Here is a 230,686-nt window from a genome sequence, read left to right as displayed (position 1 = left end):
AAGAAGGCGAAACGGGTTCGATTCTTATCAACCTTTCTGGTCGCGGTGACAAAGATATCGATTTTGTTGTCGAAAATTACGGTGCGAAATACGGGATTGAATCACTGATCTAAGCATTAGATTGCTAATTTAAAGCCACCTACAAAATAGGTGGCTTTGCTGTATTTGGGAACCTGTTTTTGCTCTATTCAGGCTTACATTCGCTTGAGCGGCTTTACGACACTGTCTAAGCCTTCGATTTTCAAAGCTAAACACAACTTGAGTAGATCTCCCAACTCACCGCTAGGCCATCCTTTTTTATCAAACCACAGCAAATACTCCTCAGGTAAGTCAATCAGAACTCTCCCTGCGTATTTGCCAAAAGGCATTTGCATTCTTGCCAGTTTTATCAGGTTTTCTTTTTCTAACATAAGTTGGATTGCGGTTAAGGTATTTCGCCTAAGAGTATCATCGGCGTGATCTCCCGACCAGTTTCACTTTGCTTTATGCTAAAGTAAGCGCCATTCAAAATGAGAACGAGAAAGTAATGAAATCACCTTGTCGCGCTGCCTGCAAAAACAATGGCGGCATCTGTTCCGGTTGCCACAGAACAATAGAAGAAATCATCCAATGGAAAGATAAGACGGAGGAGCAGAGGGATAGCCTGATCGATCAAATATCGGGTGGTGATTCTACTCATTCGTGCCCCGAATGCGGCACTCAGGCACACTGTGATATCGCAGCGGGAAAAGAAACCTGTTGGTGTTTCGACGTAGAGAGCAGAGATTTACCAAAACCTAAACAAGGTCAGTTATGCCTGTGCCGTAAGTGTCTGGAGAAAAAGCCAGTCGCTTAAACGGCTGGCTCTATGTATATAATTATTTTGCTACAAGAGCTGATGACTCAAACTTCACACCATCCCATCCGCTCACCATAAAGTTACGAATGTTCTGATGATCATCTTTTTCTGGGTGTTGGAGAACATCTTGACGGTAAAAACGGCCAAAACAAGCAAGTGTTGCTTCCTTATCCAGATTATTCAACAAGCCAAATGCAAAGATCTTGCATGAGCCATTGTTCTGTCCAGCTGCGTTTTCTGTCTCGCCATTTGTAAACGCAGTCGGTGTGAATTCGTAATTCGCTTCAATCACCGCGATCGTCGATTCAAATTCAATTTGTTCTGGTGTCGACGCTACTGCATCCAAAAATTGTTGTAGTTCCATTTTCAATCCAAATTGTTATGCCATCATGCCAATGACATATTTGTTTTAATAAAAAGCCAATATAAAAGTCATTAATCATACATATATTCATAACCTTACCAAAACACACGTTGATCAATGCTCCAAAATAATTCAACTACAAAAGTGAATATTTATTACATAGCTATGCATTGAACGACATTGTACCGGATTGATAAGGATAAATCATGATCACCCCATTCAAGGCTGTAGGTGTATTAGCACTTTCATCACTCGCGATTGCATGTTCTTCAACACCTGACGACACGTTAGCTTCCTTTGGAGTACAGTGTAAAAGTACCATTGAACCCGTTACAGGCGAAACCTCTGTTCACGGTTTGACGTTTATGGGGACGTCTATTGCAGATGCTCCATTCGGTACTTCAGCAGCAGAAATTGTCAGCTACGACGCTTGTAGCGACCGACTTTATGTCGTTAACGCACAGGCGAAACGCATCGATGTCTTATCCATGGATGAAAAGGGAATCCCTACACAAACCGCATTCATTGACTTGAACAGTGCCGGAAACGCAGCATCAATTGATATTGGAGCGGCAAACAGCGTTGCTGTGTCCAAGGGCTTAGTTGCGGTGGCAATTGAGAATAGCAACAAGACGGACAACGGCATCATCGCGCTTTACCGTTCAGATGACCTCTCTCTGATTACAACCTTCCCGACTGGTGCGCTACCAGATATGGCCGGCTTTTCTAAAGATGGCCGTTACATTGCGACTGCCAACGAAGGTGAGCCAAATGGTGATTACAGCGTAGACCCGGAAGGTAGCGTGACGTTAGTGGATTTGAGCCAAAGCGTGACCAACGCCGAAGTCACACAAATCGGTTTTGGTGATTTTGATAATGCGCGTGCTAATGAGCTACCTGCAAACGTGCGCATTTCCGGACCAAACGCTAGCGTCGCTCAAGATCTGGAACCCGAATACTTGACCTTTGCTGACAACGGCAAGATTTATGTGGCATTACAAGAAAATAACGCCATGGCTATCATCAACCCAGAAAATAAATCCGTAGAAAAAATCGTCGGGTTAGGTGAGAAATCATGGTCAGAAGCTAAGCTGGATGCGTCCGACAAAGACAAGATCGTCGGTAATTTCAAAAGCTACCCGCAACTGGTTGGATTGTACATGCCAGATACGCTCGACAGTTACTCCGTGAATGGTAACACCTACATTGTTTCAGCCAATGAGGGCGATGGACGAGAGTATGGTTTCAAAACCACTCAGGACCGTTGTGATCGGGCGAATTTCAAGTGGGATGAAGATGACTACCAAGGCACAGATGCCTACACCAGCAAAGAAGGCACGTGCTTGAGTCACTTGGATGAAGTTCGTGGCAAAAAACTAAAAGTAGCAGACGATCACCCGCTTGCTCCTGCACTGAAAGATGAGCAGCTGTTGGGCCGTTTAAAAATCATCAAACCGGCGACGACCCTATCTGTAAGCGACAATGTTCAGGCTTTTGGTGCCCGATCTTTTTCTATCTGGGATGAGAACGGTGAACTTGTTTTCGACAGCGGTGATGACTTTGAAACCATCGCTTTGATTAATGAAGGAAAAAACTTCAACAGCACTAACGACAGTAATGACAGCGGTGACAATCGAAGTGACGATAAAGGCATTGAGCCCGAAGCTATAGAAGTTGCACAAATCAACGGTCGCCACTATGCATTCATAGGACTTGAACGCCAAGGTGGCATCATGGTTTACGATATTACTCAGCCGAAGCAAGCGGTTTTCCTTCACTACGTTAACCACCGCAACTACGACCAGCCAGTGTGCACACAAGTTGAAGACAGTGAATGCGCTAACGATACCTACAATCCGTTAGCTGGTGATCTAGCTCCTGAGTCAATTAACTATTTCACCCGCAACGGTAGCCACTTTATTGCCGTAGGTAATGAAGTATCGGGCACTACCTCTGTGTATCGTATTGAGCTTTAACCTTCTATGTTGCTCTAACAACAACGCCCGAACTTTTGCTCGGGCGTTTTCGTATCAAACGATTAGTATCATCACTCAGAGATAGCCAACGCGTCACATTTGGAGGCGCAGATAAAATCGTTCTTGTGTAACCCTTTAATTGAGTGACTCCACCACGTCACCGTCACTTTGCCCCACTCGAGCAGAATGGACGGATGATGGAACTCGTCTTCTGCCAACTCAGCAATTTTATTACTGAACGCCCAAGCCTGCTTGAAGTTCTTAAATTTATACACTTTCTCTAACTGAGGAATCACCTCTCTCTCGATGATCTGCCAATCAGATAACTGCAAAAGTAGTGACTGTTGCTCTTCCTTACTAAGTGCAATGGCATCGAAACTACAAGCTTCGCATTTTTGTTCATTCAACATGTGCAGGTTCCTTTGGTTCAAATAACGGTGGAAGCAATCCAGCCTCAATAGCCATATCGGCTTGCTCCAATAAATTTAACTGGCTGATTTGGTAAAGCTGTGAAAAGTCATCAATGACGTAATATTTGGGTTGCATAATGTCGATGCGGTAAGGCGTTCGCAGGACGGTTTGTAAATCGAATGCTTCGCGAATCGCGATATCATTTTCCAACGCATAGATGGTTTCACCCGGAGACGAAAGAATGCCGCCTCCGTAAATCTTGGTTGTGTTGCCTTCTTTTACTAATCCAAACTCGACAGTAAACCAGTACAAACGAGCGAGATAGGCGCGTTGTTTAGGCGTCGCAGCTTGCCCTAACTGCCCATAATGCTCCGTAAACGCAGCAAAATCAGAGTTAGTTAGCATCGCACAGTGCCCAAATATTTCGTGGAAAAAGTCTGGTTCTTGTAAGTAATCAAACTCTTCTCGGCTACGAAGAAAAGTGGCAACAGGAAAACGTTTACTACCTAACAGATCAAAAAATCGGTCGAAATCGATCAATGCGGGGACTGGCTCTACCTGCCAACCCGTCCTTTCCTTCAGGACTCGGTTAATCTCAGGCAGTTGCGGAACACGATCGTGCGGCAAATCCAGCAACGACAATCCATGTAAGTACGCCTGACACGCACGATCTTGGATAACACTCATTTGTCTCGTCACTAAATCTCGCCAAATAGCATCTTCTTCGATGCTCCATTCCACCCTTCCATCCTGATCAACGGGTTTAGAATGATACTGAGTCATGGCCATTCTCCATTAACAAATCCTTTACATTAAGCCTATCCATACTCGTTCGTGGTTCCAATCCCCCAGCGATTTTCGCTCACTTAATTTGGTGTAACAAATTGTTTACAATAATACGTAACAGATTGATATTGCTAATATCAAACACTTAAACTCAAGTTTGACATTATTACGGAAACCTTTCAGACTTAACTTGTTATCACTTTGTTATAGAAGGAACCTATGAGCGAGCAAAACAAAGTATGGCAACCGAGCGAGAATCGTATCAAGGAAGCCAACATTACCCAGTTTATCGAACACATAAACAGGCAAGGAAATGACATCGAAAATTTTGCCAATCTGCATCAGTGGTCTTTGGAAAATACCGAGCAATTTTGGCAAGAAGTCTGGTTATTTTGTGACGTGATTGGGAACCCCGGAGAAACGGTTAAACATCAGTCTGAAAGCAAATGGCAACAACCCGTTCCTAATCGTGACACGCTTTGGTTCCCTGACGCCCACGTCAATTATGCGGAAAACTTGCTCAGCTTCGCCTATCACAACCCTGATGATCTTGCGATTTGGTTCGAAAATGAAAGAGAAGAGCGACAGACCTACACATGGCGACAGTTATGTGACGAAGTTTCCAGTGTTCAACAGTGGCTAAGAGAATGTGGCATCAAGCAAGGTGATGTGGTCGCAGGTTACCTCCCTTATCTGCCTCAAACCGTCGTTGCTATGCTGGCGACAACCAGTCTGGGAGCAACATGGACGTCGACTTCTCCAGATTTTGGTGTAGAGAGCGTTTTGGAACGATTTGGCCAGGTAAAACCCAAAATCCTCTTTACCTGCGACGGGTACACATTTAACGGCAAAGTATTCGATATGGCGGACAAGAACCAGCACATAGCGGATCATCTCGATGGATTAAAACAAGTTTGTCAAATCAGTTATCTGAAACCACACGTCTTTGAATGTGACGTTTGCACCCAAGACTGGCAAAACGTGCTAAATCAGTATGCTCCGGAACCACTCACTTATATACGCGTCAACTTCAATGACCCTCTATTCGTCCTCTACTCGTCCGGAACCACCGGAAAACCTAAATGCATAGTGCATTCTGTTGGTGGAACAATACTCAACCACGTCAAAGAGCATCAGTTGCATTGCGATATTCAGCCAAATGACCGAGTATTTTATTACACTACGTGCGGCTGGATGATGTGGAACTGGCACGTGTCCACATTAGCAAGTGGTGCTTGCCTGGTCATCTTTGACGGCAGTCCAATGTATCCGTCACATAAGGTGCTTTGGAACCTAGCGAACAACGCAGACGTATCACTATTCGGTACATCCGCAAAATACCTCGAAGCGATAGAGAAAGCCGGGTACTCACCGAAAGAAAACGATCCATTACCATCGCTAAAAACCATCTGCTCAACGGGTTCTGTCCTCTACCCTGAACAATTTGATTATGTCTATCAGCATCTGAAAGAAGATGTTCATCTGGCTTCCATTTCTGGCGGTACAGATATCTGTGGCTGTTTTGTGTTAGGCAATCCGATATCTCCCGTTTACCGTGGAGAATGTCAGTGCGCCGGACTAGGCGTTGATGCGAGAGTCTTTAATCCACAAGGCCATGAAGTCTTGGGCGAACGAGGCGAGTTAGTCTGCACCAATTCAATTCCTAACTTCCCTGCCAAATTCTGGAATGATACAGGAGAACGTTACCACAGTGCCTATTGGGATAAGTTCGATAATGTGTGGCACCACGGTGACGATGTAGAATTAAACCCATCGACTGGCGGCTACCTCTTTTATGGGAGAAGTGACACCACCTTGAATCCGGGAGGCGTAAGGATAGGCACCGCTGAGATTTACCAGCAAGTAAACGCTATTGAAGGCATTGTGGACTCAATAGCCGTAGGGAAAGAAGTCGATCGTAACGAACAGATTTGGCTGTTTGTTCAACTTGCAAGTAGCGATAAGTTGAATGATGACATGGTGGCGAAAATCAAAGCTCAGCTCAAATCCGCCTGTTCAGCACGACACGTTCCAAGTGAAATCTTTGCTATCAGTGATATTCCGAAAACAAGATCAGGCAAGTTAGTTGAGCTCGCGGTCAAGCAAGTAATCAATGGCAGAGAGATAGATAATATCGGTGCCATTGCCAACGCGCAGGTTTTAGATGAAATTAAAACGCTTATTTCTGCCTAAGCAGGTTAAGCACCAGGGTAATAACCAATAAAAAGCGAGCCTTTGAGCTCGCTTGTTTTCTTGTGTTTTAAATTGGTCTTAACGGCGACCAGAGCCCATCAATACCGACAGATTTTGTCCATCTGATGTGATATCAAAAACAGACTTCACTTCAACATCGGTAAAACCGGCTGTGATTAGCGCGTCTGCAGATTTCGCTAACGTAACGCCTTCTTGTGCTGCGTCAGATACAAAATCAAAATGTACAAAGTAACCGCCGTGGTTGAGCACTGAGTGCGAAATATTCAATGCTGTATCAATATCATCAACAAAAGCTAAAACTGAAGATGCAACCACTAAATCAAACTGTCCACGAAATGCTGGATGTTGTGCAACAAGTCCACGAGACAATGTATCAACGACAGGTTCAACGTTAGTCAGTTCTTTTTTGTCTAACTCTTCTATCATCTCTTCAGAAGAGTCTAGTGCCACGATATCTTTTACGATTGGTGACAATAACTGACTTAATTGCCCTGTTCCGCATCCAAAATCTAATACTTTAATGCCATCAAGCTGAGTTAACTGTTGTAGCTGTTCAAACACTGACTGAGCAAATTGCTTTGTTGCGGGATTTGATTCCCAATTCTTTGCTAAGCCGTCCCAATCTTGTGCCATCGTGGCCTCCATGTTCACTTCTTATCTCTCACATCTCACCATGTGACGCCAAAACTGTTCTAGTTAAGGTGAAGAGGATTTAGTTTAGTTATCTAACTGCAATCCCGTTCAAACTGTATAAAACACTTTGGGCGTGACACCCCAAGAAGCTTCCTTCAGATAACATCAATTGCGCGCAGATGCCGCAATAATAGGCTTATTATGATAACCAAGTCACACTACAACCTGAACTCTTAATAACCGATTACGACACAGTGCAAAAATAAATTCGACTGGTCAACATTTTCTCGGTATAGGGTACCCCAAAACCACAAAAAGACCATAGACTTATCTGGCGAAATCACATTTTTTTCGTTAGTCTTTCACCGCATCAGGAATAGCTATGTACCTTATTTTCGCTAATTTAAAATTACTTTTCGGTCGTTTCAAATCATGAACTTAACGCAAGTAGAAGCCTTCTGTACTATCGCTGATTGTGGATCCGTATCTGAAGCCGCGCGGCAGTTGGACTGTAACCGAACCAAACTCAGCATGTCGATTAAAGCCTTGGAAAAAGAGCTCGATGTCGAGTTATTTATTCGAACAGGCAATCAACTTACGCCGTCAGAAGCGGGTAAGGCTATTTATAAAGATTGTGAAAACCTGTTAGTTATCGCGCAACGTATCCGAAAGACCTGCGGTCAAATTTCGGTTGGCTTCAACGCAGAGGTTTGGATTGCACGTGATGACTCACTACCTGACGATCTCTGGCAAGAACTTTCGCACACATTAAACAACCGATTCCCGTCGACCACCTTTAACTTGATCCTCGCCTCCAGTGGTGACCTGGCAAGCTTGGTTAGCACTCATCAGGTAGACTTCGCTTTTGGTGTCGATTATGAGCGCGTGAACGATCCGCATATCGTCTATAACCCTCTGGGAAAAATACGAATGATGTCGGTGTGCAACACAGAACATCGACTAAGCAAAATGCGTCGTGTTTCTGACGAAGATTTACGCAGTCAGATGCAAGCGCTGATGGTTTATTTAAATGAGAAAGATAACCCTGAATTGCAACCGTTCTCGACCAGGTACATTGGGTTTTCTAGCTTCGACTACATGCTGAGCACTATTTTGGAAGAAGACGCATGGGGAGTGTTACCAGAGCCTCTGATCCGCCACTACCTCCGCCAACAAAAGCTAGCGGTCATCAAACACACCTATGGATTAACACAAGAAGACTACTGTATGTTTTCTCCAAACGGTCAAATTGAGCACCCGGCAATCACCTGGCTAGAAGACAAACTAAGTGAATACTTGTTTGACTTCTAAACACCTCACAGTGAGCGTCAATTTTAATGACACCAAAATTACAGGTTAACTAATTGATTTAATTAAAATAAAAATAAAACCCCTAAAAAACAAATTGTAATTATTCAAATTGCAGTTGCCTAAATAACCTTGTAGACAAAGAATATAGAGGTATAAAAACTACAAGGTATCAATCATGTGTGTCAGGACAAGCAGAAGCGAAAACCAAATTCTAGCCATATCAGCCCTTTTAGCATCTGGGTTTGCTGCTGGTGGGATCGTGCTTGGGCTGCTCGTTGGATCAATTGTTATCGTTTTTGATGGTGTTTACTCATCAGTCAGCCTACTGCTAACATTATTGTCACTGGCTGCTTCGTACTACATTAATAAACCATCAAATTCTGTATTTCCGTTTGGTAAAGCAGTATTAGAGCCTATCGTTATTGCGATCAAGGCAACAGTTATTCTCATCGTGGTGCTATTTTCTCTTTACTCTGCGATTTCTTCATTAATGTCAGGTGGTCGTGAAGTCGATGCATCTGTTGCCACAATCTTTGGTGCAGTAAACATTTTAGGCTGTGCTTACGCATGGTGGTTTATGGCTAAAATAAGCCGTCGCTCAACATCTGGACTTATCGAAGCAGAGACGAAGCAATGGCAAATGGATACAATGTTGAGTGTGGCCGTGACTGTAGGGTTTGTAGCGGCTTGGTTGGTCTCTTTATCACCGTTTGCGGAATACGCTAGCTACGCTGACCCAATAATGATGATTTTAATGGGCTTCTACTTTTTAAAAGTGCCGTTTGATATGCTATGTGGTGCACTACGCGAACTACTCATGATGGCACCAAGCAAAGAGCTATGCCAGGTGGTCGGAAACGACGTACTGGAGATAGGAAAAGTGTCAGACCACCAGCTAAAAGTTGCAGGTATTACTAAGGTTGGACAAGAGTTGCGAGTCAACATCGATCTTCATGTGGATGATGATACGCTTGAGTTAGAAACGCTAGAGCAGACACGTAAGCAGCTAACAACACGCTTGTCGAAACATAGATTCAAACTTCAGCTTCAGCTAAACGTTGCGCATTTCTAGATTATCGAACATCAGTAAAAAGCTCCCAAACCAGGGAGCTTTTTTTGTTTAGCGTAGTAACTGAAAAGGAACCTTCACTACCCTGCGGCTTCTCGTTTCTCTTTTGTTACGAGCCAACACAAGAGAGAGCCTATTGTCACCATCACAACTCCACTCCAAAAACTCTGGCTAAGCGTAACGCCAAGAATGATTGAAGAAAATAACGCAGAGAATATAGGTGTGAAATAAGAAAGCGTTGCGAGAAATACCATATTTCCGCCGACAATAGCGATATTCCATAAGCCATAGCCACCCGCCATCAAAGCAGAAGAAGCAAACAAATAGACGATTGCTGACCAAGAGAATGTGATATCTGGCTCATCAGTTAAAGCAAACTTAACCCATAAAGAGGCTGCGGTAGCGATAAAAAATAGCGTTATAGCATTGTGTTTAGATTGCTGCTTCTGGGTGAGATTGCAGTACACAGCCCAAATAACGGCTCCGGTAAAGGCCATAAAGTACACTACCGGATTACCATTTACATTCGTAATGATTTGTTGCAACGATAATCCGTTATCGCCACTCACTGTCCAGGCAACACCAACAAAGGCAATAGTTATCGCAGGATAAAGCAGCCAACTTGGTTTCTTATTGCTGCCTCGCACGGCAAATAACACTGTCAGCGCTGGCCACAGATAATTCACGATAGAAACTTCAATCGCCTGCGCACGTGAGTTAGAGTAACCGAGTGCCAAAGCAACAAATATCTCATAACAGATGAACATCGAACCACCTAAGATTAAATACTTAGGGGAAAAGCAAGATAGTTTCGGAATACCAACCACAATCAGGAGAAAGACAGAACTCAGGGTATACAACATTGCGGCACCACCGACGGGACCAAGACTCTCAGTGACCAATCTTGCGATACCTAATAAGCAACTCCAGGAAAGAATGGCAATACAACCATAAAGTGTGAACCGAAACTGCACGGATTCCATGTGACCTACTACTCACGAATGCCAAATTAGCGTCAGCTTAACTCAAAAATAACTGGCTTCAACAGACTATTTAGTAAAAATACGTTTAAATATTATTCCGTTACGAGTTGAGAACAAATGCGAAACAATTTTGCCGCATTATGCTGACACCTTGTTTCGTGCACGACTATGATGAAGAAGTAGATGACGAAAATATAAACGTCGAAAATCATATTCAGTCTCTAAAAGAATCGATAAATAGATGGAAATCTCAGACTAAAGGAACTCTCAGATGAAAAAAGTCGCAGTAATCTTCAGTGGCGCTGGTGTTTACGATGGTACAGAGTTACATGAAGCAGTATTAGCGCTCCATGCAATTGAAAAAGCAGGTGCTACGTGGCATTGCTTTGCGCCCAATATTAACCAGTTACACGTTATCAACCATCGAACTGGTGAAGAAATGGGTGAAACCAGAAACGTCTTAGTTGAGTCAGCGCGTATTGCACGAGGAAAGATTGAAGATGTCGCCAAGCTGCATGTTGACGATTTTGATGCATTACTTTTGCCAGGCGGTTTTGGTGCGGCGAAAAACTTAACTGACTTCGCAGTGTCTGGCGCTGAGTGCTCTATCAACACGCACGTCGCCCAAGCCTGCCGTTCATTTGCTCATGCAAACAAACCTGCAGGTTACTTATGTATCGCTCCTGTCATCATCCCGATGATTTATGAACATGGAGTGCAAGGAACCATTGGTAATGATGAAGCAACTTCGGCTGCGTTTAATCAAATGGGCGGTGAACATATCTCATGTACAGTCGATGAGTATGTGTATGACGAGAAACACAATGTCCTTTCAACGCCTGCCTATATGTTAGCGGAAAATATCTCTCAAGCCGCATCAGGTATTGAAAAGTTAGTATCAAAACTGGTCGAAATAGCTTAATTATTGATAGATAACTTAAAAGCACTAACCAAATCCCCATTGATAAAGTTAACAATTGATGGGGATTTCTTATACTTTAGTCTAATTTAGATACAAATCGCCATTAAACTTCAATTTTCACCAATATTTTAAGCAACAAGTTGCACTTTTGCGCTACGTTATATTGGTGTTGCACCTTCACACTGTGCAACAGCAAATCCCAATTAATAAAACCAATAACGAACGACGGAGCAATCCAATATGACAAGTGCATTTTTTATCCCTACGGTAAACCTAATGGGCGCTGGCTGCCTCAAAGACGCAGCGAACAGTATTCAATCACAAGGCTTTAAAAAAGGTTTGATCGTTACCGATAAAATCCTTAACCAAATCGGCGTAGTTGAACAGGTTCAAGGCCTTCTTAATGAAAGAAACGTCCCAACCGTTGTGTTCGATGGCACTCAACCAAACCCTACTATCACCAACGTTAATGATGGCTTAGCGCTTTTAAAAGAGAACGATTGTGACTTCGTAATCTCACTTGGCGGTGGCTCACCACACGATTGTGCGAAAGGTATCGCACTAGTCGCAGCAAATGGTGGCCACATTTCAGATTACGAAGGCGTTGATCAGTCTGCAAAACCAATGCTGCCATTAATTGCTATCAACACGACCGCTGGCACAGCTTCCGAAATGACTCGCTTTTGTATCATCACCGATGAAGAGCGTCACATTAAGATGGCTATCGTAGATAAACATACTACACCGCTTATTTCTGTAAATGACGCGGAACTGATGCTTGCTAAGCCTGCTTCACTAACCGCAGCTACTGGCATGGACGCACTGACTCATGCGATAGAAGCATACGTATCCATTGCAGCGACTCCAATCACTGATGCAGTAGCAATCAAAGCGATTGAGCTGATTCAAGCGCATCTGCGCACGGCTGTGAAAAACGGTGAAAACTTAGAAGCTCGTGAGCAAATGGCGTACGCACAGTTTATGGCTGGTATGGCATTTAACAATGCTTCGCTAGGTTACGTCCATGCAATGGCACACCAGTTAGGCGGTTTTTACGATCTACCACATGGTGTATGTAATGCTATCTTGCTTCCTCACGTACAACGCTACAACGCGCAAGTCTGCCCTGAACGCCTGACTGACGTGGCGAAAGCGATGGGAGTGAATGTGGAAGGTCTTTCACCAGAGCAAGGCGCAGCGGCTGCCATTGACGCGATTGTCCAGTTAGCTAAAGATGTCGGCATACCAGCAGGCATCAAAGAGCTTGGCGCTAAGTTGGAAGACATCCCTACACTCGCGGACAACGCTCTGAAAGATGCTTGTGGTTTCACCAACCCTAAACAAGCTACGCACGAAGAAATCTCAGCCATTTTCGAAGCAGCAATGTAAGCGCTCAGTTATTCATACTCGATAACGTAATTCAATCCCCGATTTCATATCGGGGGTTTTTCCATCTATTTTTACATCTGTATACAGATCAATTCCTGACAAACCCATCGATCTGGTGTTAATTTTTTAATAGCACACACGCTCTATATTGGAAGGAACCATGAGAACATTGATCATCGGCTTACTCGCTTGTTTATCGCTTCCCACCTACTCCGCCACTTATCAGGCAAAAGAAATCGCAAGCGGATTCCAGGTTCCGTGGGGAATTGAGTTTCTCGACTCACAACGTGCTGTGGTTAACGAGAAGAACGGTACTATTTCTCTGCTTAACGTCGAGTCGGGTAAACGTGAAACGCTTTTCACGGTTTCAGGCGTCAGTAACATCGGACAAGCTGGCTTACTCGATGTGGCTGTTGCACCGAATACTGATAAACAAAATCCACAACTTTTCTTTACGTACAGTAAGCGAACCGAAAAAGGGAATACCGTCGCTTTAGCCAATGCTACGCTTGCGCAGAATGCTTTAGTCGGTTGGAAAGATCTCTTCGTAGCAGATGCAATTACTGATACGGGAAGACATTTCGGAAGCCGCATCGCGTTTGTTGATGATAAGGTTTATTTTTCTATTGGCGATCGGGGGGAGCGCGATAACGGGCAAAACCGGCAAACCCATGCAGGGTCAATTTTACGCCTTAATCTGGACGGAACTGTTCCTGCCGATAACCCATTTAAAAGCCCTGAAGGACGACCTGAAATCTGGAGTTATGGCCACCGTAACCCGCAAGGTTTGTACTACGATGAGTCCACTAAACAACTGTGGTCCATTGAACATGGTCCGAGAGGTGGCGATGAAATCAACCTGATTAAGAAAGGCGCTAACTATGGCTGGGCCAGAGTCTCTCAGGGTCAGGAATACTGGGGCCCGCTTGACGTCGGTGAGGCCAAATCTTTACCGGGCATGGAAGATCCAAAACTGGTGTACATTCCCTCTATCGCACCAAGTAACTTAGTGGTCTATCGCGGTGATAAATACCCGGATCTGAATGGAAAGATCATTGCCGGCGCGCTTAAGCTTACGCACATCAATATCGTTTCTATTGAAAACGGCAACCTGAGCGAGTATCAGCGGCTGTTGGAAAACATGAGGGAGAGAATCAGAGACATCACCATCAGCCCTGATGGATACCTCTACTTTTCAACCGATACCGGGAAAATTTTTCGTCTTGAGCAGAACTCAAAATAACGACTAAACTAATAATTAAGCTTATGTTTTAAAAATAGTTTTAATTCCCCCATGAGGTCACAATGGTCCCATTTCCATTAATATTCGATAGAATCAAAGCCGTTATATTCGATCTAGACAACACGCTTGTGAGCTCTGATATGGACTTCAAGCATCTACGTCATCAACTTGGCTGCCCACAGTCTGAAGACTTATTGGATTTTGTGGAGAAGTTAGAACACCCCCACCATAAAGAGCACGCCCATAACGTTATATTTGATCACGAGATATCTGATGCGAATCAGTCATCGCCAATGATTGGCTGCCATGAAATTCTGGCCTACTTGAATCAAAAAGCCATTAAGACGGCCATCGTCACACGAAATTGCCAAATTGCAACACAGCGAAAACTCGAACATAACCAGATAGTGGTTGAGCGGGTCATTACTCGGGAGTGCTATCCACCTAAGCCCGACCCATTGTCTCTGCAAGTATTAGCAAAGGACTGGCGATTAATACCCGACGAAGTGCTGTATGTGGGGGACTTCCTTTATGATTTGCAGGCGGCCTACAATGCAAAAATGCCTTCTTGTCTGATTCATCATGGGAACCATACGGAATTTCATTCTTCCGCCTCCCTCGCGGTGAAAGAACTTACTGATTTGTTGATGTATTTCGAATCATCACGCGTGCGCCAACCCCAAAACAGCTAGTCAGTTTCATCAAATAAAAAAGAGCACATTCGTACTCTTTTGATCTTATTTCCCGATTTTTAGTTGATTAGCTTTGCAGGTAAGCGTTAAGCATCCACATCAATTTTTCTTGTTCGCGAATGTAGTCACCCATCAATGCTGCTGTACCTTCATCGTTCGCTTCACCGGCGTTATGCAGAATTTCACGTTGCTTAAGAAGCAGAACACTAAAGCCATCGACCAGACCTTTCACACACTCTTCACCTGAAGTCGCGTTTTGATGCTCGTTAATATCGCTTGATTCGAGATAGTGACTAAAGGCGTGAGCCGGGGTGTAACCCAGGGTCAGAATACGTTCAGCCAATTCATCAATTTTCACTTGTATGTCTGTGTAGATTTCTTCAAATTTTACATGTAGCTCAAAGAATTGATGTCCTTTGATGTTCCAGTGATAACCACGGGTGTTCATATACAACACTTGATAGTTGGCAAGTAGTTGATTCAACTGTTGTGCTAGTTGCTCAGAGTCTTGGCGATCCAGACCTATTAGGCTTACTTGTGTGCTCATATCTTGCTCCTGGTAAATTAAAAATTCTGTTGCAGTGTTTGCTGCCGATGGAGTCATATTAGATCTGAGCACTAAGTTAGGAAATTCGGTTTTAACTATAACTTTGATAACCAAATTCTATAGTTAGCCCTGTCTAGATAAAGTGTTCGCTTAGAGACAATAAACTTGCTGTCGCTAAAAGCTGTATCGAATATTCGCAAACAATAAAATGGCAGGTGTTTCGCCAAAAAGGCTGTCATTTGAGCCGTTAAAGCTTTGTATTACAGTAAGAAGTTGCCAATCGCTAGCGAGTGAGTAATTGCTCGACAGACCAGAAAAAAACGAACCATCATCGTAATAACTTACTGATGCTGTGACGCGATTAAGTGATGTGAGGTCAAAGCTCAAATCCGCATAAACCGTATGTTGCGTGAAGCTTAACGTTTTTGCGTTCAGAGGCAGATTTAGGTATGCCAAAGCACTTGATGCATCTTGAGGATCCGATATAAATAACCAAGCCGCACGCCCTAGCCAGCTGCGTGTTCCTCCAAAGCTATAGTCCGTCTCAAGGCTTCCTACCATGGTGCGTTCGGTACGTTCTCCTTGATAATCCGAGTCAACAGGATCGAACCATGTTAGCTCTCCGCGCAAACCGGCTTCGTAAATATCCGTCGCAAAACCTGCTCCAAGGACAAAATCCCGGTTCGCTCGACCTGCAATCAACTGATAATCCAGTCCTGAACTATTCGCCAAATAGCGCATTGATACGCTGTTTTTATCCGGCGCTTTGGCAGGTGAGAAAATTAAATCTATGCCATCGGCGAAACCCAGCTTTTTACTCACCATAACCGCATCGGTCCCCGCTCTCTCTTCATAATCAAAATCATAAATCGAGTAAGCGTTATAGATATCGTTTGGATTCCAGACAGTATTCATCGACCAGTTGACTCTGAATCTGCCGAACTGAGCGCTCCAGTCTTCTTGTTGCCAGGAAACATAGAGGCGGTCTAACTGGGTATTGAGGATGACGCCATCTTCACGCCAGTTTTTGCTCAAATCGAGGTAGCCGTTATCCAGTGAAACCAGCTCTGGATATTGAGCAATATCCAGCGTATCGCCCCATATCGCACGATTTCTCATTCCCACATTTACGCGCCAATTGGGTGAAAATCGATACTCAAAATTAAAACGGTTATGAATAAGATGATCGAGCGTGTTGCTCTGCTTTTCAGGAATGTTATACGTTGCCATGTACTTTACATAGCCATCTAAATCCCAGGATTTTTCCGGTTCTAACCCCGGAATAGTAGCGAAAGCCGGATAAATAGTGAGTGTTAGCGCGGGGATAGTTAATGCCTGTTGCAAGCTGTAGCTATACAAAACCCTAGGCATGCGTTCTCTCCGCTGTATTGCCGATATTCATGAAATCTCGGGCTAAACGCCCATCTTCAAAGACAATAATACGGTGCGCGCGTTTAATTACCCTCGGATCGTGTGTAGAGAAGATGAATGTCGTTCCCTCTTGCTCACTGAGTTGCTCCATAATGTCGAGCAGTTCCGCAGTACTTCGCGCATCCAGATTAGCAGTCGGCTCATCAGCCATCACAAAACGTGGCTTAGGTGCAAGAGCACGCGCTACCGCCACACGTTGCTGCTGACCACCGGACATTTTACTCGGGCGTTTATGCATTTGCGAAGACAGCCCCACCTGTTCCAGCAAAGACATGGCACGTTCACGGCACTCTATTTCCGATTTGCCTTGCAACTGCATGACAAATTCCACATTTTCCAGCGCGGTTAATACGGGTAATAAACTGTAGTCCTGAAATATAAAACCGATATTGTCTCTTCGATAGGCGATCAGCTCTTTCTCCGACATTTCTGAGATAAGACAACCGTCTATCTCAACTCGCCCTGAAGTGGGTGAATCAATCCCACCAAGCATATTTAATAAGGTCGTTTTTCCTGACCCAGAAGGCCCCATTATGGCGACAAACTCTCCTTGCTTGATTTCTAAATCCACACACTTCACTGCATGAACCGGGAAATCACTCTCTGGGTTATATGTTTTGGTCAATCGTTCGAGTTTAATCGTCATTAGGTTTTCTCCGCCATGGCATCCACGGGGCGACGCTTAAGTATTTGTCGCGCCGGATACAACGCTGCAAACAGACTGGCAACAAAAATCGCCACAATGATCATTCGGTATTCATAAAAAGAAACTCTTGGGAAAAGCAAAGTATCAACGCCGTATGCCCCAAGTCCGTCAGCAAGACCACTTAGAGACAGCCCAGTAATACTTAATATTTTCAGCATGATGGCACTACCAAGTAGCCCTAACGTACATCCTGAGAGCCCGAGAAACATCGTCTCTAAGATGATCAATGCGCGGATTTTGTGTTGCTGCATGCCGACAGCCATCAACACCCCAAACTCTCTGGTTCGCTCGAAAACTGACATCAGCATGATATTGATGACACCCAGAGTCATAGCCAATACAAAAACCACCAGCATGACTTGATTCGAAATGTCCATTGAACTCATCATCGTTGAAAGCAAAGGCTGTATCTCAATCCACTTCCTCACTACCAGAGGTTCATTTGTCACCTGAGACAATAATGACTCAGTAAACGTCTTGGTTTTCTCTAACACCTTGTCGTCGTTCGACTTGAGTAAGATGGATATCTCATGTGCGCCTCTAAGACCTGCGACTTTTTCAAGATCCAATTTACGAACGTATACATTGCCATCGTCAAATGCCGTCGATGGTGTTTTGAATATCCCCCGCACACGAAAAGCTGCCCCAGAAACATCCCCTTTAACATCAGAAAGCGTCAAAATCACTTTTGAACCTATCCGCAACTTTAATCTTTGCGCGGTTTTCTGGGAGACTATAATCGGATTTCTCCCCTCATCATCCAGCCATTGCCCTTGCTGAATGTGATCTACAAGCGGCGTAATTCGCTGTTCTTGTTCAATATTGACACCATTAATACGGATACCTCGTGAACTGCGGGCAGAAGCTATCATCCCATCAGCCAGAAAACGCTCTGATACGGCTTTCACGTCTGGTTGATTTGCTAAAGTAGCAGTAATTGTCTGTGAGTCAGGAATAACGTCTTTGAGTTCGGGGTTAATCAGATATTCGCTTTGATGAATCTGTAAGTGGCTGGTTTGCCAGGCAATCGAATTTCTTATCATGCTATCGACGAGGCCATTCATAAAACCAATCATGGCAATGACCCCCATCAAGCCAAACACCATGGCACCTATCATGATGGATGTCCTGATCTTATTTCTCCATAAGTTGCGCCACGCTAATTTAATCAACATACGCGCCTCCTTTTAGTCCGCTTGCAATTGGCAGACGTAATAGACGAACCATCGGATACAGGAGACACAAAAAGAGAATAAAAAGAACAACCAGGATTTGATTCAACGCTAAGTGCGGATCGACGGAGACAGGAACGATAGGTTCAAACCCAGTTTCTAACATGACCTCGGCAGCCGCACCGGTAATTTCAAGCGGATTAAAATAGAAGTAGCCGAGTACTGGCGCACTGATAAGCAAACCAAGCAGAATACCAAAAATGGAGATAAAGAAAGATTCAATTACCAACAATAAAATCAACTTCCTCCTCAGCATTCCGGTTGCCAACATAACAGCAAACTCTCGCTGCCGCTCCAATGTTGTCATAAGAATGGTGGCGAACAAACCAAAGCCGACGATGCCGTAAAGGATATAAATTAAAAAGATCCCACCGGCTTTATCTAACGCAATCTGCTGTGCAAGTTCTGGCGATAAAGTTTCCCAGTCTTTCACCGAAACATCTTTGCCATAGTCTCTACTCAGTTGATTAACGATTGCAGGTAAGCCTGATAAATCTTCCGTATTAAGGACCCAGGCGGTAACTTGTTGATCAAGGGAATACAGAGATTGCGCCGTATCAAGCGGCATGTACACCAGTTGGGAATCTAATTGCTGCAGTGGGAAATGCAAAATTCCCGCAACACGATACAATCCGGCCGCCGTTTGTCCATGATGGCCCATACCATATAACACCAGTTCATCACCAACGTCTAAACGAAGATACTGAGCCAGACCACCACCGACAAGAACCGAATTTTGACCAGCTGCTATATAAGTACCTTGTACTATTTTGCTACTGATGCTGGAATATTTATCTTCGGCTTCCGGGTCAACACCCAAAACCAGCGCCCCTTTGGAGCGTTCACCTTTGGCAGCAAGTGCAAAAGATTCGAGTCTTGGCAGTATGACATCAATATTCGGGTTCTCTCTGGCAAAGGAGATAAACGCCTTGTTCTGCGGCAGAACATCGTCAATGCTGGAAGAATCGCTGAACTCCGGATTTTGTAACTGGATCAACCCCGTGTAAAACTTGGCGGCATTTTTTATGTTGGACGTATAACTGCCTTCCTGAAAGGCCCTTGTTATCAATGAAAGAAACAGCACTAAAGCCAACGCAGTCGCGGTTAACAAAGTCCGCCGCTTTTGCCGCCACAAATTTCGCCACGCAAGTTTCATCAGCATATGCTCGCCTCTTCATCCATGACTAAACGCCTTAATCTCGCAGTGACTTCATTTGTTGTTGAGAGAAAAAGTCATCGTCAATTTTAAAGTCGAACTGTGCCTGATGTGTAGTGAGTACCGTTTTGTTGCCCGGCTTTTCGAGAGGTTGCATTTCCATGCGGGTTGCAACATTTCTGCCCCCTAAAGTTTTGATGTCGAACGTGGTCATCACATTAACCAGGTCATCAAACTCATCATAAAACTCTATTCTTCGCTGCAAGAAAGTGCTTTGAGAGATCCACAGTGAAATTTTATTCCAAACGACAGGCGCATCAGGCTTGGCGACAGCGTCTATTTTCCATACTTTGTCACCTTCGAACGTATCTTCTCCCATCAACGTATGTTGATAATCGACAACGATAGAAGACTGATTAATCAGATCATCATTGGTGAAATCCGAACCCATCCATGACTGACTCAGCATCGATGGTGCAATCTTGATGATTCGCTCGATACTCGGCACCCAGTTCCACATTTCTCTGTAGCGTTTTAGTGATACACTTCCCTTATCTTTCGCTGGAGCCGTGACCAAAACCAAAGAAAGCTCGGTACCTTTCGTCCAGCTTTTCATCGTCATTGAACGCTTCCATTCTGGTCGGATAATGTCCATCGTCGCTTCACTGTAGCTGGACTTTCCGCGCATCATTTGATCAGATTTTTGAACGATCTCAAAGGCTGTTTTAGCCAGGGAAAGCGGTGAGGTCACGAGACATAGCAAGATTATGAAGGTTTTAAACATAACTCTCCTCACACCAAACTCAATCGGAAGGTTCATAGAAATCACAATAAAAACATGGAATTCAATTGAGTATAGCAAGGAACTGATATCGGCTAGGCGATCAAAGCAGAAAAAATAGATGTGGAAGGAGGTCTCAGACTCGTGGCAGATTTCCCATCTGAGCACCTTTAAAAACGTGTAAAAAAGCCCTATTCAAAATCCACATTGGGAGAACTTTGAATAGGGCTCTTTGCCTCTATGCTTCATTTTCCGACTGAAGCTGCCTTTACCTTTTTTCGCGTTAACAATTCGTGTTTTAAATAATTGACTGGTGACAACGGCTTTTAATGCATTGTCTTTTATTTCACCTCTGCCGAACTCGGTATCTTGATTGAATTCTTTCGGCTGAGGATTCGATTTCAACTTCGCCATAAATCCTCCTTAATGGTCGGATCAGATTGGACAATAATAAGAAAAATAAGTCAATCTAATTAATTAAAATGAGAATTATGCTCAAAAACTTCACAACGGCGTCATTTAATTGAAAATTACTCTAAAACATATTGATTAAATAGTGACAAAATACAAATATTTTCCCTTAAACCACTAATATCTGTTGACTCTTACTGTATTTAACCTAGACTCAACCTCGGCTAGAAAGAAAGTTCTTTGTTTTCACATTTCGTTGGATTACTTGTAACTCCGTCGTCCTGTGGTACGCAATAGCAATTTATTTTTCCACGCTATAAGCGCCGTTGAGGCGAAAGATTACACAAATTTAGATATTTAGGAAAATAGACATGTCTAACACAGCTACTGGCACAGTTAAGTGGTTCAACGAAACTAAAGGCTTCGGTTTCATCCAACAAGAAAACGGTCCTGACGTATTTGCTCACTTCTCTGCAATCACTGGTGACGGCTTCCGTACTCTAGTTGAAGGCCAGAAAGTAGAATTTGTTATCTCTCAAGGTCAAAAAGGCCCTCAAGCAGAGCAAATCAAAGTACTTTAATTCTTAAAGAATTTGATATGATAGCCAGCTTTTAGCTGGCTATTTTTTTGCCTGTCACTTATTTTCCGCAGCAAAAACGAATTAAAAACATGGCGCTAAAACCAACAATTTATAAGTTTCGTATCGACATCTCAGATATGAACAACGATTACTATAATTCTAAAAAATTCACTATCGCCCTGCATCCCTCTGAGAAAACACAACGCATGTTAGCGCGCGTATTAGCATATTGCCTGAATGCGGACAGTGATTTGGAATTCACCAAAGGGCTATCGACAACCGACGAACCTGATTTGTGGCACATTGCTGATGACCAAAGCATCATTCACTGGATTGAAATTGGCGAACCAGATCCAGACCGAATCAAGAAAGCCGCACGTCAGGCCAAAAACGTAAAAGTCTATAGCTACAATACAAAAGCTTCTGTTTGGTGGGAGAAAGTATCAGGCAAGTTTTCAATGCTTCCTGTGAGTGTCGCGAGCTTTGATTACGATGCCATTGACATGATTTGTCAGCACCTTGACCGAGGTGCGAACCTTTCTGTTATGATCACTGGTACGTCTATATTTGTTGATATCAATGATCAACATATCGAAGTCACGGTGAAGGAACTGCAGAGTCATGACGCCACTTAATGAACTGATTAAGGAAATGGGATTCAGAACGATTCCTTTTGTAACTGAACATAAGACGGCAAAGAAGCGTTGGTTGGATGAACAAAATTCACTGTTTACCCGTGTATGTGAAAATAAACCAACAACGGCCCCGGCGCTTCATCTACTGGGTTTGCTGACGAAATCTCATATTGAGGCCAGTGCAATTTATGAGCAACATGCCCACGCGACTCAGAAGATGCACATAGCACTCAGCGAATCCGTCGGCGAGGAACACGCGAGTAAGTTCACCAATCAATCAGCAGAAGACCTTATCCTGATCACTCATCTTTGGCTTTATACCCAGGGGTACCTGAATATGGACTTCAGCTTGGCTCACGATCATGCAGAGCAAACTCAAACGACCCTACAGCACGAGCTAGTGATTCAGCGAATCGACATGGACGCTTTCAGGTCAGAACTGATGCGCAGTTTTTACTTAGGCCGAGAAGCAAACCCGAGAAAGTCCGTTGGCCTTTTAGGCTGGCTCAAACGATTATTCCCCTGATAAAAAGCCCTGACAAAAAGCATGGTTTAATCCAACCTGAACAACTGATAGACTCCGTTCCAATGCAACACCAATCATGCTTGCATACGCAAAGGGCATTCTTCCATTGAACATCAAGGATTCGTTATGAAGTTTATTCGTTGGTTTTTAGGCAAAGTCATATTATTGCTTAACGCTGTTTTTTCTCCTCGTGGAATTAAGCGTGATGCTAATGAACAGATGAGCGTTGATAACAAGGCAAAACAATTTGCGCTTTACCAGTTTGAAGCTTGTCCTTTCTGCGTAAAAGTTCGTCGTGCAATGAAACGACAATCAGTAAAAATTGAATTGCGTGACGCGAAAAACGACCCACAGCATCGACAAGATCTGGAACAAGGCGGTGGCCGCATCAAAGTGCCTTGTCTTCGAATTGAAAAAGAGGGCAAGACAGAGTGGCTTTATGAGTCATCAGACATTGTCGCGTACATTGAAAAAGAATTTGCCTAAGTTCCCCCTAAGAACATCGGCGAAAGTAGAAGAGGCATCAAGTGGTGCCTCTTTTCTATTTCTAATGCACTTATTGTCCGCCGCTAGTCACTAACAATCAGCATCAGTTCTACGCGTCGGTTGCACGCTTTACCACTGGGTGTCGCATTACTGCATTGTGGTACATTCTCACCAAACCCGCGTGAGAAAACTCGCTGACGAGGAATACTGGTTGATAGTAATTGCTTTTCCACCTCACGTGCCCGCTTCTCTGACAAGGTGTCATTGAAACTGCTGGCGCCTGTACTGTCCGCATGACCATCAATCACGACGTCGACATCGGTTCTGCCTGACAGATAATCCCCCAGGCTTCTTAACCAATCTTGCGATTGCAACGATAACTGAGCCGAACCTGTCTGAAAGTGTACCTGCTCTTTCAAACGTACCATTAAGTGCCCGCCACTTATCGTCTCATGCGCAATATTGTGTCGGTCTAAGAACATCTCCAGTGAGGTAATGTTTTGCGTCATCTTCGCATCCGCACTCGTAGCTTGTCGTCCCCAAGAAGCAGAAGCGGCACCCGTTGAACTCGCATAGCCCCATTCTGGGTGCCTCAGTTCAGAGTTCGTTTTTGGTGCCGTATCTAACATGTTTTCTTCCAGAACCATATATTGATCAATGCTGCTACACCCGGCGAGGATGCCACACAAAATTAGAAACCACTGTTTCATACCGTTACCAATGTGGGGAAAAGTTATATTCACTATGTCGACTGAGAATCGGCTGTCTTTAGCAGTTTTGTTCGTTCAAAATCATCGTAACACCAAATCAGGCTAACAGATTGGTTCGTAAGGCACCTTCATATCCATGAGAAAGTTCTGGAGCGAGGCTATTTGGCTATAATCATCTCACTTTAGTGTAACAATCAGTGTTAAAGGTTTTAGTCGCCATCGTTAACCGATAAACTAGCGCAAATTTTTCATTTAGAGCGTTAATATCAGGTGATTTCGGACGGCCATGAAAGTATTGCGGCCATGGCAGAAACCATTAACGAAAGACTAAAACAACCTAAATAGACAAGGAGCCAACGTGTCTAAATTTCTGTTTCCTCTTATCATTTTTATTTTGGCGGCGTTTTTCATTTACCGCACCTGGACAAATCATAAAGTTGCGGATGAAAACTTTGCCAAGGGACAAGCATTCCTGCTAGAGAACGCCAAGAAAGACGGGGTCATCACAACTGAAAGTGGCCTGCAATATATGGTGCTAGAGAAAGGTACGGGTGACGTTCACCCAACAGCAACGAGCAAAGTAAAAGTGCATTATCATGGCACACTCATCGATGGTACGGTATTCGACAGTTCAGTCAATCGCGGTGAGCCAATCTCATTTGGCCTGAACCAAGTGATTAAAGGCTGGCAAGAAGGCGTTCAGTACATGGTAGTCGGTGAAAAAATTCGCCTGTTCGTGCCAAGCACACTCGGCTACGGTAAAGGTGGTACAGGTCCAATTCCACCAGCAAGTGTGTTGATCTTTGATATTGAGTTGCTAGAAATTCAATAGTAAAAATTAAAAACGCCGGATGGCTACAATCCGGCGTTTTTCTATTCAGAAAGTCACAAAGGTTCACACCATTGATAAATTGAGGTTGTGGTCAGCAAGTAAAGCGATAAACAACACAAAAAGATGGTAAATGGAAAACTTAAACGTTTCTATTGCACTCTTTTCCTCCGGAGCAAACTTCAATTTCCAGGCATAGTAGACAAACCCGGCATTAAGAAGCAGTGACGCAAACAGGTAGATAAAGCCCACCATCCCTACCAAAACCGGCATCACGCAAACCAACGTAAGAAGCACTGAATACAACAGAATTGAGGTTTTGGTGTATTCGATGCCATGGGTAACAGGGAGCATGGGGATATCCACCTTGCGGTAATCTTCTACTCTGTGAATCGCGAGTGCCCAAAAGTGTGGCGGTGTCCAGATGAAGATGATCATCACCAAAAGCCACGCATTGCCATGCAACTCACCAGTTACCGAAGTCCAGCCTAACAGCGGCGGCATCGCCCCTGCTATACCGGCAATCACAATGTTTTGTGGCGTAGCCCGTTTTAAATACATAGTGTAAACAACCGCATAACCTAGCAAGCTCAATAACGTCATCCAAGCGGTCAGTGGATTTACCCAGGCGAACAACAAAACAAACCCAACCAGACCTAAGCCGGTAGCAAACAGCATAACTGACCACGGATTTATATCACCGGATGGCAAAGGACGTTTATGAGTACGCGCCATTCGCGCATCTATGTGACGGTCGATAAGATGATTAAATGCAGCCGCAGAGCCTGCCATCAAACCTATTCCGGCTAGACCAATAGCGGCTTGTAGCCAAGGGAATACTTCCACCGGCGCTAAATTCATTCCAACAACAGCGGTAACCAGCATCAGTGCGACCACTTTTGGCTTGGTAAGTTTGAGGTAAGTAGACCCTGTTCTCTTTCTGCTCTCTAGTGACAATGCAAGTTCTTTACTCATAGCGGACTCCTTTCGCTTGATGACTCCATTGGGTTTTGCCTTGCCACAAGTAAAACTGACTCACACAAATCAGGCACAGCATAATCGCGGCTCCAAGTGTATGTGCCACCGCAACGTAGATAGGTAACTGAAACACAACATTACTCACGCCGAGCATGATTTGACAGATGAGCGCTAGCCCAATCCACATGCCCAAGGAGCGAGAGTAGTGAGAGTCTTGTTGAATCAACAACAAACAATACGTTGATACCACTAACGCAGTGATGATGGCACCAATACGGTGACTCACGTGTATTGTCATTCTTGCCGGATATTCTAATACGCCAAATTCGTAGTTCTCGAATCCGGCTTGCCAGAGCGAAAACGCTTCTTTCCAGGATAAATAACTCACCCAATCGCCTTCGCAAATAGGCAAGGTAGTACACATCAATGCGGCATAGTTTGAGGAGGTCCAGCCACCCAGCAGTATCTGTAATAACACCGTTGCAAAGGCCACCATGGAAAAAAAACGCACCGTGTTTGTTGATGGAGGAAAGTAGACATCCCGCCGCGCTTTGAGCTGACAATAAAACACCGCCTGCAACGCTAACAAGGTAAACCCGCCGAGCAGGTGCAACATCACGATAACGGGCATCAGCTTCAGGGTAACCGTCCACATGCCTAACATTGCCTGCCCTATCACTAACAGGCAGAGCATAATAGGTATAGATGCATTCACCCGCTCCGAGCGCGAAGCGATAACTGTCATAATAAGAATCACAATTCCGAGCGTTCCGGCAAAATAACGATGAATCATCTCCAACCATGCTTTTTCATGCTCAACTGCACGCTCAGGAAAGTTGAGGTTAGCTCTTGCGACGTCGTCTTCATGATGCGGTACCGATAGATGACCATAGCAACCCGGCCAGTCAGGGCAGCCTAAGCCAGCGTCGGATAAGCGCGTATACGCACCGAGAATGATCACTACTAATGTGAGAAGTAAGCTTACTCTCACCAGTCGAATTAATGTCATGTTTCCCCCTATCCCACGCGGGATAACTTAAGCAGTTTGCGTAAATCAGCCAGCATATCCTTGCTGAGTTTGACCAAATCTTCGTTTGGCTTTGGCGTGTAGGACATGACTAACTGCCCTAAAGGGTCAACGATGACTACCTGTCCCTGCTCAACGATTTCCGCTACCGATGCGTTCATTGCCATCGTCTCCATTGGCACTTCTACCGAGTCTGACGATTCCGATGTCCATAACACGGGCACAACGCGATCTTGGTACTTACCCAAGGCAATATGACTTTGTTTGAGAAGAAACAGTTGTTGCAGACATTGCTCCTCACACTGATTGGGAACCACATACGCCAACTGCCATCCGTGAAGCGCTTGTGGTGACGCCTGTCCTAGTTGCTCTAGTGTTGTATAAGGATCTATCAGTTTGCCTCGATTCGTCACACCACTGTGATACCAGCCCTGACTCAAAATCAACTTAGCGGCGATAGCCGGAAGGGCGAACAAGCAAACCAATGAAATCAGGACCAAACGTCCTCTTGTGACATTCGACGTCATGCTTCACCTCCATGTGATGCCATGGCTCTTAACCAACGAATAAAAACCACGATAGTAAGTAATAGAAACACACCAGCCATCGCAAACCACTGTACTGAGTAACCAAAATGCTTAGCACTCGTGAGTGGCAATGGATTCCATGGAAATGCGTATGGCCAGTTATCTAAGTTGTCAGGCTGTAAAACAGCTGGCATTAACTCGACATTCAGCAGATTGTTCAACTGAGAGATATTGAGATTTTGGACACGGATTGTTGCTCCTAACTCAGGCATCAACTCGAAACTGAGTGGGTTCATCGACTTGCGGTATAAACGCCCGGTCACCAGAGCCGGCACCTCTAACTCTTTGACGACAGGAAATTCAGCTCGGGAACGTTCTCCTGCCACAAAACCAAGCTCCATAAGCGCGAGTATGTTCTGTTCCTGACTTACCGACACAACCTGATAAGCGAGATATCCCACGTTACCGTCATAGGTTTGGTTATCCAGCAGAATCACAGGTAAAGGTTCAGGCGTTATTTGCGCTTTAACCTTCACCCCTATGACACTTTCTTCACGCCAATCGTTGTTATCGAGTACCGTATTCATCTCCTGATACGGAAGGTCAGCACGTGCCAGGATTGATTGCTCAAGCGCTTGTTTATCCATACCCCTATCTAGTTGCCAGAAGCCCAGTTTGACCAACAGAGAAAACACAGCCACAGTTAAACAAACAACAATCCAAAATCGCTTCGATAAAGATAGCGATACCACCGGAGGTTCCATGTCCACCGTATTTCTGTTCAAATTGACGCTGATCCTTCTGCTGCTTTTCATCATCTTCAACCTCGCAAAAGCGCTTATCGAAATGGTTCGTGAAGACCCGGATAACCCCAATAGCGGCAACAAATCAATGAGCCACTATTTAGGTCGTAGAGTCATGTTTTCTGCTTTGGTGGTCATCCTTCTTCTCATCGCTCTCAGTTCCGGGTGGCTAGAGCCAAACCATCGGCCCTATTAGGCGTTGAACGTCGTTAGAGCACATAAACAAAGACAAACAGGCATAACCAGACCACATCAACAAAATGCCAGTACCAACTCCCTGCCTGAAAAGCAAAATGGTTGTGAGGAGAAAAATGGTCCTTCGCGATTCTGAATAGCAATACAATTAAGAAAATCGTCCCCAGACAAACATGCATGCCGTGGAAACCCGTCAGCATAAAGAAGGTGTTACCGTAGACCCCAGATTGCAGAGTCAGCCCCATTTCCTGATACGCGTGGATATACTCTTTTGCCTGATAAAACAGAAAGAACCCAGCCAGTACAATCGTTATTTCCAACCAAACAATCAGCGCGGTACGTTTGTTTTGTTCCAAACTGATGTGTGCCATATGTAACGTAATGGAAGAAAGTAAAAGAATGATGGTGTTGGTTAGTGGAATTCCCTGCCATGGCATCGCTTGGGTGGTTTCACCGCTTGGTGTAGTGGTCAGCGGCCATATTGCCTCGAAGCCAGGCCAAAGGACTTCGTTGGTCATGACGTTGTTATCCGCCCCTCCCAACCAGGGCACGGCAACCATTCTGGCGTAAAACAGCGCTCCAAAGAAGGCACCAAAGAACATCACCTCGGAGAAAATGAACCAACTCATCCCCTGACGAAATGAACGAGTAATTTGCGAACTATACTGACCAGTCAAAGACTCGGTAATCACGTTACTGAACCAGCCAGCTAACATATACAGAAGAAACAAAAAGCCCACGGCCAAAACAATATGACCTATGGTTCCAACCGCACCTTCACTTTGCGTTCCCAGTACCGTCATGCCAGCTCCGACCGCCACCAAGAACAGAGCAAAAGCTCCAATAATCGGCCAGCTGCTTTGGGCAGGAACATAATAAGTCGCGGGTTTATTACTCATAAGTTCTCTCCTTACAGACACTGTTTAGTCTGTCTCTCTCCATGAGAGGCTAACTGCCTTCCATCGGAGGCAGTTTGTAGAGTGTGTACGACAGCGTTAACGTATTTATTGAGTCAGGCACATCCGGCTCAATGTAAAAAATCAGCGGCATTTGGGCGTGTTGATTGCCATCCAGAGGTTGCTGGTGGAAGCAAAAGCACTCAATCTTATTAAAGTAAGCCGCGCCAATACCCGGAGAAACCGAAGGCACAGCCTGTCCAACCAATTTGTGACCGCTTTCGTTGTACGCAAGGTACTCAGTTTGCACCACCTGCCCGGGATGAACATCCATCGAGATAACTTTTGGTTTGAATTCCCAGGGCATATCCGGACTAACGTGTGCCATAAATTCCACACGGATGGTCCGGCTCATATCTGGCACCATACCTGCTGGCTGAACTGCCGCCATTTCGTTGGTTTTGCCGTTAATCCCCAACTTATCGCACATGATGTCGTACAAAGGGACCAGTGCGAACCCAAAGCCGAACATCAGTGCCGTCGCCACAAGCAACTTGATGACCAGGTTTCTGTTGGATGGGTTTGAATTAGTCACAATCGCCACCTATCCGTCAATCGATTTTAGGTGGTGTAGTGAAGGTATGATGAGGCGCCGGGCTTGGTACTGTCCATTCCAGTCCCTCTGCTCGCTCCCAAGGTTTCGCGTTGGCTTTCTCACCACCACGAATACACTTAATCACCACCCACAAGAAAATCAGCTGTGAAAGTCCAAAAGCAAAACCACCTATGGATACGATTTGATTCACATCCGCAAACTGAATCGCGTAGTCCGGAATTCTTCGCGGCATACCAGCCAGTCCTAGAAAGTGCATCGGGAAAAACAACACATTGACGGAAATAAGTGAGCACCAGAAGTGCAACAGACTCAACTTGTGGTCATACATATTGCCTGTCCATTTCGGAAGCCAGTAATACGATGCCGCCATAATGGAAAACACAGCACCGGTAACCAGCACGTAATGGAAGTGTGCCACCACAAAGTAGGTATCGTGATACTGGAAGTCAGCAGGAACGATAGCGAGCATTAGCCCCGAGAAACCACCAATTGTGAACAGTACGATGAATGCAATCGCGAACAACATCGGAGTTTCAAAAGTCAGGGCTCCACGCCACATGGTCGCGACCCAGTTAAACACTTTCACCCCGGTTGGTACGGCGATCAGCATGGTGCAATACATAAAGAAGATTTCAGCAAACACTGGCATACCGGTGGTAAACATATGGTGTGCCCACACAAGGAAAGAAAGCAGCGCAATACTACATGTCGCGTAAACCATTGAATGGTAACCAAACAGCTTTTTACCACTGAAGGCAGGAATAATTGCCGAGATGATACCGAAAGACGGAAGTATCATGATGTACACTTCAGGGTGACCGAAGAACCAGAAAATGTGTTGGAACATGACCGGGTCACCGCCACCAGCGGCATCAAAGAAGCTGGTTCCGAAGTACTTGTCTGTAAGTACCATTGTCACTGCACCAGCCAGAACAGGCATTACTGCAATAAGTAAAAACGCGGTGATTAACCAAGTCCAGACAAACATCGGCATTTTAAACCAGGTCATGCCCGGCGCACGCATATTAACGATGGTCACGATGACGTTAATCGCCCCCATGATCGAGCTAATACCCATGATATGGACAGAGAATACAAACAGAGCAGTACTGTCCGGACCATAAGTGGTGGAAAGCGGTGCGTAGAATGTCCAACCGAAATTCGGTGCACCACCAGGTAAAAATAATGAACTCAATAGAATGAGAAACGCAAAAGGTAGTATCCAAAAACTCAGATTATTCAGACGGGGCAAAGCCATATCTGGTGCGCCAATCATCATTGGAATCATCCAGTTAGCCAGCCCAGTAAATGCTGGCATTACGGCACCAAACACCATCACTAACCCATGTACAGTGGTCATCTGGTTGAAGAATTCGGGCTCTACCAATTGTAACCCCGGCTGGAATAACTCTGCGCGAATGACCATCGCCATTGCACCGCCAGTAAGAAACATCGTAAAACTAAACCAGAGGTAAAGCGTACCAATGTCTTTGTGATTGGTTGAATATATCCAACGAGCAATCCCCTTAGGAGCATGGTGAGCATCGTGGTCATCATCGAGAGCGATAGTTGAATTTGCCGAGGTTTGCGCTTCAACTGGAGCGGACTTTATTGCCTTTTCTGCTGGCTTACTCATATTTCCTCCTTAGCACTCTTTTGTGCCTTAAAGGCATTGACGTCGGATGCTTGAACGGTATCGCCAGTGTCATTACCCCACGCATTTCGCTGATAGGTAATCACTGCGGCGATTTCTTTATCACTTAATTGGTTAGCAAAAGATTGCATGGCAGTTCCCGCACGGCCATTCACAACTACGCCAATATGTTCAGTCACATTGCCGGTTGCCACAGGGCTGCCTTTAATAGCAGGGAATGCACCGGGTATACCTTCCCCACTAGCTTGGTGACAAACAGCACAGCGAGCGGTGTATATCGCTTCACCTTGTGCCATTAACTCATCCATGGATAAGTCTTGGGTTAATGCTTCTTGAGCGGCCGCTTTCTGAAGCGATATTTCTTCTTTCTTATCGGAAAGCCATTGGTCAAACTCGTCTTCTGCCATCGCATGCACGACAATTGGCATAAATCCGTGTGCGCGACCACAAAGCTCAGCACATTGACCTCGGTAAACACCTGGCTCATCTATTCTTGTCCATGCTTCATTGATGAATCCCGGTATAGAGTCTTTCTTCACGGCAAAATCAGGCACCCACCACGAATGGATGACATCGTCAGACGTGAGAAGAAAACGGACTTTACGGTTGATAGGAAGTACAAGTGGGTTATCCACTTCGAGTAGGTAATGAGCTCCCTTGGTTTCGATTCCGTCGATTTGTTTCTGACTAGTAGCGAGAAGGCTGTAAAACTCGACGTCTTGACCAAAGTAGTTGTAATGCCACTTCCACTGGGAGCCAGTGATTTTGATGGTGATATCCGATTGGCTAGTATCTTCCATTGCAACTAACGTTTTCGTGGCGGGAATCGCCATCGCAACAAGAATGATGATAGGGATAACAGTCCAAATAATTTCCACTTTTGTGCTTTCATGGAAATGAGCGGCAACTGCTCCTTTTGATTTGCGATGACGGATGATGGAATAGAACATAACACCAAAGACAACGAGGGCAATCGCACAGCAAATATAGAAGATCAGCATATGCAATTCATAGACTTGCTCACTGATCGCTGTGACCCCTTTAGTCATATTGTAGTCATTGTCTTTTGACCATCCGTAAGAGGAGAATGTGATTAAAATCACATTCAGTGTTAAGGCAAGAGTAGTCGCTAATCTTTTCAAAAGATCTCTCCTCTGCTCAGCCGCTACGCTTACGCGAGCTTCCTTGCGTCCCGATGCAAATATCGAACAAATTTACGAAAAATCGCAAAAACTGCGATTTCGACTTGATTTGTTATATTTATGTTAAAAGGCTAGTTATAGTTCTAAAGTTCTTCAAGGAATAAAATGCGAATAAATTTTGTTCTAACATGAAAAATAAAATCGGTTTATCGATTGCCCTCTTTGAATTGGAACTGAGAACAATTTAGATTAACTGCAAGCTACGACGTAAAAGTCGAAACTGGTAGGCTCCCCACCTAAGGAAAGAGAGACATGACCACAATAATTGCTCAATGGCTAGCACGAGACCCCGACCCGAAAACTCGTGAAGAGCTGCAACATCTCGTCGATACACATGATCAGCAAGAAATCACTGACCGCTTTGGCTCTCGACTCGCGTTTGGTACAGCAGGACTACGTGGCAAAGTTGGCGCAGGGCCAAATCGTATGAACCGCCTGGTCATTCAGGAAACCGCAACCGGACTTGGCCATTACTTAATTGAACAAGTCAAGGATGCAGCGTCGCGTGGCGTTGTTATTGGCTATGACGGTCGCCCGGACTCCCAACAGTTCGCACACGATACCGCTTCGGTATTAACTGCGCTTGGCATTAAGGTTTACCTGACTCACAAAGTGGCAGCGACTCCGATTGTTGCGTTTGGTGTTCGTACATTGAACGCCGCCGCTGCCGTTGTCGTGACAGCGAGCCACAACCCCCCGGAGTACAATGGCTTCAAAGTCTACTGGGAAAATGGTGCGCAAATAATTCCACCACACGACGCCGGTATTGCAGCGAAAATCGATCAAGCGACCACTAAAACGTTGCAACTGATGTCATTAGACGATGCAAAACAGCAAGGGTTACTGGTTTGGCTAGAAGATGACTACTACCAAAATTACCGCAAAACCATGAACGAAAATGCATTGCTAAAACCAGATAGCAATACGGATATATCTATCGCTTACACTGCAATGCATGGCGTGGGTGCCGATATGGCAGAGACCCTTTTGGCTGACGCAGGTTTTACGAAAGTGGCGAGTGTAGCGCAACAACGTGAGCCAGATGGCACCTTCCCAACTGTGAATTTCCCAAATCCGGAAGAAGCTGGCGCGATGGACATGGTAATGGCGCTTGGTAAATCGGCCGACGCCGATATTGCCTGTGCAAATGACCCTGATGCTGATCGCTTTGCTGTTGCGGTAAAACGCCCTGATGGGGAATACCAAATGCTGACGGGGGATCAAGTTGGTTCATTATTTGGTAACTACTTACTGGAACAGCAACCAAACGCTTTAGTGGGGAATACGATTGTATCTTCTCGTTTGCTAAGTAGCATCGCAAAAGCACATGGCGCGGAATACTACCAAACCCTGACTGGTTTTAAATGGCTGACCAACGTAGCAATGAGTAAAGAAACTGAGCAACACCCATTCTTGTTCGCCTATGAAGAAGCATTGGGTTACACCGTTGGCAATAAAGTCTGGGATAAAGATGGTCTCTCTGCGATAGTTGCCTTCTCTCAGTTGACCGGAAAACTGAAAGCACAAGGTAAAACAGTATGGGATAAGCTGGAAGCACTTTACCGCCAGCATGGCTTCTATTTCAATGCGCAACGCAGTATAGCGTTAGACCCAAAATCGCCACCAATAGGCGACAAGCTACGCACAAATCCGCCTAAAGATATTGCCGGAAAAAAAGTAGTGATCGCGGAAGACCTGAAAACATTAGTGAGAAGCTATGACGACGGTTCAGAAGAAGCTATTGACTTACCATCAAGTGATGTTCTGATTTACCACTTGGAAGATCAATCTCGAGTCATCGTTCGCCCGTCAGGTACAGAACCTAAATTAAAATGTTACTACGAAGTCATCACTGACTTTCCAGACAACATGACCTACGAGCAAGCACAGCAAGCTGCAGAAGCGAAGATGAACGAGCTTATCGACGCTCACCAGAAGAGTTTGTAAGCAAGAGTTTTGCATTCCTGAAACAGAAACAGCCAGCAATTTTTGCTGGCTGTTTAGTTGAAAGGGATAGCAATTTTGTTCAAGGCACATTAACGTACTCGCGCCACCTTTCGATAAACCTGTTCCCTGGATAAATAAGAACATACTATGGACAATACTTTGCCTTTAGAAGAAGAATCAAAAGCCTCACTGTTTTGGCAAGGCACAATAGCCATGATGCCACTGAGCATAGCAGTACTCCCTTGGGGGTTACTCGCTGGCTCATTTGCTATCGATATTGGCCTTCATCCCCTAGAGGGACAAGCGCTTTCAGCCATCTTATTCGCAGGCTCCGCGCAACTGGTCGCGATGGGAATGATTAAAGCAGGCGCTGGATTGGCGACTATGCTGTTGACCACCCTTTTTATAACCTCGAGACACTTTCTGTACAGTGTATCTATGCGCAGCAAGATCTCACCGCTTCCCCTGAAATGGCGATTATCCCTAGGATTTCTGCTAACCGATGAGTTATTTGCCGTAGTAGGTCATCATTCAGAAAAACAATTCAACCGATGGTATGCATTAGGTGCGGGGTTAAGCTTCTACCTCTTTTGGAATTGCGCCACCCTAACGGGAATTATTGCAGGTAGTTTGATCCCTGAACTCAATGAGATGGGACTTGAATTCGCGGTCGCAGCAACATTTATTGCCATTGTAGTACCAACCATTAAAAATACTGCGGTTCTGGCGAGTGTCGTCAGTGCTCTGGTGAGCTCGGTTGCTCTTACTTATTACAAGGTTGAGGGAAGTTTGATGATATCGAGCATTCTGGCCATGTTAATCGGGTACTTTGTTGAACAAGTTAAGGAAAAACGCTAATGGTTATATTGTCCATCCTGCTTATGACGGCATTAGTATTCACCAGCCGGTATTTGTTTCTAGAGCCTAAGCTGCCTCTTCGACTAGGCGCACGTACCCAAAAGATCTTGAAATACGCGAGCCCTGCCGTACTAACCGCGATATGGGCGCCCATTGTCTTTATTCCCGAAGGCGAACTGGAATTGAGCTTACAAAATCCGTTTTTGCTTGCCGCCATTATCGCGTCTGTCATCGCTTATCTGACCAAAAACGTGTTGTTGACCACAGTTGTCAGTATGGTCGCGTTTCTTCTTCTGAGAGTACTGCTTTAGTCTGCAACCCACTCTGTTTCAAATAAGGTGACGTCGCCACATTTTAAGCGCCCGAGAAAGACGTCACCTTGATGTACTTCCCCAACACCTTTTGGGGTTCCAGTCATGACCACATCGCCATTTTGCAACGTGGTGTAGCTGCTTAGCTCTTCCAGAATCGTGAGAGGTGGGTAAAGCATCTGCTTCACATGACCCTTTTGCACGTGCACACAATTGATCAAAAGTTCGAGGTTCAGATCTTTGATATCAATGCCTTCGAGCGAAATAAAGCGGCTTAAAACTGCAGACCCATCAAACGCTTTCGCTCGCTCCCAGGGCAAACCCTGATTTTTCAATGTCGATTGCAAACCTCGCTTAGTCAGATCCAGTCCCAGACCAACAGCGGCGTATTGGCCATCTTGAATCAAAAAGCAGATTTCAGCTTCATAATGCAGAGGCTCTTGGTGAAATGAGTGTAAAGTCGACGATATCGATGTTGCGGGCTTATTGAACACCACCATTTGATCTGGTATCGCGTTATCTAACTCATGGATGTGCTCTACGTAGTTACGCCCCACACACACTACCTTACCCACTGCAACTTGTTTATCTTCAACTTGAACTACATTCATTATTCTTCCCTGCGAAACAAAAATATCAACATAATCTAACCCTTAGGTTTAGAACATTAAATCGCATACCCAAATAGCAAAAGCAAGAGATTCAGCTCATTTTGAGTTTTATGTCACCAATCTGAAGCAAACACTTCCTCACGTAATAGTGTTCAGTTTGCACAGCAATAGCCTCCTAGTGAGTAAAGTGCCTATAAGCCCGCTACTTACTAGAAATAAAACTGAAATAAAATCATAACACTACAGAAATCTATCTTTCATTTTCACGGTTTACCTTAGCGTCATCAACACATCAGGCAAGAAAGCCCATTTATAACAAATAAGGTTCTAAGATAATGAAAAAGGCAGCACTAACTACCGCGATTCTTACAGCATTGGTAACAGCACCATCTTTTGCAGCAACTGTTTATTCAAATGACGGCACTGAACTACAAGTTGGCGGTCGTGTTGAATTCCGTGGCGACTTCATCGGCTCTGGCGGTGCGGAAGTTGAAGGTTCAATGAAAGATAAAAGCCGTGCTCGTGTAAACCTTAAAGGTAAAACTGACATCGGTAACGGCCTATCTGCATTTGGTGTTTACGAAGCAGAACAAGACACTGGTAAGAGCGAATTTAAAAACCGTTACATGTACGCTGGTGTAGATTCAGATGCAGGCGCATTCTCTGTAGGTAAGCAGGATATGGCTGCGGTAATCATCTCTGACATGTCGGATATCACTGAGTTCTCTGGTGTTCAACAAGCTATTGATTCATCGTCTGAAAGACAAGACAGTGTGTTTGCTTACCGTGGTGAGTTTGATGCTCTACAAGTGCAAGCAACTTACCAAGCAAACTCTGACGACGACCAAGACAAATACGGCATCTCTGGATTTTACTCACTACCAATGGGTCTTGACCTAGGTCTTGCATACTCAGCTGGTGATGTTGACGCAGACAACTCTGAAGACCAAATCCTTGGTGGTATCGCGTACTCTCTTGATAACCTTTACCTAGCTGGTACTTACTCTCAAGGTCAGCTAGATGACTCTGAAGACTTCACGGCTTACGAATTGGTTGCAAGCTACAAAGTGGCTAGCCAAGTGACTATTGCTGGTCTCTACACTTACCAAGAAAACGATCTAGACGGTGCTGGCAAATACGATGCAGTAGATGGTTTCGAGCTAGTTGGTTACTACAAGTTAAACAGCAACTTCCGTACTTACCTTTCTTACTACTTCAACCAACTTGATGAAGAGAAAAACGACGAAGGTTTGGTTACTGAAGGTGAAGACACACTACGTCTTGGCGTACGTTACGATTTCTAATTCTCTCTTGTCCTAGAGTGAGTCCTTGGCCGGCATTGTTGCCGGCCATTTTTTTTTGCGAAAATACGTTCCCCGATATATCTTTGGCTACTTTCATTAACTTGCGTGATTCTTCCCCTAACCTTTCCCTTATTTGTGCCCTGTTTTAATGCAATTTTTCACTGACTTAGTGCATACCTCCTAAGTAGTACAGAGTGCAAAAATAAATATCGTTATATATCAATATGATAAAAGTTGGCATGCGAACTGCATTATAGATATTGCAAATGCATGGCAGCGTTTGTGCTTCTCGTTCTTTGTACCTGTTTTAACAGGCACGTCCTTTGAATTGGTAATGTGGCCTCCTTTGGGAGGCTTTTTTTTATTGGCGCAATGACCGATAGAACGTATGATCCACACATTCCCAATAATCTGAAATACTCAATAAAATCAGCTTACTATTTAAGATACTGCTTGGACTCTCCAGGCAAGTTTGGCTTTCTTCTCTGTTTCTTCTCAGATAGGCAGCGTAAAAGAAACCTTCACTTGAAAGAAAAATCGAGTTCTTGAGTTCTATATTTTCAGAGAAGGAAATGAGGAACATCGTATGACACAACCAATCAAAATCACACTCTATCGCTGGGCCGGTAGCTGGGGACCATTCAAAGTAAACATCCCTTGCGGTGAATGTACGCTCACGCACGATATTTTAACCGATACCTTTAAAAATGAGTTGTCGGATGTGCCAATAGAGTTGGAAGTAAAAGATTGGTTATCCCATTGGTGGGAGCCATTAAAATCAGGCGCCTGGCACGCCCCTATTGTGATTGTCGAAGGAAAAGTGATCAGCCAGGGCGAAGCACTAAACCGGGGAGCCTTAGTGCAAGCTGTTATTTCAGAGTGGGTCAAACGTGATCAGCTGAAAGGGAACATTGTTTACGGCAAAGCCTCTTGCCCGTATTGTAATAAGGCCAAACAACTACTTGATGACGCAGGTCTGGACTACCGCTACTACGATGTTGTTAAAGACAGCGCCGCGCTTTACCGTATGATCCCAGAAGTCAAAGCAATGATTGGTGAAAAAACACCAGTGACCGTTCCACAGATTTGGCTCGATAGCCAATATGTCGGGGGGGCTAATGACTTGGAGGCGTGGTTGGCGGCAAAGGGACTAAACAAGTTCCCAGATAATGTCGTTGAAATTCCTAGTCAATCTGCTTAAATTTTTCAAACAGAATGGCTAGAAACAAAAAGCCCTGATTAAAAATCAGGGCTTTTTTGGATTAATTCGTTAGCTTTTTCACTAAACGAGAAAGAGCAGATGCTTTTTTCTTCTTCGCTTTACCGTGAAGTGCTTTATGCATTGCATCTTTAGCAATCATTTGGCCAATGTAAGCGCCACCAATTTCGTTATTCATGACCTTCTCCTGAATGTATCCCTTGAAGTTATGTAGTAATATTACATCACAAAAGGATAAAAACAAGATCTAAATCACATTAATAGGTAATTTAATTTCAATCAATAACATGAAAAAGGTTGCACTATCGCTTCGGCTGTTGATACGTTTTCCCAGCAGCAACGTAGGTGTCTTTCTGCTTGATTTCAAAGAAAGTTTCAAAAAACCAAGCCGCAAATTTGATCAGATGATCCCCTTCGTTCATTACGTGTTCAACATATTCTTGCTCTTCACCAGAGTCATCGACTTGAGTCGTAACATGATAAATGCGTTTTTCACCATCCACTTCTGCGAGACCAAACTGACCTGTTAGAGATTGTGCAGCTTGTGCAACTTCTTCTTCCTCACATGTTTTAAGCAGTTCAAGCGCTTTAGGCATGTTTTCTTGTTGGGTAATCTCTTTTACCAGCGTTTCAAATTCGTTTTGTTGCATTCTTTCACCTAACGATATAAAGAAAAATTGTCAGTACGCAAATAATGATAGTTGAGTGGTTGATACAAATCGCTCTGTATTGATGACACATATCAAATGCTTCACTCTAAAATAGCTTGCTACTATGACTCGATTCGCTGCGCATTTTAGGAAGGCCGTCTCGCCCTTGCAAGAAGAATCCACCGCATGCTTCCACTGGAACTTAATCTCTGGACTACCAACAGACTCGCACGGAGTTGTTTCTCGATTACTTGAAATCTCGCTTATTAGAAGAAGAGAATTTCGTTTTACTAGCCCGATAACGCGGACCAAAAATAAGCCTTCTGACATTACACAGACAGAACGTTAAAGGCAGGAAAGAAAAGTCGTGTTATTAATGACATTTCAGAACAAACCAAGGAATACTTAGGTCAATGACAAAGTTTGAAAAATTCACCTAAGTAAACGATAGTTTGTCAGATACGTATCAAATATTCAGTGCTCGTGAATTACAACAAACAACACTCGATATTAAACATTCAACGCTAGGTGACGTGTCCAATGGATCATGTACAAATCAGTTTGCAAAAGCTTGCTGAAATATTGAAACTGAGCGGTAATGCTCTGCTTAACAGAGTGATATTAGATATCCATCAACAGATTCAGAGTCACTGTACCTGTATCGTAGAGGTGGCCCATCTTCAGCATTCCGCTCACACAATATCTATCGCCAGCGGAGGTAAAATTGAAGATGACCTTTACTCGTTTTCTGGAACGTCTTGCGATGAAGTGGTGAAAGATATCGGTGAACAGATATTCTACTCAGACCATGTCCACAGATTCGTCTCTGAAGATGAGACATTTTTAAATAACAACGTAAAAGCTTATCTGGGATTACCACTAAAAACACAAAACGGCGATGTTCTCGGTATCCTGATATCGACATTCGCTCACAAAGTCTCAGAGAATGAAGTTCAAGCCATACTGGAGCTTCATCGCTTTTATGCCAATGTCATCATTCATAGCTTGCGAGAAAAATGGGTCAGTGAGCGCTCTGACAAGCTTCTAAATCAACTCAGTTACGAAGTCTCTCACGATAATCTCACCGGGCTCCTCAATCGCAGTTGCTTAGCCGATACGCTAGAAACTTTAACACAGCAAGCAACACAGCCTTTTAACCTTGCTTATATTGATATCGATAACTTCAAGTCGATTAATGACATCAATGGCAACTACATTGGCGACCAGATTATAAAGTTCACGGCCAATGCGATACAGCTTAGCTTGTCATCCCCCGATCACGCATTTCGGGTGGCCGGAGACGAGTTTGCATTTATTACCTTTGATGAAGACCCTGTTGCTGTCTGTCAGCAGATTTTGGATAAAATCGAAGCTGGATACAGCGATAAGTCAAATCACATATCCTTCTCTGTTAGCATTGGTATTGCACGCTCTACGATTAAAATGCTGAGCAGTGATGAACTCATTTTGAATGCCAGCCTGGCGCTAAAAGATTGCAAAAAGCACAGAGACACGAGAATTCAGCATTATGACAACCAGCTAAGTGCGCTTTATCACCGCCAAACACAACTCATAGAGGTCATCCGTACCCAGTTAAGATCAAGTATTAGTGATGACCCAGAGCTGTATGTTGTCGTACAGCCAATCGTAGACGTCACAAGCAATCGATGGGATTACTTTGAAATTCTGGCTCGTTGGAATAGCCCGGTATTAGGCTCTATTTCTCCGACCGAGTTCATAGAAGCTGCTGAGCAATCGGGGTTAATCGTTGAACTCGGAGAACGTATCATTGAACTCGCTTGCGTTGCCAAACAAGAATTAGAAAGGAAACTCGGATACAAAGTAAAGTTATCGATAAACTGTTCTGCTTATGAGTTGGTGGATTCAAAACGCTATATCAATCATTTAACAAGCATGGTTTCAAAGTACCACCATTCAACTAATGACTTTGTCATCGAACTGACTGAAACCGTTCTGCTGTCTCTGAGTGGACGTGAGCAAATGGTCCTCAATTCGTTGCGCTATCTGGGATTTAAAGTCGCTTTAGATGATTTTGGAACCGGCTACTCGAGCTTGAATTACATTCACAACTATCCTATTGATAGCATAAAAATAGATGCAACGTTTGTGAGAAACATGCTTTCCAACAGAACTTCTGAGCAAGTGGTCTTGTTGATCGTACAACTTGCCCAATTGCTCAATGTCAGCTTAGTGGCCGAAGGCGTAGAAGACGAGAAGGCATCGAAAAAGTTGATAGAAATGGGATGTCATTTTATTCAAGGTTATTTTTACGCTAAGCCAAACCGCGTCACTGAAATGGTAGCTTTGATTAACAAACGACAAGCTAAAAGTGCATAGAATAAAGCATAGTAAACAAGAAGAATAAGAAACAAAAATAGTAAAAAGGCCAAGCATTTGCTTGGCCTTCGCGTATCACCATGATGGTATCAAAAGGTACTCAAGAGCAGCAGAATTAAAGAACCGCTTTCTCTTTACTCTTTAAAAGCTGATCCATCTCATCACGATTAGCAATGAACGTGGCCATCTCTTTATTTGGTACAGAGCTCGCCATTGGAATATTGGCTCGCATTGCATTAACCGGGCGACCGTATTCGATCAACTCATAATGAAGGTGTGGGCCCGTTACCCGACCTGTTTTACCAGAAAGACCGATTCGTTGTCCGCGAGTGACTTTATCGCCTTTCTTAACTAAGATCTTGCTCAAGTGTAGATATCGGGTTTTGTACTTACTGCCGTGCTCAATCACCACGTAGTTCCCCGCATAAGGGTGTTTACGCGTCATGATGACCGTACCGTCACCGGTTGATACGACTGGAGTACCTGTTGGAGCAGCAAAATCGGTACCGTTATGAGGCGCAACACGACCAGTAACCGGGTGATGGCGATTTGGGTTAAACCCAGAGCTAATACGCCAGCTGCGACTCACAGGATAGCGCTGGAACGCACGTTGAAGGCTTTCACCTTTAGCGTTGTAGAATTGACCGTCTGTATGCAGATAAGCGGTAATTTCACGGCCACGGTTATAAATTTTAATCGCTTCAATTTCGTTCTTGCCCGTCTGGACACCATTGATACTCTGAGCACGTCGAACCACTTCAAAGCGGTCTCCAGCACGAAGATCTCGACCAAAATTCAGTTGCTCTTTGAGTAGCGTCACTACCTGACTAATCTCAGCCGAAGTGAGACCCAGGCGACTCGCTGACGAAGAAAAACTTCCCTGAATGATACCGACTAAAGGTTCCTGGTTCCAAACACCCGGAATAGAAATGTCGGTAAAGTCATAGCCACCATCACTGTTTAACTCATAAACCACTTTGTCTGCGATAGAGAACTGCAGTTCCATTTTGAGCAGTTCACCTTCGATATCATCACGCCAAAAACGTAAAGTATTACCAGGCTTTAGAGTATCCAGTGCAAGGTAGTTCAAATCCGTTTCCATGACTTTCATAAGAGAGCTGTAACCGAAACCGAGTTGACTAAAAATTGTACTCAGATTATCACCGGCCTGGATTTGATATTCAAAGTTGGGTGGAGTAACAACGTCGGCTGAGGCAGTCGTCGCATCAAGAATTCTTTCAACTACCTTAGATTCAGGCAGATTTAACGCAATGGTCTTCGTTAATGATGTCTCTTTGAAAGATTGAGAAACACCAATAGCGACTAAAACAGGCAAGGAGTACAACAGCAGCGCTCTACGACCTGTCAGATTCGGCAACCGTCTTGTAATTTCATTTGTAGACACGGGAATTACTATCTCCTTTTAAACATGGGACATAGCTTATGCATTCCCGCATAAGAAATCACTATGAAATTTCGAGATCTAGCTCAGAAAACACTTATTTTTTACAGAATCAAAATTAATTCATCATTGTTGCATATGTAGGAAATTCCCTACGCGACTGAGTGATATAGAATTTAATTGTTTTGGTGTTTCTGTCATGGCTTGATTAACATCGTGTGAAAGATAAGAAATTTCGATATTAGTGTCATCACGCCAAAGTAATTGATTAAATTTAATACGATCACCAATAAAGACACTATCAAGTAATATCACTCTGCTTGGTACTGCATCAAATTTGAACAGACCAATATAATAAAATGAACCTGTACCTTGTGTAGTCACGACCATGGGTGCGGCGATCCAAAGCTCCTGATTAATCTGTCTCTTGGCAATAAAGTCGGTCGGTAACAGCACCGTACCTTGCGTTGCTCCAGCATCATAATCACCCATCAAATAACCGCGTTCTTTATCCCACTCTTGCAGAAAAGTCACCGCATTTTGATCTGGAACTTGAATTGTCCACGGGTTTGAAGATTGAATATTCAAAACTTCTAAAACAATAGAATTAGATTGGACTTCATTAGATGGAAATCTGGCCAATATTTCATCATCAGAGAGGCTAAATCGGTAAACACCTGCAACAATGACGACGATTAATAATACAATTGGGATGAGAAGAATAAGTGGAATAGGTAATATTCGCTTACGAGCCATGAAGACTTCCTTGTTTTTATGTTCGGTGATTTCCGCTCGGAGTATATACCAATTAATGCTACGTAACCCGAAAACGAATTTCCCTTTAAGACTTGAAATGTTTCAAAATAAAAATGCGTGAAACAGAACGTATTTTGTACAGACAGGAATCCAGGATAACTCGATCATACCCTAGACGTGTTACCTGAGTAGCGAGCAAAGACGCCATATAAGGCAAGGATTTGAAGTCATTTGGGTATAATTGTCCTACACTGATTTCTGGGAAATTGAAAAGTAATGACGATGCCGAAGACAAACATAATCCACTCGTGTGAATGTGCTTGCGGTTTGGTTCAACTTCGCTGCAAAGGTGAGCCAATACGCACATCCATTTGCCACTGCTTTGAGTGTCAAAAACGAACAGGCAGTGTGTTTGGGGTACAAGCGCGCTTCCTGAAAGAGCACGTCATCTTAGATGGTGACGTGATTAGCTATACCAGAATCAACGACGATGGAAATGAGGTTCGATACGAATTCTGTCCCTCGTGTGGAACAACCATGCGTTTGATATTGTCTGCTGTACCAGAAATCATTGTTGTGCCAGTCGGACTATTTGGCAACAAAGAGTTTCATCGCCCTACCGTGTCCATTTATGAAGAACGAATGCATGGCTGGGTGAGCTTCGAATGCACCGTAGAGCACATCGAATAACCTGCCCAACGCCCCTGTGTACACGAAATGCTCTAATGGCCTCGCAATAAACTTTCTATTCGAGTTTTTTTTGAGACTGATCAACCCAGTTGTACTGTAAGGGGTTTCGTATCTCCACACGAGCGCTATAATCGTCTCCTAACATTTGGTGAGGTTTAATTGTGATTTCCAGACTTCCTCGTTGGGTGGAATATGGCGCGTTTCTACTTGCCCTTCTCGCGGGCTGCGTCAATGCCGTCGGTCTTCTCGGCTTTCAACATCAAGCGATAACACACATTTCCGGAACCGTAACTCAGCTAGGGAACAGCTTACTAACAGGTGTAGACAACTCCATTCACCTGCTCTTTATCATATTCAGCTTTTTAATAGGCGCTGCATTCAGTGGATTTTTTATCGAGAGTAGTGCATTAAAACTTGGGCGGCGATACGGTGTTGCGCTTTGCATAGAGGGAAGCTTGCTTCTATTGAGTTGGGGCTTTTTAGTACAGGGGAATGTTTACGGGCAATACTTAGCTTCCGCTGCTTGCGGTTTGCAAAACGCTATGATTACTACGTTCAGTGGCGCTGTCATCAGAACAACACATATGACCGGAATCATTACTGACCTTGGGATTATGATCGGAGAAAGCTTGCGCGGACGTCAATTTGACCGACGCAAAGCACTGCTGCTTCTATTTATCTTTATCGGATTTTTATCAGGAGGCGTTGCAGGTGCCGCTCTCTTTACTGTGTACGGTCTACACACCTTGATATTTCCGGCACTGCTGGCATTTGGCATCGCCCTTATTTATGGGGTGTACCTTTTATACGACCAAGAACACACACCCAGATAGCACTTCAATGCAGCCAAAATGCGTATAACAGTTGAACAATAGAACCCTGCGGAGGTTTTACTTAGAGCCTCAAGACCTCAAGTGAATAGCTCCGCACATCTCATATATTACCCCTAATGCGATCTCGCAACGCTCTTCAGGCTTACACGTCGCTCACTTTGTCCGTCACGACTTGTCGTATTTAGATGGTATACCCACATTTACAATTGGTGTAATGATGAAAAACTCCCGAAAAACGATGCGACATAGATCACATTTAATTGACTTTTTACAATTCCAATCACACTGCTTCCCTTATTTACCTTCAAGAAAGTTATTTAGTGATACAATTTTCTAACACGAGCAACATATTCGCATACAGAATAGCTTAATTCACTGAATTTTCCGACAAATCCACTGAATAAGTAAATGTATTTAATGAATAGTATTGCAATGGATGTAGTTTGCGGGTACCCTCCGCAACCTGCGATTAAATACGGATGTTTAGTGAATATTTATGTCATGGATTATGGCAAGTATTGACTAGTAGTAACACGAGACAACTATGAACAATCACACTAATGCTACTGAAGCTCCTAAAAGCAACTTCTGGATGTTCTTGATCCCATCCTTAATCGGCCTTCTTCTTTTCATGGCACCTATCTCTTATGATGGTGACCTTACTATTCCGGTTGCGGTTATGGCTAAAGTCATTCCCGCGCTATTGGGTGATACACTGATTGCCATTATTACCGGAATCATCGCTTTCATGGCTGTCGCTTCTGTTCTTTGCAAAATTTTCCAGCCAGCTGCGGTACTTCGTAATGGCTTTCTTAACGGCCTGTTCAATCCATCCGCACTGTGGTTAGTCGTTCGCCTGATTGGCGCAGCAGCGGTTGTAATGACGTTTTTCCAGATTGGTCCAAAAGCAGTATGGGAAGAGAACACGGGTGGCCTGGTTCTGACCGGATTATTGCCAACCCTATTCGCAGTATTTATCTTTGCCGGCCTATTGCTTCCATTGTTGCTGAACTTTGGTCTTCTAGAGCTGTTTGGCGCGCTTTTAAGTAAAGTCATGCGTCCGGTATTTAACCTGCCTGGCCGCAGTGCTATCGACTGTATGGCATCTTGGTTAGGTGATGGCAGTGTCGGTATCCTTCTGACCAGCAAACAGTACGAGAACAAGTTTTACACTCAGCGTGAAGCGGCTGTCGTGGGTACAACCTTCTCAGCAGTATCTATCACTTTTAGCTTGGTAGTCATCGCACAGGTACAGCTAGAGCACTTATTCCTGCCATTTTACGGCACTATCTGTCTTGCGGGTGTTGTTGCAGCGGTAATCATCCCTCGCTTACCACCATTGAGCCTGAAGAAAGACCGTTACATTGATGGCAGCAAGCCTGATAAAGATGCTGATGCAGTACCAGAAGGTCATACAACGTTCTCTTGGGGCATGGATTTAGCTTTAAAACGCGCATCTGAAGTCACTTCTTTCCAGTCTGTCTTCAAAGAAGGGGTTCATAACGCAATTGATATGGTTTTCGGTGTACTACCTGTCGTTATGGGACTTGGTACCGTCGCGCTAGTCATTGCAGAATACACTTCTGTGTTTGAGATTCTGGGTCAGCCGTTCATTCCATACCTTGAACTGCTGCAAGTGCCTGAAGCCGTGGCCGCATCGCAAACTATTGTTGTTGGTTTTGCTGACATGTTTATTCCTGCAATTCTTGCGGCGTCAATTGACAACGAGATGACTCGCTTTGTGATTGCTGCAATGTCCGTAACTCAGCTTATCTACATGTCTGAAGTCGGTGCCCTACTATTAGGTAGTAAAATCCCGGTAAACATCGTAGAACTGTTTGTTATCTTCATTCTGCGCACCCTAATCACCCTACCGGTGATCGCTGGTGTCGCTCATCTGATCTTCTAATATCAGATTGCTGACATAGAGAGGCTCTGCAACCGCGGAGCCTTTTTTATTTCTCTCCATTCATCTCTCCTTTTGTATAGCTTCATTACGCAACCTAACACGTCGGCCCCTTGACAATAGATTACTCCTCGGACCTGTATCACTTAGACATCATGCTTTTATAACTCATTCATATAAAAGCAATAAATATCCTCACGACTTTTCAAGCATAACTACAGATAAAAATTGAATTATTTTTCATCAAAAATGAGCGTGTTTGACTTCAAGTTTTCAACATGGTTGTCGATATAAAAATAACCAAACACAAACGGTTTCTCTTTCTGCAAAATTTACCCAAATGATAAGAGGTAGAAGCACAGAGAAGCCAATCGGGAGACTCAAAGGAGAGCTCATGAAATTCAGACATAAGGTTGTCACCGCTTCTTCAATCTTGCTGCTTATTACCGTGTCACTATTGTCTATTGAACAGGTGTTGACCATCCGTTCTCAAACTCAGGAACATATCGATACGAGCGTAAAAGAAATTTTGAACAGTGTAAGTAATACCGTTCAATCAGAGATTAGTGCCAAAAAGAATCTCGCTCGCTCTATTACCGAGGCCATTGAACTTGCTCCTAACGAGCACGACTATGTTCAGGACATTATCGAGAGACCAACACTAAAATCCAATTTCTTAGCGATTGGTTTAGGCTACGACAGCAACGGTTCTGTGGTTGAAAATGACGATGGCTGGGAGCCAGACGCTACTTACGATCCCCGTAAACGTCCTTGGTTTACGGCAGCGAAAAGTAACGGCGACCTTATCGTTACCGCTCCGTACGTTGATATCTCAACGAAAAAAGTGATCATCTCTGTTGGTACACCAGTCAAAGAAAATGGTCAGTTTATGGCTGCAATGTTTTATGACCTGGAACTGACCACCCTTTCAGAGCTAGTAAACAAGGTAAACCTATTTGACGCCGGATACCTGTTCCTTGTGTCATCTGATGGTACAACCATTGCGCATCCTGAAAGCAAATACCATGGCGAAAAGCTAAGCAGTTACCTGCCACAAGTTAGCCTTACAAGTTCCACTCAACAAATAGAGTTAGATAATAAACCTTACCTGATTAGCCTGACCCATATTAGTGGTGAAGACTGGTATTTGGGTGCAGTGATCGATGAAACCATCGCCTATGCGGATGTAGAACATTTGCGTAACAATGCAATCATATATTCGATTCTTGCAATCATTGCCTCAATTATTGCTCTGACTTTGCTGATCCGTGCATTAATGCGTCCACTCGATGCCCTTAACAACGCGATTAAAGATGTCGCTTCAGGTAAAGGCGATCTCACACAACGTCTGGAAACCAATTCCGATCCCGAATTTTCTGAACTGGCGAAAAACTTTAATACCTTTATAGAAAACTTACAGCATCAGATGATTGAGTCGAAAAGCATTTCTGACCAGATCTTAAGCGGTACACAAATCACTGCTCAAGGTGCAGAAGATTCTGCAAGTGCGATTCAAACTCAACTTCAGGAACTTGAGCAATTGGCGACGGCTATGCACGAAATGTCGGTAACGGCTAACGAAGTGGCAAACAATGCGCAAGGTGCGGCAAGTGCAGCAAAAGAAGCGGATCAAGCGACAGTTGAAGGTTCATCGATTGTTAGCGAGTCGACACAAACCATTAACCTACTCTCTGACAGTATTGATCTTGCAGTTGAGGAAGTTCATGTCCTTGAATCGGCGACCGCGAACATCGAAACCATCCTTAAAGTCATTAATGACATTGCAGACCAAACGAACCTACTTGCACTAAATGCAGCGATAGAAGCGGCTCGTGCGGGTGAGTCAGGCCGTGGTTTCGCCGTTGTTGCTGATGAAGTGCGGACTCTGGCTCAACGTACCCAAGAGTCTACGACAGAAATTCGTAGTATGATTGAACGACTTCAGTCTGGTGCCTCATCCGTTGCCAGTGCAATGAATCAAAGTAAAGGCAGCGCAGTGGAAGCGGTAGAGAAAGCAGAGCTTGCCAATAATGCTCTCCAGCGAATCCGAGATGCAATTCAGCGTATTTCTGACATGAACTTGCAGATTGCATCTGCGGCAGAAGAACAAAGTCTGGTTGCAGAGGAAATCAACAATAATACCGTCAATATCAAAGACCTCTCGACTCAGGTTGCTGATTCAGCGAATCGAACCAACGAAGCAATGCAGAGACAGCAAGAGGACGTTCGTAAACAAGATGAAATCCTCAACCGGTTCACGGTATAAACTGGTCAAAAACCAAAAACAGCGAGCATAATTGCTCGCTGTTTTTTTATAATTTTAAGTCAACGTGGACATAGCGGTCATTAGAACGACGGTAATAGTGGTCGTCCACCTTCAAGTAGGTCAAGTTACCGATCTGAATAAAGACGCTATTACTTGGAACTCGATCTCGGTGGTAGTATCGGTACCTAGGTGGTCTTGATTCAACAACAATCACTTCCTTATGCTTGTGCTTGTATTTACGCTTATGGTGATGACGGTCACGGTCACGATCATAATCGTGATAATGGTGATGATCATCTCTATGACCATGATTGTGTTTCGGATCAGCCATCGCGTCGGCACTAAACATACCTAATGAAAGCATAACGCCAGCCATGGCAAAAGATAATTGTTTTGACACAACAGTTCTCCTTAATCGAATTAACCATTCATATAGTAGGAAGATGCTGTCGAATTCGTGTCAGTCTTACGCTAAGGTTTTTCACCAAATCGTCAAACTTTTCGCCATATATCAGATTTACGTCAGAGCCGTAACGAGCCTCCTCTCTGACATTCTGATCCGCAAACCAATAAAAAAGCCGCGTAGTTAACGCGGCTTTTTTATTATCTATTTGATATTTAAACTTTTTAAAAGCTATACGGCTTGTGCAACCAGCAAAAAGCAGCCAAACAGGAACATCATACTCATGCCCATTGCACCACCACCAGCTTCGTAGACATTATTGCCTTCTACGGGTACTCGACGAACTTTCATTGTCATCGATAACGGAACAAATACTGCTAAGAACACCAGAATAATACCGGCGTAGCTAAGAATTGCTAAGAAGTGTTCTGGCGCGAAGATTGCGCCCAGCAACGGCAAGATAAATGTGGTCACAAATACCACAGGCTTACTCGCTTGAAGCAAATCTGCGTTTTGGTCGTACAGAGCCATCGCCACACCTAAAAACGAGGTCAACAACGCAAGGCCGGTAAACATCGACAGAATAAACTCCAGACCAGAGTAATGCTGCCCCAGAACCGCGATCAACTCAGTGACATTCGAGTACTGTACAAGTTCATGTGGCGGTAAGTTGCCTACCACTGCAAGTAACCATAATAGGTAGCAAACGAGAGGGATCGTCGAGCCAAAAATGATCATATTGCGCAGCTGAGTTTTACTCGCTTCTTTGTTGTAGCTGACTAGTGACGGAATCACGACCATAAAACCAAAGCTCGTAAACAGAACAGAGCTAGTTTTAATCAGCGCAACTTTGTCGTTACTCACGACTTCATCCAAGCCTTCGAACGTTACGCTTGGCATAAGAGTAAGCAGAGTGAGAACGAGCGCTACAATCATACCAATGAACAAGGCTCGGTTTAGCTTATCAATAACACCAGTACCAGCAGAAACGATGATGCCTACCACAAGCGTAAACGCAACCTGGCTTGAAATAGTAGAAACGGGCAATCCGACAGACGCCGTGACTTTTTGTAAAAGATCACCAGCACCAATAATGTAAGCCATAAGAAGACAAACAAGCAGAGCGTAAAGCAGGCCATTGGTCACCAACTGACCACCTTTGCCAAGAGTGTCTCTGGCAATCGCGTTCATACTAACGCCACCACCGACTTTACAACTCGCTTCAAGAAGAAGCAGTGCCGCATAAGTCGTTCCAGCCCAGATGAACAGCATAAGAAGAGTGCCCCACAGGAGGCCAAATTGAGCAAGCACCATAGGTATAGCAAGCATACCAGCGCCAAGAGCAGTACCTGCAACGATCAGGGAGCTGCCGACAAGTTTTAGATTCACGGTTAATACCTCAAAATTCAATCCGTTTTTTGTTTCGCCTGTCGTACTACGTAAATAGAACAAACAACAAAACGTCCCCGGCTCGCCAAAATGTAGGCGCAAAAACACACCAAATGGCAATAATACGTACTGACCAGAAGAGAGTGCACTCTCGTGGTCATGACTATGCTGGAGATCATTTTCAGGCGATATTCTGATTGATGAGCTGGCAATTTTTGGGTTCGAAGCAAAAATCGTCCATCTTATTCATCAATCGCCCATTCTTAACTGAATGGGATTGGTTCGGCGGGATTGTAAGGCATAATTAGGATGATTGAAAAGTAAAAGGTCATATTTCTAGCCAGATCTTTTAACAGCGCCACTTAAATACCATAGATGTGTCGATGAGTTATTCAACAGACATAACTAAACGCTAGACGCCTACTTTGTGGACGATTTGATTGTAGGTGTACAGTTTATTTTACAACTTAAGAGAACGCCTTAAATTCCAAGGGCGTAGCCTAGATCAGACAATATCGCTATTATTCGCTGCGTTCCGACAAGATTCGGTTCATATACCTCTAAACACTGATTTACGGTTCGAAAATTTGGTAAATCTGTGTCGAAATGCTGGGTGTGGTTCCCCAGCATTTATATCCTTCTTAGATCAGATAGTACTTTTTAGATGAGATAGTGCTTTTTAGATCAGATCGTAATTGAAATCTATCCCGCTGCCATTGCTCGGTTACTGTCTTCCACAGATCCCCTTTGTAATGCGTCTTCAATCTCCCATACTTGAATGACATAAGAACACATCCTAAGCCCAATGCTCTGTTATACTTAGGCATGAGTACGTCTGCTCTCCAAATAGGTAACGGAGGCGTTTTATGAAAAGCGGTTCAATCATCAGATGGGTTGTTATAACCTTGGTATTTTCTCTCATAGGCATGGTTTCTGTGTCGGCGAAACCGAACAACGACCACTATGTGCGCCCTGTTACTCAACCAGGTAACAAACATCAGACTCGACCGATCAAACACCCGACCAAGCCAGTAAAACCTCCGTATCAGCATAAGCCGCCGAGTTACCATCGACCTCCGAATGTAAGCAGGCCACCGAGCTATCATCGTCCTCCGAATGTAATCAGACCACCGAGCTATGACCGTCCGCCAGTTGTGATTAGACCGCCACATCATCACACAACCTATATTAATGTTCGAAGAGGCTATCGTTATCCACCCTATGGTGATCATTATTACTACTATCACAGAGACTTAGTAGACATCGCCACGTTCGCCATATTTGCTGGGATCACCTACGCAATTATTCAAAACGCCTACTATAAAAAAGATGGCGACCGCTATGTGTATGTGCAAAGCCCACCAGAGGGTAACTACACCGTGATAGATAGCAGTGATGTGGCTCTTTCGTCGAATTCGAATGCTGTCTCAAACAGCCCTTACAAGAAAGGAGAAGTTGTCGACACTCTCCCAAGCACTAAAAAAACCGTCGTAGTGAATGGGCAAACGTATTTCCAGTATCAGAACACCTGGTTTCTGCCTTTACGAAATGAGAGAAAATATGTCGTTGTTGAATCTCCGTTATAGCGCCTTGCATAAACCAAAGGTGCAACGTAAAATCAATCGCAATTCGACGATTAACTATGAAGACCAAGCGATGAATAATCACTGCACAAGTATTTGCCCGGTTTCTTTCGAGATAACTGAGCAACAACTTAACGATGAACAAACCCTGGCTGCACAGGCAAAAGCTTTGTCACATCCTGCGCGTTTACGCATTCTGCATATGCTTCATACACTAGACACGATGGGTGGATGCTTGAATAGTGATTTAGTGTCTGAGCTTGGCCTTGCTCAATCCACGGTATCTGAGCATCTACGTATTCTTAAGCAAGCTGGATTCATTACTGCTGAACCAAATCCCCCGAAGGTTTGTTACCGAATTCAACGCGAGACTCTTGATAACTTCAAGACCAGTTTTTCCACACTTTTTAGTTAGCCTATTACCCTTGCACTTGTTAAGGCGCATGCGGGTGAACGTTATATTTAAACATCGTCTTTCGACGATAAACGAGTAATAGATACGATGACGACTGAAATATTAAATAGTGCCAGTAACAGAATGAGCTTCCTGGACCGTTACTTAACGGTTTGGATTTTTGTTGCCATGGCAGTGGGCGTGGGCATTGGAGCGGCATTCCCACAAGTTGCAGAATGGAATCAGGCGATGTCTGTTGGCAGTACTAACGTACCGCTGGCTATAGGTTTGATCCTGATGATGTACCCGCCACTGGCCAAGGTGAACTATGGTCTGCTAGGAACGGTAACAAGAGATATAAAAGCGATCACACTTTCTCTGGTGATGAACTGGATCGTTGGCCCGATACTGATGTTCATCCTTGCGCTGACCTTCCTGGGCGATCATCCGGGATACATGGTTGGTATCATTCTCATTGGCCTCGCTCGTTGCATTGCGATGGTTCTGGTATGGAATGACATCGGTGGTGGTAACAAAGAATATGGCGCCGCTTTGGTCGCATTAAATAGTGCTTTCCAAATTCTGACCTACAGTGTGATGGCTTGGTTATTTATCACTGTGCTACCGCCATTCTTTGGCTACGAAGGATTCACCGTCGACATTTCGATGGGAGATATCGCAAAAAGCGTGTTGATTTACCTGGGCATTCCTTTCCTAGCTGGTTTTCTTAGCCGTAAGTGGCTGGTCGCAACTAAAGGAGAGCAATGGTATAACGACGTATTCGTTCCACGTATTTCTCCAATCACCTTAATCGCTCTGCTCGCGACTATCGTGCTGATGTTCAGCCTAAAAGGTGAAATGATTCTAGAACTACCAATGGATGTCTTCCGGGTGGCCGTTCCACTGGCTATCTACTTTGTATTGATGTTTTTTGCCAGCTTCTTTATTGGTAAAAAGATGGGACTCCCTTACGACAAAAACGCCTCAATCGCTTTTACAGCAACCGGTAATAACTTCGAACTTGCTATCGCGGTTTCCATCGCCGTATTTGGCTTGAGTTCTGATCAGGCTTTCGCTGGCGTGATTGGTCCTTTGATTGAGGTGCCAGTTTTAATTGCTTTGGTTAACTTGGCACTGCGAATGAAAGCAAAATACAGAAACTAAACACGAAAGTTAACCCATAAAGCTCAAAACGCCTTCCCCAATAGGAAGGCGTTTGCGTATAGTGTTTATGCAAATCCGATTGAGCTCAGAAAAGGAAAAAGAGATGGAATTAGATATTTACGTGGTTGACGCATTCACAAACTCACAGTTCAAAGGTAACTCCGCCGCAGTCGTTCCCCTGACTGAGTGGCTTGATGCTGAGCTGATGCAAAACATCGCCGCAGAGAATAATCTTTCTGAGACCGCATTTATTAAACAAATCGGCAAAAATCAATATGAAATCCGCTGGTTCTCACCACTCACTGAAATCGACTTCTGTGGTCACGCAACACTCGCTTCATCATTGGTATTATTTGACCAGCTAAATGTTGATAGCAGTATCGAATTCCACACTCTGGAAGTAGGAAAACTAACCGTAGTGAAAAATTCGCTCGGTAAGATCGAAATGACCTTCCCTACCAGAGCTCCCCTCCCTGTGAAAGAGATTCCAGCAGCGCTGATTGAAGGCCTCAGCAGTAACGTCGAGCGTGTATTACTAAGCCCTCAAGCTTACTTTGTCGTGTTAGAGAACCAGCAAGACGTGCTAGACATTGAATACCAATCTGCCCAGCTTAAAAAACTCGCTCCGTACGATGTTGTCGTCACCGCAAAAAGTTCCAACTATGATTTTGTCTCACGTTACTTTTGGCCCGCTAATGGTGGAGACGAAGATCCTGTAACAGGGTCTATTCACGCCGGGCTTGCGCCGTTTTGGGCAAAAGAGCTTGGTAAAAGCTCACTTGTCGCCTACCAGGCTTCTGCACGTGGTGGCGTTTTACACTGTGATGTGGGTGAAGACCACGTTAAAGTTTCCGGTGACGGTGTGCTGTATATGAAAGGGAAAATTTTCGTTTAATAAACTACTCAGTAGAAGATCCAACACCAAGCCCAACCACAAGTTGGGCTTTCTGAACTGAAACCTTCGACTTAGACAGACCGTAAATATCGGCCATCTCACTGATCCCGTTTTATTGTGGCAGCATCCTAGACTCACTCCATTCAGAAGTACAAAATTTCGATCATGCTCTCGATTCTTTCACTTGACTAAGCCGCCGCAGCGTTAAGTATCTCTATTTACAAAGAATAGTTTGAAAATTACGTGCTAAGCTGTAGTAAAGTTTTGTCATTCAGGGAATCATGCGATTACATGTGATGAACTTATACATTGATCTCCCTAATTGACCGTCAGCATACCCAGGTTTTCTGGCCAACCATCTTTCGAGGACGCACCGCATTATGAAGCGAATTATATTTGGCACGTTAATTATCGCCCTTCTGACGGCATGCTCAAAAGACAACACCCATCAAGCTCTCGGCACCCTGGAGCGTGACCGAGTCACCTTCACAGCAACATCAAACGAGATTATTCGTGCCCTACCCGTAAAAGAAGGCAGCCAAGTCAACGAAGGTGAAATTCTCGTACAGCTCGATACCAAAAACCAACAAGCGATACTTGCTCATGCTGTCGCGGAACAAGCCAAAGCCGAAGCGTATTTATTGAAGTTGACTAACGGGGAAAGACCAGAAGACATCGCCGCAGCCTCAGCGGTTGTAGCAAGAGCCGAAGCTCAACTGACAGAGGCTCAGAAAAACTACCAGCGAAAAGCCGAGTTAGTACGTAAGAAGCTGATTAGCCAATCGGAGAAAGACTCAGCGCTCGCATCGAGAGACTCCGCCAGAGCTGAGTTAGATTCCGCAAAAGAAGAGTTCAGCAAACTTACTGCGGGCTCTCGACCAGAAGATATCGAGCAAGCTAAAGCCGAACTGATGGCAGCAAAAGCAGATGTCGCACTGCAAGAGCAAAAGCTGGCAGAGCTAACCATTACGGCCACTCGTGAAGGCACCTTGGATAACTTGCCCTACAATCTGGGAGAGCGCGTACCTGTTAACGGCGTGGTTGCGGTGATACAGGCAAGCCGCGTCCCATATGCACGTGTTTACGTCCCGGCAGATTACCGTATCAATTTTGTGCCGGGAAAATCAGTCACCGTTAACGTAGATGGTTTAAATGATCCTTTGCAGGGAACCGTCCGTTGGGTGGCAACAGAGCCATCTTTTACTCCTTATTTTGCTCTTACTGAAGAAGAGCGTTCTCGCCTGATGTATCTGGCCGAAGTCGATTTACCGGACTCAGCAAAATCACTGCCCTCTGGCGTCCCTGCCCAAGTAGATTTGGTGGAGTAACTGATGACAGAGTACGCGATTCAGGCGCAAAATGTGGTCAAGAAATTTGGGGACTTTACTGCGATCAACAACATCACATTAAATGTCCCTAAAGGCTCAATTTATGGCTTTTTAGGACCCAACGGCTGCGGTAAATCCACGACAATCCGAGTGCTAACTGGCTTACTTAGCCCCACAGAAGGCAGTGTCGACGTACTTGGATTAGAGATTCCCAGACAATCAGAAATGCTTCGGCTTAAGATTGGTTACATGACACAAAAGTTTTCCTTGTACGACGATCTCTCGGTGCAAGAAAACCTCGAATTCATCGGGCAGATATTTGGCTTGGATAGCAAACGCCTCCATGCACGAATTGAAGAACAGTTAAAAACCTACGGTTTGGATCAACTGCGTAAGCAGCGTGTCAGCGGCATGAGCGGAGGTCAAAAACAACGCCTCTCTCTTGCTGCCGCAACAATGCATGCTCCGGAGCTTCTGTTTCTTGATGAGCCAACGTCTGCCGTTGACCCTGAAAACCGCCGTGACTTTTGGGAACAGCTGTTTGATCTGTGTGATAAAGGAACGACTATCTTAGTCACCACGCATTACATGGATGAAGCAGAACGCTGTCATCGTCTGGCGATCATGGAGTCAGGTGAAATTCGCGCCGATGGCGAGCCTGAACAGCTAATGGATAACATGGGTGTGAACATTATCGAAGTCAAAGCAGACAAGCTGAGAGAGTTGAAAGAAAAACTCATTCAGCGCGAAGAAGTTCGCTCTGCAGCACAGTTAGGTATACGTTTAAGAATCCTCATCCACCAGCATATTGAGCATCCAATAGATTGGCTGAAGACGACGTTTCCAGAGCTACAAAATGCTGAAATGAATCATGCTCGCCCGAGTCTGGAAGATGTGTTTGTCAGTGTGACAGGAAAAGGCCGCCAATGATGAAACCAATCGCCCGAATGAAAGCCGTAATGATTAAGGAAATTCGACAGCTTTCCCGTGACCGAATTACATTTGGGATGGTGGTGATGATTCCGCTCATTCAGCTATTGCTCTTCGGGTTTGCGATCAATACTGACATTCGCAATATTCCTGTCGGTGTCGTTGATCAAAGTGGCAGTACCGCTGGACGTATCATTACGCAATCAGTCAAAGTTACTCAAGTCGTTGATATAAAAGAAACGTATGCAACCGCTGAGGAAGCAGAACAAGCGATTCAGGATGGGATTATACGTGCGGTTCTGATTTTGCCAAGTGATCTCACTCAACGGATGATGCAAGGGCGTCAATTGGGCCAGTGGATTGTAGACGGCTCTGACACCATGATCAGTTCAGCCATCTTATCTTTGCAAACCATGCCGTTGACCGATTTTGACTTCGAAATAAGACCCGCCGTGACCAAAACGTTCGAAGTCGCGCTTTACTACAACCCAAGTCGGCGCTCAGCGGTGAATATTGTTCCGGGACTGTTGGGTGTCATTCTCACCATGACGATGATCTTATTTACCAGTGCAGCCATTGTTCGTGAGCGGGAGCGCGGCAATTTGGAGCTTCTTATAACAACGCCAATCCACTCGATTGAATTGATGATTGCAAAAATCGTCCCATATATTTTTGTCGGGTTGATTCAAGTGTTTATCATCTTGGGCTTAGGACACTGGATTTTTGGTGTGCCGATTAACGGAGCCATTAGCCAAATGCTGTTTGGTACGCTGCTATTTATTGCGGCCAGTTTAACGTTAGGACTTGTGATTTCTACCATCGCGACAACGCAACTTCAGGCAATGCAGATGACTGTCTTTATTCTGCTGCCATCGATTCTATTGTCAGGCTTTATGTTTCCTTACGAGGGAATGCCTGTAGCTGCACAATGGATCTCAGAAGCCCTACCCGCAACGCACTTTATGCGAATGATTCGTGGCATTGTGTTGCGCGGCGCTGACTTAGTCGACTTGTGGCGAGATACGTTATGGTTAATCGGATTTACCATATTTGGACTGCTGGTTGCTTCACTGAGATTTAAGAAGTCTCTTGATTAACAGGCTAGCTCTAGAGCTAAATAATCTCAAAATGCTTGTTTTGGCGCGAGAAACATAACCTAATAATACTCCCCCATAGAGCAGTCTCTTATGTCGGAAATAACGTAGTTATTAAACGAGTTAATCTTGAAATCAAACACCACTTCTTTGCAAATCATTCCTTGCTTATCGCTATATGTGATAAAACCCTCACTATAAGCTCTTTCCCCATTTGAAGATTTTATCCGCGCTGCAAGTTCTAGGTAGCCACGGTGAGCATCAACTCTGTTCATGACTTCGAATGTGTTTATCCACTCTTCACGGTCTGCCATTTTCATCAACATTGACTCGGCTTGCGATTCCAATTTCTTTGGGTAGACATAATAACGGTTGTATCCAAAATAGGCGCACATCAATAAAAATACGACTGCTAATGAGGTTGTTCTTGTCATGCAAGTGCCTCTTGTTGTTATAAAAACTCAGTGCTGTAACTTGAGTATAGGTACTCAGCAAAGTTTAGGTTAAAGAACTTACCTGAATAACAGAGAATCGTCAGAAACCGTCAACTCTCTGACAATCTCAGTGTAAATGAGTGAGTAAACTATCAATGATGCAAGTTTGATCGGAACTGAATCTTGTGCAATAAAACAATGTGTGAAGAACAAAGGGCAGGAATCTAAAACAGATTCTCCGCCCTTTTAAAGTAACAATATCGAATACCAATCCAGATGACTTGGGTTTAAACAGTACGAATGGGCTCGGTTGCTTTTTGGGGTTCACTAATGGGTTCAAGTACTTCAATTTTCACCGCTGCGACCTTGAATTCAGGAATTTTAGCGTGCGGATCCGTTGCTGTTGTAGTTAACCGGTTTACTGGCGACTCAACAAAATGGAATGGAATAAACACCACCCCTTTTTGCATCCGTTTGGTGACAAAGGCATCGATCTCTATGCAACCACGGCGTGTCGATATTTTCAGGCGTTGGCCATTACTTATCCCTAATGCATCCGCATCTTCCACGCTGATCATCGCTCTTGGCCCCGCAAGATTATCAAGCCCTTTGGTTTTTCTTGTCATCGTTCCCGTGTGGAACTGCTCCAACACTCGACCAGTCGTGAGCACCAAAGGGTATTCTGCATCTGGCAGTTCAGCTGCGTAGCGGAACGGGATGCCCACCATTTGCCCTTTACCGCGAGTAAATTGGGTCTGGTGCATAATACGCGTTCCGTTCGGGTTATTTTTATTGCTCGGCCACTGGACACCATTCGGCGTGATGGTATCCCAGCGCAATCCTGCATACTGCGGGGTTACGCGCGCTATCTCATTAGTGATGTCAGATACACAGCGATAGTTCCAGTCACTGCCCATGGCATTAGCGAGTTGCTGAATGATCCACCAATCTTCCTTTGCCTCCCCTGGTGCTGCGACAACTGAATTTACACGTTGTACCCGACGTTCAGTGTTGGTGAAATGACCGGATTTCTCTGCAAACGAGCAAGAAGGAAGAACTACATCGGCGTATTGAGCTGTCTCCGTGAGGAAGATATCCTGCACCACCAAAAAGTCCAACGCTTCCAAGCCTTCAATTACATGCGTCTGATTCGGATCACTCAATACGGGGTTCTCACCCATGATATACATGCCACGAACTTCACGTTTGCAGGCCGCGTCAATAATTTCAGTTAGGGTTAGCCCCGGCTCAGCAGGTAAGTCTGGTGCATTCCACTCAATCGCGAATTTCTGACGAACCATCGGGTTATACACTTTTTGGTAGCCCGGATAACAGTTCGGCAACGCGCCCATGTCGCACGCCCCTTGCACGTTTGACTGGCCGCGCAATGGGTTGATACCGCCGCCTTCTATGCCTATGTTGCCGCACAATAGCTGCAGGTTTGCGACCGAACGGACGTTATCATGCCCGGTCGTATGCTGTGTGATACCCATGGAGTAATACACGGCGGTTCGTTTCGCCGTCCCGATCATTCGAGCCATCGCGAAAATATCATCGGCTTTTACACCCGTAACCAGTTCTACTTTATCCAGGTTGTACGCAGGCGACATTACCTCTTGCAGCAAGGTGTCAAAGCCATCAACACGTTCTTCAATATATTCCTGATCATACCAGCCGTTCTTGATTATCTGCTGCATCACGCCGTTAAGCAGCATCACATCTGTGCCTGGTCTATGTGCCAGATAAAGCTCGGCATGATCGACCATATCGACACGTTTCGGATCAGCCACGACCAAGCGCGCACCGTGATGGCGAATTGCCTGTTTAATGTGAGAAGCGATAATCGGGTGTGCGGACGTGGTGTCAGAACCGATAATAAAAATTACATCTGAGTGTTTGATGCTCGGGATATCATTGGTCATCGCCCCGCTGCCTAATGACGCTTCTAAACCGGTAACACTGGACGCGTGGCACAATCGTGCACAGTGGTCGACATTATTGGTGCCTAGTTCGCGGCGGATAAATTTCTGAAATGCGTAATTATCCTCATTCGTGGTTTTGGCCGAAGAAAAACCAGCCAGCGCATTGCTACCAAAATCTTGTTTGATAGACGAAAGCTTCGCTGCAACCAGTTGAATGGCTTCATCCCAGCTTGCTGGTTGTAGCCATCCATCCTTACGAATAAGAGGAGTAGTTAACCGCTCTTCACTGCTAATGAAGTCAAAACCAAAGCGCCCTTTTACACACAGCATACCTTGGTTTACGGGAGAATCTGCCCCTTTGACATAACGAATTTTGTTCTCGGTTTCATCAACAAACATGGTCTGCTTACAACCGACACCACAATAGGTGCATATTGTATCAACGGCTTTTAAATGTTCGATTCTACCTTGAGAACGGTCTCGACTATCCACCATCGCACCGGTTGGGCACACTTGAACGCACGCGCCACATTGCACGCACTTTGAGTCTCCCATCAGCGTTAATCCACTATTTTTGTCCCCTTTATCATCAGAACGAAAACGTGGACGATCATCAGGTCTTATGGCTGGTCGGCCATTTTTATCCAATACAAAGCTCAACACGCCATGAACCGCTTGCTCACGACAAGCCTGAATACACTGACCACAGCTAATGCAGCGATTAGCATCGAATTCAATAAACTCCGAACTGCGATCGACTTGGTACTTATGACGACGATCTTTTGCTCGTAAATCGAGCCAGCTTTGATGGTCCACTACATTGGTGGCAGCGGCTTGCAAAGAATCTTCGAATTTCTGTTCAGCTTGATATTGCGTAGAATAATCGCGCAATGCACAGTCGGTATTAGCCTGACAACCACACTCGAGGCAACGTGCGGCTTCTTTCATCGCCTCTTCATTATCAAACCCGAGTTCCACTTCAGCAAAACTCTGTTCTCGCTGTTCAGGGGTAAGCTCGGGCATGATCGTACGAGCAATTTTCTGGATATTTTCAAAGTGGATAGGATCAACTTGCGCTAACTTCTTCTCTTTTCGCGAGTTAAAAGCAGGCTCCGGCATATTCGCCATACCGCCATTCAGGAATAGGTCGATCGCTTTTGCTGCTACGCGCCCATCGCCCACGGCTTCAACCGCTGTGGCAGGGCCACGACGAAAATCACCAATGCTGAAGATATTGCCCGTGCCTGTATGCATGGTTTTATCGTCGGATTCAGAGGTATTCCAACGAGTCAAAGGAATCGACAATTGATCGTTTTCTAAAAAGCTCAAATCGGGCTTCTGTGAGACCGCGGCAATCACGGTATCGAACGCTTCAGTGAAAAACTCACCCGTAGGTTTAGGGCTACGGCGACCTGAAGTATCAGGAGCACCGAGCGCCATTCGTTCTAAACGAATCGCACTAACACGCCCGTGTTCATCAGCAATATTTTCAGCAGGGTTTGTCAAGAAGTGGAACTTAACGCCTTCATGTTCAGCTTCAACGATTTCATAGTCTTCTGCTGGCATCTCGTCTCGGGTTCGACGATAAATTAACGTGGTGTCCGCACCCGCACGCCGAGCAGTACGCGCGCAGTCAATCGCCGTGTTACCACCACCAATCACAGCGACTTTTTGGCCTGTTACATAGTGCTGGTCGGTAACGTAATCCTTCAGGTAGTCAACACCCAGATAACATCCGTCTAAGTCGCTTCCCGGATAGGCCATTTCAACCGCTTTAGATGCTCCCACAGCCAGACAAACCGCGTCATATTCTTCACTCAACTGAGAAAGGGTGAAATCAACGCCAAGTTTCGTATTGGTTTCCACTTGCATTCCGTTACGGCACATCAGTTCGATTTCTTTATCCAGAATATCCTTCGGTAAACGATATTCCGGAATACCGTAACGAAGCCACCCACCCGCTTTCGGCATAGACTCAAAAACGGTAACATCATAACCTTCATTAGACAGGTAGTACCCCGCGGTTAGACCACCAGGCCCACTGCCTACAATGGCAATTCTCAAATTTTTAGCCGGTTTTTTATCAGGAACGTAAGCTTCGTAAGAGGCCAAATCTGCATCGGCTGCATGGCGTTTTAACTGACGAATAGCGATTGGTTCGTCTACTAAAGAACGACGACATTCAGTTTCACAAAAGGCTGGGCAGACACGGCCAATCGACAGAGGCATTGGCAGTGTACGCTTGATCACCTCGATGGCTTTTTGATGATCATTTTGCGAAATATGATAAAGGTAAGATTGGATATCAACGCCGGCAGGGCACGCCGTTTTGCAGGGGGCTTCACAGTCTGCGTAGTGATCCGTCATAATTCGGTTCAACGCTTTTCTACGGTGCTCACTTAAGTGTTCTGATTGTGTGACCACATTTAAACCGCGATACACTTTCAGTTCACAAGCTCGCTTTGTCCCACCGCTTTCTATCTCGACGATACACAAGTCACATGGCACTTTTTCATTACTTTTGTTCATTCCGCAAAGTGAAGGGATTTCGACCCCACACACTTTTGCGGCCTCAAGAAGAGTAAGTCCTTCCTCTACAATTCGATATTTTCCATCGATGACAATTTCAATCATAAGCTACCCGATATATACCCAAATGACTTCAAGATGCCGGATTCAGAGCGTTGTCACTGATGCTAGTTCAAGGAAAAGAACGCAGCGGAATAGCAAGCTCTTTCCAAGTTATTTGACGCAGAAATTGTGTCAGTGACACTCTCCCGAAGGGCGAGTTGTCTTGACTCTCAGTCTTTGTTAACGATTTTTGATTTAGAACCACTAGATCTTCAAATCGTTGCCGCGTCTGAGAGCCAAGTCATTCTCGCTGAACCAAGCATCTCGAGGTTATTTGGGTATAAGCACAATAAACCTCACGTTTGTTAAGGATAAGTCTTACGACAATAAGTTCTTGTGACTGGTTACTCAGTAAATACATATTTATTGGTAAATATTAACTATTGACTTTCCCCCAGGGGTAACCTTTATTATTTAAAGGTTATTTGAATTCATATCATTATTTTTTCTGGGAAGAGTATGCGTCTGAAACCATTGCATACAATGTGGCTAACTTTACTGACAACGCTGATACTGCTGGTATCTAGCGTAGTAAACAGTGCGCCATTGATGAACCTGAAAATGATGCAAAGTAACTCAATGTTGTCTGCTGACACTATCGCAAATTCAAGTGGCCATTGTGGTTCGCACAATATGGACATGAGTAAGATGGGCAGTATGGCGATGTCTCATAGTTCTGCCTCTTCCGACCTGTCTGTGGACTGTGCGGACACTTCAGGTATGGTTAATAACTGCTGCACCACTGCTTGTTCATTTGTTTTTGTTTCACTGCCAGTTCCTGAAAATAAAGCTTACCCACTGACTTTTCGTACCACCATCAATCTTGAGACAACGGAAACTGTTGTCGCAATCAGTCGCGATCTCTACCGCCCTCCCATCGTTTAATTCTTTCAAAGCATTCGACCCTACTGAACTAAAGTAGGTTGTTTAATTGCGCCCGACGGTTGGTCTATTCACCGACGCCCACTTACGATCGCTGTTCACTTCAATCGTAAGAAACTGACGTAATAGAATCGCCCGTAAGGCTGACACATACCAGCTCCCGCGTCGATACGTACTGCTTCACACGTGTTCTCGCGAGCTTGGTAATAATTTGGATGAAAACGATGGAACTCAACCCAAATCGCTTAGTCACAGCAATATGTTCACTCACGCTGGTTACTTTTCCTGCATTTAGTGCCTCAGCACAAGTGCCATCAAAGGCAAGCGAAGTATATCTGGCACAATCGACACAAGAACTGGCACAACTCATCAGTGTTGCATTAAATAATGATGGAAACCGGAAACAGTTCTTTGCTCAATCTGAAGCCATGCGCGAAAGCGGCGTGGCAAGTGCAACACTGATGGACCCGAAATTAAAAGTCGGTTTTGGCGGTTTACCTGTCGACAGTTTTAAGTTCGACGAAGACCCGATGACCAATATTTCTGTTGGTCTAATGCAGCAATTTGAACGCGGCTCAACGCTCGATCTTCAGCAAAAGAAAGCCAATCAACAAGCAGATGGTTTATCTCTGCAAGTACATACCAGAGAGCTGGATGTCGCAAACAACATGACAAAGCTCTGGCTCGAACTGGGATATCAGCAACAAGCTGAACAGATCATGTTGGAAAACCGCCGTTTGATGAAGGAGATGGAACGCTTCATTCAAACCAATTACTCGATTGGCAAAAGCGAAGCTCAAGATCTGCTCAATGCACAGCTACAAGTCAGTAAGCTGGATGAGAAATTGCAGGCTAATGCGCAAATGCAGCGACGTTTACTCTCCCAGCTATCTGAATGGCTCGGTTCAGACTGGCTTATTAACTATTCGCAACAAGGTAACCTATCGCTGCAAGCTAGCAACCAATTGCAATGGGACTTATTGAATCAAAAGATTCCCTCCGACGCGGATAGAACTGAACACTACCAACTACTGAGCCAACATCCGATGGTTAAAATGGCAGACGTGAGTATTTCCACCAATCAAACTCAGGTAGAAATTGCCGAGCAAGCTTATACACCGCAGTTTGGGGTAGAAGTTGCTTATGCTTATCGTCAGTCAAACGACATGAGAGGCGACCCAGCTTCCGACCTCGTTAGTGCGTATTTAACAATGGATATTCCGCTATTCACTGGCAATCGCCAGGATAGAAATCTCGCAGCCGCTCAGTATCAGGTTGGAGCAGCACGTTCACAAAAAGATACGTTACTCACTCAAATGAATGCCAAAGTGAATACGCTCTTAGTCGACCGAGCCAATATCACCCAGCGCTTAGAGCGTTATCAATCCACCCTACTTCCTCAGGTAAATGCCCGTATTCATGCAGTAGAACGGGGCTATCAGAACAATACTGCACAGTTTAACGATGTGATCATGGCAAGTACTGATGAACTCGCTTTGCGGCTAGAACAGCAGCGCTTAATCACTGATTTAAACATCGTCAACAGCAACTTAGCCGCATTATTGGGTGGTTTTGAATATCAAGTATCAACACCGGCATTAAGGAAGTAGTAATGAATTCGAACTCTATAAAAATCGCAACTATCGCTTTACTGGTAGGCAGCGTCTTAGGTTTTGGCATCAGTCAGTTAAATCCGGGGGCCAACCATGAGCTCATGACGGCCGAGAACAGCGCTTCAAATGGCTCAAACGAACCGCTTTACTGGGTCGCACCAATGGATCCTAATTACAAGCGAGACAAACCGGGAAAATCGCCGATGGGGATGGATTTGATTCCAGTCTATGCTGAAGATCTCGCGGGCGAGCAGGACAAGCCAGGTACGGTAAAGATTGACCCTTCAGTAGAAAACAACCTCGGGGTTAAAACCGCCCAAGTATCTTTAGAGAAGTTATCACCGCGTATTGAAACCGTCGGTTACATTGCCTTCGATGAGAGTAAGTTATGGCAAACGAACGTTCGTGTTTCTGGTTGGGTAGAAAAACTCTACATCAACGCCGTTGGTGAAAAAGTAGAAAAAGGAAATGTACTCTTCACACTCTACTCGCCAGAGTTGGTGAAAGCACAAGAGGAGTTGCTGAATGCATACCGAACAGGCCGCAGTGGCTTAGTAAAAGGCGCAACTGAGCGTCTGGTTACACTCGGTGTGGATCGCTCTCAAATCAATGCGATTACTCAACGTGGTAAAGCCTCCCAAACTATTGCGATTAAGGCCCCAGAAGACGGTATCATTGCGAGCTTAAATGTGCGAGAAGGCGGCTATTTGTCGCCAGCCCAAGCAGTGATAAGTGCTGGTCCTCTGGAGAATGTGTGGGTAGATGCGGAAGTGTTTGAGCGTCAGGCTCACTGGATGAAAGCAGGCAGCAATGCCACCATGACTTTAGACGCGATCCCCGGAAAAGCGTGGCAAGGCGCGGTGGACTACGTATATCCGATTCTTGATCCAAAAACCAGAACCTTACGTGTGCGTCTCAAGTTCCCGAATCCAAATGGCGAACTTAAACCGAATATGTTTGCCAACATTGCGTTACAACCTGTGAGTGACGATGCAGTACTAACTATTCCTAAATCTTCCGTTATCCGCTCCGGCGGTATGACCCGGGTCGTCCTTGCTGAGGGTGAAGGAAAGTACCGTTCAACTCGGATAAAAGTAGGTCGCGAAGCCGATGACAGAACCGAGGTGTTAGAAGGTCTGACTCAAGGCGATCGTATCGTGACTTCTGCGCACTTCATGCTGGACTCAGAATCAAGCCAGACGGCCGATCTTTCTCGTATCTCCGCACCACAAAAATCAACCGCCGCAACGGCTTGGGCAAAAGGTGAAATCACTGATGTGATGAAAGACCATCGTATGCTGACCATTAACCATCAGCCCGTACCAGAATGGAACTGGCCAGGCATGGTGATGAACTTCACCTTCGCGAACGGTGTTGAAATGGGTGATCTGCAAAAAGGCCAAATAATCGAATTCGAAATTCAAAAAACGGATACTGGCCAGTATGAAATTGTTGATTACAAATCGGATGGCAGTGTCGCTGTTACAGATGTGTGGTTAACCGGAGACATCAGCATGCTCATGGCCGATTTTGGCATGATCACGTTAAATCACATGCCTGTCGCGGAGTGGAACTGGGATGCGGGTGAAATGAACTTCACTGTAGGTGATGAGGTTAACCTGTCTGGCTTCAAAGAGGGTCAAAGAGTCCGGTTTCTAATCGAAAAACAAGGCTCTGACTACGTATTAAAACAACTAGAAGCGGTTGAGGGATAACTATGATTGGAGCAATTATCCGCTGGTCAATCAATAACCGCTTTATGGTATTGATCGCTACCTTAGTCATCGTCTTAGCTGGGTTATATAGTGTCAAAAACACCCCTGTTGATGCGATTCCTGACCTTTCTGACGTGCAAGTCATCATTAAAACCAGTTATCCGGGGCAGGCACCTCAAGTGGTTGAGGATCAGGTCACTTACCCCCTAACCACCGCAATGCTTGCCGTTCCGGGGGCAGAAACGGTGCGTGGCTATTCTTTCTTCGGTGATTCGTACGTTTATATCATTTTCAATGATGATACCGACATGTACTGGGCACGATCGCGAGTATTGGAATACTTAAGCCAAGTCGCTCCTAAGTTGCCGCCAAGTGCAAAACCGACATTGGGCCCAGATGCAACAGGTGTGGGCTGGGTATACAGCTACGTGTTGCAAGATAAAACCGGCCAACACGACCTTGCAGAACTTCGCAGCTATCAGGACTGGTTCTTAAAATACGAGCTTCAAACTGTCGATGGCGTTTCTGAGGTAGCTACGGTTGGCGGGATGGTCAAACAGTACCAGGTCCAGATCGACCCAGCGAAACTGCGCGCCTACAACCTAACGTTGCAGCAAGTGAACATGGCGATCCAAAACGGCAACCAGGAAACGGGCGCGTCCGTTGTAGAAGTAGCGGAAGCGGAACATATGGTACGCACTACCGGTTACTTAACCAGCATCGAAGACATTGATTCACTGCCACTTAAAGTGACCGATAAAGGTACGCCATTACTACTGGGAGACATCGCAGACATCAACATCGGTCCACAAATGCGTCGCGGCATCTCTGAGCTTAACGGTGAAGGAGAAGCGGTCGGCGGTGTCATTGTGATGCGCTATGGTGAGAACGCTAGCAAGGTGATCAGCAAAGTTAAAGACAAACTGAATGCCCTGCAACAAAGCTTGCCTGACGGAGTGGAAATTGTCCCGACATATGATCGTTCTACTTTGATCAATGCCGCAGTAGATAACCTTTGGAAGAAACTGGCAGAAGAGTTCATCGTGGTGGCTATTGTTTGTGCCTTGTTCTTGTTCCACATTCGTTCGTCGTTAGTCATCGCATTGAGCTTACCGGTAGGCATTTTAGCCGCTTTCATTGTTATGCACTCGCAGGGCATTAATGCCAACATCATGTCGCTTGGCGGGATAGCCATCGCCATCGGGGCTATGGTGGACGGCGCGATCGTGATGATAGAAAACGTCCATAAGCACATCGAACGAACACCACTGACGGACAAAAACCGTTGGCAGGTGATTGGCAAAGCGGCAGAAGAAGTAGGCGCCCCTCTGTTCTTCTCACTGCTTATCATCACGTTGAGCTTCGTTCCCGTGTTCGCACTGGAAGGGCAAGAAGGCAAAATGTTTTCGCCTCTTGCCTTTACCAAAACGTACGCGATGGCATCTGCGGCGGCTCTGGCAATCACGCTTGTGCCTGTATTAATGGGTTACTTCATTCGAGGTAAGGTACTTCCTGAACATAAAAACCCGGTGAACCGTGGCCTTGTGGCGCTATATCGTCCGCTGCTAAACCTGAGCTTGAAGTATCCGAAAGTAATGATAGTACTAGCATTAGGTTTGTTAGCGTCAGCGTATTACCCGACCAGTAAGCTCGGCAGCGAATTTATTCCACCACTGGATGAAGGTGACTTGATGTACATGCCAACAACTTATCCAGGTATTTCTATCGGTAAAGCGCGTGAGCTGGTTCAGCAAACCAACAAACTGATTAAAACCGTACCGGAAGTCAAAACCGTGTGGGGCAAAATCGGTCGTGCAGATACCGCAACCGACCCAGCACCACTTACGATGATTGAAACAGTGATTCAATTCAAACCACGTGATGAATGGCGTGAAGGCGTTACAACCGAATCTTTGCGTAAAGAATTTGACGATCTGATTCAGTTCCCTGGGTTGACGAATGCCTGGGTTATGCCAATTAAAACTCGTATCGACATGCTGGCAACTGGTATCAAAACCCCTATCGGGATAAAAATTGCTGGCCCTGATCTGAAGGAAATCGAAAAAATTGGTGCGCAACTGGAGCCAATTCTGAACAACGTTTCTGGCACCGCTTCAGTGTATGCGGAGCGTGTCGCTGGTGGACGCTACGTGACGATTGATATTAAACGCCGTGCGGCCGCACGTTATGGACTTAATATCAAAGATGTTCAGCAGGTTATTTCCACAGCGGTAGGCGGGATGAATGTCGGGGAGACTATTGAAGGTCTGGAGCGTTACCCAATTAACGTTCGTTATCCGCAAGACTACCGTGATTCAGTGGTGAAGCTGCAGAACTTACCGCTAGTGACACCTAATGGTGCGCGTATTGCACTCGCTGACGTAGCAGATATCCGTTACGAAGATGGTCCACCTATGATCAAAACCGAAAATGCGCGTCCGAATGGCTGGGTATTTGTGGATATTGATGATCGAGATCTCGGCTCTTATGTTGCGGAAGCAAAACAAGCCGTGACAAATCAGCTTGTCTTGCCTGCCGGTTACTCGCTGGCTTGGTCTGGTCAATATGAGTATATGGAACGTGCGAAAGACCGACTCAGCGCGGTGGTGCCGATTACTTTGGTGATCATCATGATGTTGCTCTACTTCAGTTTCCGCCGCGTCGGAGAGGTATTGATCATCATGCTGACTCTGCCATTAGCGATGGTGGGGGGGGTGTGGTTGATGTACAGCCTCCATTACAACTTCTCCATCGCCGTGGGGGTTGGATTTATCGCTCTCGCGGGCGTGGCGGTAGAGATAGGCGTCATTATGCTGGTTTACCTTAACCAAGCATGGCACCACAAAAAACTAGACGCTGAAGAAAAACATCAATCACTGCAACTTAACGATCTGACAAATGCCATTCGCGAAGGGGCTGGGTTGCGCGTACGTCCGGTGATGATGACCGTACTCACTGTCATTATTGGTCTGATTCCAATCATGTACGGAGAAGGTACTGGTTCCCAAGTCATGCAACGTATCGCGGCACCAATGATTGGTGGTATGGCCTCGGCCCTATTACTGACGCTACTGGTGCTACCAGCCATCTTCAAGCTGTGGAAGCAGCGTGAAATCAAACCAAACCATGTCCCAGAGAAATAAACACAAAGCGCTAATGTGGAATTCGTATTAGCGCACTACCCCATTTACAGGAAAGGAAATAAATATGAAAAAGACACTAATCACTCTTGCTCTAACCGTCGCTACTGGCAGCGTATTTGCTCAGATGGACAATTCAACGATGAATCATGACAACATGGATCATGGTTCAATGCCTATGGAACATACACAAAGTGACAGCATGCCAATGGACCATTCAAATATGGATCACTCCAATATGGGTGTCATGGTAGCAACATCAGCAGTAGGTATGCCAGCAAATGGCTCAAAACCAGACAAAGTCGTGCACGTAATTTTGAGTGATGACATGAAAATCACCTTTAAAAAAGAGGTGAAGATCGAGCCAAATGATGTCGTCCAATTTGTGGTGATGAATACAGGGAAAATAAACCATGAGTTCACAATCGGCTCTGCCGAAGAACAGCTAGCACACCGTGAAATGATGAAGAATATGTCTGGTAATCATATGCACGACTCAGATAACTCAGTTACGGTTGAACCAGGTAAAGCGAAGCAAATTATGTGGCACTTCCACGGCGACAATGATGTTGAGTTTGCGTGCAACATCCCCGGCCACACGGAAGCTGGCATGGTAAAAAAAGTGAAGTTACAACCTTCAGAAAAATAGGTTTTTTATTAATCGAAAGGAGCGAATTTCCGCTCCTTTTACTCACAATATTGGGGTGTTTACCTCATCACAAACAGCTCTTCATGATAGTGATGCTCTGTATCGAACCGAAATGTATCTAACTGCTGTTTCAGTGTTTCAGAAAATGCTTCAGGCCCACAGAAATACAACTCATAGTGAGATAAATCACCACACTTGTTCGCTATGTGTTCTGCATTCAGTCTTGGGGATACCTGGGTATCAATAACACTCAGTTCAACCTGTGCTTGATGGGCGATATGCCAAAGCTCGTCGACTAAGTGACTGTCTAAACCGCGTGAGCAATAGAATAAATGCACTGGCTGATGCGATTTTCGCTCTCTCAATGAAGCAAGTATCGCAAAGAAAACCGCAATACCTACGCCACCTGCAATCCATATCTGAGGCTTATTGACGTCAAATGCCATACGTCCATATGGACCTTCTAACGCCACTTCATCACCGATTTTTACTCGTTCACATAAACCAGTCGTAAAATCCCCCAGCTCTTTGATCAAAAAGCGTAATTCTGGCTCACCATTTGCCGACGCGATAGTAAACGGGTGTGGGTCTTCATTGCCAAAACGAACATAAGCAAATTGCCCAGCAGTATGTCCTTTCCATGTGTCACTCGGTGTCAATACAAGCTCAGTAACTCGAGCTTGTGGGAAAAAACGAGTCGATTTAACTTTCATACTGTGTCGGTTCGCACTCCCGACCCGACCTAATAAACTGTAAATAGCCGCTGCAGAACCAAGCAGTGCAAACACGATAGATACATAATAAATCGGGTCTCCCCAGTAAGCTCGCTTGATAAGTAATACAGAGTGAACCGCAATCATCAGATAAATCGCCGACATGAATCGATGGGACAATTTGAAAGGTTTATATTTCACAACCGACCAAAGCGAGATAACAAATAACACCAGCAATAGATAGAAGCCCCATTCACCCAAGCTAAGACCAACGTCACGTAGATCCACTATCCAGGCATCCCAACCAGTTAAGTTAGCTCCAGCAGGTCCTGCTCCGGTATGTTTTACCGGCTTATCCAGGACACCTGATTGAACTAACCATTTAGGTACTTGATACAGAAGCCAATGCACCACGCCTAAACTCACACCAGAAATGCCTAACCACTTGTGCACTCGATAAGCTTTGTCCATTCCGTTTACCCATTGCTCGATAACCGGTAAACGCAATGCCAATACGATCGCGATAGACATTAAAGCGAGTGATACAACACCTGAATATTGAATCAGTGCTGATCGCCAGTAAAAAAATTGGGTTGATGACAGCAATTCTGGCTCACTCATGAACCACAAAAGAGATAGAGCCGCAACAATACCACAAATAGTATTCCGTACTGTTTTCATTTTTATTACTCCGCCACTGACAACATTTTTATTCTAGTTGAAGCCCTGTAAAGCAACGTCAACAACGGTAAAGTTGCGTAAATCCATTATTTGCAAGGAATCCAACACCTCTATTCAGGAGTTGGTCTAACTTTTTGGTTTCTACCCCGAGATGAAGTGATCCCGCGCTCAGTTTTCAATCATAAAGTCGTAAAACCGGCTACAAATTAGTCACACTTTGTTCAATTGACGTATTTTCCCTTGAAAATATATTTGCGTTACTTATTGTTTACACGAAGCGAATGCCCGAGGAGTTGGCTATTGATATTTGAACGAACGTTTTCCCCAAGTGACCTATCTACACAGAATATGGATAACCCTATCTGTTTGCCCCTGGGCTTTGTTCATTTTTTGGCGCAGTCAGAAACCTTACAACAGGTGTTAGACACTGTAGCTGAGTGGATTAATCGGATCTTCGAATCAGATCGAGCCAGCATTACTTTGTATGAAAATAGCGACTATCTAAAGGTCTACTCATTTGCTGGCAACAAAGCGATTCCTACTGATTTTCTTGTGCCAATAAATCAATCTGTCGTGGGACGCGTATTCAGTAACAAGCAGTTAATTATTTGTGATGACGTCAGCCAATCTGACGATTTAGATTGTGTCATGCTGTCTTCGAGCGGCATGGGGACTTGCATGGATTCTCCTCTGATGCATGGCAAGTCCTGTTTAGGAACACTGAATGTTGCTCATAAAAAGACACACTTTTACACCAAAGAGCAAGCGTCTCAATTACAGTGCATTGCAAACTGGATTGCATTAAACATCGCATTACATGTTCAGATAATGCAGATGGAACATCTTGCCAAAACCGATGACCTTACTGGTATACCAAACCGAAGAGAGTTTATGCGTGAGATCGAGTGTCGTCTTTCTGAATATCGAACCCAAGGGATACAGTTCCACGTTGCAATTTTAGATTTGGATCACTTTAAGAAATTAAATGACAAATTCGGTCATGATGCAGGGGATAAATCACTGATTCATGCCGTCAACACCATAAATGACCATATACGCGATGACGACTTACTTGCACGGGTTGGTGGAGAAGAATTTGCGATTGTACTTAGAAGAAATTCATCTCAAGAAGCGCTAGACACACTAGAGACGATTCGTGATGCGTTGGAAAATGCAGTGCTTACCCACTCAGGCCTTGATATCACCATTACCGCCAGTATTGGTGTAACCCAAGTATGTGGTATGGATAACACATTTGAACCGCTAATTAAACGTGCGGACTTAGCGCTATATAAAGCGAAAGAAACAGGAAGAAATAGGGTCGAAGTAAACCAAAGCGAACATCAAAATATAGAGCAGAATAACCAAACCGGAACAACGAATAAAAAAAGGTAGCGACCTAAAACGCTACCTTTACCCCTACATTTACTAGCACCTTAAACCCTAGTAAAGCAGCAGATTATTTATACCAATCACAGTAAGCAAGTGATCAGAAATAGCGTAGGAAAAATGCTTGAGAACAAGGCAGAATTTTTCGGTAATGTAGTTATTCTACAAACAAACTTCTTTTACAACGAAAAGTTAACGCAGTTATCGAGTATTCTAACACGCTAGAATGACCAGTTATTTACTACGATTGGTATTATGCTTTCTTAAGATCTTTTGAAGGGTACGTCAGTGTTTTTCCACCAGCGTTTACGTGGGTGTAAAAACCACCACCGCTCGTACCTGTCACCACCATTGTGCCCAGGTCGATACCCTTACTTGCTACTACTTCATCACCAATTGAAAACATATTAAATACCTTATTATGTATTTTGAACGCCATGTCGTGTGAAGTATTTAAAATGAATTCTGTAAACTTTTCTAATCAGCTTTTTTGTCGTTAGGATTAAGTTTTATATTAAATTTTACAACGTGTTAACGCGTATTGTTCTTGTTTTGACAAGCTCTACCTAGCACCAATATCTAAAAAAATAAGCGTGTAATTTTTCTGAGATAAGTTAAGATTTTGTCACTTAAGTAGCGTTGTAGTATGGGCTACTGTCAATGGAGAAATATCATGAAGAAAGGCCTTAAAATGCGCGCGTTGGAGCGCTCCGATTTGCGTTTTATTCACGAGCTGAACAACAACCGTAATATCATGGCCTATTGGTTTGAAGAGCCTTACGAGTCTTATGATGAACTCGAAGAGCTTTACCGAAAACACATTCACGATGATGCGGAACGACGCTTTGTCGTCGAAGATGATGATGGAATTGTGATAGGGTTAGTCGAACTCATCGAAATCAACTACATTCACCGTAGTGCGGAATTTCAGATCATCATCGCACCAGACCATCAAGGTCTTGGTTACGCAACAGATATGATTCACCGTGCGTTAGACTACTCATTCTCTATTCTAAATCTGCGTAAAATTTACTTGCTGGTGGCAGTAGAAAACCAAGTAGCCATTCACTTATACAAAAAAAGTGGATTTATCGAAGAAGGCCATTTAGTCGAAGAGTATTTCATTAATGGTGGTTATCGAGACGTTAAGCGCATGTATATCCTGAAACACGAATACCAAAAATCGATGGAAGCGAAGGGGGCAGTCCATTAATTATCTCTAGCCTGTCAGACAAGCCTAAAAACGCAACGACGCAACGACGTCGCTGCGATTACTATCACTCAAATTGGTATTGGTAGGACAGCATGACGCGTTTATCCGCTTCATCCAAATAGGTATTGTTGTTCATCAAAAATGTCATCGCATTAAAAGAATGACGCTTGTTGACTAAATACCCCAAGCCAATACCACCAAATGCACCTTTGTAGTTTTCCCCTTCACTGTTTTTAGAACCATATGAACCTGCTGCAAAACTGATCAACGTCAACTCTTTGGTGAAGGATTTCAGCGCAAAAGCCCCAACATAGCCGCTGCTACCCGATGACGTCATCATATTAAAGCCGTTTTCTGCACTTGGCGTACCGACAAAATCCGGGTCAGAGCACTTGCTGCCGACTTCACCGTCACAAACTGGCGCATCACCTTCGTTATAGGTGTATCCCGCCATAGGGAAAATCTGAAAACCTAAAGGTTCAATACCAAAGTAGCTCAGAGGCATGAATGTACCGACGCTGTAGTTGGTTTGATTCGCGCCATTGGTGTATTCATTCTTACCAAAGTTAAAATTAACAATACCAACAGGAAACAGCCACGAGCCACCAATACGCCATTCACTTGCATCATCATTAATACGTGCATTCAGCTTACGAGCTTGGTCGAAGGCGATTGAACCAGAAAACGATATATTCTGATCATCAAAATCGTAGTTATTGGCGTATGAAACACCAATCTTTGAGATCACTTTAGTCGGATCGTCGGCTAACTTATTTTTATTTTCTTTTACACGGCTGGTGTCGGCAGCCTGAGCCACACTCGTCATTAATATTGCCGTACACACCACTGCAATTTTATATTTCATCTCAGTATCCTGTTAAGGGCTAACTATGCTCCAGTTCAGCAACTTCTATTGATTTTTCCAGCTGTAGCCAAAGCTCAGGAAGTACAATGCAGGATCTTTATATCCGGCCAGCTTAGTCCCGTCGGCTAGCGTCGATTCCGATGAGTCAATGATTACGGTTTCAAATGCTACGCTTAGTGTGTTTTTCTCATCCCACTTGTAATCAACGCCAGTGCCTAGTCGGAATGAGTCACCGGTTGGAACCGTAATGTCCCCTTTCGACTGATCTTCATACATGCTGCTATCGTAGGCCACACCAGCATTCCACATCACTTTGTTATTCACCTGATACTGTGTACCAAAAGCAACCTGATAAGTGTCTTGCGTGCCGACATTCAGTGTGGTTTGGTATTCGCTCCAGTCTTGCCAGTTCACGTTACTCATCCACGCAAAGTTATCATTGACTTGCTGATAGATACTGAAGATCACTTGTTGAGGTGCAACAGAGTCTGATTTTTCGAATTCAAACTTGGTTTCACTGGAGTAAGACAAGCCAAAACGAGTGCCCGGCGTTAACTCGTATAAAACCCCAAATCGTCCATTCACCTGAACGTCTGTATCATCATCTTCGAATGAGAAATCACTATTTCCCGCGCTGGCATTTGCTTCAACCTTATATTTTCCGTATTGAACACCAAGTCCCGCCCCAACAGACCATTGGTCATTAATTCGATAAGAAGCCGTAGGCTGAATGGTCACTGCTTGAGTAATCGCAGTAGGAATATCTAACTGTGCGACGGTATTATCCACCAACCCTTCATAGCCCAGTCCAAGACCATAGTTACCGAACAAACCAATACCTAAAGTCCACTTATCGTTCAACTGCTGGCTATAAAATACTGAGCCCATTGGCACAAAGCCAATCACGTTACCTGCATCGCCCGATATCGTATCCAATTCTGCATCACCATATAGGCTTATCAAATGCCCAGAGAAGGATTTACCTGATACGTTCGCCAGACCCGCCGGGTTTGCTGCCATAACAGACGCATCATGTGCTCTTGCTGCCATCCCCGCAGATGCCAGGCCAATATCCGTTGTATTCGTTTCGTATAAGTACAAACCAGCTGCTTGAGTCGTAGCACATGTAAGTAACGAGCTAGTCACGACGATTTTTGAAAGATTTTTCATAATAAAACCTATTATTTTTTAATTAGAAGCTATGCCACAGTGAGACGTTGTAGATCATCGTAAAACAGTAATGATGCAATAAAGCATAGGTCTCAATGACGTAGAGAGCGAAGAAAATCTAGTCATAATTTAGCGAATTTTCTTTCGCTCTCCTGAGACTTACTCATAGTGATAAAAAGACACTCGCCGCAGCAGAATGCCTTAAAGGAAGTTTGTGGAGCTCAGACTTCATTGTCGAGAAAAACAACTCTATTTTTACCGTTGAAAATCAGTCAACTCGCCTTAGAATTGATAGTTAAATTCGATGCGGTGATCACCATCACCAAAATTAACGTTTTCATTCCAGTTAGCGAAATAACGAACGTTCGTTCTAGGATTGATTTGATAAGACAGCGCAAATTCATGCATTAAGATATTATTTTCTCCAGCATAGTAGTCTGACTTGTAATCACTAGAGCCTGATAAGGTATGCATGTACATTGGGTTATAGTTAATCCAGATTTTATCTGTTAGTTCTACTTTTGCGTACATACCAAGGACAGTAAATGTACCTGGAATTTCATATCCTTGGTCATCACCACTGTAGTCGTTTGCTATCGTGACACCTGCTCCCGCTAAAGGAAAAACTTGCAACGGACCCAATTTTGGTAGTGCTTTAATAAAACTATAAGAGACATCCAATTTGTCGTTATCAACGTCGTAGTTCATATCCAGTTGACGGCCGAGGCCTTTGGCAACCTCTACTTGAAAGTTTCGTAAGCGGAAAGAATCGATACTATCGTCCACATTGCGATACAAAGGATCATCATTATCACGGATACCCAATAAATCTCCACCGACACCTTTCATTTCAATGATATTCATTGCCATCGTGCCTGGCTGACTAGATTGGTAAGTTTGACCGATTTTAACATTCAGACCTTTATCAGTGATCCCAACGCCGGCTTGAGTATATACCGCAAGTGGATCAGACATATCTTGAAGCGCTTCACCACTGTTTTGATCTGTCTGTGCATAAACTGAAGACGTCAATTGAAGCGCTGCTGCGAGAATTACTACCGTCGGTTTAACTAAATTCATACTATGGTACCCATTTAAAGACAATTAATTTATTCACGCCTTTAGATGTCATCAAGGAAAAATGAATTAATACTCTTAAAGATAAAATGCAATAAAAACGTTAAAGAAAATAGACAACAGACGCGCTAAGTAAAATAAAATAGCTCTTTATATTGATTCAATCACAACAGCTTATACGTTACATCAATTGAATTTTGGCAAGAGACTTAGAAAACAATATATTAATTAATTGTTAAGGTCAATGCTTGCTCTAAGACACATATAAACAACTTAGCTACAACACCTATAGACTCGATTCTCTCCACCTAAATAATAACAAGACTATAAATTTAAGTAATTGAAAAATTACATATATCCATTAACATCACCACAGAGTAATGACACGTATAGAACGCAATATACTTTGTCCTTAACTTATTAAAGTAAGCAATGAGAATCCTTCGAAAACAAATGATTCTCATGCTAGAACACGCTCACATGTTGTTAATTTGTAAATGAAAGAAAGTATTAGAAATTAACTTTATGTCTCAATAACGACACATTTATAAACACCAGTATTTCGCGGCGATTCGTTTAAACTGGGAAAATCGATTAGATACTTTCTGAAATTGCCTACGATCAATAATGCGAAACCTAAAATTAGTGATAAATAACTCAACAATGCTCTCACGCTGCAACCTATTACTTTTATTGATATTTATTTGAATCATTGAGTCATTTCGAGATCTTATCGACACAATTTTTTGTCAAGCCATACTATGCTTATGTTGAATATAATCCACTTAAGGGCGTGGTTATGAAATACAAACATATCCTTGTCGCACTAGAACTTTCTGATGAGAGCACTGTGCTGATCGACAGAGCAGTAGAAATGGCAAACTACCTGGACTCCGACATTTCATTCATCCATGTAGATGGTACACATGGTGAAATCTATCGTGAGCTCATAGATATAAAAGAAAACCCAGACCAAAGACCACTGAATGAACACTCGATGGAATGTCTGAAAACGTTCAGTGACTATATGGACTATCCGCTAAAACATTTCTTTGTAGGTACTGGTGACCTAGCTGACAAGCTAGAAACAACCATAAAAGAACAAGAAGTCGACTTGTTGATCTGTGGTCACCATCAGGACTTGTGGAGCAAGCTAATCTCCTACTCAAGACATTTGATCAATAAGTCTCCGGTAGACATTCTGGTCGTGCCGATTCACGATTAGACTTCTATTAAGAAGACGCTGTACATCTTGTATAAAGCAAAAGCCGATAGTAAATAAGTTGCTATCGGCTTTACATTTCTGGCCAATTGAGTGCGTCTCACATCACAGAGACGCTCCCCCACACATAACCAGTTCCTGGCCTGTAATTGCGCTAGCGTGAGGTGAAAGAATAAATTTCACATACTCTGCCACTTCGTAAGGGGAAATAAAGCGCCCCATCGGAGGAAGTTTCGGTGGAGAAGACTTCCTGTCAGGGTTCAGTAACATCGGCGTTTCCGTCGCTCCGGGAGCAATAATGTTAGCCGTCACACCTCGAGGGGCTAACTCAGCAGCCCAACTACGTACCATGCCAAACAGCGCTGATTTAGTAGCGACATATTGTGAACGGCCCGCAACCCCTTTCGAAGTGCGACTGCCAATAATCACAATCCGGCCACCATTTCCCAATTTAGGAGCGAAGTGATTCGCTAGTATCTCAGCGACATGTACGTGAAGATGCCAAACAGACTGGCTTTCTTCAATGTTTAGCTGACCCAAAGGCGCAGCAACCATTTTCCCTGCAGCATGGATCACAGCATCAACTGGAGGTAATGTTTCCAGACAGCTAATTAAGCTATCAGTGTCGAACAAGTCGACAGTCTGACTGACAAAATTAGGGTTCTCATGTTCAACTTTGGTACGGCTTAAGCCCGTAACCTTCCATCCTGAAGAGAGCAACGTTTCCATAATCGCTTGTCCGATCCCGGAACTTGCACCTGTAACGACGGCGTGACGACTCATGATCATTCTCCCAAAATAGACAAAGGGATTTTGAATACGGCTTTACGGATTTCCTTCGGTTCAGAAACCATGCACAAAGCCTGATGAGGCTCGCCTGGCATAAAAATAGCAAAATCACCAGGTTTAAGATGCACCGATTGAGACAACTTTGGATTAGCTAAGATAAGTAAATCTGGTTTCTTTTCTACCGCTTCCTCACCAGAACAATCGACAACACCATAATTAATGATTTCTTCGCCTTCCAATACCACCTGTATATCGGCATAAAGGTGATGAAACTCTGTGTGTCTTACTTCTTGCTCTTGTGTTTGTGCCGGGCCAATATTAACGAACCACTCTGCATCAGCTAATTGCATTTTCCCGTCATCAGCTTGAATAAGTGACTCAAATAAACATTCTGGCTGAGATAAGATGTCGTTAAACTTCTTCGGTAAACCTGCAGTTTTTAGTGATAATAAGTTTCCACATATCATAATAGTATCTCTTAATAGCAGGTAGCCCGATATAAAGGGCTACCATTTCAATTACACATTATTTAGAAGTGATTGATACGTACATATTTAATTGCTTGACGGAAATATGTATAGGCAATGTGAATAGCGCCATCGCTAGATTGAGTAATTGTCGGATATGAAAATTCTCGGTTCAGTTTTTCTTGTGAATTGTTAGTCATACAGAAGCCATCCCCTTCATCAAGGTTAGCGACGATTGACCAGCTTGCACCGTCGTCTTTAGAGATAGCCAGAGACATCGGTGCACGAGGCGCTCCCCAGAAAGCACTTTTGCCTTCAATAATTTCAGGCTCTTTAGCATCGCTACCGTCGTCAATTTCATCATACAAAGAGCTGCGACGATCCGTTGCGCCTTCTGAACTCATGTTATTAAAGACCATTGCCAAATCACCGTTATTCAACGCGGTAACCTGAATCGAAGAGTTGTTGTTTGGCAGCTCAGTCGGTACTGGTGCACTCCAAGTCTCACCATTATCATGGGAGTAGCTTTGGTAAATAAAGTCAGCCCAACGACTGCGATATACTGCGATTAGAGAACCATTTTTCAGCGGTGCCACAGACATATGAACGCAACCCAGACTTTCTGGCACGTCAACTTCTCGCCACGTTTGCCCTTTATCTTCTGAGATCTTCACACTGCTGGTGTCGTAGTTACCCACCCATTTCTCGCCCGGTTTAATGGTGCAGTTAAATATAGGCAGTAACCAATTGCCATTAGGTAATACAACAATAGGCTGTCGGATGAATGTTCCTGGTTTGTCGATCAGTACATCGATATCTTGCCATGTTTCGCCCAGGTCAAAAGACTTACGGTAACGCACGATCGCAGTATCCTGGTTACCGGCAAGTTGAGCTGTCCATAACAACCAAAGGGTGTTGTCAGGGTCTAGGAATAATACTGGGTTTTGTTCTGAACGCTCTGGGTCATTAGACAGTTTGACTGCCGGTTCCCACTCATTCGAATCTTTACGTAAGCGTGAGCACAAAATAGAAATATCAGACACCCCTTCCTGAGTTCCTGCAAACCAGGTACAAAGCAAGTCACCATTTGGTAAAACAAGCAAATTCGATGCGTGGTTTTGAGGATAGTCTGAAGGTAGCATCGCGTTATAGTATTGCTCACGATGCTCAACTGGCACTACTTTACCGTCACGTTCTACAGTAATAGCTTCTTGATTCATTGAATTTGCCCTATAAATTAAAATTTAAAACTTGAGTAAATATAGCTCTCTGATTTAGAGAGCTATATAAATAACGGAGAGTTATGCAAGTGTTACTGAAGTTACTTTCTTGATTGATGACTTCCAGCACCACAGAATTAACATCGTAGCCATACCGATAAATAAGAACCATAACGGTGATGCAGAGTTATCTAATACAATACCTAAGCTCGCGACTAAGAAAAGTAATCTTTCTACAATATTCAGGTTTTTCTTTAACCAGCCTTGCAAGAATACAGCCCAGCAGAAAGTCGCCATAAGCATTCCCATGAAAGCAATCAGGATTAAATACCAACTACCTTTCCAAAGAACAACAGGGTCAGTAATAAAACTAAACGGTACTAAGAAAATAACCAGTGCATAAGAGAACGCTATAAAGCCAGTTTTAGATGAATCACTATGACCGATTGCTGATGCCGCGTAAGCGCATAAAGCAACTGGCGGAGTAACCATTGACAATACGCAGTAGTACATGATGAACATGTTTGCAGCCAATACGTCAACACCCATAGAGATAATCGCTGGAGCAAAGATAATTGAGCCAATGATGTATGCAGCAACTGTCGGTAATCCCATACCCATGATGATACAACCAACAATCACCATAACCAGTGATAGATATAGATTGTTTTCACCAACCGCACTCAATATTTCAACAAATTTGAACGCTAGGTTTGACTGTGTTGCCAGAACCATGATGATACCAACAGATGCCAGAGGAACAGATACCCAAGACATTTGCTTAACGATATCCATGACCATCGGGTAGATAATCTTATAGCTGTAGCGAGTATGCTTTCTAAATAATGGTGCAATCAGAGCAAACACCGTACCGATGAAAGCCGCGTAAGGCGCAGAGTATCCAGAGATCAGAGCAATAACTAAGAACGCTGGAGAGATCAATAGATGCAAGCGAGGAAGAATCGGCTCAAACTGTAGGTCTTCTTTAGAGATATTACCTGTGCCTGTTTTTCTAGCTCGTAAATCAATAATGATAAACAGCGCAAAGTAGAATGCAGCAGCCGGAATAATACCTGCAGCAGCGATTTCAGCGTAAGGAATACCTAGCATATCAGCCATGACGAACGCTGCGATACCCATGATAGGCGGCATTAACTGACCACCAGTCGAAGCAATCGCTTCTGTCGCCGCAGCTTGTTCTTTACTGTAGCCAGAGCGCTTCATGATGGGAATAGTAAGTACACCTGTCGACGTTGTATTTGCAACTGCAGAACCGCTCACCATACCAAACAAAGCAGAGCCAAGTAGTGACATTTTTGCTGCACCACCAGTCAACGATGCAGTGGCTTTCATTGCTAAGTCAATAAATACGCTGCCGCCTCCTGTCATGGTGAACACACTACCAAACATAACGAAGAAGAATACAAAGTTAACAGCGGTACTTGCAGTGATACCAAACAGGCCATCAGCTTGCATACTGATTAATTCTGTCATTGTATCTAAAGAGAAACCTTCGAACGCAGTCCAACCCGGGAAGTAAGGGCCTAAGAAACCGTAAGCGACAAAGATAATAACAACAGAGAGAAGCGAAAAACCAACCGAACGTCGAACCGCTTCAAATAACATTAAGCAGCCAACGATAAATGCATATTTATCAGAGAATAATACGTCATCGATCATTTCCAGACGGGTTTCTAACCTTGGGATTGACGTATAATAGTGGTATACCACTGACAAGGTTAATCCAATAAAAATGAGGTTAACTATTCTTCCAACATGTAAAAGCGCGCGATTTTTAAACTCAAGAGGTTGAAAACATAAAACTAGAGCTGTCGCTGTAAATACATGAATACTTGCAGCCGTTAATGGAGATAGCGGATAAAAAAACTGTCTAAGTAAGAACACCATATAGGCGATACCAATTACCGCAGCTATAGTGTTCATAAAGTTTTTGTAGTTCATAACAATACCCTACTTACTAAACTCATTAAGCAAAGCTTAATTAAAACTTTAGTTAAGCAGATGCATATATTCTTTTATATATGCATCCGCCTTACATCAAACTGGAATTATTTAATCCAGCCTTGTTCCTTGTAATATTTAGCTGCGCCTGGGTGAAGCTCAACCAGTTGCTCGGCTTTGCCAATTTCTTCTGGATGCCAGAATTGCAGAGGAGAATGCGACTTCTTAATTTCAGCCTGATTTTCGACCAATGCCTTAGTCACGTTATAAACGACGTCATCACTCACTTTTGAGTTAGTTAAAAACACAGTTGCACTTACTGGGTTAACGTAATCTGTCGCTTGTCCGTCGTACGTACCTGCTGGCATAGTTCCCGTTGGTAGACCAACTTTCGCTAAATCTTGTAGAGTCTTGTCAGAGTAAGGGATATAAGTTACATCACTTGTTAGAGTCATTTCAGTTAAGTTAGGGTGCATAGCTGGAACGTTATCAATGTAAACATCGATAGCGTTATCACGCATCATCTGACTTGCCTGACCACTGCCCATTTGGACAATTTTGCCTTCCTTCTTCAACGTTTCGAAGTCAGTACCTAGAGATTCAAAAATGTAGTCCGCAATAATAGGAACCTGAGAACCTGTTGGTTTCATCGCGATAATAACTTTATCGGCATTGATGATTTTTTCCCAAGTATCGTTACCAGTTTGATCAACCCAAGCTTTACGAGCCACAGTAATGGTGTAAGCTTGTTGAACATTATCCAGTACCATACGCAGTTCTTTGTTTGTGCGACCTTTATAGATATCAGTCAGACCATCTCGAGCCCAAACTGCAGCGTTGGAAGTTGCAAAGCCAAAATCTGCTTTTTCTTCGTTTACAACTACAGGGTTTGTCATACCGCCGCCACGAGGAATAAGTTTAATTTTATACTCATCGTTTGTAGCGCGAGGAACAAGCTGCGAAAATGTTGTGCCATAGGTGTACCAGCCATTTCCCGGCGGCTGTGAAATGATACTCGCCGTAGAGGCAGCTTGTACGCCAGCAGCGACAAGAGTTGAACACAATACAGCGGCTTTTAGTGCAGATTTAAAGTGATTGTTAAACATTATTGGGTATCCTTATTATAAGTATATGTCTGGCTATGGGCGTACAATAGACAGAATTTTGTCGGTATCTTCCTGAGTGAAGTAGACCGGATAACGGCTCTCTCCGACTTCTTGACCAAGCAAGTTCATCGTCTTCTTAACAACAGCTGGAGCAAATGCAATTGGGTACAGGGTTGCACGTAGATGATTAATCTTCTCTTGTGCTTGATTTGCTAATTCTTGGTCGTCTTGTACGAAGCCTTGATAAACCTGATTAACAAGTTCAGGAACAATGTTTGCGATGCCAGAGATACAACCAACAGCGCCTAGGTTATAACCAGTCAGAATGAGTGAATCCGGACCAGTCAGTACATCAAAGTTTTCAGCATCTTCACTTACGGCGAGGAAACCCTTTAAGCTTTCTAAGGAACCAGCGCTGTCTTTAATGCCATAGATGTTTGGATGCTTCGCTAACTCAGCCGCAACCTCTGGTGTAATCGTGTTTCCGGTACGAGCTGGGATGTTATATAGGTAAACCGGTACTGGCACTGCATCCGCAACTTGTTGGAAATAGCGAACTAACTCTTGAGGACGTAGTGCAGAGAACCATGGAGTAATTACGGAAACCGCCTTGATACCCATTGCAGCCACGTCTTTGCCGTGTTGAATTGTCTGGGCTAGATTAGTTTCGCCAATATGAGTAACAACTAAGCTGCTGTCTTGTGCTTCGTCCAAACAGATTTCTGTTACTCGACGCTTCTCGTAATCACTCAAGACAAAAAATTCGCCATTCGTACCATTACAGAAGATTTTGTTACCGTTTGATAGCTGTCTGCGCACTTGTGCGCGTAGAGCGGCTTCATCCAAATTGCCTTGTTTGTCGAATGGAGTGACAACGGCAACGTGTGGACCTGTTATTGGGCTCGTCATATTTTGTCCTTACTTCGTGATGCTCTGATAAAGCTTCAAAACATCTTGTTCAGAAACTTTAACTGGTGAATGGTTTAGTAATCGAGTAACTTGCATTGCGCTTGCCGCCAACTCTGGTAACTGTTCACGTTCAATACCGATCTCATTGAGATAAGTAGGTAGACCCAGTTTTTGGACCAGGTTTTCTAAGTAATCAACCAATGCGGATGCCATTTCTGCTTCAGACAATTCGAGGTTTGCAGACGGCAATAGTCGGTAGACATTAGCCAGCTTTTCTTCGCAGTGGCTGTAGATATGCTTCATAACCGGCACTAGCAACAGTGAGTTCGCCAGGCCATGTGGAATTTTATATTTGCCACCAAGTGGGTAAGACAATGCATGCACAAGGTGCGTACCAGAATGAGAAATGGATGCACCGCCATAGTACGATGCCCACAACAGATTAAGTCGAACCATAAGGTCTTCTGGTGTTTCAATGACTTGCTCTATATTCGCGAAAAATTTCTGCATTCCGATCAGCGCGTAATTATCGCCAACTGGGTTTGCTACGCTCGCGGTATAACATTCGATTAAATGACATAGCGCATCAATACCAGTAGAGGCAGTAATATGTGCGGGCATAGAAGTGGTCAACTCAGGAACTAAGGCAACATAGTCAGGCAACATTACAGGAGAGATAATACCCACTTTTGTCGCACGCTCAGGAATAGCAATGATTGAGTTTGGTGTTGCTTCTGCACCAGTACCTGCGGTTGTTGGTGCAAGTACCAAAGGAATTCGAGACGCAGGTGCTTCACCTTCTAATAAACGGTTAAAACATTCCAGGTGATCTGAAGATGATGCGTAAATCACCGAAATCAGTTTAGAGATATCAAGGACACTACCGCCACCAATACCTACAACAGCATCGACATTCTCAGGCAAAACTTCTAGCAGGTGCTCAACATCATGATTGGTTGGCTCTGCAGGCAGATCGCTCACTAACGTATAGTTGTATCCTTGTTTATCAAGAGAAGATACAAACGACTGAACCTTGTCCAGCTTAATAACGTTGCTGTCTGTCATTATTAACAGATTCTGTTCACTTGATAACACCTGAAACATCTGTTCGATGCCACCACTTATCACAGTTGTAAAAATATTCATTCATTTCCCTTACTTTCAGCCGGACTGATTATTTTCAATCATCCCCGTTATTAAACTTGACATATTTATACATAAAACTTTCGAACCTTGACGAGATTCAGCTCACAAATAATCATTTTGATTAAATTTAATCAAAAAGTACTTTCTTTGAGTGATTTTTTGATTACAATAATTGTAGTTGCAAATCTTGGAGTAAGAATTTCGTCATGAAGGAAGGAATAGAGAGACCTGTTTACATTGTTGCTGACGATTTCACTGGAGCAAATGATGTAGGTGTTGCATTAGCTTCATCAGGGGTAGAAACGCAAGTTCTGCTTACGCCTGACGTGCTTAATGATCAATGCACTGCAGTTCAAATCATTTGTACGGACTCTCGAGATCTAGAGAAACAAGACGCTAAAGATAAATTAGCCCAGATATCAGGTGATTTTCACTTAGCCAACAATCAGCCACTGTTAATCAAGAAAGTTGACTCAACTTTACGTGGCAATGTCGGAAGCGAAATCGAAGCATTAATTGATACCGGTTATGCTTTAGCTATTGTTGCAATCGCAGCGCCAAACGCTAAAAGAAAAACGGTTGGTGGCCTTTGCTATGTCAACGACACTCCATTGTCAGATACAGAGTTTGCTTCCGATCCAAAATCGCCTATTACGTCCTCAAGAATTGTCGATATCTTAAGCTCACAAACTACCTGTGAAATGGGTGAATATCTTCAGACAGATCACAATAATGATCCTCACGAACAGCATTTCAATAAATTTTATGAAATCGGTACCAAAATTGTTGTCTGCGACGCAAATTCAAACAAAGATTTGCTTGAGCTTTATCAGGCAGCGGCGAAGTTATCGATACCAACGGTCTTTGTCACCACTGGGGAACTGACCCAATCAATCGTCGACAATACAAGCACTCCAACGCCAGCAATGAATCACACTCAAGGACCTGTATTGGCGATAATTGGGTCGATGAGCCAAACCACTTTCAAACAAACACAGTTCCTAATTGAAAATGAAATCGCGCAAGTTGTTGAACTGGAGTTAGAAGCTTTACTGTCCTCTGATTATGAGTCGTACTTACAAGCTAAATCATCAGAAGCCATCCAATGGCTGAACAGCAATCACAACTGCGTAATAAGAAGTTGCAAAGACCCTGAGATTCGACATGAACTCAGCGCGATAGCAGCGCAACACCATTTATCTCAAAAAGCACTGGCTGAGCATGTTCGTAACTGCTTGGCGGAGTTAGCGACACAAATTATTGCAACAACCGAGTCCACTCAAAAGCTCGGAGGCATGATTCTTTGCGGGGGTGACATTGCCATAGCCACCGCGCAGAAATTGAACGCCCCTACCTACAACATCGGCGGCATTGTCGCTGATTGCGTGCCATGGGGAACACTTGATAGCGAATTAACCCAATTTCCTATCTTCACAAAAGCAGGCGGGTTTGGCGACGCTAGCACTTTCTCTAAAGTTATTCAGCATTTATATAAAGAGGTCAAATAATGAAAGGTGTAATTGGTATTACAATGGGCGACCCTGCAGGTATCGGCCCGGAAATCATTCTTAAAGCACTAGCCGAAGATTCGTTATCAGGAACAAACTGCGTGGTAATCGGTAGTGTTGAAATTCTTGAGGAAGTGCTTAAGCAAGATCTCGCCCCATCTCAAGAAATCAATGTAATTAACAAGGTTAGTGAAGCTAATTTTAGTACTGGCGTTGTGAATGTTATCGATATTCCACTGGAAGACATCAGTTCATTTAAGATCGGCACAGTGCAAGCCCAAGCTGGTGACCTCGCCTACCGTTGTATTGAGGTAGCAACTTCATTGGCTCTAAATGGCGAAATCAGCGCGATCGCAACCGCTCCTTTGAATAAAGAAGCATTGCATTTAGCTGGTCATCATTACCCTGGCCACACAGAGTTGTTGGCGAAACTTACTGATACGAAAGATTACGCGATGGTGCTTTACACTGATACATTACGTGTAATCCATGTAACTACGCATATTGCGTTACTAAAATTCTTGCAGACTCTGAATCAAACTCGTGTAAACACTGTTATTAAGATTGCTGACGAGTTTATGAAAAAAGCAGGTTTCGCTGCTCCTAGAATTGCAGTGGCAGGTGTTAATCCGCATGCTGGCGAAAATGGTTTATTCGGTACAGAAGAGATCGATACCCTAATCCCTTGTATCGAAACGATGAAACAAGAAGGCGTTGACGTATATGGCCCATGCCCACCGGATACGGTATTCCTGCAAGCTTCACAAGGCCAATATGATATTGTTGTAGCCATGTATCATGATCAGGGACACATCCCTCTGAAATTGATGGGCTTTTATGACGGTGTTAATATTACCGCTGGTTTGCCATTTTTCCGTACTTCTGCAGACCACGGTACCGCATTTGATATCGCATGGTCAGGTAAAGCAAATCCTGAAAGTATGATTAAGTCCGTCGAATTGGCGGTTAAATTGAGCAATGTATGAAAAAACAACGCGTTGAGCAAATAACTGAGTATCTCAAACACCATAACTTGGTGACCGTGGACGATTTGGTCAAAGTCGTGGCAGCATCGCCTGCCACGATAAGACGCGACCTGATCAAACTCGATGATCAAGGTATCATCACCCGAACGCATGGTGGCGTATCATTAAACCGATTCGTCGCCAATCAGCCTACAACGAATGAAAAAATGCTACGCAGTTTGCGAGAAAAGCAACACATCGCAGACAGAGCAGCGGAATTAGTTCAGGCTGGGGATTCCATCGTATTGGATGCGGGAACAACGTCAATGGCGTTGGTGAAAAACCTCACTCATCTGCCACTTCGAGTTATTACCGTTGATTTGCATATCGCGTTGTTTCTGTCTGAATTTAAGCAGATAGAAGTCATTGTTACCGGAGGCGCTGTTGACCATAGTAGTCAGTCCACCATTGGCGAACATGGTAAACAGCTACTCCGTTCTATCCACCCAGATATCGCATTTTTAACTTGTAACAGCTGGAGTCTTGAGAAAGGCGTAACGACGCCAACCGAAGAAAAGGCTTCATTGAAAAGGGATATCATTCTAAACGCCAACCGAAAGGTCTTAATTGCAGACAGCTCGAAATATGGCGCTTATTCGCTCTACAAAGCCTGTGACTTAGTTGATACCACTCACATCATTACCGATAGCAGTCTCGATACCGATATCCAATCTCAGATTCGAGCAAAAGGTATCGCATTAATTACTGTCTAAATCACCTTACAACGAAGACAGTAAAGTGATTTGAATACACTGTTGTCCGTATTTTCTTCATCCTCCGTATTTCCACCTACGGACGACATTGTTAATCAAGAAAAAACCAGTAGGTCATCACTACTGGTTTTTTCGTTTGGTGCCAGCAATCCTTTCAGACAAACCTCAACGCGACCTTCACTTTCTGTTCGGGCTTTAATCTCACTTGGTTAAACTAGCTAGGTTTCACTTTATGAGTTAGATTTTGTACCTGTAATCCAGGTTCCTGTTTCCTATACTAAACAGGTTCTTATCCCTGTTTCGGATAAGCAGCTAGCAAGGACTCCCATGATAAATAAAAAAGTATTGATTCTCTTTGCTCATCCTTCTCAACATAGGTCAGAAGTGAATGTGCCGTTATTTCAAGAAGCTCAAAAAATAAAAGGCGTAACCTGCGTTGATCTTTACGGCGAATACCCTCGCTTCGATATCAATATCGATCGAGAACAACAACGTTTGCGTGAACACGATGTGGTGATCTTTCAATTTCCACTTTACTGGTACTCAACACCCTCCATGCTGAAAGAGTGGCAAGATCTGGTTCTGGAATATGGATTTGCTTACGGCACTGATGGCACTGCATTACAAGGTAAAACCATGCTTTGTGTACTTTCTGCTGGCGGTAAAGAAGAAGCCTATAAAGCCGAAGGTTATAACCACTTTACTATTCGTGAACTGCTCGCACCCATTGAGCAAATGTCCGCGCTGACAGGCATGAACTACATCGCGCCGCTTGCCATGTTCGGAGCACGTACCGCCGCAGAACAAGGGCGAATACCACGACATGTAGATCGTTACAGAAAACTGTTAACTGCACTGGTCGAGGATAGATTAGATATCGATGCTGCCGCTTCACTGATTAAATTAAACAGCTCTCTGCCAGACATCATTAAGGAAGCATCATGACCGGAATATTTTTGCAGGCCTTTGTTTATCTTATTGCGGCCGTGATTGCAGTACCATTAGCAAAGCGGTTTGGTCTTGGCTCGGTGCTGGGCTATCTCATCGCCGGCGTTGTCATCGGCCCAATTATCGGTTTGGTCGGAGAGGAAACTACGACCATCCAGCACTTTGCTGAATTTGGCGTAGTCATGATGCTGTTTCTGGTTGGTCTGGAGCTGGAGCCTAAAATGCTTTGGGCAATGCGTAACCGCTTAATGGGATTAGGTGGTCTTCAGGTCGTCGGTACTACTGCTGCGATAATGGGCATTGCCTTGTATTTAGATCAGCCTTGGACAATAGCATTAGCGATAGGTTTAATTTTCGCTCTTTCATCAACTGCGATCGTACTTCAAACTTTCAGCGAGAAAGGATTAACACGTAGTGAGGGCGGCAAAAATGCCTTTTCGGTGCTTCTTTTTCAAGATATTGCCGTTATACCGATGCTGGCTTTCATCCCACTTCTCGCACTACCGGAATTGGTGGAACAAGCGCAACTAGCGGCTCAAACTGCCGCACAGCATCACGAAGATCTGAGTCTTGTTGCCAATTTACCAGGATGGGCTTATGGACTGGTGATCACTGCCTCCATCGCGCTTGTGGTTGTAGGCGGACATTACTTGAGCCATCCGCTATTGAGCTATGTTGCCAGTTCAGGCCTGCGCGAAATTTTTACCGCTACCGCCCTAATGTTAGTTATCGGTATCGCAGCATTGATGAGCTTAGTGGGACTTTCCCCTGCCCTTGGAACCTTTCTGGCTGGGGTGGTGTTAGCCAACAGTGAATTCCGTCACGAGTTAGAATCGAATATTGAGCCCTTTAAAGGGTTGTTGCTAGGTTTATTCTTTATCACTGTTGGAGCAGGAATTAACTTCTCGGTTTTATTTAGTGAATTCTGGCTAATTCTTGTCCTCACCCTTGGTGTGATGGTGTTAAAAGCGTTGGTATTACTTATCCTCGCACTGGTCTTTCGCGTTCAGGGCAGTAACCGCTGGTTGTTTGCACTAAGCCTGGCGCAAGCAGGGGAATTTGGTTTTGTACTACTCAGTTTCTCGGTTCAAAATCACGTTATTCCGTTTGAATTGTCCCAAACGCTTTCTCTTGTCGTCGCTATATCTATGTTCCTTACACCAGGGTTATTTATTCTGTTTGATAAGGTTATTTTGCCTCGGTTTGAGAACCAATCAAATGAACGTGAAAGCGACACCATTGAAGAAAAAGGCAGCGTCATCATCGCGGGGATCGGACGTTTTGGACAGATAGTGAACCGTCTCTTGGTGTCCAATGGTGTAAGTACCGTTGTGTTGGATTACCAAGCTGATCAAGTTGACAACTTACGTCAGATCGGTACTCGGGCTTACTTTGGTGACGCAACTCGACCAGATATGTTACACACCGCTGGTATTGAAGAAGCTGCCGCATTTGTTGTCGCTATCGATAATCAAGAAGCGAGTGTCGAGTTAGTCAAATATGTCAAACATACTTATCCTAAAGTCAAAATTCTCGCCCGAGCCTTCGACCGGGGTCATGGTTACCTGTTACGACAAGCTGGCGCAGACGTCATCGAGTCTGAAACCTACCACTCTGCCCTCGAGATGGGTGGACACACAATGAAAGTGCTTGGCATTCATCCATTTTTTGTTGAGCAACAAAAAGAGACCTACAAACGAGTTGAGGAACGTAAGTCAGAGATCCTGTACAAAGCATGGGAAGACGACTCAGAAGGCAAGCGTTTTGATAACAATTACCGTCTTCTTTTTATTCAGTTAGAAGAAAAAATGGCGGAAGAGATGCGTAAAGATCGCCACGATAAACTGTCCCGCTCAGAGCGAGGCTGGACACCTCCTCCTAAAGATTATGCCGAGACCTTTGATGGCGAAAACGTCCACGAGCTCCATTTACCAAAAGAAGAAACCCATTAGACATACATGATAATTATAAAAAACCTCCCTGATGCACAGGGAGGTTTTAAATATTAACATGCACCACTAAACTCATAATCAGTTAAGCAAAGTCACATAAGATCATTCATCAAAATCTCATATTCTTCACTCGCTTCCTCAACTAAATGCGAAAGCTCAACCGCATCGGTCGCCGCTAGTTTGAGCTGCCACTTATCTGCTCTGTCTTTACCGCAAACGCGAGTCTCTTTCCCACGACATTCAAAAGACAAATCGTCAAACGCTGTTGAGTGACACTCATGAAGCTCGACGATCTCGACTTTTAATTTACCGACAGGGTTTACTTCGATATGAGCGTGTAAATCCGGGTGTCTGGATAAACAATAGTCTCGATGAACTGCAATCATAGCCGCCTCCTTGGTCTGCCGATTCAATGATAATTGTAGATGCACAGCTGTGAAGGGGGGATGAAATTATGGTTAACATTGATCTACCTCATCGTATCCTGTGAATTTAATTGTAAGCACAAATATAGGCATAAAACTCGCCCGAATTAACCGACAAAGAACCTAGATCGTTGGCATCTTTGCTTCAACATTGACACGATCTCAGACATGCCTGACCAAAATAAAGAGGTTATTCATCCCCCCCCCCCTTTTTTTTCCGAACCTATCTCGAATACAACACTCTATAATTCGCCTGAGAAAAACTTGTGGGAGGCAACGAACCACACATAAACATGCGCTCAAACATCAAGCAATTACATTGGTTGATGGATAAATATCACATTTCGAAATCATTCTCCAAAATGCACAATATATCTCCGAAATGCAAAGTGTCGCGCCGTTTAAATCGTTAAAGTCATCTGTCAGAACAATCGTACAAACGAGTTCTCACTAGGTTCATTAGGTAAGAAACCTCGAATAACAACAAGGAAACCCTATGTCTGACTTTAAATCTCTGCCAAAACTCGTCACCATTGCTGTTGCTATGGCTTTAGCTGGCACAGCAACTGCTGCTAATGACAATCTACAAATCCAGGACAGTGGCGTTAAGTACACGAAGAAAGCAGAATCTATGCTGAAAAAACTTAGCCTCAGCGAAAAACTGGATATCTTGTCTGGCCCGGGTATGGACTTAACCACATATCAAGGTCAGGACGCGATCAATCTGGATCCTGAAAAGGATGTGACAGGTGTTGCGGGCTACATCAACGGCGTTAAAAACAAAAAATTGGATATCCCTGCTGTGAAACTGGCTGATGGCCCTGCTGGTCTAAGGATCCAACCGGAACGTGATGGCGACAGTAACACCTATTACGCAACAGCGTGGCCAATTGGCTCTCTATTGGCATCAACGTGGGATACCGATTTAGTACAGGAAGTAGGTAAAGCGGAGGGTAATGAAGTAAAAGAGTACGGCGTAGACTTCCTCTTGGCACCGGGTATGAACATTCAGCGTAACCCGCTTCTTGGTCGTAACTTCGAATATTACTCAGAAGACCCTGTTTTATCCGGTAAAATTGCGGCGGCGATGGTAAATGGCCTTCAATCCAATCAAGTCGGTGCAACAATCAAACACTTCGTGGCAAATAACGCGGAGACAAACCGTTTCTTCAATAACACCGTTGCCGATCCGAGAACCCTACGTGAAATTTATCTGAGAGGTTTCCAGATTGCCGTGGAAGAAGCGCAGCCATGGGCAATCATGAGCTCATACAACCTGGTTAATGGTACATATGCTAACCAACGTAAAGATCTGATGACTGATATCCTGAGAGGTGAATGGGGCTTCAAAGGATTGGCAATGTCAGACTGGTTCGCAGGTAATGTATCTGGATTGAGAAGTGACTTCACCGGCCAAGTTGAGGGCGGACGAGATGTAGAATCGGCAGCGAAACAAGTTAAAGCAGGCAACGATCTAATTGAACCAGGAGGTGTAAAAACGGATCTTCTCAACTCTTATAACAACGGAACGCTCTCATTAGAAGAGATCGATAAAAGTGTTGTGGCAATCTTGACTCAAGTTCAGAAGACCCCTTCTTACAATAACTACAACTACTCCGATGCACCGGATCTTGACGCACACGCAGCGTTGGTAAGACAAGCCGCTGCAGAGGGTATGATTCTGCTTAAAAACAATGATGGCGCACTTCCTCTTGCATCAGGAAGTAAAGTGGCGCCATTTGGTACTACATCAGTAAATACCTTTAAAGGGGGAACCGGTAGTGGTGATGTTAATGCCGCCTATATTCAGAACATTGCTAGCGGATTGGCTGAACAATTTGACGTCAATGACGATTTACTCTCGTTCTTTAGCGAGTATTGGGATACCAACAAGGTACCGAATCCCGCTTTATTCGCGTCTGGCTATGTCATTGACGAACCTTCGGTTGAAGCAATACCGCAACTACAAGTTTTGATTGGTGAAGCTGCAGAAAATGACGATGCGGCTGTCATCACCATAGGCCGCCAGGCTGGTGAAGGCGGTGACCGAACTCCAACTCGAGGTGATTACCTCCTATCAGATGAAGAACTGGAAATGATTGATGCAGTCTCGGCTGCGTTCCATGCTCAAGAAAAACCTGTTACTGTCGTACTTAACGTGAATGGCGTTGTTGATACCACAGAATGGGCAGAAAAAGTGGACTCTATCGTTCTTGCCTACATGGGTGGACAGGAAACTGGTAATGCAGTCGCTGATATACTGTCAGGTGCAGTTAACCCAAGCGGTAAACTTGCGCAAACTATGCCAGCAAACTACGCAGATGTTCCATCAGCAGATACGTTCCCAGGCGCGGATACCACTGGAGACGGTTACGAAGATGAATCGCTATATCGCGAAGGTATTTACGTCGGCTACCGCTATTACTCTTCGTTTGATAAGGCTCCGGCATACCCATTTGGTCACGGCCTGTCATACACTAACTTCGAGTACAGCAAACCAACTATTATCGCCAATACGTTGACGAAAGGTGGATCTGAAGGCTCTATTACCATCAGCGCCACAATTACCAATATAGGTAGTGTTGCGGGTAAAGAAGCGGCTCAGGTTTACGTGAATGCACCGGAAGTTAAGCTGAAAAAGCCAACCATCGAACTTAAGGCATTTGATAAAACCGAGCTGTTGAACGCAGGTCAGTCTGAGACATTGACTTTCAATATCTCAGCTCAGACCCTCGCTAGCTTTGATGCGGAAAATGATCAGTGGATTGTTGAGCCTGGCGCTTACACCGTATATGTCGCACCGTCTTCAGATGTGACAGGTACCGAAGCACCATCCGTACAATTTACTGTGGGCAGTGAGATTGTTGTCAGCCAAACAACCCCGAATGCGCTTGCATTAGAAGAAGGCGTTACAAAAGAAGATCTTCTGACTATTACAGAGTAATTCACGTTTACCGATCAAAGCCCGAAATTTTATTTCGGGCTTTTCTTTTTTAGATCTTATGTTGTTCCATTCGTTACCTAGCCACATCAATCGATCATAAGAAGTAATAATCTGATCTCGATTCCTATTTTTTCACGAAGTAAAATATATTTTTAGCAGTAGATCACTAATTCATTTCATCGTTGAGGAAAAAATAAAAATTGAGACATACTATGCTAGTGATTGAATTTTGTTCATTTATAAGACAAATAACAGGACGAATAATGAATGGCAGCGTCTCAAATCTATTAACATCTGCAATGCTACAGCAACTTTCAGCGTTGGGGCGTAATAAGGATGAAATCATAAAAAAATGTGACATAAACAAATATGAGCTAAATAAAAAACATGGAAGGATTTCCTCTCATTCACATTACGCTTTGCTAGAAGAAATCATGCCTTACCAGAAGCAGCTTTTTAACGACTCTGGCTTAGCGGGTATGTATTCTTTATTTCCGGATTTTTTTGGTTTATGTATCAATGAATTATCAGCAAAATCTGCCATAAGCAGTTTTGTCGAGTATCGAGCTTTAGTTGGCAGCTGTGACAAGTGTGAGGTACAGATAAATAAAGATGCAATGAAGATAACGTACACGGATACTGGTCCAAATAAAATGGTTTCCAGTGCGTTGGCAAACTTCGTATTTCTTAAAGAAATTATCAGTCAGTATATTCCGAATGGAGAATATTCGGCTTCGTTAACGCATTCCAATTTAGTGCCACATCATACGGTCAATGAAAAGCTCAATACTAAATGTTTATTTGGTCAGAATGAAAATCACTTAATCGTAAAATCACCTCACCTTCATAAGGAAAATGTACTTTTCAACGAAAATCTATATAAACTTCAAAAAAATAATATAGTTAAAATTAGCAATGAATCTAATGATAATAAATTCTCATATATTGTTGAGGATATTGTTAGTATTTTCGTCGTTGAAGAAGAATATTTTTGTGACCAAAAGGCTCTAGATAAAGTATGTGAGAAGTTAAAAATGAGCCGCTGGACACTCAATAAAAAATTAGGCGCTGAAAACAAATGCTTTACTGATATTTTTAATAAAATTCGTCTAGATAAAGCGATAAAACTTCTTACGGAAACCAACAAAAGCATGAATGAAATCAGTGAATTGACAAGATTTTCTTCACAATCTGTATTTTCAAGATTTTTCCGAACGCATACCAATATGTCTCCCAATCAATACAGGAAACAAGCACGAGAGGTTTAGCTAGAAATACCGGCAGCCATACCCCGTATTAAGTAATCACGGTTACAGATAGGTGATATGAACCAAAAACTGGTATAGCTTAAGGGAGCTTGTTTAACGCCGAATGCAAACATTAAACAAGCTCAGACAACATTGTTGACCCCAATCGCTGTATTCAGATTCGGTATCAAACCACCTCTGTCAGTTTTGTTATTCTACCCGCAGAAGGTCTTCACTGTTCGGGTACAAGTAACATGGATGATTTTGCCGGCACTTTGAGTTCCACATTAGATGGAATTTTGGTGCCCGACACCATATCTATCCAGTCAATATCTGTAGCGAGGGACAAAGACTGCGGACGAGCCGATTTGTTGAGTATCACAATACCCTTATCACCACGCTGTAGAACCAACATGTCATCATTTCCTTCGATAATGCTCATCGATTGTCCGTGCACGGCATTGTGAAACTTAATCATCGTAGCCATACGTGGGTCACTCCACGCGCCTTTCCACCTAGGCTTGCCGTCTCTTCCCTTAATACCGCTCGTATCGAGGTCGGTATATATCAAAGGAACGCCTCCGTCACGCCCCAATATATACGCGTAAGCCAGCCATTCGTCTTCTTCATCCATCACCAAATCGAGGAAAACGTCATTATTCGGAATGTCGTGAGTTATCACAAAGGTAATCGCCCGTCCCGGCGACAGTGCCTGACCGAAACAGTATGGATCGATTAGCGACTTGAAGCTGCCGGTTTTCGAAAACGCTCTAAAGATGGTAGTAAACAGAGGGAAGTCATAGGCACATAAAAGAGTTTCCTGTAAATACGGTTCCAGGAACAGTTGATACTCTTCTTCTGTTGCACCGCCATCTGTAATAATCTCGCCGAAGATATGAACATCCCGGGTAATATCATCTGACCAAACGCGTTTAAGATGTTCAAGCGTCATATGCTTGGCCGCATCAATGCGGAATCCTTTAACACCTATCGCTTTCAGTGCTTTTAGATACGCACGTTGCTGCTCCACAACATGATCACAAACTCGAAGCGTTGGCAAACCCGGATCGGTTGGCCCGCCGTTAATACGACCATTTTGAACTTGCCATTTATCTTTCCAGTTTTTGATTCCAAACGCCTCAGCGAAATGCTCCTCAGTGAAAAGCGGTTCAGACAAATCACCAAATAATTTGAGTGATTGATATTTATCAGCGTTCTTTTGGTATTCCTCTAACACTTTTTGTCTTGGATATTGCAGATCTCGACGCAGATGCGCTTCGTTCGCCATATGATTGAACACAACGTCTGCGTATACTAAAACGCCAACACGTTCCAGTTCCTTAACCATATGGATAAAATCTTGAGTGTCACCGAGCGCATTGTCGATAACACGATAATCTTGAGGCTGATAACGCTGCCACCAGCGTTCATCGTCAGCACTTTTCATTGGTGGAGAGACCAGTACAGAACCATAACCTATCTCATGGATCTCTTTTGCACGTCGGGCAACGTCAGCATACTTCCAATCAAAAGCATGCAGAATCACATTCGCACCTGCTGATTGTATTTCATGTAAGCCACTCATGTTTATCTCCTACTCGTTTCCACTCACATGTTGCTGCGTGTTTTCTAATATCGATTCGTTGTGAGCGGATTCAATAGTAAAAATTATAAGCGCAATTGCTAAGACCCCCTCACCCTTTGTAGCTTTACACAAGGATGAAGATCAAGGCGTACTGCCTCCTCCTCTTTCATAAAATAAGGATGAGTGCTCAGGTTTTTGAGTCTTCACAGGTAGTTAAATTACTCTAAAAAAACATTAACCAACTGTTATATATAAAAATTATTATTGTGAAGATAAAAAATAACGTATGCTATTCTTAAATCGATTTGAGTGAACGGGCTATTTTTTACCAATTAAATGACAAAAATTTAACAAAACAAAAATGAGACATAAATCACTCTCGGTGAGAAGAAAAATTGTTCTCTAACAGGCTAAAACCAGAACAATCCACGGATGTGGCAAAAAAGTCGAACGAAATTGTTATGTAAACGCTAACAAATACGCCTTCTACAGCCATGTATACTACCAGATTGATATTTATGATCTGAACGCTTTTTATGAAGGTTAAAGAGAAGGTGGTGGGCAATCTATTGTTGTAGCCGCGAACAAACGTATTCGAGCTTCCCTCAGACATACCGAGGGAAGCAGGATACAGATTTAAAGCGCCAGCTTTAGGATCTCTGCAGCGTCTTCTGGAGTGATATCCTTATGTTCACCCATCGCCAACATACCATGTTGCGTCAACTTATCTTTAACAGCAGGAATATCTTTTTCACTTAAACCATATGCAGAAAGTCGAGTTGGGTTGCCCATTAATGTGAAAAACGCTTCCGTCTTTTGGATTGCAAGATCAATTTTCTGATCGTCGGAGCCCGAGTTAATGCTGAATACGCGCTCAGCGAATTGTAATAGCTTGCCGCGCTTTTGTTCTTTTTTGTATTTCCACATAGCAGGAAGAACGATAGCAAGCGTTTGTGCGTGATCCAAACCATAAAGTGCCGTTAACTCATGTCCAATCGCATGGGTAGACCAGTCTGTTGGAACACCACATTTCAACGTACCATTAAGCGCCATCGTTGCCGTCCACATCAGATTTGCACGAACTTCGTAATCTTTTGGTGTTTCTAACGCTGCTGGACCATCTTCTAATATATTCAGCAACAAGCTTTCCGCGAAACGGTCAGATACTTTTGCATTAACAGGGTAAGTCAGATACTGCTCGATCACATGAACGAAGCTGTCTACAGCACCATTGGCAATTTGTCGTGCAGGTAGCGAATACGTCGTTTCTGGATCAAGAATAGAGAACGCAGGCCGAACGAGATCAGAACCAAATGACAATTTATCTTGAGTTTCCGCTCGCGTAATCACACTGTTTCTGTTCATTTCAGAGCCTGTCGCTGGCAAAGTCAGAACACAACCAAGCGTCAGGGCTTTAGACACACAGCTCCCACCTGTCGTGATGATGTCCCAGTAGTCACCTTCATAACAAGCTGCAGCAGCAATAAACTTACTGCCATCAATGACCGAGCCTCCGCCCACAGCGAGAACTACGTCAATCTTTTCCTCCTTGGCGATTTGAACCGCGTTCACCAAAGTTTCATAATGTGGATTCGGTTCAATTCCGCCAAACTCAAATACCGCATAGCCTTCCAATGTAGACTTGATTTCTTCGTACACGCCATTTTTTTTGATGCTTCCGCCGCCATATGTAAGCAGGATTTTGCTCTCGGGAGTGATTTCCTCTTTGAGTTTCGCAATTTGACCTTTACCGAAGTGCGCTTTCGTTGGATTGAAGTAAGTGAAGTTGTCCATTTTGTTTCCCGGAATTTTCTTAGGTACAGATAATTTGTTAACGATACAGGTATAAGAAGTCGAGATCTATCACCATTGACATCAATGTTAGTACCGTCTTTTCAACACATTAAAATATGGTACAGTCTCATCACATATACAGAACGTTATCGGAGTATTAATGCAGTACGATGTGATTGTTGTCGGTGCAGGATCGATGGGCATGTCCACTGGCTATTTCTTAGCGAAACAAGGGAAAAAGGTACTACTTCTTGATGCTTTTGACCCTCCACACTCACACGCTAGTCATCATGGTGAAACACGTATTATTCGACATGCCTATGGAGAAGGCGAAGAGTACGTACCATTGGCATTGAGAGCACAGGAGTTATGGGGCGAGTTAGAACAACTATCCGGAAAATCGTTATTCCTGAAAACTGGCGTTCTGAATATTGGTGAAGAAAACTCACCATTTATCTCTATGCTCATCACCAGCGCTAAAAAACACCAACTTCCACTTGAAATTTTGAGTGCAGACGAAGCTAACCAACGCTTTGAAGGGCTTGAATTACCACCTGAGTATATTGGTTGCTTCGAGTCGACATCCGGCGTTCTGAGAGTTGAAGATTGTATTCAGGCATATCGTGATCTCGCCTTAGCGGAAGGTGCGACACTCTTAACCCACCACAAGGTTTCTGGCATAAGTCTCCTTGATGAAGGGGTTAGCGTGTCGGCCAACGGCAACACATTCCAAGCCAAAAAATTGGTTGTCTCCGTCGGAGCATGGTCAAACGACCTGCTGGATATGCTAGAGCTTAAGCTCCCTATTAGCCCTATCCGCAAAACGTTTGCATGGTATAACGCGCCAGAATCACTTTATGGCGAAGGTATCTTCCCAGCGTTTTCATTTGTTACTCCAGATGGTATCTACTACGGGTTCCCAAGTATCGACGGCGCCGGATTAAAAATCGGTCGCCACGACTTAGGTGAAGATCAAGATCCAAATGCGGATATCAGCCCGTTTGAAGCGTCTACTGATGCAGCGGATCTTCAGCAAATACTTGATAAGCACATGCCTAAAGTCGAATCTCTGAAATTCGGTAAGACCTGTATGTACACCCGAACGCCAGATGAAAACTTTATCATCGACAAGCATCCTCACAATGACAATGTCGTGTTAGTTTCTGGATTTTCGGGACACGGTTTTAAATTTGCCAGCGTGATAGGCGAAGTCGTTGCCGATATGGCTCTGGATCAGCCAGCCAAGTTCAATCTATCTCTGTTCTCAGTTAACCGTTTTAACTAACCTTACCGAAACAGAAGTGGTATATGGTTGTCTATGGCAACCATATACCACTATCAATCTGTCCGCGCAGACAGCAAAAATTATCGTCATTCAACAAGATGGTATCTTACCCCTCTCTCACCCTGGCACCCCACAACTTGAAATAATTTCATATACAACATGATCAAACTGAGATTGAGCTGATTGGATGATAGCGCGACTATGCAGACATCCAGACATGTTCATGTCTTGTTCGAATGTTGAGGTAACCAGATGTCAATTCCAAGTCATATCAACCCTATCGCTACACCGTTCTATGCCGATCAGGTCGGTAGCTTATTACGCAGTGAAGCTTTAAAGGCAGCTCGCTTACAAAAACAAAACAATGAAATCACTGCAGAACAGCTCATTGAAGTTCAAAGACAAGAGACCCGTAAACATGTCGAGAAACAAAAACAAGCGGGCCTTACAGCGATTACCGATGGTGAATACTCCCGCGCTTGGTGGCACTTTGACTTTTTAGAAGGGTTGAATGGCGTAGAAGGCTATACGCCTGAAACGCCGCTTAACTTTAAAGGTACTAAACCTAAAACTCATAGCATCAGAGTCATCGACAAGGTTAGCTTTTCTGATAATCATCCATTCCTTGCAGACTTTGAATTTCTGAATTCGTTACTTGATCCAAAAGAGCACATTGCCAAGCAAACGATTCCTAGTCCAAACATGCTGTTTCTACGTGCAAAAAACGCAGCAAGCTACTACAACGAGACGAATAACGAACTCTTTATCAACGACTTAATTATTGCATATCAAGATGCGATCCAAGCCTTTTACGATAAAGGATGTCGCTACCTTCAACTCGACGATACCGCATGGGCATCTTTCTTTTCCGAGGAAGGCGTTGCTGGTATTAAAGCGCTTGGGTTTGAAACCGAAGAGTTGCTCGAGATTTTTGCAAAATTACTTAATGAATCGATCAAGAACAAACCTGAAGATATGCTGATCACCATGCACATTTGCCGTGGTAACTTTCAGTCGACCTACTTTGGTTCAGGCGGTTATGACGCTGCAGCAGAAACTATTTTTGGCAAGTTGAGTGTTGATGGCTTATTCCTTGAGTTTGACGATGAGCGCTCCGGTGGATTTGAACCGCTTAAGCATGTCACAAGAAAAGACTTGTTTATCGTACTTGGTCTGATTACATCAAAGTCTCCAGAACTTGAGCCCAGTGATTACATAAAATCACGCGTCGAGGAGGCGACTCAATTTATCCCTCTAGAACAACTACGCTTAAGCCCACAATGCGGCTTCGCTTCTACAGAGGAAGGCAATATCCTTTCAGAAGACGAACAATGGAACAAGCTTAAGCACGTTGTAGAAATTGCAAAACAAGTGTGGAACTAACTATCGTCAGTCTGGCTAGGTCTGTTTCGATAAACTCCAAATAGAAATCAAAAGAAAGCGCAAACCATCGCTTATAGTTGACAAATTAAGCCTATTAAAGCTCAACAGATATCGAACAAGAATATAGCGCTGTCGGCCAAGAGCCGCTCATAAAAAATAACCCCACTGTAAAAAGTGGGGCTCATCATCAATCTGAGTCGCTACGAGGGCTCTTAATTATTCGATATTCAATCGATTTACTCTTTACCGAATACGTTGTTCTCTTGCTCTTGTACGCGGATGAACGTCGTGCGCTTCGTTAGCTCTTTAAGCTTTGCTGCACCTACGTATGTACAGGTTGAACGCACGCCACCAAGGATGTCCTGGATAGTGCCATGAACGCTGCCACGGTAAGGTAATAGTACGGTTTTTCCTTCAGCTGCGCGGTAGCCAGCAACACCACCAGAGTGCTTCTCCATCGCGCTCTTAGAAGACATGCCGTAGAATTTCATGAAGGTTTTGCCATCTTTCTCGATAACTTCACCGCCGGACTCTTCGTGACCCGCAAGCATACCGCCCAGCATCACGAAGTCTGCACCACCACCGAAGGCTTTAGAAACATCACCAGCACATGAACAACCACCATCACCAATGATCATACCGCCAAGGCCGTGCGCCGCATCACCACATTCGATGATTGCAGAAAGCTGCGGGTAACCAACACCGGTTTTAACTCGTGTCGTACAAACTGAACCTGGGCCAATACCCACTTTAACGATGTCTGCGCCAGCAAGAATTAGCTCTTCACACATGTCACCTGTAACAACGTTACCAGCAGAGATAACTTTGTCTGGGAATTCTGCGCGTACGCGTTCTACATACTCAACGAGATGTTCTGAGTAACCATTCGCAATATCAACACAGATAAAGATGAACTCGTCAGAAAGCGCCATGATGTCTTTGGTTTTTTGAAAATCGGCATCAGACGTACCAGTGGACACCATCACGTTGTTCAGCGTTGCTTTTTCTGTTGATTTAGCAAATTCTGCCCAATCTTCGACTGTATAGTGCTTATGAATAGCAGTCATTACACCATGCTTTGCGAGCGCTTTCGCCATTTCAAAGCTACCAACAGAATCCATGTTCGCTGCAATTACTGGCACTCCAGACCATTGACGACCACTATGCTTAAATGTAAAATCGCGGGTTAAATTCACTTGAGAACGGCTCTTTAGGGTAGAACGTTTCGGGCGAAACAGTACATCTTTAAAACCTAACTTAAGTTCTTGTTCGATACGCATTGTGTAATTCCTTGATTCATATGTATATGTGTCATCTCAGAGTGCGTAGTGAAAATCGTTGGCAGACGAGTTCACTGTTCTTCGGACACAAAAAAACCGGAGCGTTGGCAGACGCTCCGGTTTTCAGCATTATAGGCCGCGATTTATTTCCTACAAGTCTGATATTTGATTTTTTTTTGTGTTACCATCTTGATAATCGCATACCAGAATCCCCCACCAAACCTTAAAAATTTCCTTTTGATCTTTAAATTCAACGAGTTAAACGGCACCGCACTTGTGCAATTGCGTAATCCTTAGCGTTCTAAGCGGGAAATGTTGAATGTTCCATATCTCAAATATGTCCAAAATCCATGCGACTGGAATTAGAACTCCCTGACTGGTTGCAAAAAATTTTTCCAAATAAGTTCAAATTCTACGGATTCATCGCGCAGCGAAGTGTGTTTACAACATCACTTGCTAGCAATCCTCGCGCTCCATATTGGACAGCGTTAATATCGGCCGCATGGCTATGGATCATAACGCCTAATCTTGCTGCAATCGCAATGGGGACACCTTTCGCCAGCAAAGCACCAATAACTCCAGAAAGTACGTCTCCCATTCCGCCACTAGCCATGCCCGGATTACCCGCGAGACAAACATACATTCGTACACCATCATAGATGAGCGTACCTGCTCCCTTTAGCACCACCACACCGCCAAATCGTTCTTGTAACTGCCTTGCTGCGGAATATCGGTCGCGCTCGACGTCTTGCGTCGTGACATTTAACAGACGTGCAGCTTCACCAGGGTGTGGGGTAATCACCCGTTGATTATCACACACCACTCTTCCATCACAACGTTGACTTAGCATCGCCAAAATATTCAGTCCGTCAGCGTCAACCACTTTCGGCTTATGCGGTTGGGACAAGTATTGGTAAGCTTGATAGGCCCACTCATCATCGCCAAATCCAGGGCCAAACACTAATGCATCAGCCCACCGGATACGCTTAGTTAGCGCATTTTCGGTATCGCGTAATTCATCAGTAGTAATACTCTGACTCATTACTTCCGGACAGGCTATTTGTAATGAAGTAAAGCTATCTGGATGAGTGATACCCGCCGTCAGTCCAGCGCCACTACGTACCGCAGCAGAAGCGCAAAAACGAATAGCGCCAGACATCCCCAGATTGCCACCTACGCATAGTAACTTACCGTTATCACCTTTGTGTGCAGAAGCCTTCTGAGGCGGCAAAAGCCTTAGGATGACTTTATGGTCAATGCCAAATGCGCTTGCTTCTTCTATGGAATCGAATTCTACATTCACGCCCAGGCCGCTGAAGTGCAACTCGCCAACATGATTTCTCGCTTGAGCGGTACAGAGCCCCTGCTTGACGCCGATAAAAGTAACGGTTTGGTTTGCATAAACCGCCTCACCCAGCACAGCTCCCGTATTCGCGCTTAAACCAGAAGGGATATCGACGGCTATCACCGGGCAACGAGTTTGGTTAATTTGTTCTATATAACGACGGTATTCTTTCCTGACATCTCCGCTTAACCCTGTCCCAAACATCGCATCAATAATCACCTCTGCGTCGAGCAACTCTGTGTTCCAGTCATCCCAACTGCTGTTTTGACCATCAACAGATAGCCAGTCTTCATAAGCGCAGAGCGCATCGCCAGTGAGCGAAGAAACATCACCAAGTTGAAACACGGCGACATTGAGCTGAGCTTGCTTGGCCAAAGAGGCAAATATATAGCCGTCGCCACCGTTATTTCCCTTACCGCACACGACCAATACGTTCTTCACTTTAGGGTATAGATGAAGAAAGTGTTCATACACGGCCATACCAGCGCGTTGCATCAAACCATACATGGAGACGCCAGCCATCTGAGCCGCAATGGCTTCACCATTTTTGACTTGTTCTGCTGTGTAAAGTTTTAGAGCAAGATTAAAGTCCATAACCGTATTCTTCATCTGAGACACACAAAATAAGTATACAAAAAAGGCACCCAACGTGGATGCCTAATACTAATATTGATGTCACCAGCGCTTGTCTATGGCACTCCGTGTCCTTTGGATGCGACCCACACACGATACCATTGCTCACGAGTCAACTCGATGTTAAGGGCATCAACCGCAGTTTGAACACGCTCAATCTTACCAGAACCAATGATTGGGATTGGCTTAGACGGCAGACGACGTACCCAAGCATAAATTACTTGATCAATACTGGTTGCACCTATTTCAGCACGAATCGCTTCCAGTTCGTTACGTACGCGAACGGCTTGCTCACTGTCACCACTGAAGATTGAGCCACCACCTAAACAAGACCAGGCCATTGGACGTGTGCGCAGCATTTGCATTTGATCGAGTGTGCCATCATGTGCAACGTCAAAGTTAAGCGGGTTAATTTCCACTTGGTTCGTGACAAGTGGTTTGCCCAGACGGGATTGCAACAGCTCAAACTGACTCGGTGTAAAGTTTGAAACCCCGAAATGCTTGACCTTACCGACTTTATGCAGTTCAGTGAACGCTTCTGCCACTTCGTCCGCGTCCATTAACACATCTGGACGGTGAATAAGCAAAACATCGATCTCATTTACATTTAGACGTTCCAGCGAGTTATTTACAGATTGATAAATGTGCGCTGAACTCGTGTCGTAATGGTTGATTTTACGCTCTGGGGTTTTATCACCACATAAGTTGATATCGCACTTGGTTACGATCTGGATTTGCTCACGCACGCTATTATCCAGTTTTAACGCCTCACCAAACAGCGCTTCACATTCGTAATTTCCATAAATGTCTGCGTGATCTACCGTCGTAATCCCTAACTCGATATGTTGCTTCAGGAATGTTAAACGCTCTTGCGCCGTCATTCCCCAATCTGCCGCACGCCAATAGCCTTGGACCAGTTCAGAAAATTCTGGGCCACTCGGTGCAGTGACAACTTTTGCAACCATGGGTTTTCTCCTTTAATTAATCTGCTTTCATCCTAGTCTTGTTTTCGCATCACCTCAACGGGTAAACTTTCGCAATTCGAACTGGAGTACGAAATATGTCTTTTGCCCAACGACTATCCACTTTAATTGGCGAAGAAAGCATCAGCGGTTTTGCGCGACGTGTTGATGTATCAGAAGCGTTGATACGAAAATATTTAAAAGGTAGTGAACCTAGCTTAACGAAAGCCAATCAAATCGCGATGCGAGCAAACTGCTCTCTTGAGTGGTTGGCCACAGGCTGTGGCTATCTCTATCGCCGCGCAGAAGTGGTCGATATGGAAGCATATAACTTAGCGTTCCAATATGTGATGAGTGAAACATTGCCAGAAGATCAACAAGCACGTCATCGCAAACTCATCGCGGGTTATCAATACTTGCGCTCACACAAAAAGGCAGATGGCTTTTTAGATGAGTCAGCAATGGCCACGTTTCTTTCTTTACATCATGAAACTAAAAGGCACCATGAAACGAAAAAACATCATGAAACTAAAACGCAGCACGAGGCTAAAAGCGAGTAACGCGCATTTCTATCATTTCACCATCGCTAGTAATTATCACCTTTAGCTTTGGTGCAGCCTCATCGAACTCAACGGCCCTCACCCAGTGTATTGTCCGGCTGGCTTCAGGCGGATAACGATTCATCAAAACAATCACTTCTCTATCTACTTCTTCAGCGGATTTCTGCTCGAGTGCACGCAACACGTCATACTCTTCTTCTTCGAAATTCACACGGCGCATGACAAAACCATCTTTTCTCAGACTGAGGATCAAATCGTTCCAGTTCTGCCACTGATACTCATTTAAGAACAGGAAATCAGTGATCCCATCCCGTAACACAACTTCACCATACAGATGCTGAGAATAATAGTGAAAATCATCTAAACACAGTTCATCGGCAGGTTCTGTAGAGTCGTCTAAACCTGTATCGCACGGATACCAACTCCCTCCCTTTTGTATTACTTCTTTTACCTGATTGAAAGGCTGCTCAGACAAAACAGTGTGCCACCAATTATCCAGTGCCAATGAAGAACCAGAAAATAGAGCAACACAAACAGGAAGCAAAAGTCGGGAAAATAAACGCATCATATTTTTTGAAGTCAGGACGAGATCGGTAACAGTGGCATTGACATTAAAGTGAGGCGGAAAATTATCAAGTGAAAAAGTCTTTATGTGCGAAAGAGGTCAGAATAGGCCCAATTAAGAAGGCGCACATTTGCGTGCGCCTCTACCTCGTTACTCAATCGTGAGTCTGCGAATCGGGAAGTCTTTAGATGCATCCCAAACATAAAACGAGGACTTACCGTAGGGTTTGAATCCATCCAAATTGTGAGTAAATCTTCACATCCCTCCTTCTTAAGCAGTCATGTTGTTTTACACTTAAAGCATGGTTCATTTTTCTCAAATAACAAGTTTTATCCGTAAAAATACAATCAAAAATATGATACCAATAGCACAGCACTCACATATACTTTCATCACACAGCCTTTAACTCACCAATAGTGGAAAGCTAAATTGCAACTTTACCGATTAGGTCTAGCCTCTTCCCAGCGTATAATTTTGGCCGTCCCAACAAACAAATAGAAACTGGAGAAATTTTTAATGACCAAAAGAGAGAGAATTGTGAAGTCTGTGTTAGCGCGAGTACCGAAAGATGCGATTAACCAGTTTATCTCTCGAGGGTCAACGCCAGTATCTGTTCTGTTGATGGCCGCTATAGTGGGATTACTCGCGGGGCTCGTTGGCACGTACTTTGAGCTTGCCGTTCACTTCGTTTCAGAAACCCGGACTGAGTGGTTAAAAAGCGAGATTGGCAGCTTACTGCCTTTGTGGCTGGCTGCAGTGTTAATCAGTGCACTATTAGCTTTCGTCGGATACTTCCTTGTCCATCGTTTTGCACCAGAAGCTGCCGGTTCCGGCATTCCTGAAATTGAAGGCGCGATGGATAACATCCGCCCTGTGCGTTGGTGGCGAGTACTTCCTGTTAAATTTTTTGGAGGTATGGGGGCACTTGGTTCAGGTATGGTTTTAGGCCGTGAAGGTCCAACTGTACAAATGGGCGGTGCGGTCGGCCGGATGGTCACCGACATCTTCCGAGTAAAGGATGACGATACTCGACACTCCCTGCTTGCCTCTGGTGCGGCTGGTGGATTAGCGGCGGCATTTAACGCACCGTTAGCTGGTATCATGTTTGTCGTTGAAGAGATGCGCCCTCAGTTTCGCTACTCATTAATCTCCATTCGCGCAGTAATTATCTCTGCCATCATGGCAAACATCGTATTTCGCAGCATAAACGGCCAAGATGCAGTGATCACCATGCCTCAATATCAGCCACCAGCACTACAGTCACTATGGCTGTTCCTGCTACTCGGTGCTCTGTTTGGTGTATTTGGCGTAACATTTAATAAGCTAATAACCATGGCTCAAGATAGCTTTGTTGCCATCCACAAAAATGATCGTAAGCGTTACCTCATTACAGGATCGATTTTAGGCGGTGTATTTGGCCTACTGCTTTTGTACGTGCCTGAATTGACTGGTGGAGGTATAACACTTATCCCGGACGTGACTAACGGGAACTACTCAATTACCGTGTTGGTGTTGTTGTTTATCGGCCGCGTAGTGACAACTTTACTTTGTTTCGGCTCTGGTGCTCCTGGCGGCATCTTCGCTCCGATGCTTGCTTTAGGTACACTGTTTGGCTATGCGTTCGGTGCGAGTGCTGATATGTTACTGCCTGCACTTGATATTGAACCCGGCATGTTTGCTATTGCAGGAATGGGGGCCTTATTTGCCGCGACTGTACGTGCACCGATCACAGGTATCCTGCTTGTCATAGAGATGACGAACAACTACTACTTGATCCTGCCACTCATCATCACCGCTTTAGGAGCAGTAATTATTGCTCAATTGCTGGGTGGACAACCGATATACAGCCAACTTCTTCATCGTACGCTTAAAAACGACAAGCTACGTCAGCAAGATCTACCAGAAAACCAAGCTTCTTAATCTAATATTCTCGTCTGCGCTCCAAATAATCTCTTAAATACCGAGGCTATTTGGAGCGACTAGTTCTCTACTTTGACATCTTTTCCCAAATATTCGATACCAAACTCACAAAGTTGTCATTCTCCTTATCTTTACCCGCCACCTTTAAGAGTAACGACCAATAAAACTTGATAGTATGCGCGGCTGATAACGCCATCGTTTCATGACTTGTGGCGTCATTTACCCCTATCCTGATAAAAAATATTAAGATATTAAACAAACTCTTGTTTCTCAGGGATTCAGGTTGGTAGTAACGTTTCATTCGCGCAAAATCATTTCGGAGTAGATTTGAACTGGAGAAGACTTGTACAGTTTTATAGTGTCCCCCCCTCTCAGGCTGCATTAGCTCTGGGTATGATTGGTTTGGGCCAGGCTTGGGCACTGTACGTACCAAATATTGGTGTGCCGATTCGGCCATTTCTCTCGTCACTTGGCGCATTACTGCTTGCTCCAGTTCTGATCAAATATGCGACCAGCCCACGTTTGTTCATGGCGGACATTCGCCATCCATTAAGCGGTAGTTTGATGGCTCCGATGAGCATGGCGCTGCTGATTCTGACCGATTACCTAGCAGCTGTCGCCCCACTTGTTGCTTATCCACTTTGGTTTCTGGCTCTGACGCTTCATTTTTCAATGATGGTGATGTTTTTTGGTTTCCAGCTTACCAACTTCAAGATGTCGAATATTGTTCCGAGTTGGTTTCTGTATCCGGTGGGAATAATAAGCAGCTCATTAGCGGGTTCACAATTCGGACACAACGCCTTTTCAGAAACCGTTGCCCTTTTGTGTATCGGTATTTATTTCTTTATGCTGCCCCTTGTTTTATACCGTTTGGTCTTCTTTGGTTCTCTGCCTCGAAGAGCAAGACCTACGCTTGCGATTATGGCAGCGCCAGTCAACTTGTCTTTAGCCGCCTACTTGGTCAACTTCCCTGAACCAGACCCAATCCTTACAGGCGCTTTAGCAGGCATCGCCATTACGATGACATTGCTCATTTACCTTTGTTATTTCCGCCTGCTACGTTTGAAGTTTCAGCCTTCGATTGCGGCGGTCACCTTTCCATCAGTAATTAGTGCCATCGCAATGCACCGATTAACCTCATTTTTCGCTGCATCCCACCCGCAATGGAACTGGCTACATGACTTTGGCTTCCTGGAGTTGAGTGTAGCGACGGTATTGGTGGTTTGGGTATCAGCAGGATATGTGAAAATGTACTGGCCAGAGATTGTCAGAACCCGATCGAAACTCTGATCCCTAAACACTTATAAAAAAAAGGATGGTCTCAGCCATCCTTTTTCTTCAATTCGTTTTATCGCAAACCATGCAGAAACTCAGCTCGGGTTGCAGGGTTACTTTTGAAGATACCACCCAACGCCGTGGTTGTCGTTTCACTGGTCGCATCCATTACGCCACGCGATTTCACGCAATAGTGCACAGCATCGATAGTTACCGCAACGTCGTCTGATTCCAGCAAAGTTTGCAGAGCAACTAGAATCTGTTGTGTCATACGTTCCTGAACCTGAGGACGCTGAGCAAAGAAGCGAACAATACGGTTAATCTTCGACAATCCGATGATTTTTCCACGTGGAATGTACGCAACTGCAGCTTTGCCATCGATCGTTACAAGGTGGTGCTCACAAGTGCTGGTCACAGTGATATCTTTCACACGTACCATTTCACTCACGTTCATCTTGTTTTCGATAACCGTGATTTTAGGGAAGTTAGAATAATCAAGACCAGAGAAAATTTCGTCCACATACATTTTTGCAATGCGGTGCGGCGTTTCTTCAAGGCTGTCATCTGTAAGGTCAAGCTGAAGGAGGCCTAAGATCTCACGCATGTGATACTCGATCTTTTCCTTTTTCTCTTCACGGCTCACGTTATTAGGACGCATTGGCGTTTCTAATCCGCGTTTATCTAGCGCTTCTTTTACTAACTTTGCTGACTCGCTAAGACCTGACATTGCACTTCCTCTTTTATAACTACCGCGAACGGAGTGGCATACATTTACCGTTGTTCATCCGTTAGCGTTTCAGTAACCCAGTTCAATGTTTATATCGCCAAAGCACATAACAAGAATACACTGAGCTGTTTTCTCTTTACCCGTTGGAGATTTTACCCCTTTTGGATGGGTGACAAGGATACTAGGATTTTTGAATAATTACACCCATATTTTATAGGTGGATATTCTGATGCCCAAATGACCTCTAGATATCTTATTCAAAAAAGTCTCGAGCTTATTTGGGGATATCAATAAAGCTTTTATGATAAAGTTGCCACAAAACATAAGAACATAGGATTATCTCAATGGGCTGCTGTGACGCACCTGGCTTGATGCCAATTGAAGAAGCGATGGATAAGATGCTATCGCGAATCAAACCGATCCAAACCACAATATCTCTTCCACTTGCGGAAGCTTTGGGTTATGTACTTGCTGAAGACATTTTGTCGCCAATCCATGTACCACCTTTCGATAACTCAGCCATGGACGGTTACGCGATCCGCATTAAAGATTTAGAGTCATCCTCTGTTTTGCCATTGGCAGGTAAGTCATTTGCTGGTCAACCGTTTGAAGGCGAATGGGACCAAGGCACTTGTGTTCGAATTATGACTGGCGCAAAAATCCCCGAAGGGTGTGATGCCGTCATCATGCAAGAAAATACGAAAGTCACCGAAGCTGGCATTCAATTTAATCAGACGGATGTAAAGCCACAAAACAACATTCGTCCTACCGGCGATGACATCAAACAAGGTGACATCGTATTGGCAAAAGGCGCGCGTCTGACACCTCGTGATATACCTATGATCGCGTCTTTAGGTGTCAGCCAGGTGACGGTTGTACGAAAACCCAAAGTTGCATTTTTCTCTACCGGCGATGAACTGAAACCATTAGGTGAAACGTTGGAAGCTGGTCAAATTTACGACAGCAACCGTTACGGTATCAAACCATTGATAGAAAACTTTGGTTGTGAACCCGTTGATCTCGGTATCGTCCCAGATTGCCCGGAAACACTCAAGGCAACATTCGAGCAAGCGCAAACACTGGCAGATGTGGTTGTCACCTCCGGAGGCGTGAGCGTGGGTGAAGCAGACTATACCAAAGACATTCTTGAAGAACTTGGCGAAATCGGCTTCTGGAAACTTGCGATTAAGCCAGGCAAACCTTTCGCCTTTGGTAAGCTTTCTAACGCATGGTTCTGTGGTCTGCCGGGTAACCCGGTTTCTGCGATGATGACGATGTATGTGCTGGTTCAGCCAATGTTGGCGAAATTATCTGGTCATACAGAATGGCAAGAGCCAGTTTCCATTCCTGCTACCACCAAGACAGCTTTCAAGAAAGTGCCCGGGCGTGCGGACTACCAACGCGGCATCTATTCTTTAGAAGATGGCAAGTTCGTTGTCGAGACAACCGGCAACCAAAGTTCCGGTGCATTCCGTTCGATGAGCTTAGCGAACTGCTTTGTGGTACTGGAGCGCGAACGCGGCCGCGTTGAAATCGGTGAGACCGTGAACATCCAGCTGTTCAATTCAACACTTTATTAGGGACGTTCTGTGGATATTCTGTCCGATCAAGAAATGCTGCGCTACAACCGCCAGATCATCCTTCGTCAGTTCGACTTTGATGGCCAAGAAGCGCTTAAGCAAAGTTCGGTTCTTATTCTCGGCGCTGGCGGTTTAGGCTGCGCTTCCAGCCAGTACCTTGCGACGGCGGGTGTTGGCAAGATCACATTAATTGATGATGACATTGTCGAACTTTCTAATCTTCAACGTCAGGTATTACACCACGATGCAGATATTGGTCGTAAAAAGGTCGAATCGGCTGCAGATGCATTACGCGAGCTGAATCCTCATATTGAAGTAGAGACGATTGCGCAGCGCCTTGATGACGCCGAGCTAAAAGCCCTTATTGAGCAACATACCCTTGTCGTAGATGCCTCAGACAACGTAGAGACCCGCAACCAGCTCAACCGTCTGTGCTTCGAGACAAAGACGCCTCTGGTATCTGGTGCAGCAATTCGCATGGAAGGGCAAGTCAGTGTCTTTACCTATGATGATCCTGAACAGCCCTGTTACCAATGTTTGAGCGCCTTATTTGGTAGCGAGACACTGAGCTGTGTGGAAGCTGGTGTTATGGCTCCGGTGGTCGGTATTGTCGGCGCAGTACAAGCGATGGAAGCCATCAAAGTGATTGCAAACTATGGCCAGCCGAAGAACGGGAAAATCCTTATTCTTGATGCGCTCACCATGTCATGGCGTGAAATGAATTTGATGAAAATGCCAGCCTGTCCGGTTTGCAGTTAGTACCGAAGCTCAACATCATGTTGGGCTTTTTTACATCAGATGATTATCTGTAAATCCGATCCTGCTTTGAACATACCATTCTTTTATTGTAAAACGGTGGGACTATTCAGGCCGGAACGTACGGAACTCAACTTTGGACAATCCCAAAACTTACATTGTGGTTTTAATCAGTTTGTTCGCTTTACTGATTTTTATTTGGCTAAACACCTCCAACACTGAGAAAACCGTAACTGCAACAGTCATCAGTAACACGCTGACTCAGTCTTTGGATGGCCAACGACGTTACCTCACCGTTGACTCACCTACGATAGGCCAACAACGGGTTTCTGTTTCAACCACGGTGTCGTGCCCCGTCGGCTCAACCGTGACATTAAGCCAAACCACAGGAACAACGATTGAACATTCACTCTCATTTGTTAGCTGCGAATAGAGCATAAATAACAAGGAATTAACGATGCATACATTGATTGACGCAAAAGAATTAAGTGCCCTATTAGACCAACCAAATGTGAAAATTTTGGATGCCAGCATTAGTTTCCAAATCCCGTCTGAAGGTAAGAAAATTACCGACAGATGGATTCCCGGCACACTACGTTTTGACTATGACAAGGAATTTTGTCTGCCTGACTCTTCTCTTCCTCATATGATGCCAACGGAAGAAGGGTTCAATGCCAGTGCACAAAAGCTCGGACTTAATCAAGATGATCTGATTATTGTCTACGACAACTCGGGAACGCTCGCTTCTCCAAGAGCATGGTGGATGTTTAAAGCCATGGGACATGACAATGTACGAGTTCTCAACGGTGGGCTACCAGGGTGGATTGCAGAAGGCTTGCCTGTGGTCGACTTACTCAGCACGCCGAAACAACAAGGCACTTTTGTCGGTTCTTTATTTGTGGAAGCCTTCTTAGATGCACAAGCGGTACTCGCACATTCAAATAATCACAGCGCTAATATCATTGATGCGCGCTCTAGAGCTCGTTTTTTAGGCGAAGTACCAGAGCCTCGTGCAGGCCTGCGCAGCGGACATATACCAAACTCGATTTGTCTGCCTTTTCAAGATCTCATGACGGATGGCCACATAAAACCTACTGCAGAGTTGACGCAAATATTTGCTGAACTCACCCTACATAGCGATAGAGCATGTATATTCAGCTGTGGATCCGGGGTTACCGCTTGTATTCTGTTGTTAGCCGCATACCAATTGGGCCTAAGGAATGTGTCTGTTTATGATGGTTCCTGGACAGAATGGGGATCGAGCCTTCACTTGCCAATTGAAGTTTAGAAACCAGAGCGTTGTTAAAGACTAAAGAAACTTCTGTAAACTAAGCGTTAGCCAATAAAAAACCGCCTTCTAATTGAATGCGGTTTTTGTTTTCCGGTTAAGGAAGTCAGGATATCTACTTGTTCATTATGACGCTTGAGACGCCGGTTTATCTGGCTGACGGTAGTTAATCATACAGATAGCAACAATCACTGCTAATGCAGCTAATCGTAAAATATCAGACATAAACAGTACGCCCAAAGCCATAGCAAGCAAAACAGCGCGTTGCCAGTGTTGCAGTGGAGAGAACAATCGGCCTTCAATACCACCGGCAAATGCGACAAACAGGCTGATGGTCGATATCACGCCGATAACAAAGTGCATAGGTTCGCCATCGATCCAGATCAAACCAGAAAACGCCATCATCGCCGGGATGAGGAAAAAGCCCTGAGCGAGTTTAAATGCCTGAACCGCAGAGCGCATTGGTGATGCATTCGCAATCCCTGCTCCCGCAAACGCTGCCAGTGCGATTGGCGGCGTCACGTTTGAGGTCTGCGACAACCAAAACACGATCATATGCGCCGTTAATATTCCCAGTCCAAAGTCCATCAACGCTGGAACGGCCATGATTGAAAGAACAATATAAGCCGCAGTCACCGGTAATCCCATACCAAGAACCACTGCTGCGACCGCAATCAGTGCAAGTACTGACCACAAATGGCCACCCGACATCGCAATGAGGAACTGAGTAAACTGAAGACCAATACCCGTCTGACCGACAACGCCGACGACAATACCGGCTGTCGCACAAGCAACTGAGATTGGTATCGCAAGGAGTGCACCTTCTCTCAAGCCTTCTATAAATAATTTCAGAGAAATACGGCTATGTTTACGGGTCATTGCAGCAACGAGAATAGCCACACAGCCGACAACCCCCACCAGCACCGGTGAGTAACTCATCATCAGAAGTGCCGTAATCAAAATAAGTGGTAGTAAATAGTGCCAACCATCTTTGAGTACTTTTGAGATTTGCTCAGTAACCGTCATCCCCTGCAAACCCAGCTTACAAGCCATCAGATGGACATAAAGCAATGTGCAGGCGAAATATAAAATCGCTGGCGCTATCGAGACCAATAAAATGTCGCTATATGGAATGCCAGTAAATTGTGCCATTACAAACGCACCCGCCCCCATAACTGGTGGCATAATCTGACCACCCGTTGATGCAGCAGCTTCGATACCCGCAGCCTGCTCTGGCTTGTAGCCGAGCTTTTTCATCATTGGTATTGTCAGAGCACCGGTCGTCACCGTATTGGCGATCGCTGAGCCTGAAATGGAACCTAGCGCTGCTGAGGCGATAACACTCGCTTTTGCCGGACCACCCCGATACTTACCAGCCAACGCAAAAGCCATATCGATAAAGAACTGACCAGCACCTGTCACCTGCAAAAAGGCACCAAACAAAACGAAAATAAATACGACGCCAGCCGCGATTGCAAGTGGTGCACCATACACACCATTGGTTGAATAAATATGAAAGCGAACAATCTCTTCTATTGAGAAGCCTTTACTTGCAATGTTATCCGGTAAGACATCACCAAACATGGCATAAACTAAAAACGCGGCCGCAATCAAAACCATAACCAACCCGACGGTTCGTCTAGTGGCTTCAAGCAGCATCACGATCAGTACTACACCTGCGATTTGTTCAACCGAACCTAGGCCATCCAGTAAGAAACTGATGTCGTCATAGTCAAACATAGCGATGACCGTCGACGCCCAGCATGTTAAGGCAACCAAAACAAAGTCAATGACTCTGCCTGTCAGATATAAAGGAAAGGAGCTTCTGCTTTTAAAAGTCGGATAGACCAAAAACGCTATCGCTAAAACCCAACTGACATGAACCGGTCTGAATACTGGTGCTGAAAGGGTGGCGACGATGCCCTGCCAAACTTGAAAGACAGATAAAGCGATAGCCGCAACAGCGGCTATCGAAAGTATCACGTCTGTAATTTTCTGGTTACTCGGATGAATCTGACTCATCACTTACTCCATGTAACTTTTATCAATCCACATAAGCACTTGAACATTGGTTAAACTGAATCCTGACGAGTGCCACTGTGGATTGATTTTACTTCTTTAATACGGATTACTTTGCTTGTTCCTGAAGATATTTAGCAGAACCTGGATGCAGAGGGACGCCTTCCAGCTTAGCCATATTTTCTAGGGTAGTGTACTTAGTGACATCCAGTACCTGACGAATAGCATCCATGTGCTCAAATGTAGTCTTAGTTAACTGGTAAGCCATATCGTCACTCATGTTCTTGTTCACAACTAACACGTTCCATACTGCCGGCACCTTGAATGCAGGGACTTTGTTGTACGAATCGGCTGGGACATCAAGTTCCAGATAGGAAGGATAAGCTTCAGAAATTTTCTTTAGTTCTTCATCACTGAAACTCAACACTCGAATATCACGAGTCAGAGCCAGTTCAGTGATCGCACCAACACCAACACTACCTACGATCACACCCGCATCAATTTGATTGTTCGCGATCGCACTTGTCGTCGCAGTGTAGTTAAGGGACTGTGCTTTGATATCGTCTTCCGCAACGCCTAAGGTGTTAAGAATGTTGACTGCACTCACGCGAGTACCCGAACCCGGAGCGCCAAGAGAAACGCGTTTACCTTTAAGATCAGCAACAGATTTGATGTCTGAGTTAGCAGGAACAATGAACTGCACTGCATTTGGATAAAGAGCAAACAATACCGCTACATCCATCTTACGTGGGAACGGGTCTGTGCCCTCGTACGCTTGTAGCACAACGTTGCCCTGAGCAATACCGGCTAGTTGCTTATTAGCGGAAACTTTAATGGTATTTTCAACGGAGGCAGCAGTCACTTCCGCACGCATATTGAAGTCAGGTAAATTCTCACTCCAGATTTTAGCTAACATCCCACCTAGCGGGTAATAAGTACCACTCTGACTACCGGTACCGATAGTGTAATTTTCTGCCATGCTTGAGGCTGAAAATACGACAGCAAGCGCCACTAGCCCATTCCTTAGTGCCTGGTACATAAATGCTCCTTGTTCTTTTAGATTGATAGTTATACCCAAATAACCTCGAGATGCTTGGTGTACCTAGGAGGCGACGCTCGAAGTCCTGTGTCTTGAAGTCATTTGGATATACTTCATAAAGTTATGGTGTGCTCAGGGAGAAATAGCAAACGAGAATTAAATGAAATGAGAGCTTTGTGCGCTATTTTTGCGTGCCACTCAGAAACTGGTTGAAACTTTTCCCTGTCTTCTATTCAGTGAGAAACCGTCGGAGATCACGATTAAAACTAAACTGAATTCGCATTAAAAATTTTTGAATTTTCCGTTCTCCCTACCATGGAGAACTGCGATTGAGAGCTCATATTTATACACTTTTCTTCAATTTGCAATCATAAAAAATGTATACGCCAACCAGCAACAAGTGATATACGGGGCTAGAGAATAAGAACTAAAAATGGAAAAGTAACATTTTAAATCAAGATATTAGATTTGATTTTATTGTTTTAATTATCATTAAAATAATCTATCAAAACAGAAGGTAACCGAAAGGCCAAATGAATAAAAAATCATCAGAAAGGAAATAAGACTGCGAGTAACTTATAGAAACTCGCAGCCTCGCTATTTCAGTATAAGAAACGGTTTGCTCTAAGCTCCTGGAGCTGATTTTCCATGCATTTGTTCATCAAGGTTAAGTACGGTTAACGCATTACTTACGCTTGTCGCGATAACATCAATCGCCCCGGTTCTTAATGCGCCAAGTAGTGCCAAAGGTTTACTGTTCTCAGCAGCAATAGCAATCACTTCAGAAATAGATCGGAATTCATCAATGCCAAGACCGATAATACGATCACTCATCACGGTCTTGGCAGACTCCCCATTAATATCGAAAAAATCATAACCCGCGAAGTCACCGACCACACCCTGCATCATTCGAGACTGCACCACCTCTTCTGCCGTAAACCAGCCAAGGTCGACCATGTAGCTGTTTTCGCTCATGTCACCAATCCCGACGAGCGCCACGTCGGCTTTACGCGCCAAATCTAAAGTCTGCTTTACGGTCGCGTTTTGCATAAAGGCGAGTTTCTGTTCGCGATTTTCTGCGTAGGCAGGCGCATATAACGTTTCTGATGTACCGCCATAGCTTTTCGCAAACTGACGGCAAATATGGTCGGCGTTAAACATGCCGCCACGTGGGTGGATGCCTCCGATACCACAGACAAACTTAACATCCTTTTGTGGAATAACACCTACGTGATGCGCGACTGCAGAAACATTACGCCCCTGCCCTACGGTCACAACCGTGCCATTTTGCAGCGTACTCGCCATGTATTTGGACACCAACCCCGCGACTTGTAGTCGCTGCTGCTCTTCGCTTGGCTGATCTAATGCTACCAAGGCACGCTTCACGCCAAAACGTTCAATCAGCCTTTGCTCAATCTTAGCGCTAAATACCGGGTGATATTTAACGGTGATCTCCACGATGCCTTCATCTCTTGCTTGCTTTAGCATACGCCCCACTTTCGCGCGGGAAACGGCAAACTTTTTCGAGATCTCTTCTTGCGTCGCACCATCTTGATAGTAAGCAACCGAGATTTCAGTCAAAAGGTCGGCACTCTCATCAGATACATCGGTATTGGATTTACTCATATTCAGCCTGACTTATGTTTATCTTCGCCCTTTTGAAGCGGGCAATACTTAACGCCATTACAAGCGCTCACATACGTAGCATATGTCACACCCATGCTTAACATCAACATTTGCTCATCACAAAAACAAATTCTCACCGTAAAAATTGCCCAAACAATCGACCCTATAAGCCACACACAGTCTAGGCAAACGTTTATTCATGTAACCCATGGTTAACGGCTAAAAAAATAATTGATGAATGTCACTTTCCCCCCAGATCAACAATTGACTTTCAGCGCAGATAAGATAATTATGGTGGCATCATTTACTCAGCATTAGATCAAATGTTCACAACAAATGTTCAAACGCTGAAAAGTTAAAATTTAGTTGGTAGAGCAAATATCTACTGACAGGCTTGCAAATGCACTCTTCATGCTTACAGCAAAGTATGAGCCCCATGAAATAGGATGATCGGAATGAGCAACAAATTAGAGCAACTTCGTAAACTAACGACTGTAGTAGCTGACACTGGTGAAATCGACGCAATCAAAAAATACCAGCCAGAAGATGCAACAACTAACCCTTCTCTGATTCTGAAAGCCGCTCAAATTGCTGAGTACGCACCTCTAATCGATGCTTCAATTACTTACGCAAAAACGCAGAGCGACGACAAAGCTCAACAAGTTCAAGATACTTGTGACATGCTTGCTGTAAACATTGGTAAAGAAATCCTAAAAACTATCCCTGGTCGCATCTCAACAGAAGTTGACGCTCGTCTTTCTTATGACATGGAAGGCAGCGTAGCGAAAGCTCGTCAGCTGGTAAAAATGTACAACGATGCAGGTATATCTAATGATCGCATCCTAATCAAACTGGCTTCTACGTGGGAAGGCATCCGCGCTGCTGAAATCCTGGAGAAAGAAGGCATCAACTGTAACCTGACTCTTCTATTCTCATTCGCTCAGGCTCGCGCTTGTGCTGAAGCTGGCGTATTCCTGATTTCACCATTCGTTGGCCGTATCATGGACTGGTACAAAGCAAAAGAAGGTCGTGACTTCGAAGCTCAAGAAGACCCAGGCGTGCTATCTGTATCTAAGATCTACAACTACTACAAAGAGTACGGTTACAAAACTGTTGTTATGGGCGCAAGCTTCCGTAACATCGGTGAAATCCTAGAACTTGCTGGTTGTGACCGTCTGACTATCGCTCCAGCTCTACTTGCAGAACTAGAAGCGGCTGAAGGTGAAGTGGTTGAGAAGCTTGTTGACTCAAAAGGCGCACAAGAACGTCCTGTGCCAATGACTCACTCTGAGTTCCTATGGGATCACAACCAAGATCCAATGGCAGTAGAGAAGCTTGCTGAAGGTATCCGCAACTTCGCAATTGACCAAGGTAAACTTGAAGAGATGATCGCAGCTAAGCTGTAATCACACAGAATCACAAAAGGGGAACGTTTGCGTTCCCCTATTAATTTTCCTTTCCCAGAATAAACACATTCGGTAACTATTATGGATCGTAAACATTTAGCAAATGCAATCCGTGCACTCAGCATGGATGGTGTTCAAAAAGCTAACTCTGGCCACCCAGGCGCACCTATGGGTATGGCTGACATCGCTGAAGTTCTTTGGCGCTCTCACCTAAACCACAACCCATCAAACCCAGAGTGGGCAGACCGTGACCGTTTTGTACTTTCAAACGGCCATGGCTCAATGTTGATTTACTCTCTACTACACCTAACGGGTTATGAGCTATCAATCGACGATCTGAAAAACTTCCGTCAGCTTCATTCAAAAACTCCGGGTCACCCAGAGTACGGTTATGCACCAGGTATCGAGACAACAACAGGTCCTCTAGGTCAAGGCATTACTAACGCAGTTGGTATGGCAATGGCTGAAAAAGCACTTGCTGCACAGTTCAACAAAGAAGGCCACGACATCGTTGACCACTTCACTTATGCATTCTTAGGTGATGGCTGTCTGATGGAAGGTATCTCGCACGAAGCTTGTTCTTTGGCGGGCACACTAGGTCTTGGTAAACTGATCGCGTTCTGGGATGACAACGGCATCTCTATCGATGGTCACGTTGAAGGTTGGTTCTCTGACGATACACCTAAGCGTTTTGAAGCGTACGGCTGGCACGTAATCCCAGCGGTAGACGGTCACGATCCTGAAGCGATCAATGCTGCAATTGAAGCGGCTAAAGCAGACCCTCGTCCTACATTAATCTGTACTAAGACGATCATCGGTTTCGGCTCTCCTAACAAGTCTGGTTCTCACGACTGTCATGGTGCTCCACTAGGTGCAGAAGAAATCGCAGCAACACGTAAAGAACTAGGTTGGGAGTACGGTCCTTTTGAAATTCCGCAGGAAATCTACACAGAATGGTCAGCGATCGAGACAGGCGCAGCTAAGGAAGCAGCGTGGAACGAGAAATTTGCAGCTTATGAAGCAGCGTACCCTGAGCTGGCAGCTGAATTTAAACGCCGCGTAAACGGTGAACTGCCTGCAGAGTGGGAAGCGAAAGCCAACCAAATCATTGCCAATCTTCAAGCGAACCCTGCAAACATCGCATCACGTAAAGCATCTCAAAATGCGCTAGAAGCGTTTGGCCAAATGCTTCCAGAATTCATGGGCGGCTCTGCTGACCTTGCGCCTTCTAACCTGACAATGTGGTCTGGCTCTAAGTCTCTGGAAGCGACAGACTTCTCAGGTAACTACATTCACTACGGCGTGCGTGAATTCGGTATGACTGCGATCATGAACGGTATCGCGCTACACGGTGGTTTCGTTCCTTACGGTGCGACGTTCCTAATGTTCATGGAATACGCACGTAACGCAATGCGTATGGCTGCTCTGATGAAAATCCAGAACATCCAGGTTTACACGCACGATTCTATCGGTCTTGGCGAAGATGGCCCGACTCACCAACCAGTTGAGCAAATGGCTTCTCTACGTCTGACTCCAAACATGAGCACATGGCGTCCATGTGACCAGGTTGAATCAGCAGTGGCTTGGAAACTGGCTATCGAGCGTAAAGATGCGCCAACTGCGCTTATTTTCTCTCGTCAGAATCTGGCACAACAAGAGCGTACTGCAGAACAAGTAGCAGACATCGCAAAAGGTGCTTACATCCTGAAAGATTGCGAAGGCAAGCCAGAGCTTATCCTTATCGCAACAGGTTCAGAAGTTGAGCTAGCGGTTGAAGCAGCAGCGCAACTAACTGCAGAAGGCAAGCAAGTACGTGTTGTTTCAATGCCATCAACAGATGCATTCGACAAACAAGACGCAGCTTACCGTGAAGCAGTACTACCATCAGATGTTACAGCGCGTATCGCTATCGAAGCGGGCATCGCAGACTTCTGGTACAAGTATGTAGGCTTCGGCGGCAAGATCATCGGTATGACTACCTTCGGTGAATCTGCACCAGCAGGCGAACTGTTCAAGATGTTCGGTTTCACTACAGAAAACGTAGTAAACACAGCGAAAGAACTGCTAGCTTAATCACGATTAGCTTTCAAATAATTGCTCTAAAAAACAAAGCCCCGCTAATACTGCGGGGCGTTTAACATTTAAATTAAATAACCGAGAGTGTTTAAGACAATACCGTTCACTTAACCGCGAGCAGAATATTCGAGTCTCCCGTCATCCTGGACAGCGACGAAGGAGCGTGATTCAGGATCTTCTATCCGAGCACCTTGTTGTCAAAGATATTTCTATATATCCTCGGCACTCTGTTATTAGATTCCTAGTCTCGCCAAGGCTCGCTGGAATGACCCTATAAGACCTATAAGAATCGTTAAGCAACTGTCATTAGAATTCTTACGACGGCTTATCTTCAAATCGAAGCGCTAGCTGATAAAAATCTTTAACCTGCTCTTTAAGCTGTAGACTGTTTTGCTCAACAGAGTGTGTCGCAGCTAAGTTCTGCTCTGCTGTTGAGGCGATAGACTGAATGTGCAGATTGACATCACTGGCCAGTTTTAGCTGATTTTCCGCAGTCTCTGCCACATCAACCATCAAACCACTCATGGTTTGCATCATCTGTTCTACCTCCGATAAACGAAGCGTACTTTGTTCGGCAACATCTGAACACGTATCGGTCTGATCTTTATTTGCAAGGATGTCGTTCTGCCAACTCTGGATTGTCGTTAGCATAGTAGATAGTGACGCTTGGATTTGTTCTGTCGCATTAGAGGTGCGACCTGACAACGCACGAACTTCATCTGCCACCACAGCAAAACCACGACCTTGCTCACCCGCTCGTGCCGCTTCAATGGCCGCATTTAATGCCAGTAAGTTAGTTTGATCAGCGATACCACCAATCTCTTCCATCAGTTGGTTAACTTTCTGAGCCTGATCGCTGAGTTGGTAGGTCGTTTCAGTCGCCTGCTCAGCCTGTAAACTCAACTGGGTCAAATTATTGTGCGTCTGAATAATGGTTTCTTTCGCCATCAAACAAGATTTAAGTGTGTCATCAATAAGGAGGTGCGCATCGTTCGTACTTGACGATACAGAGTTCGCCGACAGCTCTACCTCTTGCATGGCATCACGAACTCGATGGATATCTATATTTTGCTGGTTTAGTGCATCATGTACTTCAGCCATTGTCTGGCTGAGTTCTTCTGCGCAGTCTTGTAACGGCAATGCAGAATCGGTCATACGCCCTAGTACGGTTCGTATTCGAGCTGACAGCATTTTGATATGGAAATCGGCAATAGAGAACGCGCTTTCACCCGAGTAAATGAATCGGCTTACACTGTCATATTGCTGGTGCAATTTCCGGAGTTGATGTGGGGTATCAATCAATTCTTGGCGAAACAGCAGAGCTAACACGCTAGCAGGCAAGAGACTGGCTAGCCAAGCCAAAGGACCGTCAGCAGATAATGCATAAGCAACAGTTGGGGCGGTTAATGCGCCAAGAAGAATCGCATAACGAACGGTTTCGTTGAATTTAAACGACCAAGTACGGCCTGATTTTTCGGCGGTGCGCATACTTTTATAGGCTTTTATGGCAATGTCGATCCACTCACGCTTAGGCTTAACGCGTACAGACTGATAACCCACGACCTGATTATTCTCATATATCGGAGTGACATAAGCATCAACCCAATAGTATCCACCAGATTTAGTACTGTTTTTTACCATGCCTCGCCACGCTTTGCCTTGTTTAAGACGGGCCCACATGTCAGCAAATGCTCCTTTTGGCATGTCGGTGTGACGTACGATATTATGGTTTTTCCCTACTAACTCCTCATAGGTGTATTCTGCAACGTGACAAAACGCATCATTGCAGTAAGTGATAACACCTTGCAAATTCGTAGTTGAGACAAGTTCTTCAAACTCTCCGACCAGAGTCTCTTGACCTTTGTGATTTGAATTGACTGACATAGACAATACTTCTCATATTTATAGTTATAATTTCGTAATAAAAATTGTTGAGCTATTACGAAGTAATTGATTCACAACCCTATATGGGTGCCCTTTTAACGGCAAGTCCTCACTTTTCTTAAGAGTAAACCGATAAAATTTACGCAGGTTCTTGCACTCAAAGGTATATAGTACCGAGAAATAAAAAGAGCCAGAGGTGTCGGCCTCTGACTCTATGGTTGTCTATTGCTAATTGATACTGACGAAAGCGTCTTACTTGTTACGACGTGCTTTCACTGCATCCGAAAGTTGACGCAATACTGTTTCAGTGTCTTCCCAGCCGATACATGCATCCGTGATGGATTGTCCGTACGTTGCCGCTTTACCATCAACAAGATCTTGGCGACCTTCAACCAGATGAGACTCGATCATCACACCAAAAATAGCGTCTTCCCCACCCGCAATCTGCTCAGATACATCGTCGGACACTAGCATCTGACGCTTATATTGCTTAGAGCTGTTTGCATGGCTGAAGTCAATCATCACTTTCTTCGGCAAGCCAGCTGCTTCTAACTCATCTTTGATTTGAGCAACATGCGCCGCACTGTAGTTTGGTTCCTTACCGCCACGCAAAATGATGTGGCAATCTGGATTACCCGCCGTTTCTACGATCGCAGAATGACCGTATTTCGTTACCGACAGGAAGTGGTGAGATGCACTGGCAGAGCGAATCGCATCACTCGCGATCTTAATGTTGCCGTCCGTTCCATTTTTAAAACCAACAGGGCAAGACAAACCTGACGCCAGTTCACGGTGAACCTGCGATTCTGTCGTACGCGCACCAATTGCACCCCAGCTAATTAAGTCAGCAACATACTGAGGTGTGATCATATCAAGAAACTCACTAGCCGTCGGTAAACCCATGTCAGTGAGATCAAGAAGAAGTTTGCGGCCCAGACGCAGACCATCATTCAATTTGTACGTGTCATTTAGGTACGGGTCATTGATGAGGCCTTTCCAGCCAACAGTCGTACGAGGTTTTTCAAAGTAAACTCTCATTACAACTTCAAGCTGTTCGCCTAATTCATCACGCAATACTTTAAGTTTTTTACCGTATTCAACTGCCGCTTTCGGATCGTGAATAGAGCAAGGACCAACGATAACGAGTAATCTATCGTCTTTACCTTCTAAGATGTTGTGAATAGCATTACGACAATCAAAAGTGGTTGAAGCAGCGGTTTCAGTAGTCGGGAACTTCTCTAAAACTGCCACTGGTGGCAACAGTTCTTTTACTCTATTTATTCTTACATCATCTGTTTGAAACATCGCTTCTACTTCCTGGTTGTTATTACTAACCCACCTTTGCACCAAATATAAGCCGTGCAATATTATTCATAAAGCAAGCAGCAACAAGGGCTGTGGTTCATTTCTGTCTATCAATGCAGGTAACTTATCGGCTTAGGCGTAGACTTTCAATCACTTTTTGCAAATAAATGCAAACAAATGGCAATCGTTAAATTTGGCGCACGCTGTAAAAAAAAATTTACGAAAAAAAGTTCAAAATTATCATATATTTTCTTATATATTTAAAAATCTTTACTACAATGTAAGAGATATCATAAGTTTGTGGGGTATTACGTACGGAAAAGTTTCTCTAGTTCTAAGTTTTTGTTGCTTGATGTGAAACGAATAAACTATTAAACTAATTTCTTATAAATACTAGTTTTTTCTAAAATTTTGATAACACGACGTATAAATTATATGCAATCAATACAAGGAAACATTATGAACAAAGTAGCAATTGCAGTAGCAGCAGTGGTGGCTAGTGGTAGCGCTCTTCTAAACTCTGCTCAAGCAGAAATGTATATTGGCGGCAAAGTAGGTATGAGCACTCTAGACGATGCTTGCTACCTAAATAGCCCTTGTGATGATGAAGCATTCGCGGCCGGAATGCACGTTGGCTATGGCTTTAATGAATACTTCGATCTGGAGTATGGTGTTGACTTCCTAGGTAACTATGAAGCTAACTTTAAAGCAGGTGCTGGTGTCGCTGATACTATTGATGGCGACCTTTGGGCGATGACTCTTGCACCTAAGTTTAATTTACCTCTAGGCGATTCTTTCAACTTGTTTGCTAAGATCGGCGGAGCTTACATGATGTCTGGTGACGAAAAAGATTTCGTTCCGACAGGCTCACTTGGTGCTGAATACACGATCGACCGTAACTGGAGCTTGCGTGCTGAGTACCAACGTTATCAAGACATGTCTGATGACGTTTGGGATGATATGGATGCAAACTTCTTCAGTGTTGGTGTTAACTACGCATTCGCTGCTGCGCCAATCGTAGCACCGATTGTTGAACCTGAGCCAGAGCCAGAACCAGTAGCCGTGATGAAAACTCACAAAGAAGAATACGGTTCAGGCACGTTTGAGTTTGACAGTTCAAAACTTACTCCAACAGCTACAGAGCGTCTGGATAACTTCGTTAATCACTTGAACGAGTACCCTCAAGCTAACGTAGAAATCACAGGTTACACTGATAGCTCAGGTCCTGCAGCTTACAACCAAAAACTGTCTGAGCGTCGTGCTCAAGCGGTTGCGGATTACCTAACAGGCTCTGGTATTGATGCAGGTCGTCTGACTGTTTCTGGTATGGGTGAAGAAAACCCTGTAGCAGACAACAGCACTAAAGAAGGCCGTGCACTAAACCGTCGTGTTGAAGTAGTAGTTCCAGAATTCGAATACGAAGTAATGGAAATGGTTCAACCATAAGCTCGGTGATATCAATTTATTGCTAGGCAAAGGGGTGCGTTCGCACCCCTTTTTTAATGACTTTTAGTAACAAAGACAAAATATAAAAACGACCTGACTCTCAACGCATTTACGGCTTAGGGAAGAAGACTAACTCATCACCTTCCACCATGACACAATCCATTCCTGCCGCATGCGCAGCTCGCTTACCTAATTCCGTATCTTCGAAGACAAGACATTCAGTCGCATCTAGACCTAACTGGTCTGCAGCCATTAAAAACGTATCAGGGAATGGCTTATGATTGTCTACATCGCTCGCGGTAACCACCACGTCCAATTTGTCTAATATCCCTGAATGACTGAGTAAGCGCATTGCACTTTCCCGCTGGCTACCGGTTCCCACCGCTATTTTTTTAACCCCCAGATACTCATCTAAAACGATGTTGGTACAAGCGATAATATCACCGTGTAACTCCATTGCGGAGAAAGTGTCCATCTTAAACTTCGCAACCGATTCAGGGTCGAGCGAGAGTCCATGCAGATTATTTAACTCCATAACAATTTTAAAACTCGGCATCCCGCCCAAACTGTGGAGCCAGTCTTGGCAAAATGGAAATTCGAATCGGTCCGCGGTGGCTTGCCAAGCGGCCAGATGGGCTGGCATCGTATCTAATAAGGTGCCGTCCATATCGAATATGAATCCCTCATATGGCCTGAAATCTATCGTGCTCATGTCTTTTCTTCTATTTGTATACCTGTAATGTTAATTTATCAGTTCTTTCAATCGTCCCTATCGGCAATCGCTTACCATGCTCAAAATTGATAACTCCATCACACTTCAGGAATGGGAAATCCAATTATCCCCAATAAGAGCTCAAGGAAATGGCGGGCAGAACGTTAACAAAGTAGCGACTGCGATCCATCTGCGCTTTGACATTCATCATTCAAGTTTGCCAGAGTTCTACAAAGAGCGATTACTTGCTCTCCCGGACAACAGAATCACAAATGACGGCGTGATTATTATCAAAGCACAGCAATTTCGGACGCAGGAGCAAAATAAAGAAGACGCATTGAATCGGCTACAAGAGCTGATTACATCTGCTGTCATACAAAAGAAGAAGCGTATAAAAACGAAACCAACACGCTCTTCACAACGCCGCCGACTTGACAGAAAAAATCTGCAAGGGGCAAAAAAGCAGCAACGCAAAAAGGTACTGTATTAAAAGCAGCTACTCTAAATGCGACGTTTATGGGTGTATGAGTTCGCTTTTGGTCTCATATCGTGAGAACTACGGACCTTTAAGTACAGGCCAGGCAGCAACTTTCTGATATTACATACAAAATAGACGCTTTATTAGCGAGTATTACTAATGAAAAGCGGATAGCAGAGTAACAATATTTATCAGAGTCCACCTCAAAGTTCATTGCACCCAACCAATCATTCAGGAAACGATAATATGACTATCCGGCAAAAACTCTACTTCCTCGGAGCGATCGCCATTTTAGGCATTGTGACCCTATTGGGTACCTCATCTCATTTTGCCAACCAAAGTAATGAACTCAGTCACGCAATCAAACATATGAGTGATTTAGAAATTCGTTTACTCAATTTACGCCGCAATGAAAAAGATTTCTTGCTCCGCAATGACTTCAAATACTTAGATGATTTCAATAGCAACGTGGATCTATTTGTTGAACTCGAAGCAGAGCTCGCAGAGATCCTTGATCGATATGCGCTTCCGTCAAGCAGTCAGTTAAGAAAGGATTTACTCGCTTACCAGAAAGGGTTCCAAACGCTAGTCGTCGCTTATCAACAATATAGCCTGAACCATGAAGGTGGGCTTCTGGCTCGATATGAGCCGCTTTTACTTGATGCCAAAAAAGTCGCCGACCATCAACAGATACTGTCTCTGATTCATTTTGACAATACAGTAAAAGCAGGACAGTTTGATACTCGCTTGCTGAATGGAATCTATGCGCCCGAGCTGATCGAAATCGCCAGGCAGGTAGCAGAACAGAAGCAAGTTATCGGGACAGCCTACAACAAAGGCCTTCTAGGACAAACTCGGACGTTGTCTCATGCGGTCGAAGAGCAATTCTCAGCTTTCTCTGCAACGATTGAGGCTGCTGCCACTCAACGCGAAGAGAAGATGTTAACGATCAAACAAGTCATTACTGCATTGGTTTTGATTGTTATCTTTGCACTCATTTGGCAAATCTCTCGTTCAATCAATGTTCGTGTAAGTAGTTTACTTGTGACGATTAAAAGCATCAGTGAGAGCAACAATATCGCTCTGCGGTCCGACTTGGCCGGGAAAGATGAACTTTTCGATATTAGTCATCACTTGAATGATCTTTTGGAAAAACTCGAACGCTTAATTCAGAACACTCAAAATAAGTCGATGCAGCTAACAGCAAGTACGCAGAATATGCACCGTGAGCTTGAAAGCGTTATGGAGCAATTCCACGTTCAAACCGACCACACAGCATCCATGGCAACAGCTGTTCAACAGATGGTGGCGACGATCGGAGAGATCTCAGAGAGTACCTCTGTTGCTGTAGAAGGCGTTAATCAGGCGGCAAACAATGCGGAGCAAGGCCGTACTGTCGTCGAAAGGACCGTTACAAACATCAGTCAGTTGACGGGTATCTTGTCTAACAGTCAGCAATCCATTGGTTCTCTAAATCAGCATGTCGATAAAATTGGCGGGGCGGTTAATATTATTCAGGACATAGCGGAACAGACAAATTTACTTGCGCTGAATGCTGCTATAGAAGCGGCTAGAGCGGGAGAGCAAGGACGCGGGTTTGCAGTAGTAGCCGATGAAGTGAGAGCACTAGCGAGTCGGACTCACCAATCCACAGAGGAAATTACTCGTGTCGTTTCTGCTATCCAATCGCAAATGTCGACGGTGGTTTACGATATCGATCAATGTAACGATCAAGGCCAACAAACTCTGAACGCTTCAGAACAGTTGGATACAAGCCTGCAGCGAATCATCTCCGATATGCAGGCTATTCAAGGTAACTCGGAGCGTATCGCCTCTGCAATTGAGGAACAAGGCATCGTAATGAATCAGGTTAGCGATTCTATTAATGAGCTCAATGTGATTTCGGAAAACAACATGCAATCAGCTCAGGAGTGCTTGCATGAAGTTGATTCCGTTTCAGCTCAGGCGCACGACATGGATGCTGCAGTCGCAGAGTTTAAAACTCGTATTAAGTAAGAAACACAGCTAACTGGCGCATATAGAAAGCCCGAAGCAATGAATACTTCGGGCTTTTTGTTATCCGTTGAGCCATGTGTAGCTGAAAGTGATATCGCTACTCATCATCCAAAGGAACCAGTTTTGTGTTCCCTCCGTGCACTTTCTCACGTTGTTTTTGTACCATAGCGTAAAAGCCCGGAATCAGGAAGGTACCCGCAAGAAGCACGCATAGCAGACCACCAATCAGGGAAATACCCAAAGAGTTCTGGCTCACGTGACCTGCACCTGCGGCAAAAATCAATGGGAAAATACCCAGGATGAATGACCAGGACGTCATATTCACAGCACGGAAACGCAACGTGCCGCCCTTCACTGCCGCACTGTTAATATCCACCTCTTTCACCTCTCGCTCTTGCTTAGCAAACTCCACAATCAAGATTGCGTTCTTCGCAGCTAAGGCAATGAGCAGCACCAGACCAATTTGCGCATATAAGTTCAGCGGCGTTCCAGTTAGATTCAATGCGAGGAACGAACCTAATGTCGCCACAGGCACCACGAGAATGATTGCCAGAGGAATACTCCAGCTTTCATACTGTGCCACCATAAACAAGTAAATGAAAATCAGTGCAAGTGCGAATGCATAAATTGCCTGATTGCCAGCAAGAACCTCTTGGTAAGCCATGCCCGTCCATTCATAGGTATAACCTTGAGGTAAAACCTCTGCCGCTACACGCTCCATAGCTGCAATCGCATCACCACTTGAATAACCCGGAGCAGGTTGGCCCTGGATGATTGCACTGCGGTACATGTTGTATCGCCATGCTACGTCCGGCTCAAATACCTGTTCGTAACTGACCAATGTACTCAGCGGAACCATTTCGCCACCAGCAGTACGCACATGGAAGCGTTCCAAGTCTTGCATACCACTACGATGTTGGCTGTCCGCTTGCATCGTCACCCGGAAGTTCTTACCAAACATAGTGAAGTCATTCACATACAAAGAACCTAAGTTACCTTGTAGAGTCTGGAAAATCGAAGAAAGTGAAATACCCAGCTGTTGAGCTTTCTCGCGGTCAATATCGACATAGTAATGCGGTACGTTTGCACGGAATGTACTGAAGGTATATGCGATTTCCGACGCTTGGTTTGCCGCCTGGATCATCTCACCCATGACCATCGACAAATCCGTACGGCTTCGTCCCAAGGTATCCTCCAGCACAAATTCAAAGCCTGATGCCGCTCCCATACCCGGAACCGCAGGCGGGCCCATTGCAAACACAACAGCCTGTGGTAGTTTCATCGCAGCTAAACCGTTAATACGATTTGCGATCGCATTCGCTGAATGGTCACCACTAAACGTATTTCGCGTATCCCAGTCATGTAATTTAATAAACAGAGATGCGCCATTCGAAGCTGCTGCACCAGTCATGAACGAATAACCGTTTGCCACTGTTACACCATCAACGCCCGGTTCCTGCTCAATCAATTGCATCAGCTCGCTCGTGACTTCTTCAGTACGAGATAAAGAAGCCGAGTCAGGAAGCTGAACGTTCACCAGCAAGATACCTTTATCTTCTTGAGGTACAAACGCAGTGGAGGTTGTCTTAGCAAAGAAAGTTACCGCAGCAATGGCAACAATGAAGAAAGTCACCAGCAGCAGCGATTTCTTCACCAGGAAGCCTGCAACCTGACCATAACCTTTAGTTACACGCTCTAAACCTCGGTTGAATGCCTGGAACCAGTTTGCTGTGTTGCCACCACCTTGTTTTAATACCAATGAACATAACGCTGGAGAAAGCGTTAACGCGTTTATCGAAGAAATTACTACCGAAATACAGATAGTCAGGGCGAACTGACGGTACATAATTCCGGTAATCCCCGGAAGCATCGCAACCGGAAGGAACACCGCAAGAAGTACCAAGGTTGAGGTAACGATCGGCCCGGTTACCTCTTTCATCGCAAGCAAGGTTGCCTTACGCGGTGAAATGGTCGGATCCTTCGCCATAATCGTATCAACGTTTTCGATAACCAGAATCGCATCATCCACTACGATACCGATTGCGAGGATCAGACCAAACAGAGTTACGGTATTAATCGTAAAGCCCGTCACCTGCATGATCGCGAAAGTACCAATTAATGAGACTGGGATCGCGACTACCGGAATCAAAGTTGCGCGTGCACTCCCCAAGAAAAGGTACGTTACCGCAATAACCAGCAAAATTGCTTCTATTAGCGTCTTTACTACGCCTTTGATCGACTCGGAAACGAACACTGTTGTATCGTAACTGGTCTCATAGACCATACCTTCTGGGAAGTTCACACTTAATTGTGCCAGTAGCTCCATTACCGCTTTGCCACTTTCCAATGCGTTTGCATCAGACTGAAGAGACAACGCAACAATCGACGCATCCCGGCCACGGAACTTACCGTTACCATCGTAGAACTTTTTACCCAGCTCAACACGAGCAACGTCTTTTAAATAAACCGTTGAGCCATTTGGATTCGCACGAAGTACTACATTTTCAAATTCGCTAACACCCTCCAGACGGCCTTTCGTCACAAGGTTAAACTGAACTTCTTGCGGGTTATTGTAAGGTGCAGCCCCTATTCGACCCGCAGCCACCTGAACGTTTTGTTCCGCCAGCGCCGCATACACATCAGTTGTGGTGAGTTTAAGGTTGGCCATTTTTTCAGGATCCAACCAAACACGCATCGCGTATTCACCGCCACCAATAGCGTTAACTTCACTGATACCTTTCGCACGAGCAAGCTGATCTTTTACATTCAGGTTGATGTAGTTAATCAAAAACTGGTCATCATACTTGCCATCTGGTGAGTAGAAGTTCAGAACCATCAATAGGTCCGGAGAGCGCTTTTTAACGGTCACACCAACCATTCGGACTTCTTGTGGTAGCTTCGATTCAATCTGCGACACACGGTTCTGAACGTTCACCTGCGCCATGTCAGGATCCGTTCCAACATCAAAGGTAACGTTCAAGTTGTATGAACCATCGTTAGCACTTTTTGAAGACATATAAATCATATCTTCTACACCGTTAACGGATGTTTCTATCGGATCGGCTATCGCTTGCTCCACAACTTCAGCACTTGCCCCAGTATAATACGCAGATACACTGACGGAAGGCGGGCTGATTTGTGGGTATTCAGCGACTGGCAGGATCGCTAATGAGATAGCGCCTGCCAATGTCAAAATAATGGAAATAACCAGTGCGAACTTAGGTCTTTGTATAAAGAAACGACTTAACATTTTGCCCCCTACTGTTTATCTTCAGTCGGAGTTTGAATGCTCACTTCAACACCATTACGAACACGCTGTAGGCCCTGTGTAATAACAGAATCGTTCAGTTCAAGCCCCTCGCGGATAATAATCCCTTGTTCTACTTGTGACCCCAACTCAACGTTACGGCGCTCTGCAATATTGCCTTCGCTTGTTACCATCACAAAGTCACCTTCCAGATCCGTTTGTACCGCCCGACGAGGCACGACAATCACATCTCTTGAATTCTTATCACGCAAGTTCACTTTGATATGCTGACCAGGCAGAAGCTTATGCTCAGGGTTAGCCACGATAGCTCGCAAGGCGATAGTGCCAGTTTTGGTATCAATACGATTTCCTACGAAATCAAGTTGACCTAATTGCTCGAAAAACTCACCGTTTTCAAGCTCTAGTTGCACTTCTACGCCGCTTGATTCTGCGGAACCATCACCTTTTACTCGGTCCACTCCCATTGCAAGACGCTCACGCTCGCTGACACTAAATGAAGTATGTACAGGGTCTAAGCTCACAAGCGTGGTTAATACGCCAGAAGATGGAGAAACCAGATCACCAGTACTCACTTTGGTATCACTGATACGGCCGCTGAAAGGCGCACGAATTTGTGTGTAAGAGAGGTTAACTTCTGCAAGCTTAAGCTGTGCGTTAGCAGCTTCAAGCTCGGCTCTGGCACCAAGAAGCACTGCAGTCAGAGCGTCAAATTCAGATTGAGAAATACTGCCACGTGGAAGTAGATTTTTTCCACGTTTGTGGTCAAGTTCTGCTTTCTTAAGTGCGGCTTCTGCCTGAGCCAAAGTTGCTTTCACACTTGCTACCTGAGCTTCAAAAGAAGAAGGCTCGATGGTATAAAGCAATTGGCCTTTTTCTACCATTTGCCCTTCATCAAAATGACGCGCTTTCAGGTAGCCTGAGACTTGAGCGGTAATATTGGTATCTTCTACCGCTTCAATTCGGCCGATATACGACTTGCTTGGTTGATAGTCGATAACAATGACATCCTGTGTCACAACGAGAGGAGGCTGGCTTCCACTCTGGGTATTATTCACTTCTCCGCATCCTGCAAGGATAGTTGTAGCCGCTATTAGTGCGACGAGTAGTTTCTTTTGCATGTGTTTACCATTTTTATGGAACAGGATATTGTTGAAAACACACCAACCTTACCGCCTGTAGAGTAAGAATTCTCCTACATAAACCCTGCAAAACGTTTCTAATTGTAATCAAATGAAACCAAGTAAAATTAACGTGATGCAATGGAAAAATTTTTAAGATCGTTATTAATCTGAACACATTTTAAACAGCAAACCATCACTCCAATGTATGTGTGAATATCGCGTCTTATCGCCTTGCCATAACTCTCTTAAAAAGCCCATTTAAACCGGAAAATCGACACTTTCTTGCTCCTTAACCACCAAAATTGAATACTTAACCGTCAATACTCGTTTTTTGACTATTTTTTAAAACAAAATGGGTTATCATTCCGATAATTCAAAGCCTTCGATCGAGAGGATGAGCATGATTTCTAAATGGGCGAAACGTTTTTACCAAATGGCTGAGTTGGTAGCATCTTGGAGTAAAGACCCATCAACACAAGTTGGCGCGGTGATCACTAAGCAAAACCGTATCGTTTCTGTTGGCTTTAACGGCTACCCACATGGTGTTTCTGATAGCGTGGATACCGATGAGCGAGAACTAAAATACTTAAAGACTCTGCACGCAGAGGAAAACGCAATACTGTTTTCTAAGCGCGATCTGGATGGTTGTGATATTTGGGTAACCCATTTCCCGTGCCCGAACTGCGCGGCAAAAATTATCCAAACAGGCATCTCACGTGTGCATTGCCCAGAGCAATCAGAAGATTTTTTGTCTCGCTGGGGTGACAAAATCCAAGTCAGCCAGGATATGTTCGATCAAGCTGGCGTAGAGGTGAATTGGCTGCCGCTGGCAGACATCAATATTGAAGGTAAAGACGTTCGTTAACCTATCTCTGAATTTAAAACAGCCCAGATAAAATCCGGGCTGTTTTTCTATCGCGGTCGCTTGTAAAACTACTGGTATTTCTTCGCAGTAAGCTCCGCAATTTTGGCGATAACCAATACCGATTTCTCCATCATCTCTACCGAAATGAATTCATGGATACCGTGAAAATTAAATCCGCCAGTGAAGATATTCGGGCATGGTAAACCCATAAATGACAAACGTGCACCATCCGTACCGCCTCGAATCGGTTTAATCAGCGGTTCTACGTCGCACTCTTCCATCGCCTGTTTAGCGAGGTCAATAATATGAGGATATGGCTCAACCATCTCACGCATGTTGTAATAACTGTCTGTGATTTTGATTTCCACAAAGCCATGCTTAAGCTCTGAATTCATTTTATCGACCAGCTCGCGCATGTATGCTTTTCGACTTTCCAAACCTTCACGGTCAAAATCACGGATGATATAGCCAAGTTCACTTCGCGCAACACCAAGTTTTCCCGATTTCAGGTGGTAGAAACCTTCGTAACCTTCTGTGGTTTCGGGTGTTTGATCTTCTGGCATCTGAATCTGAAACTTGGCTGCCAAGTTCATCGCATTCACCATTTTCCCTTTTGCTGTTCCCGGGTGAACGCTGACGCCATGGAAAATAACGTCAGCACTTGCCGCGTTAAAGTTCTCATATTCCAGTTCGCCTTCTGGCCCACCATCAATGGTGTATGCCCATAGCGCCCCGAATTTTTCAACATCGAACAGATCCGCGCCTCGGCCAATCTCTTCATCGGGAGTAAAACCAATGCAAATGTCGCCGTGTGGGATATCTGGATTTTCTATTAACATCGCGACGGCTGAAAGTATTTCTGCTATGCCTGCTTTATTGTCTGCGCCGAGCAGGGTTTTGCCATCTGTCGTGATCAGGTTGTGACCATGAAGATGATGTAAGTCCGGATACTGAACTGGTGAGAGCACTTCGTCACCTAGACCAAGTGCGATATCACCACCTTGATAATCTTCAACAAATTGTGGGGTAACATGCTTCCCTGAAGCATCCGGTGCGGTATCCATATGCGCAATAAAACCAATGGGTGGCACATCGTAATGGACATTAGATGGCAACTTGGCCATCAGGTAACCATTGTCGGTTAAAGTCACATTGCTTAAACCCAGATCGAGCATCTCTTGTTTTAACAGCTTGGCAAAAACGAGTTGACCTGGACTACTTGGACATGACGAAACTTTAGGATTTGACTGGGTATCGAACGTGACGTAGCGAAGAAATCTTTCAACTAAATGCTTCATAATTATTCTCATTACTCTAGACGATGGGCTTTTAAACCCCATAAACATGTTACGCCCACAGTAGAATAAGAACTTGCTTTGAATCATTTTCTAATCAAAAACAGCTTAGATTATACATATTGATACTAGGTATAAACTAATACCGAAGCTCTTCCGCTAATATACGCCATTCCTTCACCTCATTGTGAAAGTGGTTCCATTGCTTATTAGTCATTGACTGAGTAAGAGAGAACGCAAGCTTATCAGCCAAGGCGACGTTGTGATCAATATTTTCTGACAATTGTTCGCTGTAAAAGCTGTCTGGCTCAAACAATAACTGCATGAATACTCGCTGATAAATAGCGGTGTTGGATTTATTCTCGAACAAGTATTCAAACTCTTGATATATTGACGCACGATAGTTGCGCCATAGAGGACTATTTAGAATAACTTGATCTGAAAATTGTCTCACATAGGTTTGCTGTTCGTTGTTTAAAGATCCAATCCACTCAGTCACCCATTCTTCTGTATTACCAAAGACAATTTCTCTTACTTCCTTTTCTGTTTTATCTGCATATTTGGCATTACGCTTTTTATAATCCTTTTGGACATTGAGTAAAAACTCTCGCTGCTGAATCTCACTTAATTGCATACTGAGGGCGAACAGATCAGGCGCAACCTTACTGACAATACGATCATAATGATCACGAATTCTATCTCTGCTTTGCTGCAAGTAACGTAGTGTGATATCACTTTTGGTTACGGTTTCCAGTTCTTTTAAGTGATCAATATAAATTGGTAGTTCTTCTTTCTTATGCCACTCAGACAGCAACAATAATCGCTCCTCCAACAAGCTTTCCTGGTCTTTATTAAGGGTGACATAATCATCCAGAAATTCGAGCACGAACCAATCAATATTGTTGTAAAGGAACTTCTTCGTGCAACCAGCCAACACAAAAATGGAAATCAATATAAGGCCATAGCGAATCACTCTATTAGATATATCATGTAATTTAATCACTTATCGGTTTCCCTTTTTTTTCGATTACGCTCTATAATCAAGCTATATCACTTAATATTGCGGCAAACTTACCTTGAAGTGACAAATACTTGTTGCCACCTACTAGAATATAGAGTTTGAAATTGACTTTTTAACCATAATTATCCGTAAAAAAGTGAGTTAGAGCGTAATTTGTTGGCTAATTTTCATACCGAATAGCGCTCCTTAAATCGGCATATAATTTGCTTTGGTAATTCTAGGATAGTTTAGGGAGGCTACGTATGGCTGCCGTTGAGCAACTGGATACAAGTGTAGAATATGAAATTCTCTACTTCGAACAGGGAAGAATGTTCCGCATGATGGTTGATGCTGAGAACAAAGACTCGGCTTATCAATTTTACTTGGGGTGCGGGAAGCACATAAGCGACTTGTATTCTATCCGCCCCGATTATTGAAAATAACGCCTCTGTATATCTGAGGCGTTGTTGCATTACTTACTTGTTGTTGCATTGCTTACTTAATGTCGCCGAAGCGCTCCAGGTAGAGAATAGTCGCTGCGGTTCGAGAGGGAACTTTTAGCTTCTTCAACAAGCTCTTCATATGAACTTTGACTGTCGACTCTGAAATAAAGAGACGGTCGGCGATTTGCTTGTTACGAAACCCTCTCGCCACTTCTTTCAATATTTGACTTTCTCTATCCGTCAAAGTCGCGAATACATCTTCTTGATCTCCGCGTTCTCGAAGATATTTTGCCACTTCGCTGCTATACGTTTTGTCTCCCTGATGTGCCTGCTTCAAGAGTTCAACTAACTCATCAGGTTCCGTATCTTTAAGCAAATAACCATCAGCACCACTGCGTACAATCGCATCAATATCAGCTGGACTGTCAGACACAGTCAGAATCACTATCCGCGCTTCACAACCGTCTGCTCGCAATGCTTTTAACGTATCTAAGCCAGACATGCCTTTCATATTCAGATCCAGAAGTACCAAATCCAATTCCAGCTCGTGCGCCTTAGCAACGGCATCTGCTCCGTTACTCGCTTCTGCAATGACTTCAAACTCTGGTTCAAAACTTAGTAGTTGCTGGATACCACGTCGCATAAGTGGATGATCATCCACCAGCATTACTTTACACACCGTCAATGTTTACTTCCTTACTATGTTGGAATTCAAGTGTTACGGTACAACCCTCGTTGGTTGACGCTTCAATATTCAGATCGGCATGCAGTCTTGCCGCCCGCTCTTGCATGATACTCATACCGTAATGATTAATTTTTTCGTCTTTGTGCTCAAAACCTACTCCGTCATCCCCTATCGTTACTGTGACTTTTCCACCGTCATCAAGGCATTGAATCACAATATTATCGGCTTGAGCATGCTTCATCGCATTTAGTGTTGCTTCTCTGATCAACTGTAGTAAATGAACCTGTTGATGTGCATCTAATTCTGTCGATGAGAGTTTATTATTTAATGTTATTTTGGCAGATGTCTGCTCACTCAACGTGGCCACCATTTCGTGTAATGCCTGACCAAAGCTCCCCTCTTTAATCGTTAAGCGGAATGTGGTGAGCAGTTCTCGCAATTGTGTATAAGCGGCGGATAAACCTGTATCAAGTTCAGCAATCACCTGGTTTGCTTGTGAGATAGCACGTTCATCCGGAAGATTCTTTACACTTCGTTTTAGCAGTGTTACCTGAATCTTCAAGTAAGAAAGCGCCTGAGCAAGAGAATCGTGCAACTCTCGAGCGATGGTCGCCCTCTCTTCCATTAGCAAAATTTGTTCGGCCTGACGCTGAGCACGATTGTAATACACAGCTCGTGAGAGAATTTGGACAAAATTGTCGATCAACGAGTCGTTAGGGCACGGTAACCCTGCTTTCCAATATAAATAGCCTAAATGCTGAGCATCCAGTATCAATGGCTCGGCATGACACTCTTCATCGCAATCATGGCAACACTCTTCCCCTTCTGTGAGTACCCAGTTTGGTTCACCCGATTGTTCTATTTCTAACTTCACCGCCTTAATGCCTTCCAGGCTCGCAATATGTTTTAAAATAGCCTGAAAATTTTCCTGATTGATTCGTGAAGCTGCCAGCTCTTTTGAAGAGTCATAAAGAACCTCGAGGGTTTGATTGGCTTGCTGAAGTTTGCGCGTCTTTTCGTCCACGGCTTGCTCTAACCCTCGATATAGCTTTCCAAGATCCGTTGCCATTCGGCTAAACGTGTGGGTAAGAATACCGATTTCATTGTCGCTTGGCGTGTCTAGCGAAATGTCAAAAGAACGATTTTGGATCTGCTCACTTGCGATGACTAAGGATCTTAGCGGCCTGACGACTTCTCTGCGGACAAAAAGGACAACGAAGATACTGACACATAAAATACCCCCAAGACCTAATCCGCCAATCCACGCTAAGTTAATTAGCTTTTGTTCTGAAAAACTTTGCAGCTTAAATACGAACGTATCAATCTGATCAACAAACCCAGCCACCAACAATTGATACTGGCTCGAATTGTCCCCTTTCAGCACTGACTTAAGCTCATGCCAACGCTCAACTAAGCCGTAATAGTCTTGGGTGATATCTTCAGGCACATTCCAACTTTGCAGCGCTTTCATAGATGGCGAATATATCGAGTACTCGAACGCGTCAATATGCGAAGAATATTCAGCAGACTGAATCTGAATATCATTGGCTAAGCGATAACTTTGCATGCGCATGGAACCTGCAACGTTAACCGCTTCAGCATCATTAAGGCTAGAGGCTAGCGTGAAAATCGCAAAGCCCGTCGTCGCTACCGATAACAATAGAATTATCAGCATCGCAGAGGCAATCGCGCCTGTCACTGACTTTTTCACCTTTTTAAGCAATTGAGCTCCTCACTTTTTCGTTCAGTTTGCACGTGCAGTGAACCCATGACTTTTTTAACATCATCAATATGTGATCAGCCGCGACGGAATTTATTGATCTAAAACAACAATGCCCCCCAATTAACCCCTTAGAGGTATTTATAGGAATATGTCAAAAACTACAATTTCGTTAGCGTTAATGGCAGTTTATTAATAAAAAATATGGGCTAAGCTTAGTTTAATTACCAAATTTTGAGATGAATTTCGAGCAGAGGTAACTACGTGGTCGACCTTTCCAGAAGAAGACTCTTCGCAAGAAAAACACACAGTGAAAATGCCGTGCGTCTGCCTTGGTTAGCTCAGCCAGAACGATTCGCCGATGGTTGTACACGCTGTGGAAAGTGTATTGATGCCTGCGAAACCAAGATTATAACCAAAAGTGACGGCGGATTCCCATCGGTCGATTTTACTATCGATGAATGTACGTTTTGTTATCAATGCGCCGAGGTTTGCCCAGAACCACTATTTTTAGCAGAAACAGAGCAACCTTGGCAGGCAAAAGCACAGATCAATGACCAGTGTTTAGCGAAAAGTAATGTTGAATGCCGGAGCTGCGGGGACATGTGCGACCCAATGGCCATTCAGTTCAAATTAGAACTGGGCAAAGTAGCACAACCAATTTTGAACCTTGATGAATGTAACGGATGTGGTGCGTGTGTTTCGGTGTGCCCAACTTCATCCATCAATGTGAGCAATATAAATATAACTGCCTGAGCCGTATCTAGAAAGGCAACAACTGAGAGAGCTGTATGTCACTAAATGAAGTGCATATTTCAAGTTTAGTAGTACACGTACTGCCTGATCATCTGGATGAGATTAAAGCCCAGATCAAAGCATATGAAAATGCAGAGATCTACGGCGACAGTCCTGAGGGCAAAATCGTTGTGGTGCTTGAAACCGAGAACCAAGGATTCATCACCGATACTATCGATGCGATTAACAATTTACCGAATGTCTTAAGTACAGTCCTGGTTTACCACCAAATTGAGACTGAGCTTGAAGAAGCAAATGAACAAGACACTGGAACACAACATTCCCAAATTGAGGGTGAAGTATGAAAATGACAAGACGTGCGTTTGTGAAAGCAAACGCAGCTGCATCAGCGGCCGCTGTCGCGGGTATTACACTACCAGCTTCTGCAGCAAATCTGATCGCTAGCTCTGATCAAAGCGAAATTACTTGGGACAAAGCGCCTTGTCGTTTTTGTGGTACGGGGTGTTCTGTTCTTGTTGGTACACAAAATGGCAAAGTGGTAGCCACGCAAGGAGACCCGGAAGCACCAGTAAACAAAGGCCTGAACTGCATTAAAGGTTACTTCCTTTCTAAAATTATGTACGGCCAAGACCGTTTGACTCAGCCTTTGCTGCGCATGAAAGATGGCAAATACCACAAAGATGGCGAGTTTACGCCAGTGTCATGGGATGTCGCGTTCGACACGATGGCAGAAAAGTGGAAAGCGTCTTTAGAGAAGAAGGGACCAACAAGCGTCGGTATGTTTGGTTCTGGCCAGTGGACTGTAATGGAAGGTTATGCCGCAGCTAAAATGATGAAAGCGGGTTTCCGTTCGAATAACATTGACCCGAACGCGCGTCACTGTATGGCTTCTGCAGTAGTTGGCTTCATGCGCGCTTTCGGTATTGACGAACCTATGGGCTGTTACGATGACTTCGAGAACGCCGATGCATTCGTGCTTTGGGGTTCAAACATGGCCGAGATGCACCCGGTTCTATGGACACGTATCACCGACCGCCGTCTGAGCCACCCTCATGTGCGAGTAAACGTATTATCTACGTACTACCATCGTTCATTTGAGTTAGCAGACCATGGCTACATTTTTAATCCTCAGTCCGATCTGGCCATTGCAAACTTCATCGCGAATTACATCATCGAAAACGACGCGGTAAACTGGGACTTTGTTAATAAGCACACCAACTTTACTCAAGCCGACACGGATATCGGTTACGGCTTACGTGACGATGACCCACTGCAAAAAGCGGCTAAAAATCCTAACTCAGGCAAACTCACTTCAATCTCTTTTGAAGAGTACAAAAAGTCTGTTGCTCCCTACACCGTTGAGAAAGCGTCTGAAATCTCGGGTGTAGAGAAAGAGAAACTTATCGAACTCGCTAAGCAATACGCCGATCCAAACACCAAAGTCATGTCACTTTGGACCATGGGTATGAACCAACACACGCGTGGCGTATGGATGAATAACCTGGTTTACAACATCCACCTGTTAACCGGTAAAATCGCGACTCCGGGCAACAGCCCATTCTCGCTTACAGGCCAGCCATCGGCATGTGGTACTGCGCGTGAAGTAGGTACGTTTGCTCACCGTCTGCCAGCCGACATGGTAGTAGCAAACCCTAAACACCGAGAAATCGCAGAGAAGATCTGGAAACTGCCTGAAGGCACCATTCCACCGAAACCGGGCTTCCATGCGGTTCTGCAAGACCGAATGCTAAACGACGGTGTATTGAACTGTTACTGGGTGCAGTGTAACAACAACATGCAGGCAGGTCCGAATATCAACACTGAGCGTCTTCCTGGTTACCGCAATCCCGATAACTTCATTATTGTTTCTGATCCATACCCAACCGCAACCGCACAAGCGGCGGACTTGGTGCTACCTACTGCAATGTGGATTGAGAAAGAAGGCGCGTACGGTAACGCTGAACGTCGTACCCAGGTTTGGTATCAACAAGTTGGGACAGTCGGTGAGGCAAAATCTGACCTTTGGCAGGTCATGGAATTCTCAAAACGCTTCAAGATCGAAGAAGTGTGGCCAGAAGAGTTGCTAGCCAAGGCTCCGGAATACCGTGGTAAAACCATGTACGACGTGCTGTTCAAGAACGGCCAGGTCGATAAGTTCCCAGTCGAAGAAGCGCGTGAACTGAACGACGACTCGCATCACTTTGGTTACTACGTTCAGAAAGGTCTGTTCGAAGAGTATGCGACGTTCGGACGCGGTCATGGTCACGACCTAGCACCTTACGATGTTTACCACACAGTACGTGGTCTACGCTGGCCAGTTGTCGATGGTAAAGAAACACAATGGCGCTTTAAAGAAGGCTCGGATCCATATGCAAAAGCGGGGTCGGGTTGGGATTTCTATGGTAACGCAGATGGCAAAGCGAAGATCATCTCTGCCCCATATGAAGCACCACCAGAAATGCCAGATGCAGAGTACGACTTATGGCTCTGTACAGGCCGTGTTCTGGAGCACTGGCATACTGGGACTATGACTCGTCGTGTTCCTGAGCTTTACAAAGCGGTGCCAGATGCAGTGTGTTACATGCATCCAGAGGATGCAAAAGCGCGTAATGTTCGTCGTGGTGAAGAAGTGCTGATCGCCAACAAACGCGGTGAAGTGCGTGCTCGGGTAGAAACTCGCGGTCGTAACCGTCCGCCACAAGGCTTGGTATTCGTACCGTTCTTTGATGCTCGTATTTTGATCAATAAGCTCATCCTTGATGCGACTGACCCACTGTCTAAACAGACAGACTTCAAGAAGTGTCCAGTCAAAATCACCAAGATTGCTTAACCCTTCAGATATCGAATAAAACGGCCGCCCTCTCGGCGGCCTGAAAAAGAATTTAAGCCATAAAGGCGGAGAAGAAACGATGAAAAAATTACTTGTCGCACTTTTATCGGTAGGTGCTTTAATGACAGGCATTGCACAAGCTGAGTTGGACAATCCGGGTGGTATCGGCGGGTTAGAGTCTCTGCGCGGCACATCTCAACTGGAAGATACTCGCCCTGCTGATGAATTCAAAGACTTCCCGAAAGATCAAATTGTTGAAGACAGTTATGTTTATCAGCCACCGCTGATTCCCCATAGCATCCGAAACTATGAAGTGTCGTTGAATGCAAACAAATGCCTTGCATGCCATAGCTGGAAAAATGCTAAACAGTCTGGCGCGACAAAAATCAGTGTGACGCATTACGTTAACCGCCAAGACGCAGTACTTGCCGACGTATCTCCTCGTCGCTTTTTCTGTTTGCAATGTCATGTTCCGCAAACCAATGCAGAGCCATTAGTGGAAAACGAATTCCAAGCAGTAGATTCGCTTCAGTAATTGAAGCGCGACGGCTAAGAGGTTACTTATGAAAATACTAAAAGCGTTTTGGGATAGACTGAAAAGCCCGAGTAAGGCTGCCGCTGGCGTAGTTTTATTCCTCGGCTTTGCTGGTGGTCTGCTGTTTTGGGGCGCATTTAACACAGGTATGGAGGCAACCAACACAGAAGAATTCTGTTCAGGCTGCCACGCACCAATCGTTGCTGAAATTAAAGAGACAATTCACTATTCGAACCGATCAGGGGTACGAGCAATTTGTTCAGACTGTCACGTTCCTCATGAATGGACAGATAAAATCGTACGTAAAGTTCAGGCGTCTAAAGAACTGTTTGCTCATTACGTTCTTCGCACGATCGACACGCCAGAGAAATTCCAGGAACGCCGTGGGCATTTGGCAGAGCGCGAATGGGCTCGAATGAAGAAAAATGACTCTTTAGAATGTCGTAACTGTCACGAGTTCGATTTCATGGACTACTCACAACAGGGCTCTCGTGCGGCAAATCAACACTCGACGGCGTTGGCTTCAGGTGACAAAACCTGTGTCGATTGTCATAAAGGTATCGCCCATAAACTGCCTGACATGCATGGCGTTGAAGGCTGGCAATAAGGAGAACTGATTTTGAGTACTTTAGAATCTGTGATTTGGCATATCCTTGGATACAGCGCAATGCCAGTGATTATTTTGTCCGGCTTTATAGGCGTAGCGGCAATCTCTTTGTGGATATTGTCGCTCGGTAAAGACAAGAAAAAGACATAGACCAAAGGGTTAACGTCACTCTGTTAACACAGCGCTGAGCATAGCTCGGCGCTTTTTCATTCTTCTAATGAAAAATAGTCTCCCCAAAAAAAAGCGACCCAGAAGGCCGCTGAAAGTATCGCCAAATTAAATGCTAAGGAAATCATGACCGCTTAACGCTATTTCACTGGCAGTACCTGCTTAACGTACAGACCTGGTGCTTCACCTACCACAGGGTTGTTTTCAGAGCCAACAGGGAAAGGTTCCACTTGGTCTTCCGGATTGAATTGGGTTAACCATTCATTCCAGTGAGTCCACCAGGACCCATCTTTACGTTCAGCATTGCTAAGCCATTCCTCGGCCGAATCTTCCAGTGTATCGTTGAGCCAATAACCATATTTGTTCTTAGCGGGTGGATTGACAATACCTGCAATGTGGCCGGATTCACCCAGTACAAAGGTTTTATTACCACCTGTGTTTAATGCACCGCGGTACGTGCCTTGCCAAAGAGCAATATGGTCTTCTTTAGTGGAGACAAAATAGCTCGGGATTTTGATCTTATCCAGATCCATCCACACGCCACCAATCTTCACACCTTTGTCTTCAACCAGCTTGTTCTCAAGATAAAGCTCACGAAGCAAAAAGTTATGGGTAGCGGCACTAACGTTGGTGCTGTCACTGTTCCAGTACAACAAGTCAAAATCTACTGGGCTATTACCTTTGAGGTAATTGTCCACATAGTAATTCCAGTACAGACTGTTCTCACGTAACAAGCTGAACGTCACGCTCAGAGAACGGCCATCCATATACCCTTTTGCGTTGTTTTGCGCCTCAATCGCACTAATGATGACATCATTAATATAAGCACCGACCTCTCCTGGTTGAGAGAAGTCCAACAAAGTAGTAAAGAAAGTGGCTGACTTGATGCGTTTTTTCATGCGCTTAGCCGCGTAGTAAGCAATCGTACTCGCAAGAACAGTTCCGCCAATGCAGTAACCCGCCGCATTGATTTGATCTTGACCCGTAATATCTTCAATTGCGGCTACGGCTTTCACCACGCCTTCCGTTACATAATCACCAAACTCGACTTCGGCTTGCTCAGCTCCGGGGTTACGCCACGACATCATAAATACGCTGTGGCCTTGCTCTAACAACCAGCGAACCATCGAGTTTTTCGCGGTCAGATCCAGAATGTAATACTTATTGATGAAAGGCGGTATGATCAGCAACGGCGTCGCATTGACCTTCTCTGTCAATGGGCGGTATTGGATCAATTCAAACAGTTCGTTTTTGAAAACAACATCGCCGGCAGTGGTTGCCACATCTTCACCCACGCGGAATGCATTGTTATTAGTCATGCGGATTTTCAATATATCAGCGCTCGACTCGACGTCTTCTTTGAACTGCTCTAAACCCGCTAACAAATTTTGACCGTTTTGCTCAAGTGTCAGTTTTAAAAGCTCTGGATTCGTGGCAATGAAATTAGATGGAGAGAGGGCGTTGATAGCTTGGCGGGAGAAGAAAATAATTCGCTCTTTTGCCTTCTCATCTAAGCCTTCGATAGACTCGATGGTATCCAAGTACGTTTTACTGAACAAAAGGTAGGATTGCTTGATAAAGCTGTACATCGCTTCATTTTGCCAAGACTCATGCGAGAAACGCTTGTCACCTTTATCCGCTTCTATTGTTTGAGTTTGGTTACCTGCCAGAACAACATTCTGCCAAATTTGCAACTGTTGCTCCCACCATTCAGCTTGCAGCTTAAGGATCGCAGTAGGTTGGTTAGCTGCTTGTTCAAACAGTTTGGCAGTGTCCTCAAAGTTCACTTCTTGCATGGCCTTGTTCAAAGGAGAATTCACGACTGCCTTGTTGACTTCGAAATCATGCCACCATTGTTGATTGGTTTCCTGAAGCTTTACAAGATAGTCCGAAAAGAAGTGTTGAAACATAGTCTTACTCCTATATTCGGAAAAAACAACGCCGCCCGGAACTAGGGGCGGCGAGAATCGGACAAATTACGCTGGAGTAACAGTCTTAAGATTTTCCGAAGTCAGTTTCTCGACATCGTCTTTGAACTCTTTCGCGATAGCTTGCAGCTTGTTGCTGTCATCCATCATTTGTTGAGAAAGCTTAGTAAGAACGCTTAGCTGCTGGCTATTAAACGCAGTTAGTGAAGTCACGTCTTTGATTTCTGACGCCGCTTTCATTTGATTGATACCTACTTCGCTGTAAGTACGCATCGCGTTCAGTTGAAGCTCAGTCAGAACTTCCACATTTTTAGTAACTAGCTTGTTGAACTTCAAGTATGGTTCAAGTGTTTTTTCAGTTTGATCGCTGAATGTTTTAAAGAAATCAGTGTACATGGCTTATCTCCTAGATAAAAAATTAAAAATGTCCGTTTAAAAACTAATTAACTGCTCTTAAAATGACAGCCGTCCCCATACCGCCGCCCACACAAAGTGAAGCGACACCGTATTGAGCGTCCTGTTTATGAAGTTCGTGGACTAAAGTCACCAAAATACGATTGCCCGACGCCCCAAGCGGATGACCTAATGCAATAGCTCCGCCGTTAAAGTTCGCTTTATCTTTAATTGAGCTTACTGGCACCTGATTCGTTTCAGCCAACCGATGAATAACACCGAGTGCTTGAGCAGCAAACGCCTCGTTCAACTCGTAAACATCAATATCCTGAATGGTTAGATCCGCTTTTTTCAGCGCGTTATTAACCGACTCAACCGGACCTAGCCCCATGATTTTTGGATCAATACCAGACTGAGCATAGCTGACAATCTCAGCCATAGGCGTCAGACCATAAGCTTGAACTGCACTTTCCGATGCGACAATAATTGCACTTGCCCCATCGTTGATACCAGAAGCATTACCTGCAGTTACCGTGCCATCTTGGTCAAATGCAGGACGAAGCTTGCTCAAACCTTCCAGCGTTGCGTTTGCTTTTGGATATTCATCAGTGTCAAAAATAACCGTTTCTCGACGCTGCTTCACTTCCACTGGAACAATCTCATCCTTGAACTTACCAGCTTCAATGGCTGCAATCGCTTTTTGTTGGCTAGCTAATGAGTACTCATCTTGCTGCTCTCGCGTGATGCCAACTTCTTTTGCCACATTTTCTGCGGTTACGCCCATATGGTATTGATTATAGACATCCGTTAATCCGTCAGTGATGAGCAGGTCTTTAAGTTCCATATTGCCCATTTTGTTGCCGTCGCGAATGCTACTTGGCACGATAAATGGAATTTGAGACATCACTTCAACACCAGCTGCAACGACCACTTGGGCATCACCACTTCGGATGTGAGAAACAGCCTCCATTACGGATTTCATGCCGCTGCCACACACCATGTTAATGCTGTATGCAGGGACTGACTCTGGAATTCCTGCATATAATGCAGCTTGACGGCCTACCCCCATGCCCTGACCAGCACTCACAACGTTACCGACTATCACTTCGTCAATCTTATCGCCATCAAGTTTTGCTGCAGCCAGTGCACCTTTGATAGCGACGGCTGCAAGATCACCAGCCAATGTATCTTTTAAGCTTCCACCAAATGCGCCAATTGGTGTGCGTTTAGCTGCTACGATATAAACTTTTTCCATTATCTCATCCTTAGTGCATGTAAAGACCGCCGTTCACCGACAGCGTTTCTCCGGTGATATACGCGCCTGCATCACTGACTAAGAAGCTAACGGATGCTGCAATCTCTTCTGGTGTCGCTAAGCGTTTCATTGGAATCTGGTTGGTAATAGACTCAAGAACTTCAGGTTTCATTTGTTCAACCATCGGTGTTCCAGTATAGCCTGGGGCGATAACATTCACGGTGACACCAGAGCGTGCGCCTTCAAACGCTAATGCTTTGGAGAAACCAATCATGCCCGCTTTAGCTGCTGAATAGTTCGCCTGACCAAACTGTCCTTTAAGACCATTAACGGAAGAGATATTAATGATACGTCCACCGCCTTTTTCGCACATTGCAGAAAAAAGCGGCTGCGTCACATTGAATAAACTGTTGAGGTTGGTATTGATAACATCATGCCAAGACTCTGCAGTCATCTTTTTGAATACACCATCACGTGTGATACCCGCATTGTTAACAACAACGTCAAGTGTTCCCTCTTCTTCAAGTAAAAGTGCTAATTTTTCAGCACATTGAGCGGTATTAGTAACGTCCAGCTCGAAGAGGCGAACCTGATCTTTAGTAAATCCCTTGCTGTTAAACCATTCTAATGCGCACTCATAGTTGCCGGTGTTGTATGTAGCGATAACTCGATAACCGTCATTCACTAATTGAGAGGAAATAGCGGAACCAATTCCACCTTTTGACCCTGTGATCAAAGCGACTTTATTCATTGAAGACTCCATTCTTAACGGAATATAAAAAACAAAACTTGGTAAGAACCACTTTATAAACTAACGTGTTTATTTATATCTTTTTGGCGAAAATCCCTTGACGCCCTTTATTTTAAGTTAATCCAGAAGTATTACATTTCAAATAAAAAATTAAACTATTTACATAATATTGATTGTGATCTCATAAACACTGAAACGTTAATTAATTGTTAATAAAACATAAAATATTGTTTTTAAAAGGAATATTGGCTAAAGCTTTGATTTATAAAATAACAGAAACTAACTAAAAATCATTAGCTTACAATTAATTGCAACGATTTAGTTAACTAGTGGAACAAGGTCATGATTAATATTGATAAAAACTTTCAAAAATAAAAATTTAGAGTACAAATTCTAAATAAATACATAAAATTAAATATGTAACCGCTTTCCATGTTTAAAACTAAACATTAATATCGTCAATTAAACCAGAATAAATGTTGTTAAGGATAATTATTATTAATTCTATTTTTAAATATAATAATTAAAATATATTATTGTGCTCACTGGTGGTGCAAACGCACTATTATGACGCGTAGATTAAATTATGATGTATTTTACTTTAATATATTTAATTAACTTCAATAAAATAAAGTTTAAGGCGTCTTTGAGTTTGTAGTAGATTCCATGCCCGCTTTGCACTATCTTTGTGAATCTTTCTTTACTACCTGACCATAAATACCTATGAATATGACACTGCTTAGTATGTTCATCCCTACTTTCTTCTTTGTTTCAATTACGCCCGGGATGTGTATGACTCTCGCGCTTACCTTAGGAATGAGTGTCGGATATCGCCGTACGTTATGGATGATGATCGGAGAGCTGGCTGGCGTTGCACTCGTTTCTATATCAGCCGTATTGGGAATAGCCGCAATTATGCTTAACTATCCTTGGCTGTTTGTTGCGTTGAAGTTTATTGGTGGTGCCTATCTGCTTTATCTCGGCATTGAAATGTGGCGTTCAAGAGGAAAACTCGCCATCAATTTGGAGACTCAGACCACATTGCCGCAAGGCAACTGGAATCTGATTTTGCAGGGCTTCGTTACCGCCATTGCGAACCCAAAAGGTTGGGCTTTTATGATTTCACTTCTGCCACCATTTATTGACCAAAATGCCGATCTTGCACCTCAATTAACGGTTTTAATTTCGATCATCCTGATGTTTGAATTCATTTGTATGTCACTTTACGCAACGGGTGGCAAAGGATTAAAACGGATTTTAGGCCATTCGGAAAATGTACGCGTGATGAATCGCGTGGCAGGTACGTTAATGATGGGTGTGGGTGTTTGGTTATTATTGAGTTAATGGAAAAATAGTGTTTACGCCACAACACGCGAAAGGATAGAACAATTAAAAGCACCACTCAAAACTGAGTTGATGCTTTTAGTTTATCCTTGTGTATCAGACGAATTATGGCGCGGTATCGATTTCTACGGGTAAGTAATGTTTGGGTTCCAATTTCAAACGCTCTGGTAAAACAGTACCGATAGAGATGGAAGACCAGGTGCCAGAAAGCACCCCAATAAACATCGCGGTAGAAAAACCAGCCAACGCCGTGCCACCCATGAGCCATAAAGCGCCCACCGTGATCAGCGTGGTACCTGATGTCACCATGGTTCGCGAGAACGTTGCAATCACTGCCTGATCGTTGATGTCTTCGGTTTTCCAGCTCTGTTTTGCAATCAATAACTCTCGAATTCTGTCAGAAACAATAATTGAGTCATTCAAAGAGTAGCCGAGAATGGCCAAAATCGCTGCGAATACAGTCAGGTTAAACTCCATTTGAGTAAGCGCGAAGAAACCTAATACAAGTACTACGTCGTGTGCGAGAGCGAACAGAGATCCGCTGGCCAAACGCCATTCAAAGCGGAAACATAAATAAGCCAAGATGGTTAATATCGAAATGAACAACGCTAAACCACCTTGTTCAAACAGATCCTGGCCAACTTGTGCACCAACGATACTATTACTCACTACATCGACCTGATGTGAGATCGGCTTTAGAACGTCCTCTACACTTGGCAATGTTTGCCCTTGCTCCGGAACTGAGTATCGGATGACCCAGCGTCCTTCTTCCCCCGAGCGGGTCACGGATGCCGAATCACCCAATTCAGGCTGTAACACCTCGAGCAGATCGTGGTTAGTCAACTGCTTATCGATTTTTACCTCAGTCACCATTCCGCCAGTAAAATCCAGACCTAGATTTAGCCCTCTCAGTCCTAACGCCGCTATCGCGATCACCGTAAGGATTAACGAAACCAGTGTTGTGAAGTAACGAATCTTGCGAATATTTTGTTGTAGCATTTTGACCATGATTAAACCCTCACATCACGACGGGCATCACGGCCCCAAATTAAGTTGATCATTGCTCGAGAGGCAAATACGCCGGTAAACATACTGGTTAACAGACCAAGACCTAACGTTAAGGCAAAGCCTTGGATTGGACCGTTACCGATAGCGTACAAAATTACAGCGCTTATCATGGTAGTAATATTGGCATCTAGGATGGTTGCAAATGCACTATCAAAGCCGGAATCGATAGCCTGGGCAAAGCTTCGACCTTCGCGCATTTTGTCTTTAATGCGTTCAAAAATAATCACGTTGGTGTCTACGGCCATACCGACAGTCAACACCAAACCCGCGATACCCGGCAATGTAAGTACCGCACCTGGCAGAAGAGCGATGAGCCCTAGTAAGCACAACATGTTCGCACACAGAGCAACGTTCGCGACCCAGCCTAAGCGACGATACCAGAGTGCCATAAAGGTCAGTGTTAGCCCCATCCCCAATGCGAGTGCCGCAAAACCATTCTGGATGTTCTCAGCACCAAGCGAAGCACCGATGGTACGTTCTTCAACAATCGTCACGGGTGCAGTCAAAGAACCGGCTCGAAGTAAAAGTGCCAGTTGCTGCGCTTCGTCCATGCTACCCGCGCCAGTGATACGGAACTGGCTGCCAAGCTGAGATTGAATCGTCGCAACACTAATAACACGTTCGTTACGCTCAGTTACACCACGTGCGTTGGTCTTGTATTCACGATAGACAGTCGCCATTGGTTTACCAATATGTGTCGCAGAAAAATCGCTCATTTTCTTGCCACCAGCGTGATCAAGCGAGATATTCACTTCTGACATGCCCATTTTGTCTACGCCTGCGCGAGCATTGACAATATGTTCACCCGTAAGTACTGGGCGTTTAGTCAGAGTCACTGTGCGACCATCGTTGTCCTGTAGCACCAAATCTTGGCTGCTGGCTGCATTACTTGCGTCTTTCACTTCATAAAAAGCCAAACTTGCCGTAGCGCCAATCACATTTTTTGCTTGCGCAGGATCCTGCACACCGGGTAACTCGATACGAATACTTGCCTTGCCCTGACGCTGAACTAAAGCTTCTGTAATACCCAACTCTTCAATACGACCACGCATGATCTTGAGGTTTTGTTGCAATGTGGTTGACTGGAACTCTTGGATATTTTGTTCACTTGGTTCAAGCACAAATCCACGTGAAGCATTTTTTGCTACCCAACCTGGGTAATTCTGGCGCAGAAACTGGTTCACATCAGCGAGTGCTTGTTCACTTTCACTGATAACAGCAATTCGATTACCACTTTCGGCTCGAACTTGAACACCGCGTACACGTTGCTCACGCAGATCAGCTTTAATCTCATCGATTAATGCATCACGCTGCTCTTCGAACGCTTTATCCACGTCAACATTCAATAGAAATTGCACACCACCGCGAAGATCGAGGCCGAGTTTGATTGGATTAAATCCCAACGCGTTCAGCCATTCTGGCGCAACAGAAACATAGGAGAACGTTATACTGTCCTCTTTATCCAGCTCTTTATTGAGTAGCGTACGCGCTTTACTTTGCGCGTCTTCGTTATCAAAAACGATGGTGGTTTTCCCGTCCATTTCGATGATTTTATCTGCGGGAATATGGTTCGTTTTCATTAGTTGGTTGAGCTGTACAACCGACATTGAACCGCTGCCTTGATCGGCAAACGTCACTTGGATCGATGGCTGCTCGCCAAACCAGGTTGGAATGGCACTCAAAGTGAGAATGATCACTGTCGCGACGAGCACTACATATTTCCACGCTGAATAATGGTTCAGCAATTTTCTACTTTTTTGCGGTTTTGGTGTTTTATTCATATAAACATCATCCCTTCACGCTCTGGTGAAGATTTTAATTTAATAGCTTCGAGACACGACAACTTCTACCCAGAACCAATATTGGGTACAGAATGCTCAGAACATTTACCTATTCTGATAAATACAGCTGTCGTACTGAGGTTGCACATATTGTGCAGAGTGATGGTGTTTAAGCAGAAAACTGGCTATTGAGTGCGACGTACATCGCATTGGTTTCTTTCCAACCAGAAATACGATACTCGCTTGCATGGTGATAAAAAACCGACTGGACTTGGCGCCAGTTGATGCCTGTCAGACTATAGGTGTAACCTACATCTGCATAAAATGGGGGGGTGAGATCGCTGGTAAAGTCGACATCGTCATCATTCAGCCCCTCACGCAGATGAGAGCCCCAACGTTGAGAAGCAAAAATAGCCAGCGTATCTGAACTTGCATGACCTTCAGATACAGGAGCTCGCGTCGACTCTTCTGAACCTTGAGAAAGGTCAACGTCTGATTCCGGTACTGTGCTTGCGGCTACAAATGGTTGTAACTGAGAAAAATACGGTAAGTGAGCGCTCTGATCATTACGCGCTGCTGAAACATGCACTGGTAACAATACCATTGCAAGCAGCAAAAACAGTAACTTTCTTAAATAAATAAGAGGCATGAAAACTCACTAAAAAAAGAATAAGCCGAGTTTATTAACACAGCCGGTTGATACTATGCCTATTAACCAGGCATCACAACTAAAAAGATCTAAATCTCTGATTCCATATTTGTCCCAAGAGAAGTTTCGACGCTTAACGATAAAATATTTCACCGCTGCCTGTGTCCAGGTAGATTTTATTCTCTTGCTCCAGACCGCCACAGTATATGAAGTAGACCTCACGCTTTTGGTAAGTCACAGAACGAATCCATCCCCCAAGTTCTTCGAAATCATCCGGGTCACAGGTGTTGTCGTCTAACAATTGCTGTGTCTTATCGCGGAAAATCTCCAGATGGTCCTTTAAACCGTCTGATTTTTGTAAGTAACCATCAAGTATTTCCAAACGCTCTTGCTCTTTCATCACTGGTTCAGCATCCGAAAGCCCTTTGGCATCCAGCCATTCTGCTGTTTCCTCACCGCCTTCTTTATAGACGAGGTAATCGGAGATACGATACCAGTCATTATTCTTTTCTAGTACGGCAACTTTTTCCCCTTTGTAAACAGTATCAACAACCAAAGCCTTAAGGTCAGGTTTGTTATACACATCTAACTGACGCTTGATAACATAATATACTGTGATTTCGGGCTGCACAGCTTCCAAGTCCATAATCGGCTTTGTGACTTCATCACTCTGTTGTGATTGAGGTGTCGGGGTCTTAGTTGCCTGCTCTGGTTGATCTTTTTGCACAAAGAAGAAATAGTAACCAGCGCCAACCCCGCCAAAGAGCAAGATTACAGCAACGGCGAAAAGAGCTTTCTTCATATGTGTTTCCTTTTTCCTTAGGCAAACATCCAAAAAGATGCTTTATTAGTAGTAGCCAGCAATAAACTATAAATACAATCGCTTAACTAACGTGAAAAATAATGATCAATAAGATTAAATGGATACTGATACTTTTCATCATTCCTTCAATAGGGTACTCAAATGAGCAGTGCAACCCATCTTCATGGAATGATAATCTTCACCAATTCAACCAGTTAGAGTTAAATTACAATAAGCATGTTAAGGTGTTCAACGCATTACTTAGTGAGCATAATCAACGCCCACTATTATCGAAGCAGTTTTCTCCAGATGAGCTTGCATTACTTTGGCGCGTAAGGTCCAGGAGAGACATGCTCCAAACCCAACTGGACTCCTCGTTAAAATATCGTCAGGAGTTGAGCCAAAAAGCAGAAGCACTAACAAAACTGAGTACACAATCTAAATGGTCGGCCAATGCCTGGGAAACATTAGCCCAAAGTTGTAAAAATGCGGATGAGATGGCCAATCAGATTACCGCAGAGTGGTATCAAATTAATGCTAATCAACTTGCCGATGACTATATCAGCCTGTCGGTACAGTATCTCGGCTTAGCTAAAATTTACGACATCGAGGCAAGCGCATTGAACGCCGCAAAAAGCGGCAATAACAAAAAAGCAACATCTGCTGATCATGCATCGAAATAATCAATTAGTTGCATTTTAATCAAACGAATTAGAGAGACATAGATCACATTAATGCTTTACTTGTGACCAATTATTGGTTACTTTAGCGATTAATAAAGTTTAACATATAGTCACAATTGGCTGGAGATGATGCTACAAAATGGTTATCAATCGATTAAGTAACAGGAATGAACCTAATACTACTAAAGCCAAATTTTTGTCAGTAGTTAGGCATGTAAAAAGGTTTGGTTCAATCAGTGATTTGGATCTGTGTAAAATCTTCGGAGAAACAATTTGGAGTGATGGGAGGGAATACCATTCAGCCGCTTTCTCATTTAAAGTGGATAGACACACTGGAAATTGTGAAATATCACATTACAAGAACCACCAATAAATCGTCTCGATTTAACCTATAAAGATTAATAAAGCGAAGTCAGGAAACAGACTTCGCTTTTTTGATCATGACAATAACCTTTTTGATAATGACAATAACTTAGCTGGAACTGTTTTCTCTGCAATGCAACGTGTGTCATACCAATCGGAGTCAATAACTAGTCATAGTAAACAACTAGTCATTGACACTACGACTATTGCGGCCCAAAGCGTGTAGCTTCAAAACTATTCAATAATCGATGTATCAGGTAGGTCACCAATAAGGTCGCTACAATTGCGAATAGTATGCTGCCCACTCGGTAAAGCGCACTAAAAATTAAATCACCATCCGGAGCTAAGTACTGACCAAACAAAATCCCTAAGGTTGTTAAGCCTCCGAAACCTGCACCAGAACCACTCGATTCTTTGACATGCATGTAGCTGAATATCATCGCGCCTATCCATAGCAAAGGAACAACGAAGAATAAAGTACCAGACCAGTCGTAGAGAATAAGCTGAGTTGTAATGCCAAAAGTTACCCCGAGCAGTGTTCCCATCGCTCTTTTACGCGCATAGCCAAGTGCTCCGTTCCAGTGCATAGGGAACAACAAGAGCAGAGTTGTCGCCTGCGCAGACAGTGAGTCATTCAAATCAAAGATCTGAAACACCAAAAAGGACAGCGTCGCAATGCTCGCCCCCATTAGTGCCTCATGACGCATACGATGGCTTTTCTTTGGCTCAGATGGTCTAGCTGGTGGCTGGCGAGGCTCTACATCAGGAATAAAGTACGTCACCAAATACGCTACAAGAACTGAAATAGTATTCGCTTCCAGATTACTAAAGATAAGATCATTTAGATCTGTCGTAACATAACTGGAAAAGTGCAGCATGATGCTCAGGTTTAGTACACTGCTTGCACCAAATAGAAAGAGACTTCCTTTCGACATACAGGCAAATTTGTACAGAAACAAGCCAAAAGCAATCAATGTCATCATAAATGGATGACCGCCAAACAGCCCACCAAGTATTCCAACTTCAAGACCACACACTACCGCAGCAAATATCATCTGACGAGCAGCATGCAAGCTCATTACTGGCACCATACCAAGCAATAGCATAGGCGTCACAGTATAAAAGACACCGTAGTTCCAGCCGAAAAGTTTACACACGGTGAAACCAACGGTAGCGCCGGTTGCGATACGCAAACACTGTCGGAGATCATTCTCCGACATGGGGTGGTCCCATAACTTCATACCACCTCCTAATTAATAGATGTAATGCAAAGTGCTCAAAAAATGAATTTGCAGGTTACTAAACCAGCCAGAGATTGTATTCTTAGGCAGTAGCTGTACCGTTGCACGAGCACCAGCAGGGAATGAATGGGTTTGTGGATCATCAATTGATAAATGCAAACGCATACGCTGCGCGTCTCTTACCCAACGGTCAGTTTCAGTCGGCGTAGCAAGTCGGCCGTCAGCATCAAACTGACCAGAACTTACACCTGCGTCAATACTCGTGATTCGAGCTTCAAAAACTTCACCTGGTAATCTATCAAATGCCACCAATGCGCGACTGTCATGGTTAAAGTGACGCAGGCTTTTTTCACGGAAATCAGCGATGATATCGATATCATCCGAGACTAACGCTACCAGAGGACTTGCAGCCGATGCGTACGTACCCTCTTCTAATTGTAAGTTAGCCACGATCCCATCGTGCTCAGCAACGACTTGTGTATAAGACAGATTTAATTCCGCTTGTTTTAGCTGGTTCTTTGCGGCGCGAACATCTACGTTCTCATCACCCAAATCGCCACGGCTAACTTCAAGCTGCTTCAGGCGAGCACGAGCCGCTAACAGATTCGCTTTTTCTGCAGTAGCATTACTCTGAGCATCGTCAAGCTGCTGTTGAGAAGTACCATTACGGTAAAATAATTGATTTAAACGCTTAGCTTCTCGAACCTTTTGCTCTGCAACAATTTTGTTTGCTTCAACATCCGCCTTTGCAGCGGCAATGGAAGCATCTAATTGCGCGTTATTCTGAATCACTTGTTCCAAATTCAATTGCGCTTTCTCAACCTCTAGTTGATACGGCTGCGGATCGATCTGGAACAATAAATCGCCCTTATGAATTTCTTGGTTATTAGTTACGTAAACCTCTGTGATTTGTCCACTTACTCGAGGAGCAATTTTAGTCACCACTCGTGTTGCCATTGCTTGCGGTGTAAGAGGCATTGCCAGGTCAGCAATAAGAAAATAAGCAAAAACAAGGACAAATGTAACGCAGGAATATTTTATCCAGCGAGCGAACTTTTGGTCTGGAGTCATGGGGGTCAACTTCTCTCTATTCGGTTTTCTGACTTATTCGCTAAGAGTATCGAGTGCATTGTGAGCCATTTGCTCTAAAATCAAGCTCATTTTATTCTGCTCTTCATCACTGATACCGGACAATAGTTTTCTGCGCACCTGAAGAATGCGATCTTCCATTTGAGTCAGCAGCGCTTTACCTTCATCAGTCAGAGTAACAATGCGTACCCGCTTGTCGTGATCACAACAACGTCGCGATACCAGTGATTGTTCTTCCAGTAACTTTAACGTTCTCATCAACGATGCTAATTCTATTTCTAGCGCTTCAGCGAGGTGCTTCTGACTGACATTGTCACCCAAACGGTACAACTTCCATAAGGCTGTCCAGCGAGGATAAGTCAAATTCAGAGGCTCTAACTCTCTATCGGCAACCATTTTCCATAAACGTGAAACTCGAGATAATTTTTCAGCGATGGAAAGGTCTCGAAAAAGATTGCTTTCGTTAATCATAAGAATCACTCAATTACTTAGCGTGCTAAGCAATATAATTTAGTTAGCATGCTAAGTAAATAGTTTTGTGATGAAAATCACGTTAGATATATTCTTAAATGGCGTTTTGAACCCAAAGATTGCAAACGTGGCTAACGTGAAAAGGCACGTGCTAGGGAAAGCGAAGAAATAGTCTGAAAGTGAAATGGTTATATTGAAAAGGCGCAGCTTAAGTTGTCCTTAAGCTGCGCCTGGGTGTGGGACACTATGTGGTTCAGTGGATTAAAAAACGCTGCTTGTAATCTACAAGCGCTTCATAGAATGCGCTTTCTTTGATTGGCTTAAGCAGTACGTAATTCGCTCCGGCTTCAATAAATGCGTCGCCGGTTTCTTTGGCCGTATCCGCCGTACAGGCATAGATCGGCGTGCCCAGCTTCAGCTTACAACGAATTTCCTTCGTCGTCTCGATACCACCTAAATGAGGCAGTTGGTTGTCCATCAGGATCAAATCATAGGTTTTCTCTTTCAAAAACTCCATGGCTTCCAGCCCATCCTTCGCCCACTCAACCTTCATTTTATACTTGTTGCAGAATGCTTTTAAAATGAAAGCGTTGGTGTGATTGTCCTCGACAAGCAAGACGTTTAATGTTCTTTCAAACAACTCCTCAGGATTCACGCTTTGCTCTGATTCAAATTCCATTAGTGAGCGCTCACGATCTCTGACAGGTAGAGTTACGACAAATGTGGTCCCATGCCCTTTTTGGCTCCGCACCTGTACATGACCTTCTAACATATCGACCAAGCTTTTAACGATAGTTAGACCCAGGCCACTACCGCCATACTCTCGAGTGGTAGTCTCCTCTTCTTGCACAAATGGCTCAAACATTTGGTCCAGTTTATTAGGAGCAATCCCAATACCGGTATCGGTAACTTCTACCACTAATACGCTGTTATCTGAACCCTCAAAATGCTCTAAAACTGCACTAAGTTGAACGATCCCAGAAGGGGTAAATTTGACCGAATTGCTGAGGAGGTTAAACATAATTTGATTAAGGCGTACCTGATCAGTAAACAGCTCAACGTGAGGCTCTAAGCGGTTGTCGATAATAAGCTTTACGCCTTTGCTTTCACAAATTGGCCGGTAAATATTCTCTAATGTACGAATCGTATCCGTGAAGGAGAAAGAGTGTTTTTGAATGTTAAATTTCCCCTGCTCAATTTTGGAAAAATCTAAAATATCATTCAAAACAGCAAGTAAGTGTTCACCACTGTGACGAAGTACGTCGATCTGATTACTTTGCTCTTGAGATTTTACCGATCCTTTAAGCAGTTGAGCGACACCTAAAATTCCGTTTATTGGTGTGCGAATTTCGTGGCTCATCTTCGCTAAAAAATCCGCACGAGCCTGGGCCGACTTTTCCGCTTCTTTTCTGGCTAGATTACTCTGTTTTTCCGCCTCAATAAGCGTCGTGATATCTTGCCCCTGAACAATAATTCCGCTGAGGTCACCATCAACCAGAATCGGGGACAGGTTCCAGCGATACACCTTATCGCCGATAGGGACGTTGACACCGGTTAACGTTGCTCCTTGCGCGGCGATACGTAAATGTGGCAACAATTTCGCTTTAAAACGCCTGAACACAGGGTGCGTGCTCTCATTGGCCGTCTCAAGCACGAGCTCTTTTCGAGCGGCTGGGTTGATTTGAATTAATACCCCCGCCTCAGACCATACCATCATTGGTGATAACGCGAAGTTAAACAGGTCTCTAAAGGAACGCTTTTGTGCTTCAAGTTCTTCGAACGTATTCTCCAAGGTGGTCCCTATGTCATCGAACTCTTCAATGTCTGAGCCACCGAAACGTTCAAAGCCTTTTTCTTCCCGGGCAGAACGGGTATACGACATCAAGGATTCAAGTTGTTCCGCTACCTTGCTTTCGATCCACTCTTTGGTCAATAAGGCAATCAGAATCATGCCAATCACTGAAGCCAACATCGCTAATAGATGCTGAACCTGAAGCATCACAACACTCTGGTTATCTTGCACAGTAAGAAGAGACAAGTCTGTATGAGCCGCATTTACCTCAATTGGCGTCTTAATAATCAGTAGATCATCAATTTTCTGCTGCGATTCTTTACGTTTTAATACATCAAAGATTCTATAAGACTCATTGCCTGTCAACGAGTTAGCTAATGGTAAATCACCCGACACCAACACAACGTTGTCGACGTTCCCTTCTTTTTTCAACCTTTCCATGAGACCAAAGTTGTTATCCAGAACAACAACATTGTATGAGTAGCCCATGACTTCACCGCTCTGAGGCTCCATAACAGGCACCCTCCTGACTAGCAGGTGTCGAGAGCCGATTGGCGTGTACGAAGTAATGTAGTACCAGTTATTAGTGAAAGTTACGTTTCGGGCAATATTGTTGAGTATGACATCATTTATACCGTAAAAATGCGCATTTCCATCATCCCAAATGATGCCGTGATGGTCGGTAAGAAAACGAATTTCAGGCGTGTGGTAAGGATCACTCTGGTCAATACTGAGAAAGAAGAAATTTAAGGCATCTTCATCTCGAACGCTGTAAAAATTAAGGACTACATCACTTTTCGAATTGCTGTCGTGATGAATCTGAATTGCCGCGAAATGACTGTCAAATATATTCAGAATCAGCGCAGATGTTTGTTGCTTTGTCCTATCAACTTCCTGCCAGATGATCTGTTTGGAGAAGTAATAACTCTGAACGAATATGCCCAATATAATCGGAGCAAGAACGAGAATAATGATTTTTGTAATCAGCGTCGACAAGGAACGACGCTTTCTGGTTGATGTATTTGTCATCAATGATCTGAGTATCTGAATGCGCGTTTTCTTAAGGCTTCTATTCTTTCTGGAGAATCCGATTTGGAAACGATTTCGTAGTCACCAGAATATACGGTTGGAACTGACTTCCCTTCCAAATCCCACTTTATGGCCTCTGCCATGGCAATGCCCGTGTCATCGTTCATTCGCATAATGGTAATATCTAACTCTCCATTTAATATAGCATCAAGCTCAGCAGAGCCCCCGCCCCAACCGTTGATCATAATATCATTACGACCAAGTTCCGCCAGTGCTTCTACTGCCCCCAGCGCTACGTCTGTGGAACATGCATAAATAAATTCAACATCCGGATACTTTTCGAGGCTGGCTTTGGCCGCTTCATAGCCTGATTGCTTCGTCGCTTTAGTATAGTAAGCAGATTGAAGTTCAAAGTTACTCTCGCGGTTCACCTGATGAATAAATGTGTTCCCGCGCACATCACTGATGTATCCCTCAGAAAAATAGAGAACACTGTAACGACTGTGCTCCGGGAAACGTTTACTAAACTCTGTAGCCAATCTTCTGCTGCCCTCGGCATGATCAAAACCAACGTAAAGAAACGGCTGATGATTATCCCAATCTCTTACTGGAGTAGTGATATTTTGCAAGATCAGCTTGGTTTTTTTCGAATCCAATACATGTTCGACGAACTTGCGATGCCTTGTGGTATCGAGAGTAAAAATCAGGTAGTCGGCATTGCTTTTCAACGCCTCCATCAAAGATAGGCTTTGTTGTTTTATATCTGCATTTGGTCGAGTAAAAACCTGATTGAGCTGATAATCGATGTTGAGTTTATCCAAACGCTTTTCAAATGCATCAATGTTTCTGACCCAATAGTCAGAAATCTGCTGGCCCGGATAAACGACAGAAATCTTTAGTTCACGTTTTTTCTCTTTCAAAATTGGAGTAGGGTTTTCTCTCACCACTTCAGCAAGAGCATTAGTCAGCTTCTTTTGCTCAGGAAATTCGTCCAGAAACTCTTGATACTCCCAATATCCGTTCAGGACTTGTGATGGATGTGCTGCTGGAGCAACACCAGTTATAAAAACAAGGGAGAATATTAACACTTTTTTCATTTACTGCTCTTTTAGTTTTTATTGAGCCTAAATCAGCTCTATTTATTATCTAGCCGAGTCATCCATTACTGACGTAATCAAACTTTCACTGAGCCTTGATTTCAATTTAATTTTTGGCTTAGAGCCATTATGCGCCAGATATATCCTACATAACAAACGAATATTCCATTTCCCCACAGCTCTTTGAGACGATGCGAACCTCTTTATATTTGATCGGACTAACTCGTACTAATCGCTATGGTTGGGTACTAAAAACATATTCTGGATACAAAGAAACCGCCTTAAATTCAGCGGTTTCTTTGTGAAAGCTCAATCCATAAATTGTTGAGTTACCCATCGATTCAGATGACGACAATATCGGCCTGCGTCAGCGTAAACTTCAAACTTTGGCTTTTATCCACGGCGAGTAAGGCTTTCGCCTCGACTAATTGCTCTTTTTTCTGTTTCGCTAGCTGCTTAATAAAGTACTCAGCTTTCATCGCAATGCTCTTAGAGTCGAAGTGCATTGTCCATTCCAGAATTAGTGGGCCTTTACCTTTTAGTGCCTTGGCACCTTTACCATCTTGATGCTGCTTAAACCGACGTTCAACATCGTTGGTCACCCCGCAATATAGCGCATTACGGTTATTACGTATCAGGTAAACACTCCAGCATTGAGCAACACTTTCACTCATGAGAGTAAAGATTCAACCTGAGCTTTAAGCGCCTCGAGCTCCTCTCTGAGCATTGCCACTTCTTGCTCAAGCTGATTAACACGATCAGAACTCTGTGAAACAGATGCAGTCGGCTCGATGGCAGACACATCAACTTCACCACAGAATAAATGCATATAGCGAGATTCACGCTTTCCGGCTTCACGTGGGAGTTTAACGACTAACGGACCTTTATCTTCACTTGCCAGATGCTCAAGAACGTTTTCTACTTCTTTAACGTCGCGAAAAGTCGTTAGTCGATTCGTTCTGGTTCTAATCTCACCCGGAGTCTGTGCCCCACGCAACAACATGCAGCACACAATGCCTCTTTCTTGTTCGCTGAGTTTTAAATCGCCGAACTCTGTGTTGCAAAAACGGTGTTGATACTTGCTGACTCGACTATTAAATGCACTTTCATCACTGACAAGGCGGCGCTCAATCAGTGCATCTACCGCATCTAATACATCTGACTCAGACAACGACATGACTGGCTCACGATTGCTTTTTTGATTACATGCGTTGGTAAGTGCATTCAGACTAAGGGGATAAAGATCGGGCGTCGTTACTTCTTTCTCGATCAGACAACCAATTATTCGTGCTTCTATTGCCGTTAGCTCAACTTTCATCATGCATTCCTTATTATTTTTTGCATTTGAATTTTAGGTAGTCAGGCTAAAGCATAGCTCAAGACCTGACTCCCTTTGCGAATTGGGTTTCGATCTTAATGCTCAGAGAGAATTGGTACTGCTCTCATGTTTCCGTCTTCATCAATCATCACAATCTTTGAACGATTGAGTTCAACTTCAATAATCTCAAGTTGAGTGCGCGCTTCTATGTATGCCGCTTTTAACTTCTCAGTCAAAGAATTTGTGACTTGTTCACTATCTTGACTGTCGACTTGCTCCGCAGTGTTACGAGAGTCCATATCAAGTGTCATCATTTTGTATTTAATGGCGAAGATAATATAGCGAAGGTTCAAGCATGACAACGCATCGATGCATTCTTCCCTAAAATCAGCTCCATATTTGCCTTAAATGTATTATCAACAGCAAATATCTCCATACAAATTTACAGCAAAAAGATGATTCCTGGTTTGCAAAGTTCAGCATGCAACTGCCATAAGTTTTTGTTGTAGGGCAAGGGACTTAGTGATTGGTCGAAAAGCGTTCAACTCTTCATTGCTATTGATCTTAAGACTGTTATGCCACGGGATGTTGTGCTTTAATCGAGGAAGTATTCACAAATTAGGAAAGGGAACTATGAGTAGCGTATTTGAAATCGTTAACCAAGCTCGTCGTAAAAACAAACTTCAACGTGAGCTTATTGATAACGAGAAAAAAATTCGTGATAACCGCAAACGTGTAGACCTTCTAGAAAACCTACTAGACTACATCAAGCCAGAAATGACGCATGATGAAATCTTGGTTATCATCAAGAACATGAAAGCGGACTACGAAGATCGTGTAGATGACCACATCATTAAGAGCGCAGAAATTTCTAAAGCTCGTCGTGATATCAGCCGTCGTATTCACGAACTGACAGAAGAAGACAAGCAAAACACCGGCAAAAAATAAGCACTACCAGTAATGCAACAATTCTAACCCCGAGTAAGGCACCTTGCTCGGGGTTTGTTTTTGTCACCGACTCTCACGCCGTGTACAATAAACCCTCTGTTTTTCCAATCCAAATACCCCATGTAACTTTTATGACCTCAACTACGATCAACACGCAACCAACACTGGCTAAGCAATTGTACTCCATGACGTGGCCTATGCTCTTCGGAGTCTTGTCATTGATGAGCTTTCAACTTGTGGATAGTGCTTTTATCGGCCAACTTGGTGTATTGCCGTTGGCAGTACAAGGTTTCACGCTTCCGCTACAAATGGTTGTTATTGGTATTCAAGTGGGTTTGGGAATCGCTACCACCGCAGTTATTTCTAAAGCACTTGGAGCAAATGAAACACGATATGCTAAGCAACTCGGCGGTTTAGTGTTAATGATCGGCTCTATTGGTGTCGCCATCATCTCTCTCTTGATTTGGCTATTGCGCTACCCGATATTGTCGTCGTTAAGTGCACCTGAGACAGTGATGCCCATTATCGACACGTACTGGCCTTGGTGGTTATTGAGCTCTTGGACCGGTGCGGTTCTCTACTTTTACTACAGCATTTGTCGAGCGAACGGCAACACCATGCTGCCCGGAACCATGATGATGGTCACCAGTGTTTTGAACCTGATTCTGGATCCTATTTTTATATTCACTCTGGATCTTGGTATTAATGGCGCAGCGATCGCGACTATTGCTGCATTTGGATTTGGGATTATCGTGGTAGCACCACGGGTAAGAAAGAACCATTGGGCAACCGCACAATGGCAAGACTTAAACGTCAAGAGGAGCGTCCGCTCAATTGGCAACATCATGGGCCCTGCAATGGTGAGCCAGTTGTTACCACCATTATCATCAATGCTCGCCACGAAACTGTTGGCCGGATTCGGTACTGCTACTGTGGCCGCCTGGGCATTGGGATCTCGTTTTGAGTTTTTTGCAATAGTATCGGTTCTTGCACTAACCATGTCTCTGCCACCTATGGTTGGACGCTTGCTGGGAGCGAAAAATTACAATGACATTCGGTCACTCGTGAGTATCGCAGTGAAGTTTATCCTAAGCTTCCAACTATTAATCGCCGTCATCACTTTTGCAGTTGCTAGTCCGCTAGCGCTATTAATGACAAGCGATAATCAAGTTGAGCATGTGTTAGAAATGCACTTAATGATTGTCCCTATTAGCTTAGGCTCATTAGGCGTATGCATGCTTATGGTTTCTATTTGCAATGCGTTAGGAAAATCGTACACAGCACTAACCATTTCAGCTTTACGCCTGTTTATTTTCTTCCTGCCTTGTTTATGGATCGGATCTCAGCTTGGCGGGGTAAAAGGTCTTTTACTCGGTGCCTGTATTGGCAATATTTTCGCTGGTCTTTCTGCTTATTTCACTTACCGCAGAACAATAGAAAAATTATCTCGAAAGTAATACTAAGAAGAAGCCCTCAATCTGGGGGCTGTACATCAAGTTTCGAAATAGCGACTCATTTAAGCCGATTAATGTCAGTGCCGAATGTACTATCTTTCAAAAATCAATAACTAATGAATTGAATCACAACTAAGTGTCGTTTTCTTGATTTGTCTCAACATTGCTGATTCAGTGAGCTGCTAGTTTAAATGCGCTTAATTGTTACCACTCATATATAAGCTTCAAATTTCCACTCTCACAGGCGATAAACTTGTAATTGGCAAGGTTAACGCGTATTTTCTGTTCATTTTAGATCGTGATCTACTGCAAGTTTTTAATATTTAATGTCGCCCTTCTCAATGAAATTCAACTCATACATAAGGCGTAATGACGAATCGGCACAATAACGCGTTTCATGTTTACTAGTTAAGTTGCGTTATCGATTGACATCACATAAAAATGAAAACCATCTTATCGTTTTCAAATATTTTATTTGAACATAAGCATTATTGACGCAAAATAAGTTTGCATTTTTAAAAATGTCAACACTTTAAATTAGCCCCTTTAGTCACACTAATCAACTACATTCAGACCATAAATTAGTGGTTTCAACTGGATTTATTTTTCCTAGCAGAATAAGCCTTCCAACCGTAGAATCCGCCCCATAATTATTACAACCCGATTACATTACCACCAGACTCCTACGCTTTACCGTAGAGGTACACGCGGCGAGTATGGTTAGCCCCCAAAACGTGAAAGGTCTAATACAACAATGAGTCCAGAGAAATATCTCCAAGACTGGCAAACTAGCCAAGCGATTGCTGAATCCATTTCCCCGCTAATCGGTAAGCTATATCGTCAAAAAGGAATCGAAGTGGTTCTATTTGGTAAAACGCTTATCAACGCCACTACTATCGACATTCTTAAAACTCATCGCGTAGCAAGACGAGTCACTGGAAGCCCTCTTTCTCTAGAGTACACAATGCCTATCATTGAAGCACTATGTGAAATGAGCATTTCTTCCTGCCGTGTTGATGTTGGTCAGCTGGCTACTCAGTATTGGAATGATCACGAAGATACTGCCGCGCTTGGCGATTTCCTACAAACCGCACTTCATGGCGCTCGTGATGCAGATTCTTCTCTGAAAGCTCGAGACGTTGTTCTATACGGTTTTGGCCGTATCGGTCGTTTGCTTACTCGTCTTCTTATCGAAAAGAGCGGCCCTGGTTACCCACTAAGACTTCGTGCAATTGTTGTTCGTGGTGGTAAGAAAGGTGATCTGGAAAAACGCGCTAGCCTGCTTCGTCGCGACTCTGTACACGGCCAATTTAATGGCAGCATCATCATCGATGAAGAGCGTAAGGCACTGATTGTGAACGGCAACTTTATTCAAATCATCTACGCTAACAACCCTAGTGATGTTGACTACACTGCGTACGGCATTAACAACGCACTTGTAGTAGATAACACTGGCGTTTGGCGCGATGCAGAAGGTCTGAGTCAGCACCTGGCATGTAACGGCGCAGAAAAAGTACTTCTGACTGCGCCTGGTAAAGGCGACATTAAGAACGTTGTTTTCGGTGTAAACGAATCTGTAATTAAAGAAGAAGACACCATTATTTCAGCAGCAAGCTGTACAACGAACGCTATTACTCCAGTACTGAAAGCGTTAAATGACAAGTATGGGGTTCTATCAGGCCATATCGAAACGGTTCACTCTTACACTAACGACCAAAACCTGATCGATAACTTCCACTCAGGTGACCGTCGTGGACGCAGCGCATCTCTGAACATGGTTCTGACTTCAACAGGTGCTGCAAAAGCGGTAGCAAAAGCACTGCCGGAGCTTGCTGGTAAGCTAACAGGTAACGCAATTCGCGTACCTACGCCAAACGTATCAATGGCAGTAGCAAACCTGAATCTGGGTCAAGACGTGGATCGCGATTCACTGAACGACTACCTACGCGGAATGGCGTTAAATTCTGAACTATCAGCACAAATTGATTACACAGACTCAACTGAAATCGTTTCAACCGATTTAGTGGGTTCTCGCCATGCTGGCGTAGTAGATGGCCAAGCGACTATCGCACAAGACAAACGTTGTGTACTGTACATTTGGTACGACAACGAATTCGGTTACAGCTGCCAAGTTGTGCACTGTATGGAACAAATGATGGGTGTTCGTTACCAAACATTCCCTCGATAGGTGAACATTGCTCCACAACGTTAACCACATGGTGTAGCGAACAATACTTCAACATTTGTTTTTTATAATAAGCGCGCAAGCGCACTACTAATCTTAACTCCCCCGTTTATACGCCTGAACTCACCTTCAGGCGTTTTTTCTTATAGGTAGTTTGACATTCTTCAGACATTGCAACTTACATTGTTCATGTTTAGTTCATATTCAGAGCGGTAATCTGAACACATAGACGAATAGAGAGGTCAAATTTATGAATCGGATCATCGTTACTGCACTGGCACTGATTAGCGGATTTTTTGCTTTAGTATTTAGCCTAATCATAGCGATCCCATTGACCATCGCGGCACTGATAACTGGTAAACGTATTGAGAAGCGCGTTAAGAACATGCAAAAAGAGATGCGAGAAGAATATGAATTCAATACGGGTAAAGCTGACGCTATAGAAGGCGAGTTTGAAGAGGTACGCCGATAAATTTCCAAAGTGTTTCTCAACCCCCCTCGTCCCCAAAAAGCTAATAAAGCTCCTGAGAAACTCCTTGCTTGCACCCAGTCTGTTTATCTAGCTGGGTGCTTTTTTATGGTTTGAAAATGGCTAAACAGTTATCACAACGCGTAAAGCCAACAGTATGAGTACCATTCCAGACAAGCGATCAATCAATACGGCTTTTGAACGAATACGATCGACCACCTTGGCGTGAGATAATACGATGGTGATAAAGGTATACCACAAACCGTCAACGACAAATGGAGTCGCCACAATGATCGCTTGATTGCTCAAATCATTCCCCAACGCGACAAACTGGCTAAATAAAGCGATAAAAAACAGTGCAATTTTTGGGCTAAGGATGGAAATAAAAAAGCCTTCTCTCGCCGACTGCCCGACGGTAGTTTCCAGACCAGATTCAAGCTTAGCAGCCACTCCCCCTTTCGAACGCAGAGCATTAACCCCCAAATACGCGAGGTACGCGGCTCCCGCCAGACTGATACCTTTAAATAAAATAGGACTTTGTTGTAAAACAACCGCCAGACCAATCAGAGTAATAAAGGCGTATATCCCGATACCAAATGCGTGTGCCCACGCTGTCGCCAATCCATTGATACGTCCACCAGCCAATGCGTGTTTAGCAACAATTGCCAGGCTAGGTCCAGGTGACATAGCACCTAATAAGCATACAGTAAAAAGCGATAGCCAAACTGTTAGTGTCATAGAAGCTTCTCCTTATTTGGCTTCAATCTATTAAGTGAAGGGATATAAATTAATCTGGGTTTAAAGTTCTTTTTCCATACGAATCGAAATCGCGACCATGTTTATGAGCTTCACTTTACAAACTTATTACCCGTCGTATTGAAAAACTCCGTCAAAACGGTGTGGGTCATAAGATGTCGAAGTTCTGGGTAGCGTTGAATTTGGTCTCTGATTTCATTAAGGCGAGTCATATTTGGTACCTCGACAAAGACCATCATATCGGTTTCACCACTGATGGCATGGCACCATTTTACACCGTCAATTTTGTACAGTTCATCCGCGTAAGACTCGCAATAATAAGTCGAGGTTGACTTATCAAACTTGAGAGCAAAATAGGCACAGATAGAATCCCCTGGCGTTGAAGTTACTTCTGCGTGATAACCCAAGATCACTTTGTCATTTTCGAGCTTTCGAATGCGCGCGGTTACTGCCGAACGAGAGAGGTTCACTTTTTCTGCGATTTCAGTGACTGACAGCCGGGCATTATGCCGGAGAATATCAATGATCTTGTGATCAAACTTGTCCATAAACTTACCGCTTGTTCCTTATTTGCTTCATTTTATAACGATTTTAAATGCATAAGAAACCAACATTTTGTTGGAATTATTTGAAACAACCGTCATATTGGCGGCTCAGTAACGCATTTTGTTTTTCAGAACTCATTTATGCTATGAGTTCTCCTAGTTTTACACCGCCAGAGACCAGCATGGAACAGCTCAAAAAAGACATATCACTTATATCCGGCATAGCCCAACTTTCAACCACATTAATGGGAACCGGCTTATTTATGATCCCTGCGATTGCCGCTGGGATTGCTGGTCAGTTTTCTCTCTGGGCATGGATACTTCTGTTTGTCGCGATCTGCCCTATCGCTCTGACATTCGCGCAATTAGGTAAGCGCTATCCCAACGCTGGCGGCACCGCTTTCTTCGTACGTAAAGCCTTTAACGCTAAGTTAGAAAGCAGCGTTGCCTGGTTATTTGTCAGTATCATTCCCGTAGGCATACCTGCAGCTATCGCTCTCGCGGCGGGCTTTCTTAAACAACTCCTGCCTGAGCCGATTAATAATGATCTATTCGCTCAAGTGCTGACTATCGCCTTACTCATATTTGTTAACTTGCTAGGGACGAAGTCATCTGGTCGTTTGCAAACCGTTATTGCCCTGAGTGTATTTGCACTGGTCGGCGCTTTTCTATGGAAAGGAGGAATCAACAGCGCTGATCTTACCATGCCAACCTTCACAGCAGACTCGATTTGGCCAATTACTGCTGCTCTGGGCGTAATGTTCTGGTGTTTTGTCGGCATAGAGGCGTTTGCGCATATGGGTGAAGAATTTAAGAACCCACAACGCGACTTTCCTATCGCTATTATTGTCGGATGCTTCGTTGCTGGCGCGACTTACTGGGCATGTTCAGTGGTTGTCTTAAAGTTTGGGGCTTATGGCACACCACAGTTTGATAGTGCATCTATTCCTTGGCTAAGCGCTCATTTACTCGGAGACAGCGCGAGATGGGTAATTAGCATAATCGGGTTTTCAGCGTGTTTTGCCAGTGTGAATTTATACACTCAGAGCCTTGCGAGAATGGTATGGAGTCAGGCTCGCGAACATCGCCCAAGCAGCAAACTGGCTAAAATTTCGAGCCGAGGTGTTCCATCATCAGCAACATTACTTGTCGGTATTGTCCTGTTGCTGTCATGTGTCATAGGCAAACTTTCACAGCTCGATTTGGAGTTTTTCCTCAAATTGGCTAACAGCATTTTTGTGTTAATTTATCTGCTCGCGATGTTGGCGGCATATAAGCTTCTTAAAGGCGTTGGTAAGGCACTGGCTGGAATATCTTTACTTCTTTGCACAGGCGTATTTATCTGTTTAGGTTGGTCTATGTTCTACGCGCTTACTATTTTTGCTTTACTTTCATTACCCTGGAAACAATGGGGACAAAAGCGACAACCACGGGCGGTAGAGTAACTACCTCAAAACAACTCAGCTAAGCGCTTAATAAGAGGATCTATATCCTTTAGCGCTACATTGCCGTACCCGAGAACTGCGCCATTCCAGTCCCGAAACTGGAATTCGGGATGCTCATAAAAACTTAGTGGACGCAATACGATGCCCTCTTTAGCCGCACGTTGCGTCCATGTTTGTTCGTCACATCCTGACCACCATTTTAGTGTTATGTGTAACCCTGCTGCCTGGCTAATCACACTGACTCTATCACCAAAGTATGCAGCGATTGAGAAACACATTTGTTCATGTTTTGCTTTGTAAATACGTCGCATCTTTCGGATATGACGTAACAAACCGCCTTCAGCAATAAAATCAGCCATCGCCTCTTGTACATGACTAGGCGAATCCCCACTCAACGCATCCTTAACCATTAAGCATTTACCGACCAGCGTTTTCGGTACGACAAGATAACCTAGCCTTAGACCGTTAAACATCACTTTACTGAAAGATCCAACGTAAAGAACGTGATCATCCCGCCCCATTTGTGCTGCTAATCCTTGCAAACTGGTATACGGGCGGTGCGCAAACTGAAATTCACTGTCGTAGTCATCTTCTAAAATCCAGGACGAATTCTGAACTGCCCAATTGATAATTTTCCCTCTCTGTTCGGTATTCAGAGTGGTGCCCATTGGGTACTGATTACTTGGTGTGATGTAGAGAGCATCAGCATCACTGCTCGTTACCACATCAATATCGAATCCATGCTTTTCCTTCACCAACAGCGGTTCGAATTGATACTGCTGAAACTGGATTAACTTGCGCATTTGAGCGTAGCCAGGCTGCTCCATCAATACCTTGTCGCCTCGACTCAGAGTTGCCATTGTTGCAATACTCAGCGCTTGTTGAGCTCCAGAAGTAATAATGATTCGCTCAGGAGTACAATTTACTGAACGACTTGAGGCTAGATAGTCCGACAATGCACAGCGTAGTGGCCAGCTTCCTTGAATATCTTGATTCCCTAGCAGAGAGGTTCTAGCCGAGTGGCGATTAAGGTACTTTTGCCATTGAGCAGTAGGGAAAAGTGCTAAATCAGGAACGCCAGGAGCAAATGCTGAGTTAATGTCATGCTTAACAATTGGAGCACTAGCCATGTTTACAGGCACTTTTTCCGGTAAATATTGTTCAGGCAGTTCTACGGCGACGTAAAAGCCGGAGCCTCGCTGGCTAATAAGATAGCCTTCAGCGACCAACTGCTCATACGCCGAAATAACGGTATTTCTGCTTAAACTTAACTCGTGAGAAAGTTTACGTGTGGAAGGTAATTTGCCATTTTTAGGCCAAAGACCTTTGACTATCTTCTCTCGAATCGCAAAAAACAACGATTGCTGCAGCGTTCCAGCCTCCGCATTCACACATAAATCACCCACATCAATAAAAGACAAACCGGATCCATCCATTGTTTAAAACTGGCTCTCTTTAAACTACCAGTTAGGCGATACATTGCAACTAGACGCTGATTAAAAATGCCTATCCCGGCATTCGGATTACGCCAAGGAGAGCAGTAATGTTATCAAACACAAAAAGAACACAAATTAAGAAAGGCGCGCACAAAGCGGTAACCGAAGTTGAAAAGCTACACAAGATAATTGATGAGAGTCTGATTGCCCATATTGCAATTAACAACGAATCTGGCCCCGTAGTGATACCTATGCTGGCATGGCGTGTAGGCGAGTTTGTCTATATCCATGGTGCAAATAACAGCCGGCTTCTACGAATACTCAAACAAGGTCAGCAAACGTGTCTGACGTTCACACTGTTCGATGGATGGGTACTGGCTCGCTCAGCATTTCACCACAGCGCACATTATCGTAGTGCCGTTGTGTTTGGTCAGTTTGAAGTGGTACCGGACAACAAAGAAAAAGATAACCTGCTGAATCACTTTGTGGAGCAAATCGCACCGGGTAGAACAGAGCAAATCCGATTAAGTAATGAAAAAGAGCTGAACGCGACTATGTTATTAAGAATCTCTCTGGAAGAAGCCTCAGTAAAAATTAGTAATTTCGGTGTCAACGATGACCCTGAAGATGTCGATATACCAGTATGGGCTGGTGTTCTGCCGTATCGAACTGTGGTTGGCCCGCTCGAGGCTAGCCATGATCTTTACGAAGGAATTACAGCTCCGGATTACAGCAGCGCTTATTCAAATCGCTGGTACAGTGCGGAAAATCAGACTAAGTCTTGAGTACATATAAATGTAGGATCCCTATAACCGCTGGCACTGCCGGCGGTTTTGCATTAAGTATATCCAATTGCACGCTTTTCCCGTATAACATGGAGTCCCTAAACGAGTCCAAAAAGCAGCATACACTAGTAGTTTGGATATAATTAACGGGAGGCTCTCATGTCGGACAAAGAAAGAAACTTACCCACACATCGCATTTCCCGGTTTGGTAAATTTGCGTCTCTCGCAACAAGAGTCGCAGGGAACGTGCTTGCAGAAGGCACCAAGCAACTCGCTAAGGGTAACAGACCTAAAGCGAAAGACCTCCTATTGACTCCACAAAACATCACCAGGTTGACCGATCAGCTTGCCCATTTACGTGGTGCCGCAATGAAACTTGGTCAAATGCTGTCGATGGATGCAGGCGATATCCTTGATCCTGAGTTAGCCGACATCCTCTCCAGGCTGCGTTCTAACGCCGATCCGATGCCAGCGAAACAGTTAAATAGTGTGATGGAAAATTCGCTTGGTCCAAATTGGAAAGCGGAGTTTCTTGCGTTTAACTTCAAGCCCATCGCTAGTGCTTCTATCGGGCAAGTGCATCAGGCTTATAGCGATGCAGGTGACAAGCTAGCAGTGAAAGTCCAATATCCCGGCATTCGCAAAAGCATAAACAGTGACGTTGATAACGTCGGCACACTGCTTAAAGTCGTCGGGCTCATACCTGAGTCGGTTGATTACAAGGGGCTGCTAGAAGAGGCTAAGAAGCAACTTCACGACGAAGCCAATTATTTACGTGAAGCACATTTCGCCATACGTTATTACCAGGCCCTAAAAGAGCACCCCCATTTCGTTGTGCCTAAAATTCACCCAGAAAGCTCTTCTCAATCTGTGTTAGCAATGGAATTCATAGAAGGCGCCCCTGTTGATACCATCGTAAACTATGACCAAAAGACACGTGACACAGTAATGCATAACTTGCTTGAGCTGCTGTTTCGCGAACTGTTTGAGTTCAAGATGGTTCAGACTGACCCAAACTTCGCCAACTATTTATATATTGAAGAAACCAAACAGATTGGTCTGTTAGATTTTGGTGCTACCCGAGAATACAGTGAACGCTTTAGCTCAGGTTACCGCCTGGCGTTCTCTTCTGTAATTAATGAAGACGAAAATGGCCTGAATGAAGCTTTGCAGCAAATTGGCTTTTTCAGCCAAACCATAGTAGAGGAGCAGCGCAAAGCGATTCTCGATTTAGTCAAAATGGCATGCGAGCCAATGTTAGTTGACGAGGCCTATGACTTTAAATCTAGTGGCCTTGCACAAAGGCTACGGGACGCTGGTAAGATCCTCAGTATGGAACAAGATTACTGGCATACACCGCCGGCAGATGCCATTTTTCTTCACCGAAAAATTGCCGGCATGTACTTACTCGCGGCGCGGATCGGTGCCAAAGTGAACATTCGGAAACTCGTTGAGCCCTATCTGAAGATCAATTTCAGTTAGCCTATTGTTTTTCTGCTGCTTTCAAGTAGTTTGACTACTGTTTAAGCCTTTTGGACCGGACTCTACGCACAATTACTCGCTATTGTTAGTAGAAAACTTCTGTTAATAGAAAGATTCGACCGAAAAGTAACACGCTATCATTTTCCACTAAAACGAATATATTATCGGGGTGCTCGGTGAGCAAGTTTCAAGATCTCTCCACTCTAATACAACAAATTGGACAAGCCGAAGAAGCGGATCAAGTCGCAACGCTCAATGCATCTATCGAAGCGGGTCTGGAGCCCGGTGCGATTGCTTTGATTCTGGAAGCCTTCACCATTAATGATCGTGTTCGTTTATGGAGAGCCTTACCACTCGAGCTGCACATTGACGTACTGACTGAAATGCGTGCTGACGTTCGCTTTTCTATCATCAATGCCTTATCCGAAGTCGAGCTGAAACTGACTCTTGCGAAGCTGGATAACCTTTCGCTGATCGAATGGGCAGATTCACTGCCGGAAGAGATCATTCATGAGGCTCTCTCACTCATCGAGAAATCCGAGTTAGAGCTTTACGATCAAGCGAATGCTTATGAAGATGAAGAGATAGGTCGTTGGGCTGAACGTAAAATCATCACCCTGCCTTTTAACATAACTGTCGAGACGGCTAAGCAGCTGATGGATCGTTACAGCTACGGCACGCCTCATCAGGTCTATTTGATCAACCGTAAAAAACAGTTTCGAGGCGCTGTTAACTACTACGAGATATTGCGTAGTGACTCCGATACACGCCTGAAAAGCTTAGCGATTGAAACGGTAACCGTGCTGGACAGCAAGATGTCTCTGCCTGAAGCCGTTGAAGCCCTAGAGCACAGTGCACTTCCTGCTTTGCCAGTGACCGATGCCGACCAAACTCTGATTGGCGAAGTGGATTGGCAATTTGCTCTGAGTACCCAACGCGAAATTTATGAAGCGCGATTGATGGCAGGTACTGGTATGGATGAAGGAGACGACTTGTTTGCTCCGGTCATTAAGAGCTCTCAAAAACGCGGAGTTTGGCTTGGTATTAACTTACTTACCGCTATTTTAGCCTCTGTCACCATTGGCCTTTTTGAAGACGTCATCGCTCAGGTGGTTGCGCTCGCAGTGTTAATGCCAATCGTTGCCTCGATGGGCGGCATAGCGGGTAGCCAAACCCTTACACTGATGATCCGTGCTATGGCCCTTAACCAGATCACACCTGGTAACCGCTTCAAGCTACTAAAAAACGAACTCGGTATCGGATCGTTAAATGGCATCGCCTGGGCTCTCATCATCGGTGGATTAGCAGGGTTATGGTTCCAGTCGGCTATCCTTGGTGGCACTATCGCTCTGGCGATCATCGTAAATATCATTACGGCAGCCCTGTTTGGCGTGTTGATTCCCATCATGTTAGATAAATTGGAGCTCGACCCTGCGCTGGCTGGTTCAGTGATTTTGACTACTGTGACGGACGTTGTTGGCTTTTTTGCCTTTTTAGGCACCGCGAGCCTAGTATTATTGTAAAGAAGCGTTGTTAGTTTATTAATCAATCATTAGCATATTAAAGGTAAATTGCATATCGCAATTGCAATTTGCAAAAAACATCAAATTTTAAGCAACGTATCTCAGAGAAACCGCGTTTTTTCGATGATTTTAAAGTTGGCACGTAAGCTGCATTAATTTAACTGACCCTTCTTAAGCCGAGGGTCACCTAGCCAACTGACGTTGTTAGTGAATTAGATTTTGTTCACATGTATATAAGCCAATCGCACTGTTTGCGGTTGGCTCTTTTTTTATCTGCCTTCTTTAAGATTCAAATCGTTTATAAGCTTCACATCGTTGCGCGTCTTAGTGCCAAATCATTTTAGCAGGACCAAGCCTATTGAGGTTATTTGGGTTTAAGTCTCAATAACACCATCGTATTTGGAAATTCGTCATCTTGTTGGGCATACTTTCCCCAAAAATTTTAGTGTTAAATATACTCATGACCTCATTAAGCCAAACTGAATCTCTGTTTTTAGAATTTATGCAGCAAGAAATGCAAGTTGATGCTGCCCACGATCTTAGCCACGTGAAACGTGTAGCCAAAACCGCCAAGAAACTAGCCAAACAGGAAGGCGCTCAACTGGAGGTTGTATTACCTGCCGCTTATTTGCACGACTGTTTTACGTACCCGAAAGATCATCCGAACAGGAAGAAAAGTTCTGTAATTGCAGCTAAGAAAGCCATCGCCTTTTTGGAGAGTATTGATTACCCACATCAGTACCATGATGCCATTGCTCATGCGATAGAAGCGCACAGTTTCAGTGCCAACATTCGACCTAACACACTAGAAGCGCAAGTCGTACAGGATGCCGACCGTTTAGATGCATTGGGTGCGATAGGTGTGGCACGCTGCATTCAAGTTAGTACGCACTTCAATGCAAAGCTCTACGACCACGATGACATATTCGCCGAAGAGCGTGAGTTAGATGACAAACAATTTACCCTTGACCACTTTCAGACTAAGTTGTTTAAAATCGTAGATTCAATGAACACGGATTCAGCCAAGCAGGAAGCACAGCGACGCAAAGCGTTTATGCAATCCTACTTAGGCCAGTTACGCGAAGAGGTTGCCGAATAAATGTCCGAAAGCTATGCCCTGATTAAAGAGCTCAAACGGCAATTAAAACTTGCAGGTTTACACTATGTGGACGTAGCACAGCATCTTGGAGTCAGCGAAGGAACAGTGAAAAGACTGCTTGCTGAAGGGCATCAGATTAGTCTCGAAAGACTCGAGCATATCTGCCAGTTGATTGGTCTGGAAATGGCAGAGTTGTTTAAACTCGCCGCTTCACACAACCGAGGACTGGAGTCACTGTCTCTAGAGCAAGAAAGGCAACTCGTTGAAGATAAAGCATTATTACTGGTCGCGATTTGTGTTGTGAACGGATACCAGTTTGAACACATTATTGAGCAATATAGGTTTAATGAACCCGAACTGGTGCAAAAACTTGCCCTGCTCGACCGTCTTAACATTATTGATTTACTACCTGGGAATAAAATTCGCTTACGGATATCCCCGACTTTTCAATGGCAAATGGGTGGTCCGATTCAACGTTTCTTTCAACAGCAAGTTCAGGATGCATTTTTCCAAAGTTACTTTTCCGCAGAAGATGAAAAGCTAACGATGGCTACAGGTTTAATGAGCGTCCCTACCAACAAGAAGCTTCAACAAAAACTACAGAAAGTTATCGACGAGTTTTATCTGGCTTGCCAAAGTGACAACACTTTAGATATGAATGAAAAGCACGGAACTTCTCTGGTTATCGCCATGCGCCGATGGACATTTCCGTTATTTAGACCTTGGGAAAGGACTCCTCACAACAAGTAACAAAATTAGCCACTTTCATTTAGAAAAGTCATACCAAAAGGCACATTCAGTCTCAAATAATGTTACTTTTAATATATGGCTGGTTTATCTGAGAACAAAGCATAAAGTGCTCGCATATTTTGACTTTGTTCCTATGGAGCCAGTATGTTCTTCTCTAAGCGCTTTTTCCCGTTTTTTGTCACGCAATGCCTTGGGGCACTGAATGACAATGTATATAAAAACGTTCTTTTACTGATGGTCACCTACCGTCTGATTGATTCATTACCAGTATCAGCTAATTTGTTTGCCAACCTCGCTGCAGGTCTGTTTATTCTGCCTTTCTTTATATTCTCCGCTCATGCAGGCGCTGTTGCTGATAACATGGATAAAGCCAAGCTGATTCGACGCCTGAAGATTATCGAACTGTTGATTATGGTGTGTGCCGCCACGGCCATCATGACGCAAAATGCAATCTTGATGTTACTGCTACTGTTTTTAACCGGAACACAGTCAGCATACTTTGGGCCGGTAAAATACGCGTTACTCCCCCAGGCATTGAAAGCAAATGAGCTTATAAAAGGTAATGCATGGGTTGAAATGGGCACCTTTCTTTCCATTCTGATGGGGACATTAACGGCAGGACTTTTATTAGCGATTCCGAATGGGACTTTCATTGCCTCGTGTCTTGTCATCGTGCTATCGCTAATGGGGTTCTTAAGTAGCGTCTATATCCCTTCTTTACCGAGTCAATCCAAACAAACAGTGAAATTCGAGCCAATTTCTGGCCTTAAAAAGACCCTAAAAGTCGCGCAAAAACAACGTGGTGTCTGGATGTCAATTCTGGCCATTAGCTGGTTTTGGTTTATGGGAGCAACCTATCTGACGCAATTTCCTAACTTTGCTCGTGAACATCTGTTTGCCGACAGTACAGTCGTATCTTTGCTGCTGGCGCTTTTCTCAATTGGTATCGCAACAGGCTCCTGGCTGTGTGAAAAGCTCTCTTTTGATCATGTTGAACTGGGCATTCTGCCATTTGGTATCTTTGGATTAACCGTCTTCGGCGTAGATTTATTGTGGGCGGTACCATCATACGACAGCTTGCCAAGCCGCTATTATGATGTACACAGTTTTATTTCTGATTCCAAACATCTCCGAGTCATGGTGGACCTGTTCTTAGTTGGGCTAAGCGGTGGTGTGTTTGTCGTCCCACTGTACGCATTTATCCAATCACGCGCTAAATCAGGGGAATGTGCACGTTCAATCGCCGCCAACAACATCATGAATGCCTTATTCATGGTCATGTCAGCATTGGTATCGATATTCGTCCTGAGCGTTTTGGATTTTTCTGTAGTTGAACTGTTCGTAGTCATGGCCATCGGTAATTTCTTGGTCGCCATTTTCGTATATCGCCAAGTTCCTGAGTTTACACAGCGCTTTATCAGTTATTTACTCAGCCATTGCATGTACCGCGTATCGGTTACAGGACGCCAGCATATCCCAGAGAAAGGCGCTGCATTAATCGTCGCAAATCATGTCAGTTATGTGGATGCATTGATTCTGATGGGAACCTCTACCCGTCCAGTCCGATTTGTGATGGATAAATCCATCAGTGAACTACCAATACTTAAGTATGTGTTCCGCCATGCTGGCGTCATTCCAATTTGTTCTCCACGTAAGTGTGCGGACACTTACACAAAAGCATTTGCACAAATAGAGCAAGCTCTTAATAACGAAGAGGTTGTGTGCATTTTCCCTGAGGGTCGTTTGACATCAGACGGTGAGTTAGGTGAGTTTCGCCCCGGGGTAGAAAAGATCCTTCAACGCACTCCGGTACCAGTGATACCAATAGCATTAAAAGGACTGTGGGGTTCATTTTTCAGCCATAAAGATGGACACGCACTCACTACCCTGCCAAGACGTTTTTGGTCCAAAGTCGAAGTGAAAATTGGTGAAGTTGTCAGCCCAATTTCACTAGATCGCCACCAGTTACAGCAAGAAGTACAAAAATTGCTGATAAGTCACAAGTAGTTATGCCCAATTTAGAGTAGGATGACTAAAACGTCATCGGAGGTAATATGAAAATCATCATTCTACATGGTCTTTATATGCATGGGCTGGTCATGCAGCCTCTTAGCAAAAAGCTACGTAAATTAGGCTATGAAACAAAAGTGCTAAGTTACAACACCGTATCAATAAACGAAGAAGAACTATTCGATGCGATAGACCATGCGCTCAATCCGCTTACCGCCAATATACTGGTTGGACACAGCTTAGGTGGCTTGATGATTAAACGTTATCTGGGGAACAGAAAGCCAAGCACCAGCTTAGTCTCCCATGTTGTTGCAATCGGCTCTCCGTTGAAAGGCGCTTCAATTGTCTCCCGAATTCAAAACCTTGGATTAGGTGCCATTTTAGGTAACTCACCAAGTCACGGTTTAAATAAACACGAAGATGTCTGGGATTTTCCACAAAAGCTCGGCAGTATTGCCGGCACTGTCCCTATCGGTGCTCGTCCGCTCTTAATACGCGATGGCAATACCCTGTCTGATGGCACGGTTACGGTCGAAGAAACCCGTCTGGAAGGGATGCAAGACCATATAGAAGCGAAGCAAACGCATACCAGCTTAATCTACAATACCTTCGTCCCGGCGCAGATTGATCACTTTATTCGCACCGGTTTTTTTCGTCGGTAGCACATTTTTATGTAATAAAAGAGTAATCTACTTCCCAAAATATTGTTAAATCAGTACTATCTCTGAGTCAGCCATATTTCAAACTTGTGGCTTGGCATAATTTTAATTGTTCTCAGGGCGGGGCGAAATTCCCCACCGGCGGTATACTCTTTTGAGTGAGCCCGCGAGCGCTCGATACGTCGAGGTCAGCAGATCTGGTGAGATGCCAGAGCCGACGGTTATAGTCCGGATGAAAGAGAATAAGAATACACCAGTCGACTCACTCAACTATTGGGAAGCGCTGGTGCATTTCTTTGTGATCGCATTTTACGGCGATCTCTCACACCGCCCTGATTCTGGTCATTTTTAGGAGTTAACCATGAATCAGTCATCTCTACTTGCCGAATTCGGTGATCCAATTACTCGCGTTGAAAACGCACTTACAGCACTTCAAGAAGGTCGTGGGGTTCTTTTGCTTGATGACGAAGATCGCGAAAACGAAGGCGATATCATCTACTCAGTTGAACACCTGACTAACGAGCAAATGGCACTAATGATCCGTGAATGCAGTGGCATTGTTTGTCTTTGTCTGACAGATACTCAAGCAGATAAACTACAACTGCCGCCAATGGTTGTGAACAACAATAGTGCGAATCAAACGGCATTTACCGTTTCAATTGAAGCTAAAGTAGGTGTAACAACCGGTGTATCCGCTGCTGACCGTGTAACCACAATCAAAACCGCAGCAAATCCACATGCGAAACCAGAAGATCTAGCGCGTCCAGGTCACGTATTTCCATTACGAGCACGTCCAGGCGGTGTAATGACTCGACGTGGACATACTGAAGGTACGGTTGATCTGATGCAAATGGCGGGACTTCAACCAGCTGGCGTATTGTGCGAAGTGACTAATCCTGATGGCACAATGGCTAAGACGCCTGAACTCGTCGCCTTTGGCCGCCTTCACAACATGCCGGTGTTAACGATTGAAGACATGGTTGCTTACCGTAACCAATTCGATTTGAAGTTGGCATAACGCTACCAAGCTTCTGTTCAAGCCGCGATTACGCGGCTTTTTTGATCGATATCCAATCTCCTGAGTAACACTATACTGACTATGGTGAACAAATAAGGAGATCGAATCATGAAAGGAATAATAAGACCCCTTGTCACTATCGGGCTCTTCAGTCTGAGTACGTTGGCTTTTGCTTCGAGTTGCCCTGACATTCTTCAGGGTAAGCAAAGACTCCTGAACTCCACTGAAGAAATTGATTTGTGTGAGAGCTTTAAAGGAAAGATGTTACTCGTTGTAAACACCGCTAGCCAATGCGGATTTACGCCGCAGTTCGAACAGTTAGAATCGCTTTACCAAACGTACAAAGATAAAAATTTCGCGGTGATCGGCTTTCCGAGCAATGACTTTAACCAAGATAAAGGCAGCGAAGAGAATTCCGCAAAAATCTGCTATCTCGATTATGGCGTCACCTTTCCTATGATGGCAAGAAGCTCTGTGATGGGCTCGGATGCAAACCCCGTGTTTAGTGAGATAAGCCAACAGGCGGGTGTCTCACCAAGATGGAACTTCTACAAGTTTCTCATTAATAGGGAGGGAAAAGTCATCGCAACTTTCCCTAGTTCAACTTCTCCAACGAGTACTACGCTTACTGATATGATCGAACAACAACTGTAGGAGTAAAGTCATGGTCACTACGCGCTCAACAATGTTGCGCCTTGGCTACTTAGGATTGCTGCCTTTCCTGTTCAGTTTGCTGCTCATCATCTCTGACACGACGCTTTTCAACTTAAGTGGCCATCAATTCTTTATCGCCTACAGTGCAGTTATCTTAAGCTTCTTGTCTGGTGTGTTATGGGGTAACGGTATCGACCATTACTATCACCGCTTGAGTCGCAATATTTTGGTTTTGAGTAACCTGTTTGTTTTGCTCGCTTGGGGATCTCTGCTTCAAGGGCACACACATTACATCACGGCCACGTTACTCTTAGCCTCGGGATACATTGCCGTATGGTATGCAGAGAAGTTGATTAGAAAAGTGGAACGAGAGAGTGATCCAAAAGGCTATCAGGGTATGCGTGGAAAACTCACCTGCGGAGTTCTGTTAATGCATGGCATCGTACTGTTTGCTTGATGGTTACCCTAAAGAAATGGCGACTTGATTGTCGCCATTTTATTGATGTCGCTGAATTTAAAGGGTCAGTAGATAGTTCACTAACTCGTTATATTCATCGTAAGATCGAATTTCATTAGCAATAACAATGTACTTGTTGTTCACAATCACACCCGGTACTCCTGTCAGCGTGCTTTCTTTGAACTGCTGGTCGAAACGCTTTTGCATCGAATTCACAGCAAAGCTGTTGTATGCGGCATCAAACTTTTGAGCATCAACCCCATTATCTGTGAAAATTCTTTTTAACTCAGCCTCGTCTTGCGGAGCCTCACGTTTTTGGTGGATCTGAGCAAACATCGCCGGAATCATTTTATCTTCAACTCCAAGCGATACCATAGTCGCGTAAGACTTCGCCATTGGAATCGCCATGTTTCCTCCCATAAAGGCTACATGAACTTTTTCAAATCGTGCCTGTTCAGGTAAAGCTGGCTTCAGATTTGCAATTAAGCTTTCAAATTTATAACAGTGTGGGCAGTAAAAAGAGAAATACTCCGTTACCGTAGGGTGCGTTGCTTTTTCTGCGTCCAGCACTTTGTAGTGCTTCCCCTCTTCGAATTGAGCTGCGTGTGCGGTAAATGTCAGTAACAGGGTACTGAAAAGCGCAAATAGTTTCTTCATCGCTGGTTTTCCTTCAAGGCGATCGTGTGCCTTTCTAATTCATGAATCTTTTACAAAATTTTTGTTCTTTATAGGTTAGAAGAAAATCAGACAATAGGAGGTCGATACGGCTCGTATACGACGCTCACCGCTTTTACTGCAGGAGACCTTTGTATGAGAGCAAGGCTGTATGGGAGGAGAATCAAACCACTTCGAGGCAGACTCATAGGTACTTTCATAATACATGAAGAACTGCAGCCAGCATTTTGCTCCTTGCCTGAATTCAGAGTCAGTTTGTTCTCTTGAGGCTGAGTACAATCACTATTCACTCCGAGCTTTGACTGAACGGCCTCTAAATGTACTTGAACACTCTGCGGTTCTAAAGGTATGGTCGACGCATGTACTGTAGGAGACAAACTGGTCAGTAGCATTGTAACCAAGCAGGTAATAGTCAGCAGCAATGTACGATTAAATATCAACATACCAACGTCTTTAAAAATTTGATGATTTTTATCATACAGAAACGCGCTGTTCATACAAGCTTGAAGCCCAACTCACGCTTAATGCCCCTTCAGACCTATCCCTTTTTACCGGCATGTCGATGATAAAACTTGAATTAAGCACAAATACTTTGTAATAGTTAGAATAGTTTTTGTACAAACAAGGAAAGATTAATGCTTAAAAAAAGATTTTTTAAAACCAAAGATGAAGTCGAAGTCACTTTTGAGCTCGATAAAGAGCAGCTTGAATCAGTAAAAATTGCTGGCGACTTTAACAACTGGCAACCTGAACCGATGAAACTGGTCAAAGCAAGCGGCCAATTTAAGTTCAAAACTCGCTTACCAAAGGAACAAAACATCGAATTTCGTTACCTGTTAGACGAAGCGGAATGGCAAAACGATCCACAAGCTGATGGCTATGTGCCTAACGGCTTTGGCAGTGATAACAGCGTCGTCTGCACGAGTGAACAACTAGCCTAAAGCTAACTTTAAATTTTTGCTAGGATCAGGCGTACTTGTTGCGCCTTTTTTGAGCCAATTCTAGTTAACAGTCATGAATCATGGCGGTCTTTGCCGCCTGTATATCAAAGCCAGCATGCAGATTAATTTGCCTTTTCAATACCACCCTCGCCTTTTCAAATTTACGCCTCTTCATTTTCACAAATGTTTCACGCGCGACCCATTAGTCTCTCCACTAGCTTAGCGCACTCGAACACCAGCAAAGGTATTTTTCATCTAGCCGTATTTGTCACACTACAACTCGTCATTTCCGTCTGGATGTCATTTTTGCTTTAGTTTTTTGTAAGGCAGTTATTTATGAAGACCGTTGATTTACAGCAAGAAGGTATCTCTTACGTTACCTTTACTTTTATGTTGGCGTTTTATTTTGCTCTTATCGTCAATGTCCCGATTTATAAAGAGCTCATTAGTATTTTCGCTCATCTTGATAACGTAAAAGTCGGATTCGTAATTACAATCCCCATTTTCTTTATTGCTGCACTGAATTTTCTTTTCAATTTATTCAGTTGGCCATGGTTAGGAAAACCATTTTTTATCCTGCTACTCATTCTGTCGAGTATGGTGAGTTACGCGAGTTACAACTACGGCACCCTATTCGACTACGGAATGATCGCCAATATCATTGAAACCGACTCTAGCGAAGCGGGCTCTTATCTCAGTGCCTACTCTACCTTATGGGTAATGTTAATGGGCATCGTCCCAGCGTTAATTGTAGCTAAAACCAAACTACGCCCGCTCAATGGCGAGTTTCTTCGTTTTTCGATAACTAAACTCGTATCGATGATTGCCTCTCTCGCTGTTATTGCAGCTATCGCAGGTATGTACTATCAGGACTACTCATCAGTCGGCCGAAATAATAGCTACCTGAAAAAGATGATCATTCCGACTCAATTCGTCTACAGTGCGAGTGGGTATGTTAAGAAAAACTACCTGACAACTCAGGAGCCTTATCGCGAGATTGGTACAGATGCCAAACAATCACAATCCGCAATCAAACAAGCGGAAGAAAAGCCAACCTTACTAGTCTTTGTTGTGGGTGAAACGGCTCGTTCTCAGAACTACCAATTAAATGGATATGAACGTAAAACTAACCCATACACTGGTAAACTGGATGTAATTTCATTTCAGGATTTTGCATCATGTGGAACGGCAACCGCTGTGGCACTTCCGTGCATGTTCTCTCAGCTAACTCACAGCAAATTCGAACGCACCAAAGCTGATAATCAAGACAACGTGTTAGATATTATGCAACGTGCTGGGATAGATCTGATATGGAAAGAAAATGACGGTGGAGATAAAAGCGTCGCACACAAGATTAAAAAAATAACGGTAGACAGAACGAAAACGAATCAATGGTGTAATAGCAGCAATTGCTATGACATGGCCCTACTAAATGACCTCGATCAGGAGATCGAAAGTATGAAAGGTAATCGAGTCGTGACAATGCATCTCAATGGAAGTCATGGCCCTACATACTTTCAGCGCTATCCAAAAGATAAAGCATTCTTCCAACCCGACTGCCCACGTGCGGATATTGAAAACTGTAGTGTCGAGGAAATAGTAAATAGTTACGATAACACTATTCGTTACACAGACTATGTTTTGGAACAAACCATCAATAAGCTCACCAAGCTGGAAGACAAATACAACACCGCGTTGATTTATCTCTCTGATCACGGTGAGTCATTGGGTGAAAGCGGCATGTTCTTACATGGTATGCCTTATAGTCTCGCACCAGATTTCCAAAAGCGCGTGCCTTTTATGATGTGGATGTCGCCAAACTTCAAGCAGGCAAAACAGATCGATTCCGATTGTTTGACCCAAGAAGCGCAAAGCGTGGGTAAGTACTCACAAGACAATGTCTTCCACTCTCTGCTGGGGATTATGGATGTTCAAACCAACGCTTATGACGGGCATCTCGACATATTCAAAACTTGTCGCGCACCAAATGCTTAATGACAAGTAATTAGACTTAAACTGTACGCCTGATTTCAATATGTGAGTCAGGCTTTTTTATGACAACCTCCTGCAACGAATGCCCCCTCTATTGCTATAATCTCGTTCTAATACATTGAAAGAGCAAAAGAAGGACCAATATGAAAATTGGCATCGTTGGCTTGGGAGACATTGCACAAAAGGCGTACCTTCCGGTTATCACTCAAATACCAGAGATTAACTTAGTATTTTGTACCAGAAATGCACACACCCTTCGTTCTCTGGCGCAGCAGTACCGAATAGCTGAAACCTGTCAGGACTACAAGCAGCTCATCAACTTTGGCGTCGATGCAGTCATGATACACGCCGCAACAAGCACCCACTTCCAGATAGCTGAATACTTTTTGCAACAAGGCATTCCTACGTTTGTTGATAAGCCACTTGCTGACAACGCCACCGAAGTTGAAAAACTTTACGAAATTTCGGCTCTGACTGCTCAGCCTCTTTATGTTGGGTTTAATCGTCGCCACATACCGCTCTACAATCAACACATGCAAGGCGCACAACAGGGGGAAATTAACGGACTAAAATCGCTGAGATGGGAGAAAAATCGACATAACCTGCCTGGTGACGTTCGTACTTTTATTTTTGACGACTTCATACATCCATTAGACAGTGTCAATATTGTCGCCAAAAGCGATATACAAGATGTTTACATTACTCATCAATTTAGCGGTGCACTTCTCGCTCGGCTGGATGTGCAATGGCAGCATGGCGAAACCATATTACACGCCTCTATGAATCGCCATTTTGGTATCACCACAGAACGTGTTCAGGCTTGTTTTGCAAATAAAGCCGTTGAGTTCGATTCTTTTGTTGAAGGTAAGCTTTGCCAGGAAAACCAAGAACATAAACTCAACCTGAAAGACTGGACGCCAATGCTGACCAGTAAAGGCTTCTATCACATGCTGTTGGATTGGTTTAGGGTTATTGAGAGCGGAAAGATCGCAAATAATATAGTGGAGCGAAACATCGCTAGCCACCAGTTTGCAGAAGCCATTTGTCGACAAATTGAACAGACGATATCGTACTAAGCGACTTAAATACAATGCCCAGTTTCAAGCGCTCTATAGAGACATCAGCATGGGTATTTCTTACCTAACTTACAATAAGTTACTCGACTTTCTTTTGGCCGACTTTTGTCATTCATACTCTGTTAAGATTGATGTGACATACTTATAATCATACTCAAGTGATATGATCGACCATTAGAAATAGGAAATAGAATGAGAACTCTGGGCAACATCATCTGGTTTGTGTTGGGTGGCGTATTTATGGGATTGCTGTGGTGGTTTTTTGGCATTCTGGCTTTCATCAGCATTATCGGTATCCCTTGGGGGAGAGCGTGCTTCGTCATGGGTAATTTTTCTTTTTTCCCATTCGGAAAAGAAGCCATTTCACGTGATGAATTGACCAATGAGATGGACATCGGCACCAGTCCACTTGGAGTGATAGGTAATGTAATTTGGTTTGTGTTTGCAGGAATCTGGTTGGCAATTGGTCATGTGATTTCCGCCGTAGCGTGTTTTGTTACCATCATTGGTATTCCGTTTGCTCTTCAGCACCTGAAACTAGCGGTTATTTCCCTCGCTCCAATTGGCAAAACCGTGGTATCTAAAGAAGAAGCCGCAATGGCACGCTTCAACATTAATCGATAATTCTTGCTATCCTCTGGGAGATTTTTCTCAGAGGGTAACCCCTGTCAAAAGTAAGCCGATTATCGCTACAGCGTACTCAATTATTATTGATTGTATATTCATATCGTCGCCTAATATTTGAAATTAATGCCTAGACCACTACTGACTTCCTCGTTTTAGTTATAAAAATCAAAGATAGTTAATTTCTAAATGTTAATGAAACGGTAGCTAAACCTCGCCTGTAGCTTACTGTTCCGACCCTCCCACATGTGCTGGTTTTCTAAAAGCCGAACTATAAGCGTAGTAAAGATCTTCGTGGATCGTGGAGATTTAGGCACCAAAAAGGAGAGTTGTTGCCTTTGCACTGTCTATTTTTCTGCAAAGAGAATGACTTAAAAATGCTATTTTTTTGACGACAAGAAAGTTTAAGAGCAGAAGCTCATAGCAATTTGCTCTCTTGATGAAGACTCTGCCAATCAGGAAAGATTAGAACTCGCGGTTCATTCTTTCCAGGCAAGTAAGAAAAGTGGATTGTTGATCCGGATTTATATGTCGAGTCAAATCACGAACTAAATCAAGATGTAACTGATTGTGATGCCGATGAATAACTTCACCATCTGGCGTCAATTTAACCACAATTGCACGGCGATCTTCTGGGTGAGGGCAACGTTCGATCAAATTTGCATTCACTAGTTTTTCAATCTGAACCGTCAATGTGCCTGTTGTTATCCCAAGTTTTTCTGCCAGCTCTTTCATGCGCAAAGTACCATGGCTACCCAGCACTTCAATCGTATGAACCTGAGCCAGTGAATACCCCGTTTCTTTCACCACTGACTGTTCCCACGACGACATTTTGTCGTAGAACTCAGTCAGCATTTGATTCAGTTTTTCTAATTCGCTCATTGTTTAATCGTTTTGCACTTCGAGAGTAAGATGATGAATCTTATCAAACTTACTCAATAATTGCTTAAATTCAGTTAGCGTTTTATCGCTGTGATTACGTATCGCGATCGCCGCTGAATAGTGATGACCACTGATTTTCCAAACATGAAGATCCACGACTTCAGCGTAAGGTTCTAGCGTAGCTTGAATATCAGTTCGGTACTGTTTATCAATGCTTTCATCCAATAAAACCGGCGCTGTTTGCTTCATTAAACCAAGCGTCCACTTCGCAATCACTAGTGATCCAACCATACCCATGGCTGCATCCAGCCAAATCCATCCATAAAACTTACCGATAATAAGCGCAATGATGGCAAGCAGTGAAGTTAGTGTATCAGCGAGGACGTGGAAGTACGCCGCGGCCAGATTATGATCGTGGTGGTGATCATGATGATGATCGTGATGTTCATCATGGGGGTGATCATGCCCATGATGGTGATGATCCTGAAGTAGCAGCATGCTCGCCAAGTTAACCACCAGACCTATGACCGCCACCAAAATGGCTTCATTAAATTGAATGCTTTCAGGATTGAATAAACGGTGTACGGATTCAACCATCATCATCAGTGCGACCATCCCAAGCGCAATTGCACTGGTGAAGCCGCCTAGCACGCTGACTTTCCCTGTACCAAATGAGAATCGCTGACTATTCGCATGTTGCTTTGCATAACGATAGGCAAACAGAGTGATACAAAAAGCAGCAGCATGGGTTCCCATGTGCCAGCCATCCGCCAGCAATGCCATCGAGCCAAATAATGTCCCTGCACTGATCTCTACTATCATAGTAACAAGCGTGAGAACGAGTACGTAAAAGGTTCGCTTTTCACCTTTGTGGTTATGTGACACAAAATCGTGTGTATGTTGCGATACAGCCATTACTTGACCTTTCATCCTGAATACTTTCGTTTGATTATCAAAATATTTGATTAAAATTTAGTTTGATAATCAAACATTGTCAACACATAAAACATTCTAAATGAGATCGTGCCTTTGATACTGGCTTGGGAATTAGTCTCTATTACGTTAAGCTGAAGAACTTCCAATGTGATCGACGAGCGACGGAAAACGACGATGAAACAACTAGGTACTCGAGCACTGATTGTTGAAGGAGGCGCAATGCGTGGCGTCTTTTCTTGCGGCATTCTTGATCACTTTTTAGAACAAAACTTCTCTCCATTCGATACTTTTTGGGGCGTGTCAGCTGGTGCCAGTAACTTAGCAGCCTATCTGGCAAAAATGCCGGGAAGGAACCTGAAAATCTATCTCGACTACAGCCTGCGTAAAGAGTTTATTACGCCTTACCGTCTATTTTTCGGTGGCGACATGATGGATCTGGACTGGATGTGGAAAGTCACACTCGCTGAGCTTGGTATCGATAAAGAGGTTTTACAAGCCGATTCGCGACCTTTCTTTTTGGGTGTAACTCGACAAGATACGGGCCAAGCAGAATACTTGACGCCGGACGTCGAAATGCTTGCCGAAACAATGAAAGCCAGTAGCGCTCTACCTATCCTGTATCGCAACGGCGTGCTACTCAACGGTACTCGATATGTCGACGGTGGTGTGGCAGATGCGATACCCATTGCGGAGGCTATTAGACGCGGCGCCACTAAAATTATGGTGTTGCGCAGCCGGCCTGCCAGTTATCGAAAATCAAAAGCCAAGTTCAGTTCCATCACCAAAAGAATGCTGAGAGATACTCCAGCTCTTATTGAGCCCATGCTGACACGGGATTTGCGTTACAACCAAGCCTTATCAATTATTGATAATCCACCAGACGGGGTGGAAGTCATTCAGATTTGTCCGCCTGAAACATTCAAACTTAAGCGGTTAAGCCGATCACCAGAACCACTGCGTACTGCCTATGTCCTTGGAATTGAGGCTGGTAAAGAAGCCATTGTACGCTGGCAGCGCCTCTAAATATTTTCACTCCACCAAGAAAAAAGCCACACCTCTCGGTATGGCTAACGCAAATTCGATGGCAGTGGATTATCTTATTTGCTTTACAGTGAGCCCAACAGCCAGGCTCCAATTCTTTTCTTGATAATTTACAACCAATGGGCGTATAGCCTAATAGGTCTCAAACAATCCAGCATTGTAGTCTTGGATTGCTTGTTCGATTTCTTCAATGCTGTTCATAACAAATGGGCCGTAATGAACCACTGGCTCGTTAATTGGTTCCCCAATGAATAACAATACACCGCTTTCCTCGTTTGCTGTCAGCACTACTGTTTCACCCTTAGACAAGAGAGCCATTTCCCCTTGTCTTATCGCACGTTTCTGGTTCTCAATACCGCCTTGATAAACATATACCATCATGTTGTGATCTGGCTTTGTCACAAGCGTAATAGTTTCACCTTCATGCGGTCGCCAATCAGCGACTGTGGCCTCAACACCTGTTTTCGTCAGCGGCCCTACTACATTGTTGTCATTGATATTCAACTCGCCGGCAATAATACGAACCAGACCTGCTTCTTTATCATCAACTTCGGTGATCGTTTCCGGCTGAAAATCATGATACTGAGCTGGTTGCATCTTGTTTTTAGCGGGCTGGTTAATCCAAATCTGAAAACCATGTAGCTCACCGTCTTGCATGATTGGCATTTCACTGTGAATCACACCACGTCCAGCGGCCATCCATTGGGCACCACCAGAACGAAGTTCACCAACATTGTTCATATGATCACGATGCTGAAAGTGCCCCTTCATCATATAAGTCAGAGTTTCTATCCCACGATGTGGGTGAGGAGGAAAACCGCCGATATAATCAGCCCGGTCATCTGATTTCAGCTCATCCATCATCAGAAACGGTGAAAAACTGACGTTATTGAACCCTGCTACTCGGCGAATTTTAACGCCGTCTCCATCCGCAGTCGGCTGAGAAGGAATCAACTGACGAATTTCTCTTACTGTGCCCATAATCTTGCTCCTCGTGCGCCTATACGCAGAACTACCAAACAGATCTGCATTCATTCGCTTTCGACATGTTCATATTGTAGATTGAATAAAAATAATAATGACCAGAAGCAGTTGAGCTACTTATTCAAATTTTTCGAACAACAACTTAAACTATGCCAAGTTCCAGCAGAGCAGCGCTACGGTTGTTGTCTGGTCTGGGAAAGCATGATCGATGACAAAATCAAATAACTTACGGATAAGATGAAAATAAATGTAGCTATTTTTTTAACTCGGTGTATAGTGACCCTTGGCTCATATAGTAGAGCTGTTAATGCAACATTTAGTTTAAGTTTCCTCTCAGTAAAATCTTGAATCTCAAATTCAGACACCTGCGTACAACTTCCTCTTGATTGAACATTCAATAGCTTAAAAAAGATCCACCCAATAATTCATGTTTTGATACAGAGGTATTTATGTCTGGTAAAGTAACTGGTTCAGTAAAATGGTTTAACGAAACTAAAGGCTTTGGTTTCCTATCTCAAGACAACGGCGGCCAAGATGTATTCGTACACTTCAACGCTATTGTAGCTGACGGTTTCAAAACTCTGACTGAAGGTCAGAAAGTAAGCTTCAACGTAGAGCAAGGTAAAAAAGGTCCTCAAGCGACTGAAGTTACTCCTCTATAAGACTGCTTTTCTTGGTGTAGCATCTTCATGCTGCACCAAATTTCTCCCCCTTCAAAATACACCTCCTCACATGTATTCAGCCAAATAAATAATGGCTTAGCGTAGTGCTGCCTAAAATAAGTTTGGCAGTACTGTTTTATATTTTATTAATCTCAGGAAAATATTATGTCCTCAAGAAGAACAAGCCGTCAAAGGCATTGGTATCAACTACTTAGCAAAGATAAAATCGTAAAGAAACAGGAGAATAAATGTTAGATATAGAGTTTATTTTAGAAAACCCTCAAACCACTTGGAACGCCAGAATACATCAACTTAATGGTGATATTTTAAGGCGGCATATATTACCAAAACTGCAATCCACCAGTATTTTCATTGAATTTAACTATTGTGAACAAGCCTGTGAAGGTACGATTCTGAGTGAATCAGGATCAAAGTTAGGTCACTTTATTGTCAAATAGTACGATTTAATACGCCGACAATACTAATAATTACTTTGGAGCAATATTTTATGGATAGAAAAAGTAAAAGCCAGATTGAGAAAGAAAAGAAAGAGTCTGAACAACTTATAACAGCGGCAAAACAAAAGACCCGACGTCGTATTGAAGATATTATGGAGCAAAGAGAGTTCGATAAGTTATTTGACCTCTAAGTGCAACTGCTTCGGTTTCTTGCTTCATGTCCATGTGTAAGGTAACGCCACCTGCCTTCCACTTACATGATTATCCCCTTAAACTTATCCATTCAATACCACTTTTTCTTACTGATAAATCAGACCAACGCGTAGATATTCATACGTCTAATTAGCGACAAGATTGTCGAATCTCCAATACCAAATACCAACACACCCTAGTCAAATTGATATTTTTGCGTATAATTGCGACCGTTTGCTTCGTATAACCCCAATGATATGGTTTGGGGGTCTCTACCAGCTCCCGCAAAGTGCTGATTACGAAGAGTTGAGATCACGGTGTATCTTACTCTTTGTAATAGCGTTCGACTTATTTCCATCTATACCTATTCTTAGAGTAACTGCATCCATAATACACAAAAGGTGGAATATGAACGCATTTATTCAAGGTCTTCCAAAAGTAGAGTTGCACTTACATATCGAAGGATCACTCGAGCCAGAACTCATGTTCAAATTGGCAAAACGTAACGGCATTGATATCCCATATTCATCACCAAGTGAGTTACGACAAGCGTACCAGTTCGAAGATTTGCAGTCGTTTCTTGACCTTTACTATCAGGGTGCTGATGCATTACGTACTGAACAAGATTTTTACGATCTAACCTGGGAATATTTAGAGCGCTGCAAAACAGACAATGTCATCCATACAGAGATCTTTTTCGATCCACAAACACATACTGATCGCGGTATTGATTTTGATACCGTCATTAATGGTATTGAACGCGCTCTAAAAGACGGACGAGAAAAGCTCGGCATCACTTCACAAATCATTGCATGTTTCCTTCGCCATCTTTCTGAAGAGAGTGCGACGGAAACCCTTAAGTCTATCCTCAAACATCGCGACAAAATTATTGGCGTCGGACTCGATTCATCAGAAAAAGGCAATCCACCAGCCAAATTCAAGCATGTATTTCAGCAGGCTAAGGAGGCAGGGTTACTTACCGTTGCACACGCAGGAGAAGAAGGCCCGGCACAAAATATTTCAGATGCGATTGAAATGCTGGCGGTGAGTCGTGTTGACCATGGAGTTCGCTGTGTAGAAGATGAAACATTAGTTGCATCGCTAATTGAAAGCAAAATGCCGCTGACGGTTTGCCCTCTATCAAACATAAAACTGTGTGTCTTTGATGACATGAAACATCACAATATCGTAGAGCTCCTACGCAAAGGCGTTGCCGTAACGATCAACTCTGACGATCCGGCCTACTTTGGTGGCTATATGACAGATAATTTCCTGGCCGTGAGTCAAGCTCATCCAATGAGCCACGCAGAGTTAGCCGAGTTTACCCTTAACGCGATTGACGCAAGCTTTATTGATAGTGAAATGAAAGCCAATTATCGTTCGCAAGTTGAGCAATACGTTGAGCAATACGTTGAGCATCACTCTACGTTATAAATATTGAGTCCAATCTGGATTAACACAGGAATCACAGGGTTACGCCTGAGGAATTTTACAAATATGTTCATAAATGAGCAGACTACTTGGCTATACCCTTACAAACCCTCTGTGGTTAATGTTGAACTTAAGCGCTAGACTGACTTAGATTAAGTAACGAATCACAAAAGGAAGACAATCATGATTCAACAAGGTCAAACACTACCTTCTGCGACACTTAGTGAGCTAACTGCCGATGGCATGGTAAACCACGACGTAGCAGAGCTATTTGCAAACAAAAAAGTAGTGTTGTTCGCTGTACCAGGCGCATTCACTCCAACTTGTTCAGAAGCACATTTACCTGGTTATGTTGTACTGGCTGACCAGCTAAAAGCAAAAGGCGTTGATCTCATTGCATGTGTCGCAACAAATGACGCATTTGTTATGCACGCATGGGGTGAAGCTCAAAATGCCTCTGAGATTAAGATGTTAGGTGACGGCGACGCGAGCTTTACTAAAGCACTAGGTCTGGAAATGGATACAGCTGGTTTTGGCGGTATTCGCTCACAGCGCTATGCAATGATTATTGATAACGGTGTTGTTACTACGCTAAATGTTGAAGCACCGCAAAAATTTGAAGTAAGTAACGCAGAAACTATTCTGGCTGCTCTTTAAATATAAAAACATCGCCCCGACATAGATTGGGGCGATGTTTTATTAATCCAATTTAACGACTTAAAGGATATCGTCGAGTGATTGCTAGCAGCAATGTCATCAACAATAAGTACATGTAATCGAGAGAACCACCGCTACTATCGGCGCTGTCGTCACATCCAAAAATAACATAGTCACCCTCAATAGATGTTTCACACTCTTCAGTGACAGTCACTTCTTCATCGTCGGTAACAGAATCACCTTCTTCATCAGTAGCAGTATCATCGTCTTCTTCTGCAATAACGAGAAAATCAGGCTTGGTGATCACAGCTTCAGGCGGTTCGTCACTGCTAATGTACGAGTCTATCCATTCCGTGTAATACGATACGTTGGTGTACCAAGTTGGCAAGGTAATCGAGCTACAAACGCTATTAATGATAGGTCCTGCGCTGATAATACCGACTTGGGTAAAGCCAGTACCCTCTGCATTACTTAATAGCAAAGGACCACCCGTGTCTCCAACACAAGCACCGTTACCGTATATATTATCTCCACTACCACCAACAATTGCTGTAGGTAATGTGCAAAGCTTCGTAAGATCAAGAGGAGATGAGATATATTTGGGTAGATCTTCCGCAGACTCAAGACGTTCATAACACAAAGGCACAGGATAATACGACACGTCCGTATCTAGTAAGACCCCACCATCAGTCCCCCAACCCGCGACTTTTACATTAGGTTTTGGGTCTGCGGAGTCCCACTCATCAACTAAATTAGACAACCTAATATCACTGTCTGAGTCACCTAAGCTTACCGTACCGACAAGACTAGCAGGAAAATCGCGCTCCACATAAAGTAAAGCAAGATCATTCTGGTAGGCTGTTGATTCGAGAACCGTCAACCCGATTTCATCCGTTGTCACTGAGTTCACAGGATAATAATCTGGGTGTATCACAACGTGAGTGACCTTATATATGTCAGATATCTCAACTTGAGACAAATCTGCCTTACCCGCCGTTACCGATATTTCTTTAGGTTTGGCAACATCATAAAGCGTAAACACGTCAGGGTTCGAGTTACTATCTTCCAAACTAGCGTCAGATGCGACTAAACAATGGGCAGCAGTCAACACCCAGCGATCACCTACAATGGTTCCCCCACATGAATGATCCTCTGCAAATATACTGGCACGAACAGAGGCTAAAAAAGAAAACTCTTCCTCAAATGCCTGTTGTGATACTGGGACATCGTCCTCTGTAACCACAACCGCATACGTTGGCACACTAATCAAAAGTGAGGCAAATAGCGGTGCCCATTTGTTTCTCATACACTTCCCTCCTTGGGTAAACAAAGCTGACTGAGTATGGAGGATAACGCTAGATAGGCACCTACACACTTAGACATCACTTGCACATTATAGGCACTTGTTCCAAGATAATCTGCAACTTATGTTGTAAAACAAAAATTATGGGACATGATTCTAAAGTTTAAGAAATCGTTGCCATTCTCACACAAAGGTGTGAGCGATGATCTCGTCAAAGGGTGAAAATACACTAATAAAATCAACGTTTAAAAACTGAGTATCAAGCATTGACTTAAAAATAAGTGAAATGCAGTCTAGTGCAATGAATGAAAACTATAGAAAATAAAAAACGTCCGCACACAGGCAGGTTAAAAAACACTTGTGCGGACAGAATAGAAAAGCCAGTCCATATTGCTATGAACTGAAAATTAGGGGGCAATGAAAATCTATTAACCATGATTTCCAATGGCTCTTATGTTACGTGCCTTTTTATTCGTATTGTTAATTCTTCGTCAAGAATAATATGGCCTCATTGAGTTGAATCTATATGGGTACTTTTATTAAATGAGGTTTAAAATAAAATCAAAAAGATAATATAAATACATTAATTTCATTTATGTCAGAACATAATTTGATTTATATTATTGCCTTTGAACATCTGATCTTAATAAAAATATTTATCAGTACAAAAACAAACAACGCCCCCAAACAATGCGCACAAAAAAGTGCGCAAATATTTAGTGGGATATTGGGGTAATAATTAAGGTTTGAGTTTCAGAACATCATCAATATCTTGTGCACTATGGCGCTCCGCAACAAACTCACCTTCTTCGCCCCAAGTTCGGTTAACAATACGACCGCGTTTTACTGCTTCACGCTCATCAATGCTTTTTGCCCAACGAACAACATTTTTGTAGCTATTCACATCTAAAAACTCAGCTGCATCATATGAGCGACCTAAAACAAGGTTGCCATACCAAGGCCAAGTGGCCATATCTGCAATGCTGTATTCTTCACCACCTAAGAACTCATTGTTTGCTAAGCGCTTGTCCAATACGTCCAACTGGCGCTTCGCTTCCATTGCAAAGCGGTTGATTGGGTATTCAAACTTCTCAGGTGCATAAGCATAGAAATGACCAAAGCCACCACCAAGATATGGTGCCGAACCTTGCAACCAGAATAGCCAGTTCATCACTTCCGCTCGTTTAGCTCCATCTTTAGGTAGAAACAAACCAAACTTTTCCGCTAAATAAAAAAGAATATTGCCTGATTCAAATACGTTAACTGGCTCCTTTCCGGAACGGTCTACTAATCCTGGAATTTTTGAGTTCGGGTTTACCGCAACAAATCCGGAACCAAACTGGTCGCCTTCACCAATCTTAATCAAATACGCATCGTACTCGGCCTCTTTCACGCCTGCGGCCAGCAGTTCTTCAAACATGATGGTAACCTTTTGACCATTAGGTGTGCCCATGGAATAAAGCTGGAATGGATGTTCACCAACTGGCAACTCTTGCTCATGACGAACGCCTGAATCTGGGCGATTGATGCTCGCCCATTGGCCGCCATTTTCATTGTCGTTTGTCCAAACTCTTGGTGGTATGTACTCGTTTGACATTATTATTCCTTATCGTGTTTGAATGTGCCTTTGGCTGATTAACTTACTGTGTCAGCAACAATGCAGAGATTGCTCTAACACTAAATGAAGGGTGTTAATAAGAATATTAGGCCGAAATCATCAAATAAAAGTCCCCTAACCTCAAATGATTAGAACCTTTGGTTATGGGTATTTCTTTCGCGATATAAGAAATAAAAATGGAAAAGATCGCTTGGAAGCAAGAAAGTCGCCCCAGAGATAGGGGCGACGAGTTTTAACTATAAGACTAAACCACCATCTATTTTTAGGACTTGTCCCGTAATAAATTCACTCTTATCAGATGCTAAAAAGGCAACGCCATTTGCTATGTCTCTAACTGAGCCCATGCGCCCTAATGGTGTTTTACCTTCCATCATTTTTATCACTTTTTCAGGCAGATCTTTGGTCATATCGGTCACAATGAACCCAGGGGCGACACAGTTAACACGTATCTGCGCACCTTTCCGGGCAAGCTCTTTCGCCCATCCTTTGCTCATTGATATCACTCCACCTTTACTTGCCGCATAGTTACTCTGACCGATGTTGCCGTCAGTGCCGACAATGGAAGAGATATTAACGATACTTCCGGAGCCTTGATTTAGCATTACAGGTGCGACGCTCTGCGTAAGCAAAAATACCGCTTTAAGGTTAACGTCAATCACACTGTCCCAATCTTTCTCCAGCATATCCTGAAGTAAAGCATCTCTCGTGATACCAGCGTTGTTAACCAGTACATCAATACGATGGTGTTGTTTAATAATACTATCGACTACTTCATTGACCCCTTTGGAGTCACACAGGTTAACTTGATAACTCGAGAGTTGTGACGACACTCCCCACTCAACCGGGGAGATATCTAACCCGATGACATAAAAGCCATCTTCCAATAGTTGCTCACAAATCGCTCGTCCAATACCGCGAGCGGCACCCGTGACAATGGCTACTTTGTCATGTTTCATCTTGGTGGTCCTTAATTACAGAGGATACAAACTGCGCTTAAACGCTTATTTTTGTATCCTCTTCAGCTTCTCGTTCTAGCACGCCTTTGCGTTGCTTATAAAACTATAGATAAATTCTCTGCGCGAGATGTGAGCAAACCGATACAAATAAGTATTATTTTCTCGCCTCGCCTACTCATTGAAACTTTTTCGCTCCATTTTTCTATATAATTTCATACACTCGTAGCCAGAGCATTAACCCAACGTTGAGCATTGTACGTAAAATCGAATAACGTTCATCTCAAAATAGATCTCGGGATTTCAGTATGTTGAATATGAATTTTTCTCAACGCGTTGTCATTAACACCGCTGAGCAAGAATGGGTCGCAAGCCCCGCATCAGGCGTTTGGCGTAAACCGTTAGAGCGTGAAGCGAAAGAATCCGGACACACGACCAGTATTGTAAAATATGATGCTGGATCACGCTTTGCTACCCATTATCATCCTATCGGTGAGGAGATTTTGGTGCTCGAAGGCGTATTTTCCGATGAAAACGGTGACTATCCAGCGGGTACTTACATACGAAATCCTCCAGGTAGTCATCATGCCCCTTTTAGCAAAGAGGGTTGTGTCATTCTGGTAAAACTCAATCAATTTGATCTTCAGGATCTCAACACAGTGCGTACCAATATCAATACAGGTGAGTGGCTTCCGGGCTTAGGTGGGTTACAAGTCATGCCTCTTCATGAGTTTGAACAAGAACATGTTGCGCTGGTGAAATGGCCTAAAGGAGAGCGCTTTCAGCCACACCAGCATTTTGGTGGTGAAGAAATTTTTGTGTTATCTGGCGAGTTTAAAGATGAATTCGGAAGTTATCCCAAACACACGTGGCTACGGAATCCGCACATGAGTGAACACTTCCCTTTTGTGGAACAAGAAACGGTGATTTGGGTTAAGACGGGGCATCTGCCTTTAGGCTAACAGTCTCTCCAATAAAAGCGGCTCGTACACCCTGATACGAGCCGATACTCATTACCTTATCATGCCCCCATAATCTTGGAATGTAGCCAATCTTTTAATTCCGCACGATTATGTTTAAGCGTATTCATGGCCTGATCATCGATAGGGTTTCCTCGTAGTTCTAAGACGCGAATTTCTTTATCTAACGCGTTGTAGTTTCTAACGTTTTCAGCGAATGACATATCGTTTTCAGAAAGCTGAGCGATAGTATCCAGATGTTCTGGGAATTCATGAGTTAATGAGTGATTTTCACCTAACATATAAACCTCTTGATGGACTGTTGATGTATATGTTTTGCTTAATTTTTAAGCAGTGCACGGGTAAACATAGCATTCCAAAGACGAAGATAGCGTCGACTTGAGCACATTTTTGCTTACTCATAACCTAAAGAATACCGAAGTCCAGATCACGATTTCTCTCAGACTTAGCCAGCAAGTCAGTTCGCTAAAAAGTTCCCTCGTAAAAAATTATTTTTCATTTGAATCAACTTTCTACAGTAAGTGACTGTTTTTTCTTAGGCCTCAGCTAACGACAAAAGCAATACTCACGATAAGACATTGATGGTTCGAAAAGTAGCGTCTATCTTTCAGGAAAAGGCATCAACTTTGTAGCATTAATGCACTCTAATTCGGGCACTTTTTACAGTGTAAAAATGGAGTAACGCAAAGTGTCGAGGACGTAATTATTACAATGTAACCTGCTACGAAGAGTTGATCACAACCATTCTGAAAGTCGCGATACCAATCAGGCTGATTGGGAGATATACGTCAGCCGCTCGCGCTAAGATACAGAGGGGTTATCAGGATGAACACTCGAAGACTTAAAGGGCTTGTCATTATCGGCTTGTCCGCCCTATTTTCCTACTTTCCCGCTTATTTCGCATACGCTGCATCATCGCCAAATTGTAACAACATACTGGCGACCAACCGAACAGCTGTCTCACAAAAAATGTTGGTTCTACTCGGTGAGGACATCACTAAATCTAACCGTATTACGACCGTAGTTCCGACAGAAAAGAATCCGTTTGTAACCGAAGAATTGGTGTCAGTCGCCAACGACGTTTCACCGAATAGCCGCTATCCAAAACGAACGCTAAAAGACATCGAAAGACTTAGAGCGAATTTAGTTCAGGCAGCTAAAGAAGCGGAACGATTGAAAGGAACCTTTGAACTTGCATTGATCAGCCTTGTCGATGGCTACTGTCAGTTTTCTAGTAACAAAATGACCCAATACGCGAAAATAGATTTTGACCATTTAGAAGGCCTTATTCTTTATTCCATACCAGCGCTAATAGAGATGGCAGATCAATCTTACGCCTTAGCGAACAAACGGTCAGACAAACAACCGAGCGAATCGAACGAGACTAACAGGAACCGGCAACAACGCGAAGAAGGCGCGAGCACTGTTGCCGCTGCCAGCTATCAAAGCGACAACGTACTGGTGAAAGTTGAAGACTTCGACGGATCCAACGTGACTTTCTCTGTAACGAACATCGGTTCAGAAGGCGAACTGGAACCTCAGTTCAACACATTTAGCGCTTATCGAAATGAAAGCGGAAACCTTTTGTATAGACCAGAATCTCTGCTCAGTATTGAAGATAGTGATGGCAATAGTCTGCCAACAGTAGGGATCGCCGAGCTTTCTTCTCAAGGAGGTAAGCGTTTATCTATATCACCAGGAGAAACCCGAAAGTTCGTCACGCAGCTCATCACAAAAGCACCGGAACACGCCCAATTAAGTTTAGAGTTTCCGGCCAGAGCTCTGAATACCGAACGGTCTTTCTCATTATCATTTACCGACTTAATCGCCATAGCAACCGCGGACATAAACTAGTCCAACGAAAGAGCGATATTTCACTTCTCTCGAAAACAAGGCAGGCGCTACCAGCCTGCTTTGACTCATCGACTCACATTCTGAACGTAAGGGTGGTGTTTCTTTGTCCTCAAATAGATAGATACCTCAAACAGTGAACCGGTAAGTAGTAATCTCTGAATATCTGCGATAAAAAGTGTGATGGTAAGAATCGAGGGATAAAATTTGGCTACTAAGAATAAACTGATCCGCTATATCGCAACAGAAGTCTCTGATGTCTTTGATAAAGAAGATGCACTGGTCGCTCAGGTTCAATCCAACCAACTGTCGCAAGTGCTGCTACTGTGGCAAGTCAAAAGTCCAACCCTCGTCCTTCCAGCAGGAAATAAGTGGCCAGCATCAGAAGAGCTGAAATATGCGCTGGACGAATCCGGCTGGAAATTATTCTCACGCAAAACCGGTGGCGCTCCCGTTCCGCAGGTACCCGGTATTATTAATCTTTCTTATATCTATCACTGGCCGGATGGTCAGCCGTACGACATCAAAAAAGCCTATCTGGATTTATGTGCCATATTAACCGTTTTCTTCGAACGACTGGGTGTTAAAGTCGATGTTCACGCGACGCCATACTCGTACTGTGATGGTGAGTATAATTTGAATATTGGAGGGCAAAAAGTCGTCGGAACCGCACAACGTGTGTTACTTAAAAAAGGCGGAGGAAAAGTCGTCTTATCCCAGGCTTGCATTCTGATTGATACCAATGTCGACAAAATTGTTGAGCCAGTGCGACTGTGCAATCAACTTTGTGGTCACAGCGATGATATTCGAGGTGATGTTCACACACCACTATTCGAACACATCTCCGAGAGACCATCCGTCGACACCCTATTTCAACAACTGACCAGTGCGTTTCTGGAACATGCTAAACGCGCTTAACTTAAAAAAGAGCAAGATGTGATTTCTGCTCCGACGCTACATACCCGTTAGTAAGAATAGTCATTACGCTCACTAACGATATCAGAGAAGTACTCGATAAACTCAAACTGCATGCCGTGATCTTCCATATAATAGACATTCTTTCTGAAAGGGTGCTCATCACCGCGGTGGTCCAGCTCGTAACCTGCCTTACGTAGTCGTTCAATGAGTGCTTCTAGATTGGGAACCACAACCCCAACATGTTTGACGCCCGTAAATTGCGATGTCCAATGATTCGCATCACCCTTTCCTCCGGACGATATCGCAATATAGGAATGGTCGTCGCCAACGTGAAACCATTCAATAGGTCGACCAAACCAATTCTCAACTTTTCCGCCACCACGTACTTTCCACTCCGGGATTGCAGCCATCAAAAACTCAATGGTCTTTTGTGCATCTACAACAGAGATATTGGCGTGTTCAACATAAGTTTTCATTTCGTTTTCCTTCTCGCTTTCATGTGGTTACTAAACACTCTAGAACCTCAAGCTAAGTTGAGGTAAAGGTCAATTTAGACTCCGGTGTACAAAATGAGATGAAGATCAAATGCAGAATTAGTTGAAGATAGAGTACAAAAGCCTCAGAATGTCGCACTTTTCGCACCGAATATAATTTCGACGCGTTTTTATCCAACTCGACAATTGAGAATCATACATATGGGTTTTACCTCGTTAGGTCTATCTGCTCCAATCCTTAAAGCAATTCAGGAAAAAGGCTACGATACTCCTTCTCCAATTCAGGCTCAGGCAATTCCGGCAATATTGGAAGGGAAAGACGTCATGGCAGCAGCACAGACTGGCACAGGTAAAACGGCAGGCTTTACGCTGCCAATCCTAGAGCGTTTGTCGAGCGGACCTCGCGTTCGTAGTAATCACATTCGTGCGCTGATCCTAACGCCTACCCGTGAGCTTGCCGCTCAGGTACAGGAAAACGTCTTCATGTACGGCCGCCATCTTCCGCTTACGAGCGCCGTGGTATTTGGTGGTGTGAAGATCAATCCGCAAATGCTGCGCCTGCGTAAGGGTGCAGATGTGCTGGTCGCGACTCCAGGTCGTCTAATGGACCTTTATAACCAGAACGCGATTAAGTTCGACCAACTGGAAGTACTGGTGCTGGACGAAGCGGACCGTATGTTAGATATGGGCTTTATCCGCGACATTCGTAAGATCCTTGATTTGCTGCCAAAACAGCGTCAGAACCTACTGTTCTCAGCAACTTTCTCTGATGAGATTCGCGACCTTGCCAAAGGCTTGGTGAACAGCCCTGTAGAAATTTCTGTTAACCCGGCAAACTCTACAGCAAGAACTGTTGAACAATGCATTTACCCATCGGATGTTAAGAAGAAAGCACCGATGCTGGTGAAGCTAATTAAAGACGGTGACTGGAAACAGGTATTGGTATTCACACGCACAAAACACGGCGCAAACCGCTTGGCGAAGTTCCTGGTCGACCAAGATCTGCCAGCAGCAGCTATCCACGGCAACAAAAGCCAGGGTGCGCGTACCAAAGCACTGGCTGATTTTAAATCTGGTGAAATTCGAGTGTTGGTTGCGACCGACATCGCCGCTCGCGGTATTGATATCCCTCAGCTCCCTCAGGTGGTGAACTTTGAATTGCCAAAAGTTGCTGAAGACTATGTACACCGCATCGGTCGTACTGGTCGTGCGGGCGAAGTGGGCAAAGCGATCTCTTTGGTCTGTGCTCTTGAAGCGCCGGAGCTTTTTGCAATTGAGCGTCTAATCCAAGAACTACTCCCACGTAAGGAACTGCAAGGCTACGCGCCAACGAATGTGGTTCCGGAGTCAAAATTAGACACACGTCCGATTAAAGCTAAAAAGCCGAAGAAGCCTAAAAAACCAAAAGCAGAAGGTGATAATGCTCAGCCTACAGAGAAAAAGGCATCCACTGGTGCCGGTAAACCTAAGCGCCGCTTCAACGCTAACAATAGTGGCTCAAACCAAGGTGGAACAGGCAAGCCTAAAGGTAACCGCGAAGGCCAGGGTCGTGCAAACAGTAAACCGAATGGCAGCAAGCCAAACGGAAATAAAAGCGGTAATGCTGGTAAACCATCGGGAAACCGCAAACCGACAAATGCAAAACCAGCAGGCAATAAACCATCCGGACAACGTCGTCAGGCTCGTCCGCAACCGGTGAATTAAGCCACTAAGCTACCAGTCAGTTCGATTTAAAAACGACAAAGTCGCTGATCATCTCAGCGGCTTTGTTTTTATCTAACCTAAAAAGTTATTTCACAGACGTGATTCGAATATCCGCGATTTGTGCTTCGTTCTTCTCACCTTCGATACCACCAGCATAGATGTAGGTTTCATTCGCCTTGAGATAACTCATATTGAAATGGTCCTTCAACGCAATCTGATAAGTCATACCCTGTTCAAGCGCGATTTCAACCGGAGTTGAGTAACGCATGCCTTGGTTTTCACCAACATGTCCCATCTGCAGATAGCCCTGGCCAACGACATTACCTGAATCGTCCATCACCTCTAACAACTTCACCGTATTAGTGATCCCCGTGTTGAGCTGGCCCAGATTATTGTTATACCAAGCATCAAATTGGTAAGTGCCACTGGATGGTGCTGTGAATGACTCCAATCCATTCACTGTGCCGCTGTCTTTGTTTACGGTGATAACTGACACATCGTCTTTTAGAGGCTGATAATCCCCTTCCAGCTTGACTCGAATCTCTTCACCCAAACAAACAGGCTGACTTGGGTTTGAACGGAAGCCCTTTTCGTTGATACTTTCTGCCAAGTAACAAGCAAATCCTTGCGGCACGTCTGTGTAGGATTGAGCAGCAACATTTGATTGAATCAACTCGCCATTACGATATAAGTTAACGTTGTACTTGCTGCTTACATCAATGTTGACGGAATTGTCTGAAGTCGTCACCACCAGCGTTGGCTCTTGAGGTGAATAAACACTGCTATCTTCGCTGGCATAGGGAGCAACGCCCGACACAACGTTGATCTCGCTATCAACATTGACCAACCCACCTAATGTAACGCGGTAGTGTCCATCTTGCTCTAAAGTGACATTTTCAACTGGGTAATACCCTGTCTCGTCTTCGCTGACTTCTGGTAGTTCAACCGTCACCGAGTACGTTCTCCCTTTGAATTCGAAATTTTCCAACGTGATTTGGTCAGACTGAGACAGTAAATTATTGCGTACCCAGCTTGTGATAAAAGGTTTTACTTCAAGCTGACCCGTCTCGGTATGGATACCAAAAATCGTTTCCACCACCATGTTCAGGTACCCCCCCACAGACCACAGCTGACGCTGAGAGTTAATAACTGGCCCGTCAAGACTCGGATCTTCACCATGATCACTGTGAATAATGAAAGACTTGCCCGATAACCACTCTAAGTTTTCCATGTTCGACAAGTTGGTTGCCGTTCCGCGGACCAGAGACTGAATCGCATTGTTCGCCGCAGCAACATTTTGCGTTTGATGCGCAGCGCGCAAGCTATAGGCTGTCACAAAAGGCCAGATTGCGCGGTTGTGATAGACAGGAACATCCGGTTGTTGAGGGAAATAAACGGGTACACCAAACTCACTGTGCGGGTAATTCGACATAATTTGCTTAGCTTGTGTGTCTGTCGCGATGCCACTGATGATCGCAAGAGCCTCACCCAGCATGTCGTATTTATCGATTGCAATGTCTTTACCGTTGTCAAACAGGTAACTCACGTACATACCACGATCAGCATTCCAGAACTGTTGATTAATGGCGACTTTCAGCTGTTCTGCCCACTCACTGTATTTCACCGCATTGGTAGAATCGTATTCCTCAGCCAGTTTCGCCGCGAGCTGTAATGCTCGGTAATGAACCACGTTAGTTGATAGTGCCTTACTGCTGCCTATGGCATTCACATCATCTGGTGTCCAGGTCGAGTAAGTTTGCTCACGCCAATCAAGGAAGGATTGTTCACCCGTGTAAAGTCCTGATTTAGAGTCAAAAGCAGCAAGTCGATCGGCCTCTAACGTGTTGCTGATCGCTTTGTAAGCGCGTTCAGCAAACTGGCTGTATTCTTCTCCATCCAGCGCCGAAAGTAATCGTTCAGCACCGAGTGCCCAAGTGGTTCTATCCGTGCTGATCGGCCAACTTCCGCCTGTACCAGTATCCTGTACAATTTGCTCACCATCGTACTGTTGCTCTGTCGTTTCGCGGAAAGCAGACAATTTAAAGTTCAAGCCATTTTGAACGCGAGTTGGGTTCATAAGAGCAAGAGAAAGATCCGCAGCATAGGCGAGATCTCGCGTCCAGACATAGTGCCATTTCGCGCCCGTCTCAAAAACTTCGGCTTCAATTGGGTTGTTGTAGTTGTAATTACCATCTTGGATTTGTGAAACCGCAAGTTGATCCAGCTCTTTCATCGTTAGTGCAAACAGCGCATCGAACGCCACATCACCCGACAAAACTCGTGGCCCCGCTTGCTCATTAACAACCACGCCCTGATCCAGAGCATCTCTTAGCTCGGTGGTTGTTGAAATACCAAACTCACGCATCTCTGCACCAGGGTCTTTCACTGAGAAAGTGACGGTGTCGCTGGAGTCATCATAGTTAGCAAACAGTTTTACTTCTGTAGTTTGATGTCCCTCATGCACCATTGCAGGGTCTAGAATGGCATCTGAGTAGTATTTTTCAGCTTCTTCTTGCGTTGCTTTTGTCACTGTCATGGTCGCACGACTTTCATCGGCAAAGCGTACAGAAAACTTGTAATACCCTTTGTCTGCGAACGTAATCTCCGAGTTGCAATCATCATTCATACACGCGTCATTGGTATCGGGTTTTGGCAAGTAATCCTGAGCTTCATCAAACGCCGCGGGCTCCTCAAAATAGGTGTATTGGATTTGCCACCCCGGATCGGCAATCTTGAACTGATTACTTCCTCGAGCGACACGAAGTACGGTTTCGTACTCATTGTTACCCAAATAGTTTAGCTTGGCATGGTCAGCCGTGCCCCAATCCCCGTTCAGTCCTCGTAAATACAAGTCCGAAGAGATAATGGGTTTGTCGACAGACTCCATCACGTCTGACGAATCAGATCCACATCCAGCCAGACCAATACAAGACGCGACAGCAAGTGCAATAAAGCTCGGTTTCATGTTCATTCCTTAGATTGTTATTTTGGGCGTTAGTCTAAGGAACGCATTCTTAAGAGAAAAATAGGTAACAGACGCTGAGGTATAGATGACATCTATATCTCTAGCCTCCAACGGTGATTTAGATCTATGAATCTCAGATTTTTCCTACAAAATTGAATGCCAAGTTTGTGATTCGTCCATGAAAGTGTGCAAAATACCCCGCGCTTAAAAAGGGGTAAGAAGAAATGGATAAATCTCTACAGCAATTTTTACTGATTGCTCGCTGTCAAAGCATCAGTGCCGCCGCAAGGTTAGCAGGGCTCAGCCAACCGACTGTGACCAGTAATTTGAAGAAACTAGAAGAGAATCTAGGCGTAACACTGTTCGAACGTCATCCTAACGGCATGGTTCTGACAAAATACGGCCGCATCCTGTACCGTCACAGTAATGCGATGCAACACGAATACAACCAAATGATGCAAAGCATTGAAGAACGAAAACAGTACCAAGTCGGGAAAATAAAAATGGGGACGGGAGACGCGTGGTGGTCATTATTTGTTAAACAAGCGCTAAATGAACATCTAGCCAAACTACCGTCCGCTTCGACACACGTAGAATTTGGTAACCATCTGGGATTAATGGACTCGTTAATCAACGAGCAAATCGAGTTCTTTATCGGTCATGAAATTGTCGGATTATCTTCGAAGTGTGACGTCACTTTTATTCCCTTATTTCAAACCGTGGATGCGTATTTCGTTTCTCCTGATCACCCTCTATTGGGAAAAACGGTAACGGAAGAGATGCTGCATGAGTACCCTGCTCTTTCTGTCACCTATGATGCAAAGAAATTCGCCCATGTTATCGATAATCCAATCCCAAAGCAGAACGAACGCGAAAGACAACAATTAGATGATAGACCGACTTATGAAGTGGACTCACTACTCGCTAGCATCGATGTACTGAAAGAGAGCGTCGCAGTCATGTCTTACACCCGCCATTTGCAGCCCTATCTGGAATCATTTGGACTGCAATGTTTAAGAATGGCTGCCGAGCCTAAACCCGGAACGGTAGGTATTTATCGTCATCGTCGAGAGACATCTGAGCCACACCTGGACTTAATTTCTGGTATCACTCAACGCGCCAAAGTACTCAGATAAAAAAAGCCCCAATACAACGCTGTGTTGGGGCGTGACAAAGGTAAAGACTCTTATGCAATCAACTTACTTTAAACGACTTCTAATGCGCCATTTCGCCAAGGTTCAATAACAACCTTGATGTGATCGTTCGGTGTCATTAGCTGCTTAAATGCACTTTCAACGCCATCCATGCCCACTTTAGCAGTCAGCATTTTCTGCCATGGCACTTTACCTTCCGCGATAGCTTGAAGACATTGCTCAAACTCCTGTGGCTGGTAGTAGTATGAGAAACGCAGATCAAGCTCTTTTACTGTAGCGTAAGCGTAGTTGATGCTCGTCGGTGTAGTGTGAATACCAGTAACAACAATACGAGCGCCTGCTGGTGCACGGCGAATGAAGTCGTCAATTAATGTGTGTTTACCAACACACTCGAAGATAACCAAGCGTGAACCAGTTGCTACTTCAGCACCTACGGCGACTTCGTCTTCCTTGGTTGGGTTTACTACACGTGTTGCACCGAACGCTTTTGCAAGTTCCAGTTTATCTTCTTGCAGGTCAACAGCCAGAATATTGCGAACACCACGCTGTTGAAGCGCTGTGATAACCGCAAGACCAATCGGGCCACAACCCACAACCAGTGCAACTTCATCAGCTTGGATGTCACTGCGGTTAACAGAATGGAGACCTACCGCTAGTGGCTCAGTTAGTGCCGCTGCTTCTGATGGAACATTCTCTGGTACAGGCAAAAGAAGCGCCTCATCAAGCAGGAAGTATTCGGAGTATGCTCCGTGAATACCCGGCGTTACACCAACACCGACACCGTTTTGACTGAGCAGAATCGGTACCGAAGTAATGCGGCTACCCACTGGAATTGCTTGTTGTGTATCATCACCATATTCAACGACTTCCGCACAGAATTCATGACCAAGCATGACTTCAGTGTGATCATCCATGCTTTCTGACATCACACCAAGCTTACGGTAAATATCAAATACTTCATCAGTATGACGCGCAATGTGTAAATCAGAGCCACAAATACCGCACGCTAAACTACGAACAAGAACTTGACCTGCCGTTGGCTTCGGCACTTCAACCTGTTGCAAGTGAATGCCGCCATCTCGCATCACGATACTGTTCATTGTAGGCATACTATTACTCCCCAAGCTCGTCACTTAGGCACGCAATTGCTCCTGGCTTGATATAGCGTGGAGTGATGCCTTGAGCTTTAGCCGTTGCGATAACCACTTGCTCAATCCAGCCAGCGTCCATGATATTCATGAAGTTACCGTCTTGGTCAAAGTTGATGTTGGCACCTTGAATCACCATGAAACCGTCTGCACCGCCTGACTCTTCTGGACAGTGGAAAGTATGAATAGAACCGCCTGGTTCATACAGGTAACTGCCTGCCGTTTGCTTTTGCTCTGGGTATTCTGTGTAGTGCCACATACCGCTTAACGTGTAGAAATGCACCACACCCGTGTGGAAGTGCTTAGGTAGTGTAATTCCTGGCTTAAACTTCGCTCGAATTACCCACGTGCCGTTTTCTGGGTCAAGAAACAGCGGGTAAACGTCGACACCCGGTAGTGCATCTTTGATGATTGACTCTTCATTTGTGTTTAGAGTTAAAAGAAAATCCTGATGCTGAATAACTTCTGGTAATGACATAACTTGCTTCCTCGCTTTTGTTGTAATTAGACTTCCACGTCTTAGCCCAATAATGGGTATTTAAAATTCTCGAAACCGTCTGATGCACTGACTGTGCAACCGTTGATGCAATTCGCTTTTTCGCTGACCAAAAAGGCAACCACGTTTGCGATTTCTTCTGTTTGGGTAAAGGTATCGCGCATCTGCTCTTTGCGGATGTGGTCCCAAAGGCCAATCGCTTCATATTGGCGTAACATTGGTGTATCCACGCGACCCGGTGCGATGGCGCAAACACGAACACCTAATGGTGCCAGCTCCAAAGCTGCACATTTTGTCATCATGTCGACGGCGGCTTTGCTCACGTTGTAAGTGAACGTCATTTCCGCTGCCATTTGTGCGTAAACAGAAGAGGTATTCAGGATGACACCCGGTGTGCCTTGAGACTGGAACTGACGTCCGGCAGCTAAAATTCCGTAGTAAACACCGTTTTGGTTCACTTTAGATACGGGTTCAAAATCCGCGACCGGATCATGCTCTAGCAATGGTTTCGCTAAGCCAATGCCTGCGTTGTTGATCATGATATCCAGCTTGCCAAACTGCGCGACGGCGTAATTAACCATGGCTTCAACTTGCTGATATTCCGTCACGTCAGCAACGAAGGTTTTCAATGTGTTAACATCTGCACCTTGATAAACTTCGAGCGACTGTTTAGATATATCGACAGCCAGCACGTTTGCGCCCTGCTCACGCAGTTTTCCAACGATAGCTTGACCAATACCACCAGCTGCGCCAGTGACGATCGCAGTTTTGTTTATCAGTTCCATTTAGCTTCCCTTCCACACTTTGTTATCAAAATGTAACTTAGATCAACTCATTGACACTCACTTGACCTTTTGCGAATAAAATTTGATATATTGCGATTTACAAACCATTAACATTTCAAAATCGAGATATGTATATCGTTAGAAGCGGTGCTGCAGACAAATTTGATAGTCTAGTTTCTGAACATGGACAGAATCCTATAGAGATAATGAAGCAGGCAGGGCTTTCGGCTGCTCAGTTCCGAGATCCCGATACTTATATCGCTAACTCGAAGCTGGCCGAACTATTGGAAGTCGCGGCAAAACGTTGTCAGGAACCTCTGTTTGGGGTGCTGCTCGCGCAACGGCAAGGTTTCAACGCCTTAGGTGACTTACCTATGCTGGTTGCTCGCGCCGAAACCGTGAGAGAAGCTTTGTTACGTGCCAATGATTATCTCTATTTGCAATCTTCTGGTGTTAAGTTTGCAATGACAGCGCAAGATGAATGGATGAAACTCTCCCTGAGTATTGATACTTACAGTGAGCAAGTGACCACCCAGCTGATGCAAATGAGTGTCATGCAATTGGCAAGGTTTATGGCGAACTTACTCAATATCGATATGAACAGCTTCACTTTGTACCTGACTCAATTTGGCAACGCAGACAACAGAGATGGCAAGTCTGGACCACTTCCCAGAATACGCTTTGGTGAAAAGTTCAACGGTATCATGCTTAAAAGCAGCCTACTTGATACCAGAAATCATCAGGACGAAGACGCGTTAGACCGGCATTTTCAAGAGCACCTGAAATATCTTAAAAATCGTTATCCGAACAATTTGAGTGATCAAGCCACTGATATGATCGGGCGTTTACTTCCCACTGGCGAATGCAGTGTTGAGCAAGTAGCTAGAGCCTTGGATATGCATCCACGGATGCTACAAATCCGGCTGAAAGAACGAGGGAAAAGTTATAGCCAGTTATTGCGCGAGGTAAGACAAAATGTGGCGGAACATCGCCTCAGTGAGAGTATACAAAGTATTACCGATATCGCGTTGCAGCTTGGCTATGCAGAGACTGCTGTTTTTAGCCGTCATTTTCGACAATGGACAGGCAAGTCACCGAGTCAGTGGAGAAAAGCTCACCACTTAGAAAACGCAAAAGAGCGCTAATAGCTAATATTAACGCTCTTCTATTTTCTTTTACTTTAACGAGTGAAGTACAAATTAAAGCTCTGCACCATTCGTCGCAATGACGTTTCTATACCAATAGAAAGAGGCTTTCTTCTTGCGATCTAATGTGCCTTCGCCATTGTTGTCTTTATCGACATAAATAAAGCCATAGCGTTTTTCCATCTCACCGGTTGAGGCACTGACCAGATCAATACAACCCCAAGGCGTGTAACCCCATAGTTCAACGCCGTCTTTGATTGCTTCACCCAATTGTTCTATGTGCGATTTCAGATATTCAATACGGTAGCTATCGTTGATTGAGCCATCCTCTTCAACTTTATCGAACGCCCCCAAACCATTTTCAACCACCATCAAAGGAATCTCGTATCGAGCGTAGATTTCATTGAGTGTGTAACGCAGACCAATTGGGTCAATTTGCCATCCCCAGTCAGAGGCTTGCAGATATGGGTTTTTAACACCGCCCATTAGATTACCAGAGCCAGTTTCATTATCTGGATTCGCAGAAACACAGTTAGACATGTAATAGCTAAAGGTGTAGTAATCAACGGTACCTTCAGCCAGTATTTCAGCGTCGCCTTCTGCGAACTCAATTTCCACACCATGTTCTTGGAAGTAACGCTTTGCATAGTACGGATATTTACCACGAACCTGAATGTCGCCACAGAAATAGTTGTGCATTTTAACGTGTTCTTGAGCGAGGATGACATCTTCTGGATTACAGGTGAATGGGTAAGTGGTCATGAAGGCAAGCATACAACCAATTTCAAAATCAGGGTTGATTTCATGGCCTAGTTTTACCGCTTTTGCACTTGCAACGAACTGGTGATGCAGAGCCTGAAAACGAGTCTGTGGATTATCCACCTGACTGATAAAATCCGTCGTACCTTCGTTTAAAATACCCAAACCAAGATAGTTACCAATAGGGATAGTACCGATATTGATTTCGTTGAAGGTTAGCCAGTACTTCACTTTGCCGTTAAAACGTTTAAATAACGTTTCCGCATAACGAGTGAAACATTCAATAACCTGACGTCCTGCCCAACCGTTGTATTCTTGAGTCAGACCGAACGGCAATTCATAGTGTGAAATCGTTACTAACGGTTCGATATCGTATTTTTTTAGCTCATCAATGACGTCTTCATAGAACTTCAAACCTGCTTCATTTGGCTCTGCTTCCATGCCAGTCGGAAAAATACGGGTCCAGTTAATTGAAAATCGAAATGTTTTGAAACCCATTTCGGCAAACAGTGCGATGTCTTCTCTGAATCGGTGATAAAAGTCGATCGCTTCATGCGAAGGATAATGAACCCCCTCTTCGATGGTGCGAGTAATTCGGCGAGCAACGGTATGGGTGCCACCACTGAACATATCACTTGTACTTGGGCCTTTACCGTCCACGTCCCAAGCGCCTTCAAATTGGTTTGCTGCTGTAGCCCCACCCCACAAAAAACCTTCAGGAAAAACGTTATCACTCATTACATTTCCACCATTATTCAATTAGTTAAAATATCAGCTCATTCCAAATCAGCCACCATAAAGATTGGCTTTACAATTCACTCGCATACAATACAACACAAAATGAAACCGGTTACAAATATGGTAGGGAAAATTTTTCATGGTTTGCAGATCGCGATCAAAAACTGAGTGCAGGCAATTAACTAATCCCCAACTGGGCTATTTTTCGAACAAAGCAGTCATATCCGAGCGTTTCCTTCACTATCAAAAAGAGAGCTGTATAGCGTTTTTCTATCTTCTGACGATTTTTTCTGTGATCCATTTCTTCATTGTTTTTTTTCGATGTTGATGTTAAAACCGTTTCCATTCTATTCTGAAACCGGTTCCAATTGCGTGGTATTAAGCGAATATAATAAAGGGAAAGGTGGATATATGGCTGCGGTCAGAGATTATGCTCAACTTGCGAAAGACATTCTTTCGCAAGTTGGCGGACAAGAAAATGTAAGTAAATTTTCACGCTGTGCTACCCGTCTGCGTTTAGTATTAAAAGAGACACCTGAAGGTGCAGCAGACAAAATAAAAGAAATGCCAGGCGTTATTACCGTTGTGATAAGTGGCGGCCAATTTCAGGTCGTGATCGGCACTCACGTTCAAGACGTATACTCTGCAATATCAACATTAGTAGATACATCATTAATGTCTGAAGGCTCTGAAAAAGTGAGACTACTGGACGCTATTATTGCCTCAATGTCATCCATTTTCGCACCTTTTGTTTATATTCTTGCAGCAGCAGGTATCTTACAGGGTGTTTTGATTTTTACTCATCACCTTGCACCAAGCGTGGCAGGCACAGGGGCATTTGAAGTTCTGAACTTTATGTCATGGACGCCTTTCGTGTTTCTTCCTATTTTTATCGCCATCACTGCATCAAAACATTTTAACTGTAACCCTCTTATTGCGATTCTGTGTTCATGTGCATTAATCAACCCTTCTTGGGGAGCAATGGCAGCCAGAATTGCTGATGGCGAATTAATCACTTTCTTAGGTTTACCGCTGGCTAAAACCGTTTATACCGGATCTGTGCTGCCTGCTATCTTCATGGTTTGGGCACTGAGTTATGTTGAAAAGTATATCAAGCGAATCTTACCTGATGTGGTTCGTGAACTGTTCACACCATTACTTTGCATGCTCATCATGGTACCTGCGACGCTGGTATTAATTGGCCCTGCGACCAGCTTTGTTGCAAGCATTATTGCTACTGGTTACAACACACTGTATGACGTTGCTCCAGTTGTCGCTGCTGCTGTTATCGGTGGTATTTGGCAAGTATTGGTTATCTTTGGTGTTCATTGGGGTACAACACCAATTGTCTTGGCGAACTACGAAAACTTCGGTTATGACTCGATTCAGGCATTCTGTGGTATCGCTGTCGTTGCACAAATGGCTGCGGCTTTCGCTGTCGCATTAAAGTCTCGCAATACTCGAATGAAAACAACGGCTTACTCTGCAGGTATCACAGGCTTCTTCGGCATTACAGAACCTGCAATCTACGGCGTTACATTAAGACTTAAAAAACCATTTATCTGTGGCTGTATTGGTGGCGCAATCGGTGCAGCAGTCGCGAGTCTCTTCCATACTTACTACTATGCTTATGCAGGTCTGACAGGAATTCTAACCGTAGTTAACGCGATTAGCCCGGATAACCCAAGCTCATTTACAGGTGCGCTGCTAGGTACAGGTGTCACTATCGTTGTAACTACCGCTCTGGTTTATTTTGTTGGCTTTGAAGACCCTGTAGAAGTAGAAGAGAAGAAAGAGAATGGATCATCGGTAACGCCTCACGCAGCGCCTGCTGTGAAGAAGTCAGCAACTTTGGTTAGCCCGCTAAAAGGAGAGATCATTCCTCTGGAAACCGTAAACGACGAAAGTTTTTCGCAAAAGTTACTGGGTGATGGTGTTGCAATCAGACCAACAGAAGGCATCGTGCGCGCGCCATGTGATGCTGTGATTTCATCCGTCATTGAAACCAAGCATGCAGTCGGTATGACATCCGCAAACGGGGCTGAAGTTCTGATTCACGTCGGCTTGGATACGGTAGAACTTAAAGGCCAGTTTTTTGAGTGTTTGGTTGAACTCGACCAAGAAGTTAAAGCGGGTGATCCACTAATCAAATTTGATCTGCAAAGCATTGCGAATGCAGGTTATGACACAACCACACCGTTTATCGTGATGAACAGTGATGAATACGAATTTAAACTGATTGAGCAAAATCAGGACGACAAACAAATTGAAATTGGACAGCCTGTAATTCAAATGGCTTAAGGGTAAGTAAAGATGAGTAGTGTTTTTCCTGAAAACTTTTTATGGGGCGGCGCAGTAGCTGCACACCAGGTTGAAGGCGGATGGGACCGAGATGGTAAAGGTCCGAGTATTGTTGATGTGTTATCCGGTGGTGACGTCAATACTCAACGTAAAATTACTGATGGTGTATTAGAGGGTTACCACTATCCAAACCATGAAGCGACCGCGTTCTACGACCACTACAAAGGTGACGTAGCACTGCTGGCAGAAATGGGCTTTAAGTGTTTCCGTACGTCTATTTACTGGCCACGAATTTTCCCTAACGGGGACGAGTTAGTGCCAAATGAAGCGGGCTTACAGTACTACGATGATCTGTTTGATGAGTTATTAAAGCACGGTATTGAGCCAGTCATCACTTTGTCTCACTTTGAAATGCCGCTGCATTTGTCAAAAGAGTACGGTGGCTTTAAAGACCGTCGAGTTGTTGATTTCTTTGTTCACTATGCAGAAACGGTCATGCGTCGCTACAAGAACAAAGTGAAATACTGGATGACGTTTAACGAGATCAATAACCAACGCGACCTACATTTGCCGCTATGGGGCTACTCAAACTCAGGTGTGGATTACACCGTTGAGGAAAATCCTGAAGAGTGTATGTACCAGGTGGTTCACCATGAAATGGTTGCCAGTGCAAAAGTGGTAAAACTGGGCCATGAAATCAATCCTGATTTCCAAATCGGCTGTATGGTTGCTTGGGTGCCAATTTACCCATACTCATGCGCGCCAGCAGACGTGATGTTGGCTCAAGAAGCAATGCGTAACCGCTTCTTCTTCAGTGACGTGCATATGCGTGGTGAATACCCAGCATACACACTGAAAGATTGGGAACGTAAAGGCTATAACATCAAGATGGAACCAGGCGATCTGGAGATCTTAAAAGAAGGCGTTTGTGACTATATCGGCTTTAGCTACTACATGTCGGTAGCGGTAAAAGCCGATGCTGAAGAAACAACAGAAGGCTCAATGAGCGGCTTTACCGGCAGCGTGAAGAACCCTTACGTTCAAGCGTCTGAATGGGGCTGGCAGATTGACCCGGTAGGTCTGCGCTACTCTCTATGTGAGCTGTATGAACGCTACAACAAGCCACTATTCATTGTAGAAAATGGCTTTGGTGCGATAGATAAAGTTGAAGAAAACGGTGAGATCAACGATGACTACCGTATCGACTACCTCAAAGCTCACATTGAAGAGATGCAAAAGGCTGTCGATTATGATGGTGTCGATTTGATGGGCTATACCCCTTGGGGCTGTATTGACTGTGTCTCCTACGGCACTGGTGAATACCGTAAACGGTATGGCTTTATTTATGTCGATCGTCACGATGACGGAACAGGCACTATGGGACGTAGCCGTAAGAAAAGCTTCTACTGGTACAAAGACGTTATCACTAGTAACGGTGAAAAACTGTAAAACTCACTGTCGTTAATCAAAACAAGCTCCTTGAAAAGTCCCCCTGCGTCCCAGACTCAGGGGGCATTTTTTTGCTCTGAAGACAACCCCATAAATGCGATTAACAAATGGTAGTAAGGCTAGAAGATCGTTGTAAAGATGGCTTGATGGTTGTGGATAGAAGTGAAGATAGATTGCCAAGGAAGAAAACGGCTTCACCAACGGACAATGGTGAAACCTTCTTGTTTACCTGCCAAGAAGTTTTAGTACCTCTCTGGAAGAAGAAAAGTCTTCAAGTGAAGTTAACTTGATATCAGCGATACCAAAGCGTGGATTCGCTTCCTGTCCCGGTTCAGGAACACAAATTGCCGTCATCCCTGCTGCTTTAGCTGCGATTAATCCATTGACGGAATCTTCAATTGCCACACAGTTATGAGGCTCGGTGGCCAGTTGTATTGCCGCGTCCAGATACACCTGCGGATGCGGTTTTCCATAAGGAAGATGTTCCGCTGAAACGTAAACTGAGAAATATTTACCGATCCCGAAGGTTTCCAGAACGGCTTCGATTAACCTTTGTGGTGAAGAAGAAGCCAGTCCGATTTTCAAGCCTGTTCGAGCCACTAAATCCAGAGATTCTTGCACACCCGGTAGCAATTTACCGTGAGACTTAATTTGTCCAATCACTTCGCTCAAAATAGCATCCGCAAGATCAACGGCACAGTTCGGGTTTAAGCCACAGTATCGAATCCAGTAGTTCGCTATTTCATCAATGCGAAGACCCGTACTCTGGTAAGCGAGCTCTTCGGTAATTCGACCACCAAAGCGGGCCACAGCATTGACTTTCGCTTTACGCCAGAACGGTTCGGAATCAACAAGTACGCCGTCCATGTCAAAAATAATTGTATCTATCAAAATCGTTTCCTGCTTGTGAATTATGGAAAATTGAAATCGGGCTTGTCTTTGTGCAGAGGTAAAATCTGGGTAGTTAGTATTATCGGCACTATCACGCTTATTTCACTGTTTAAAGTGAATACAAGACAGCCTGAAACCGGTTACATTATGGACTAGCTCTTATCCAAAAAATGTGATTCTATGCATGGACTTGAATTTTTGATTCTGAAAACAATTATTGTGACTTTGTGAGTAAAGACACAGTTACTCAAGCTTTGCAGTTAAAATGAAACGACAGATTATTCTCCTCTAAACAAATGATGTAAACTGTCCTTCCAAAATATGTGGGAATAAGAAAAAAATGGCGACAATCAAAGACGTATGCAAAGCCGCAGGTGTATCGAAAGCAACCGTATCCAGAGTTATTAACGGCAGCGAGTATGTAAAAGAACAGACCCGTCAGTCGGTGTTGGCAGCAATGAAATCTCTGGGCTATCAGCCAAACGCCTTTGCGCGTGCACTAGCAACAAACAGTTACAATACGTTTGGATTAATCCTCCCACATTTTGAAAGCCATTATTTCAGCGCAATACTGACTGAAGCTGCATTAGATATGCAAAAAGCAGACAAGAAGTTGTTTGTAATGAACAGTAGCGACAGTGCAGCAGGGGAAGAGGACGCAGTTCGTTCCCTCAACGCACACAACTGTGATGCCATTCTTATTTATAGCCGTCATTTATCTGAACAACAGCTTTCGAGCATGCAACAAGAAATGAAAACCCAGCTTATCGTCATCAACCGTGCTTTGGATGATGAAAAGTTATTTAGCTTTGGTTTTGACCAAGAGCAAGTGGCTCGTCTGGCAACCAATTACCTGTTAGAAATTGGCCATAAGCAAATCGCCTGTATTACCACGCCAATGGCCAGCAGCACTGGTCAGAAACGTCTTTCAGCTTACAAAGAAACTCTGACAGAGCATGGTATAGAAATCGTAGACTCGCTGATTATTAAAGGCGAGAGCACCCCAAAAAGTGGTTATGATGCTGCAATCAAACTGCTCGACAGCGGCATACCTTTTACCGCTATATTTTCATGTACAGACTCAATGGCCATCGGAGCTATCCGCGCATTGCATGACCGAGGAATCAAAGTACCAGAACAGGTTTCCGTCATCGGTATCGATGGCGATCCGACTGCCGATTTTATAGTGCCACGCCTATCTACTGTCGCTTTACCGATTTTGGAGCTCACCCGCGATGCTGTCACCACAGCGCTTACCTTAAATAAAGAGCAAACAAGTGATAAGAAACACTTTCAATATCAGGGCGCTCTGCAAGTAAAAGAATCGACTCTCAACGCCAACTGAAGTCGTAAAATCAAAACAAAGCAATAGCAAACTTCATGGTTTCTGGGCGCTAGAACTCAAATTTATTACCGGTTTTGACTTCCAAAGCCGGTATTTTCACAGGTTATTCTCCTCTACTTCCCTTTCCTGCCCTTTCCTTGCGGATCAGGACTAGTTAAAATGGCAAAAAATTGCGTATTAACTGGATTAAACATGGCAAAACTTACCCTTCAAGAACAAATGCTGAAAGCTGGCTTGGTTAACGAGAAAAAACTAAAAAAAGCGAAAAAAGGCTCCAAAAAATCCCGCGTTCAGGCACGCGAAGTCAAAGCGGCCGTTGAAGAAAGTAAGCGCGCGCAGCTAGAACGAGATAAAGAGTTGAGCAAGCAGCAGAATGCTGAGCGTTTAAGTAAAGAGATCAAAGCGCAGATTAATCAATTGATCGAAATGAACAAAGTTGATTTGAAAGATGGCGACATCAAATACAACTTCACAGACGGTACACTGGTGAAATCGCTTTACGTTGATTCTCTGATTCGTGAACAGTTGATCAAAGGTATTCTGGCTATTGCGATTGTAGGCGAGAGCTATGTGGTTATCCCTCGTGGCGTAGCAAACAAAATCGCACAACGCGACGAATCAGTCATTATCGATCAAAAAGAGCCGGAAGCGGATATTCCTGCAGAAGATGATCCATACGCAGAGTTCGTCGTCCCAGACGACCTGATGTGGTAATTCACCAACACCAAAAAACGAAAGGCAGCGATATTCGCTGCCTTTTTGTTTCTTTCTATTGTTATCTTGCTTTCAAGTTACTTAGAAAGACAAGTTTTCGATAATGTCGTCATCAACCTGGTTCGCTAACGTCACTTTAAGCTTCGGTGTTCTTTCCATTTCACGTTGAATCGCAAAATTAGCTTCTTTGTTACGTGCCCAGCTACGACGTGCGATACCGTTGTTAACATCGAACAACAGCATGGACTTCAATCTGCGCTCAGCACTCTCGCTGCCGTCGAGCAACATACCAAAACCGCCGTTGATCACTTCACCCCAGCCTACACCGCCACCGTTGTGAATAGAGACCCAAGTTGCACCACGGAAACCGTCACCAATCACGTTGTGAATCGCCATGTCAGCGGTAAAGCGGCTACCATCATAGATGTTCGACGTTTCACGGAACGGTGAGTCAGTACCACTGACATCGTGGTGGTCACGACCAAGTACCACAGGACCGATTTCGCCGCGATTGATCGCATCGTTAAACGCTTTCGCGATTTCCATGCGACCTTGCGCATCCGCGTAAAGAATACGGGCTTGTGAGCCTACAACCAGTTTGTTCTGTTTCGCATCTTTGATCCAAGTAATGTTGTCTTGCATCTGCTGCTGAATTTCTTCTGGCGATTCTTCCATGATCTTGCTTAGCACTTCCGCAGCAATCGCATCGGTTCTGTCCAGATCTTCTGGTTTACCTGAAGTACAAACCCAACGGAATGGACCAAAACCGTAGTCAAAGCACATAGGACCAAGAATGTCCTGCACGTATGATGGGTATTTAAAGTCGATGCCGTTTTCCGCCATCACATCGCCACCGGCGCGAGATGCTTCAAGCAAGAAAGCATTACCGTAGTCAAAGAAGTAAGTGCCGCGAGTTGTGTGTTTGTTTACTGCATCAGCATGGCGCTTCAGTGTCTCTTGTACTTTTACCTTGAAAAGCTCTGGCTCTTCACGGATAAGACGGTTTGATTCTTCATAACTGATGTCAACCGGGTAGTAACCGCCTGACCAAGGGTTGTGTAGTGACGTCTGGTCAGAGCCTAAGTGTATGAAGATCTCTTTCTCGTAAAACGCTTCCCATACATCAACCACGTTACCGATAAAGGCGATAGATACCACTTCTTCGTTGGCCTGAGCTTGACGAACTCGCTCAATCAGCGCGTCCATGTTGTCGACCAGCTCATCCACCCAACCTTGCTCATGACGCTTAATTGCCGCTTTCGGATTCACTTCTGCGCAGACAGTAATGCAGTTCGCGATGTTGCCCGCTTTAGGCTGTGCACCACTCATGCCGCCAAGACCAGCCGTCAGGAAGATCTTACCTTTCGGACTTTGACCTTTTTCCAGCACCTTACGGAATGCGTTCATTACCGTGATTGTTGTGCCGTGTACGATCCCCTGAGGACCGATGTACATAAATGAACCCGCAGTCATTTGCCCGTATTGAGTCACGCCTAAAGCGTTGAATTTTTCCCAATCATCTGGCTTCGAGTAGTTAGGGATCATCATGCCGTTAGTTACAACTACACGTGGTGCTTCTTCCGACGACGGGAACAGCCCCATAGGATGACCAGAGTACAAATGTAGCGTCTGGTCACTTTCCATTTCACTTAGGTATTTCATGGTCAGCAGGTATTGTGCCCAGTTCTGGAATACCGCACCGTTGCCACCGTAAGTAATGAGTTCTTCAGGATGCTGTGCTACTGCAGGATCTAAGTTGTTGTCGATCATCAGCATGATGGCTGCTGCTTGCTCACACTTCGCCGGATAGTCTGAAATAGAGCGAGATTTCATCTCGTAGTTCGGCTTGAAGCGGTACATGTAGATACGACCGAAATCTTTCAACTCCAGAGCAAACTCTGCAGCCAGCTCCTTATGCCACTCTTTCGGGAAATAACGCAATGCGTTGCGAATAGCCAACTGCTTTTCTTCAGGAGTCAGAATGTCTTTGCGCTTCGGAGCACGGTTGACACCTGCCGGATACGCTTTAGGCTCCGGCAGTGTGTTAGGGATCCCTTGTTTAATTTGTTGTTGAAAATTCAATACGGTTTCCATCCTTAGCGGCTCCCTCTAGTTAACATTAAACGCTTGTGTTTTAACGAGTTTAATCATCGCGTCGATATCTGGCTTAAGCAGGCGATCTTCTTCTAGCTTGGCAACTTTCTCACGAATAATCTGGAAGTTTTCTTCGATCAGATCTGAACATTTGTTCGGACGTCTAAACTCTATCGCTTGTGCAGCGTACATCAATTCAATGCCGAAGATCTTTTCCACGTTGCCTAAAATCTGGTTAAGTTTTCTGCCTGAAATGCTGCCCATCGAAACGTGGTCTTCCTGACCCATTGAGGTTGGCACGCTGTCGGCCGACGGTGGGAAACAGAGTGATTTGTTTTCAGTCACCAGTGCTGCAGTCGCGTATTGCGGAATCATCATGCCCGAGTTAAGACCACCGGATGAGGTCAAAAGACGCGGCAGACCGTGTAGTCCTTCAAGCAACAGGTAACAACGACGGTCGGAAATGTTGCCCAATTCTGCGGCAGCGATTGAAGCGTAATCCAATACCATTGCCAGCGGCTGACCATGGAAACTACCACCAGAAATCGCTTCTTCGGCACTGATAACAATCGGGTTATCAGTTACAGAGTTCATTTCAATTTCTGCAAGTTCTTTTAAGTGGTTATAGGCATTGCGAGAAGCACCATGAACCTGCGGAATACAGCGCAATGAATATGGGTCTTGTACGCGAACACAATTCGCATGCGAGGCCATGTTTTCTGAGTCTTTGAAGAAGCGTCTCATTCGAGCGGCGACTTCAATGTTGCCAGCGAATGCACGGGTCAGATGAAGCTCTTCTCGGAATGGTGAGCCGCTACCCTGCATGCCTTCAATACTCATCGCGCCAGCCAAATCAGCCAAATCAAGCAGATAGCGCATTTTGGTTAGTGCGGTAATCGCATGAGACAGAATGAATTGAGTACCGTTGATTAGCGCCAGGCCTTCTTTCGCGTGCAACTCAAGCGGTTCTAAACCATGTTCACGAAGCGCTTCCGCTGCTGGGATGATGCTATCTCCCTGCCAAAATTCACCTTCACCAATCAGCGGTAAAAACAGGTGAGAAAGTGGTGCTAAGTCACCCGATGCGCCAACTGAGCCTTGCTCCGGCACAACAGGGATCAGATCCAGCTCAATGAAGGTCAGCATACGCTGAACGACTTCCAGGCGAATACCTGAATAGCCCTGACTTAAGGCATGCACCTTAGTGATCAGCATCAGTTTTGAGATTGGTTTAGCTATTGGCTCACCAACACCAACCGCATGAGTAATAAGGAGGTTTTTTTGTAGCAGATGCGTTTCTTCAGGTGAGATTTGAGTATCACACAGAGGACCGAAACCAGTATTGATGCCGTAAACCGCTTTGTCTGAAGCTGCGATGATGTCTACATTACGGCGACTTGCATTGATTTTATCCAGTGCTTGTTCGCACAGTTCAGCTTTGATACTGCCATCAGCAATTCCGTTTACAATATCCAGGTTTAGTCGGTCTACACCATATCTAAACGTCATTTTGTTCTCCTAACATACGATATTTTGCTATCACGTTACTTATATGACCCATGCTATCTTGCTCTGGATGTTTTATAAAAGCATAATATTCGTAGTTCATTCCGATTTTATCGAACTAAAGACTTAACATCACAAAGAGGGCGATCATGCAGGTTCAAGATGTTGATTTACGTATGCTGAGAATATTCGTTGCTATCGTCGAATGCGGTGGTTTGTCGGCTGCGGAATCCCGTTTAAATATAGGTCGTTCAACCATTAGTTCCCATTTATCCGATTTGGAATTACGCCTTGGAATTAAGCTATGCAAACGCGGCCGAAGTGGCTTTGAAGTAACAGAGGAAGGGCGTGTTACCTATCAGGCATCACTGGAACTACTTCAACAGTGTGATGCCTTTGCAGCCACAGTCGCAAGTTCCAAAAACGAACTCTCTGGCCGAGCAACGATTGCCATGATTGACACGTTAGTCAATGATCCCCGTTGCCGTGTGGCACAAGTTATCGCCGCATTAAAAAAACGAAGTAATAACTTACAGTTCGACATTAACGTATGTGAAGCGCGCGAAGTAGAAACATCAGTAGCAAATGGCCGATCACTGGTTGGCATCGGTGTCAGTCGCCATCAATTAAGAGGGCTCGACTACTACCCCCTGCATAATGAAACTAACTATTTATATTGTGGTAAAGACCACCCGCTGTTTGACTGTAAAGCGTCGGAAATCACCAAACTGTTACAACAAGCGGAAGTGATCACCAGTAACTACATGCGAGATAAGGAAACCCGCAACGACGCTCTGAATTACCAAAACAGCGCCATCGCCTATCACGATGAGGGGATTGCCCACTTAATTTTATCGGGGGCATTTATCGGCTACCTGCCCGAACACTACGCCAGCTATTGGGTCGACAAAGGACTGATTAAGCCTATCTTGCCCGAAAAATATACGTACCAAATCCCGGTCATGCTGATCACGTCCAAAAACAATTCGGCCTCACCACTCTCCAACGCTCTGCTTAAAGAGATTAAACGCTGCCACGGAGCTAACTGATATTCAGATATAGATAGACTAAAAAGCTATTAGGGGTTACGAATATGTCCATTCCTGCAAACCATATGCACAAAATTACA

207 protein-coding genes, 1 pseudogene and 2 riboswitches (1 of these 210 running past the window's edge) are annotated in these 230,686 nt (G+C 44.2%); of the genes and pseudogenes, 108 read left to right on the top strand and 100 right to left on the bottom strand.

The features are described 5' to 3' along the window. Positions 1-113, top strand: the 3' portion of a protein-coding gene (trpB, locus tag ACWYU8_RS10300) for a tryptophan synthase subunit beta (protein WP_457519573.1). It extends 1,087 nt beyond the left edge of the window; 113 of the gene's 1,200 nt are visible here — the last part of the coding sequence; its start codon lies beyond the left edge, outside the window; the stop codon is at positions 111-113. 81 nt (positions 114-194) lie between these two features. Here the strand turns inward: trpB and ACWYU8_RS10295 are convergent, their stop codons facing one another. Further along, positions 195-410 (bottom strand): DUF3820 family protein, encoded by a 216-nt coding sequence (locus tag ACWYU8_RS10295; protein WP_005375557.1) that lies wholly within the window; start codon positions 408-410, stop codon positions 195-197. A 116-nt stretch (positions 411-526) separates the two neighbouring features. Between ACWYU8_RS10295 and ACWYU8_RS10290 the strand changes: the two genes are divergently transcribed. Next, positions 527-835 carry a cysteine-rich CWC family protein gene (locus ACWYU8_RS10290; RefSeq protein WP_457519473.1) on the top strand — a complete coding sequence of 103 codons (309 nt, stop codon included), beginning with the start codon at positions 527-529 and terminating at the stop codon, positions 833-835. A 22-nt stretch (positions 836-857) separates the two neighbouring features. Here ACWYU8_RS10290 and ACWYU8_RS10285 read toward each other — a convergent pair whose 3' ends face one another. Then, positions 858-1,202 carry a HopJ type III effector protein gene (locus tag ACWYU8_RS10285; protein ID WP_457519472.1) on the bottom strand — a complete coding sequence of 115 codons (345 nt, stop codon included), beginning with the start codon at positions 1,200-1,202 and terminating at the stop codon, positions 858-860. 206 nt (positions 1,203-1,408) lie between these two features. On the opposite strand from ACWYU8_RS10285, the gene ACWYU8_RS10280 reads away from it, so the two are divergent. After that, entirely contained in the window at positions 1,409-3,178 is a 1,770-nt protein-coding gene (locus tag ACWYU8_RS10280) for a choice-of-anchor I family protein (protein ID WP_457519471.1), read from the top strand. Positions 3,179-3,249: 71 nt separating this feature from the next. On the opposite strand, the gene ACWYU8_RS10275 is transcribed toward ACWYU8_RS10280, so the two are convergent. Both ACWYU8_RS10275 and phhA read right to left on the bottom strand, forming a co-directional pair. Further along, positions 3,250-3,588, bottom strand: a complete 339-nt coding sequence (locus tag ACWYU8_RS10275) for a 4a-hydroxytetrahydrobiopterin dehydratase (protein WP_457519470.1) — start codon at positions 3,586-3,588, stop codon at positions 3,250-3,252. Continuing rightward, positions 3,578-4,372, bottom strand: a complete 795-nt coding sequence (phhA, locus tag ACWYU8_RS10270; protein ID WP_457519469.1) for a phenylalanine 4-monooxygenase — start codon at positions 4,370-4,372, stop codon at positions 3,578-3,580. The genes ACWYU8_RS10275 and phhA overlap by 11 nt, the downstream gene beginning before the upstream one ends. 222 nt (positions 4,373-4,594) lie before the next feature. Between phhA and ACWYU8_RS10265 the strand changes: the two genes are divergently transcribed. Next, the gene (locus tag ACWYU8_RS10265) at positions 4,595-6,568 is read left to right on the top strand and encodes an acetoacetate--CoA ligase (protein ID WP_457519468.1); all 1,974 of its coding nucleotides are present in this window, start codon (positions 4,595-4,597) and stop codon (positions 6,566-6,568) included. Between the two features lie 78 nt (positions 6,569-6,646). Here ACWYU8_RS10265 and ACWYU8_RS10260 read toward each other — a convergent pair whose 3' ends face one another. Continuing rightward, positions 6,647-7,222 (bottom strand): class I SAM-dependent DNA methyltransferase, encoded by a 576-nt coding sequence (locus ACWYU8_RS10260; protein ID WP_457519467.1) that lies wholly within the window; start codon positions 7,220-7,222, stop codon positions 6,647-6,649. A 432-nt stretch (positions 7,223-7,654) separates the two neighbouring features. Between ACWYU8_RS10260 and ACWYU8_RS10255 the strand changes: the two genes are divergently transcribed. Together ACWYU8_RS10255 and ACWYU8_RS10250 are read left to right on the top strand one after the other, a co-directional pair. Beyond that, positions 7,655-8,533 carry a LysR family transcriptional regulator gene (locus ACWYU8_RS10255; RefSeq protein WP_457519466.1) on the top strand — a complete coding sequence of 293 codons (879 nt, stop codon included), beginning with the start codon at positions 7,655-7,657 and terminating at the stop codon, positions 8,531-8,533. Between the two features lie 175 nt (positions 8,534-8,708). Beyond that, positions 8,709-9,605 (top strand): cation diffusion facilitator family transporter, encoded by an 897-nt coding sequence (locus ACWYU8_RS10250; RefSeq protein ID WP_457519465.1) that lies wholly within the window; start codon positions 8,709-8,711, stop codon positions 9,603-9,605. A gap of 77 nt (positions 9,606-9,682) precedes the next feature. On the opposite strand, the gene yddG is transcribed toward ACWYU8_RS10250, so the two are convergent. Then, positions 9,683-10,585, bottom strand: a complete 903-nt coding sequence (gene yddG / locus ACWYU8_RS10245; protein WP_457519464.1) for an aromatic amino acid DMT transporter YddG — start codon at positions 10,583-10,585, stop codon at positions 9,683-9,685. A gap of 271 nt (positions 10,586-10,856) precedes the next feature. Here yddG and elbB point away from each other — a divergent pair, with 271 nt between their 5' ends. The 4 genes from elbB to ACWYU8_RS10225 all read left to right on the top strand — a co-directional run bounded on the left by elbB (position 10,857) and on the right by ACWYU8_RS10225 (position 14,831). Next, a complete protein-coding gene (gene elbB / locus ACWYU8_RS10240) occupies positions 10,857-11,507 on the top strand; it encodes an isoprenoid biosynthesis glyoxalase ElbB (RefSeq protein ID WP_457519463.1) in 651 nt (216 codons plus the stop codon). Between the two features lie 240 nt (positions 11,508-11,747). After that, positions 11,748-12,896, top strand: a complete 1,149-nt coding sequence (yiaY, locus tag ACWYU8_RS10235; RefSeq protein ID WP_457519462.1) for an L-threonine dehydrogenase — start codon at positions 11,748-11,750, stop codon at positions 12,894-12,896. Positions 12,897-13,056: 160 nt separating this feature from the next. Beyond that, positions 13,057-14,139 (top strand): PQQ-dependent sugar dehydrogenase, encoded by a 1,083-nt coding sequence (locus ACWYU8_RS10230; RefSeq protein ID WP_457519461.1) that lies wholly within the window; start codon positions 13,057-13,059, stop codon positions 14,137-14,139. A 62-nt stretch (positions 14,140-14,201) separates the two neighbouring features. Further along, on the top strand, positions 14,202-14,831 hold the full coding sequence (locus tag ACWYU8_RS10225; RefSeq protein WP_457519460.1) for an HAD family hydrolase: 630 nt from the start codon (positions 14,202-14,204) through the stop codon (positions 14,829-14,831). A gap of 67 nt (positions 14,832-14,898) precedes the next feature. Here ACWYU8_RS10225 and ACWYU8_RS10220 read toward each other — a convergent pair whose 3' ends face one another. From ACWYU8_RS10220 to ACWYU8_RS10190, 7 genes and pseudogenes are all read right to left on the bottom strand, one after another. Then, the gene (locus ACWYU8_RS10220; protein WP_457519459.1) at positions 14,899-15,378 is read right to left on the bottom strand and encodes a Dps family protein; all 480 of its coding nucleotides are present in this window, start codon (positions 15,376-15,378) and stop codon (positions 14,899-14,901) included. Between the two features lie 174 nt (positions 15,379-15,552). After that, positions 15,553-16,749, bottom strand: a complete 1,197-nt coding sequence (locus ACWYU8_RS10215; RefSeq protein ID WP_457519458.1) for a hypothetical protein — start codon at positions 16,747-16,749, stop codon at positions 15,553-15,555. Then, positions 16,742-17,455, bottom strand: coding sequence for an ABC transporter ATP-binding protein (locus ACWYU8_RS10210; protein WP_457519457.1), 714 nt, complete (start codon positions 17,453-17,455; stop codon positions 16,742-16,744). Before ACWYU8_RS10210 ends, ACWYU8_RS10215 begins: the two co-directional genes overlap by 8 nt. Beyond that, a complete protein-coding gene (locus tag ACWYU8_RS10205) occupies positions 17,455-18,690 on the bottom strand; it encodes an ABC transporter permease (RefSeq protein WP_457519456.1) in 1,236 nt (411 codons plus the stop codon). The genes ACWYU8_RS10210 and ACWYU8_RS10205 overlap by 1 nt, the downstream gene beginning before the upstream one ends. Next, the gene (locus tag ACWYU8_RS10200; RefSeq protein WP_457519455.1) at positions 18,680-19,909 is read right to left on the bottom strand and encodes an ABC transporter permease; all 1,230 of its coding nucleotides are present in this window, start codon (positions 19,907-19,909) and stop codon (positions 18,680-18,682) included. The genes ACWYU8_RS10205 and ACWYU8_RS10200 overlap by 11 nt, the downstream gene beginning before the upstream one ends. A 31-nt stretch (positions 19,910-19,940) precedes the next feature. After that, complete coding sequence (locus ACWYU8_RS10195; protein ID WP_457519454.1) at positions 19,941-20,687, bottom strand: outer membrane lipoprotein-sorting protein; 747 nt, start codon at positions 20,685-20,687, stop codon at positions 19,941-19,943. A 133-nt stretch (positions 20,688-20,820) separates the two neighbouring features. Next, positions 20,821-21,098 (bottom strand): annotated as a pseudogene (locus tag ACWYU8_RS10190) (alternative ribosome-rescue factor A). 368 nt (positions 21,099-21,466) lie between these two features. On the opposite strand from ACWYU8_RS10190, the gene ACWYU8_RS10185 reads away from it, so the two are divergent. The 4 genes from ACWYU8_RS10185 (at position 21,467) to ACWYU8_RS10170 (ending at position 23,323) form a co-directional block, all read left to right on the top strand. Then, positions 21,467-21,676, top strand: a complete 210-nt coding sequence (locus ACWYU8_RS10185; RefSeq protein WP_005375625.1) for a cold-shock protein — start codon at positions 21,467-21,469, stop codon at positions 21,674-21,676. Between the two features lie 89 nt (positions 21,677-21,765). Further along, a complete protein-coding gene (locus ACWYU8_RS10180; RefSeq protein ID WP_457519453.1) occupies positions 21,766-22,311 on the top strand; it encodes a YaeQ family protein in 546 nt (181 codons plus the stop codon). Next, the gene (locus ACWYU8_RS10175) at positions 22,298-22,837 is read left to right on the top strand and encodes a hypothetical protein (RefSeq protein ID WP_457519452.1); all 540 of its coding nucleotides are present in this window, start codon (positions 22,298-22,300) and stop codon (positions 22,835-22,837) included. Before ACWYU8_RS10180 ends, ACWYU8_RS10175 begins: the two co-directional genes overlap by 14 nt. Before the next feature lie 126 nt (positions 22,838-22,963). Next, entirely contained in the window at positions 22,964-23,323 is a 360-nt protein-coding gene (locus tag ACWYU8_RS10170; RefSeq protein ID WP_457519451.1) for a glutaredoxin family protein, read from the top strand. A gap of 83 nt (positions 23,324-23,406) precedes the next feature. On the opposite strand, the gene ACWYU8_RS10165 is transcribed toward ACWYU8_RS10170, so the two are convergent. Continuing rightward, positions 23,407-24,033 carry an OmpA family protein gene (locus ACWYU8_RS10165; RefSeq protein WP_457519450.1) on the bottom strand — a complete coding sequence of 209 codons (627 nt, stop codon included), beginning with the start codon at positions 24,031-24,033 and terminating at the stop codon, positions 23,407-23,409. A 358-nt stretch (positions 24,034-24,391) separates the two neighbouring features. Here ACWYU8_RS10165 and ACWYU8_RS10160 point away from each other — a divergent pair, with 358 nt between their 5' ends. Then, entirely contained in the window at positions 24,392-24,865 is a 474-nt protein-coding gene (locus ACWYU8_RS10160; RefSeq protein WP_457519449.1) for an FKBP-type peptidyl-prolyl cis-trans isomerase, read from the top strand. A 63-nt stretch (positions 24,866-24,928) separates the two neighbouring features. Here ACWYU8_RS10160 and cyoE read toward each other — a convergent pair whose 3' ends face one another. The 4 genes from cyoE to ACWYU8_RS10140 are packed head-to-tail and all read right to left on the bottom strand — an operon-like array spanning position 24,929 to position 28,158. Beyond that, positions 24,929-25,837, bottom strand: coding sequence for a heme o synthase (gene cyoE, locus ACWYU8_RS10155; protein ID WP_457519448.1), 909 nt, complete (start codon positions 25,835-25,837; stop codon positions 24,929-24,931). Further along, positions 25,830-26,849, bottom strand: a complete 1,020-nt coding sequence (locus ACWYU8_RS10150) for a COX15/CtaA family protein (RefSeq protein WP_457519447.1) — start codon at positions 26,847-26,849, stop codon at positions 25,830-25,832. The genes cyoE and ACWYU8_RS10150 overlap by 8 nt, the downstream gene beginning before the upstream one ends. Before the next feature lie 8 nt (positions 26,850-26,857). Next, the gene (locus tag ACWYU8_RS10145) at positions 26,858-27,394 is read right to left on the bottom strand and encodes a cytochrome oxidase biogenesis cluster protein (protein WP_457519446.1); all 537 of its coding nucleotides are present in this window, start codon (positions 27,392-27,394) and stop codon (positions 26,858-26,860) included. Beyond that, a complete protein-coding gene (locus tag ACWYU8_RS10140) occupies positions 27,391-28,158 on the bottom strand; it encodes an SURF1 family protein (RefSeq protein WP_457519572.1) in 768 nt (255 codons plus the stop codon). Before ACWYU8_RS10140 ends, ACWYU8_RS10145 begins: the two co-directional genes overlap by 4 nt. Between ACWYU8_RS10140 and ACWYU8_RS10135 the strand changes: the two genes are divergently transcribed. Then, entirely contained in the window at positions 28,157-28,393 is a 237-nt protein-coding gene (locus tag ACWYU8_RS10135) for a DUF2909 family protein (RefSeq protein WP_457519444.1), read from the top strand. The genes ACWYU8_RS10140 and ACWYU8_RS10135 overlap by 2 nt on opposite strands. A gap of 13 nt (positions 28,394-28,406) precedes the next feature. Here ACWYU8_RS10135 and ACWYU8_RS10130 read toward each other — a convergent pair whose 3' ends face one another. The 4 genes from ACWYU8_RS10130 to coxB are packed head-to-tail and all read right to left on the bottom strand — an operon-like array spanning position 28,407 to position 32,700. Further along, positions 28,407-29,291 (bottom strand): cytochrome c oxidase subunit 3, encoded by an 885-nt coding sequence (locus ACWYU8_RS10130; RefSeq protein ID WP_457519442.1) that lies wholly within the window; start codon positions 29,289-29,291, stop codon positions 28,407-28,409. A 49-nt stretch (positions 29,292-29,340) separates the two neighbouring features. Next, entirely contained in the window at positions 29,341-29,883 is a 543-nt protein-coding gene (locus tag ACWYU8_RS10125) for a cytochrome c oxidase assembly protein (protein WP_457519440.1), read from the bottom strand. Between the two features lie 16 nt (positions 29,884-29,899). Continuing rightward, the gene (gene ctaD / locus ACWYU8_RS10120) at positions 29,900-31,540 is read right to left on the bottom strand and encodes a cytochrome c oxidase subunit I (RefSeq protein WP_457519438.1); all 1,641 of its coding nucleotides are present in this window, start codon (positions 31,538-31,540) and stop codon (positions 29,900-29,902) included. Further along, positions 31,537-32,700 (bottom strand): cytochrome c oxidase subunit II, encoded by a 1,164-nt coding sequence (coxB, locus tag ACWYU8_RS10115; RefSeq protein WP_457519436.1) that lies wholly within the window; start codon positions 32,698-32,700, stop codon positions 31,537-31,539. The genes ctaD and coxB overlap by 4 nt, the downstream gene beginning before the upstream one ends. Positions 32,701-33,012: 312 nt before the next feature. Here coxB and ACWYU8_RS10110 point away from each other — a divergent pair, with 312 nt between their 5' ends. The 3 genes from ACWYU8_RS10110 (at position 33,013) to ACWYU8_RS10100 (ending at position 35,876) form a co-directional block, all read left to right on the top strand. Further along, the gene (locus ACWYU8_RS10110; protein WP_457519434.1) at positions 33,013-34,707 is read left to right on the top strand and encodes a phospho-sugar mutase; all 1,695 of its coding nucleotides are present in this window, start codon (positions 33,013-33,015) and stop codon (positions 34,705-34,707) included. Positions 34,708-34,854: 147 nt separating this feature from the next. Next, complete coding sequence (locus tag ACWYU8_RS10105) at positions 34,855-35,565, top strand: AzlC family ABC transporter permease (RefSeq protein WP_457519432.1); 711 nt, start codon at positions 34,855-34,857, stop codon at positions 35,563-35,565. Next, entirely contained in the window at positions 35,565-35,876 is a 312-nt protein-coding gene (locus ACWYU8_RS10100; RefSeq protein WP_457519430.1) for an AzlD domain-containing protein, read from the top strand. Before ACWYU8_RS10105 ends, ACWYU8_RS10100 begins: the two co-directional genes overlap by 1 nt. Here the strand turns inward: ACWYU8_RS10100 and ACWYU8_RS10095 are convergent. Further along, the gene (locus tag ACWYU8_RS10095) at positions 35,873-36,487 is read right to left on the bottom strand and encodes a fumarylacetoacetate hydrolase family protein (RefSeq protein ID WP_457519428.1); all 615 of its coding nucleotides are present in this window, start codon (positions 36,485-36,487) and stop codon (positions 35,873-35,875) included. The two genes, ACWYU8_RS10100 and ACWYU8_RS10095, sit on opposite strands and share 4 nt — an antisense overlap. Before the next feature lie 335 nt (positions 36,488-36,822). Here ACWYU8_RS10095 and ACWYU8_RS10090 point away from each other — a divergent pair, with 335 nt between their 5' ends. Both ACWYU8_RS10090 and ACWYU8_RS10085 read left to right on the top strand, forming a co-directional pair. After that, on the top strand, positions 36,823-37,791 hold the full coding sequence (locus ACWYU8_RS10090) for a porin (RefSeq protein WP_457519426.1): 969 nt from the start codon (positions 36,823-36,825) through the stop codon (positions 37,789-37,791). Between the two features lie 586 nt (positions 37,792-38,377). Beyond that, a complete protein-coding gene (locus ACWYU8_RS10085; RefSeq protein ID WP_457519424.1) occupies positions 38,378-38,992 on the top strand; it encodes a glutaredoxin domain-containing protein in 615 nt (204 codons plus the stop codon). A 61-nt stretch (positions 38,993-39,053) separates the two neighbouring features. Here ACWYU8_RS10085 and ACWYU8_RS10080 read toward each other — a convergent pair whose 3' ends face one another. Then, on the bottom strand, positions 39,054-39,188 hold the full coding sequence (locus ACWYU8_RS10080) for a hypothetical protein (protein WP_457519422.1): 135 nt from the start codon (positions 39,186-39,188) through the stop codon (positions 39,054-39,056). 124 nt (positions 39,189-39,312) lie between these two features. Beyond that, entirely contained in the window at positions 39,313-39,660 is a 348-nt protein-coding gene (locus ACWYU8_RS10075) for a hypothetical protein (RefSeq protein WP_457519420.1), read from the bottom strand. Positions 39,661-40,200: 540 nt separating this feature from the next. Between ACWYU8_RS10075 and ACWYU8_RS10070 the strand changes: the two genes are divergently transcribed. Next, on the top strand, positions 40,201-42,018 hold the full coding sequence (locus ACWYU8_RS10070; protein ID WP_457519418.1) for a putative bifunctional diguanylate cyclase/phosphodiesterase: 1,818 nt from the start codon (positions 40,201-40,203) through the stop codon (positions 42,016-42,018). A 115-nt stretch (positions 42,019-42,133) separates the two neighbouring features. On the opposite strand, the gene ACWYU8_RS10065 is transcribed toward ACWYU8_RS10070, so the two are convergent. Beyond that, on the bottom strand, positions 42,134-43,423 hold the full coding sequence (locus ACWYU8_RS10065; protein ID WP_457519416.1) for a peptidoglycan DD-metalloendopeptidase family protein: 1,290 nt from the start codon (positions 43,421-43,423) through the stop codon (positions 42,134-42,136). A 123-nt stretch (positions 43,424-43,546) separates the two neighbouring features. Further along, complete coding sequence (locus ACWYU8_RS10060) at positions 43,547-44,176, bottom strand: hypothetical protein (protein ID WP_457519414.1); 630 nt, start codon at positions 44,174-44,176, stop codon at positions 43,547-43,549. 282 nt (positions 44,177-44,458) lie between these two features. On the opposite strand from ACWYU8_RS10060, the gene ACWYU8_RS10055 reads away from it, so the two are divergent. From ACWYU8_RS10055 to ACWYU8_RS10040, 4 genes are all read left to right on the top strand, one after another. Then, positions 44,459-44,866, top strand: a complete 408-nt coding sequence (locus ACWYU8_RS10055; RefSeq protein WP_457519412.1) for a GFA family protein — start codon at positions 44,459-44,461, stop codon at positions 44,864-44,866. A gap of 161 nt (positions 44,867-45,027) precedes the next feature. Beyond that, the gene (locus tag ACWYU8_RS10050; RefSeq protein WP_457519410.1) at positions 45,028-45,699 is read left to right on the top strand and encodes a YoaK family protein; all 672 of its coding nucleotides are present in this window, start codon (positions 45,028-45,030) and stop codon (positions 45,697-45,699) included. Positions 45,700-46,243: 544 nt separating this feature from the next. Then, positions 46,244-47,608, top strand: coding sequence for a YjiH family protein (locus ACWYU8_RS10045; protein WP_457519408.1), 1,365 nt, complete (start codon positions 46,244-46,246; stop codon positions 47,606-47,608). A gap of 391 nt (positions 47,609-47,999) precedes the next feature. After that, positions 48,000-49,871 carry a methyl-accepting chemotaxis protein gene (locus ACWYU8_RS10040; RefSeq protein ID WP_457519406.1) on the top strand — a complete coding sequence of 624 codons (1,872 nt, stop codon included), beginning with the start codon at positions 48,000-48,002 and terminating at the stop codon, positions 49,869-49,871. A gap of 46 nt (positions 49,872-49,917) precedes the next feature. Here ACWYU8_RS10040 and ACWYU8_RS10035 read toward each other — a convergent pair whose 3' ends face one another. Both ACWYU8_RS10035 and ACWYU8_RS10030 read right to left on the bottom strand, forming a co-directional pair. Further along, positions 49,918-50,271, bottom strand: a complete 354-nt coding sequence (locus ACWYU8_RS10035; protein WP_457519405.1) for a hypothetical protein — start codon at positions 50,269-50,271, stop codon at positions 49,918-49,920. Between the two features lie 234 nt (positions 50,272-50,505). Continuing rightward, positions 50,506-51,663, bottom strand: coding sequence for an amino acid permease (locus tag ACWYU8_RS10030; protein ID WP_457519403.1), 1,158 nt, complete (start codon positions 51,661-51,663; stop codon positions 50,506-50,508). Between the two features lie 866 nt (positions 51,664-52,529). On the opposite strand from ACWYU8_RS10030, the gene ACWYU8_RS10025 reads away from it, so the two are divergent. The 7 genes from ACWYU8_RS10025 to ACWYU8_RS09995 all read left to right on the top strand — a co-directional run bounded on the left by ACWYU8_RS10025 (position 52,530) and on the right by ACWYU8_RS09995 (position 59,054). Next, a complete protein-coding gene (locus ACWYU8_RS10025) occupies positions 52,530-53,249 on the top strand; it encodes a hypothetical protein (protein WP_457519401.1) in 720 nt (239 codons plus the stop codon). 70 nt (positions 53,250-53,319) lie between these two features. Next, entirely contained in the window at positions 53,320-53,661 is a 342-nt protein-coding gene (locus ACWYU8_RS10020) for an ArsR/SmtB family transcription factor (protein ID WP_457519571.1), read from the top strand. Positions 53,662-53,748: 87 nt separating this feature from the next. Further along, a complete protein-coding gene (arsB, locus tag ACWYU8_RS10015; RefSeq protein ID WP_457519399.1) occupies positions 53,749-54,804 on the top strand; it encodes an ACR3 family arsenite efflux transporter in 1,056 nt (351 codons plus the stop codon). 103 nt (positions 54,805-54,907) lie between these two features. Next, positions 54,908-55,699 carry a PhzF family phenazine biosynthesis protein gene (locus tag ACWYU8_RS10010; RefSeq protein ID WP_457519397.1) on the top strand — a complete coding sequence of 264 codons (792 nt, stop codon included), beginning with the start codon at positions 54,908-54,910 and terminating at the stop codon, positions 55,697-55,699. A gap of 380 nt (positions 55,700-56,079) precedes the next feature. Next, a complete protein-coding gene (locus tag ACWYU8_RS10005; RefSeq protein WP_457519395.1) occupies positions 56,080-57,027 on the top strand; it encodes an HlyD family secretion protein in 948 nt (315 codons plus the stop codon). A 3-nt stretch (positions 57,028-57,030) separates the two neighbouring features. Continuing rightward, positions 57,031-57,957: an ABC transporter ATP-binding protein gene (locus tag ACWYU8_RS10000; RefSeq protein WP_457519393.1), complete on the top strand. Its 927-nt coding sequence runs from the start codon at positions 57,031-57,033 to the stop codon at positions 57,955-57,957. Beyond that, on the top strand, positions 57,957-59,054 hold the full coding sequence (locus tag ACWYU8_RS09995) for an ABC transporter permease (RefSeq protein WP_457519570.1): 1,098 nt from the start codon (positions 57,957-57,959) through the stop codon (positions 59,052-59,054). The genes ACWYU8_RS10000 and ACWYU8_RS09995 overlap by 1 nt, the downstream gene beginning before the upstream one ends. Before the next feature lie 59 nt (positions 59,055-59,113). Here ACWYU8_RS09995 and ACWYU8_RS09990 read toward each other — a convergent pair whose 3' ends face one another. Together ACWYU8_RS09990 and fdhF are read right to left on the bottom strand one after the other, a co-directional pair. Next, the gene (locus ACWYU8_RS09990; protein WP_457519391.1) at positions 59,114-59,485 is read right to left on the bottom strand and encodes a hypothetical protein; all 372 of its coding nucleotides are present in this window, start codon (positions 59,483-59,485) and stop codon (positions 59,114-59,116) included. Between the two features lie 287 nt (positions 59,486-59,772). Continuing rightward, the gene (gene fdhF, locus ACWYU8_RS09985; protein WP_457519389.1) at positions 59,773-64,041 is read right to left on the bottom strand and encodes a formate dehydrogenase subunit alpha; all 4,269 of its coding nucleotides are present in this window, start codon (positions 64,039-64,041) and stop codon (positions 59,773-59,775) included. A gap of 456 nt (positions 64,042-64,497) precedes the next feature. Between fdhF and ACWYU8_RS09980 the strand changes: the two genes are divergently transcribed. The 5 genes from ACWYU8_RS09980 to copI all read left to right on the top strand — a co-directional run bounded on the left by ACWYU8_RS09980 (position 64,498) and on the right by copI (position 72,037). Beyond that, the gene (locus ACWYU8_RS09980) at positions 64,498-64,923 is read left to right on the top strand and encodes a hypothetical protein (RefSeq protein WP_457519387.1); all 426 of its coding nucleotides are present in this window, start codon (positions 64,498-64,500) and stop codon (positions 64,921-64,923) included. A gap of 221 nt (positions 64,924-65,144) precedes the next feature. After that, positions 65,145-66,530: a TolC family protein gene (locus ACWYU8_RS09975; protein ID WP_457519385.1), complete on the top strand. Its 1,386-nt coding sequence runs from the start codon at positions 65,145-65,147 to the stop codon at positions 66,528-66,530. Between the two features lie 2 nt (positions 66,531-66,532). Beyond that, entirely contained in the window at positions 66,533-68,248 is a 1,716-nt protein-coding gene (locus tag ACWYU8_RS09970; protein ID WP_457519383.1) for an efflux RND transporter periplasmic adaptor subunit, read from the top strand. Positions 68,249-68,250: 2 nt separating this feature from the next. Then, positions 68,251-71,391 (top strand): efflux RND transporter permease subunit, encoded by a 3,141-nt coding sequence (locus ACWYU8_RS09965; RefSeq protein ID WP_457519381.1) that lies wholly within the window; start codon positions 68,251-68,253, stop codon positions 71,389-71,391. Positions 71,392-71,455: 64 nt separating this feature from the next. Next, positions 71,456-72,037: a copper-resistant cuproprotein CopI gene (gene copI / locus ACWYU8_RS09960; protein ID WP_457519379.1), complete on the top strand. Its 582-nt coding sequence runs from the start codon at positions 71,456-71,458 to the stop codon at positions 72,035-72,037. Between the two features lie 59 nt (positions 72,038-72,096). On the opposite strand, the gene ACWYU8_RS09955 is transcribed toward copI, so the two are convergent. Then, positions 72,097-73,431 (bottom strand): ferredoxin reductase family protein, encoded by a 1,335-nt coding sequence (locus ACWYU8_RS09955; protein WP_457519377.1) that lies wholly within the window; start codon positions 73,429-73,431, stop codon positions 72,097-72,099. A 300-nt stretch (positions 73,432-73,731) separates the two neighbouring features. Here ACWYU8_RS09955 and ACWYU8_RS09950 point away from each other — a divergent pair, with 300 nt between their 5' ends. After that, the gene (locus tag ACWYU8_RS09950) at positions 73,732-74,826 is read left to right on the top strand and encodes a diguanylate cyclase (protein WP_457519376.1); all 1,095 of its coding nucleotides are present in this window, start codon (positions 73,732-73,734) and stop codon (positions 74,824-74,826) included. Between the two features lie 247 nt (positions 74,827-75,073). Here the strand turns inward: ACWYU8_RS09950 and ACWYU8_RS09945 are convergent, their stop codons facing one another. Further along, on the bottom strand, positions 75,074-75,226 hold the full coding sequence (locus ACWYU8_RS09945) for a hypothetical protein (protein WP_457519375.1): 153 nt from the start codon (positions 75,224-75,226) through the stop codon (positions 75,074-75,076). A gap of 267 nt (positions 75,227-75,493) precedes the next feature. On the opposite strand from ACWYU8_RS09945, the gene speG reads away from it, so the two are divergent. Then, complete coding sequence (gene speG, locus ACWYU8_RS09940) at positions 75,494-76,033, top strand: spermidine N1-acetyltransferase (protein ID WP_457519374.1); 540 nt, start codon at positions 75,494-75,496, stop codon at positions 76,031-76,033. Between the two features lie 64 nt (positions 76,034-76,097). On the opposite strand, the gene ACWYU8_RS09935 is transcribed toward speG, so the two are convergent. The 3 genes from ACWYU8_RS09935 to ACWYU8_RS09925 all read right to left on the bottom strand — a co-directional run bounded on the left by ACWYU8_RS09935 (position 76,098) and on the right by ACWYU8_RS09925 (position 79,148). Next, positions 76,098-76,898, bottom strand: a complete 801-nt coding sequence (locus ACWYU8_RS09935; RefSeq protein ID WP_457519373.1) for a hypothetical protein — start codon at positions 76,896-76,898, stop codon at positions 76,098-76,100. A 45-nt stretch (positions 76,899-76,943) separates the two neighbouring features. Continuing rightward, the gene (locus tag ACWYU8_RS09930) at positions 76,944-78,068 is read right to left on the bottom strand and encodes an OmpP1/FadL family transporter (RefSeq protein ID WP_457519372.1); all 1,125 of its coding nucleotides are present in this window, start codon (positions 78,066-78,068) and stop codon (positions 76,944-76,946) included. A gap of 282 nt (positions 78,069-78,350) precedes the next feature. Beyond that, positions 78,351-79,148: a hypothetical protein gene (locus ACWYU8_RS09925; protein WP_457519371.1), complete on the bottom strand. Its 798-nt coding sequence runs from the start codon at positions 79,146-79,148 to the stop codon at positions 78,351-78,353. A gap of 796 nt (positions 79,149-79,944) precedes the next feature. Here ACWYU8_RS09925 and ACWYU8_RS09920 point away from each other — a divergent pair. Then, entirely contained in the window at positions 79,945-80,370 is a 426-nt protein-coding gene (locus tag ACWYU8_RS09920; protein WP_457519370.1) for a universal stress protein, read from the top strand. Positions 80,371-80,472: 102 nt separating this feature from the next. Here ACWYU8_RS09920 and ACWYU8_RS09915 read toward each other — a convergent pair whose 3' ends face one another. The 7 genes from ACWYU8_RS09915 to ACWYU8_RS09885 form a co-directional block, all read right to left on the bottom strand. After that, a complete protein-coding gene (locus ACWYU8_RS09915; RefSeq protein ID WP_457519368.1) occupies positions 80,473-81,150 on the bottom strand; it encodes an SDR family NAD(P)-dependent oxidoreductase in 678 nt (225 codons plus the stop codon). A 2-nt stretch (positions 81,151-81,152) separates the two neighbouring features. After that, positions 81,153-81,623 (bottom strand): YhcH/YjgK/YiaL family protein, encoded by a 471-nt coding sequence (locus ACWYU8_RS09910; RefSeq protein ID WP_457519366.1) that lies wholly within the window; start codon positions 81,621-81,623, stop codon positions 81,153-81,155. A gap of 62 nt (positions 81,624-81,685) precedes the next feature. Next, positions 81,686-82,843, bottom strand: coding sequence for a sialidase family protein (locus tag ACWYU8_RS09905; protein WP_457519364.1), 1,158 nt, complete (start codon positions 82,841-82,843; stop codon positions 81,686-81,688). 81 nt (positions 82,844-82,924) lie between these two features. Beyond that, positions 82,925-84,805 (bottom strand): TRAP transporter permease, encoded by a 1,881-nt coding sequence (locus ACWYU8_RS09900; RefSeq protein ID WP_457519362.1) that lies wholly within the window; start codon positions 84,803-84,805, stop codon positions 82,925-82,927. A gap of 107 nt (positions 84,806-84,912) precedes the next feature. Then, positions 84,913-85,911 carry a TAXI family TRAP transporter solute-binding subunit gene (locus tag ACWYU8_RS09895; RefSeq protein WP_457519361.1) on the bottom strand — a complete coding sequence of 333 codons (999 nt, stop codon included), beginning with the start codon at positions 85,909-85,911 and terminating at the stop codon, positions 84,913-84,915. Between the two features lie 33 nt (positions 85,912-85,944). Then, on the bottom strand, positions 85,945-86,820 hold the full coding sequence (locus tag ACWYU8_RS09890) for a dihydrodipicolinate synthase family protein (RefSeq protein ID WP_457519359.1): 876 nt from the start codon (positions 86,818-86,820) through the stop codon (positions 85,945-85,947). Between the two features lie 9 nt (positions 86,821-86,829). After that, positions 86,830-87,966, bottom strand: a complete 1,137-nt coding sequence (locus tag ACWYU8_RS09885) for an iron-containing alcohol dehydrogenase (RefSeq protein WP_457519357.1) — start codon at positions 87,964-87,966, stop codon at positions 86,830-86,832. A gap of 206 nt (positions 87,967-88,172) precedes the next feature. Here ACWYU8_RS09885 and ACWYU8_RS09880 point away from each other — a divergent pair, with 206 nt between their 5' ends. The 5 genes from ACWYU8_RS09880 (at position 88,173) to ACWYU8_RS09860 (ending at position 94,112) form a co-directional block, all read left to right on the top strand. Then, on the top strand, positions 88,173-89,474 hold the full coding sequence (locus ACWYU8_RS09880) for a four-carbon acid sugar kinase family protein (protein WP_457519355.1): 1,302 nt from the start codon (positions 88,173-88,175) through the stop codon (positions 89,472-89,474). Then, positions 89,474-90,460 (top strand): 4-hydroxythreonine-4-phosphate dehydrogenase PdxA, encoded by a 987-nt coding sequence (gene pdxA / locus ACWYU8_RS09875; protein WP_457519353.1) that lies wholly within the window; start codon positions 89,474-89,476, stop codon positions 90,458-90,460. Before ACWYU8_RS09880 ends, pdxA begins: the two co-directional genes overlap by 1 nt. Further along, a complete protein-coding gene (locus tag ACWYU8_RS09870; protein ID WP_457519351.1) occupies positions 90,457-91,212 on the top strand; it encodes a DeoR/GlpR family DNA-binding transcription regulator in 756 nt (251 codons plus the stop codon). Before pdxA ends, ACWYU8_RS09870 begins: the two co-directional genes overlap by 4 nt. Before the next feature lie 327 nt (positions 91,213-91,539). Then, on the top strand, positions 91,540-92,157 hold the full coding sequence (locus tag ACWYU8_RS09865; RefSeq protein ID WP_457519349.1) for an NAD(P)H-dependent oxidoreductase: 618 nt from the start codon (positions 91,540-91,542) through the stop codon (positions 92,155-92,157). Then, positions 92,154-94,112 carry a monovalent cation:proton antiporter-2 (CPA2) family protein gene (locus ACWYU8_RS09860; protein WP_457519347.1) on the top strand — a complete coding sequence of 653 codons (1,959 nt, stop codon included), beginning with the start codon at positions 92,154-92,156 and terminating at the stop codon, positions 94,110-94,112. Before ACWYU8_RS09865 ends, ACWYU8_RS09860 begins: the two co-directional genes overlap by 4 nt. Before the next feature lie 92 nt (positions 94,113-94,204). Here ACWYU8_RS09860 and ACWYU8_RS09855 read toward each other — a convergent pair whose 3' ends face one another. After that, positions 94,205-94,498: a hypothetical protein gene (locus ACWYU8_RS09855; protein ID WP_457519345.1), complete on the bottom strand. Its 294-nt coding sequence runs from the start codon at positions 94,496-94,498 to the stop codon at positions 94,205-94,207. Between the two features lie 535 nt (positions 94,499-95,033). Here ACWYU8_RS09855 and ACWYU8_RS09850 point away from each other — a divergent pair. Together ACWYU8_RS09850 and ACWYU8_RS09845 are read left to right on the top strand one after the other, a co-directional pair. Next, positions 95,034-97,481, top strand: coding sequence for a glycoside hydrolase family 3 C-terminal domain-containing protein (locus ACWYU8_RS09850; RefSeq protein WP_457519343.1), 2,448 nt, complete (start codon positions 95,034-95,036; stop codon positions 97,479-97,481). A 263-nt stretch (positions 97,482-97,744) separates the two neighbouring features. Then, positions 97,745-98,749 carry a helix-turn-helix domain-containing protein gene (locus ACWYU8_RS09845; RefSeq protein WP_457519341.1) on the top strand — a complete coding sequence of 335 codons (1,005 nt, stop codon included), beginning with the start codon at positions 97,745-97,747 and terminating at the stop codon, positions 98,747-98,749. Positions 98,750-98,960: 211 nt separating this feature from the next. Here ACWYU8_RS09845 and ACWYU8_RS09840 read toward each other — a convergent pair whose 3' ends face one another. Both ACWYU8_RS09840 and ACWYU8_RS09835 read right to left on the bottom strand, forming a co-directional pair. Next, a complete protein-coding gene (locus ACWYU8_RS09840) occupies positions 98,961-100,313 on the bottom strand; it encodes an alpha-amylase family protein (RefSeq protein ID WP_457519339.1) in 1,353 nt (450 codons plus the stop codon). A gap of 636 nt (positions 100,314-100,949) precedes the next feature. Further along, a complete protein-coding gene (locus tag ACWYU8_RS09835; RefSeq protein ID WP_457519337.1) occupies positions 100,950-102,107 on the bottom strand; it encodes an iron-containing alcohol dehydrogenase in 1,158 nt (385 codons plus the stop codon). A gap of 160 nt (positions 102,108-102,267) precedes the next feature. Between ACWYU8_RS09835 and solA the strand changes: the two genes are divergently transcribed. Next, positions 102,268-103,392 carry an N-methyl-L-tryptophan oxidase gene (solA, locus tag ACWYU8_RS09830; protein WP_457519335.1) on the top strand — a complete coding sequence of 375 codons (1,125 nt, stop codon included), beginning with the start codon at positions 102,268-102,270 and terminating at the stop codon, positions 103,390-103,392. Positions 103,393-103,644: 252 nt separating this feature from the next. Next, on the top strand, positions 103,645-104,775 hold the full coding sequence (locus tag ACWYU8_RS09825; protein ID WP_457519333.1) for a 5-methyltetrahydropteroyltriglutamate--homocysteine S-methyltransferase: 1,131 nt from the start codon (positions 103,645-103,647) through the stop codon (positions 104,773-104,775). A 236-nt stretch (positions 104,776-105,011) separates the two neighbouring features. On the opposite strand, the gene ACWYU8_RS09820 is transcribed toward ACWYU8_RS09825, so the two are convergent. From ACWYU8_RS09820 to ACWYU8_RS09810, 3 genes are all read right to left on the bottom strand, one after another. Further along, positions 105,012-106,055 (bottom strand): GMP reductase, encoded by a 1,044-nt coding sequence (locus ACWYU8_RS09820; protein WP_457519331.1) that lies wholly within the window; start codon positions 106,053-106,055, stop codon positions 105,012-105,014. A gap of 412 nt (positions 106,056-106,467) precedes the next feature. Then, on the bottom strand, positions 106,468-107,994 hold the full coding sequence (locus tag ACWYU8_RS09815; RefSeq protein WP_457519329.1) for an NAD(P)H-hydrate dehydratase: 1,527 nt from the start codon (positions 107,992-107,994) through the stop codon (positions 106,468-106,470). A 95-nt stretch (positions 107,995-108,089) separates the two neighbouring features. Beyond that, positions 108,090-108,998, bottom strand: coding sequence for an aldo/keto reductase (locus ACWYU8_RS09810; RefSeq protein ID WP_457519327.1), 909 nt, complete (start codon positions 108,996-108,998; stop codon positions 108,090-108,092). Positions 108,999-109,093: 95 nt separating this feature from the next. On the opposite strand from ACWYU8_RS09810, the gene ACWYU8_RS09805 reads away from it, so the two are divergent. Further along, positions 109,094-109,555, top strand: a complete 462-nt coding sequence (locus ACWYU8_RS09805) for a helix-turn-helix domain-containing protein (RefSeq protein WP_457519325.1) — start codon at positions 109,094-109,096, stop codon at positions 109,553-109,555. On the opposite strand, the gene ACWYU8_RS09800 is transcribed toward ACWYU8_RS09805, so the two are convergent. Then, positions 109,542-110,123 carry a hypothetical protein gene (locus tag ACWYU8_RS09800; RefSeq protein ID WP_457519323.1) on the bottom strand — a complete coding sequence of 194 codons (582 nt, stop codon included), beginning with the start codon at positions 110,121-110,123 and terminating at the stop codon, positions 109,542-109,544. The two genes, ACWYU8_RS09805 and ACWYU8_RS09800, sit on opposite strands and share 14 nt — an antisense overlap. A 513-nt stretch (positions 110,124-110,636) precedes the next feature. Between ACWYU8_RS09800 and clcA the strand changes: the two genes are divergently transcribed. After that, complete coding sequence (gene clcA / locus ACWYU8_RS09795; protein ID WP_457519321.1) at positions 110,637-112,040, top strand: H(+)/Cl(-) exchange transporter ClcA; 1,404 nt, start codon at positions 110,637-110,639, stop codon at positions 112,038-112,040. A gap of 327 nt (positions 112,041-112,367) precedes the next feature. After that, on the top strand, positions 112,368-113,330 hold the full coding sequence (locus ACWYU8_RS09790) for a TDT family transporter (protein ID WP_457519318.1): 963 nt from the start codon (positions 112,368-112,370) through the stop codon (positions 113,328-113,330). Positions 113,331-113,388: 58 nt separating this feature from the next. Here ACWYU8_RS09790 and folE read toward each other — a convergent pair whose 3' ends face one another. Further along, positions 113,389-114,042 (bottom strand): GTP cyclohydrolase I FolE, encoded by a 654-nt coding sequence (gene folE / locus ACWYU8_RS09785; protein WP_457519316.1) that lies wholly within the window; start codon positions 114,040-114,042, stop codon positions 113,389-113,391. 344 nt (positions 114,043-114,386) lie between these two features. Here folE and moeA point away from each other — a divergent pair, with 344 nt between their 5' ends. From moeA to ACWYU8_RS09765, 4 genes are all read left to right on the top strand, one after another. Further along, positions 114,387-115,622: a molybdopterin molybdotransferase MoeA gene (gene moeA, locus ACWYU8_RS09780; protein WP_457519314.1), complete on the top strand. Its 1,236-nt coding sequence runs from the start codon at positions 114,387-114,389 to the stop codon at positions 115,620-115,622. A 9-nt stretch (positions 115,623-115,631) separates the two neighbouring features. Next, entirely contained in the window at positions 115,632-116,381 is a 750-nt protein-coding gene (gene moeB, locus ACWYU8_RS09775) for a molybdopterin-synthase adenylyltransferase MoeB (RefSeq protein WP_457519312.1), read from the top strand. Positions 116,382-116,514: 133 nt separating this feature from the next. Continuing rightward, on the top strand, positions 116,515-116,811 hold the full coding sequence (locus ACWYU8_RS09770) for a hypothetical protein (RefSeq protein ID WP_457519310.1): 297 nt from the start codon (positions 116,515-116,517) through the stop codon (positions 116,809-116,811). 24 nt (positions 116,812-116,835) lie between these two features. After that, a complete protein-coding gene (locus ACWYU8_RS09765) occupies positions 116,836-117,666 on the top strand; it encodes a sulfurtransferase (protein WP_457519308.1) in 831 nt (276 codons plus the stop codon). Positions 117,667-117,792: 126 nt separating this feature from the next. On the opposite strand, the gene ACWYU8_RS09760 is transcribed toward ACWYU8_RS09765, so the two are convergent. From ACWYU8_RS09760 to ACWYU8_RS09750, 3 genes are all read right to left on the bottom strand, one after another. Next, positions 117,793-119,688, bottom strand: coding sequence for a TRAP transporter permease (locus tag ACWYU8_RS09760; RefSeq protein WP_457519307.1), 1,896 nt, complete (start codon positions 119,686-119,688; stop codon positions 117,793-117,795). 106 nt (positions 119,689-119,794) lie between these two features. Further along, the gene (locus tag ACWYU8_RS09755) at positions 119,795-120,724 is read right to left on the bottom strand and encodes a TAXI family TRAP transporter solute-binding subunit (protein WP_457519305.1); all 930 of its coding nucleotides are present in this window, start codon (positions 120,722-120,724) and stop codon (positions 119,795-119,797) included. A gap of 624 nt (positions 120,725-121,348) precedes the next feature. After that, the gene (locus ACWYU8_RS09750) at positions 121,349-122,350 is read right to left on the bottom strand and encodes a sugar-binding transcriptional regulator (RefSeq protein WP_457519303.1); all 1,002 of its coding nucleotides are present in this window, start codon (positions 122,348-122,350) and stop codon (positions 121,349-121,351) included. 455 nt (positions 122,351-122,805) lie between these two features. Here ACWYU8_RS09750 and tal point away from each other — a divergent pair, with 455 nt between their 5' ends. Together tal and tkt are read left to right on the top strand one after the other, a co-directional pair. After that, on the top strand, positions 122,806-123,756 hold the full coding sequence (gene tal, locus ACWYU8_RS09745) for a transaldolase (RefSeq protein ID WP_457519301.1): 951 nt from the start codon (positions 122,806-122,808) through the stop codon (positions 123,754-123,756). Between the two features lie 81 nt (positions 123,757-123,837). Then, positions 123,838-125,829 (top strand): transketolase, encoded by a 1,992-nt coding sequence (tkt, locus tag ACWYU8_RS09740; RefSeq protein ID WP_457519299.1) that lies wholly within the window; start codon positions 123,838-123,840, stop codon positions 125,827-125,829. A 318-nt stretch (positions 125,830-126,147) separates the two neighbouring features. On the opposite strand, the gene ACWYU8_RS09735 is transcribed toward tkt, so the two are convergent. After that, positions 126,148-127,716 (bottom strand): methyl-accepting chemotaxis protein, encoded by a 1,569-nt coding sequence (locus ACWYU8_RS09735; protein WP_457519297.1) that lies wholly within the window; start codon positions 127,714-127,716, stop codon positions 126,148-126,150. A 252-nt stretch (positions 127,717-127,968) separates the two neighbouring features. Further along, positions 127,969-129,021 (bottom strand): 3-deoxy-7-phosphoheptulonate synthase AroG, encoded by a 1,053-nt coding sequence (gene aroG / locus ACWYU8_RS09730; RefSeq protein ID WP_457519295.1) that lies wholly within the window; start codon positions 129,019-129,021, stop codon positions 127,969-127,971. 459 nt (positions 129,022-129,480) lie between these two features. On the opposite strand from aroG, the gene ACWYU8_RS09725 reads away from it, so the two are divergent. Next, positions 129,481-130,467 (top strand): OmpA family protein, encoded by a 987-nt coding sequence (locus ACWYU8_RS09725; RefSeq protein WP_457519293.1) that lies wholly within the window; start codon positions 129,481-129,483, stop codon positions 130,465-130,467. A gap of 109 nt (positions 130,468-130,576) precedes the next feature. Here ACWYU8_RS09725 and ACWYU8_RS09720 read toward each other — a convergent pair whose 3' ends face one another. Further along, a complete protein-coding gene (locus tag ACWYU8_RS09720) occupies positions 130,577-131,179 on the bottom strand; it encodes a beta-phosphoglucomutase family hydrolase (protein WP_457519291.1) in 603 nt (200 codons plus the stop codon). A 76-nt stretch (positions 131,180-131,255) separates the two neighbouring features. On the opposite strand from ACWYU8_RS09720, the gene arfB reads away from it, so the two are divergent. Both arfB and ACWYU8_RS09710 read left to right on the top strand, forming a co-directional pair. Then, entirely contained in the window at positions 131,256-131,669 is a 414-nt protein-coding gene (gene arfB, locus ACWYU8_RS09715; protein ID WP_457519289.1) for an alternative ribosome rescue aminoacyl-tRNA hydrolase ArfB, read from the top strand. A 234-nt stretch (positions 131,670-131,903) separates the two neighbouring features. Beyond that, the gene (locus ACWYU8_RS09710) at positions 131,904-133,673 is read left to right on the top strand and encodes a methyl-accepting chemotaxis protein (protein ID WP_457519288.1); all 1,770 of its coding nucleotides are present in this window, start codon (positions 131,904-131,906) and stop codon (positions 133,671-133,673) included. Between the two features lie 97 nt (positions 133,674-133,770). Here the strand turns inward: ACWYU8_RS09710 and vmeZ are convergent, their stop codons facing one another. Then, entirely contained in the window at positions 133,771-136,923 is a 3,153-nt protein-coding gene (gene vmeZ / locus ACWYU8_RS09705) for a multidrug efflux RND transporter permease subunit VmeZ (RefSeq protein ID WP_457519286.1), read from the bottom strand. An 8-nt stretch (positions 136,924-136,931) separates the two neighbouring features. After that, the gene (vmeY, locus tag ACWYU8_RS09700; protein ID WP_457519284.1) at positions 136,932-138,059 is read right to left on the bottom strand and encodes a multidrug efflux RND transporter periplasmic adaptor subunit VmeY; all 1,128 of its coding nucleotides are present in this window, start codon (positions 138,057-138,059) and stop codon (positions 136,932-136,934) included. A gap of 403 nt (positions 138,060-138,462) precedes the next feature. Here vmeY and ACWYU8_RS09695 point away from each other — a divergent pair, with 403 nt between their 5' ends. Continuing rightward, entirely contained in the window at positions 138,463-138,927 is a 465-nt protein-coding gene (locus ACWYU8_RS09695) for a dCMP deaminase family protein (protein ID WP_444493288.1), read from the top strand. Positions 138,928-138,995: 68 nt separating this feature from the next. Here ACWYU8_RS09695 and pepT read toward each other — a convergent pair whose 3' ends face one another. Further along, complete coding sequence (pepT, locus tag ACWYU8_RS09690; protein WP_457519282.1) at positions 138,996-140,225, bottom strand: peptidase T; 1,230 nt, start codon at positions 140,223-140,225, stop codon at positions 138,996-138,998. Positions 140,226-140,361: 136 nt separating this feature from the next. Continuing rightward, a complete protein-coding gene (locus ACWYU8_RS09685; protein ID WP_457519280.1) occupies positions 140,362-141,225 on the bottom strand; it encodes a DUF6279 family lipoprotein in 864 nt (287 codons plus the stop codon). A gap of 260 nt (positions 141,226-141,485) precedes the next feature. Between ACWYU8_RS09685 and ACWYU8_RS09680 the strand changes: the two genes are divergently transcribed. Next, positions 141,486-141,659 carry an RNA helicase gene (locus ACWYU8_RS09680; protein WP_457519278.1) on the top strand — a complete coding sequence of 58 codons (174 nt, stop codon included), beginning with the start codon at positions 141,486-141,488 and terminating at the stop codon, positions 141,657-141,659. Between the two features lie 58 nt (positions 141,660-141,717). Here ACWYU8_RS09680 and ACWYU8_RS09675 read toward each other — a convergent pair whose 3' ends face one another. After that, positions 141,718-142,332, bottom strand: a complete 615-nt coding sequence (locus tag ACWYU8_RS09675) for a response regulator (protein ID WP_457519569.1) — start codon at positions 142,330-142,332, stop codon at positions 141,718-141,720. 4 nt (positions 142,333-142,336) lie between these two features. Continuing rightward, positions 142,337-144,073, bottom strand: a complete 1,737-nt coding sequence (gene narQ / locus ACWYU8_RS09670; RefSeq protein ID WP_457519277.1) for a nitrate/nitrite two-component system sensor histidine kinase NarQ — start codon at positions 144,071-144,073, stop codon at positions 142,337-142,339. Positions 144,074-144,334: 261 nt separating this feature from the next. On the opposite strand from narQ, the gene napF reads away from it, so the two are divergent. The 6 genes from napF (at position 144,335) to ACWYU8_RS09640 (ending at position 148,948) form a co-directional block, all read left to right on the top strand. Next, positions 144,335-144,826, top strand: coding sequence for a ferredoxin-type protein NapF (napF, locus tag ACWYU8_RS09665; RefSeq protein ID WP_457519275.1), 492 nt, complete (start codon positions 144,335-144,337; stop codon positions 144,824-144,826). Between the two features lie 35 nt (positions 144,827-144,861). Then, complete coding sequence (locus tag ACWYU8_RS09660) at positions 144,862-145,170, top strand: chaperone NapD (RefSeq protein WP_457519274.1); 309 nt, start codon at positions 144,862-144,864, stop codon at positions 145,168-145,170. Next, positions 145,167-147,656 (top strand): periplasmic nitrate reductase subunit alpha, encoded by a 2,490-nt coding sequence (napA, locus tag ACWYU8_RS09655; protein ID WP_457519272.1) that lies wholly within the window; start codon positions 145,167-145,169, stop codon positions 147,654-147,656. The genes ACWYU8_RS09660 and napA overlap by 4 nt, the downstream gene beginning before the upstream one ends. 79 nt (positions 147,657-147,735) lie before the next feature. Continuing rightward, positions 147,736-148,191: a nitrate reductase cytochrome c-type subunit gene (locus ACWYU8_RS09650; RefSeq protein WP_457519270.1), complete on the top strand. Its 456-nt coding sequence runs from the start codon at positions 147,736-147,738 to the stop codon at positions 148,189-148,191. A gap of 28 nt (positions 148,192-148,219) precedes the next feature. Continuing rightward, on the top strand, positions 148,220-148,798 hold the full coding sequence (locus ACWYU8_RS09645) for a NapC/NirT family cytochrome c (RefSeq protein ID WP_457519269.1): 579 nt from the start codon (positions 148,220-148,222) through the stop codon (positions 148,796-148,798). A gap of 12 nt (positions 148,799-148,810) precedes the next feature. Then, positions 148,811-148,948 (top strand): TIGR02808 family protein, encoded by a 138-nt coding sequence (locus tag ACWYU8_RS09640; protein ID WP_457519267.1) that lies wholly within the window; start codon positions 148,811-148,813, stop codon positions 148,946-148,948. 158 nt (positions 148,949-149,106) lie between these two features. On the opposite strand, the gene phaC is transcribed toward ACWYU8_RS09640, so the two are convergent. From phaC to ACWYU8_RS09620, 4 genes are all read right to left on the bottom strand, one after another. Continuing rightward, a complete protein-coding gene (gene phaC, locus ACWYU8_RS09635) occupies positions 149,107-150,876 on the bottom strand; it encodes a class I poly(R)-hydroxyalkanoic acid synthase (RefSeq protein ID WP_457519265.1) in 1,770 nt (589 codons plus the stop codon). A gap of 66 nt (positions 150,877-150,942) precedes the next feature. Further along, complete coding sequence (locus ACWYU8_RS09630; RefSeq protein WP_444493301.1) at positions 150,943-151,290, bottom strand: phasin family protein; 348 nt, start codon at positions 151,288-151,290, stop codon at positions 150,943-150,945. Positions 151,291-151,333: 43 nt separating this feature from the next. Further along, positions 151,334-152,542, bottom strand: a complete 1,209-nt coding sequence (locus ACWYU8_RS09625; RefSeq protein WP_457519263.1) for an acetyl-CoA C-acetyltransferase — start codon at positions 152,540-152,542, stop codon at positions 151,334-151,336. A 10-nt stretch (positions 152,543-152,552) separates the two neighbouring features. Beyond that, a complete protein-coding gene (locus ACWYU8_RS09620; RefSeq protein ID WP_457519261.1) occupies positions 152,553-153,293 on the bottom strand; it encodes an SDR family oxidoreductase in 741 nt (246 codons plus the stop codon). A gap of 723 nt (positions 153,294-154,016) precedes the next feature. On the opposite strand from ACWYU8_RS09620, the gene ACWYU8_RS09615 reads away from it, so the two are divergent. Next, entirely contained in the window at positions 154,017-154,637 is a 621-nt protein-coding gene (locus ACWYU8_RS09615) for a LysE family translocator (protein ID WP_457519259.1), read from the top strand. A gap of 105 nt (positions 154,638-154,742) precedes the next feature. Here ACWYU8_RS09615 and secF read toward each other — a convergent pair whose 3' ends face one another. The 4 genes from secF to ACWYU8_RS09595 all read right to left on the bottom strand — a co-directional run bounded on the left by secF (position 154,743) and on the right by ACWYU8_RS09595 (position 158,937). Next, entirely contained in the window at positions 154,743-155,645 is a 903-nt protein-coding gene (secF, locus tag ACWYU8_RS09610) for a protein translocase subunit SecF (RefSeq protein ID WP_457519258.1), read from the bottom strand. Positions 155,646-155,647: 2 nt separating this feature from the next. After that, complete coding sequence (gene secD, locus ACWYU8_RS09605; RefSeq protein WP_457519256.1) at positions 155,648-157,486, bottom strand: protein translocase subunit SecD; 1,839 nt, start codon at positions 157,484-157,486, stop codon at positions 155,648-155,650. A gap of 169 nt (positions 157,487-157,655) precedes the next feature. Continuing rightward, positions 157,656-158,135 carry a hypothetical protein gene (locus ACWYU8_RS09600; protein ID WP_457519254.1) on the bottom strand — a complete coding sequence of 160 codons (480 nt, stop codon included), beginning with the start codon at positions 158,133-158,135 and terminating at the stop codon, positions 157,656-157,658. A gap of 133 nt (positions 158,136-158,268) precedes the next feature. Continuing rightward, on the bottom strand, positions 158,269-158,937 hold the full coding sequence (locus ACWYU8_RS09595) for an SH3 domain-containing protein (RefSeq protein WP_457519252.1): 669 nt from the start codon (positions 158,935-158,937) through the stop codon (positions 158,269-158,271). Between the two features lie 101 nt (positions 158,938-159,038). Between ACWYU8_RS09595 and ACWYU8_RS09590 the strand changes: the two genes are divergently transcribed. After that, positions 159,039-159,620, top strand: a complete 582-nt coding sequence (locus tag ACWYU8_RS09590; RefSeq protein WP_457519250.1) for an ATPase — start codon at positions 159,039-159,041, stop codon at positions 159,618-159,620. A gap of 566 nt (positions 159,621-160,186) precedes the next feature. Here ACWYU8_RS09590 and ACWYU8_RS09585 read toward each other — a convergent pair. The 8 genes from ACWYU8_RS09585 to ACWYU8_RS09550 form a co-directional block, all read right to left on the bottom strand. Beyond that, entirely contained in the window at positions 160,187-161,224 is a 1,038-nt protein-coding gene (locus ACWYU8_RS09585; protein ID WP_457519248.1) for a DUF2955 domain-containing protein, read from the bottom strand. A 12-nt stretch (positions 161,225-161,236) separates the two neighbouring features. Continuing rightward, entirely contained in the window at positions 161,237-162,295 is a 1,059-nt protein-coding gene (locus tag ACWYU8_RS09580) for an HlyD family secretion protein (RefSeq protein ID WP_457519247.1), read from the bottom strand. 33 nt (positions 162,296-162,328) lie between these two features. After that, positions 162,329-162,784, bottom strand: a complete 456-nt coding sequence (slyA, locus tag ACWYU8_RS09575; protein ID WP_457519245.1) for a transcriptional regulator SlyA — start codon at positions 162,782-162,784, stop codon at positions 162,329-162,331. Positions 162,785-163,037: 253 nt separating this feature from the next. After that, on the bottom strand, positions 163,038-165,605 hold the full coding sequence (gene luxQ / locus ACWYU8_RS09570; protein ID WP_457519243.1) for a quorum-sensing autoinducer 2 sensor kinase/phosphatase LuxQ: 2,568 nt from the start codon (positions 165,603-165,605) through the stop codon (positions 163,038-163,040). Next, positions 165,605-166,702, bottom strand: a complete 1,098-nt coding sequence (locus tag ACWYU8_RS09565; protein ID WP_457519242.1) for an autoinducer 2-binding periplasmic protein LuxP — start codon at positions 166,700-166,702, stop codon at positions 165,605-165,607. The genes luxQ and ACWYU8_RS09565 overlap by 1 nt, the downstream gene beginning before the upstream one ends. A 341-nt stretch (positions 166,703-167,043) precedes the next feature. Continuing rightward, positions 167,044-167,376: a GIY-YIG nuclease family protein gene (locus tag ACWYU8_RS09560; protein WP_457519240.1), complete on the bottom strand. Its 333-nt coding sequence runs from the start codon at positions 167,374-167,376 to the stop codon at positions 167,044-167,046. Beyond that, complete coding sequence (locus ACWYU8_RS09555) at positions 167,373-168,020, bottom strand: YceH family protein (RefSeq protein WP_457519238.1); 648 nt, start codon at positions 168,018-168,020, stop codon at positions 167,373-167,375. The genes ACWYU8_RS09560 and ACWYU8_RS09555 overlap by 4 nt, the downstream gene beginning before the upstream one ends. Positions 168,021-168,115: 95 nt before the next feature. After that, a complete protein-coding gene (locus ACWYU8_RS09550; protein WP_457519236.1) occupies positions 168,116-168,319 on the bottom strand; it encodes a hypothetical protein in 204 nt (67 codons plus the stop codon). A gap of 334 nt (positions 168,320-168,653) precedes the next feature. Between ACWYU8_RS09550 and ACWYU8_RS09545 the strand changes: the two genes are divergently transcribed. The 4 genes from ACWYU8_RS09545 (at position 168,654) to ACWYU8_RS09530 (ending at position 173,079) form a co-directional block, all read left to right on the top strand. Beyond that, on the top strand, positions 168,654-168,968 hold the full coding sequence (locus ACWYU8_RS09545) for a DUF496 family protein (protein WP_457519235.1): 315 nt from the start codon (positions 168,654-168,656) through the stop codon (positions 168,966-168,968). Between the two features lie 131 nt (positions 168,969-169,099). After that, complete coding sequence (locus tag ACWYU8_RS09540) at positions 169,100-170,425, top strand: MATE family efflux transporter (protein WP_457519233.1); 1,326 nt, start codon at positions 169,100-169,102, stop codon at positions 170,423-170,425. A 751-nt stretch (positions 170,426-171,176) separates the two neighbouring features. After that, entirely contained in the window at positions 171,177-172,610 is a 1,434-nt protein-coding gene (locus ACWYU8_RS09535) for a glyceraldehyde-3-phosphate dehydrogenase (protein ID WP_457519231.1), read from the top strand. A 247-nt stretch (positions 172,611-172,857) separates the two neighbouring features. Further along, entirely contained in the window at positions 172,858-173,079 is a 222-nt protein-coding gene (locus tag ACWYU8_RS09530) for a hypothetical protein (RefSeq protein WP_457519230.1), read from the top strand. 120 nt (positions 173,080-173,199) lie between these two features. On the opposite strand, the gene ACWYU8_RS09525 is transcribed toward ACWYU8_RS09530, so the two are convergent. Together ACWYU8_RS09525 and ACWYU8_RS09520 are read right to left on the bottom strand one after the other, a co-directional pair. Then, positions 173,200-173,814, bottom strand: a complete 615-nt coding sequence (locus ACWYU8_RS09525) for a LysE family translocator (RefSeq protein WP_457519227.1) — start codon at positions 173,812-173,814, stop codon at positions 173,200-173,202. Positions 173,815-173,924: 110 nt separating this feature from the next. After that, the gene (locus tag ACWYU8_RS09520; protein WP_457519225.1) at positions 173,925-174,380 is read right to left on the bottom strand and encodes an Lrp/AsnC family transcriptional regulator; all 456 of its coding nucleotides are present in this window, start codon (positions 174,378-174,380) and stop codon (positions 173,925-173,927) included. 179 nt (positions 174,381-174,559) lie between these two features. Between ACWYU8_RS09520 and yjeH the strand changes: the two genes are divergently transcribed. Next, complete coding sequence (yjeH, locus tag ACWYU8_RS09515) at positions 174,560-175,822, top strand: L-methionine/branched-chain amino acid transporter (RefSeq protein ID WP_457519224.1); 1,263 nt, start codon at positions 174,560-174,562, stop codon at positions 175,820-175,822. A 5-nt stretch (positions 175,823-175,827) separates the two neighbouring features. On the opposite strand, the gene pdxR is transcribed toward yjeH, so the two are convergent. Continuing rightward, positions 175,828-177,258, bottom strand: coding sequence for a MocR-like pyridoxine biosynthesis transcription factor PdxR (gene pdxR / locus ACWYU8_RS09510; protein WP_457519222.1), 1,431 nt, complete (start codon positions 177,256-177,258; stop codon positions 175,828-175,830). A gap of 107 nt (positions 177,259-177,365) precedes the next feature. Between pdxR and ACWYU8_RS09505 the strand changes: the two genes are divergently transcribed. The 10 genes from ACWYU8_RS09505 to ACWYU8_RS09460 all read left to right on the top strand — a co-directional run bounded on the left by ACWYU8_RS09505 (position 177,366) and on the right by ACWYU8_RS09460 (position 187,695). Beyond that, the gene (locus tag ACWYU8_RS09505) at positions 177,366-178,043 is read left to right on the top strand and encodes a pyridoxamine 5'-phosphate oxidase family protein (protein WP_457519221.1); all 678 of its coding nucleotides are present in this window, start codon (positions 177,366-177,368) and stop codon (positions 178,041-178,043) included. A gap of 159 nt (positions 178,044-178,202) precedes the next feature. Beyond that, entirely contained in the window at positions 178,203-179,525 is a 1,323-nt protein-coding gene (locus ACWYU8_RS09500) for an ABC1 kinase family protein (protein ID WP_457519220.1), read from the top strand. A gap of 176 nt (positions 179,526-179,701) precedes the next feature. After that, positions 179,702-181,048, top strand: coding sequence for a magnesium transporter (locus ACWYU8_RS09495; protein WP_457519218.1), 1,347 nt, complete (start codon positions 179,702-179,704; stop codon positions 181,046-181,048). 460 nt (positions 181,049-181,508) lie between these two features. Further along, the gene (locus tag ACWYU8_RS09490) at positions 181,509-182,147 is read left to right on the top strand and encodes an HD domain-containing protein (RefSeq protein ID WP_457519216.1); all 639 of its coding nucleotides are present in this window, start codon (positions 181,509-181,511) and stop codon (positions 182,145-182,147) included. Beyond that, a complete protein-coding gene (locus ACWYU8_RS09485) occupies positions 182,148-182,897 on the top strand; it encodes a helix-turn-helix domain-containing protein (protein ID WP_457519214.1) in 750 nt (249 codons plus the stop codon). A 144-nt stretch (positions 182,898-183,041) separates the two neighbouring features. Next, positions 183,042-184,904: an MFS transporter gene (locus ACWYU8_RS09480; protein WP_457519213.1), complete on the top strand. Its 1,863-nt coding sequence runs from the start codon at positions 183,042-183,044 to the stop codon at positions 184,902-184,904. 47 nt (positions 184,905-184,951) lie between these two features. Continuing rightward, the gene (locus ACWYU8_RS09475) at positions 184,952-185,569 is read left to right on the top strand and encodes a triacylglycerol lipase (RefSeq protein WP_457519212.1); all 618 of its coding nucleotides are present in this window, start codon (positions 184,952-184,954) and stop codon (positions 185,567-185,569) included. Between the two features lie 104 nt (positions 185,570-185,673). Beyond that, positions 185,674-185,814, top strand: a riboswitch (FMN riboswitch). A 113-nt stretch (positions 185,815-185,927) separates the two neighbouring features. Further along, positions 185,928-186,584 carry a 3,4-dihydroxy-2-butanone-4-phosphate synthase gene (gene ribB, locus ACWYU8_RS09470; RefSeq protein WP_457519210.1) on the top strand — a complete coding sequence of 219 codons (657 nt, stop codon included), beginning with the start codon at positions 185,928-185,930 and terminating at the stop codon, positions 186,582-186,584. Positions 186,585-186,692: 108 nt separating this feature from the next. Then, positions 186,693-187,238 (top strand): glutathione peroxidase, encoded by a 546-nt coding sequence (locus tag ACWYU8_RS09465; RefSeq protein ID WP_457519209.1) that lies wholly within the window; start codon positions 186,693-186,695, stop codon positions 187,236-187,238. 10 nt (positions 187,239-187,248) lie between these two features. Beyond that, positions 187,249-187,695, top strand: a complete 447-nt coding sequence (locus ACWYU8_RS09460) for a DUF3429 domain-containing protein (protein ID WP_457519207.1) — start codon at positions 187,249-187,251, stop codon at positions 187,693-187,695. A 57-nt stretch (positions 187,696-187,752) separates the two neighbouring features. Here the strand turns inward: ACWYU8_RS09460 and ACWYU8_RS09455 are convergent, their stop codons facing one another. Together ACWYU8_RS09455 and ACWYU8_RS09450 are read right to left on the bottom strand one after the other, a co-directional pair. Continuing rightward, a complete protein-coding gene (locus ACWYU8_RS09455; protein WP_457519205.1) occupies positions 187,753-188,352 on the bottom strand; it encodes a thiol:disulfide interchange protein DsbA/DsbL in 600 nt (199 codons plus the stop codon). A gap of 86 nt (positions 188,353-188,438) precedes the next feature. Then, a complete protein-coding gene (locus tag ACWYU8_RS09450; RefSeq protein WP_457519203.1) occupies positions 188,439-188,813 on the bottom strand; it encodes a hypothetical protein in 375 nt (124 codons plus the stop codon). A 192-nt stretch (positions 188,814-189,005) separates the two neighbouring features. On the opposite strand from ACWYU8_RS09450, the gene ACWYU8_RS09445 reads away from it, so the two are divergent. The 4 genes from ACWYU8_RS09445 (at position 189,006) to ACWYU8_RS09430 (ending at position 193,003) form a co-directional block, all read left to right on the top strand. After that, complete coding sequence (locus tag ACWYU8_RS09445) at positions 189,006-189,311, top strand: isoamylase early set domain-containing protein (RefSeq protein ID WP_457519201.1); 306 nt, start codon at positions 189,006-189,008, stop codon at positions 189,309-189,311. A 336-nt stretch (positions 189,312-189,647) separates the two neighbouring features. Continuing rightward, entirely contained in the window at positions 189,648-191,306 is a 1,659-nt protein-coding gene (locus ACWYU8_RS09440; RefSeq protein ID WP_457519199.1) for a phosphoethanolamine transferase, read from the top strand. Between the two features lie 140 nt (positions 191,307-191,446). Continuing rightward, positions 191,447-192,379: a Gfo/Idh/MocA family protein gene (locus tag ACWYU8_RS09435; RefSeq protein WP_457519197.1), complete on the top strand. Its 933-nt coding sequence runs from the start codon at positions 191,447-191,449 to the stop codon at positions 192,377-192,379. 192 nt (positions 192,380-192,571) lie between these two features. Further along, positions 192,572-193,003, top strand: a complete 432-nt coding sequence (locus tag ACWYU8_RS09430) for a YccF domain-containing protein (RefSeq protein ID WP_457519195.1) — start codon at positions 192,572-192,574, stop codon at positions 193,001-193,003. A 465-nt stretch (positions 193,004-193,468) separates the two neighbouring features. On the opposite strand, the gene ACWYU8_RS09425 is transcribed toward ACWYU8_RS09430, so the two are convergent. After that, positions 193,469-193,885 carry a MarR family winged helix-turn-helix transcriptional regulator gene (locus tag ACWYU8_RS09425; RefSeq protein WP_457519194.1) on the bottom strand — a complete coding sequence of 139 codons (417 nt, stop codon included), beginning with the start codon at positions 193,883-193,885 and terminating at the stop codon, positions 193,469-193,471. Positions 193,886-193,888: 3 nt separating this feature from the next. Further along, positions 193,889-194,800: a CDF family Co(II)/Ni(II) efflux transporter DmeF gene (dmeF, locus tag ACWYU8_RS09420; protein ID WP_457519568.1), complete on the bottom strand. Its 912-nt coding sequence runs from the start codon at positions 194,798-194,800 to the stop codon at positions 193,889-193,891. Between the two features lie 195 nt (positions 194,801-194,995). Here dmeF and ACWYU8_RS09415 point away from each other — a divergent pair, with 195 nt between their 5' ends. Continuing rightward, entirely contained in the window at positions 194,996-195,844 is an 849-nt protein-coding gene (locus tag ACWYU8_RS09415; protein ID WP_457519193.1) for a patatin-like phospholipase family protein, read from the top strand. Positions 195,845-195,994: 150 nt separating this feature from the next. On the opposite strand, the gene ACWYU8_RS09410 is transcribed toward ACWYU8_RS09415, so the two are convergent. Next, a complete protein-coding gene (locus tag ACWYU8_RS09410; RefSeq protein ID WP_457519191.1) occupies positions 195,995-196,843 on the bottom strand; it encodes a pirin family protein in 849 nt (282 codons plus the stop codon). 452 nt (positions 196,844-197,295) lie between these two features. Between ACWYU8_RS09410 and cspE the strand changes: the two genes are divergently transcribed. The 5 genes from cspE to ACWYU8_RS09385 all read left to right on the top strand — a co-directional run bounded on the left by cspE (position 197,296) and on the right by ACWYU8_RS09385 (position 200,246). Further along, entirely contained in the window at positions 197,296-197,508 is a 213-nt protein-coding gene (cspE, locus tag ACWYU8_RS09405; protein ID WP_444493350.1) for a transcription antiterminator/RNA stability regulator CspE, read from the top strand. Between the two features lie 248 nt (positions 197,509-197,756). Further along, positions 197,757-197,966: a hypothetical protein gene (locus ACWYU8_RS09400; protein WP_457519188.1), complete on the top strand. Its 210-nt coding sequence runs from the start codon at positions 197,757-197,759 to the stop codon at positions 197,964-197,966. Positions 197,967-198,016: 50 nt separating this feature from the next. Next, positions 198,017-198,157 (top strand): adenosine deaminase, encoded by a 141-nt coding sequence (locus tag ACWYU8_RS09395; RefSeq protein ID WP_457519187.1) that lies wholly within the window; start codon positions 198,017-198,019, stop codon positions 198,155-198,157. 220 nt (positions 198,158-198,377) lie between these two features. After that, a riboswitch (purine riboswitch) is annotated at positions 198,378-198,477 on the top strand. Between the two features lie 89 nt (positions 198,478-198,566). Then, positions 198,567-199,592, top strand: a complete 1,026-nt coding sequence (locus tag ACWYU8_RS09390; protein ID WP_457519185.1) for an adenosine deaminase — start codon at positions 198,567-198,569, stop codon at positions 199,590-199,592. A 180-nt stretch (positions 199,593-199,772) separates the two neighbouring features. Then, a complete protein-coding gene (locus tag ACWYU8_RS09385; RefSeq protein WP_457519183.1) occupies positions 199,773-200,246 on the top strand; it encodes a redoxin family protein in 474 nt (157 codons plus the stop codon). A 52-nt stretch (positions 200,247-200,298) separates the two neighbouring features. On the opposite strand, the gene ACWYU8_RS09380 is transcribed toward ACWYU8_RS09385, so the two are convergent. The 3 genes from ACWYU8_RS09380 to ACWYU8_RS09370 form a co-directional block, all read right to left on the bottom strand. After that, entirely contained in the window at positions 200,299-201,552 is a 1,254-nt protein-coding gene (locus ACWYU8_RS09380) for a S1 family peptidase (protein WP_457519182.1), read from the bottom strand. A gap of 736 nt (positions 201,553-202,288) precedes the next feature. Then, positions 202,289-203,146, bottom strand: a complete 858-nt coding sequence (gene yghU, locus ACWYU8_RS09375) for a glutathione-dependent disulfide-bond oxidoreductase (RefSeq protein WP_457519181.1) — start codon at positions 203,144-203,146, stop codon at positions 202,289-202,291. A 257-nt stretch (positions 203,147-203,403) separates the two neighbouring features. Beyond that, positions 203,404-204,123 carry a beta-ketoacyl-ACP reductase gene (locus ACWYU8_RS09370; protein ID WP_457519179.1) on the bottom strand — a complete coding sequence of 240 codons (720 nt, stop codon included), beginning with the start codon at positions 204,121-204,123 and terminating at the stop codon, positions 203,404-203,406. 305 nt (positions 204,124-204,428) lie between these two features. Here ACWYU8_RS09370 and ACWYU8_RS09365 point away from each other — a divergent pair, with 305 nt between their 5' ends. Next, positions 204,429-205,082: a cupin domain-containing protein gene (locus ACWYU8_RS09365; protein ID WP_457519177.1), complete on the top strand. Its 654-nt coding sequence runs from the start codon at positions 204,429-204,431 to the stop codon at positions 205,080-205,082. Between the two features lie 59 nt (positions 205,083-205,141). On the opposite strand, the gene ACWYU8_RS09360 is transcribed toward ACWYU8_RS09365, so the two are convergent. Then, entirely contained in the window at positions 205,142-205,381 is a 240-nt protein-coding gene (locus tag ACWYU8_RS09360) for a YdcH family protein (protein WP_457519175.1), read from the bottom strand. A gap of 544 nt (positions 205,382-205,925) precedes the next feature. Between ACWYU8_RS09360 and ACWYU8_RS09355 the strand changes: the two genes are divergently transcribed. Both ACWYU8_RS09355 and ACWYU8_RS09350 read left to right on the top strand, forming a co-directional pair. Then, positions 205,926-206,954 carry a hypothetical protein gene (locus tag ACWYU8_RS09355; protein ID WP_457519173.1) on the top strand — a complete coding sequence of 343 codons (1,029 nt, stop codon included), beginning with the start codon at positions 205,926-205,928 and terminating at the stop codon, positions 206,952-206,954. A 204-nt stretch (positions 206,955-207,158) separates the two neighbouring features. Further along, positions 207,159-207,869, top strand: a complete 711-nt coding sequence (locus ACWYU8_RS09350; RefSeq protein ID WP_457519172.1) for a lipoate--protein ligase family protein — start codon at positions 207,159-207,161, stop codon at positions 207,867-207,869. 47 nt (positions 207,870-207,916) lie between these two features. Here the strand turns inward: ACWYU8_RS09350 and ACWYU8_RS09345 are convergent, their stop codons facing one another. Continuing rightward, positions 207,917-208,345, bottom strand: a complete 429-nt coding sequence (locus tag ACWYU8_RS09345) for a VOC family protein (protein ID WP_457519169.1) — start codon at positions 208,343-208,345, stop codon at positions 207,917-207,919. A 219-nt stretch (positions 208,346-208,564) separates the two neighbouring features. Here ACWYU8_RS09345 and ACWYU8_RS09340 point away from each other — a divergent pair, with 219 nt between their 5' ends. Next, the gene (locus ACWYU8_RS09340) at positions 208,565-210,067 is read left to right on the top strand and encodes a DEAD/DEAH box helicase (protein ID WP_457519168.1); all 1,503 of its coding nucleotides are present in this window, start codon (positions 208,565-208,567) and stop codon (positions 210,065-210,067) included. Positions 210,068-210,152: 85 nt separating this feature from the next. Here ACWYU8_RS09340 and ACWYU8_RS09335 read toward each other — a convergent pair whose 3' ends face one another. Further along, entirely contained in the window at positions 210,153-213,032 is a 2,880-nt protein-coding gene (locus tag ACWYU8_RS09335; protein WP_457519166.1) for an MGH1-like glycoside hydrolase domain-containing protein, read from the bottom strand. 224 nt (positions 213,033-213,256) lie between these two features. Between ACWYU8_RS09335 and ACWYU8_RS09330 the strand changes: the two genes are divergently transcribed. Further along, positions 213,257-214,168 (top strand): LysR family transcriptional regulator, encoded by a 912-nt coding sequence (locus ACWYU8_RS09330; RefSeq protein ID WP_457519164.1) that lies wholly within the window; start codon positions 213,257-213,259, stop codon positions 214,166-214,168. Between the two features lie 68 nt (positions 214,169-214,236). Here the strand turns inward: ACWYU8_RS09330 and ACWYU8_RS09325 are convergent, their stop codons facing one another. Genes ACWYU8_RS09325 through ACWYU8_RS09315 form a run of 3 tightly spaced genes read right to left on the bottom strand, consistent with a single transcriptional unit; the run spans position 214,237 to position 216,615 of the window. Beyond that, on the bottom strand, positions 214,237-215,295 hold the full coding sequence (locus ACWYU8_RS09325) for a zinc-binding dehydrogenase (protein WP_457519162.1): 1,059 nt from the start codon (positions 215,293-215,295) through the stop codon (positions 214,237-214,239). 4 nt (positions 215,296-215,299) lie between these two features. After that, complete coding sequence (locus tag ACWYU8_RS09320) at positions 215,300-215,812, bottom strand: 2,4'-dihydroxyacetophenone dioxygenase family protein (protein ID WP_457519160.1); 513 nt, start codon at positions 215,810-215,812, stop codon at positions 215,300-215,302. A gap of 41 nt (positions 215,813-215,853) precedes the next feature. Then, the gene (locus tag ACWYU8_RS09315) at positions 215,854-216,615 is read right to left on the bottom strand and encodes an SDR family NAD(P)-dependent oxidoreductase (RefSeq protein WP_457519158.1); all 762 of its coding nucleotides are present in this window, start codon (positions 216,613-216,615) and stop codon (positions 215,854-215,856) included. Positions 216,616-216,743: 128 nt separating this feature from the next. On the opposite strand from ACWYU8_RS09315, the gene ACWYU8_RS09310 reads away from it, so the two are divergent. Beyond that, positions 216,744-217,760, top strand: coding sequence for a helix-turn-helix domain-containing protein (locus tag ACWYU8_RS09310; protein ID WP_457519156.1), 1,017 nt, complete (start codon positions 216,744-216,746; stop codon positions 217,758-217,760). Between the two features lie 54 nt (positions 217,761-217,814). Here the strand turns inward: ACWYU8_RS09310 and ACWYU8_RS09305 are convergent, their stop codons facing one another. Next, positions 217,815-219,257 carry a glycoside hydrolase family 1 protein gene (locus ACWYU8_RS09305; protein ID WP_457519154.1) on the bottom strand — a complete coding sequence of 481 codons (1,443 nt, stop codon included), beginning with the start codon at positions 219,255-219,257 and terminating at the stop codon, positions 217,815-217,817. A gap of 411 nt (positions 219,258-219,668) precedes the next feature. Here ACWYU8_RS09305 and ACWYU8_RS09300 point away from each other — a divergent pair, with 411 nt between their 5' ends. Together ACWYU8_RS09300 and ACWYU8_RS09295 are read left to right on the top strand one after the other, a co-directional pair. Further along, positions 219,669-221,558, top strand: coding sequence for a beta-glucoside-specific PTS transporter subunit IIABC (locus ACWYU8_RS09300; RefSeq protein WP_457519152.1), 1,890 nt, complete (start codon positions 219,669-219,671; stop codon positions 221,556-221,558). 12 nt (positions 221,559-221,570) lie between these two features. Next, the gene (locus ACWYU8_RS09295; RefSeq protein ID WP_457519151.1) at positions 221,571-223,007 is read left to right on the top strand and encodes a 6-phospho-beta-glucosidase; all 1,437 of its coding nucleotides are present in this window, start codon (positions 221,571-221,573) and stop codon (positions 223,005-223,007) included. Positions 223,008-223,232: 225 nt separating this feature from the next. Here ACWYU8_RS09295 and hxpB read toward each other — a convergent pair whose 3' ends face one another. Next, on the bottom strand, positions 223,233-223,898 hold the full coding sequence (hxpB, locus tag ACWYU8_RS09290; RefSeq protein ID WP_457519149.1) for a hexitol phosphatase HxpB: 666 nt from the start codon (positions 223,896-223,898) through the stop codon (positions 223,233-223,235). Between the two features lie 340 nt (positions 223,899-224,238). On the opposite strand from hxpB, the gene ACWYU8_RS09285 reads away from it, so the two are divergent. Both ACWYU8_RS09285 and ACWYU8_RS09280 read left to right on the top strand, forming a co-directional pair. After that, positions 224,239-225,243 (top strand): LacI family DNA-binding transcriptional regulator, encoded by a 1,005-nt coding sequence (locus ACWYU8_RS09285; RefSeq protein ID WP_457519147.1) that lies wholly within the window; start codon positions 224,239-224,241, stop codon positions 225,241-225,243. Positions 225,244-225,435: 192 nt separating this feature from the next. After that, positions 225,436-225,957, top strand: coding sequence for a DUF2058 domain-containing protein (locus ACWYU8_RS09280; RefSeq protein WP_457519146.1), 522 nt, complete (start codon positions 225,436-225,438; stop codon positions 225,955-225,957). 81 nt (positions 225,958-226,038) lie between these two features. On the opposite strand, the gene ACWYU8_RS09275 is transcribed toward ACWYU8_RS09280, so the two are convergent. Both ACWYU8_RS09275 and hutH read right to left on the bottom strand, forming a co-directional pair. After that, the gene (locus tag ACWYU8_RS09275) at positions 226,039-228,051 is read right to left on the bottom strand and encodes a urocanate hydratase (protein WP_457519144.1); all 2,013 of its coding nucleotides are present in this window, start codon (positions 228,049-228,051) and stop codon (positions 226,039-226,041) included. A gap of 15 nt (positions 228,052-228,066) precedes the next feature. Continuing rightward, positions 228,067-229,560: a histidine ammonia-lyase gene (gene hutH / locus ACWYU8_RS09270; RefSeq protein ID WP_457519142.1), complete on the bottom strand. Its 1,494-nt coding sequence runs from the start codon at positions 229,558-229,560 to the stop codon at positions 228,067-228,069. Between the two features lie 146 nt (positions 229,561-229,706). Between hutH and ACWYU8_RS09265 the strand changes: the two genes are divergently transcribed. After that, positions 229,707-230,606: a LysR family transcriptional regulator gene (locus ACWYU8_RS09265; RefSeq protein WP_457519140.1), complete on the top strand. Its 900-nt coding sequence runs from the start codon at positions 229,707-229,709 to the stop codon at positions 230,604-230,606. Positions 230,607-230,686 lie beyond the last annotated feature (80 nt).

This window comes from Vibrio limimangrovi, from assembly GCF_054064025.1.
The sequence above is the reverse complement of the archived record's forward strand: the minus strand, read 5'-3'. Positions and strand labels throughout refer to the sequence as shown.

Bases quoted from the DNA above. Each gene is read 5' to 3' on its own strand.
- ACWYU8_RS10295 (WP_005375557.1), bottom strand. From the start codon at position 410: ATGTTAGAAAAAGAAAACCTGATAAAACTGGCAAGAATGCAAATGCCT.
- ACWYU8_RS10290 (WP_457519473.1), top strand. From the start codon at position 527: ATGAAATCACCTTGTCGCGCTGCCTGCAAAAACAATGGCGGCATCTGT.
- ACWYU8_RS10285 (WP_457519472.1), bottom strand. From the start codon at position 1,202: ATGGAACTACAACAATTTTTGGATGCAGTAGCGTCGACACCAGAACAA.
- ACWYU8_RS10280 (WP_457519471.1), top strand. From the start codon at position 1,409: ATGATCACCCCATTCAAGGCTGTAGGTGTATTAGCACTTTCATCACTC.
- ACWYU8_RS10275 (WP_457519470.1), bottom strand. From the start codon at position 3,588: ATGTTGAATGAACAAAAATGCGAAGCTTGTAGTTTCGATGCCATTGCA.
- phhA (WP_457519469.1), bottom strand. From the start codon at position 4,372: ATGACTCAGTATCATTCTAAACCCGTTGATCAGGATGGAAGGGTGGAA.
- ACWYU8_RS10265 (WP_457519468.1), top strand. From the start codon at position 4,595: ATGAGCGAGCAAAACAAAGTATGGCAACCGAGCGAGAATCGTATCAAG.
- ACWYU8_RS10260 (WP_457519467.1), bottom strand. From the start codon at position 7,222: ATGGCACAAGATTGGGACGGCTTAGCAAAGAATTGGGAATCAAATCCC.
- ACWYU8_RS10255 (WP_457519466.1), top strand. From the start codon at position 7,655: ATGAACTTAACGCAAGTAGAAGCCTTCTGTACTATCGCTGATTGTGGA.
- ACWYU8_RS10250 (WP_457519465.1), top strand. From the start codon at position 8,709: ATGTGTGTCAGGACAAGCAGAAGCGAAAACCAAATTCTAGCCATATCA.
- yddG (WP_457519464.1), bottom strand. From the start codon at position 10,585: ATGGAATCCGTGCAGTTTCGGTTCACACTTTATGGTTGTATTGCCATT.
- elbB (WP_457519463.1), top strand. From the start codon at position 10,857: ATGAAAAAAGTCGCAGTAATCTTCAGTGGCGCTGGTGTTTACGATGGT.
- yiaY (WP_457519462.1), top strand. From the start codon at position 11,748: ATGACAAGTGCATTTTTTATCCCTACGGTAAACCTAATGGGCGCTGGC.
- ACWYU8_RS10230 (WP_457519461.1), top strand. From the start codon at position 13,057: ATGAGAACATTGATCATCGGCTTACTCGCTTGTTTATCGCTTCCCACC.
- ACWYU8_RS10225 (WP_457519460.1), top strand. From the start codon at position 14,202: ATGGTCCCATTTCCATTAATATTCGATAGAATCAAAGCCGTTATATTC.
- ACWYU8_RS10220 (WP_457519459.1), bottom strand. From the start codon at position 15,378: ATGAGCACACAAGTAAGCCTAATAGGTCTGGATCGCCAAGACTCTGAG.
- ACWYU8_RS10215 (WP_457519458.1), bottom strand. From the start codon at position 16,749: ATGCCTAGGGTTTTGTATAGCTACAGCTTGCAACAGGCATTAACTATC.
- ACWYU8_RS10210 (WP_457519457.1), bottom strand. From the start codon at position 17,455: ATGACGATTAAACTCGAACGATTGACCAAAACATATAACCCAGAGAGT.
- ACWYU8_RS10205 (WP_457519456.1), bottom strand. From the start codon at position 18,690: ATGTTGATTAAATTAGCGTGGCGCAACTTATGGAGAAATAAGATCAGG.
- ACWYU8_RS10200 (WP_457519455.1), bottom strand. From the start codon at position 19,909: ATGCTGATGAAACTTGCGTGGCGAAATTTGTGGCGGCAAAAGCGGCGG.
- ACWYU8_RS10195 (WP_457519454.1), bottom strand. From the start codon at position 20,687: ATGTTTAAAACCTTCATAATCTTGCTATGTCTCGTGACCTCACCGCTT.
- ACWYU8_RS10185 (WP_005375625.1), top strand. From the start codon at position 21,467: ATGTCTAACACAGCTACTGGCACAGTTAAGTGGTTCAACGAAACTAAA.
- ACWYU8_RS10180 (WP_457519453.1), top strand. From the start codon at position 21,766: ATGGCGCTAAAACCAACAATTTATAAGTTTCGTATCGACATCTCAGAT.
- ACWYU8_RS10175 (WP_457519452.1), top strand. From the start codon at position 22,298: ATGACGCCACTTAATGAACTGATTAAGGAAATGGGATTCAGAACGATT.
- ACWYU8_RS10170 (WP_457519451.1), top strand. From the start codon at position 22,964: ATGAAGTTTATTCGTTGGTTTTTAGGCAAAGTCATATTATTGCTTAAC.
- ACWYU8_RS10165 (WP_457519450.1), bottom strand. From the start codon at position 24,033: ATGAAACAGTGGTTTCTAATTTTGTGTGGCATCCTCGCCGGGTGTAGC.
- cyoE (WP_457519448.1), bottom strand. From the start codon at position 25,837: ATGAGTAAAGAACTTGCATTGTCACTAGAGAGCAGAAAGAGAACAGGG.
- ACWYU8_RS10150 (WP_457519447.1), bottom strand. From the start codon at position 26,849: ATGACATTAATTCGACTGGTGAGAGTAAGCTTACTTCTCACATTAGTA.
- ACWYU8_RS10145 (WP_457519446.1), bottom strand. From the start codon at position 27,394: ATGACGTCGAATGTCACAAGAGGACGTTTGGTCCTGATTTCATTGGTT.
- ACWYU8_RS10135 (WP_457519444.1), top strand. From the start codon at position 28,157: ATGTCCACCGTATTTCTGTTCAAATTGACGCTGATCCTTCTGCTGCTT.
- ACWYU8_RS10140 (WP_457519572.1), bottom strand. From the start codon at position 28,158: ATGGAACCTCCGGTGGTATCGCTATCTTTATCGAAGCGATTTTGGATT.
- ACWYU8_RS10130 (WP_457519442.1), bottom strand. From the start codon at position 29,291: ATGAGTAATAAACCCGCGACTTATTATGTTCCTGCCCAAAGCAGCTGG.
- ctaD (WP_457519438.1), bottom strand. From the start codon at position 31,540: ATGAGTAAGCCAGCAGAAAAGGCAATAAAGTCCGCTCCAGTTGAAGCG.
- ACWYU8_RS10110 (WP_457519434.1), top strand. From the start codon at position 33,013: ATGACCACAATAATTGCTCAATGGCTAGCACGAGACCCCGACCCGAAA.
- ACWYU8_RS10105 (WP_457519432.1), top strand. From the start codon at position 34,855: ATGGACAATACTTTGCCTTTAGAAGAAGAATCAAAAGCCTCACTGTTT.
- ACWYU8_RS10100 (WP_457519430.1), top strand. From the start codon at position 35,565: ATGGTTATATTGTCCATCCTGCTTATGACGGCATTAGTATTCACCAGC.
- ACWYU8_RS10095 (WP_457519428.1), bottom strand. From the start codon at position 36,487: ATGAATGTAGTTCAAGTTGAAGATAAACAAGTTGCAGTGGGTAAGGTA.
- ACWYU8_RS10090 (WP_457519426.1), top strand. From the start codon at position 36,823: ATGAAAAAGGCAGCACTAACTACCGCGATTCTTACAGCATTGGTAACA.
- ACWYU8_RS10085 (WP_457519424.1), top strand. From the start codon at position 38,378: ATGACACAACCAATCAAAATCACACTCTATCGCTGGGCCGGTAGCTGG.
- ACWYU8_RS10080 (WP_457519422.1), bottom strand. From the start codon at position 39,188: ATGAATAACGAAATTGGTGGCGCTTACATTGGCCAAATGATTGCTAAA.
- ACWYU8_RS10075 (WP_457519420.1), bottom strand. From the start codon at position 39,660: ATGCAACAAAACGAATTTGAAACGCTGGTAAAAGAGATTACCCAACAA.
- ACWYU8_RS10070 (WP_457519418.1), top strand. From the start codon at position 40,201: ATGGATCATGTACAAATCAGTTTGCAAAAGCTTGCTGAAATATTGAAA.
- ACWYU8_RS10060 (WP_457519414.1), bottom strand. From the start codon at position 44,176: ATGGCTCGTAAGCGAATATTACCTATTCCACTTATTCTTCTCATCCCA.
- ACWYU8_RS10055 (WP_457519412.1), top strand. From the start codon at position 44,459: ATGCCGAAGACAAACATAATCCACTCGTGTGAATGTGCTTGCGGTTTG.
- ACWYU8_RS10045 (WP_457519408.1), top strand. From the start codon at position 46,244: ATGAACAATCACACTAATGCTACTGAAGCTCCTAAAAGCAACTTCTGG.
- ACWYU8_RS10040 (WP_457519406.1), top strand. From the start codon at position 48,000: ATGAAATTCAGACATAAGGTTGTCACCGCTTCTTCAATCTTGCTGCTT.
- ACWYU8_RS10025 (WP_457519401.1), top strand. From the start codon at position 52,530: ATGAAAAGCGGTTCAATCATCAGATGGGTTGTTATAACCTTGGTATTT.
- ACWYU8_RS10020 (WP_457519571.1), top strand. From the start codon at position 53,320: ATGAATAATCACTGCACAAGTATTTGCCCGGTTTCTTTCGAGATAACT.
- arsB (WP_457519399.1), top strand. From the start codon at position 53,749: ATGACGACTGAAATATTAAATAGTGCCAGTAACAGAATGAGCTTCCTG.
- ACWYU8_RS10010 (WP_457519397.1), top strand. From the start codon at position 54,908: ATGGAATTAGATATTTACGTGGTTGACGCATTCACAAACTCACAGTTC.
- ACWYU8_RS10005 (WP_457519395.1), top strand. From the start codon at position 56,080: ATGAAGCGAATTATATTTGGCACGTTAATTATCGCCCTTCTGACGGCA.
- ACWYU8_RS10000 (WP_457519393.1), top strand. From the start codon at position 57,031: ATGACAGAGTACGCGATTCAGGCGCAAAATGTGGTCAAGAAATTTGGG.
- ACWYU8_RS09995 (WP_457519570.1), top strand. From the start codon at position 57,957: ATGAAACCAATCGCCCGAATGAAAGCCGTAATGATTAAGGAAATTCGA.
- ACWYU8_RS09990 (WP_457519391.1), bottom strand. From the start codon at position 59,485: ATGACAAGAACAACCTCATTAGCAGTCGTATTTTTATTGATGTGCGCC.
- fdhF (WP_457519389.1), bottom strand. From the start codon at position 64,041: ATGATTGAAATTGTCATCGATGGAAAATATCGAATTGTAGAGGAAGGA.
- ACWYU8_RS09980 (WP_457519387.1), top strand. From the start codon at position 64,498: ATGCGTCTGAAACCATTGCATACAATGTGGCTAACTTTACTGACAACG.
- ACWYU8_RS09975 (WP_457519385.1), top strand. From the start codon at position 65,145: ATGGAACTCAACCCAAATCGCTTAGTCACAGCAATATGTTCACTCACG.
- ACWYU8_RS09970 (WP_457519383.1), top strand. From the start codon at position 66,533: ATGAATTCGAACTCTATAAAAATCGCAACTATCGCTTTACTGGTAGGC.
- ACWYU8_RS09965 (WP_457519381.1), top strand. From the start codon at position 68,251: ATGATTGGAGCAATTATCCGCTGGTCAATCAATAACCGCTTTATGGTA.
- copI (WP_457519379.1), top strand. From the start codon at position 71,456: ATGAAAAAGACACTAATCACTCTTGCTCTAACCGTCGCTACTGGCAGC.
- ACWYU8_RS09955 (WP_457519377.1), bottom strand. From the start codon at position 73,431: ATGAAAACAGTACGGAATACTATTTGTGGTATTGTTGCGGCTCTATCT.
- ACWYU8_RS09945 (WP_457519375.1), bottom strand. From the start codon at position 75,226: ATGTTTTCAATTGGTGATGAAGTAGTAGCAAGTAAGGGTATCGACCTG.
- speG (WP_457519374.1), top strand. From the start codon at position 75,494: ATGAAGAAAGGCCTTAAAATGCGCGCGTTGGAGCGCTCCGATTTGCGT.
- ACWYU8_RS09935 (WP_457519373.1), bottom strand. From the start codon at position 76,898: ATGAAATATAAAATTGCAGTGGTGTGTACGGCAATATTAATGACGAGT.
- ACWYU8_RS09930 (WP_457519372.1), bottom strand. From the start codon at position 78,068: ATGAAAAATCTTTCAAAAATCGTCGTGACTAGCTCGTTACTTACATGT.
- ACWYU8_RS09925 (WP_457519371.1), bottom strand. From the start codon at position 79,148: ATGAATTTAGTTAAACCGACGGTAGTAATTCTCGCAGCAGCGCTTCAA.
- ACWYU8_RS09920 (WP_457519370.1), top strand. From the start codon at position 79,945: ATGAAATACAAACATATCCTTGTCGCACTAGAACTTTCTGATGAGAGC.
- ACWYU8_RS09915 (WP_457519368.1), bottom strand. From the start codon at position 81,150: ATGAGTCGTCACGCCGTCGTTACAGGTGCAAGTTCCGGGATCGGACAA.
- ACWYU8_RS09910 (WP_457519366.1), bottom strand. From the start codon at position 81,623: ATGATATGTGGAAACTTATTATCACTAAAAACTGCAGGTTTACCGAAG.
- ACWYU8_RS09905 (WP_457519364.1), bottom strand. From the start codon at position 82,843: ATGAATCAAGAAGCTATTACTGTAGAACGTGACGGTAAAGTAGTGCCA.
- ACWYU8_RS09900 (WP_457519362.1), bottom strand. From the start codon at position 84,805: ATGAACTACAAAAACTTTATGAACACTATAGCTGCGGTAATTGGTATC.
- ACWYU8_RS09895 (WP_457519361.1), bottom strand. From the start codon at position 85,911: ATGTTTAACAATCACTTTAAATCTGCACTAAAAGCCGCTGTATTGTGT.
- ACWYU8_RS09890 (WP_457519359.1), bottom strand. From the start codon at position 86,820: ATGACGAGCCCAATAACAGGTCCACACGTTGCCGTTGTCACTCCATTC.
- ACWYU8_RS09885 (WP_457519357.1), bottom strand. From the start codon at position 87,966: ATGAATATTTTTACAACTGTGATAAGTGGTGGCATCGAACAGATGTTT.
- ACWYU8_RS09880 (WP_457519355.1), top strand. From the start codon at position 88,173: ATGAAGGAAGGAATAGAGAGACCTGTTTACATTGTTGCTGACGATTTC.
- pdxA (WP_457519353.1), top strand. From the start codon at position 89,474: ATGAAAGGTGTAATTGGTATTACAATGGGCGACCCTGCAGGTATCGGC.
- ACWYU8_RS09870 (WP_457519351.1), top strand. From the start codon at position 90,457: ATGAAAAAACAACGCGTTGAGCAAATAACTGAGTATCTCAAACACCAT.
- ACWYU8_RS09865 (WP_457519349.1), top strand. From the start codon at position 91,540: ATGATAAATAAAAAAGTATTGATTCTCTTTGCTCATCCTTCTCAACAT.
- ACWYU8_RS09860 (WP_457519347.1), top strand. From the start codon at position 92,154: ATGACCGGAATATTTTTGCAGGCCTTTGTTTATCTTATTGCGGCCGTG.
- ACWYU8_RS09855 (WP_457519345.1), bottom strand. From the start codon at position 94,498: ATGATTGCAGTTCATCGAGACTATTGTTTATCCAGACACCCGGATTTA.
- ACWYU8_RS09850 (WP_457519343.1), top strand. From the start codon at position 95,034: ATGTCTGACTTTAAATCTCTGCCAAAACTCGTCACCATTGCTGTTGCT.
- ACWYU8_RS09845 (WP_457519341.1), top strand. From the start codon at position 97,745: ATGAATGGCAGCGTCTCAAATCTATTAACATCTGCAATGCTACAGCAA.
- ACWYU8_RS09840 (WP_457519339.1), bottom strand. From the start codon at position 100,313: ATGAGTGGCTTACATGAAATACAATCAGCAGGTGCGAATGTGATTCTG.
- ACWYU8_RS09835 (WP_457519337.1), bottom strand. From the start codon at position 102,107: ATGGACAACTTCACTTACTTCAATCCAACGAAAGCGCACTTCGGTAAA.
- solA (WP_457519335.1), top strand. From the start codon at position 102,268: ATGCAGTACGATGTGATTGTTGTCGGTGCAGGATCGATGGGCATGTCC.
- ACWYU8_RS09825 (WP_457519333.1), top strand. From the start codon at position 103,645: ATGTCAATTCCAAGTCATATCAACCCTATCGCTACACCGTTCTATGCC.
- ACWYU8_RS09820 (WP_457519331.1), bottom strand. From the start codon at position 106,055: ATGCGTATCGAACAAGAACTTAAGTTAGGTTTTAAAGATGTACTGTTT.
- ACWYU8_RS09815 (WP_457519329.1), bottom strand. From the start codon at position 107,994: ATGGACTTTAATCTTGCTCTAAAACTTTACACAGCAGAACAAGTCAAA.
- ACWYU8_RS09810 (WP_457519327.1), bottom strand. From the start codon at position 108,998: ATGGTTGCAAAAGTTGTCACTGCACCGAGTGGCCCAGAATTTTCTGAA.
- ACWYU8_RS09805 (WP_457519325.1), top strand. From the start codon at position 109,094: ATGTCTTTTGCCCAACGACTATCCACTTTAATTGGCGAAGAAAGCATC.
- ACWYU8_RS09800 (WP_457519323.1), bottom strand. From the start codon at position 110,123: ATGATGCGTTTATTTTCCCGACTTTTGCTTCCTGTTTGTGTTGCTCTA.
- clcA (WP_457519321.1), top strand. From the start codon at position 110,637: ATGACCAAAAGAGAGAGAATTGTGAAGTCTGTGTTAGCGCGAGTACCG.
- folE (WP_457519316.1), bottom strand. From the start codon at position 114,042: ATGTCAGGTCTTAGCGAGTCAGCAAAGTTAGTAAAAGAAGCGCTAGAT.
- moeA (WP_457519314.1), top strand. From the start codon at position 114,387: ATGGGCTGCTGTGACGCACCTGGCTTGATGCCAATTGAAGAAGCGATG.
- ACWYU8_RS09765 (WP_457519308.1), top strand. From the start codon at position 116,836: ATGCATACATTGATTGACGCAAAAGAATTAAGTGCCCTATTAGACCAA.
- ACWYU8_RS09760 (WP_457519307.1), bottom strand. From the start codon at position 119,688: ATGAGTCAGATTCATCCGAGTAACCAGAAAATTACAGACGTGATACTT.
- ACWYU8_RS09755 (WP_457519305.1), bottom strand. From the start codon at position 120,724: ATGTACCAGGCACTAAGGAATGGGCTAGTGGCGCTTGCTGTCGTATTT.
- ACWYU8_RS09750 (WP_457519303.1), bottom strand. From the start codon at position 122,350: ATGAGTAAATCCAATACCGATGTATCTGATGAGAGTGCCGACCTTTTG.
- tal (WP_457519301.1), top strand. From the start codon at position 122,806: ATGAGCAACAAATTAGAGCAACTTCGTAAACTAACGACTGTAGTAGCT.
- tkt (WP_457519299.1), top strand. From the start codon at position 123,838: ATGGATCGTAAACATTTAGCAAATGCAATCCGTGCACTCAGCATGGAT.
- ACWYU8_RS09735 (WP_457519297.1), bottom strand. From the start codon at position 127,716: ATGTCAGTCAATTCAAATCACAAAGGTCAAGAGACTCTGGTCGGAGAG.
- aroG (WP_457519295.1), bottom strand. From the start codon at position 129,021: ATGTTTCAAACAGATGATGTAAGAATAAATAGAGTAAAAGAACTGTTG.
- ACWYU8_RS09725 (WP_457519293.1), top strand. From the start codon at position 129,481: ATGAACAAAGTAGCAATTGCAGTAGCAGCAGTGGTGGCTAGTGGTAGC.
- ACWYU8_RS09720 (WP_457519291.1), bottom strand. From the start codon at position 131,179: ATGAGCACGATAGATTTCAGGCCATATGAGGGATTCATATTCGATATG.
- arfB (WP_457519289.1), top strand. From the start codon at position 131,256: ATGCTCAAAATTGATAACTCCATCACACTTCAGGAATGGGAAATCCAA.
- ACWYU8_RS09710 (WP_457519288.1), top strand. From the start codon at position 131,904: ATGACTATCCGGCAAAAACTCTACTTCCTCGGAGCGATCGCCATTTTA.
- vmeZ (WP_457519286.1), bottom strand. From the start codon at position 136,923: ATGTTAAGTCGTTTCTTTATACAAAGACCTAAGTTCGCACTGGTTATT.
- vmeY (WP_457519284.1), bottom strand. From the start codon at position 138,059: ATGCAAAAGAAACTACTCGTCGCACTAATAGCGGCTACAACTATCCTT.
- ACWYU8_RS09695 (WP_444493288.1), top strand. From the start codon at position 138,463: ATGATTTCTAAATGGGCGAAACGTTTTTACCAAATGGCTGAGTTGGTA.
- pepT (WP_457519282.1), bottom strand. From the start codon at position 140,225: ATGAAGCATTTAGTTGAAAGATTTCTTCGCTACGTCACGTTCGATACC.
- ACWYU8_RS09680 (WP_457519278.1), top strand. From the start codon at position 141,486: ATGGCTGCCGTTGAGCAACTGGATACAAGTGTAGAATATGAAATTCTC.
- ACWYU8_RS09675 (WP_457519569.1), bottom strand. From the start codon at position 142,332: ATGCTGGTGGATGATCATCCACTTATGCGACGTGGTATCCAGCAACTA.
- ACWYU8_RS09660 (WP_457519274.1), top strand. From the start codon at position 144,862: ATGTCACTAAATGAAGTGCATATTTCAAGTTTAGTAGTACACGTACTG.
- napA (WP_457519272.1), top strand. From the start codon at position 145,167: ATGAAAATGACAAGACGTGCGTTTGTGAAAGCAAACGCAGCTGCATCA.
- ACWYU8_RS09650 (WP_457519270.1), top strand. From the start codon at position 147,736: ATGAAAAAATTACTTGTCGCACTTTTATCGGTAGGTGCTTTAATGACA.
- ACWYU8_RS09645 (WP_457519269.1), top strand. From the start codon at position 148,220: ATGAAAATACTAAAAGCGTTTTGGGATAGACTGAAAAGCCCGAGTAAG.
- phaC (WP_457519265.1), bottom strand. From the start codon at position 150,876: ATGTTTCAACACTTCTTTTCGGACTATCTTGTAAAGCTTCAGGAAACC.
- ACWYU8_RS09630 (WP_444493301.1), bottom strand. From the start codon at position 151,290: ATGTACACTGATTTCTTTAAAACATTCAGCGATCAAACTGAAAAAACA.
- ACWYU8_RS09625 (WP_457519263.1), bottom strand. From the start codon at position 152,542: ATGGAAAAAGTTTATATCGTAGCAGCTAAACGCACACCAATTGGCGCA.
- ACWYU8_RS09620 (WP_457519261.1), bottom strand. From the start codon at position 153,293: ATGAATAAAGTCGCTTTGATCACAGGGTCAAAAGGTGGAATTGGTTCC.
- ACWYU8_RS09615 (WP_457519259.1), top strand. From the start codon at position 154,017: ATGAATATGACACTGCTTAGTATGTTCATCCCTACTTTCTTCTTTGTT.
- secF (WP_457519258.1), bottom strand. From the start codon at position 155,645: ATGGTCAAAATGCTACAACAAAATATTCGCAAGATTCGTTACTTCACA.
- secD (WP_457519256.1), bottom strand. From the start codon at position 157,486: ATGAATAAAACACCAAAACCGCAAAAAAGTAGAAAATTGCTGAACCAT.
- ACWYU8_RS09600 (WP_457519254.1), bottom strand. From the start codon at position 158,135: ATGCCTCTTATTTATTTAAGAAAGTTACTGTTTTTGCTGCTTGCAATG.
- ACWYU8_RS09595 (WP_457519252.1), bottom strand. From the start codon at position 158,937: ATGAAGAAAGCTCTTTTCGCCGTTGCTGTAATCTTGCTCTTTGGCGGG.
- ACWYU8_RS09590 (WP_457519250.1), top strand. From the start codon at position 159,039: ATGATCAATAAGATTAAATGGATACTGATACTTTTCATCATTCCTTCA.
- ACWYU8_RS09585 (WP_457519248.1), bottom strand. From the start codon at position 161,224: ATGAAGTTATGGGACCACCCCATGTCGGAGAATGATCTCCGACAGTGT.
- ACWYU8_RS09580 (WP_457519247.1), bottom strand. From the start codon at position 162,295: ATGACTCCAGACCAAAAGTTCGCTCGCTGGATAAAATATTCCTGCGTT.
- slyA (WP_457519245.1), bottom strand. From the start codon at position 162,784: ATGATTAACGAAAGCAATCTTTTTCGAGACCTTTCCATCGCTGAAAAA.
- luxQ (WP_457519243.1), bottom strand. From the start codon at position 165,605: ATGACAAATACATCAACCAGAAAGCGTCGTTCCTTGTCGACGCTGATT.
- ACWYU8_RS09565 (WP_457519242.1), bottom strand. From the start codon at position 166,702: ATGAAAAAAGTGTTAATATTCTCCCTTGTTTTTATAACTGGTGTTGCT.
- ACWYU8_RS09560 (WP_457519240.1), bottom strand. From the start codon at position 167,376: ATGAGTGAAAGTGTTGCTCAATGCTGGAGTGTTTACCTGATACGTAAT.
- ACWYU8_RS09555 (WP_457519238.1), bottom strand. From the start codon at position 168,020: ATGAAAGTTGAGCTAACGGCAATAGAAGCACGAATAATTGGTTGTCTG.
- ACWYU8_RS09550 (WP_457519236.1), bottom strand. From the start codon at position 168,319: ATGGACTCTCGTAACACTGCGGAGCAAGTCGACAGTCAAGATAGTGAA.
- ACWYU8_RS09545 (WP_457519235.1), top strand. From the start codon at position 168,654: ATGAGTAGCGTATTTGAAATCGTTAACCAAGCTCGTCGTAAAAACAAA.
- ACWYU8_RS09540 (WP_457519233.1), top strand. From the start codon at position 169,100: ATGACCTCAACTACGATCAACACGCAACCAACACTGGCTAAGCAATTG.
- ACWYU8_RS09535 (WP_457519231.1), top strand. From the start codon at position 171,177: ATGAGTCCAGAGAAATATCTCCAAGACTGGCAAACTAGCCAAGCGATT.
- ACWYU8_RS09530 (WP_457519230.1), top strand. From the start codon at position 172,858: ATGAATCGGATCATCGTTACTGCACTGGCACTGATTAGCGGATTTTTT.
- ACWYU8_RS09525 (WP_457519227.1), bottom strand. From the start codon at position 173,814: ATGACACTAACAGTTTGGCTATCGCTTTTTACTGTATGCTTATTAGGT.
- ACWYU8_RS09520 (WP_457519225.1), bottom strand. From the start codon at position 174,380: ATGGACAAGTTTGATCACAAGATCATTGATATTCTCCGGCATAATGCC.
- yjeH (WP_457519224.1), top strand. From the start codon at position 174,560: ATGGAACAGCTCAAAAAAGACATATCACTTATATCCGGCATAGCCCAA.
- pdxR (WP_457519222.1), bottom strand. From the start codon at position 177,258: ATGGATGGATCCGGTTTGTCTTTTATTGATGTGGGTGATTTATGTGTG.
- ACWYU8_RS09505 (WP_457519221.1), top strand. From the start codon at position 177,366: ATGTTATCAAACACAAAAAGAACACAAATTAAGAAAGGCGCGCACAAA.
- ACWYU8_RS09500 (WP_457519220.1), top strand. From the start codon at position 178,203: ATGTCGGACAAAGAAAGAAACTTACCCACACATCGCATTTCCCGGTTT.
- ACWYU8_RS09490 (WP_457519216.1), top strand. From the start codon at position 181,509: ATGACCTCATTAAGCCAAACTGAATCTCTGTTTTTAGAATTTATGCAG.
- ACWYU8_RS09485 (WP_457519214.1), top strand. From the start codon at position 182,148: ATGTCCGAAAGCTATGCCCTGATTAAAGAGCTCAAACGGCAATTAAAA.
- ACWYU8_RS09480 (WP_457519213.1), top strand. From the start codon at position 183,042: ATGTTCTTCTCTAAGCGCTTTTTCCCGTTTTTTGTCACGCAATGCCTT.
- ACWYU8_RS09475 (WP_457519212.1), top strand. From the start codon at position 184,952: ATGAAAATCATCATTCTACATGGTCTTTATATGCATGGGCTGGTCATG.
- ribB (WP_457519210.1), top strand. From the start codon at position 185,928: ATGAATCAGTCATCTCTACTTGCCGAATTCGGTGATCCAATTACTCGC.
- ACWYU8_RS09465 (WP_457519209.1), top strand. From the start codon at position 186,693: ATGAAAGGAATAATAAGACCCCTTGTCACTATCGGGCTCTTCAGTCTG.
- ACWYU8_RS09460 (WP_457519207.1), top strand. From the start codon at position 187,249: ATGGTCACTACGCGCTCAACAATGTTGCGCCTTGGCTACTTAGGATTG.
- ACWYU8_RS09455 (WP_457519205.1), bottom strand. From the start codon at position 188,352: ATGAAGAAACTATTTGCGCTTTTCAGTACCCTGTTACTGACATTTACC.
- ACWYU8_RS09450 (WP_457519203.1), bottom strand. From the start codon at position 188,813: ATGTTGATATTTAATCGTACATTGCTGCTGACTATTACCTGCTTGGTT.
- ACWYU8_RS09445 (WP_457519201.1), top strand. From the start codon at position 189,006: ATGCTTAAAAAAAGATTTTTTAAAACCAAAGATGAAGTCGAAGTCACT.
- ACWYU8_RS09440 (WP_457519199.1), top strand. From the start codon at position 189,648: ATGAAGACCGTTGATTTACAGCAAGAAGGTATCTCTTACGTTACCTTT.
- ACWYU8_RS09435 (WP_457519197.1), top strand. From the start codon at position 191,447: ATGAAAATTGGCATCGTTGGCTTGGGAGACATTGCACAAAAGGCGTAC.
- ACWYU8_RS09430 (WP_457519195.1), top strand. From the start codon at position 192,572: ATGAGAACTCTGGGCAACATCATCTGGTTTGTGTTGGGTGGCGTATTT.
- ACWYU8_RS09425 (WP_457519194.1), bottom strand. From the start codon at position 193,885: ATGAGCGAATTAGAAAAACTGAATCAAATGCTGACTGAGTTCTACGAC.
- dmeF (WP_457519568.1), bottom strand. From the start codon at position 194,800: ATGGCTGTATCGCAACATACACACGATTTTGTGTCACATAACCACAAA.
- ACWYU8_RS09415 (WP_457519193.1), top strand. From the start codon at position 194,996: ATGAAACAACTAGGTACTCGAGCACTGATTGTTGAAGGAGGCGCAATG.
- ACWYU8_RS09410 (WP_457519191.1), bottom strand. From the start codon at position 196,843: ATGGGCACAGTAAGAGAAATTCGTCAGTTGATTCCTTCTCAGCCGACT.
- cspE (WP_444493350.1), top strand. From the start codon at position 197,296: ATGTCTGGTAAAGTAACTGGTTCAGTAAAATGGTTTAACGAAACTAAA.
- ACWYU8_RS09400 (WP_457519188.1), top strand. From the start codon at position 197,757: ATGTTAGATATAGAGTTTATTTTAGAAAACCCTCAAACCACTTGGAAC.
- ACWYU8_RS09395 (WP_457519187.1), top strand. From the start codon at position 198,017: ATGGATAGAAAAAGTAAAAGCCAGATTGAGAAAGAAAAGAAAGAGTCT.
- ACWYU8_RS09390 (WP_457519185.1), top strand. From the start codon at position 198,567: ATGAACGCATTTATTCAAGGTCTTCCAAAAGTAGAGTTGCACTTACAT.
- ACWYU8_RS09385 (WP_457519183.1), top strand. From the start codon at position 199,773: ATGATTCAACAAGGTCAAACACTACCTTCTGCGACACTTAGTGAGCTA.
- ACWYU8_RS09380 (WP_457519182.1), bottom strand. From the start codon at position 201,552: ATGAGAAACAAATGGGCACCGCTATTTGCCTCACTTTTGATTAGTGTG.
- yghU (WP_457519181.1), bottom strand. From the start codon at position 203,146: ATGTCAAACGAGTACATACCACCAAGAGTTTGGACAAACGACAATGAA.
- ACWYU8_RS09370 (WP_457519179.1), bottom strand. From the start codon at position 204,123: ATGAAACATGACAAAGTAGCCATTGTCACGGGTGCCGCTCGCGGTATT.
- ACWYU8_RS09365 (WP_457519177.1), top strand. From the start codon at position 204,429: ATGTTGAATATGAATTTTTCTCAACGCGTTGTCATTAACACCGCTGAG.
- ACWYU8_RS09360 (WP_457519175.1), bottom strand. From the start codon at position 205,381: ATGTTAGGTGAAAATCACTCATTAACTCATGAATTCCCAGAACATCTG.
- ACWYU8_RS09355 (WP_457519173.1), top strand. From the start codon at position 205,926: ATGAACACTCGAAGACTTAAAGGGCTTGTCATTATCGGCTTGTCCGCC.
- ACWYU8_RS09345 (WP_457519169.1), bottom strand. From the start codon at position 208,345: ATGAAAACTTATGTTGAACACGCCAATATCTCTGTTGTAGATGCACAA.
- ACWYU8_RS09340 (WP_457519168.1), top strand. From the start codon at position 208,565: ATGGGTTTTACCTCGTTAGGTCTATCTGCTCCAATCCTTAAAGCAATT.
- ACWYU8_RS09335 (WP_457519166.1), bottom strand. From the start codon at position 213,032: ATGAAACCGAGCTTTATTGCACTTGCTGTCGCGTCTTGTATTGGTCTG.
- ACWYU8_RS09330 (WP_457519164.1), top strand. From the start codon at position 213,257: ATGGATAAATCTCTACAGCAATTTTTACTGATTGCTCGCTGTCAAAGC.
- ACWYU8_RS09325 (WP_457519162.1), bottom strand. From the start codon at position 215,295: ATGCCTACAATGAACAGTATCGTGATGCGAGATGGCGGCATTCACTTG.
- ACWYU8_RS09320 (WP_457519160.1), bottom strand. From the start codon at position 215,812: ATGTCATTACCAGAAGTTATTCAGCATCAGGATTTTCTTTTAACTCTA.
- ACWYU8_RS09315 (WP_457519158.1), bottom strand. From the start codon at position 216,615: ATGGAACTGATAAACAAAACTGCGATCGTCACTGGCGCAGCTGGTGGT.
- ACWYU8_RS09310 (WP_457519156.1), top strand. From the start codon at position 216,744: ATGTATATCGTTAGAAGCGGTGCTGCAGACAAATTTGATAGTCTAGTT.
- ACWYU8_RS09305 (WP_457519154.1), bottom strand. From the start codon at position 219,257: ATGAGTGATAACGTTTTTCCTGAAGGTTTTTTGTGGGGTGGGGCTACA.
- ACWYU8_RS09300 (WP_457519152.1), top strand. From the start codon at position 219,669: ATGGCTGCGGTCAGAGATTATGCTCAACTTGCGAAAGACATTCTTTCG.
- ACWYU8_RS09295 (WP_457519151.1), top strand. From the start codon at position 221,571: ATGAGTAGTGTTTTTCCTGAAAACTTTTTATGGGGCGGCGCAGTAGCT.
- ACWYU8_RS09285 (WP_457519147.1), top strand. From the start codon at position 224,239: ATGGCGACAATCAAAGACGTATGCAAAGCCGCAGGTGTATCGAAAGCA.
- ACWYU8_RS09280 (WP_457519146.1), top strand. From the start codon at position 225,436: ATGGCAAAACTTACCCTTCAAGAACAAATGCTGAAAGCTGGCTTGGTT.
- ACWYU8_RS09275 (WP_457519144.1), bottom strand. From the start codon at position 228,051: ATGGAAACCGTATTGAATTTTCAACAACAAATTAAACAAGGGATCCCT.
- hutH (WP_457519142.1), bottom strand. From the start codon at position 229,560: ATGACGTTTAGATATGGTGTAGACCGACTAAACCTGGATATTGTAAAC.
- ACWYU8_RS09265 (WP_457519140.1), top strand. From the start codon at position 229,707: ATGCAGGTTCAAGATGTTGATTTACGTATGCTGAGAATATTCGTTGCT.